Annotated in this window: 196 protein-coding genes, 1 other RNA gene and 1 pseudogene (1 of these 198 cut by a window edge); 98 read left to right on the top strand and 100 right to left on the bottom strand. The window is 55.0% G+C overall.

Features of this window, described 5'->3' with window-relative positions; translation table 11 throughout:
• Positions 1 to 818, bottom strand: partial view of a dihydropteroate synthase gene (gene folP / locus H5P30_RS07100; RefSeq protein ID WP_221774308.1) — the 5' portion only. It extends 28 nt beyond the left edge of the window; the window shows 818 of its 846 coding nt (coding positions 1-818); its start codon is at positions 816 to 818; the stop codon falls past the left edge of the window.
• Between the two features lie 108 nt (positions 819 to 926).
• A complete protein-coding gene (locus H5P30_RS07095) occupies positions 927 to 1,565 on the bottom strand; it encodes a 5-carboxymethyl-2-hydroxymuconate Delta-isomerase (protein WP_221774307.1) in 639 nt (212 codons plus the stop codon).
• 292 nt (positions 1,566 to 1,857) lie between these two features.
• Here H5P30_RS07095 and H5P30_RS21875 point away from each other — a divergent pair, with 292 nt between their 5' ends.
• Genes H5P30_RS21875 through H5P30_RS07085 form a run of 3 tightly spaced genes read left to right on the top strand, consistent with a single transcriptional unit; the run spans position 1,858 to position 4,383 of the window.
• Positions 1,858 to 3,333 (top strand): ArnT family glycosyltransferase, encoded by a 1,476-nt coding sequence (locus tag H5P30_RS21875; RefSeq protein ID WP_221774306.1) that lies wholly within the window; start codon positions 1,858 to 1,860, stop codon positions 3,331 to 3,333.
• 17 nt (positions 3,334 to 3,350) lie between these two features.
• Positions 3,351 to 4,061: a glycosyltransferase family 2 protein gene (locus H5P30_RS07090; RefSeq protein ID WP_221774305.1), complete on the top strand. Its 711-nt coding sequence runs from the start codon at positions 3,351 to 3,353 to the stop codon at positions 4,059 to 4,061.
• Entirely contained in the window at positions 4,042 to 4,383 is a 342-nt protein-coding gene (locus H5P30_RS07085; RefSeq protein WP_185692248.1) for a lipid-A-disaccharide synthase N-terminal domain-containing protein, read from the top strand. Before H5P30_RS07090 ends, H5P30_RS07085 begins: the two co-directional genes overlap by 20 nt.
• Before the next feature lie 53 nt (positions 4,384 to 4,436).
• Here H5P30_RS07085 and H5P30_RS07080 read toward each other — a convergent pair whose 3' ends face one another.
• A complete protein-coding gene (locus H5P30_RS07080; protein WP_185692247.1) occupies positions 4,437 to 5,054 on the bottom strand; it encodes a methyltransferase family protein in 618 nt (205 codons plus the stop codon).
• Positions 5,055 to 5,170: 116 nt separating this feature from the next.
• Between H5P30_RS07080 and H5P30_RS07075 the strand changes: the two genes are divergently transcribed.
• The 3 genes from H5P30_RS07075 to H5P30_RS07065 are packed head-to-tail and all read left to right on the top strand — an operon-like array spanning position 5,171 to position 7,532.
• Entirely contained in the window at positions 5,171 to 6,148 is a 978-nt protein-coding gene (locus tag H5P30_RS07075) for a COX15/CtaA family protein (protein ID WP_185692246.1), read from the top strand.
• 28 nt (positions 6,149 to 6,176) lie between these two features.
• Complete coding sequence (gene cyoE / locus H5P30_RS07070) at positions 6,177 to 7,103, top strand: heme o synthase (protein WP_185692245.1); 927 nt, start codon at positions 6,177 to 6,179, stop codon at positions 7,101 to 7,103.
• Positions 7,104 to 7,112: 9 nt separating this feature from the next.
• Positions 7,113 to 7,532, top strand: a complete 420-nt coding sequence (locus tag H5P30_RS07065) for a DUF420 domain-containing protein (protein WP_185692244.1) — start codon at positions 7,113 to 7,115, stop codon at positions 7,530 to 7,532.
• A gap of 150 nt (positions 7,533 to 7,682) precedes the next feature.
• On the opposite strand, the gene H5P30_RS07060 is transcribed toward H5P30_RS07065, so the two are convergent.
• Both H5P30_RS07060 and rsgA read right to left on the bottom strand, forming a co-directional pair.
• Complete coding sequence (locus H5P30_RS07060) at positions 7,683 to 8,588, bottom strand: transposase (RefSeq protein ID WP_246459450.1); 906 nt, start codon at positions 8,586 to 8,588, stop codon at positions 7,683 to 7,685.
• A gap of 156 nt (positions 8,589 to 8,744) precedes the next feature.
• Positions 8,745 to 9,830, bottom strand: a complete 1,086-nt coding sequence (gene rsgA, locus H5P30_RS07055) for a ribosome small subunit-dependent GTPase A (protein ID WP_185692242.1) — start codon at positions 9,828 to 9,830, stop codon at positions 8,745 to 8,747.
• A gap of 163 nt (positions 9,831 to 9,993) precedes the next feature.
• Here rsgA and H5P30_RS07050 point away from each other — a divergent pair, with 163 nt between their 5' ends.
• The gene (locus H5P30_RS07050; protein ID WP_185692241.1) at positions 9,994 to 11,166 is read left to right on the top strand and encodes a DEAD/DEAH box helicase; all 1,173 of its coding nucleotides are present in this window, start codon (positions 9,994 to 9,996) and stop codon (positions 11,164 to 11,166) included.
• A gap of 114 nt (positions 11,167 to 11,280) precedes the next feature.
• Here H5P30_RS07050 and H5P30_RS07045 read toward each other — a convergent pair whose 3' ends face one another.
• Positions 11,281 to 11,781 (bottom strand): peptidylprolyl isomerase, encoded by a 501-nt coding sequence (locus tag H5P30_RS07045; protein ID WP_185692240.1) that lies wholly within the window; start codon positions 11,779 to 11,781, stop codon positions 11,281 to 11,283.
• Positions 11,782 to 11,838: 57 nt separating this feature from the next.
• Positions 11,839 to 12,606, bottom strand: a complete 768-nt coding sequence (locus H5P30_RS07040; protein ID WP_185692239.1) for a TIGR01458 family HAD-type hydrolase — start codon at positions 12,604 to 12,606, stop codon at positions 11,839 to 11,841.
• 195 nt (positions 12,607 to 12,801) lie between these two features.
• On the opposite strand from H5P30_RS07040, the gene H5P30_RS07035 reads away from it, so the two are divergent.
• Entirely contained in the window at positions 12,802 to 13,176 is a 375-nt protein-coding gene (locus H5P30_RS07035; RefSeq protein ID WP_185692238.1) for a DUF4174 domain-containing protein, read from the top strand.
• A 306-nt stretch (positions 13,177 to 13,482) separates the two neighbouring features.
• Complete coding sequence (locus tag H5P30_RS07030; RefSeq protein ID WP_185692237.1) at positions 13,483 to 14,466, top strand: zinc transporter ZntB; 984 nt, start codon at positions 13,483 to 13,485, stop codon at positions 14,464 to 14,466.
• 19 nt (positions 14,467 to 14,485) lie between these two features.
• Here H5P30_RS07030 and H5P30_RS07025 read toward each other — a convergent pair whose 3' ends face one another.
• Entirely contained in the window at positions 14,486 to 17,920 is a 3,435-nt protein-coding gene (locus tag H5P30_RS07025) for an MFS transporter (RefSeq protein ID WP_185692236.1), read from the bottom strand.
• Between the two features lie 89 nt (positions 17,921 to 18,009).
• Between H5P30_RS07025 and H5P30_RS07020 the strand changes: the two genes are divergently transcribed.
• On the top strand, positions 18,010 to 18,465 hold the full coding sequence (locus H5P30_RS07020; RefSeq protein ID WP_185692235.1) for a MarR family winged helix-turn-helix transcriptional regulator: 456 nt from the start codon (positions 18,010 to 18,012) through the stop codon (positions 18,463 to 18,465).
• A 167-nt stretch (positions 18,466 to 18,632) separates the two neighbouring features.
• On the opposite strand, the gene H5P30_RS07015 is transcribed toward H5P30_RS07020, so the two are convergent.
• On the bottom strand, positions 18,633 to 19,316 hold the full coding sequence (locus tag H5P30_RS07015) for a hypothetical protein (protein ID WP_185692234.1): 684 nt from the start codon (positions 19,314 to 19,316) through the stop codon (positions 18,633 to 18,635).
• 146 nt (positions 19,317 to 19,462) lie between these two features.
• Between H5P30_RS07015 and H5P30_RS07010 the strand changes: the two genes are divergently transcribed.
• Complete coding sequence (locus H5P30_RS07010; protein ID WP_185692233.1) at positions 19,463 to 20,137, top strand: spermine/spermidine synthase domain-containing protein; 675 nt, start codon at positions 19,463 to 19,465, stop codon at positions 20,135 to 20,137.
• Between the two features lie 29 nt (positions 20,138 to 20,166).
• On the opposite strand, the gene H5P30_RS07005 is transcribed toward H5P30_RS07010, so the two are convergent.
• The gene (locus H5P30_RS07005; protein ID WP_185692232.1) at positions 20,167 to 20,757 is read right to left on the bottom strand and encodes a hypothetical protein; all 591 of its coding nucleotides are present in this window, start codon (positions 20,755 to 20,757) and stop codon (positions 20,167 to 20,169) included.
• 312 nt (positions 20,758 to 21,069) lie between these two features.
• Between H5P30_RS07005 and H5P30_RS07000 the strand changes: the two genes are divergently transcribed.
• Complete coding sequence (locus tag H5P30_RS07000) at positions 21,070 to 21,546, top strand: Crp/Fnr family transcriptional regulator (protein ID WP_185692231.1); 477 nt, start codon at positions 21,070 to 21,072, stop codon at positions 21,544 to 21,546.
• A gap of 48 nt (positions 21,547 to 21,594) precedes the next feature.
• On the opposite strand, the gene H5P30_RS06995 is transcribed toward H5P30_RS07000, so the two are convergent.
• Positions 21,595 to 21,942 (bottom strand): helix-turn-helix domain-containing protein, encoded by a 348-nt coding sequence (locus H5P30_RS06995; protein ID WP_185692230.1) that lies wholly within the window; start codon positions 21,940 to 21,942, stop codon positions 21,595 to 21,597.
• Between the two features lie 117 nt (positions 21,943 to 22,059).
• On the opposite strand from H5P30_RS06995, the gene H5P30_RS06990 reads away from it, so the two are divergent.
• On the top strand, positions 22,060 to 23,103 hold the full coding sequence (locus H5P30_RS06990) for a 3-deoxy-D-arabino-heptulosonate 7-phosphate synthase (RefSeq protein WP_185692229.1): 1,044 nt from the start codon (positions 22,060 to 22,062) through the stop codon (positions 23,101 to 23,103).
• Between the two features lie 153 nt (positions 23,104 to 23,256).
• Positions 23,257 to 24,912 carry a Na/Pi cotransporter family protein gene (locus H5P30_RS06985; protein ID WP_185692228.1) on the top strand — a complete coding sequence of 552 codons (1,656 nt, stop codon included), beginning with the start codon at positions 23,257 to 23,259 and terminating at the stop codon, positions 24,910 to 24,912.
• Between the two features lie 310 nt (positions 24,913 to 25,222).
• Here H5P30_RS06985 and H5P30_RS06980 read toward each other — a convergent pair whose 3' ends face one another.
• The 4 genes from H5P30_RS06980 to H5P30_RS06965 all read right to left on the bottom strand — a co-directional run bounded on the left by H5P30_RS06980 (position 25,223) and on the right by H5P30_RS06965 (position 29,431).
• Positions 25,223 to 26,110, bottom strand: a complete 888-nt coding sequence (locus tag H5P30_RS06980; protein WP_185692227.1) for a type II secretion system protein — start codon at positions 26,108 to 26,110, stop codon at positions 25,223 to 25,225.
• Between the two features lie 53 nt (positions 26,111 to 26,163).
• Positions 26,164 to 27,495: an InlB B-repeat-containing protein gene (locus tag H5P30_RS06975; RefSeq protein WP_185692226.1), complete on the bottom strand. Its 1,332-nt coding sequence runs from the start codon at positions 27,493 to 27,495 to the stop codon at positions 26,164 to 26,166.
• 96 nt (positions 27,496 to 27,591) lie between these two features.
• Positions 27,592 to 28,269 (bottom strand): hypothetical protein, encoded by a 678-nt coding sequence (locus H5P30_RS06970; RefSeq protein WP_185692225.1) that lies wholly within the window; start codon positions 28,267 to 28,269, stop codon positions 27,592 to 27,594.
• A 109-nt stretch (positions 28,270 to 28,378) separates the two neighbouring features.
• Positions 28,379 to 29,431 carry a hemin-degrading factor gene (locus H5P30_RS06965; RefSeq protein ID WP_185692224.1) on the bottom strand — a complete coding sequence of 351 codons (1,053 nt, stop codon included), beginning with the start codon at positions 29,429 to 29,431 and terminating at the stop codon, positions 28,379 to 28,381.
• A gap of 75 nt (positions 29,432 to 29,506) precedes the next feature.
• Here H5P30_RS06965 and H5P30_RS06960 point away from each other — a divergent pair, with 75 nt between their 5' ends.
• The 7 genes from H5P30_RS06960 to H5P30_RS06930 all read left to right on the top strand — a co-directional run bounded on the left by H5P30_RS06960 (position 29,507) and on the right by H5P30_RS06930 (position 35,257).
• Positions 29,507 to 30,505, top strand: coding sequence for a heme/hemin ABC transporter substrate-binding protein (locus H5P30_RS06960; RefSeq protein WP_185692223.1), 999 nt, complete (start codon positions 29,507 to 29,509; stop codon positions 30,503 to 30,505).
• Positions 30,506 to 30,510: 5 nt separating this feature from the next.
• Positions 30,511 to 31,632: a FecCD family ABC transporter permease gene (locus H5P30_RS06955; RefSeq protein WP_221774304.1), complete on the top strand. Its 1,122-nt coding sequence runs from the start codon at positions 30,511 to 30,513 to the stop codon at positions 31,630 to 31,632.
• Positions 31,629 to 32,429: a heme ABC transporter ATP-binding protein gene (locus tag H5P30_RS06950; protein WP_185692222.1), complete on the top strand. Its 801-nt coding sequence runs from the start codon at positions 31,629 to 31,631 to the stop codon at positions 32,427 to 32,429. Before H5P30_RS06955 ends, H5P30_RS06950 begins: the two co-directional genes overlap by 4 nt.
• 90 nt (positions 32,430 to 32,519) lie before the next feature.
• A complete protein-coding gene (locus H5P30_RS06945; RefSeq protein ID WP_185692221.1) occupies positions 32,520 to 32,969 on the top strand; it encodes a MarR family winged helix-turn-helix transcriptional regulator in 450 nt (149 codons plus the stop codon).
• Positions 32,970 to 33,019: 50 nt separating this feature from the next.
• Positions 33,020 to 33,457, top strand: a complete 438-nt coding sequence (locus tag H5P30_RS06940) for a DoxX family protein (RefSeq protein ID WP_185692220.1) — start codon at positions 33,020 to 33,022, stop codon at positions 33,455 to 33,457.
• Positions 33,458 to 33,480: 23 nt separating this feature from the next.
• The gene (locus H5P30_RS06935; RefSeq protein WP_185692219.1) at positions 33,481 to 34,200 is read left to right on the top strand and encodes a pirin family protein; all 720 of its coding nucleotides are present in this window, start codon (positions 33,481 to 33,483) and stop codon (positions 34,198 to 34,200) included.
• 376 nt (positions 34,201 to 34,576) lie between these two features.
• Positions 34,577 to 35,257: an HAD family hydrolase gene (locus H5P30_RS06930; RefSeq protein ID WP_185692218.1), complete on the top strand. Its 681-nt coding sequence runs from the start codon at positions 34,577 to 34,579 to the stop codon at positions 35,255 to 35,257.
• A 472-nt stretch (positions 35,258 to 35,729) separates the two neighbouring features.
• On the opposite strand, the gene H5P30_RS06925 is transcribed toward H5P30_RS06930, so the two are convergent.
• The 5 genes from H5P30_RS06925 to H5P30_RS06905 form a co-directional block, all read right to left on the bottom strand.
• The gene (locus H5P30_RS06925) at positions 35,730 to 36,188 is read right to left on the bottom strand and encodes a YHS domain-containing (seleno)protein (RefSeq protein WP_185692217.1); all 459 of its coding nucleotides are present in this window, start codon (positions 36,186 to 36,188) and stop codon (positions 35,730 to 35,732) included.
• A 43-nt stretch (positions 36,189 to 36,231) separates the two neighbouring features.
• Entirely contained in the window at positions 36,232 to 37,422 is a 1,191-nt protein-coding gene (locus H5P30_RS06920) for a hypothetical protein (RefSeq protein ID WP_221774303.1), read from the bottom strand.
• A 1-nt stretch (position 37,423) separates the two neighbouring features.
• The gene (locus tag H5P30_RS06915) at positions 37,424 to 40,807 is read right to left on the bottom strand and encodes a hypothetical protein (protein ID WP_185692215.1); all 3,384 of its coding nucleotides are present in this window, start codon (positions 40,805 to 40,807) and stop codon (positions 37,424 to 37,426) included.
• A gap of 31 nt (positions 40,808 to 40,838) precedes the next feature.
• Positions 40,839 to 41,738 (bottom strand): LamG domain-containing protein, encoded by a 900-nt coding sequence (locus tag H5P30_RS06910; RefSeq protein ID WP_185692214.1) that lies wholly within the window; start codon positions 41,736 to 41,738, stop codon positions 40,839 to 40,841.
• Between the two features lie 73 nt (positions 41,739 to 41,811).
• The gene (locus tag H5P30_RS06905; protein WP_185692213.1) at positions 41,812 to 42,501 is read right to left on the bottom strand and encodes a prepilin-type N-terminal cleavage/methylation domain-containing protein; all 690 of its coding nucleotides are present in this window, start codon (positions 42,499 to 42,501) and stop codon (positions 41,812 to 41,814) included.
• A 105-nt stretch (positions 42,502 to 42,606) separates the two neighbouring features.
• Between H5P30_RS06905 and H5P30_RS06900 the strand changes: the two genes are divergently transcribed.
• Positions 42,607 to 44,109, top strand: a complete 1,503-nt coding sequence (locus H5P30_RS06900) for a substrate-binding domain-containing protein (protein ID WP_185692212.1) — start codon at positions 42,607 to 42,609, stop codon at positions 44,107 to 44,109.
• A 34-nt stretch (positions 44,110 to 44,143) separates the two neighbouring features.
• Here H5P30_RS06900 and H5P30_RS06895 read toward each other — a convergent pair whose 3' ends face one another.
• The 4 genes from H5P30_RS06895 to H5P30_RS06880 form a co-directional block, all read right to left on the bottom strand.
• On the bottom strand, positions 44,144 to 45,526 hold the full coding sequence (locus tag H5P30_RS06895; protein ID WP_185692211.1) for a sulfatase family protein: 1,383 nt from the start codon (positions 45,524 to 45,526) through the stop codon (positions 44,144 to 44,146).
• 242 nt (positions 45,527 to 45,768) lie between these two features.
• The gene (locus tag H5P30_RS06890; protein WP_185692210.1) at positions 45,769 to 46,497 is read right to left on the bottom strand and encodes a response regulator transcription factor; all 729 of its coding nucleotides are present in this window, start codon (positions 46,495 to 46,497) and stop codon (positions 45,769 to 45,771) included.
• Positions 46,494 to 48,755 (bottom strand): sensor histidine kinase, encoded by a 2,262-nt coding sequence (locus H5P30_RS06885; protein ID WP_185692209.1) that lies wholly within the window; start codon positions 48,753 to 48,755, stop codon positions 46,494 to 46,496. The genes H5P30_RS06890 and H5P30_RS06885 overlap by 4 nt, the downstream gene beginning before the upstream one ends.
• A gap of 210 nt (positions 48,756 to 48,965) precedes the next feature.
• Positions 48,966 to 50,315 carry a vWA domain-containing protein gene (locus H5P30_RS06880; RefSeq protein ID WP_185692208.1) on the bottom strand — a complete coding sequence of 450 codons (1,350 nt, stop codon included), beginning with the start codon at positions 50,313 to 50,315 and terminating at the stop codon, positions 48,966 to 48,968.
• On the opposite strand from H5P30_RS06880, the gene H5P30_RS22815 reads away from it, so the two are divergent.
• The 10 genes from H5P30_RS22815 (at position 50,314) to H5P30_RS06830 (ending at position 60,299) form a co-directional block, all read left to right on the top strand.
• Positions 50,314 to 51,450: a polysaccharide pyruvyl transferase family protein gene (locus H5P30_RS22815; RefSeq protein WP_484573308.1), complete on the top strand. Its 1,137-nt coding sequence runs from the start codon at positions 50,314 to 50,316 to the stop codon at positions 51,448 to 51,450. The genes H5P30_RS06880 and H5P30_RS22815 overlap by 2 nt on opposite strands.
• Positions 51,451 to 51,544: 94 nt before the next feature.
• Positions 51,545 to 52,360 (top strand): substrate-binding periplasmic protein, encoded by an 816-nt coding sequence (locus tag H5P30_RS06870; protein ID WP_185692206.1) that lies wholly within the window; start codon positions 51,545 to 51,547, stop codon positions 52,358 to 52,360.
• A 90-nt stretch (positions 52,361 to 52,450) separates the two neighbouring features.
• Entirely contained in the window at positions 52,451 to 52,966 is a 516-nt protein-coding gene (locus H5P30_RS06865) for a protein kinase family protein (RefSeq protein WP_221774302.1), read from the top strand.
• Complete coding sequence (locus H5P30_RS06860; RefSeq protein WP_185692205.1) at positions 52,963 to 53,799, top strand: PP2C family protein-serine/threonine phosphatase; 837 nt, start codon at positions 52,963 to 52,965, stop codon at positions 53,797 to 53,799. Before H5P30_RS06865 ends, H5P30_RS06860 begins: the two co-directional genes overlap by 4 nt.
• A 139-nt stretch (positions 53,800 to 53,938) precedes the next feature.
• On the top strand, positions 53,939 to 54,844 hold the full coding sequence (locus H5P30_RS06855) for a transposase (protein ID WP_185692204.1): 906 nt from the start codon (positions 53,939 to 53,941) through the stop codon (positions 54,842 to 54,844).
• A gap of 128 nt (positions 54,845 to 54,972) precedes the next feature.
• The gene (trpE, locus tag H5P30_RS06850) at positions 54,973 to 56,508 is read left to right on the top strand and encodes an anthranilate synthase component I (protein ID WP_185692203.1); all 1,536 of its coding nucleotides are present in this window, start codon (positions 54,973 to 54,975) and stop codon (positions 56,506 to 56,508) included.
• 10 nt (positions 56,509 to 56,518) lie between these two features.
• Positions 56,519 to 57,562, top strand: coding sequence for a sigma-70 family RNA polymerase sigma factor (locus H5P30_RS06845; protein WP_185692202.1), 1,044 nt, complete (start codon positions 56,519 to 56,521; stop codon positions 57,560 to 57,562).
• Positions 57,559 to 58,635, top strand: coding sequence for a M20/M25/M40 family metallo-hydrolase (locus H5P30_RS06840; protein ID WP_343075434.1), 1,077 nt, complete (start codon positions 57,559 to 57,561; stop codon positions 58,633 to 58,635). Before H5P30_RS06845 ends, H5P30_RS06840 begins: the two co-directional genes overlap by 4 nt.
• A 9-nt stretch (positions 58,636 to 58,644) precedes the next feature.
• Positions 58,645 to 59,517, top strand: coding sequence for a YicC/YloC family endoribonuclease (locus H5P30_RS06835; protein ID WP_185692201.1), 873 nt, complete (start codon positions 58,645 to 58,647; stop codon positions 59,515 to 59,517).
• 134 nt (positions 59,518 to 59,651) lie between these two features.
• The gene (locus H5P30_RS06830; protein WP_185692200.1) at positions 59,652 to 60,299 is read left to right on the top strand and encodes a site-2 protease family protein; all 648 of its coding nucleotides are present in this window, start codon (positions 59,652 to 59,654) and stop codon (positions 60,297 to 60,299) included.
• Between the two features lie 28 nt (positions 60,300 to 60,327).
• On the opposite strand, the gene H5P30_RS06825 is transcribed toward H5P30_RS06830, so the two are convergent.
• The 6 genes from H5P30_RS06825 to H5P30_RS06800 form a co-directional block, all read right to left on the bottom strand.
• Complete coding sequence (locus tag H5P30_RS06825; protein ID WP_185692199.1) at positions 60,328 to 61,587, bottom strand: NRAMP family divalent metal transporter; 1,260 nt, start codon at positions 61,585 to 61,587, stop codon at positions 60,328 to 60,330.
• 144 nt (positions 61,588 to 61,731) lie between these two features.
• A complete protein-coding gene (gene upp, locus H5P30_RS06820; RefSeq protein WP_185692198.1) occupies positions 61,732 to 62,352 on the bottom strand; it encodes a uracil phosphoribosyltransferase in 621 nt (206 codons plus the stop codon).
• The gene (locus tag H5P30_RS06815) at positions 62,349 to 63,032 is read right to left on the bottom strand and encodes a nucleoside 2-deoxyribosyltransferase (protein WP_185692197.1); all 684 of its coding nucleotides are present in this window, start codon (positions 63,030 to 63,032) and stop codon (positions 62,349 to 62,351) included. Before H5P30_RS06815 ends, upp begins: the two co-directional genes overlap by 4 nt.
• Positions 63,029 to 64,792 carry a tetratricopeptide repeat protein gene (locus H5P30_RS06810; RefSeq protein WP_185692196.1) on the bottom strand — a complete coding sequence of 588 codons (1,764 nt, stop codon included), beginning with the start codon at positions 64,790 to 64,792 and terminating at the stop codon, positions 63,029 to 63,031. The genes H5P30_RS06815 and H5P30_RS06810 overlap by 4 nt, the downstream gene beginning before the upstream one ends.
• Complete coding sequence (gene trpB, locus H5P30_RS06805) at positions 64,785 to 66,026, bottom strand: tryptophan synthase subunit beta (protein ID WP_185692195.1); 1,242 nt, start codon at positions 66,024 to 66,026, stop codon at positions 64,785 to 64,787. The genes H5P30_RS06810 and trpB overlap by 8 nt, the downstream gene beginning before the upstream one ends.
• A 109-nt stretch (positions 66,027 to 66,135) precedes the next feature.
• The gene (locus H5P30_RS06800; RefSeq protein WP_185692194.1) at positions 66,136 to 67,605 is read right to left on the bottom strand and encodes a SpoIIE family protein phosphatase; all 1,470 of its coding nucleotides are present in this window, start codon (positions 67,603 to 67,605) and stop codon (positions 66,136 to 66,138) included.
• A 303-nt stretch (positions 67,606 to 67,908) separates the two neighbouring features.
• Between H5P30_RS06800 and H5P30_RS06795 the strand changes: the two genes are divergently transcribed.
• The 9 genes from H5P30_RS06795 (at position 67,909) to H5P30_RS06755 (ending at position 77,606) form a co-directional block, all read left to right on the top strand.
• The gene (locus tag H5P30_RS06795) at positions 67,909 to 69,171 is read left to right on the top strand and encodes a 6-phosphofructokinase (protein ID WP_185692193.1); all 1,263 of its coding nucleotides are present in this window, start codon (positions 67,909 to 67,911) and stop codon (positions 69,169 to 69,171) included.
• Complete coding sequence (malQ, locus tag H5P30_RS06790; protein WP_185692192.1) at positions 69,149 to 70,717, top strand: 4-alpha-glucanotransferase; 1,569 nt, start codon at positions 69,149 to 69,151, stop codon at positions 70,715 to 70,717. Before H5P30_RS06795 ends, malQ begins: the two co-directional genes overlap by 23 nt.
• A gap of 480 nt (positions 70,718 to 71,197) precedes the next feature.
• Positions 71,198 to 71,671, top strand: coding sequence for a YraN family protein (locus tag H5P30_RS06785; protein WP_185692191.1), 474 nt, complete (start codon positions 71,198 to 71,200; stop codon positions 71,669 to 71,671).
• 9 nt (positions 71,672 to 71,680) lie between these two features.
• Positions 71,681 to 73,228 (top strand): glucose-6-phosphate dehydrogenase, encoded by a 1,548-nt coding sequence (gene zwf / locus H5P30_RS06780; RefSeq protein ID WP_185692190.1) that lies wholly within the window; start codon positions 71,681 to 71,683, stop codon positions 73,226 to 73,228.
• Between the two features lie 22 nt (positions 73,229 to 73,250).
• Positions 73,251 to 74,246 (top strand): glucose-6-phosphate dehydrogenase assembly protein OpcA, encoded by a 996-nt coding sequence (locus H5P30_RS06775; RefSeq protein WP_185692189.1) that lies wholly within the window; start codon positions 73,251 to 73,253, stop codon positions 74,244 to 74,246.
• Positions 74,247 to 74,403: 157 nt separating this feature from the next.
• Positions 74,404 to 75,549, top strand: coding sequence for a type II secretion system F family protein (locus tag H5P30_RS06770; protein ID WP_185692188.1), 1,146 nt, complete (start codon positions 74,404 to 74,406; stop codon positions 75,547 to 75,549).
• Positions 75,550 to 75,555: 6 nt separating this feature from the next.
• A complete protein-coding gene (locus H5P30_RS06765) occupies positions 75,556 to 75,951 on the top strand; it encodes a DciA family protein (protein ID WP_185692187.1) in 396 nt (131 codons plus the stop codon).
• A 4-nt stretch (positions 75,952 to 75,955) separates the two neighbouring features.
• Entirely contained in the window at positions 75,956 to 76,303 is a 348-nt protein-coding gene (locus H5P30_RS06760; RefSeq protein ID WP_185692186.1) for a lycopene cyclase domain-containing protein, read from the top strand.
• A gap of 268 nt (positions 76,304 to 76,571) precedes the next feature.
• Positions 76,572 to 77,606 (top strand): hypothetical protein, encoded by a 1,035-nt coding sequence (locus H5P30_RS06755; RefSeq protein ID WP_185692185.1) that lies wholly within the window; start codon positions 76,572 to 76,574, stop codon positions 77,604 to 77,606.
• A gap of 29 nt (positions 77,607 to 77,635) precedes the next feature.
• On the opposite strand, the gene tatC is transcribed toward H5P30_RS06755, so the two are convergent.
• The 7 genes from tatC to H5P30_RS06720 form a co-directional block, all read right to left on the bottom strand.
• Positions 77,636 to 78,454: a twin-arginine translocase subunit TatC gene (gene tatC / locus H5P30_RS06750; protein WP_185692184.1), complete on the bottom strand. Its 819-nt coding sequence runs from the start codon at positions 78,452 to 78,454 to the stop codon at positions 77,636 to 77,638.
• Positions 78,455 to 78,532: 78 nt separating this feature from the next.
• On the bottom strand, positions 78,533 to 79,855 hold the full coding sequence (locus H5P30_RS06745) for a hypothetical protein (protein ID WP_185692183.1): 1,323 nt from the start codon (positions 79,853 to 79,855) through the stop codon (positions 78,533 to 78,535).
• A gap of 154 nt (positions 79,856 to 80,009) precedes the next feature.
• Positions 80,010 to 83,111: a hypothetical protein gene (locus tag H5P30_RS06740; protein WP_185692182.1), complete on the bottom strand. Its 3,102-nt coding sequence runs from the start codon at positions 83,109 to 83,111 to the stop codon at positions 80,010 to 80,012.
• A gap of 58 nt (positions 83,112 to 83,169) precedes the next feature.
• Positions 83,170 to 84,093, bottom strand: a complete 924-nt coding sequence (locus tag H5P30_RS06735; protein ID WP_185692181.1) for a hypothetical protein — start codon at positions 84,091 to 84,093, stop codon at positions 83,170 to 83,172.
• A complete protein-coding gene (locus H5P30_RS06730) occupies positions 84,090 to 85,127 on the bottom strand; it encodes an Amuc_1100 family pilus-like protein (RefSeq protein WP_185692180.1) in 1,038 nt (345 codons plus the stop codon). Before H5P30_RS06730 ends, H5P30_RS06735 begins: the two co-directional genes overlap by 4 nt.
• 2 nt (positions 85,128 to 85,129) lie before the next feature.
• Entirely contained in the window at positions 85,130 to 86,800 is a 1,671-nt protein-coding gene (gene pilM, locus H5P30_RS06725; protein WP_185692179.1) for a pilus assembly protein PilM, read from the bottom strand.
• 62 nt (positions 86,801 to 86,862) lie between these two features.
• A complete protein-coding gene (locus H5P30_RS06720; RefSeq protein ID WP_185692178.1) occupies positions 86,863 to 87,399 on the bottom strand; it encodes a hypothetical protein in 537 nt (178 codons plus the stop codon).
• A 232-nt stretch (positions 87,400 to 87,631) separates the two neighbouring features.
• On the opposite strand from H5P30_RS06720, the gene H5P30_RS06715 reads away from it, so the two are divergent.
• Positions 87,632 to 88,165 carry an NUDIX hydrolase gene (locus H5P30_RS06715; protein WP_185692177.1) on the top strand — a complete coding sequence of 178 codons (534 nt, stop codon included), beginning with the start codon at positions 87,632 to 87,634 and terminating at the stop codon, positions 88,163 to 88,165.
• Positions 88,166 to 88,201: 36 nt separating this feature from the next.
• Here H5P30_RS06715 and H5P30_RS06710 read toward each other — a convergent pair whose 3' ends face one another.
• Positions 88,202 to 88,813 carry a hypothetical protein gene (locus H5P30_RS06710; protein ID WP_185692176.1) on the bottom strand — a complete coding sequence of 204 codons (612 nt, stop codon included), beginning with the start codon at positions 88,811 to 88,813 and terminating at the stop codon, positions 88,202 to 88,204.
• A gap of 457 nt (positions 88,814 to 89,270) precedes the next feature.
• Between H5P30_RS06710 and H5P30_RS06705 the strand changes: the two genes are divergently transcribed.
• From H5P30_RS06705 to dprA, 3 genes are all read left to right on the top strand, one after another.
• Positions 89,271 to 89,588: a co-chaperone GroES gene (locus tag H5P30_RS06705; protein ID WP_185692175.1), complete on the top strand. Its 318-nt coding sequence runs from the start codon at positions 89,271 to 89,273 to the stop codon at positions 89,586 to 89,588.
• 38 nt (positions 89,589 to 89,626) lie between these two features.
• Entirely contained in the window at positions 89,627 to 91,255 is a 1,629-nt protein-coding gene (groL, locus tag H5P30_RS06700) for a chaperonin GroEL (RefSeq protein ID WP_185692174.1), read from the top strand.
• Between the two features lie 288 nt (positions 91,256 to 91,543).
• Positions 91,544 to 92,704 (top strand): DNA-processing protein DprA, encoded by a 1,161-nt coding sequence (gene dprA / locus H5P30_RS06695; protein WP_246459446.1) that lies wholly within the window; start codon positions 91,544 to 91,546, stop codon positions 92,702 to 92,704.
• Between the two features lie 70 nt (positions 92,705 to 92,774).
• Here dprA and H5P30_RS06690 read toward each other — a convergent pair whose 3' ends face one another.
• The 4 genes from H5P30_RS06690 to H5P30_RS06675 all read right to left on the bottom strand — a co-directional run bounded on the left by H5P30_RS06690 (position 92,775) and on the right by H5P30_RS06675 (position 94,984).
• Positions 92,775 to 93,119 carry a histidine triad nucleotide-binding protein gene (locus H5P30_RS06690; protein ID WP_185692173.1) on the bottom strand — a complete coding sequence of 115 codons (345 nt, stop codon included), beginning with the start codon at positions 93,117 to 93,119 and terminating at the stop codon, positions 92,775 to 92,777.
• Between the two features lie 60 nt (positions 93,120 to 93,179).
• On the bottom strand, positions 93,180 to 93,668 hold the full coding sequence (locus H5P30_RS06685; RefSeq protein WP_185692172.1) for a hypothetical protein: 489 nt from the start codon (positions 93,666 to 93,668) through the stop codon (positions 93,180 to 93,182).
• Positions 93,665 to 94,114, bottom strand: a complete 450-nt coding sequence (gene nrdR / locus H5P30_RS06680) for a transcriptional regulator NrdR (RefSeq protein WP_185692171.1) — start codon at positions 94,112 to 94,114, stop codon at positions 93,665 to 93,667. Before nrdR ends, H5P30_RS06685 begins: the two co-directional genes overlap by 4 nt.
• A 273-nt stretch (positions 94,115 to 94,387) precedes the next feature.
• Entirely contained in the window at positions 94,388 to 94,984 is a 597-nt protein-coding gene (locus H5P30_RS06675) for a glutamine amidotransferase-related protein (RefSeq protein ID WP_185692170.1), read from the bottom strand.
• Positions 94,985 to 95,093: 109 nt separating this feature from the next.
• Between H5P30_RS06675 and gcvPB the strand changes: the two genes are divergently transcribed.
• The 3 genes from gcvPB to H5P30_RS06660 all read left to right on the top strand — a co-directional run bounded on the left by gcvPB (position 95,094) and on the right by H5P30_RS06660 (position 99,917).
• On the top strand, positions 95,094 to 98,096 hold the full coding sequence (gene gcvPB, locus H5P30_RS06670; RefSeq protein WP_185692169.1) for an aminomethyl-transferring glycine dehydrogenase subunit GcvPB: 3,003 nt from the start codon (positions 95,094 to 95,096) through the stop codon (positions 98,094 to 98,096).
• Positions 98,097 to 98,165: 69 nt separating this feature from the next.
• Positions 98,166 to 99,308 carry a hypothetical protein gene (locus tag H5P30_RS06665; protein WP_185692168.1) on the top strand — a complete coding sequence of 381 codons (1,143 nt, stop codon included), beginning with the start codon at positions 98,166 to 98,168 and terminating at the stop codon, positions 99,306 to 99,308.
• Positions 99,309 to 99,383: 75 nt separating this feature from the next.
• Entirely contained in the window at positions 99,384 to 99,917 is a 534-nt protein-coding gene (locus H5P30_RS06660) for a lytic transglycosylase domain-containing protein (protein ID WP_185692167.1), read from the top strand.
• Here H5P30_RS06660 and H5P30_RS06655 read toward each other — a convergent pair.
• The 4 genes from H5P30_RS06655 to H5P30_RS06640 form a co-directional block, all read right to left on the bottom strand.
• Positions 99,884 to 101,116, bottom strand: coding sequence for a DUF2851 family protein (locus tag H5P30_RS06655; RefSeq protein WP_185692166.1), 1,233 nt, complete (start codon positions 101,114 to 101,116; stop codon positions 99,884 to 99,886). The two genes, H5P30_RS06660 and H5P30_RS06655, sit on opposite strands and share 34 nt — an antisense overlap.
• 4 nt (positions 101,117 to 101,120) lie before the next feature.
• Positions 101,121 to 101,621: an NYN domain-containing protein gene (locus H5P30_RS06650; protein WP_185692165.1), complete on the bottom strand. Its 501-nt coding sequence runs from the start codon at positions 101,619 to 101,621 to the stop codon at positions 101,121 to 101,123.
• Between the two features lie 202 nt (positions 101,622 to 101,823).
• Positions 101,824 to 103,818: a heparinase II/III family protein gene (locus tag H5P30_RS06645; protein ID WP_185692164.1), complete on the bottom strand. Its 1,995-nt coding sequence runs from the start codon at positions 103,816 to 103,818 to the stop codon at positions 101,824 to 101,826.
• Positions 103,802 to 104,056 (bottom strand): hypothetical protein, encoded by a 255-nt coding sequence (locus tag H5P30_RS06640; RefSeq protein WP_185692163.1) that lies wholly within the window; start codon positions 104,054 to 104,056, stop codon positions 103,802 to 103,804. The genes H5P30_RS06645 and H5P30_RS06640 overlap by 17 nt, the downstream gene beginning before the upstream one ends.
• Before the next feature lie 137 nt (positions 104,057 to 104,193).
• Here H5P30_RS06640 and H5P30_RS06635 point away from each other — a divergent pair, with 137 nt between their 5' ends.
• The 4 genes from H5P30_RS06635 (at position 104,194) to H5P30_RS06620 (ending at position 110,729) form a co-directional block, all read left to right on the top strand.
• Positions 104,194 to 105,699: a TolC family protein gene (locus H5P30_RS06635; protein ID WP_185692162.1), complete on the top strand. Its 1,506-nt coding sequence runs from the start codon at positions 104,194 to 104,196 to the stop codon at positions 105,697 to 105,699.
• A gap of 88 nt (positions 105,700 to 105,787) precedes the next feature.
• On the top strand, positions 105,788 to 108,862 hold the full coding sequence (locus tag H5P30_RS06630) for a thiamine pyrophosphate-dependent enzyme (RefSeq protein ID WP_185692161.1): 3,075 nt from the start codon (positions 105,788 to 105,790) through the stop codon (positions 108,860 to 108,862).
• Positions 108,859 to 109,758: an archaeosortase/exosortase family protein gene (locus H5P30_RS06625; protein ID WP_185692160.1), complete on the top strand. Its 900-nt coding sequence runs from the start codon at positions 108,859 to 108,861 to the stop codon at positions 109,756 to 109,758. Before H5P30_RS06630 ends, H5P30_RS06625 begins: the two co-directional genes overlap by 4 nt.
• Entirely contained in the window at positions 109,755 to 110,729 is a 975-nt protein-coding gene (locus H5P30_RS06620) for a purine-nucleoside phosphorylase (protein ID WP_185692159.1), read from the top strand. The genes H5P30_RS06625 and H5P30_RS06620 overlap by 4 nt, the downstream gene beginning before the upstream one ends.
• On the opposite strand, the gene def is transcribed toward H5P30_RS06620, so the two are convergent.
• Together def and H5P30_RS06610 are read right to left on the bottom strand one after the other, a co-directional pair.
• Entirely contained in the window at positions 110,683 to 111,267 is a 585-nt protein-coding gene (gene def / locus H5P30_RS06615; RefSeq protein ID WP_185692158.1) for a peptide deformylase, read from the bottom strand. The two genes, H5P30_RS06620 and def, sit on opposite strands and share 47 nt — an antisense overlap.
• 4 nt (positions 111,268 to 111,271) lie before the next feature.
• Positions 111,272 to 111,454: a hypothetical protein gene (locus H5P30_RS06610; protein WP_185692157.1), complete on the bottom strand. Its 183-nt coding sequence runs from the start codon at positions 111,452 to 111,454 to the stop codon at positions 111,272 to 111,274.
• Positions 111,455 to 111,497: 43 nt separating this feature from the next.
• Here H5P30_RS06610 and H5P30_RS06605 point away from each other — a divergent pair, with 43 nt between their 5' ends.
• Positions 111,498 to 112,610 carry a hybrid sensor histidine kinase/response regulator gene (locus H5P30_RS06605; protein ID WP_185692156.1) on the top strand — a complete coding sequence of 371 codons (1,113 nt, stop codon included), beginning with the start codon at positions 111,498 to 111,500 and terminating at the stop codon, positions 112,608 to 112,610.
• 21 nt (positions 112,611 to 112,631) lie between these two features.
• Here the strand turns inward: H5P30_RS06605 and H5P30_RS06600 are convergent, their stop codons facing one another.
• The 3 genes from H5P30_RS06600 to H5P30_RS06590 form a co-directional block, all read right to left on the bottom strand.
• Positions 112,632 to 113,192, bottom strand: a complete 561-nt coding sequence (locus H5P30_RS06600) for an NADPH-dependent FMN reductase (protein ID WP_185692155.1) — start codon at positions 113,190 to 113,192, stop codon at positions 112,632 to 112,634.
• Positions 113,193 to 113,381: 189 nt separating this feature from the next.
• Positions 113,382 to 113,759: RNase P RNA component class A (gene rnpB / locus H5P30_RS06595), an RNA gene on the bottom strand.
• 92 nt (positions 113,760 to 113,851) lie between these two features.
• Positions 113,852 to 114,373: a PEGA domain-containing protein gene (locus tag H5P30_RS06590; RefSeq protein WP_185692154.1), complete on the bottom strand. Its 522-nt coding sequence runs from the start codon at positions 114,371 to 114,373 to the stop codon at positions 113,852 to 113,854.
• A gap of 127 nt (positions 114,374 to 114,500) precedes the next feature.
• On the opposite strand from H5P30_RS06590, the gene H5P30_RS06585 reads away from it, so the two are divergent.
• The 4 genes from H5P30_RS06585 to mrdA are packed head-to-tail and all read left to right on the top strand — an operon-like array spanning position 114,501 to position 118,912.
• Positions 114,501 to 115,523, top strand: coding sequence for a rod shape-determining protein (locus H5P30_RS06585; protein WP_343075433.1), 1,023 nt, complete (start codon positions 114,501 to 114,503; stop codon positions 115,521 to 115,523).
• A 32-nt stretch (positions 115,524 to 115,555) separates the two neighbouring features.
• A complete protein-coding gene (gene mreC, locus H5P30_RS06580) occupies positions 115,556 to 116,413 on the top strand; it encodes a rod shape-determining protein MreC (protein WP_221774299.1) in 858 nt (285 codons plus the stop codon).
• A gap of 27 nt (positions 116,414 to 116,440) precedes the next feature.
• Positions 116,441 to 116,962 (top strand): hypothetical protein, encoded by a 522-nt coding sequence (locus H5P30_RS06575; protein WP_185692153.1) that lies wholly within the window; start codon positions 116,441 to 116,443, stop codon positions 116,960 to 116,962.
• Positions 116,963 to 116,965: 3 nt separating this feature from the next.
• The gene (gene mrdA, locus H5P30_RS06570) at positions 116,966 to 118,912 is read left to right on the top strand and encodes a penicillin-binding protein 2 (RefSeq protein WP_185692152.1); all 1,947 of its coding nucleotides are present in this window, start codon (positions 116,966 to 116,968) and stop codon (positions 118,910 to 118,912) included.
• Positions 118,913 to 118,964: 52 nt separating this feature from the next.
• Here mrdA and trmB read toward each other — a convergent pair whose 3' ends face one another.
• From trmB to recA, 6 genes are all read right to left on the bottom strand, one after another.
• Entirely contained in the window at positions 118,965 to 119,561 is a 597-nt protein-coding gene (gene trmB / locus H5P30_RS06565) for a tRNA (guanosine(46)-N7)-methyltransferase TrmB (protein WP_185692151.1), read from the bottom strand.
• Positions 119,558 to 120,850: a sensor histidine kinase gene (locus tag H5P30_RS06560; RefSeq protein WP_185692150.1), complete on the bottom strand. Its 1,293-nt coding sequence runs from the start codon at positions 120,848 to 120,850 to the stop codon at positions 119,558 to 119,560. The genes trmB and H5P30_RS06560 overlap by 4 nt, the downstream gene beginning before the upstream one ends.
• A gap of 25 nt (positions 120,851 to 120,875) precedes the next feature.
• Positions 120,876 to 121,589 (bottom strand): winged helix-turn-helix domain-containing protein, encoded by a 714-nt coding sequence (locus H5P30_RS06555; protein ID WP_185692149.1) that lies wholly within the window; start codon positions 121,587 to 121,589, stop codon positions 120,876 to 120,878.
• A gap of 124 nt (positions 121,590 to 121,713) precedes the next feature.
• The gene (gene mnmG / locus H5P30_RS06550) at positions 121,714 to 123,588 is read right to left on the bottom strand and encodes a tRNA uridine-5-carboxymethylaminomethyl(34) synthesis enzyme MnmG (RefSeq protein WP_185692148.1); all 1,875 of its coding nucleotides are present in this window, start codon (positions 123,586 to 123,588) and stop codon (positions 121,714 to 121,716) included.
• Positions 123,585 to 124,940 (bottom strand): tRNA uridine-5-carboxymethylaminomethyl(34) synthesis GTPase MnmE, encoded by a 1,356-nt coding sequence (gene mnmE / locus H5P30_RS06545; protein ID WP_185692147.1) that lies wholly within the window; start codon positions 124,938 to 124,940, stop codon positions 123,585 to 123,587. Before mnmE ends, mnmG begins: the two co-directional genes overlap by 4 nt.
• 702 nt (positions 124,941 to 125,642) lie before the next feature.
• The gene (gene recA / locus H5P30_RS06540) at positions 125,643 to 126,731 is read right to left on the bottom strand and encodes a recombinase RecA (RefSeq protein WP_185692146.1); all 1,089 of its coding nucleotides are present in this window, start codon (positions 126,729 to 126,731) and stop codon (positions 125,643 to 125,645) included.
• Positions 126,732 to 126,985: 254 nt separating this feature from the next.
• On the opposite strand from recA, the gene H5P30_RS06535 reads away from it, so the two are divergent.
• The 5 genes from H5P30_RS06535 to H5P30_RS06515 all read left to right on the top strand — a co-directional run bounded on the left by H5P30_RS06535 (position 126,986) and on the right by H5P30_RS06515 (position 131,291).
• Positions 126,986 to 127,207, top strand: a complete 222-nt coding sequence (locus H5P30_RS06535; RefSeq protein ID WP_185692145.1) for a Nif11-like leader peptide family natural product precursor — start codon at positions 126,986 to 126,988, stop codon at positions 127,205 to 127,207.
• A gap of 159 nt (positions 127,208 to 127,366) precedes the next feature.
• Positions 127,367 to 128,014: an HAD hydrolase-like protein gene (locus tag H5P30_RS06530; RefSeq protein WP_185692144.1), complete on the top strand. Its 648-nt coding sequence runs from the start codon at positions 127,367 to 127,369 to the stop codon at positions 128,012 to 128,014.
• A complete protein-coding gene (locus H5P30_RS06525; RefSeq protein ID WP_185692143.1) occupies positions 128,011 to 129,339 on the top strand; it encodes an MFS transporter in 1,329 nt (442 codons plus the stop codon). The genes H5P30_RS06530 and H5P30_RS06525 overlap by 4 nt, the downstream gene beginning before the upstream one ends.
• A gap of 122 nt (positions 129,340 to 129,461) precedes the next feature.
• Positions 129,462 to 130,448 (top strand): DNA polymerase ligase N-terminal domain-containing protein, encoded by a 987-nt coding sequence (locus tag H5P30_RS06520; RefSeq protein ID WP_185692142.1) that lies wholly within the window; start codon positions 129,462 to 129,464, stop codon positions 130,446 to 130,448.
• Positions 130,449 to 130,478: 30 nt separating this feature from the next.
• The gene (locus tag H5P30_RS06515; protein WP_185692141.1) at positions 130,479 to 131,291 is read left to right on the top strand and encodes a DUF1206 domain-containing protein; all 813 of its coding nucleotides are present in this window, start codon (positions 130,479 to 130,481) and stop codon (positions 131,289 to 131,291) included.
• A 325-nt stretch (positions 131,292 to 131,616) separates the two neighbouring features.
• Here H5P30_RS06515 and H5P30_RS06510 read toward each other — a convergent pair whose 3' ends face one another.
• Positions 131,617 to 132,315 carry a hypothetical protein gene (locus H5P30_RS06510; protein ID WP_185692140.1) on the bottom strand — a complete coding sequence of 233 codons (699 nt, stop codon included), beginning with the start codon at positions 132,313 to 132,315 and terminating at the stop codon, positions 131,617 to 131,619.
• A gap of 179 nt (positions 132,316 to 132,494) precedes the next feature.
• The gene (locus tag H5P30_RS06505; protein WP_281388023.1) at positions 132,495 to 133,367 is read right to left on the bottom strand and encodes a histone deacetylase family protein; all 873 of its coding nucleotides are present in this window, start codon (positions 133,365 to 133,367) and stop codon (positions 132,495 to 132,497) included.
• Positions 133,368 to 133,613: 246 nt separating this feature from the next.
• Between H5P30_RS06505 and H5P30_RS06500 the strand changes: the two genes are divergently transcribed.
• Genes H5P30_RS06500 through gmk form a run of 4 tightly spaced genes read left to right on the top strand, consistent with a single transcriptional unit; the run spans position 133,614 to position 137,580 of the window.
• Positions 133,614 to 135,029 carry a hypothetical protein gene (locus H5P30_RS06500; protein WP_185692138.1) on the top strand — a complete coding sequence of 472 codons (1,416 nt, stop codon included), beginning with the start codon at positions 133,614 to 133,616 and terminating at the stop codon, positions 135,027 to 135,029.
• A complete protein-coding gene (miaB, locus tag H5P30_RS06495; RefSeq protein ID WP_185692137.1) occupies positions 135,026 to 136,414 on the top strand; it encodes a tRNA (N6-isopentenyl adenosine(37)-C2)-methylthiotransferase MiaB in 1,389 nt (462 codons plus the stop codon). Before H5P30_RS06500 ends, miaB begins: the two co-directional genes overlap by 4 nt.
• Positions 136,411 to 136,956, top strand: coding sequence for a hypothetical protein (locus H5P30_RS06490; protein ID WP_185692136.1), 546 nt, complete (start codon positions 136,411 to 136,413; stop codon positions 136,954 to 136,956). Before miaB ends, H5P30_RS06490 begins: the two co-directional genes overlap by 4 nt.
• A 24-nt stretch (positions 136,957 to 136,980) precedes the next feature.
• Positions 136,981 to 137,580, top strand: coding sequence for a guanylate kinase (gene gmk, locus H5P30_RS06485; protein WP_185692135.1), 600 nt, complete (start codon positions 136,981 to 136,983; stop codon positions 137,578 to 137,580).
• A gap of 96 nt (positions 137,581 to 137,676) precedes the next feature.
• On the opposite strand, the gene H5P30_RS06480 is transcribed toward gmk, so the two are convergent.
• The 3 genes from H5P30_RS06480 to H5P30_RS06470 all read right to left on the bottom strand — a co-directional run bounded on the left by H5P30_RS06480 (position 137,677) and on the right by H5P30_RS06470 (position 141,850).
• Positions 137,677 to 139,971: a GumC family protein gene (locus H5P30_RS06480; RefSeq protein WP_185692134.1), complete on the bottom strand. Its 2,295-nt coding sequence runs from the start codon at positions 139,969 to 139,971 to the stop codon at positions 137,677 to 137,679.
• A gap of 24 nt (positions 139,972 to 139,995) precedes the next feature.
• Positions 139,996 to 140,658 (bottom strand): polysaccharide biosynthesis/export family protein, encoded by a 663-nt coding sequence (locus tag H5P30_RS06475; protein WP_185692133.1) that lies wholly within the window; start codon positions 140,656 to 140,658, stop codon positions 139,996 to 139,998.
• A gap of 67 nt (positions 140,659 to 140,725) precedes the next feature.
• Positions 140,726 to 141,850, bottom strand: a complete 1,125-nt coding sequence (locus H5P30_RS06470) for an outer membrane beta-barrel protein (protein WP_185692132.1) — start codon at positions 141,848 to 141,850, stop codon at positions 140,726 to 140,728.
• A 116-nt stretch (positions 141,851 to 141,966) separates the two neighbouring features.
• On the opposite strand from H5P30_RS06470, the gene H5P30_RS06465 reads away from it, so the two are divergent.
• Positions 141,967 to 143,607, top strand: a complete 1,641-nt coding sequence (locus H5P30_RS06465; RefSeq protein WP_185692131.1) for a tetratricopeptide repeat protein — start codon at positions 141,967 to 141,969, stop codon at positions 143,605 to 143,607.
• Positions 143,608 to 143,610: 3 nt separating this feature from the next.
• On the opposite strand, the gene H5P30_RS06460 is transcribed toward H5P30_RS06465, so the two are convergent.
• The 5 genes from H5P30_RS06460 to H5P30_RS06440 all read right to left on the bottom strand — a co-directional run bounded on the left by H5P30_RS06460 (position 143,611) and on the right by H5P30_RS06440 (position 148,712).
• A complete protein-coding gene (locus tag H5P30_RS06460) occupies positions 143,611 to 144,915 on the bottom strand; it encodes a hemolysin family protein (protein WP_185692130.1) in 1,305 nt (434 codons plus the stop codon).
• Positions 144,912 to 146,012 (bottom strand): histidinol-phosphate transaminase, encoded by a 1,101-nt coding sequence (gene hisC / locus H5P30_RS06455; RefSeq protein ID WP_185692129.1) that lies wholly within the window; start codon positions 146,010 to 146,012, stop codon positions 144,912 to 144,914. Before hisC ends, H5P30_RS06460 begins: the two co-directional genes overlap by 4 nt.
• Positions 146,009 to 146,899, bottom strand: a complete 891-nt coding sequence (locus H5P30_RS06450) for a hypothetical protein (RefSeq protein WP_185692128.1) — start codon at positions 146,897 to 146,899, stop codon at positions 146,009 to 146,011. The genes hisC and H5P30_RS06450 overlap by 4 nt, the downstream gene beginning before the upstream one ends.
• 60 nt (positions 146,900 to 146,959) lie before the next feature.
• A complete protein-coding gene (gene dnaN / locus H5P30_RS06445; protein ID WP_185692127.1) occupies positions 146,960 to 148,090 on the bottom strand; it encodes a DNA polymerase III subunit beta in 1,131 nt (376 codons plus the stop codon).
• A gap of 271 nt (positions 148,091 to 148,361) precedes the next feature.
• Positions 148,362 to 148,712 carry a type II toxin-antitoxin system RelE family toxin gene (locus H5P30_RS06440; RefSeq protein ID WP_185692126.1) on the bottom strand — a complete coding sequence of 117 codons (351 nt, stop codon included), beginning with the start codon at positions 148,710 to 148,712 and terminating at the stop codon, positions 148,362 to 148,364.
• Positions 148,713 to 148,821: 109 nt separating this feature from the next.
• Between H5P30_RS06440 and H5P30_RS06435 the strand changes: the two genes are divergently transcribed.
• Complete coding sequence (locus H5P30_RS06435) at positions 148,822 to 149,424, top strand: CPBP family intramembrane glutamic endopeptidase (protein WP_185692125.1); 603 nt, start codon at positions 148,822 to 148,824, stop codon at positions 149,422 to 149,424.
• Positions 149,425 to 149,680: 256 nt separating this feature from the next.
• On the opposite strand, the gene H5P30_RS06430 is transcribed toward H5P30_RS06435, so the two are convergent.
• The 3 genes from H5P30_RS06430 to H5P30_RS06420 form a co-directional block, all read right to left on the bottom strand.
• Positions 149,681 to 149,965 carry a hypothetical protein gene (locus tag H5P30_RS06430; RefSeq protein WP_185692124.1) on the bottom strand — a complete coding sequence of 95 codons (285 nt, stop codon included), beginning with the start codon at positions 149,963 to 149,965 and terminating at the stop codon, positions 149,681 to 149,683.
• 419 nt (positions 149,966 to 150,384) lie between these two features.
• Positions 150,385 to 150,744: a hypothetical protein gene (locus H5P30_RS06425; protein ID WP_185692123.1), complete on the bottom strand. Its 360-nt coding sequence runs from the start codon at positions 150,742 to 150,744 to the stop codon at positions 150,385 to 150,387.
• A gap of 113 nt (positions 150,745 to 150,857) precedes the next feature.
• Positions 150,858 to 152,516 (bottom strand): hypothetical protein, encoded by a 1,659-nt coding sequence (locus H5P30_RS06420; RefSeq protein ID WP_185692122.1) that lies wholly within the window; start codon positions 152,514 to 152,516, stop codon positions 150,858 to 150,860.
• Positions 152,517 to 152,769: 253 nt separating this feature from the next.
• On the opposite strand from H5P30_RS06420, the gene H5P30_RS06415 reads away from it, so the two are divergent.
• Complete coding sequence (locus H5P30_RS06415) at positions 152,770 to 161,355, top strand: hypothetical protein (protein WP_185692121.1); 8,586 nt, start codon at positions 152,770 to 152,772, stop codon at positions 161,353 to 161,355.
• A gap of 274 nt (positions 161,356 to 161,629) precedes the next feature.
• On the opposite strand, the gene H5P30_RS06410 is transcribed toward H5P30_RS06415, so the two are convergent.
• From H5P30_RS06410 to H5P30_RS06375, 8 genes are all read right to left on the bottom strand, one after another.
• Positions 161,630 to 162,397 carry a hypothetical protein gene (locus H5P30_RS06410; RefSeq protein WP_185692120.1) on the bottom strand — a complete coding sequence of 256 codons (768 nt, stop codon included), beginning with the start codon at positions 162,395 to 162,397 and terminating at the stop codon, positions 161,630 to 161,632.
• 27 nt (positions 162,398 to 162,424) lie between these two features.
• The gene (locus H5P30_RS06405) at positions 162,425 to 165,238 is read right to left on the bottom strand and encodes a secretin N-terminal domain-containing protein (protein ID WP_185692119.1); all 2,814 of its coding nucleotides are present in this window, start codon (positions 165,236 to 165,238) and stop codon (positions 162,425 to 162,427) included.
• 19 nt (positions 165,239 to 165,257) lie between these two features.
• Complete coding sequence (locus H5P30_RS06400; protein ID WP_185692118.1) at positions 165,258 to 165,755, bottom strand: hypothetical protein; 498 nt, start codon at positions 165,753 to 165,755, stop codon at positions 165,258 to 165,260.
• Positions 165,756 to 165,770: 15 nt separating this feature from the next.
• The gene (locus H5P30_RS06395; RefSeq protein ID WP_185692117.1) at positions 165,771 to 166,346 is read right to left on the bottom strand and encodes a hypothetical protein; all 576 of its coding nucleotides are present in this window, start codon (positions 166,344 to 166,346) and stop codon (positions 165,771 to 165,773) included.
• Complete coding sequence (locus tag H5P30_RS06390) at positions 166,343 to 166,984, bottom strand: PilN domain-containing protein (protein WP_185692116.1); 642 nt, start codon at positions 166,982 to 166,984, stop codon at positions 166,343 to 166,345. The genes H5P30_RS06395 and H5P30_RS06390 overlap by 4 nt, the downstream gene beginning before the upstream one ends.
• Positions 166,985 to 168,013 (bottom strand): hypothetical protein, encoded by a 1,029-nt coding sequence (locus H5P30_RS06385; protein WP_185692115.1) that lies wholly within the window; start codon positions 168,011 to 168,013, stop codon positions 166,985 to 166,987.
• Between the two features lie 129 nt (positions 168,014 to 168,142).
• Positions 168,143 to 168,604 carry an NUDIX domain-containing protein gene (locus tag H5P30_RS06380; RefSeq protein ID WP_185692114.1) on the bottom strand — a complete coding sequence of 154 codons (462 nt, stop codon included), beginning with the start codon at positions 168,602 to 168,604 and terminating at the stop codon, positions 168,143 to 168,145.
• A complete protein-coding gene (locus H5P30_RS06375; protein WP_185692113.1) occupies positions 168,601 to 169,038 on the bottom strand; it encodes an arsenate-mycothiol transferase ArsC in 438 nt (145 codons plus the stop codon). Before H5P30_RS06375 ends, H5P30_RS06380 begins: the two co-directional genes overlap by 4 nt.
• Positions 169,039 to 169,163: 125 nt before the next feature.
• Here H5P30_RS06375 and H5P30_RS06370 point away from each other — a divergent pair, with 125 nt between their 5' ends.
• From H5P30_RS06370 to H5P30_RS06345, 6 genes are all read left to right on the top strand, one after another.
• Positions 169,164 to 169,634, top strand: a complete 471-nt coding sequence (locus tag H5P30_RS06370; protein ID WP_185692112.1) for a Fur family transcriptional regulator — start codon at positions 169,164 to 169,166, stop codon at positions 169,632 to 169,634.
• Between the two features lie 4 nt (positions 169,635 to 169,638).
• Complete coding sequence (gene sufC, locus H5P30_RS06365; protein WP_185692111.1) at positions 169,639 to 170,400, top strand: Fe-S cluster assembly ATPase SufC; 762 nt, start codon at positions 169,639 to 169,641, stop codon at positions 170,398 to 170,400.
• Between the two features lie 22 nt (positions 170,401 to 170,422).
• The gene (sufB, locus tag H5P30_RS06360) at positions 170,423 to 171,829 is read left to right on the top strand and encodes a Fe-S cluster assembly protein SufB (protein ID WP_185692110.1); all 1,407 of its coding nucleotides are present in this window, start codon (positions 170,423 to 170,425) and stop codon (positions 171,827 to 171,829) included.
• A 41-nt stretch (positions 171,830 to 171,870) separates the two neighbouring features.
• Positions 171,871 to 173,250 (top strand): Fe-S cluster assembly protein SufD, encoded by a 1,380-nt coding sequence (gene sufD, locus H5P30_RS06355; protein WP_185692109.1) that lies wholly within the window; start codon positions 171,871 to 171,873, stop codon positions 173,248 to 173,250.
• Positions 173,243 to 173,794 carry a putative Fe-S cluster assembly protein SufT gene (sufT, locus tag H5P30_RS06350; protein ID WP_185692108.1) on the top strand — a complete coding sequence of 184 codons (552 nt, stop codon included), beginning with the start codon at positions 173,243 to 173,245 and terminating at the stop codon, positions 173,792 to 173,794. The genes sufD and sufT overlap by 8 nt, the downstream gene beginning before the upstream one ends.
• A gap of 131 nt (positions 173,795 to 173,925) precedes the next feature.
• Positions 173,926 to 174,369: a TMEM14 family protein gene (locus H5P30_RS06345; RefSeq protein WP_185692107.1), complete on the top strand. Its 444-nt coding sequence runs from the start codon at positions 173,926 to 173,928 to the stop codon at positions 174,367 to 174,369.
• A 225-nt stretch (positions 174,370 to 174,594) separates the two neighbouring features.
• On the opposite strand, the gene H5P30_RS06340 is transcribed toward H5P30_RS06345, so the two are convergent.
• Genes H5P30_RS06340 through H5P30_RS06325 form a run of 4 tightly spaced genes read right to left on the bottom strand, consistent with a single transcriptional unit; the run spans position 174,595 to position 178,241 of the window.
• A complete protein-coding gene (locus H5P30_RS06340) occupies positions 174,595 to 175,263 on the bottom strand; it encodes a lysophospholipid acyltransferase family protein (RefSeq protein WP_185692106.1) in 669 nt (222 codons plus the stop codon).
• A gap of 50 nt (positions 175,264 to 175,313) precedes the next feature.
• On the bottom strand, positions 175,314 to 176,009 hold the full coding sequence (locus H5P30_RS06335) for a (d)CMP kinase (RefSeq protein ID WP_185692105.1): 696 nt from the start codon (positions 176,007 to 176,009) through the stop codon (positions 175,314 to 175,316).
• A 7-nt stretch (positions 176,010 to 176,016) separates the two neighbouring features.
• Positions 176,017 to 177,351 carry a 3-phosphoshikimate 1-carboxyvinyltransferase gene (gene aroA / locus H5P30_RS06330; RefSeq protein WP_185692104.1) on the bottom strand — a complete coding sequence of 445 codons (1,335 nt, stop codon included), beginning with the start codon at positions 177,349 to 177,351 and terminating at the stop codon, positions 176,017 to 176,019.
• Entirely contained in the window at positions 177,348 to 178,241 is an 894-nt protein-coding gene (locus H5P30_RS06325; RefSeq protein ID WP_185692103.1) for a prephenate dehydrogenase, read from the bottom strand. Before H5P30_RS06325 ends, aroA begins: the two co-directional genes overlap by 4 nt.
• Before the next feature lie 206 nt (positions 178,242 to 178,447).
• Between H5P30_RS06325 and H5P30_RS06320 the strand changes: the two genes are divergently transcribed.
• The 3 genes from H5P30_RS06320 (at position 178,448) to H5P30_RS06310 (ending at position 182,285) form a co-directional block, all read left to right on the top strand.
• Entirely contained in the window at positions 178,448 to 180,184 is a 1,737-nt protein-coding gene (locus H5P30_RS06320) for an SUMF1/EgtB/PvdO family nonheme iron enzyme (protein WP_185692102.1), read from the top strand.
• A gap of 80 nt (positions 180,185 to 180,264) precedes the next feature.
• Entirely contained in the window at positions 180,265 to 181,266 is a 1,002-nt protein-coding gene (locus H5P30_RS06315) for an adenosine deaminase family protein (RefSeq protein ID WP_185692101.1), read from the top strand.
• Positions 181,263 to 182,285 (top strand): bile acid:sodium symporter, encoded by a 1,023-nt coding sequence (locus H5P30_RS06310; RefSeq protein ID WP_185692100.1) that lies wholly within the window; start codon positions 181,263 to 181,265, stop codon positions 182,283 to 182,285. Before H5P30_RS06315 ends, H5P30_RS06310 begins: the two co-directional genes overlap by 4 nt.
• A gap of 7 nt (positions 182,286 to 182,292) precedes the next feature.
• On the opposite strand, the gene aroQ is transcribed toward H5P30_RS06310, so the two are convergent.
• Together aroQ and H5P30_RS06300 are read right to left on the bottom strand one after the other, a co-directional pair.
• Positions 182,293 to 182,739: a type II 3-dehydroquinate dehydratase gene (gene aroQ / locus H5P30_RS06305; RefSeq protein ID WP_185692099.1), complete on the bottom strand. Its 447-nt coding sequence runs from the start codon at positions 182,737 to 182,739 to the stop codon at positions 182,293 to 182,295.
• Positions 182,740 to 182,808: 69 nt separating this feature from the next.
• Positions 182,809 to 183,564, bottom strand: coding sequence for a Nif3-like dinuclear metal center hexameric protein (locus H5P30_RS06300; protein WP_185692098.1), 756 nt, complete (start codon positions 183,562 to 183,564; stop codon positions 182,809 to 182,811).
• A 198-nt stretch (positions 183,565 to 183,762) separates the two neighbouring features.
• Between H5P30_RS06300 and H5P30_RS06295 the strand changes: the two genes are divergently transcribed.
• The 4 genes from H5P30_RS06295 to H5P30_RS06280 all read left to right on the top strand — a co-directional run bounded on the left by H5P30_RS06295 (position 183,763) and on the right by H5P30_RS06280 (position 186,266).
• A complete protein-coding gene (locus tag H5P30_RS06295; protein WP_185692097.1) occupies positions 183,763 to 183,921 on the top strand; it encodes a YqaE/Pmp3 family membrane protein in 159 nt (52 codons plus the stop codon).
• A gap of 79 nt (positions 183,922 to 184,000) precedes the next feature.
• Complete coding sequence (locus tag H5P30_RS06290) at positions 184,001 to 184,279, top strand: hypothetical protein (RefSeq protein WP_185692096.1); 279 nt, start codon at positions 184,001 to 184,003, stop codon at positions 184,277 to 184,279.
• Positions 184,280 to 184,297: 18 nt separating this feature from the next.
• On the top strand, positions 184,298 to 184,603 hold the full coding sequence (locus tag H5P30_RS06285) for an FmdB family zinc ribbon protein (protein ID WP_185692095.1): 306 nt from the start codon (positions 184,298 to 184,300) through the stop codon (positions 184,601 to 184,603).
• A 46-nt stretch (positions 184,604 to 184,649) separates the two neighbouring features.
• Positions 184,650 to 186,266: an SLC13 family permease gene (locus tag H5P30_RS06280; protein WP_221774298.1), complete on the top strand. Its 1,617-nt coding sequence runs from the start codon at positions 184,650 to 184,652 to the stop codon at positions 186,264 to 186,266.
• A gap of 50 nt (positions 186,267 to 186,316) precedes the next feature.
• Here the strand turns inward: H5P30_RS06280 and H5P30_RS06275 are convergent, their stop codons facing one another.
• Together H5P30_RS06275 and H5P30_RS06270 are read right to left on the bottom strand one after the other, a co-directional pair.
• Positions 186,317 to 188,431 carry a RecQ family ATP-dependent DNA helicase gene (locus H5P30_RS06275; protein WP_185692094.1) on the bottom strand — a complete coding sequence of 705 codons (2,115 nt, stop codon included), beginning with the start codon at positions 188,429 to 188,431 and terminating at the stop codon, positions 186,317 to 186,319.
• Between the two features lie 129 nt (positions 188,432 to 188,560).
• Positions 188,561 to 189,451 carry a rhomboid family intramembrane serine protease gene (locus tag H5P30_RS06270; RefSeq protein WP_185692093.1) on the bottom strand — a complete coding sequence of 297 codons (891 nt, stop codon included), beginning with the start codon at positions 189,449 to 189,451 and terminating at the stop codon, positions 188,561 to 188,563.
• 106 nt (positions 189,452 to 189,557) lie between these two features.
• Here H5P30_RS06270 and H5P30_RS06265 point away from each other — a divergent pair, with 106 nt between their 5' ends.
• Complete coding sequence (locus H5P30_RS06265) at positions 189,558 to 190,505, top strand: transposase (protein ID WP_185692092.1); 948 nt, start codon at positions 189,558 to 189,560, stop codon at positions 190,503 to 190,505.
• 98 nt (positions 190,506 to 190,603) lie between these two features.
• On the opposite strand, the gene H5P30_RS06260 is transcribed toward H5P30_RS06265, so the two are convergent.
• Together H5P30_RS06260 and nifJ are read right to left on the bottom strand one after the other, a co-directional pair.
• Positions 190,604 to 191,602: a dihydroorotate dehydrogenase-like protein gene (locus H5P30_RS06260; RefSeq protein ID WP_185692091.1), complete on the bottom strand. Its 999-nt coding sequence runs from the start codon at positions 191,600 to 191,602 to the stop codon at positions 190,604 to 190,606.
• Positions 191,603 to 191,620: 18 nt separating this feature from the next.
• Positions 191,621 to 195,181: a pyruvate:ferredoxin (flavodoxin) oxidoreductase gene (nifJ, locus tag H5P30_RS06255; protein ID WP_185692090.1), complete on the bottom strand. Its 3,561-nt coding sequence runs from the start codon at positions 195,179 to 195,181 to the stop codon at positions 191,621 to 191,623.
• A gap of 162 nt (positions 195,182 to 195,343) precedes the next feature.
• Between nifJ and H5P30_RS06250 the strand changes: the two genes are divergently transcribed.
• Positions 195,344 to 196,024 (top strand): hypothetical protein, encoded by a 681-nt coding sequence (locus H5P30_RS06250; RefSeq protein ID WP_185692089.1) that lies wholly within the window; start codon positions 195,344 to 195,346, stop codon positions 196,022 to 196,024.
• 40 nt (positions 196,025 to 196,064) lie between these two features.
• A complete protein-coding gene (gene nth, locus H5P30_RS06245; protein WP_185692332.1) occupies positions 196,065 to 196,688 on the top strand; it encodes an endonuclease III in 624 nt (207 codons plus the stop codon).
• Positions 196,689 to 196,746: 58 nt separating this feature from the next.
• On the opposite strand, the gene H5P30_RS06240 is transcribed toward nth, so the two are convergent.
• Both H5P30_RS06240 and H5P30_RS06235 read right to left on the bottom strand, forming a co-directional pair.
• The gene (locus H5P30_RS06240) at positions 196,747 to 196,905 is read right to left on the bottom strand and encodes a small basic protein (protein ID WP_185692088.1); all 159 of its coding nucleotides are present in this window, start codon (positions 196,903 to 196,905) and stop codon (positions 196,747 to 196,749) included.
• A gap of 47 nt (positions 196,906 to 196,952) precedes the next feature.
• Positions 196,953 to 197,198 carry a hypothetical protein gene (locus H5P30_RS06235; protein ID WP_185692087.1) on the bottom strand — a complete coding sequence of 82 codons (246 nt, stop codon included), beginning with the start codon at positions 197,196 to 197,198 and terminating at the stop codon, positions 196,953 to 196,955.
• A gap of 183 nt (positions 197,199 to 197,381) precedes the next feature.
• On the opposite strand from H5P30_RS06235, the gene H5P30_RS06230 reads away from it, so the two are divergent.
• The 3 genes from H5P30_RS06230 to H5P30_RS06220 all read left to right on the top strand — a co-directional run bounded on the left by H5P30_RS06230 (position 197,382) and on the right by H5P30_RS06220 (position 199,566).
• A complete protein-coding gene (locus H5P30_RS06230; RefSeq protein WP_185692086.1) occupies positions 197,382 to 198,257 on the top strand; it encodes a metallophosphoesterase in 876 nt (291 codons plus the stop codon).
• A 100-nt stretch (positions 198,258 to 198,357) separates the two neighbouring features.
• Positions 198,358 to 198,588 carry a hypothetical protein gene (locus tag H5P30_RS06225; protein ID WP_185692085.1) on the top strand — a complete coding sequence of 77 codons (231 nt, stop codon included), beginning with the start codon at positions 198,358 to 198,360 and terminating at the stop codon, positions 198,586 to 198,588.
• Between the two features lie 117 nt (positions 198,589 to 198,705).
• Entirely contained in the window at positions 198,706 to 199,566 is an 861-nt protein-coding gene (locus H5P30_RS06220) for a glutamate--tRNA ligase family protein (RefSeq protein WP_343075432.1), read from the top strand.
• Here the strand turns inward: H5P30_RS06220 and H5P30_RS06215 are convergent.
• Positions 199,563 to 200,078 carry a DUF2059 domain-containing protein gene (locus H5P30_RS06215; protein ID WP_185692084.1) on the bottom strand — a complete coding sequence of 172 codons (516 nt, stop codon included), beginning with the start codon at positions 200,076 to 200,078 and terminating at the stop codon, positions 199,563 to 199,565. The two genes, H5P30_RS06220 and H5P30_RS06215, sit on opposite strands and share 4 nt — an antisense overlap.
• A 171-nt stretch (positions 200,079 to 200,249) precedes the next feature.
• Between H5P30_RS06215 and gad the strand changes: the two genes are divergently transcribed.
• Positions 200,250 to 201,653, top strand: coding sequence for a glutamate decarboxylase (gene gad / locus H5P30_RS06210; protein ID WP_185692083.1), 1,404 nt, complete (start codon positions 200,250 to 200,252; stop codon positions 201,651 to 201,653).
• A gap of 36 nt (positions 201,654 to 201,689) precedes the next feature.
• Here gad and trhO read toward each other — a convergent pair whose 3' ends face one another.
• The gene (trhO, locus tag H5P30_RS06205; protein WP_185692082.1) at positions 201,690 to 202,532 is read right to left on the bottom strand and encodes an oxygen-dependent tRNA uridine(34) hydroxylase TrhO; all 843 of its coding nucleotides are present in this window, start codon (positions 202,530 to 202,532) and stop codon (positions 201,690 to 201,692) included.
• Positions 202,533 to 202,789: 257 nt separating this feature from the next.
• Between trhO and hisA the strand changes: the two genes are divergently transcribed.
• Positions 202,790 to 203,542, top strand: a complete 753-nt coding sequence (hisA, locus tag H5P30_RS06200) for a 1-(5-phosphoribosyl)-5-[(5-phosphoribosylamino)methylideneamino]imidazole-4-carboxamide isomerase (protein ID WP_221774296.1) — start codon at positions 202,790 to 202,792, stop codon at positions 203,540 to 203,542.
• Positions 203,543 to 203,548: 6 nt separating this feature from the next.
• Here hisA and H5P30_RS06195 read toward each other — a convergent pair whose 3' ends face one another.
• From H5P30_RS06195 to H5P30_RS06170, 6 genes are all read right to left on the bottom strand, one after another.
• Positions 203,549 to 204,673 carry a response regulator gene (locus H5P30_RS06195; protein WP_185692081.1) on the bottom strand — a complete coding sequence of 375 codons (1,125 nt, stop codon included), beginning with the start codon at positions 204,671 to 204,673 and terminating at the stop codon, positions 203,549 to 203,551.
• Between the two features lie 74 nt (positions 204,674 to 204,747).
• Positions 204,748 to 205,890 carry a response regulator gene (locus H5P30_RS06190; RefSeq protein WP_185692080.1) on the bottom strand — a complete coding sequence of 381 codons (1,143 nt, stop codon included), beginning with the start codon at positions 205,888 to 205,890 and terminating at the stop codon, positions 204,748 to 204,750.
• Between the two features lie 33 nt (positions 205,891 to 205,923).
• Entirely contained in the window at positions 205,924 to 206,964 is a 1,041-nt protein-coding gene (locus tag H5P30_RS06185) for a response regulator (RefSeq protein WP_185692079.1), read from the bottom strand.
• On the bottom strand, positions 206,957 to 209,566 hold the full coding sequence (locus tag H5P30_RS06180; protein ID WP_185692078.1) for an ATP-binding protein: 2,610 nt from the start codon (positions 209,564 to 209,566) through the stop codon (positions 206,957 to 206,959). The genes H5P30_RS06185 and H5P30_RS06180 overlap by 8 nt, the downstream gene beginning before the upstream one ends.
• Positions 209,567 to 210,961, bottom strand: coding sequence for a class I SAM-dependent methyltransferase (locus tag H5P30_RS06175; RefSeq protein ID WP_185692077.1), 1,395 nt, complete (start codon positions 210,959 to 210,961; stop codon positions 209,567 to 209,569).
• A gap of 77 nt (positions 210,962 to 211,038) precedes the next feature.
• The gene (locus H5P30_RS06170) at positions 211,039 to 217,299 is read right to left on the bottom strand and encodes a type I polyketide synthase (protein ID WP_185692076.1); all 6,261 of its coding nucleotides are present in this window, start codon (positions 217,297 to 217,299) and stop codon (positions 211,039 to 211,041) included.
• Between the two features lie 98 nt (positions 217,300 to 217,397).
• Here H5P30_RS06170 and H5P30_RS06165 point away from each other — a divergent pair, with 98 nt between their 5' ends.
• The 6 genes from H5P30_RS06165 (at position 217,398) to H5P30_RS06140 (ending at position 224,769) form a co-directional block, all read left to right on the top strand.
• The gene (locus tag H5P30_RS06165; RefSeq protein WP_185692075.1) at positions 217,398 to 218,663 is read left to right on the top strand and encodes an OmpP1/FadL family transporter; all 1,266 of its coding nucleotides are present in this window, start codon (positions 217,398 to 217,400) and stop codon (positions 218,661 to 218,663) included.
• Between the two features lie 193 nt (positions 218,664 to 218,856).
• The gene (locus H5P30_RS06160) at positions 218,857 to 220,644 is read left to right on the top strand and encodes an SLC5/6 family protein (RefSeq protein WP_185692074.1); all 1,788 of its coding nucleotides are present in this window, start codon (positions 218,857 to 218,859) and stop codon (positions 220,642 to 220,644) included.
• Positions 220,641 to 220,793: a hypothetical protein gene (locus H5P30_RS06155; protein WP_185692073.1), complete on the top strand. Its 153-nt coding sequence runs from the start codon at positions 220,641 to 220,643 to the stop codon at positions 220,791 to 220,793. The genes H5P30_RS06160 and H5P30_RS06155 overlap by 4 nt, the downstream gene beginning before the upstream one ends.
• 97 nt (positions 220,794 to 220,890) lie before the next feature.
• Positions 220,891 to 221,841, top strand: a complete 951-nt coding sequence (locus tag H5P30_RS06150; protein WP_185692072.1) for a transposase — start codon at positions 220,891 to 220,893, stop codon at positions 221,839 to 221,841.
• 121 nt (positions 221,842 to 221,962) lie between these two features.
• Positions 221,963 to 222,910, top strand: a complete 948-nt coding sequence (locus tag H5P30_RS06145; RefSeq protein WP_185692071.1) for a rhomboid family intramembrane serine protease — start codon at positions 221,963 to 221,965, stop codon at positions 222,908 to 222,910.
• A 149-nt stretch (positions 222,911 to 223,059) separates the two neighbouring features.
• Entirely contained in the window at positions 223,060 to 224,769 is a 1,710-nt protein-coding gene (locus H5P30_RS06140; protein ID WP_185692070.1) for a hypothetical protein, read from the top strand.
• 425 nt (positions 224,770 to 225,194) lie between these two features.
• Here the strand turns inward: H5P30_RS06140 and H5P30_RS06135 are convergent, their stop codons facing one another.
• Both H5P30_RS06135 and trkA read right to left on the bottom strand, forming a co-directional pair.
• Complete coding sequence (locus H5P30_RS06135) at positions 225,195 to 226,673, bottom strand: TrkH family potassium uptake protein (protein WP_185692069.1); 1,479 nt, start codon at positions 226,671 to 226,673, stop codon at positions 225,195 to 225,197.
• A 10-nt stretch (positions 226,674 to 226,683) separates the two neighbouring features.
• Positions 226,684 to 228,045: a Trk system potassium transporter TrkA gene (gene trkA / locus H5P30_RS06130; protein WP_185692068.1), complete on the bottom strand. Its 1,362-nt coding sequence runs from the start codon at positions 228,043 to 228,045 to the stop codon at positions 226,684 to 226,686.
• Between the two features lie 1,189 nt (positions 228,046 to 229,234).
• Here trkA and H5P30_RS06125 point away from each other — a divergent pair.
• Together H5P30_RS06125 and H5P30_RS06120 are read left to right on the top strand one after the other, a co-directional pair.
• The gene (locus H5P30_RS06125) at positions 229,235 to 230,260 is read left to right on the top strand and encodes a glutamine synthetase beta-grasp domain-containing protein (RefSeq protein WP_185692067.1); all 1,026 of its coding nucleotides are present in this window, start codon (positions 229,235 to 229,237) and stop codon (positions 230,258 to 230,260) included.
• A gap of 162 nt (positions 230,261 to 230,422) precedes the next feature.
• Positions 230,423 to 230,686: pseudogene (locus tag H5P30_RS06120) on the top strand (transposase family protein); the annotation flags it as partial.

The raw sequence follows: 230,686 nt of genomic DNA, 5'->3' as shown, positions 1-230,686 counted from the left end.
GCATCCGCCATGCGGGCGGCTTTCAAGTTCGGACCGAGGTCGTGCACGCGGACAATGTCGGCACCCCCGACCACGCCGGCCACCGTGGTCGCCAACGTTCCCTCCAGCCGCTCCTCCACGGGTAGGTCGAGGGTCTTCCCAATCACCGATTTGCGAGAAGCCCCCAGTAGCAAGGGGAAACCTAACTCCCGCAGCTCGCCAAACCGGCGCATCAACTCCAAGTTCTGCTCCACCGTCTTCCCAAAACCGATTCCCGGATCGAGGATAATGCGCTCGGGGTAAATGCCAGCCTCTGCCGCGACGATCAGCGACTCCTCAAAATACCGCAGGACTTCTGCGATGAGGTCCCCCTCAAGCTCCGCCCCTCGGCTGTTGTGCATCAGGACCACCCCCGCTCCGGCCAAAGCCACCACCTCGGCCATTCGGGCGTCGAGCTGAAATCCAAAAATATCGTTGGCGATCTTCGCCCCGGCCTCCAGCGCTTTGGCCGCGACCTCTGGCTTGTAGGTGTCCACCGAGATCGGAATGCCGATTTTCCCGCGCAATCCTTCCAGGACCGGCTCCAACCTTGCCCATTCCTCTTCGGCGGAAACTTCTTCCGCTCCCGGTCGGGTGGACTCCGCCCCCACGTCCAGAAAATCCGCACCGTCCGCTTCCATGGCTACCGCCCGATTCAGCGCGGCTTCCACCCCTGCATATCGCCCACCGTCCGAAAACGAATCCGGGGTCACATTCAGAATCCCCATCAGATACGTTCGATGCCCCCACCCCTCAACGGGCCAGGGTGTCTTTACGGATCCTGATTGATCGATATCCACGGAGCTCAATTCAACAGATTTCCCCATCCATTCCCAGCCTCTTTCCCCCTACGATTCACCTTCGAAACCGCATAGTCACCCATGGATCCAGGCTCAGCCCAGCTCCCTTCAAGCTCCTTGATCCGGGCATCGGGTCAAAACCAACATCTCATCCCCTCCTTTTTGGAACTCGTAATCCACCGTTTGAATCCGGGCCGTCACTCCTTCAGACCGTAGCCTTTTCAATACGGGCTCCAGATGAGGAGACCGTCTGCCGGACAATTCCAGCAAGGGAAAAACCCGGACCTCACGAGCCACCCGAAGCAACTCCATCAATCCATTGAAATGAAACTCTTCGTCCAAATTTTCTGAATACAAGAAGAGAAAGTGGGAAACGAGCGCCAGTTCAAACTCCTGAGCCCTAAACACTAGCTCCGGAATTCCCTCCGAACGATAGCGCCCCTCATCGCATCCTTCTTCGAAATCGGCGAGAAAGCGGTTCATCGCCGTCATCCTTAGATTTTCCAAGAATTCCACATTGGGGATCACATTCCAGACAAAAGCCTCCCGATTCTCCCGGACACTCTCTAGAAGGCTCGGCCTCACCTCTTCGACCCTGGAACGAATCTCTTCCCGAGAGAACTGGTAGACCGGATCAACGGAGACCACGGAGCCGCCCAACTCAGTCAGTTCGGCATTGAAGGAAGCCGGCCCATCGCCGCAACCGAGGATTCGCTTATGCAAATCATCCGGGGACAAAGCAAACATCGCCCGATACTCGTCCAAGGATCTACCCCACGGAACCACTGACTCCAGTCTCATCATCTCCAAGAGAACCTCCCACGAATGATTACAAATCGGCAAGCCCACAAAAATCCGAGCGCGCCCAAAGCATCCCACCCAAACGGAGCAACAAGCCAACCAGTTACCCTTACCGACCCAAAGGTTAAAAAACATTAATAATCGATTCATCCGCGATTCATTCCCCTGAGCTATAACGGGTCGCTTGCCGTACAATATGAACCCGCTAAGCATCTTCGAAAATAGCTCTGAACCAGCCATGGAACCCAGAGTCGATTCACGCTGCGCATGGATAACGCTTTCGGCTCTCGCCCTCTATTTTACCCTCCAGTTCCTACTCCGAATCTGCCTCTCTCCCGGTGCAGAGCTCGATGAGGCCGAGCAGCTCGTCCTCACGCAGCAATTCAGTTGGGTCTATGGATCACAACCGCCTTTATATACTTGGCTGCAAATCCTGATTTTTCAGTTCACGGGCCCTGGAATCGTCGGACTCGCTCTATTGAAGAATCTCCTCCTTCTATTCACATACAGCGGGACTTTTTTCTTCACCCGATCCATCACCGGTTCCGCCCGAAAGGGACTGGCCTCCGCACTTCTTCTCTTTCTTATCCCCCAGGTTGTCTGGGAATCCCAGCGCGACCTTACCCACTCGATCCTCGTCACCTCGATGGGGATCGCAACGCTCCTTTCACTAAGAGCCCTGTGGGCCCGACCCTCCACTCTCCGCTACATTCTTTTCGGGATAGTCTCCGGATTCGGGTTTCTCTCCAAATACAACTACGCGCTATTCTGGGTAGCTCTCCTGATCGGCATCGCCGCAACTCCCCAAATCCGAAAAAAACTCCTTCATCCGAAACTTCTTTGGACGATCTTGGCAGCAGTGCTAGTCGTCCTGCCCCATGGCTGGGCTGCCCTCGATCAGATCGCTCTCGTCACCCTTGATGCTCATAAATTCCATCAGGTGTCCCAGCCGTCTTTTTCCGCCATTCTCCACGGATTTAAAAATCTCATCATCGCCGTGCTCAGCTATCTGGGCCCTCTGTTAGCGGTGGGCGCGGGAATCTTCTTCGTCCGAAAGCACCCCAGGAACGATCCAGCTCCAAAAACCTGGCTCAAACTATTTTGCATCGTAGCCATCGCGGCAATTCTTCTCTGCGGAGCGCTTATCCTCTTTGCAGGAGTCACCGAGTTTAAGGACCGGTGGATGCAGCCACTCCTCTTTTTCATCCCAGTCCTTCTCATCCTCCGCCTTGGAGATCCTCTTCCCCTTCGCTTCTTAAAGGTTCTCGCGGGAGTGTCCCTGTTCATCGGAATGCTGGTGCTTGGATTGACGGCCGGGCGAACGTTTGTCGCAGCCAAAAGTCGACTCAACATACCCTTCGCCGACTTTGCCGAAAAGATCCGCAATCAAGGCCCTCCACCTCAGGTCATCGTTGCCGAAGACCATTTCTACGCGGGCAATTTCCGTCTCCAGTTTCCTGATTCAACCATTCTCTCTCCCAGAACTCCCCTCCTCTCACTTCCCGAAAACCCAACAATTCTCTTGGTATGGAAAGACAACCTTCTCCCGGGCCCTCCACAGAAATTAGATCAATGGATAGAACAAAATCTCTCAACGACCGCCCCCGCAGCTCCTCCAATCACTCTGCGAAAACTCCGCAGGTTCAGCGAGAAAAAGACCGATGCAATCGGAATGCAGAGACTTCTTCTCCAAGAAGCACCCTCTCCGAAGTAAGAAGCTCTTCGAGACGCTTGGGGATTTCCATCGTCATCCCCTTCTACAATGAAGAAGAATCGGCCCGCGTGGTGATTGAAGAAATACTCTCTCTTTATCCCCACGAAGAAATCATCGCTGTCGATGACGGGAGCACCGATCAAACTCGCAATATCATCTCTCAATTCGAAGGAGTTCGCACTGTCTACTTTGAGAAAAACCAAGGGCAGAGCGCATCCATTCTCGCCGGCCTGTCACGGGCGACCAAATCATTGTGCGTGCTTCTTGACGGAGACGGCCAGAACGATCCCGCGGACATCCAGAACCTCGTTCGGCATTTCCACCAGACGCAAGCTGATGTGGTTTGCGGATACCGGGCGAGCCGCCAAGACAACTGGAGTCGGCGAGCCTCTTCGAAAATCGCCAACAAAGTGCGCCGCATGATTGTTCGGGATGGAGTTCGCGACACAGGATGCTCCCTCAAAGTCTTCCGGCGAGAAGCCATCGGGTGCCTCGTTCCTTTCAATGGAATGCATCGATTTCTGCCGGCCTTTTTCCGGGCCTCTGGATTCCGGATTGAAGAAGTTCGGGTGAATCATAGGCCCCGTTCACTCGGAACCTCCAAATACACAAATTGGGAACGAGGTCTTCGGGGAATCTACGACCTCATTGGAGTCCGCTGGTATTTGCGCCGCCACGTCCGGCCTGAACTTTCAAACGAAATTCATCATGAACGAAATCCTTTTTAGTTTCTCTCTATTTGATGCAGACATCGTCGTCACTCCGTGGAAGATCATCGGTTACGTCGGAGTTCTCTGTTTCGGCAGTCGCTGGATCATCCAACTCGTGGCTTCCCACAAGAGCCAGAGACCCACGTTCCCCCTACTGTTCTGGATGCTCAGCCTCACTGGCAGCATCCTCCTCCTCTCTTATTTCACCTTTGGGAAAAACGATTCCGTGGGCGTATTGTCCAACCTGATGCCTGCCGGAGTAGCTGGGTACAACCTGATCCTTCACATCAAGGACAAACGGAATCCACTTTCTCCCCCGACACTCCAGTCTAAGGGCTAAAGTCCTTTTCCACCAACACCCCTCATCGAGAGAGGTGGAGGGCTATATCTCAATCAGAAATAGAGATAGCCCAGAACCATGTTGCCTGATTCGTGAATCGCCTCGATCAAGTCGATCGCAATAATCGCGAAAAGAAACCAAACAACCTCAGATAAAGATCTTTCGACCACACGTGGCTCGATCACCAGGGACTCAACTCGGGAATATCCCTTGAAGTGCGGAAAAAACCGCGGCGTATTCGCCACGTATTTCTCAAAATCGGCTCCAAATATCTGCGATAAACGAACCTCTTCTTTCCGGATGACAAAGGCATAAAAAGCGAGGAAGAGCGACGAACACCCGAGGGCCAAGAGACCCGACTGAAGCGCAAATCCGAAACCCGCCACCCCGAGAAAGGAAAAGAAATAAAGAGGATTCCTGCACAAGGAATAGGGCCCCTCGACACAAAGCTCCCGGTTCTTCCGACCGGAGATGTAAATACTACACCAAATTCGCCCCACCGCTGCCAGAACCAGCAAAAAGTATCCACAGAACTCCAATCCCTCGCCTAACGGACTCCCCAAGGTTCGCGGAACCATCGTCAGGGCGAAAAGAATTACCAACAGAGCAACTGCTTGAGAAACGGATTTCCTGAGAAGCTCCAAGGGAGAAAGGCGGCTTTGTGAACTCATTTAACCGTTTAGACTACAACCCTCTCCCTCCGTTCAACAATTCCAGCGAAATGGATCACCCTCCGTCCAACAACTTGACTTCATCCTTACCAAGCAAATCATCAAGCCTCCGACCCATGCAGAATCCCCCTTCCCAAAGTTCGCCAGGATCCCAATATTCCCTCCTCCTTTTTCTCCTGACGCTCGGCGCTTTGGTCTGGGCGGGAGTACTTCTCTTTGCGGGCGGATTCACCACCAGCATTGGAGCGGGAATGGCGTTTCTGGATTGGCCCCTTTCCAACGGGTCCCTTAACCCAGAGGGATGGACCGACAATGCGGACCAAATGGCGGAACATAGCCACCGCCTAGCGGGCATGATCATCGGCCTCCTATCGATCACCCTCGCCATTGCTTACAACCGTATCGAGAAACGTATCTGGGTCCGCCGCCTCGCCTACTTTCTCCTCTTTCTGGTCGTCTTTCAAGGGCTGTTGGGTGGACTGCGCGTCCGCCTCGATCACTTGAACACCGGTAGCGACCACAATCTCACCGCCCGCTCGTTTGCCATCGCCCATGCGATGGGCGCTCAAGGAGTCGTCCTCACCCTGACCTCGCTCGCCGTCCTCTCGGCACCACAGTGGTCCACCTCTCTCGCCGCGGGGACAGGTCGTTTCCTGCGCACCTTTGGTATCGCTACGCTCCTCCTCCTGGCCGTGGCCATCCTCATTGGAGCAGTCATGCGACACAACGGAGCGGCCTTGGCGATTCCCACCTTTCCCGCTGCGTCCCCCGACGGATCATGGATACCCTCTAGCGATCTCTTTGTAGTATGGGTTCACTTCCTCCACCGCACCCTGGGAATGTTGGGAGGAATCGGGATCCTAATCTACGCTCTCCTCAGCTTCTCCAAGAAGGTCTGGCACCCTTATGCGACTCAATTCGCCATCGCCGCCGTCCTCCTCACCTGCCTCCAGATTTGGCTCGGTTGGCTGATTCTGCAAACGGCCCGCAATCCTCACGTTGCCACCCTCCATATGCTCAATGGCGCCGTTCTTCTCGCAACCCTCTGGTCCTCGATTCTGTGGTCGACTCGGAGCCGCAGACAGGAATCATAAGGGCCTCGATCGCCTTCTCGTAATTTTCATGCCCACCGAAACCAACAGTCAAGGACCCGCGGATACCGACGCCGATACCTCCGGCGAGTGTCGTGCGGGATGGGGGGTGTTCCTGGACCTGACCAAACCCAGACTGGCCTTTCTTTCAACCTTGACCGGTCTAGCCGGATACCTCGCCGCCCCCGACAATTTCCAATGGCTCCCCTTTCTCGCCATCGGAGTTTCCATCTTTCTCTCGGCTGCCGGAGCCCTCGCCCTCAACCAAGTGATCGAGCGGAACGTTGATGGCAAAATGGACCGCACCAAGGATCGCCCGCTCCCCGCCGGACTCATTGCCACCCGTTCGGCTTCGATCTTTGGAATCATCACAGCTGCAATCGGTTGTGGCATCGCCTTCCTGTTCCTCCCCCTCTCCGCCGCCAGCCTCATCCTCGCCACCGTATTAATCTACGTCCTCCTCTATACTCCGATGAAACGTCGCACCCATTGGTGCACTCACATCGGGGCCATTCCTGGCGCTCTTCCTCCTTTGATCGGTTGGTCAGCCGCAACCGGGCACATCGGCGGACTCGGGATTTGGCTCTTCCTGATTCTCGTTCTCTGGCAGATGCCTCACTTCTTCGCCATCGCTTGGCTCTGCCGGGAAGACTACGCCCGCGGAGGCCTACAAATGCTTTCCGTCACCCGTCCTAAAGGCTCACGCCTAGTCTTTGAAAATTTTCTCTATCTGGGACTCCTCTTTCCCGTTTGCCTCGCTCCTGTATTCCGTGGCGAAGCGGGATGGATCTATGGAGCTTCCTCACTCCTGCTTAACGGAATTTTCCTCTTCGAAGGCATCCGCTTTGCCAAGACCGTTCGCACGGGAGGCTCGACGGGCAATCGACTCTTTCTCTTCAGCCTCCTATACCTCCCTCTTCTCCTCATCGTCCTTCTTTTCGATCGGACTTATTCCTGATCTCAGCCCATGGAATTTTCCCTTCCCGCTCTCAATGCCGCCCTGAACGGATCCGCCGCGATATGCCTCACAGCAGGATTCGCCTTCATCCGGAAAGGTAACCAAAGGGCCCATCGGAACCTGATGGTCACGGCTCTGATTTTTAGCGCCGTCTTCCTTTTCTTTTACGTTCTCGACAAATATCTGAAAGGAGGAGTTCACACCGAATTTGGCGGCGAAGGATATTGGAGACCCATCTACTACGTCATGCTGATCACTCACGTGATCTTGGCGATGGTCATACTCCCGTTGATCTTCCGCACCCTCTATCTCGCGATAAAAGGACGATTCGACGCGCACCGCAAATGGGCCCGAGTCACCTATCCCATCTGGTACTATGTCTCCGTGACCGGAGTCCTAATCTACTTCTTCCTCTATCAGTGGTTCTAGGAAAAAGCCCAAACTCCCCCCAGATCACACGCCCTTCGGCCAAGATGAAATCCAAAGGAGAATCAAGGCTCTAGCCGAAAAGAATCTGATCCCGACTAGGTCCGAGGCGAAAGGAAGAGTGGCTCAACCCGATCCCCGGAGAGATCAGTGCTACTCAAAGATCTTCATCCGCAGCCCAGTCCCCACGGCAAGCCCCTTCCAGTCACTCCCACGCAGAGGATGAGGTCTTCGCGCCCGCTTCCCATCCAGTTCGCCCTCTAGGAACTTGTTCACAAAATCTTCCGATCCCAGCACCATCCCGTCCGAAAAATAGCGAACCCGGCACCGCAAAACGACCGACAAGGGCAACTTCCCCTTCTCCTCCTGCAAAACCCGCACCGCTTCTTCGTGAGAAATGGACACTTTCCCCTCTTTCTCTCCATCGCCAGCCCCATACAAAGTCTGCCGATACCCAGCCAGATCCTTATCGACAACCGAAAGCCCGGCCCGAGCCAGTCGGCCGCCCCCAAGAGCCTCCGCATACCCGCAAAACCGATAATCCTTAGGATCCGAAACCAGCCCCGCCCGAACCGCATTGAGGTCAATATAGGCCGCCACAGTCCGTAGCGCCCAACGATCCCCTTCTACCAAAACACTCTTAAACCGAGCCGACCAAAGCGGACCAAACCGATCACGTGATCGATTGAACCAAAGCGTAAAACGAAGCTTTAGAGTCCGCATAAACTCCGAAACATCATGCATGCGGCGGGTAAGCTCCTTCCGCAACTCTCTCCCATCAAGGAAGTTATCCTTCAAATGCCCCTCCAAAACCTCCGCAGGCATCGGGTTCCAAGGCGTAGGCTTAGGATACAGCTTCCGATACCGACGAACCAACTCCGCATCCGAAACCTCCGTCCCTGTCGGTGGCACCTCCACCAAAATATGGAAATGGTTCTTCATCACCGCATAAGTAACCACCCGAACCCCGGAAAACTCAGCTACCTGCCAAATCATCTTCCGCAAAACCTCCCTCTCCCGGTCGCCAAAGAGAGCCTCCCCATTCACTGTCCGGCTCATCAGATGATGATAAGACAATCGATTCGATTCCTTACGCCTAAGTCTGCCCATAATCAAAACCATAAATCATCGTCCGCAGCCAATCAAGACTAAATAAAACAGTTATATTATTTATCGATCGATGGCCTTTTATCTCCTTTTATGCCTATAATATCCTCAATACCCCCGCTTCCGATTGTATTTTTCGTCTTTGGATTTCTGCTCTCGGCGGTTTCGGCGGCCAATGGTGATCTGGCGTTTTTTCTGGCGGTGACTGAGTCGCTCGAGCTCTTCGTCCAGTTTTAGATAATTGATGAAGCGTTCTCGACTGAGGGTTCCCTCGGCAATTGCGGCCTGAATGGCGCAGCCTTTGTCGGCTCCGTGACCGCAATCCCGAAACTTACATTGTTTTGCGATTTCGTCGAAATCTGAGAAGCTAGCTTTGAGGGTTTCTGCATCGCGCCAGAGCTGGACTTCCCGAATTCCGGGATTGTCAATGAGCATTCCTCCTCCTGGGAGGCAGAGAAGCTCTCGGGCCGATGTCGTATGCATTCCTTTTCCCGTGGCGGCATTGACCTCTCCAACCCATTGCCATTCCTCCCCGAGGAGTTGGTTAACGATGGAAGATTTTCCCACCCCACTTGAGCCGACCAGCGCGATCGTCAACCCGGGCTCGAGAAAGCTTCGGATCGAATCGACACCGGATTCGTTCATTGCCGATGTCAGGAGCACCGGAACTCCTGGGCTCAGGGCCTCTACTTTCTGCTTAGCGATTCGGCTCTCTTCGTCCGAGTGGAGATCAACCTTATTCAAGATAACTGCGGGGCTGGCTCCGCTCTGCTCAATCACCTCAAAGTAGCGCTCCATTCGGCGTTCATTGAAATCCTGACCTGGATCGGTGACGACGAAAACCCTGTCTACATTCGCCGCAATGACTTGCTCCGCGGCGGCCTTTCCGGTCGCTTTCCGCGAGAGACAGGTTCTCCGGGATAGGCGTGCGCGGATAACCGCGTCATACTCGTAGCCTTCCGCTCCCATTTCCAAAGCCACCCAGTCGCCAACCGATGGCAATTCGGCATCGGTCTCAGCATCGTGATAGACACTTCCGCCCAGCGAAACTTCGACTTCCTCGCCATCTCCCAAGAATGCTCCATAGGAGATCTTGTTGTCGCGGATGAGACGCGCTGGCTCCCAACCGTTTTCGCGATATTCCGCAAATTCGGCTTCGAGCTGAGTATTCCATCCGAGATCAGTAAGGGTCATTGGAAGAATAGAGTACTCGGTTCTGCGCAAGGCACAAGCTTTGCTAAGCTGGCGCGCTCCGGTGCCTTCCCAAATACCATTCCTTCCATACTTTCGATTTTTCGGCCAAATTCTCTCTTTTAACGAAGTGCTATTTCGCCTCAGTCATGTAACGGTGGATCCCATGTCGACTTTCAAAACTATAGGAATTTCCTATTCTTTTCTCCGTGAACTGGATCGACTGAAGATGCGAACCCCTTCCGACATCCAGATTCAGGCCTACCCTTTTCTCAGCAAAGGTAAGGATGCATGGCTCAATGCCCCTACGGGTAGCGGCAAGACTCTGGCCTACCTCATCCCCCTTCTGGAGAGGACCGACACGAGCACCAAGGATATTCAGGTCGCCGTGATCGCGCCGACGCAGGAACTGGCCGTGCAAATTCACGAGGCCGTCCGCACCCTTGATGCGAACGGGAATCTGGCCATTCGCAGTCAACTCCTCATCGGGAACGCTTCCTCGAAACGCCAAAAGGAACAGCTCAAGAAGAAGAAGCCACACATCGTCATTGGATCCTCCGGGCGAATGATCGAGCTGGTCCAAGCCGGAAAACTGAAACTCCATAATGTGCGGGCCGTCTCTATCGATGAAGCCGATGTGATGCTTTCCGAAGATCACATTGGCAATCTTGAGGCGCTACTGAAAAGAATGCCCCGCGACCGCCAACTCGTTTTCTCCTCCGCTACCGAAAAGGCCGACGCGTTCCGGATCGCTCAGGAAATGGGCAAGGAGGTCGCCTGGGTTACCGGCGAGAACATCGAGAGCGATTCCACAATCGAACACTTTTACGTCGACTCCGACTATCATCATCGAGCCGACACCTTGCGGAAGCTCCTGCGGGCCGTCCAGCCACAGCGAGCCCTCATCTTCACTCATCGCAACCGAGGGGCGAAGGAACTCGGCAATGGTTTTGAACGATTCGACATTCCCCATGCCGTCCTCCACGGCGAGTTGAGCAAGTTTGAGCGGGAGAGCGCCCTCAAACGTTTCCGCACCGGCACGGTCCCCTACCTAATTTCCTCGGACGTTTCCGCTCGCGGTCTCGATATCCAGGGTCTGACGCATATCATCAATTTTGATATACCGACACTCCCCGATGACTATTTGCACCGCGTCGGACGAACGGGGCGCATGGGAGAGGCGGGTGTAGCCATTTCCATCGTCGCGGGAGATGAAGTTCGCCTGATCCGTCGATACGAAGCCGATCTCGATATCACCGTGAAACGCGGAAAACTCCAGGGAGGGGTCTTCGATCTATCACCGGCAAACGACTCGCCGGCAGAGGATTCCTCCTCGTGAGTTGCGGGTGAGGCCCACGAGAAACCAGCCACCAGCCGCTTCGAGATTCCATAAAAAAGCCGGGCGCAGAGAAATTTCTCCGCAGCCCGGCCTCCAATCAAATGGGTCGCTGAGTTACCCGATGGTCACTTTGGTGACTTCAACACGCTCGGTGGGGCGGCTTTTTTCTCCCCCAGCACCGTAGGCACAAGGAGTCTCGCCGATCTCTTCGAGGACTTCGACGCCCGACTCCAGCTCACCAAAACCGGTGTATTGGCCATCGAGGAAGGAGCAATCCCCGAGGCAGATAAAGAACTGGGATCCCGCTGAATCGGGATGCGCCGAGCGAGCCATGGAAAGCACGCCTTTCTTATGGGGCTTGGCGTTGAACTCGGCCTTAACCTTATACCCAGGATCTCCCGTTCCCCAAAGATGCTCTTTTTTCTCATCCTTGGTCAGCGGATCGCCCCCCTGAATCATGAAGCCCTTCATGATCCGGTGGAAAGCCGTTCCGTCGTAAAAGCCCTCCTTGGCCAGCTTCTTGAAATTCTCCACGGTCTTCGGCGCTACGTCCTCCCAGAACGTAACGACCATCGTGCCCTTGGTTGTCTCGATTGTCGCAGTTTCGCTACTCATAAGTGAGAAACCATTGGGGGAAGCTCTACAAAAAGCAATCCCCAGAAAACAGATCCACTAATCGAGCAATCGGGGGAGATCCCGAATGGAATCGATGACATAGTCCGGCTCCCGATCCACATTCTTGATCGTCTCTTCACTGAATTTCCCCGTCCGCACCAGAACTCCCTTCATTCCATAATCCATCGCACCGAGAACATCGCTCTCGAGATCATCTCCGACCACCGCAATCGCTTCCTTGGGAAGATCCAGCGATTCGACCGCCCGGTCAAAAAAGGTTTCTGAGGGTTTCCCTAGGCAAAGCGCCTGCTTATGGCTGGCGTACGAAAGGGCTTCGACATAGGCGCCCATATCGAGAAAGAGCTCACCATTCGACTCGAAGAACCGGTTCTTGGCCAACGCGTAGAAGGCCGCACCGTTCGAAAGCTGCCGAAAGGCCTTATTCAAAACCTCATAGGTATACCCATCCCCCAGGTCTCCAAGAATGACCACATCCGGATCATCCGACTCATCGATTGCTCCAAGGTCGTCCCTCGCATCCTCATGAACGAGAATGTTCGCGGTGAGGTATCCGTCTTTCCGAATCTGTTCCCGGGCTGCGGCCATGGGGGTGATGATCAGGCGTTCGTCGACTTCGACTTTTAACGAGGCCAGTTTCTCCCGGATCTTGGACCGCGACTTTGTGGTCGTATTGGTGAGGAACCGATACTCGATTCCCCGTTCATTCAATTCTGCGAGGCACTTACGAGTCCCCTCAATTCTCTCGTTCCCTGAGTAAAGGGTTCCCGAGAGATCCAGAAGCACTCCTTGAATCCCTTTCAACATACGCTAGGAAAATACGGCAAGATTCCTGCCAAAAGCAATCTATCTCGGATTCTTCCCGCTCGACCGAAAAAAAGCGACTCCGCAGCCCACCCAGAATCACGGACGCATTTGCACCGGTTTTCCTAATCCGTAGACTTCCTCATGCGCCTGAGCAAACGACTGATCCCTCTCCTATTTTGCCTGATATTCGCAACTATGAGCTTCGCCGATTCCTCTCCCCTCAAATCCTACGAATGGAAGAACCGTATCATCGTTTATCGCCTGCCGGATAAGGAATTACCCGACCTCGAAAAGACAATCAAAGCCGACGAAGAAGGCATTCGAGACCGGGACCTCATATTTCTCCGGCTCGGCACAAGACCAGATATCCCTTCTCACCACGAACTCTCACCCGAGGCTATTCAAGAACTGACGGAGCGCTTCCATCTGGATATAGATTCTCCGCAGCCCGTTTTCCTTCTCATTGGAAAAGACGGAGGCGAGAAAGACCGTCAAACGGAGGATTTTGACCTTCGTGAATGGTTTGACCGTATCGATTCGATGCCAATGCGCCAGCAGGAGATGCGGTAGAAAGGATGCCGCCTCCCGCTGATCAAGAGGTTCAAAAGCGATTACTCTCAAACCTTCCCCCTCCAACTGCAGGCTCGCCTGTCGGGCCAGGATCTGTTCCCTTTTACGGACAATGTTTGCCTACCGAGTTGCCTCCGACACGAGGGTTCACCCCCGGCCGACCCATTCTTTTAACCCTTCGGAAGGCCCAAACATTCTCGCAAATCGAAATGAACTGGGATCTACCCTCGAGAAGCTCTTCACGATCCTGACCAACAGCCCCAAACTTTCTCAGACCCCAAACACGTCCCGCCCCTTCCGCATCTCATGAGTTCTCAAACCGACTCCTCCCCTCTCCTCTGTTCCTATTGGTTTCGACCCGACGGAACGGCCGAAAAGCTGGAATGGCAGAGCATTGCCCAATGGCAGCCAGGCGAGGGATTCCTTTGGATCCACCTCGACCGCTACAGCCCAGAAGCCCGCCAATGGCTCCACCGGGAATCTGGCCTCTCGCGTATCCTCTGCGACGCCCTCCTCGCCGAAGAGACTCGCCCCCGGTGCGACATTGTTCGCGAGAATCTTCTCCTCATTCTCCGGGGGGTAAACCTGAATCCCGGCGCCGATCCAGAAGATATGGTCTCGATCCGCCTTTGGTCCGACGGGCAACGATTGATCAGTTTACGCGGCCCCCGTGTCCTCGCGATTTCAGACGTCGAGGAACGCATCCAATCCGGCGAACCCCTCCTCTCCTCCGGCGACCTCATTTCCCTCCTCTCTTCCCGGCTCATCGACCGCATGGGGCCCGTTGTCGACGCGCTCCAGGACGACCTTGACGGTGTCGAAGAATCCCTCATCGACAAAGCGGATGCCGCCGCCCGTGGCCCATTGAGCGACGTACGCCGCCAAGCCGTCGCTCTTCGCCGCTACGTTTCCCCACAGCGGGATGTCTTTGCCCGCCTTTCCATCGAGCCCCTTCCATGGATGTCGGAAAACAACAGATCCCATCTTCGCGAATCGACTGACCGGATTACCCGTCACGTGGAAGACCTCGACGCGATTCGCGAGCGAGCGGCGGTGACCCAGGAGGAATTACTCGCCCGCTCGCAGGACCGGATGAACCGCAACACCTATGTTCTATCCCTAGTGGCCGCCGTATTTCTTCCCCTCGGTTTCTTCACGGGATTGCTCGGGATCAACGTCGGCGGCATTCCGGGCACGAACTCCTCGATCGCGTTTACCGTCGTCTGCCTCGCGCTCTTTCTCGTCGGCGCCATTGAGCTCCTATTCTTCTATTTCAAAAAGTGGTTCTGAGGAACGCGCACCGGACTCGTCATTCCTCACCGGTGGCCAACCTGCGAATCCCCATCAGATCAGGCTTCCCCGTACCCAATTGGGGGATCTTTTCCACGACGACGTAGGAGTTGGGCGACGGCCTCCAAAGATTGGGAAGACTCGTCCGGCTCAGAGCCTCTGACAAACGCTGGGAGGTGAGGTCCATATCACGGACGACGACAACCACCAGCCGTTCTCCGCGTTTCTCGTCCGGAACCGAGGTGACACAAAGTTGATCGGCATCAAAGTCGAGAGCCTCCCGCAACTCGTTTTCCACCAGTGAATGCGAGATCATCTCACCTCCAATTTTGCTAAACCGCGAGAGGCGATCCGTCAGAGTCAGAAACTCGTCCTCGTCCAAGTGACCGATGTCACCAGTTCGATACCATCCGTCCTGCAAAACTTCCGCCGACTTCTCTGGCGCCCCGAGATATCCGGGAAAAATATTCGGCCCACGAACTTCGATCAGACCCTCTTCCCCTGGCGCCAAAATCTCCCTCGTGTCCGGATTGACAATACGCACCCGCACATTCGGCAGCGGACGCCCGACCGTGCCGGGCTCACAACCTTTTTGACAGTATCCATCCAGATCAGCCGAAGGAACGTTGAGTGCCACCACTGGCGAACATTCCGTAGCTCCATATCCTTCGTAAGGACGCAACCCATACCGCTTCTCGATAAAATCGGCGATTCTCGGAGACAACTTCTCGGCCCCGGCGACAATCCACCGCACGGATTCGAAGGATTCCGGTTTAATTTTTCGAGCCCACCCGAGAAGAAGAGAAGGAGTGCCGAGGATAATCGTCGGGTGAAACTTCTCCGAGAACTCGCCGATTTTTGCAGCCTCCAGGGGATTCGAATGATAACCCACGGCGACTCCCTGAGTCATCGGCATCCAGACGGTAACCGTTAGCCCAAGGGAGTGGAAAAACGGTAGTGTCCCGAGAATACGATCCTTCTTGCGGAAGCGTCCGACCTCTTCAAAAGAATTGATATTGGAGAGAATATTGCCGTGAGTAAGAACGATTCCTTTGGGTTCGTTCGTAGTTCCACTGCTGAAAAGAATCGCAAGCGGATCATCGGCCCTCGCGGGATTTCGACCCAGAATCCAGGAACAGGGGAAGAGACGCGCAATCAATCCCGCCCGGATTCGCTGGGAAGTCGACAGACGCGCCAGAAGATCTTCAACGAAGACCAGTCGCCCGGGGATCTTCAGATCCGGAAACTTCTCCAAAACCCTGCGGGCGGTTAAGACCGTTTTCACCCCGGCCTGCTCTACCGTTGAGCGAAAAGAAGCCTCGGGCATCGTAAAGTTGAGATTCACCGGAACCCTTCGATCGAGAACGAGGGCAAGATTGGTCAAGGTGCCACCGATCGAGGGAGGCAAGACGACTCCGACCTCTCGAGGATCTCCTTCCAGCTCTTCCCGAAGCAATCCACGCAACGCAATGGCCCCGGCGAGGACTCGGCCAAACTTCAACTCCTTCCCCTCGGAATCGGCCATGGCCAACCGCTTTCGATTCGCCCTTGCGCAGCGGATAAATCGCTCACCCGCGTTCCCAGAATGTTGAAGACGTAGATGGGCCGCAGCAATGATCTCCTCCGACACGGCCTCCCGCACCCGGTCGACCAGAGATTGATCCTTAGGATCGGCGCCTTGGGCCGTTTGAGGAACCGCAGCACCCACGGAAAGATAGACCTCACGCCGAAAGTCTCCCGGATGAAACAACCTCGACTCATCGGCCAACCCCAGTCCCGCATAGGTTCGAAAACCTCCGTGGATCGCGATCGGCAGAATGGGAATATCGGTCCCCTTCACAATGCGCTCAAAACCTTGTTTAAACGGGAGGAGATGACCGGTGCGAGTAAATCGGCCCTCGGGAAATACACCTACGATGTACCCTTCCTCGAGCGCCTTCCGCGCCTCGGCCAGCGCTTTCGCAATCGCCTTCGGCCCGTCTTCTTCGTGAATCGGAATCGCCCCAGAGATCTTGAGGATCGTGCGGAGGAACCAACCTTTCTCCTCAAGATACTTTCGCGAGACGAGGAAACGGACCCGCCTGGGCTGCAGCGAAATGATCCAGATCGCATCCATCAACGCCGCATGATTGGCAACGAGAAGAGCCGGGCCCTGAGCCGGAAGATTCTCACGCCCCGCTACCCGAACTCGGTAGAAGAAACGAGTGAGGGCAAAAACGAAGAAGCGAGCGAAGAAGTCCGGCAAGACCCAGATACCGACCCCGGTCAATACCACGAGCAGAGCTGCCAGAGCCAAGAACCCTTGCGCCGGATCCAACCCCAGCCACTTTGTATTCACATAGAGAAGCAACGCACCGCCCAGCACTCCCACCCAGCTGAGCCAGGCGGAAGCTGCAACGATACCTCCGACCCGCTCGGGGGGGCTTCGGAATTGGATGAAGGACTCAATGGGCACGAGGAAAAATCCAGCCCCGACCCCCATGATAAAACCATAGAATCCGGCGAGATAGACACTCGTGCTCGCATCCGTCGTAAAAAGAAGAATACAGCTCACCGACATCAGTGCGGTCGCAATCGGGACTAACCCGAACTCAATCCCGCGGCGGCTCAACCGACCGGCGAGGAGGGCACCTGCACCGATTCCGATGGCGGTCAGAAAGAACAGGCGCGTCGATTCCTCGCGGCCCAACCCGAGAATAACCTCCCCATATGCCAAAAAGTTCATCTGCACGTATGCTCCCACCAATGAGAAGACGGCAGAGCCCCAAACCGCGAGAGCCAGAAAACTATCGCGGTGTACTTCGCGCAGGCTTGTAACCAGATCCCGATAAAACAAATTGGCCATACGCCGATTGCCTCCACTGGGCGGAGTCGAGGCGATCTTCCGCGAGCAGATGTAACCCACAACGGCAATCCCGACACAGAGAAGGCCTGCGAATCCGTAATTCTGACCGAGCCAAAGACTCACTTCTGGAGCCATTGCGGTGCCGAGGATGATCGCAGCGTAGGTCGCCGACTGGAGAAAACTATTGGCCCGGGAAATCCCTTCTTTCCCGACCAGCTCGGGAATGATTCCATATTTCGTCGGACCGAAGAGCGCACTCTGAGTCGACATCAGAAAAACGGTCACCAGCATCATCCATCCGGATCCGGTAAAGAGCGACAGGGCCCCAAAACCCATCACCCCGATCTCCGCCAGCTTCACCCCGCGGACAACCCGATTCTTCCCGAAGCGATCGGCTAGAATCCCGCCAGCGCCCAAGAAGAGCAGAAACGGCAGGGCAAAAAGCACGCCCACCACCACCAGGGTCGTATCTACGCTCTTATCCGGCCAAGCTACCGCGAGAGCATAGATGATGAGGAGCTTGAAGAGATTATCGTTCAGCGCCCCCGTAAACTGGGTCGCGTTGTGCCAGCCAAAAGTGCCGGGAAAGGGAGAAGAAGATTTCGACATGAGAGCAAAATCAATAATGACAACTTTGCTGTCAATCCTGAAAAGACAATAAAGTTGTCATTTAAAATCGATTGATCTAAGTTGGAGTCATGAGTGAGAGAAGTGAAGCCGCCCAAGACTTATTCGATGAGGTCCGCAAGATCAACAATCGCTTGCGCTGGCTGGGGGACACTCTCCACCTCGATCTCGGGGTCACGGCCGCCAAGCGGAGCCTTCTTCTCACCCTCGACCGCGAAGGTCCTCAGACGGTTCCCGACCTCGCCCGCGAACGATTGGTCTCCCGACAAGTGGTCCAGACTCAGGTCAACGATCTCTTGGAGGAGGGCCTCGTCGAATCGCAACCGAACCCTCGGCACCGCCGCTCCACCCTGCTCGCACTCACCTCGAAAGGAGATCGGTTGATTCAGAAGATGCTCGCGAAAGAGTCCGAACTGGTGAAGACCTCGACCTACTCTCCGTCGACGAAGGAGCTTACGGTGTTGCGCGAACAACTGCAGAAACTGCGGGCAGGACTCGAGGCAATTGAATCCGAACAAGCCCCGTAGAAGGTTCTCTCCGGTGCGTCTTCAGTGGCTCCGATCTTCTTCCCGGTGGGCTAGAGCTCGAGCGATGGCCACATGCTCCGACCGGGGCTCAATGTGAAGTCATCTTTTGAATCGCGGAATAAACTTCGCGGGCCGAAACGAATCGATCGAGGTTTCGATCAGCCGACTTAGGTAACCTGTCGGCGACGGCGAGAGCCCACCGCGAGCAAAGCCGCCAGAGCCAGACCCAGGCCCACCTGGGAAAACTCCGGCACCGCATTCACCTGGAGGTTGTCGATATCCAGGTGGCCGTAAGAGGATAACCAATTGTTCGTCCGAATGCGGATATCCACATCACTCTGATTGTTGAGATCCGAGGGCAATGAAATGTCGGCGATCACATAGCCATCGAGCCAACTCTGGCCTTCGTCAAAGTCGATCCATTGTCCATCATTGATACGATAGTCGACATGCAAATTACTATTCCATGTAAACGCACTGAGACTGTCATAGGCAAAAGAAATCCGCACATCGCTCTGCCCGGTGAAATCGAATCCCGCCATTCGGAAAGATCCATTCTCGTAAACGCTACCTATCCGATAAAAACCAACTGCACGATTCGGATCTCCCTCGGCACCCGACAGATTCAAATCCGTCCCGGCAACATCTGCTTCGACCGTGTTGCTGAAACCCGCTCCGATATCCACAATACTGGCAGAAACCGATCCTGCCTGTGCACCTCCGTTGGCCGGAAGTTTTCCAGAAACCGTCCCGGCATCCATATCCCAATAGGCGATCAAAGCTGCAGAACCGCTCTGGACGCAGCAAAAGAGAAACCCCATACCCCAAAAAGCTGCCCGATGTAATCTCATGGCTCAAAGCGGTAGCAACATTCAGGCCCGAAACAACCTCAAACCTATTTTATAAACAAATTCTTAACAAAGCCCTCCTCTTTCCCCTAGATTCCCTTGAAGGCGTATTTCGTTGCTTCGAGCCATTCGCCATGCCGTCTTGAGGTATGAAACCGCGCATCAAACTTGCTGAATCCACTTCCCCGGACGGGAAGCCGATGATCCTCCATGAACAGGATGGAGACTACTCCATCAGTTTTGGCGGACAGGAATTGATGCACTCCCGTGCCTCCGCCTCTGAGCTTCTTCTTGGGGAGATCGCCGTGCAAAAGCTCTGGAAAACCCCGAAAGCTCATATTCTGGTCGGGGGACTGGGGTTAGGCTTCAGCCTTCTCACCGTGCTCAAAGCCGTGCAGCCCGACGCCATCGTTCATGTGGTCGAGCTCATTCCGGAAGTTGCCGACTGGAACCGCGATTTTCTCCACGATCTTAACGGCAACCTGCTCGATGACCCACGAGTGAAACTCGAGATTGCCGATGTAAAAACCGTTATCCGCAAAGCCAACCCCAACACCTACGATTCGATTTTGCTCGATGTCGACAATGGCCCCCGGGGAATGGTCAAGGATTCCAACAACTCCCTCTATTCCCGCAAAGGAATGCGAGCCGCCCGCACCGCTCTCAAACCCGGAGGCCGCGTCGCGGTCTGGTCCGCGGGTGAAGACGAATTTTTTCACGAACGCATGGAGCGAGCCGAATTCCACGTCCGGTCAATTCCGGCCAAGGTGCACGAAAACGCAAAGCGGGCCGCCTACCGAATCTACGTCGGCGACCGAACCTAACCCAGGTCTTTCAGATCCGAATACCCCGGCTAGAGCTCCCGTCCCCAGAGCTCGAGAATCTGCTGCTTTTGCGGCTCCTCCCCCACCCATTCCCGGAAGAAGACGGAAAACGGCACGGAGCACTGAATCCTCCGCTGGTCTTCGTTGATCTTCGGATTGATACTGAAAACCGGCGACTTCTCTCGCAGCTCCGCCGCCCGCACCCGCGCAAACGCCTGCGCTTCCTCCACCGAACCTTCATGGATCTTCTCGGCGAAAGCTTCGAGCTCCTCAATCGTCACATCGCCCCATCCGGCCGCCCATTGTTCCGGAGTGAACACCAAATCGCAGATCGCGACCGTCCGTTTCTCCCCCTCCACAGTTTCGTGAAACCCGACAACCATCTCAAAAGGGATATCGATTGATCGCTGTCTGACCGCATCCCCGAGATAAATGCTCGAACCCCACTGCGTATACTTCACCGAAATCGGAAGGCCCCGATGATACAAATTCGCCTCACCGGGAATGTCCCATTCATCGGTATACCCACGCTGGAACAGATGGTTCCAAATCTGTTGCTCAAAAACCAGTCCGTGTCCCTGCCGCTCTTCCGCAGCAAGAAAGCCAGTTGAGACGAGCAACCCGATGAAACCTAAGCATATCCTCCTCACCGCTACCATTGTCCTCAAACCTCCAGTGAGGGCGCGAGGAAAAAGCGTTTCTGACGAAAAGAGCCAGCGGATCTACATCCCTTCAATTGTGATTCGGGGCAAGTGTCCGTGTCAATTCGGAGTATCAACCTCCTCAGAAAGACGGGGCCCGCCTCGAGTCAATGATTTTACCTCTGTTATATAAATTCAATTCAGCTACGCCTATTTCGGCATCCCTAAACTTTATAAATCGATTCCCTAGGCTTGACGCCAAGGGCCTCTGTGGCTCGTTTGGGAGGAAGCATGAATCCCTTCGCCCCACTTACGGATCATGATCTGATCTCTGAGATACTTCCCAAAGTTTCGTTTCTGGGAGGCCTCACCGCGGACCAGCGGGAACGGATATTCCCAAGACTTGAGGTCGCGGAATTCTCTCAAGGCGAGTCCATTGCCCATCCGGGGGAGGTTCCTTCGCATGTGCACATCATCCAAGAGGGCAAAGTGGACCTCCTGATCTCTGACCATGGTGACCTGATCTCAAAACGTCAGTTTCACGTTGGTGATTGCTTCGGAGAAGCCGCTCTCCTTGCCCTCATCAATGAAACCGCCACCTTCGTCGCGGCAGAGAACACCCGGCTCGTCAGTCTCTCTCGGGCGAAACTTTTGAAGCTTCACAAGGAAGAGCCCGAAATCTTCCTCCATCTCGTTCTCAACATGGCCCGGGATCTCGCTCGCAAACTGCAGTATACCGACGCGTTACTCTTGCGAAAAAAAGAGTAACCGCCCTTCCGGACTCGATCTACGCAAAGAGGGCCTGCTTCCCGATCCTTAAAGGACTGCGTGATCAGTCATCACCCACGGATTTCCAGCCTTGGGAGTTTCTTCTTCTTCTTCTTTTGCAGTCGCGGCCTCAGGAGCTTCTGGAGCAGGTCTGGTAGGAGGCCTCAGGCTGAAGCTTCGGGTCGCACTCTCCAACTCTCCCAGTTCCGCTAAGACGGAGAGGAGTGTTCGCAGGTTTCCGCCTTCGCCGGCCTCGAGGCTGAAGAGGGTTCTCCGGACGATTCCGCATCGCTCAGCCAGTGCCTCTTGACTCAATCCGGCAGCCTTCCGCTTGGATCGAACAAAACCTCCAATTTCCTGCTCAACTCTGGAGAGCGATTCATCCCTAGGTTTCATGTGTAGATTTTTGCTCAAAAACTGACCCTTCGTCAAGCTCCGAGAACGATCCGGACAACGGCGTATCTCCAACTCTCTGGCATTGCCCTTCCTCGGAGACCGAGCTAGACGAGAAAGATGATTATACCCAAGGAGAGTCGCCTCAGCCCCGAACAACTTCGCGAAGTTACGGGAATCGTGGAGGAATTTGGCTGCCGGATTCAGGAAATCGTCGGAGCCCATCGGAACATCTATGCCATCCTTGGCGATGAGCGTCACGAGCTGATGTTTAACCGCCTCATCGGACTCTCCTATGTCGCCCGGGTGGATCATATCGAATCCTCCTATCGTTTGCTGGACAAGAGTTCCGAGTTGGCCAATCAGCGCTTGGTGCTCGGGGGTGTTCCCATCGGTGAGGAGCCCCTCTTCATCGCCGGCCCTTGCACCGTCAATCCTCAAAATCCACAGCTCACACTGGAGACTGCCGATGCCGTCAAATCCGCCGGGGCCCAATTACTCCGGGGCGGTGTTTGGAAACCGAGAACCATGCCCTATTCTTACCAAGGGGATCACAATGCACTCGAGATTCTCATCGAAGCGCGTGAGAAAACCGGCCTCCCTCTGGTCGTCGAGGTCATGGACGAGGAGCAGCTTAAAATCGCCCTCGAGGCGGAGGTCGATGTTCTACAGATTGGGACCCGAAATGCTCTGAATTACTCGCTCCTGAAAGCGGTGGGGCGACTCTCGGCTCCTACCCGGTCGTGGATCCTTCTCAAGCGTGGACGCCACATGGCGGATCCTGACGAATTCCTCTCAGCCGCCGAGTATCTCGCAGCCGAAGGCAATCCCCGCATCCTCCTCTGCCCCCGAGGCACCATGCCGAAGCTGGACGGATATCGAAATCATCCCGATGAATCGATCACTCCTCTTCTCAAGGAACGCACCTGGGCACCCGTCGTCTGCGATCCCTCCCACTCTACTGGGCACGCCTCGTATGTGCCCGCGGCTTCCCTGGCCGCCATCGCCTATGGGGCCGATGGATTGGGCATTGAGGCCAATGTCGAACCTCGCAAGGGAATCGGCGACGACCCCAAGCAAGCTCTCGATCCAGCCGCCCTTGAGAAAACGATTCGCCAGTGCCGAGCTCTGTGGAACCTCATCCACGAGCCAACCCAAGACTAGCCAGCAACCCTCCGTTTCCGGGCAGAATTCTCGGTCGCCCTCCCGGCCCACCGGATAACGATCGGCATTAGGGCTTATACGAGCCACTGCTTCTGCGTCGAAGGACCGTTACAGGATTGTCACAGACCGATCTTTCGGTGCAGTCTTCCCCAAATGGGAACCTTTCTAGCGATTTTCGGTAGCCTCGGACTCTTTTTGTTCGGGATGCGGATGCTCAGTGAGAGCTTGCAAAAATTCTCCGGACACCAGCTCCGGGAGTTTTTGCGGTCCATGACCAAAAACCGTTTTCGCGGGCTTCTCTGCGGAGTGGGGATCACCTCCCTGATTCAGTCCTCCTCAGCCACGACGGTGATGGTGGTGAGCTTCGTCAACGCAGGGCTCCTCACCCTGATGGAATCGGCGGGGATCATTCTCGGTGCGAACATCGGGACGACGATGACGGCTTGGATCATCTCCCTCTTCGGTTTCAAATTCAGCATCACTTCGATGGCGGTCCCACTCGCCGGAATCGGAATGGCTCTGATTCTTTTTGGCCGCAAACCACGTTGGCGGGACTTTGGCGAATGCTTGATCGGTTTCGGAATTCTGTTCCTCGGCCTCGGCCTCCTGAAGGAATCGGTTCCGGAGGTATCTCCCGACTCCCCTCTCCTTTCTTTCATTTCGGACCATTCTGCCCAAGGAATGCTGTCGGTCCTCCTTTTTGTCGGACTCGGTGTTCTCCTCACGATTGTCGTCCAGAGCTCCTCCGCGGCGATGGCGATCACCATCACCATGGCCGCCAAAGGGTGGATCGGCTACGATTTGGCGGCAGCCATCGTTCTAGGAGAAAACATCGGGACCACGATCACCGCCAACCTGGCAGCCCTCGCGGGGAATCTGAATGCGAAACGGGCCGCCCTTCTCCACTTTTTCATCAACATCTTCGGCGTCATTTGGGTCATTGCCCTATTCGGTCCATTCTCCGAATTGGTGGTGCAGTTTGTCCCCGGGGTGGTATCGGACCCCTCGGCTTGGATCGCCGTCTACCTCGCCGCCTTCCACACGATCTTCAACGTGATCAACGTCTCAGTCCTCATTGGCTTCACTCCTCTCTTGGTGCGGCTGGTGAAATCGATCGGAAAGGATCCCGAGCCGTCGACCGTCCGCTTCGAACATATTTCGACGACAGCCGCCTCCACCGGATCCCTCAACGTCGTCGAAGCCGAACTCGAAACCTCCCGCCTCGCCAAGATGGGGCTGGAGATCTTCGACATTTTTGTCGACCTCTTCGAAAATCCCGGCCCCAAAGGCAAAGGCCGGTTTAAGAAAGCGGCCCAACTGGAGGAAGATTGCGATCACCTCGCTTTCGACATCACCCGATTCCTCACACACTGCTCGACCAACAAACTCAGTGAGGAGAAAGCGGATGATGTCACCGTCCTCTTTATGACGATCGCCGAGCTAGAGGAAGTCAGCGATGCCTGCTATCGGTTGGCACAGATTTCCGATCGCCGCTCCCGCGAAGGAATCATCATCGAGCCGAGCATGGAGGAACGACTCCGCGCCCTCATGCGGCACCTGCGCGACTTCATTCAATTCGTCCACTTTGCCACCCAAGAGAAAACCTCTGTCGCCTCCATGGAAACCGCCATTCGATACCGCGACGGGGTGAAGAACTCGATCAAGGCCCTACGCCAGAAGCAGACCCAGATCATGCACCGTAACGGCGACATCGACAGTGGGATGATGACGATCGATCTCCTCAACTACCTCAAGGCCGTCAACAGCGATCTCTTCAACATCATGCAAGGTCTCTGCCGCCGCGGATAAGCTCCGGCGAGAATCGATCCGCTTGCGAGATGGGGCGGCGAGTGACGAATCGATGGGCACGGAGGAAGGATTGACTCCGGTCGCAAGGATCCATCGGCGTTGTGCGCGGGCAAGGCTGAAGCCTTGCCCCACTGCGAGAGCGTCGCACCCCGAGAGACTCGCCGACGGCTGCGAAAGCGGACGCTCCCTTTCCCAGGACTCACCACTTCCCTTTTCCGCTCTTAAAGCTCGCCTCAACCTTGTCGAAAGCGCCATCGCGCTTCCGCTCCGGAGATAGGAAGCGCGAGATCAACCTCACAAGAGAAAGAGCCTATTGACGCGTCCAATCAGAAAAATTCGGATCGTCGAATATGGCCGCTTGATTGGACCACCGCCGCATGTCGCGAAGCTGTTCCCCATCGAGGAGGTCGACATGACCATCCAAGTGGGCCGCCACTGTCCGGCCTCCATGTTCAAGAGATACATAGCCCATACTCGCAGGAATGTCTGGATTATAACTTCCCCAGGAAGTGCCAGTCGGCAGCTTCGGCGGATTGACCCGATAAAACCCCACTGGTTCTCCATAGTCTGCCGGAGGAGAATAGAGAGAGGAAGTAAAGACAATCAGCTTGGACGGGCTATACGCATCTGCCGGGCGAAGCACCCAGAAACTGTTGGGCATTTTGGTTTGATCCCGACTCCATCTACCCGGCTCATACCCCGGATCGTAAATACGGCCATCACAATGCCCACCAACGAAAACACTATTCATCCCAAACGATGGGTTGAGACTCGCCGCATACGGGCTTTTCGAGGCGACTTCGTGATAGTATCGCAGATCTCTCCCCGCAAAGAGAGTCTGCAAATTGTTCTCGAGCAAGGGAGCCAACCGGAGCGGATAGCGCTTGGCGTCTTCGGCGTCACTCGTGATCGGTGAAAACCCCTCCGGATAGAGAGTCTTTCCCGCGTCCCCATACCCCATCATGAATCTTCCTTTGTTATCAATGGGCGTCATCAGATAAGCTTGGATCACTTGCCGTGCCGCAGACGTCTCCGCGGAGGTCTGTGCGGATTGGCGAACTTTTTCCACCCCGGCAACCGCGATGCCGCCGAGGATTCCAATCACGGCAATGACCACGAGAATCTCTACCAACGAAAAACCTTTTCGCTTCGCGTGGCGGACATTGGCGGCCGAGGCCGAAGTGTTGGGATGTCTCATCCCGAGAGAATAACGATTTGGATTCGAGTGCATGCGCATAGTAATTCGCTGGATTATTCAGGCTGGTGGATTACTTCGAGGCGCAGAAAGCGTGCTTCTCCCGGGGCGAGAGTTTCGAGGGTGCGAACGGTGACGGTCTCGGTTCCGTCGTCATTGAAGACCGGATCTGGTAGCTCTTCCGTATAGATAAACCCAGTACCGTCTCCGTTATAGTTCCAGGTCTCCAGATCCTCGGAAACCAAGACGCGATAGACTAAATCCTCGGCGGCAATTTGACGACGGTAAGAAAGTTGGGAGTATCCACTTTCATCCACCGAGGATATCGGTTGGATTTCAGCAAAATCCGCCGCAGATTCCGGCGCACCCCCTAGGGCGTATTCCAAGAGGTTGCTATAACCGTCTTCGTCCGGATCATCTTCCGGAGCATTGCGAGTGTTGATCGGAGGGTCAGTTACGTAGTTATTTACCTCATTATCCGCCCAACTTTCAAAGTCGGTTGGTGCGAAAACCGCGCGTACAACGGTATCCTCCTCCATAACCACAGTAGTCGTTGTAGAAGTTCCCGAAGCCGAACCAGCCCAACCGACGAATTCGAACCCATAGGCCGGCTCCGGAATCGCCGTAATCTCAATCACATCATCAACTTCATAGCTTTCTTGGGGCTCGGTTTCCCCATACAAATGATGCTCGACTGAGCCCACGGTCTTGAAGACTGAAGTTGTTTCGACTCGGAGAGCCCTCCCAATGCTATTGATCACTTCGTCCATCGAAATGAGCATTGCGCCTTTCAAACTCATACTACTTTCCTCACTCGAGAAAGCGATAAAGTAGTCAAATATGCTTAACTCTGAGGTATCCCATTCCCAAGAAGTGTAGGTTTCCGAAGTCCCAATAAGAAATCCATTTCCGTCTGGTGTCCCACCGTCGAGAAGCGGTCCTAAATCCGATTCCCGATAGTAAAGGTGAGCCGAGTCAATATCCGGCACCGTTCCAATCGAACGAACTTGAAACAGGATCGTTTTCGCATCGAATGTCGGCGCGTCGTGCACCACGAAGGCCGACGGCCCACCAAAACTATAGAGTCCGCCCGAACCCGAGATAATAACCCCCGAATCAAGCCCAGTCTGAAGAAGAAGCGCATCTTCATCAAATCCATCATCGGTGAGATTCCCTTCCCCTGCGGGAAACGGGTCGACGAGCTCCCCCACCTCGGGCAGATCCCAATTCGCCGTAATCGGATCTCCGTAGTAGGGATCACCTGCAAAGAAAGCAGACCAAATCCCCACCGAATATTCCGCATCCTGAGGAATGTCAGGTTCAACATAATCTGCGTGAAGGAAAAAACCCGTCACACAGGGTGCCACTAGAAAAATGAATTTTTTCATGAGATCCAAGAAAGGTTCGGCGGAGATGGGAAGGGGGAGTCGTTGAACTGCAACGACTCCCCGTAGACGAATGCGAGTAGGTTTGCTTCAGCTGGTTCAGCTTTTCGATGTTCTGCGGCGGCAAACCGCCAACCCGAGAGCAAGAGCACCAGCGATGGCTCCAAAAGTTTCGGGCTCAGGAACTGCGCTGGAGGTCAATGCCGGTGTGTAACCCGAGGTTGCATCGCTAGAAACAATCTGGACCCCTGCATTGTCAGTTGTCCAAAAGACGAAACCATAGTTGCTCGACCCAGAATCGATCCAGTCATTGACCGAGCTCGTGACATCCATGGAGGAAACTCCGCCATTAGTGAATGTCATTTCGCCAACAGGAGTTAACGTCAGAACATTGGAATTAAACCATGCCAGTTTGTCGCCACTGTCCAAGTAGTCAGAGTAGGACTCGCCTAAGACTCCAACATTGACAGTTCCTGTCCCGATCGGCACGGATCCAGGTCCCATTGACCCATCGGGATATCCGGAAGCTTGCAGTGATAGATACTTGTCGCCGCTTACCGACAGTTCAGAAACATCAAAGGAGATAACACCAAAAGTGAAATGACCCGCTCCACTATACTGAGAAACGTTCACAGTTGGCGCACCGGTATTATTGGTTCCCATGAACACATAGGAATACGTGTCGAAATCGGCATCTGCCAACACGACCGCATTCGCCGCGGAAGAAGCGGCCAAGCCAGTGGCGGCCGCGAGAAGAAGTGATTTACTGATTTTCATACTTTATCGATTGATAGACATTTGCTCCGGCACTAGTTATACCGGGACTCATTCTCATTTTCCTATCTGATGAATTCTCTGTCTTTGCGGTGATGTTCCTTAAAAAGTGTTAGGCCTGCTCGGCGATGAGGTCGGCCAACAGGTCTCGCCAGTCTTCGCGCTCCGGCTTGCCTGGCTTACGCTCGCCGAAGAATTGGACGATCGTTTCCCCTTCCTGATCGAGCACCTCGAGGGAGGTCACGGTACCGTCTTTGGTGGGCTTCTCCACAATCCAGGAAGTGGCGATGCCACTTTCGAGGAGGTGCAAGTTGAAACCGGGATCCATGACGTTCATCCAATCTCCCATGCGGGCAGTTTTTTGCACAGGACCGGTGTGAATCTGAATCGCGCCCTCGTTTCCGACAAAAACCATGATCGGGGCGCCCTTCTCGGCGGCCCCCTCCAAAATCTTAGCCGCCGCATCGTTCCCGACTCTTTGCGTGAAATGGCCTTCAGCCACTTGGATCGCGTTCAAGCGGCTGATCTTGTGCTTCCGCAGAAGCATGAAAAACTGGTGGGTATCCTCCAGGGCCGACCAATCGGCAATCAACGCTTCTTTGGTTTCCTCAGTCGGCTCGATATCGGAAGAGCTCTTGCTCAACGGAGCCGTTACCTGAGAATCCCCCTGATCCTCGGCACGAAAGCGTTCGGTCAAGGACCGGAACTCGTTCAAGCCTTCCTCGTTCCGAAGATAGACTTTGTGAATCGCCGTTCCCGCCGAATCGAAAAACTGGAAAGAACGCATCATGCCGCCCCGCGGATTTTCGATCTCCACGGCAAACGCAGAATCCCAACTCTTGTAAAAGAGGCGCAGATCAATGTCTTTCCCCGTCACCAGTCCCACGTGTGCCCCGCTTTCAGGAATGAACTCATACTCCCCCGTCTTCTCGTGGACGCAAAACTCGTTGCGCGTCAACACCATCACTTTTCCCAGTGGCTTGAGCGCCCGAATAAACGAGTGCCAATCGGAGATGTCCAAACGGGTCACCGAGTTTCCACAGTCCAAAGCCACGAGCTCCGCCTCTCCCACTTCAAGACGAGTGGCCGCATCGCGAATGCGTAGACGGGGCTCCTCCTGTTTGAGAGCTGTATATCGGTCGCGGAGAGTGGTAATGGTTTCCATAAAATTTTGTGATGTTGAGACTCGGTAGCGTTTTACTCTTGCCCCGTCAAGCCCTCATAGAGATTTATTGCAACTATGTCTCATTCTCACAAGCAGAGCTATTGTGCTCGTCTCATGCGTAATTTCCCCATTCTAGGAGCCTGTGCAGCCATCGCCTTGCTCTTCGGGTGCAGCGAAAACGGTGAAAAAAAATCTTCTCCCGAATTCTCATCTTCGGAGACCCAGATCGATTCCGACAAGGGTTCACCGACAAACATTGTTACCATTGGCGGAGCGGCAACCGAGATTGTCTTTGCTCTCGGCGCAGGCGACCAAGTTGCGGCAGTCGACCTTTCCAGCACCTTTCCGCCAGAGGTTCGGCAACTCCCTCAAGTGGGTTACGTCCGGAGTATTTCTCCGGAAGGGGTTCTGTCTAAGGATCCCGGACTGATTATCGCGACTGGCGCCCTTGGCCCGCCGGCTGCCCGCGAAATAATGGAAGAACTCAGCATCCCGACCCTCTGGCTTCCCGATCCCAAGACCGTGGAGGATCTTGAGCGGTCTGTGTCGGAGGTCGCTCAACAATTGGGAAAACCAGAGGAAGGAGAAGCTCTGCTCAAAACCATCCAGTCCCAGCTCAGCCAGGCCGAGTCCGAGGCTCGATCCTGGAGTCGCGAAAAGCCAACGGTCCTCTTTTTCCTCAATCCTCCGACCGCATCGACTGGAGGAATGGCTGGAGGGAGCGACTCCCGATCGGCGACCCTGATCGAGTTGGCGGGCGGAACCAATGCCGCTAAAGAGTTTTCGGGGTTTCAACCAGTTTCCCTTGAAAGCGTCATCCAGATGAATCCGGACGTGATCATCTGCGGCATTTCGCCTGGGCACGGGGCGTCACCGGAAACGATTCAGGCTCTCCGCGACAATCCCGCCCTTTCATCGGTCTCCGCAATTCAAAATGAAGCGGTCTACGGAGTTCCCCTTGATGATCTGACTTTTGGCCCCCGTCTGGGTGAAGCCGCCTTGAGGTGGAACCAGATTCTCTCTGAACAAGCGAATCCACCCGCGGGGAATCAACTCGCCCAGAGAGAACCGTGATTCCTGTGTCCTCAACCGATTCATCCAAATCCCGCCGCACACCGAATCGACGCGCTAAGCACTGGATCGTCTTGGCAGCATTGAGCCTTCTCCTGGTCGGAGTGGCCTTTTGGTCTCTGGGCAGCGGAGCGGTCTCGACGAGCGCAGAAGAAGTTTGGACCGGGCTGACCGGAGACGGCGAAGATTCTCAAGTCAGCCTTCAAGAGGTGGTCATCCGGGAGATTCGCCTCCCGCGGGTCATCTCGGGAATTCTCGTTGGTGCCGCACTCTCTCTGTCCGGCGCGCTCCTCCAAGGGCTCTTCCGCAACCCACTGGCCGACCCCGCACTCATCGGCGTCTCGAGTGGGGCCGCAATGGGGGGAGTCCTCGCTTTGGTCCTCCTGCCACTGACACTGACACGACTTGCCCAGGCAAATATCCAGACACCGCAGGCCCTCGTCGATTTCTTCGATCATTTCGGACTTCCGGTTTTTGCCATGGCCGGAGCCGTGGGCCTGACTTTTACGATCTACCGCATCTCTCTCGTCCGGGGCAGAATCAATGTCCCGGCGATGCTTCTGACTGGCATTGCCGCGAACGCGATCGGCGGAGCCTTCGTCGGACTCCTCGTTACGATGTTCGCCACCGACGACCAATTGCGCAGCGTCACTTTTTGGACTCTCGGAAGCCTCGCTGGCTCGAACTGGACGTCAACCTTGCACCTAACCATCCTGATCATTCCCTGCGCTTTTTTCGCCCTCCGGTATGATCGAGCCCTGAACTCCTTCCTCCTCGGAGAAGCGGAGGCCTTCCATCTCGGCATTCAGGTGCATCAAGTGAAGCGGGCGGTCATCCTGCTCAGCGCTTTGATGGTCGGAATCACCGTGGCCTTCTGCGGGATCATTGGATTTGTCGGTCTCGTCGTTCCCCACATGATTCGCACCGTTTTTGGTCCAGACCATCGACTCCTGCTACCGGCCGGCGCCCTCCTCGGCTCGATCCTTCTCCTCATCGCCGATGTTTTCGCCCGCACCGCAGTAGCTCCTTCCGAGATCCAGATCGGAATTCTCACCTCGCTCATCGGAGGCCCCTTCTTCCTCGCTCTCCTCCTCAAAGCGCGGAAAGGAGCTTCCTCGATCGGCCTATGAACCCACCACCTCCAGAGATCCTCCGTGCCGAGGGCATCTGCATGCGCGCTGGCGCCAAGCCCCTCCTTCGCAATGTGGATTTCACCCTGCAACGGGGAAAGATTCACGTTATCGTGGGCCCGAATGGCGCGGGCAAGAGCACCCTCCTCCGCGTCCTGACGGGGGAAGCCCATCCGACTTCTGGAAGCGTTGCGCTCGATGGCCGAAATTTAGCTGAATACGAAAGCTCCGACCTCGCCCGACGCCGCGCCTTTCTCCCACAAACCTCATCGCTTACCTTCCCGTTCACCATCCGCGAAGTTGTAGAGATCGGAAGGCTCCCCTACCGGGAATCGAAGGTCGCAACCACCGCCGCTATCGAGAAAGCCCTCGAGAAAGTCGGCTTGTGGGAACGGGCCGATGAAGGCTACCTCCACCTCTCGGGAGGCGAGAAGCAACGAGTCCACCTCGCCCGCATTCTCGCCCAATTGGGGCAACCTGAGAACAGCGTCCTTATCCTGGATGAGCCGACGGCAAGCCTTGACCTCACTTTCCAGCATCAAGTTTTTGCCATTGCCCGGGAATGGGCAATGAACGGAGCCGCAGTACTTCTAGTTCTGCACGATCTCAATCAGACCATGAGATTTGCCGAAACGGTCACCGTCCTCAAAGAGGGCATGGTCACCGGCCAAGGCACCCCCAGCGAAGTGCTGACCCCCGAGCTGATCCAAGACGTCTACCACGTGAACGCCCACTGGGTCGAATCAGACCACCATCAGCTCCTCGCCGTCGATGGTCCCACGAGTCCCTTATCCTAAATTTCCAACGACCCCAAAACAGGGCGATTAGAGAATCGCCACCCCAACTTACCTTGACCTCAAGCCTTTTCTTACTCTAGAATTCCTTTGATGACCAAAATCTACCGCAATTCCGGGACACACCTCTTTCTTCTCTTCTGGAAAGCTTCTCACTCCATCATGAGCTTCGACCGTGAGAGCATCCAGAAAGTGGGTTGCGGCTCTCTCACCGACTTCGCCGTCCTGGAACTCTTACTCCACAAAGGTTCGATGCCCGTGAACGAGATTGGCGAAAAAGTTCTTCTGACGAGTGGCTCTATTACCACCGCGGTTCAACGCCTCGAGAAAAAAGGGTTGGTCGAGCGAATCCGCGACGATCTCGACCGAAGAGTAGTGCGGGTCGAACTCACCCAAGTTGGCCGCTCTTTAATCGAGAGCAGCTTTCGCGAGCATTCTCAACGACTCGACGAGCTCTTCTCCGTTTTTACCGAAGAAGAAAAAGATCAGTTTGGCACCCTCGTTCGCAAAATCGGCGTGGAAGCCGAAGCGAAGAAAGGCTAATCCGCCATTTAACTTGACATCAAGTTATTTCCCGATGCACACTATCCACGATGAACATCAAATCCACCATCCTCTCGACCCGTAACACTCTGGCCTTCATCCCACTTCGTCTAGGAGTCGGAGCCGTAATGTTTGCCCATGGATCGCAAAAGCTCTTCGGTATGTTCGGCGGCTATGGCCTCCGGGGCACCGGAAACTTTTTCGCGGAGCAGCTTGGCCTCCAACCCGGTATCTTGATGGCGGCATTGGCCGGTGGAACCGAATTCATCGGCGGCATTCTTCTCATCATTGGATTCGCCACGCGGATTGCTGGCTTAGCCTTGGTAGGAACCATGGCCGTCGCGATCGCAACCGCTCATGCCGGAGCCTTTTTCCTCCCGGAAGGAATGGAATACGCCCTGACCCTCCTCCTCGCGAGCCTGACTCTGGCCATCGGCGGCGCCGGATCTCTTTCGGTTGATCGCATCCTCACCGCGAAAAAGGTATAGAACTTCACACCAAGGAGGTCTTGATGAAAACGACCGCTCACATTCTCACCCGTTCAAACGAACGGGGTCACACCCAAATCGACTGGCTGAACAGTCGTCACAGTTTCTCCTTCGGGAACTTTTATGATCCTGATCGAATGGGCTTTGGTCCACTGCGAGTCCTGAATGACGACTGGATCGAGCCAGGAAATGGCTTCCCCCCTCACCCGCACCGCGACATGGAAATTGTCAGCGTCGCCATCGAGGGTCAGCTACAGCACAAGGACAGCCTCGGCAATGGGCGCATCATTGAACCCGGCGAAATCCAATACATGTCCGCGGGGAGCGGAGTCGTGCACAGCGAATTCAATCCCTCCAAATCGAAAGCGGCCCATTTTCTTCAGATATGGATCGAGCCGACCGAAAAAGGTCTAGCGCCCCGCTATGAAGATCGAAAACTGCTGACTTCTCAACCGAACGAGTGGCGACTAGTCCTCTCGGGAGATGGCAGAAATCATTCGATGGCGATTCGCAATCCGTCCGAACTGCGATCAGTCGTGCTCGAACCCGGCGCGAGCATCGAACTCGAAACGGAAGAGCCGCTCAATGGTCAATGGATTTTCATCCTCTCCGGCTCCATTGAGACCGCGGGTGAGACCCTGCAGCCTGGGGACAGCCTAGGAATCGAATCCACCTCCCTCACGATAAGCAACCCGAGTGAGAACCCGGCCGAAGTTCTTGTCTTCAGCGTTCCTCTCAGCTGATTCGTCAAACCTCCGGAAGAATCCGGATCGTAATTTTCCCAAAGGCCGCGCTTCCCGAGCGCGGCCTTTTATTTACGAAAAAAGTGCCGTCCTGAGGCAGTTCGATCTACGGGAAGCAACAGACAATTGGGGGTAGTCATGGAACGAAACGATTCCCGTCTGCCTCGGCTTTTCGGAGCGCAGCGCTTCAGCCTGCCTACGCAAGGACCAGAACCTACGGAAAACCCGGGCCCAAGCCCCCCACCAGACTTCTCCGTGGTTTTCCCACAAAATGGCTGCCAATGTCCGAAGCAGTACCCCCATTCCCGGCTCCCCCCTCGACGGAGAAATTCATTCTTCTTTTGCGATTCTTCCCGTTTGGCCCAAACTGGTCTCTATGGATACAAGCCCGGAGCCCACCTCCACCACGTTTCGCGGAGTCCTCTTTGATCTCGACGGGGTCATCATTCACTCGGAGCCTCTCCACGAGGAAGCCATGCTGATCGTCTTCCGAGAAATGGATCTCGCCGTCCCGGATAGCCGGTTAAGAGAATTCAAAGGAACCTCCGAGCGCGACACCTTCGGGCTCGTCGCCCGCGAGTACTCGGACGGACGCTTTCAAGGCCCCGAGATTCATGCCGCCAAGCAAGAGATCTTCGAAAAGGGTCTTCCCTCTGTCAGCCTAATCCACGGATTTCGGTCCTACGCAGAGCGACTGCAAGCCGAGGAGATCCCGACAGCCGTCGTCACCTCGGCGACTCGCCACAACTGCGACCTCGTCCTCCGCCTTTTGGACATTGCGCATCTGTTCGCCTACACGGTGAGCGCCGACGAAGTCACGCACGCCAAACCTCATCCGGAGCCCTACATTACCGGAGCCCTTCACTTGGGCCTCGATCCCCGCGATTGTCTGGTCATCGAGGACGCAGAGCGAGGCACTGAAGCCGCCCTCGCCGCTGGGTGCAAAGTCGCTGGACTCACAACGACCCTTGAAGCCGAGGATCTCCGCAATGCCGGATGCCAATGGGTCGCCGCAGACTACCCAACCCTCCTCCAGGAGATGAAGTGGCCGGGCTAATTCCGAATGAGACTAGCTTAACGCGTTGTATTGAAGGGGAACTACCCCACCAGCTGGCGCTGGTCCCCCACTTCTACTCGTAGAAGGGGAGTCAGAAAATTACAGAAAGACGCCTCCCCTGCTACAGGGCATATCCATAGACACAAACTCCTAGACTAACGTTTTCCTGCAAAATCTTCGAGTTGCCCTGTAGGAGCATGCCTAAAATGGAGCGCGGAATTCATTCCGCCCCGTCAGATTGGCTGCGCATGAAAAGTTTACCTCAGAATCTAAGGCGAAAGACCTGAGAGGCATGCGGGGCGGAATGAATTCCGCGCTCCCATGTTCTTGCGCTTGCGAGACCGCCCAGAGCCATAGGCTTGTGTGTAAGGATATTCACAGGGGAGGGGATCCCGCGGACGAGGGATGGAGGGGTCCCGCCGTTCGAATTAGTCCTTAAACGAGTGCCATTCGGGAGAAACCCCGCAGTGCCCTACTGATCCCCGCCGTCCACGATCTTCGGCCATTCCTCGTTCCCCTTCTTGATCAAGGCAGCCCGATCGGCATTCCACTTTTTCTGAATATCTTTGCTGTAATTGAGATAGAGCTTCCCATCGACCACGGACCAAACCTCCGGATCGATATCGGCCGTAGACCCGTGAGCCACGGCCCAAGCGCAATAACCTCCGAACTGGGGTGCATACTTTTCGGGTGCTTTCTCAAATGCCTTCAGATTCTCATTGGAAGCAAAAAGCCACTTTGCCCCTTCCCACTCATAACTGAATGACTTCTCGCCCTTCACTGGCTTCTTTTCAATGAAATAGGCAACGGGATCATAGCCATGAATGGCAAGACTCCCGAAAAAGGTCTCATTCACTGGCTCCACCGCTGAAGCGGGCGCCGTAATTCCGACAAAGGAAAGGAAGAAGAAAAGAGGAAGAGATAAGCGCATGACTCATTCTGCGACACCTCTGAAAAAGGGCAAATGCCGAATCCTAGTCAGAGGTCTTCTCTAACAAATCTGCGACTCGTACAAACGCCACGTCGACTTTCCCCATCACCAGCGTGGTATAGCAGATATACTGATCATTTCCGCAAAACTGAGGATGAGGATGTACATGATATTTTTTTAGTTCCGGAGGAACTTGATCCATCAGAGAAACAATATCGATGGATCGACCATTCTGCAGATTGGCAAAAGTTACCTTGTGATCCAAAGGACTATCCGGCGGCAAGCTGTCCATTACCAACCATCGATCTTGAGTATCCGAGTGAGCGTGACTGACAGTCTGGTGAGGCCAAACCAAGCGGCATTGCCTCCCATCCAAATCAACGCACTCCACTCCTTGCTTGTAATGGACGTACCAAATCCGACGACCTTCGGCACTCCACCATTCGTGCCCATGCATTGATCTTCGATCCGTCACCTCTACCGGAACTTCATCCAAGTGGGAGTATGAGGCGGTCGTGCTGTACTCTTCATCCACCGCGTCCGGGTAAACTGCTTGAGGAACCCCACCACGACGAATAGTCCACAAACGGTTCTCATAACGCTTCAAAGATCCGGTCTTTGCATCCTGCCGATAATCCTGGGCCAGCAACATGAGGTCGGGATCTTTCGGATGAAAGCACCCATGATTCCAATTGGGCTCCAAGGTCTGCCAAATCTCAATGTCTCCATTCTCCAACAGAAGAGAGCCGACGACATTGTCTTCACCGATCGTGCCATCGATGCCTAAAGCCTGTCGGTTGGCAGAGAGAGAAAGATGAGTCGCGTAACGAGAAACCTTCCTCTTGCGCGTAACACTATCAGGAAAACGACCCACAAGGGTCGGGTCCTCTTCGAAGGAACGTTTCCACACGCCGGACTCGTTCGCCCAATAAACATCTCCCGTCTCACTATCCAGAAGCGGAGAAGCCATCGTAAACTGGGTATCGGGAAAATAGGAAAGATTTCCACCTTCTAGATCGGCCATCCCCAAACAGCGACCCGAATTGGCATTCCCTGAGGGTGGGAAAGCGCAGTAAAACCAATACTGGGTGCAATCCGAATTCAAACTTTGGTTTACATAGTAAAAGGACTGCTGCACCGGAGCGACCCGTTGCGTCAGGACATAGCTTGTTACCCCTGAGACAGGGTCACTCCATGGGGTGAAAAGTCGAGATTCCAGAAAATCCTTCTTCATCTCAGCCTTCATTGCGGACAATCTCATAAGCCAATTGAACTCCCTCAGAAGTTACTGTTTTCAGCGTGATACGCCAGCCTTCAGAAGTTCGGTTCATGGGAATCTCGTGAGTCCGGCGACCCGTTGCATCGACGGCCCAGACGGAGTAGTCTACGTTAGCAGGGAGCCTCAACAAAACTTCAGTGGCACCTTGATGAATCAAGTAAGGGAGGCGACCCCAATCCGTTAGAACCGTTCGGTCTTCATCCTCGAATCTCATCCCTGTGGGCAAACCATCTGTCAGGTGCATTAGCAAGAGACGTCGACTCTCGGCCAACTCCTCATCGTCCACCGCTATTAGAGAAATGGTAGCAAAGGCATCGCCATTGACTACTGAAACAATCTCCCCTTCGCTTCTGGTTCTTGCGGGTAAAACGAAAAGCTCGCACTTCGGCGCTATGACACTCGCAGTAAGCTTCTTCGTATCCAGCCTGATCTGATCGGTCTCACTCTTAAATTCTCCCCTCGGCGAAATACTACCCTCGGGTAAAACCCCGCCCTGCTGCAACTCTTGGTCGAGATTCGGATTTGAAAGATACACGGGAGGCTTTTCGTCACCCATTCCGGTTACAACCGCTAGCGACTCTGTTTGCTCCAAGACCTCTTGCGGAGAGCCAGGAAGTGAACCGATGCGGGTAACAAGGCCCAAGCGCGTGAAATCATTTGAGAACTCTTTTCTCGTTTCAGAAAAAGCCTCCTCAGGCTGAACCGCATAGGTAATCAAGCCCGGCGCCGAGGCAATATATTCTCGGCGGAAAAGCACCGCTGAAATTCGATCTGCCAAAAGCCCAATCGGATCATTGGACAACGAAAACACACTATCTACACCTCCGTCGATTGCATGCCTCTGATTCATCGCGTATTCAAAGTTATAAATCGCATCCCAATCCTGCAAACTCGCATACGCGGGCATTAAGACACCGCCTTCAGCCCGAAATTGATTCGGACGCACAAAGTTAACCTCAGAAACACTAAAAGGGATGCCGGGCACACGAGTCGCCATGAGATAACGAGGGGTTCGAACCTCCTCCGACAAAACGCTTTTCTGATGAAAGGCATAAGGCAGACGCCAACGGGTCTTGGGAAACTGAGGATGGTCCCAATAATGGTGATTGTCGACGATGTCGTAGTCTTCCCGCAAGAAGGTCAACCCTTGGACATTCATATGATTGGTCCCCGTCAGCATGCTTTTCACTCCTATCGATCGCAGATAATTCTCCAGCCGGACATTCATCTTCCCTTCCGTCTCGTAAATCCACTGCCGAAATGCAGCGTCTCGTTCTCCTTCACCCGCATCCGGATCTACTGTAGCTATGCCTTCTGGCGTTTGGAGCCAGTCCTCGAAGCGCATTTCAAATTGTTCGCGCACTGCATTATTATAGGGTAAGATGCGTTCAATTACCACTTCATTGATAGGACACATACTTATGATTGCGGGCTCCTCTGCCCAAGTGAGTCCAGTGTAGGGATTGCGATGCAACAATAGATTGTCCGCATAACTTGCCCAGGATTGAAAAGCCTCTTCCGAAATAGCGACCAGAGCTTTATAGGGCTCCCGGGTCCGGCTTTGCGAAATACTTGGATCTATCCCAAACGAGACCAGCTCCTCCTCGCTAAATCTTCGCGTCGAGTAGAGGTCGATGTTCACATAGATTCCCCGCTTCTTCAAAGCCGCTACCAAGTAGTCAATCTCATCAAGACGCACCGGATCCAGTATGGAGCTGTCTTCCTGCTTGGCAGACAAATGCGCATCAAAATGATGAAGCCGAACCACATTATAACCCGACCGAGCGATCCGGTTCGCCAGCTTATCCGATTCTTCATGAGTCAGGAAATTTGCGGTGAAGCATAGATTTATCCCCCAAAAACGGACTCGCTCGTTTGGTCGATCCTCAAAAGCCAAATGACCTTCTTCCGTAGGAACGACATAGCCAAATTTACCGGCGGGCGCATCGAGCGAATCTGAAAAATCAAACACACTACCCTTCTCGATTTCCAACTCATGCTCGTAAGCACCCCAATCGTTGCCGGCTTTCAATTCCAACGGAATTTTGATCTCTCCAATTGGAATATCATCCGGCGAACCGGACATACCCACGATCATCCACATGGAAGCCCCTGTACTGACCAGAGAGATCGTATCAATCGGCTTCTCGTCCAAGGGAAATCGGGAGACAAAGAGGCCGACTCGCTTGCTTTCATTTTCCCCGACCCACGCAACAACTGAGTTCGCATAGGAAACGGGTGCCCACCAGTTCCCTACATCGTCGCCGCTCTTAATTTTGTGGCGCGTTTCGCTACCATCCAAATAGCGGATGACTATCTCACCATTCAAGGTTCCACTCGGAGCAGTCCAAGCTGCGGCATGGAGCAGATAGAGATTACGCCAAATCGGATTCCCTGGGACTGAAACTAAAGCCGAGGAAGGCAAGTCGGGCTGCTGCTCGTTCGCAAAAACGAGGGCTGCACGATCCTGATTCTGCTCAGCGTCAATGACCTCAAAAACTACATTTGAAGCAGTCACTTCGCCTGGCTCCAGAGGAGACAAATCATTCTCTGGCCCCTGATCCGTCCATCCCCCTTTTCCATCCGAGGCTACCTCATCCACCAGCGCTCGATTCACAGCCGCGCGCATATCCACTGGCTCACTGCGAAATGGCACGTAGCGCACTTTGACTGAAATCGAGGCTGACTTTAGAGCATCCTCCTCGTTGAAAAAATTCAAGCGGACTGAATACCGACGAAACTTTGAGGGCTTTTGATCGGTCCCGATGACACCGAATTTGCCTTCGATAACAAGTGTGCCCTTCTGCGTCGGCAATTCGACAACATGCATTCCTTCTTTGATATAAAAAAGCGCTGATTCGTCATATTCAGCGGGCAATTCGTAACCCTTTCCATCAATCCGAACCAATCGCCCCGCGGCCACGGGCAGTGGCAGGTAGACTCGCAAGCTCAGGTCGTTTGTGGGAAGACCATCCGAGTGGCTCACAGTATAGCTGGCATCGAAGTCGCGACTCCCAACCGGCCAAACCTTCTCCTCCACCAACAATGGTTCTCCACCTCCTTTCGTAACGAGTGACCCTTTAATCACAAACGCCTTTTGGCTCTCCTCCCAAACCAATGAATCAGGATCCGCCTCCAAATTATTCTGCCACACGTGATTCCAATCGAGATCGTAGTGCCCCACCCCTATGGAGATCCCGTCCAGCGCGATCACTCCATTTTGAGCAAGCGTGAAGCTTGGTATGTCGAACTCGGGAGCCTTTACCCCTGCAGGGAGCAAGGCCGCCCCCCATGAACAGAGAACTGCGATCAGGCAGAAACGATTGATCTTATGAAACATCACAAATGAGAATGCAGGTAAGGAACAAATCCTAGCGACGGCGTCTTACAAAGTGAACCATCGCGAAGGCAAAAATGGTGATGACCATACTGGAGCTGGATAATTCTGGAATACTGCTCGCCCGAATCTGTTCGATTTCGGAAAAGTCCAAAACCCCATCTGCTCCGGTTGATTCGCCATACAGCCGAAAGTCATCCAAAAATCCATCAAATGGACGGGTGTTACTGTCTTGATTATTCCCCAACACGACAGGCCGCCCCGTCGCTGACTCCACCACTCCTGCGTTTAGAGAGCCGACGGATACCAAAGAAAGGGCGTCCTCTTCGGTACCGACGTAAAAATTCACATTGTTCGAGCTCGAAGTCCCATCGTAAGTCACCGCGAAGAACTGCCAATCCGATACAGTGTTGTAGCGGTTAACAGCGGAGCTATCGGTCGCTGTGCCATTAACCCTCATTCGAATGCGTCCGTCATTTTCGTTGTTTCCTGTCGACAAAGAAATCCCGTTGGTCGATCCATCGCTCATTGCAAACAGTGTCGCCCCGTATTCGAAAGGCACGCCGTCCGTTTTAAACCATCCGGTAATCGTGAATGAGGATAGGCTTCCAACGCTGCCTCCGACGGAAGTATCGGATTGGGCACGTCCCCCGGTGCCTTGACTCCCCATTCCGGTCGACGCGCTATTATCAAAGGCCTGACCCACTCCGCCGACCCCTTCTCCATCAGAAGAAAACAAATCACTGGCCGCTCCCCCCGAATCGAAAAACGTAAGATTGGCACCGGAGGTATCTCCAGCATTGGTAACCGTAGTACCGCTACCCTCAAAGTCGTAATTCAGGAGCAAGGTTTGAGCAGGCAACCATGCGCTTGAAGCGACAAGCAAAGCTGCGCATGACAGGAGACGAGGGGATCGACGAGTTATTCTTTTCATAGGAGATGTGTGTTTGGGTGAATAAATAGATGGAACCGGTAACGGTCCTTTTCCGCATTGGAAAAATCGGAACTCAGTCGCTGAGTAATTGTGTATTCTCTTCAATTTCTGATTTCGGCTGGAGGGTCACGTGGCCGTCACACCAAAGGACATTGGTCTTTCCTCCGTGAGGCTCGGCAATCCGTGACCAAGAGGGGTTGGTGGATTCTCCAAATCCTGAATTTCCCCAATCGGGTCCTTTATTAGAGTCTGTCATCATTACAACCCTTGATGGATCTTCCATTTCGTAAAGTGATGTTCGGCGGTCTGCTCCCGAGTGAGCTAGAACATGATAGTTCACAACATAGGGATAGCCGTAGTCGTTGCGCGGATAGGCCACCGGTTCATCGGTAAGGTTCAAAGGACATACGGATAGCCGCTGCAAAGTATCTCCTCCCCCCGCAAAGGGAGACAGTTCAGACTTACCCTTGCCGGCTCTATTTAGTTCTCCTTGGAACCAGCGAACGCCCGTAGTATTATTATTGGCCATTACGAATCGCCCCCCGTTGTCCTGTGCCTGCTGAACGATCGCGGAATAGAGTTGCCTCATATTCGAAGCACACTCGGCGGTTTCCGCTCTCCGGCGGACGCTACTGAGAGAGGGAATCAGAATTGCTGTTAAGATCCCCAATACGGCGATTGCGGTGATCAGCTCGACCAAGGTGAATCCGCAGAGTGCTTTGGGGATCTGACGCTGGGAAGCTTCTAAAGGGGTTCTGAACATCGGGTAAAAAGTGTGATTCTTTGGGGAAGATACCCACGACAACATTAAAACCGGCACAAGTTTTCAATTGCCTCGTGGCTTTATGGTTTTTTATTTCCATTCAAAATGAAACAAGACCCACCCCGCGCCCCAAGCCCTGGGATTGACCCTTCCCAGGATCAATTTGACCTGGCCCTCCAGGCGGCCCGAGAAGCAAAAACGCTGGATGAACTAAGGCAGGCGCAGTCGATAATCCTGCCTCAGCTGGCCGGACTCACCCAGGAACAAACCGCGAAGAGTCTCGGCACTAGCCGATCTACGCTGATCCGCCTCCAGAAACGACCGGTCAAAAATGCTCAATCGAAAGATCATCGAGGAGGACGCCGCAACGCGATCATGAGTCCCAAGGAAGAACGGGATTTTTTTAAAGCCTGGAATCATGAAATCCGCGAAAATCCCCCAGAACTGGTAAACCAGATATCAGAGGCTCTGGCTCAGAAGCTAGGTCGCAAGGTGCCAAAAACCACGCTGTATCGCCTCCTGCATAAATACGGGTGGAGTAAACAAAAGACTCGGTCCCTAACCTCCGAAGAAAGACCTGACAAGGTCCCGACTCTCCTGGATCTAGCCAAAGCAACCGGCTACTCCAAAACTACCGTGTCACTGGCACTACGCGATAGCTCTACCCTACCCGAGAAAACCCGGCGATACATCAAGACGTTAGCCAATAAATGGGGATATGCTCCTGATCCAAATATGGAGAAATTGATGGAAAAAGTTCGGGAGAATCGCCGAAACCGGACGCCTGACATTATCGCGTATCTGACCGCCTATCAGGATCGCAATGACTGGCAGAAGAATCCAACCCATCGAGCTTACAGGGAGGGTGCCTATGAGCGTGCACGCCAATGTGGGTACCAACTTGAAGAATTTTGGCTCAACGAACCGGAAATGTCTGCTCACAGGCTGAGTGAAATCATTCGCCAACGTGGGATCGAAGGCGTAGTCGTCGCACCACTCCCGCAATCTCGCCCGTCTCTGGAGGCTTTTCGGTGGCATTACTTCTCCGCAGTTGAGCTGGGATACTCGCTTCAGCACCCTTCGCTGTATCGAGCGTGCAACCACCAGTTTCAATCCATGCAATTACTGATGCGTGAACTCCAGAAGATAGGATACCACCGGATCGGTTTCGCGATGGAAGAAGACCAAGATAACCGAGTGCAGCACAACTGGAAGGGCGGCTATCTCTCAGCCCTTTCAGGAAAAACCGCACCTGAGGAAGCTCCATTCCTTTTAAGCCGCGACTGGAATCGGAAGAGATTCGGCCAATGGTTTGAAAATTCCCGCCCTGATGCGATTGTCACAACTGGGCCGGAAATCCAGCGGTGGCTCAAAGAACTGGAAATCCCATACCCAGAGGAAGTAGGTCTTGCTCATGTAAACCTAACCCCGGCTATGCAGGAAGTTACCGGGATCGACCAACAATCCCAGCAAGTGGGCTTCGCTTCAATCGACCTTCTTCTTAGCCTTATGAGAAATAATGAACGAGGGGTCCCCCAATCACCAAGATCCTTCATGGTAGAAGGTAAATTTCGACCGGGAACCACAACCTGCTCCCAAGACTCCTAAAACAAAGTTCTCCAGCCGATAGACCGGCCCTATCCTACATTTCCGGTAAATCAAAATAGCGCTGACTGGTATTCCATCGATCTCGAAGACCCAACTGATCGATCAACTCTGGCCACGGAAGAGCCGCATCATACCGACCCACCTCCCTCATCAAATCCCTACGCAATTCGCTGGCTACCCGATCATCCTCTTCTGATTTTCCTAGAAGGTTGTTCAGTTGGAAAGGATCTTGAACCACGTCGTATAGGAACCAGTCCGAATCATCGTCCAGGTTCAAAGCAAAGACATGATTCCCCTTACGAATGGCCCTCCAACAACCATCTCCGCGATCCACTCCATGATGGCATGGGATCGGATTATATAGGTAGATCTCCTCCCGCCCCTTTGCTGATTCGCACCGCAACAACTGCGAAAGGTCCGAGCCATCAATTTCCGTTGAATACGAAAGCCCCATCATGCCCAGCAATGTCGGGAATAAATCGACAAAACCAATCAGTTCCTTGCATTCCCCTTGACGCAGCTCAGGAACTCCTCCTCCGAGAATCAGGGGGATGTGCGCAGATTCCTCATAAGGCAGTTGTTTCAAGGTAAGTCCTTGGCTTCCCAAGAGATCTCCATGGTCGCTGGTATAAACAATCAGTGTATTTTCCCATAATCCCAAGTCTTTCACATGCTGAACCAGTCGACCAAATTGCTCGTCCAAACCCGCAATGTGAGCATAATAACCCGCCATCCATTCCCGGATCGTTTCCTGGGAAACCTCTTTTTTCAGGTTGTGTCGAATCATTTCCGGAACGTTCGGCCTCAACTTGAGTTTTTCTGGATCGAATAACTTTCTGTATTTTTCCGGAACCTTGTCATATGGGTCATGCGGAGGGCCCCAGGACAATACTAGACCCCACGGATTGGACTGATTCTCACTGATAAAGCTCTTCGCTAGATCTGTCTGAATTTCTGGTTCATAGCCAGGGACCTTATGCAAAACTCCGGATTCGTCATGATACTCCGGATTCAAATAATCGTGACTGCACTGCCTCACCTTCCACGATTGAAATCCCATACGTTCTTCGGCCGGAACGGATTGATCGCGAGGGACACCCGCTAAATGCCACTTTCCGATATATCCACTCTCGTGGCCAGCCCGGTTCAAAACATGAGCGACACTTTCTAAGTCTGTATCGATCGGCAAATCGTTCGCAACTGCTCCATGACGCATCGAGTGAAGTCCTGTTAATAAGTTACCTCGTGCCGGCACACAAAGTGGACAATTGGAATAGCACTGATCAAATCGCAGCCCCTCGGAAGCAAAAGCGTCGATATTCGGGCTAATGACATCAGAGTTTCCATAACAACCCAAATCACACCAACGATGTTGGTCACTGAATACAAATAACAAGTTAATCGGGGACTTTTTCATAATTTACAAACAGAGGACTTCGTTCCTTCCAGCAATGGATCAAAGGTTTAAAAATCGATAAACACAGATGGCTCGACGCTGTGAATACCATCAGAGGACAACAGTGTGAAATCCCCTTGAAGCGAAGAGCCTGACGAATCCGGTTAACTCTCCGACCTCGAAAAGGTCAAGACTAGACAAATGAGTCCCAAGACTAGATCGAGAATCTCATCAAACGATCAAACCTTCGAAAAAAAAACAATTCAACCCTCTTGATCCCCCACTGGACGATACCGGTATCCTAGGCCATGAACCGTGAGAATAAACTCAGGCCGAGCCGGGTCTAGCTCGATTTTTTTCCGTAGCTGGGAAACATGCTGATCCAGGGTACGGGTCGTCCCGCAATAATCGATACCCCAGGCTTCGTTGAGAAGATGATCTCGGCTGAGAGCTCGATCGGGATTGCGATGAAAAGCGAGGATGAGACGGGACTCCAACTGGGTCAGTGAAATTTTCTCGTCACCTCTTTTCAATTCCCGCAGGCCTGGCTCGACCACCGCTGTGCCGAAAGGGAACGGTTCGACTGGGTCACGCGCTTCGGCAGGTGCACTCTTCAATCGACTCCGTCTCAACGCTGCAGCGACACGCGCCAACAATTCCCGGATACCAAACGGCTTGGTGATGTAGTCGTCTGCACCCAGCTCCAGGCCCAGGACTTTATCAATCTCCTCTCCCTTGGCGGTGAGCATCAAGATCGGCACTTCTCGATTCTTCCCCCTGATCTCGCGGCAGACGTCATAGCCACTCATCCGCGGCATCATAACGTCGAGCAGCACCAGATCTGGAGTTTCGGAACGAAATCTCCTCAGGGCCTCTTCCCCATTAGCCGCCACCGCAACCCGATAGCCCTCCGTCTCGAGGGTGTCCGTCAATCCCAGGCGAATGCTCGCATCGTCCTCCGCCACCAAAATTGTAAATCTGCCTTCGCTCATGCTTTTGCCTTTCGATCACTCCGCCATCGGAGAATAAAACAACAGCCCCGGGGATGGTTCTCCTCCAACAAAAGATCGATCCCCATGCCCGCGGCCAGACGCATTCCGATGCTCAATCCAAGCCCACATCCAGACTGTTCACTGGTCAAGCGGTCATCCACGCGGTGGAAGGCCTGAAAGACCCGCTCTCGCTCACGCGGAGGAATCCCGGGACCGAAATCGCGAACCCGCAACTCCACTCCGGTCGCACCCGGGTCGACTTCGATGCAGACGCGCACCCCGTCGGAAGCATATTTGACCGCGTTATCGACGAGGTTGAGGAGAATTTGCTCCAGTGCATCGGGATCCACGGCGACAGGAACCGGGCGATTGGGCGGGACAAACTCAACGGAGAGCCCCTCCTCCGCCAACCGCGACCCTTGCATTTCCAGAAAAGACCGCACCTCTTCCACGAGGTCCCGAGTCTCCAGCCGAAAGTCGCGCTTCTTCCGATCCAGACGGCTGAAATCGAGAACATTGTTCACCAGTCTCCCCAATCGTTGGGTTTCTGCCGAAATCCGCTCCAAGTATCGGCTTTGCTTCACCGGATCCTCCACCCGACCTTCCGCCAGCATTTCGGCAAACATTCGGATGCCTGTGAGAGGCGTCTTGAGTTCATGAGAAACGTTGGCGACGAAAGTCGTTTTCCGCTGGGCCTCGAGGGCGTCTTTACGAGATTGACGGAGGAGGAGACTCCCAGCCGAAAGGATTGCCAGAACCAACCCTGACACCACGACCGCTCCGAGAACTCGAAAGCTCTGCCCAAACGGGTTTCCCCCGGTTTCGAAAGCCCGCAAACGCCACCCCGCCAGAGACGGACCCACCGGGATTTCAATGGAATCAACGGAAGAGGAATCCTCCTCATGTCCCGCCTGCAGAATCTCTCCATCCGGTCGGATTAAGGTGATTCTCAATCCTTCCCGCTCGTTGAGATAAACCGCCTTGGCCAGCTCTGCGTCGATGGCCGCCGGATCGAGCCAAGCCCCCAGAACCAAATTATCCGCCGGAAAACGGATCCACCCCAACTGGCTTTCCTGACCTTCAACGGAGTCCGTCAACCATCCAGAAACCGGCATGGGCTCCGGGAGTTCCTCTTTCGCGGGCGAAAAACCGAATAAGGATGCGAGATCGTAGTCTCCGGTAGTTTCATTTTTTCCTTCCGAAGCATCTTTCACAGGACTCTCTGAAGGGGGCGAAACCCCAAACAGCTCTGCCATGTCGTAATCCGCAGAATTCGAACTCTCCCCGCCCCCAACGCTCGACCCAGGATCATCTCGGCTGGCGTTTTGATCCGCTTCATCGAAAGCCGCGACCCCCAAGAGCGAGCTTACATCCGGTCCCTGGGTCATCGAGCCGTCCTTCTTGAGCGGCGCTGCCGGTTCCTCCGCCACTTCCGATTCCGTCAAGGTCTCAGGGGCTGTGTCGGAGTCAGCCAAAACCTGGCCTGAGGCCGTCTTGGAAGCTGACCTCCCAAGACGACCTTCACGGAAGTTCTCAGCCAAAATCACCTCCCCCTCATCCGCTTCCGTTGAAATCTCAGCCTGTTGCGCTTCGAAAATCTCTCGTCGGTTGGCTACATTCAGCTCCCGCACCACCGCGATCTGCTGCTTGAGGGCTGACTTCGCTTTGCGAGATTCCACAGCGGCGCTCTGCCCCTCGTCGTCCATACGACCCTCCTCAATATCACGGAAAGAGAGAATTTCCGGCTGCACCTTCGACTCCTCCAAGCGATCCGTCGGTGCCTGCGAGCGAGTCCGGGAAAGATCTCCCTCTACCTTCTGCACTTCACCGACCGGTGCGGGGGTTTCTTCTTCCAACGTATCGACGATGCGTTCTTCGCTGAGAATCTGGGGCGTCAGCACCTGAGACGGATCCGGGAGGGTCCCACGGTCTCCAAACCAGAAAGTGACTCCGTCCGTTTCTCGCATTTGAAACCCCGCGGCAATGAAAGGATTGGAGGCCACCAGTCGCGCCATCGCCCCCCTTCGATCTCCAGCATCAGCTAGCGCGTAGAGCGACTCTCCCACCCCCGAACGAATCTCCGACACCAGAAAATCAAGATTGTCGGCGACGGTCGTAGCCCGATTGACCAGCGTTTCGCGAGCGAGGTCTTCCACCCGCTTCGCTTCCCGGCCCAACAGCCAAAACGCCACCGCCCCCATGGCGAGAGTCGCCCCCAGGAGGAGCAACCAAACGAGATGTACGGGGCGCAGTTTCATCGAAGAAGTAAAGTGAAGCGGGTAATTGGGAAGGAGACCAGCTCGGAGAGGTTGCGACAACCCATTGCAAACAGAAGACCTTCAGACCCTCTCTTACCCAGAATCGCAAGAACGGAAAAAGAATACTTCCTCCCAAGGAGAGAACGAGCCGCCCTCGGGCACCGAACCCAAGGGCAGCTGATTCCGGCTGCAACGGCCGATTTCTCCGGCTTACTGTTGGTTCACGGTTTGATAACTGTCAGAGCGATACTCCTTACGCTTGCGATTCGAGAGTCCTGAACTCTCAATTTCGTCGGCCTCAGTCTCCGTGGTTGCGCTCACCGAAGAAACCTCATCGTCCACCGCATACCCGTCGTAATCTCGATGCAAATCTTCGGCAGCGGCGCGCAGGATCCCTCCGGCACTCTGGAGGTCACCCGCATCGGCATAGGCAATTGCTTGCACCTTGGATTCTGCAATCCGGTTCTCGGCTACGTTGACCACGACCTCTTCTTGGACCGCTTTTGCCACCTCTTCCTGAGCCGCCGAATAAGTCACCGGCACAACCAGTTGCTGCCGCCGCATTTCGCCGCCACTTGCCGGACGGTAGGAGACCTCGACATCAATCAACTCTCGGCGCTCACCCGCTTCCCCCGCGGGAACCTCGAGCTCGACAAGAGCCAGTTTGTCCAATCCGCCATAGACCTGAGGCATGCGAACCCGGGCGACTCGACCGCCTTCCACCTCGGCCTCGCGCCCAATTCCCCGTAGAACCTTGATGCCCTCACGACTGCGAATGGTGATTTCGATATCAGTCGCAGCCACGCTCAATACGTCTCCGAGTTCCCGCTCAAAAATGCGGGGCAGATCCCGGGCGGTTTCGACGAAATAGGTATTCCCCTGCCCAGCGGCAGCGAGCGTCGTCATGATGTCCTCGTTGAAGTCGAGCCCCAGCCCGATGGTGCTCACAATGAAGTCTTCATTCGCAAAAGCCCGGGCCAGACGCCCAAAATCAGAAGGAGCACTAGGACCCTCGTTCGCGAGTCCATCAGAGAGGAGGATCAACCGATTCACATATCCTTCCTTGCCGAACTTTCGCAGTTCGGCCGCTGCCTGAGTTAGGCCTCCATAGATCGCCGTATTGCCTCGGGGAGTGACTAATGAAAGCTCCCTTCGAATGCTCTCCCGATACTCCCGCGCCGCCTTTCCTGCGGGTGCGATGGTATCGATCTCATTGTCGTAGATCACCACCGAGATGATGTCTTGAGGCCCCAGCTGAGACACCGCAAGTCGTGCCGCCTCAATCGCCTGCCGCATCTTTTCTCCTCGCATCGAACCCGACCGGTCCAGAACCAAGCCTAAGTTGACCGGAGCCCTCTCTTGGGAAGAAGCGATCTTCTCGGGCTGCAACTCGATTTGGACAACCACCTTCCCACTCTGATTGGCGTAGACTACCGGACGGTCTAAACGGGCGTCGACCCGGATCGGCTCTTGGGGTGAACCGGCAGTGAGAAATGAAATAGAGCCGAGCAACCCAACGAGGACTGACGCTCTGCATAAATATTTTTGGATAAGTTTCATGAGATTTCCTTTTGTTATATCGACCGCCGTTCTCGGGCGGCCTCGTGATTTACTCCTCCATTGTGCCCAATCACGCGGAGAATGTCGTCAGGGCTCCGTCAGAAGAATGTCAGGTTTCTGTCATGCCCAGTTTCGACTATCTTCGAATATTCTTGGAATCGACTCACCCCTCCCGCTACAAAGCAGAGATCAACTCGCTCGGATGCTTCACTACTGCAGGAACCAAAATTTTGGAGATGAGCTTAACCCATGGCTCTGGTCTCAACTTGCCCCCGAGTTGCTTTCAGAAGAAGTCGAAAGCCTCTTTCTCGGCATAGGGACAATCCTCAACCACAAGCTACCGACTACTCCCAAGAAGTATATATTCGGATCCGGGTGGGCTGGAGACGAAAACCTCCGAATGGATTCCTCTTGGAAAATCTATGGAGTTCGAGGCCCTTTGACCGCGAAAGAGCTCGGCCTTCCATCAGAAATGGTGTTCTCCGACCCCGGACTCCTGATTCGAGACTTCGTTCCTGAACCGCCGAAGACCCGCAACACGATCGGCTGGATGCCCCATCATCGGAGTATCCATGCCGTGGACTGGGCAACTCACTGCCCCAGACACGGCCTCCATTTCATCAACCCGGAGGGATCGGTCGAGAGAGTTCTTCACGAAATCAGCCAGTGCGAGCTCCTACTGTCTGAAGCCATGCATGGCGTAATCGTCGCTGACTCTCTCCGAATCCCGTGGATCCCGGTCCACATGTTCAGCCAAATCAACGAATTTAAATGGTGGGATTGGTGCAAATCCATGGACCTCAGCTACAACCCGGTCCAACTGCCGCCCATTTTCGAAACCAGCCCGCGCCCCATAAAAAGATGCCAAAATGGTTTAAAACGGTTCGCCGCCCCCACCCCTTTGGGCAAAGACAAGTGGCATCGTCTTCCCCTCCGCAAGAGCTCTCCTACGGAGATCAGTCAAGGTCTGCGCGGCCTGCGAGACGCACCCGAAACAGTGCGCCCCCAACTAAGCCGGGATCCAATCCTCAGAGCAATGATTGAGCAACAATTTGCACAACTCACGATTCTTCGAAACCAATGGGCAGACGATCATCTTCAAGCCTTACCAATCCAACAACAACCGTCTCAATAAATCGCCCGGAGATGCCGCTGCCCCCACGGCGACGCCTGCATTTCCCTTGACCCCATGGGAAAAGCCTATGGATTTAACGGCTCCGGACTCTCCCATGTTCTCCACCATTTCTGATCGGCTTATGCGCTCCTTTACCAGCATCTTCATTACCTGCTTTGCCCTGCTTCTCGGAGGCTGCCAAACCGCTCCGAATCCCGGTTCGACAGGCTCCTCGTCGAATCAGAAATCCGATGCAGAAGTATTGCGGGTCGGCGTCGCCGCAAACATGCCCCCCTTTGTCTTTGAACAGGACGGAAAACTGGTCGGCTTGGAGATCGACTTCGCAGTTGCCCTCGCCAACGAACTCGGAATGAAGGTTCGGTTTGTTAAAATGAAATGGAGCGACCTGATCCCCTCCCTCCGCAAAAGCAAGATCGACATCATCATGTCCGGGATGAATTACAATCGGGAGCGAGAGGCGATCATCTCATTTACCGCCCCCTATGTGCAGAGCGGCCAAAAAGCCCTCGTCCTGCTGAAGAATGCCTCAAAATACCCCATGGCCGGATTCATTGTAACCACCAAAGCCAAAGTCGGCGCCGAGAAAGCGACAACCGGAGCCTTTTTAGTAGAATCAAGCTTTCCCAAAGCCTCCCTCAAAACCTACTCCTCGGCTGAAAAAGGCACCGAAGCACTCATGAACGAAGAGATCGAACTGTTTATCCACGATGCCCCCACAGCGTATTGGATGGCTGGACTGTATCAAAGTAAAGGGGTCACCGTAGCCCCTCCAGTCCTCAGTCGAGACCTCATGTGCTGGGGAGTTAACCTGGAGAACCAACAACTCCTGAGTCAGGTCAACCAGATCCTCGCCCAGTGGAGTGCGACAGGAGCCATTGACTCAATTCTTACCCGCTGGGTCCGCCTCTAAAGAGTCTTCTTCTGTCACCATAAGCCCGCGAGCCACAACTCCGGGATTGAAGATCCCCCGGTCCTCAACCTAGCCTAAGAACGGAAAGTCATGGAGGAAGCGAAACACACCCAACGATCGATTGTTCACCTCACCTTTGACGGCAAGGTTTACAAGACCTTCCTCGGGGAAGACGCCAAGGAGCGATACCAGAACGAATGCCGCGTCCTTAGGTATCTAGAAGACAAAGAATGTAATTTTGTTCCCAAGGTGATCGAAACCGACGACAAGAAACTCCTTCTCGTCACGACCAACTGCGGGGCCAGAGTGGACCGCATCAGCCAAGAGAAACAGGAGCAAATCTTCGCCGATCTCAAGTCCTACGGCGTCCGCCACGATGACGCCGAAAAGCGAAACCTTACTTACCGCCGTAGCGACGGACGGTTTTGCGTCATCGACTTTGAATTCGCCACTATTCTTGAGGACTACGACGGCGAGCCCCCGCCAGTAGACCTGAACGCCCATCGCGGCGCCGACAAGACTCAACGCAAGGCAGATCCGGAACACGATGTCGACAACCCCTACATCCGCCGCCGGCCCCCAGCCCCACGGAAACGACACAAATGAGCGAAGAAATTCCCGCAACCTCAATTCGCTGGGGGGGCTGCACCCACACCGGCAAATTCCGAAAAAACAACGAGGATGCGTTCCTCGCCCTAACCGTCTCATCCCAAGAAGTCCGCTACTTGGGCAAAACCGGACAAGCCTCCCTTGAGGAGCAAGATTTCATTTTCGCCGTTAGCGATGGAATGGGAGGAGCCAAAGCCGGAGAGTTCGCCAGTCGCATCGCCGTCGACCGAATCACCCGCCTTTTCCCAAAGTCCTTCCTCAGCTCGGCAAAAGGCTTCAATCGCGGCTTCCAAGACCTCATCCCCGAACTCTTCGACCAGATTCACTCTGAGATCACCTGGCTCGGTATCATGTATGAAGACTGCCGTGGCATGGGAGCCACCCTCAGCCTCTGCTGGGTGACGCCCGGCTGGGTCTATTTCGGCCATATTGGAGACTCCCGCATCTACTACCTCCCTGCAAAAGGAGAAATGCGCCAAGTCACCGAAGACCACACCCACGCCGGATGGCTCCGGAGAGCCGGAAAAATCAACGAACGTGAAGAACGGACCCACCCTACAGGAAACCAACTACAACAAGTCCTCGGCGGAGGCGTAAGCAACATCGAACCCCAAATCGGCGCCATCGGCTACGAACCTGGCGACCGATTCCTAATCTGTTCCGACGGCCTAATCGGCGGCCACTGGGACCGCGGCCTAGCCGAATATTTGCAAAAAGCCGACTTCAACGATCCCAAGCTAGCCGAAACCCTAGTCAACAAAGCCGTACAGGTCTGCGGCCGCGACAACACCACCGCTGTTCTATTCGAACCCTACGATTCTGATTCCTGATCACTCCTATTTCTTAAATAGCTACTAGTTTTATATAACTGTTCTATTTTTGTTTGACCAAAATTGTTGATGCCCTATATTGAGCAACATGGGCAAGCGTAGACACAAATAATCGGATCGATTGTCTTATCATCATCTGATGAGCCGGACAGTGAATGGAGAGGCTTTCTTCGGGGATCGGGAGAGGGAGGTTTTGCGAAAGATGATCTGGCAGGTTGCTGAGTTTTCTGGGGTTCGGGTGGTTACTTATGCGGTGATGAAGAACCATTTCCATATTTTGGTGGAGGTACCACCGGCAGGGACGGAGGTTTCGGATGTGGAGTTGGTTCGTCGGTATCGGAAGTTGTATCCTAAGCCTACTCCCTGGAATCCAATGCCTGCGGAGGTTTTGGAGGGGCATTTGAAGGATAACTTTCTTGATGGGAGGGAGTTGCGCAAGGAGCTGACTCGTCGGATGCATGATGTTTCGGAGTTTATGCGGACTTTGAAGCTTCGTTTTACGCTTTGGTTTAACCGGTCACGAGATCGGTTTGGGCCGCTTTGGTCGGCTCGTTTTAAGAGTGTTTTGGTCGAAGGGGATCGTTGGGCGCTACGGACGGTAGCGGCCTATATTGACCTGAATGCGGTTCGGGCCGGGCTGGTTTCGGATCCTAAGGATTACCGCTTTTGCGGATATGCGGAGGCTCTTGGGGGAGGACGCTTGGCTCGAGCCGGGCTTTCGGTTGTCGATAAGGATCTGGCGGGGTATCGGCAGACTTTGTATGGGGCTGGCGATGGTGAGAAAGAGGGGAAAGCGTCTATTTCCCACGAAGAAGCGGTGCGGGTTTTGCGGGAGGAGAAAGGGAAGTTGCCTCTTTCAGTGGTTTTGCGGTGCCGGGTTCGTTATTTTTCGGACGGGATGGTGCTTGGGTCGGAGGACTTTGTGAACAAGTTCCTCGAGAATGAACCCGATGGGAAGCGGGCGCGAAGGCCTCACCCATTGCGGGGGAGTGACTGGAAGGGGCTTTCGGTCGGGACCGGGTTGCACAAAAAGCTCTTTGAATAGAAGAGTTTTCCTTCTCACGAGAGATTGCTCAAAGGCTTTACCGGCAGAACCTTCCGCCTTGCCTCCGAGCCGTGTTATCGGCAGGTGTTAATGTTTCATTTTCCAAGACTTTTTCACCGTCTCTCCGCATGTTCATTCCGCGACCCACCCGTGAGGAATTTCGTAAGCTCGCCAAACAGGGAAACCTGATTCCGGTGCTCGCTGATTTTTTCGCCGATCTCGAAACTCCCGTCTCCGCCTACGCGAAGCTTGCTGCTTCGCGACCCGCCTTCCTTTTTGAATCGGTTGAGGGCGGAGAGAATGCGAGTCGCTTCAGCTTTTTGGGATGCAATCCGCGAAAGGTTTTCGAAGCTCGTGAGAAGACTACCCTCATTCATGAGAGAGGCGGCAAAACGCAGGAAATCCCCACGCCTCAAGATCCACTCAAACTCGTTGAAGAAGAGATCCAGCGATTCCAACCGGTTGAGATTGAAGGTTTTCCTCCCTTTGTGGGCGGAGCCGTCGGATTTCTGTCCTACGAGTATATTCATCGCATCGAACCGACAGTCCCCCGAGCCGAAGAGGACCAACTCGATTGCCCGCTCATTTATTATGCGATGATCGATTCGCTGGTCATTTTCGACCGCGCCCATCAAAAGCTGCTTCTCTGCGCCACAGTTTCCATTGACGAGGAGGAGGATGCGGATGCCGCATATGATCGCGCCTTGGCTGAACTGGCCAATTTGGCGAAAATGCTGGCAGAACCGACACCGGCGAGTCTCCGCTCGGTCCCTTCTGAACCCAGCTTTGAGATCCCTCACGGCAATTTCAAAAAGGAGGACTTTGAGAAAGCCGTTACTGAATGTCGCGAATATGTTCACAGCGGTGATGTCGTTCAGGTGGTTCTTTCCCAACGCTTTGAGAAAGAATACCAACATGCTCCGATCGATCTTTATCGGACGCTGCGAACGATCAATCCATCCCCTTACATGTTCATCCTTGAGACTGGAGATTTCGCCCTCGTGGGGGCCTCCCCGGAAGTGCATGTGCGCTTAACTGGCAAAAAGGTTGAAATCCGCCCGATTGCTGGAACCCGCCCCCGTGGCAAGAGCGCTGCCGAAGATCTCCGCATGGAGGAGGATCTCCTCGCTGATCCCAAAGAACGCGCTGAGCACCTCATGCTGGTTGATTTGGCCCGCAACGATATTGGTCGCGTTTGCTCCCCGGGAAGTGTTCACGTCCCGGATTTTATGGCGATCGAGCGCTACTCGCACGTCATGCACATTGTTTCTCAGGTCGAAGGTGAACTTTCTGAGGACCAAAATGCCTTCGATTTGCTACGAGCGACTTTCCCGGCAGGCACCGTTAGCGGGGCCCCCAAGGTCAGAGCGATGCAGATTATCGCCGAAAAGGAAAAAACCACACGAGGCCCCTATTCTGGGGCTCTCGGCTACTTTTCTTATGACGGTAATTACGATTCCTGTATCGCGATTCGCTCGGCAATGATCCGCGAGGGGAAGGTTCTGGTCCAGTCCGGAGCGGGCCTCGTCGCCGATTCAATTCCCTCCAATGAGTTCGACGAAACGATAAATAAAGCACGCGGGCTGTTGAAAGCTGTGGCAATATCGGAGATAGTGGAGGATGAGAACGCAGCTACGACGACCGATCCACACGTTTCCCGCTGATCCGATTTCCATGCCTCCTCCGAAAAAACGCTCCTCTCGCGACAAGAGCGAGGGCCCCAAAAAGCCTGAGAAAGAATTCCAGGTTCGGAGGTCCGTAGAAACCTACGACGACCAGCCCGAGGACATTCGCAATCTTCCTTCGTCGGAAAAGAGTGCACTCAAGCTCTATCTTCAAGAGATCGGCCGCACCCCTCTCCTCAAACCCGAGGAAGAAGTCGCGCTGGCCCGTAAGATTCAAAAAGGCGATGAAGAGGCCCGCAATAAGATGGTGCAGGCCAATCTTCGCCTAGTCGTTAAAATTGCCCACGACTACAATAATTTTGGACTCCCGTTGCTCGATTTGATCAGCGAAGGGAACATCGGCTTGGTCAAGGCCGTCGAGCGCTTCGATCCGGACAAGGGAGGCAAGCTCAGCACCTATGCCGCCTGGTGGATCAAACAGTCGATCAAGCGCGCCTTGGCAAACCAGAGCAAGACCATCCGGCTTCCCGTCCACCTCGTCGACCGGATCGCTAAGATGCGAAAGATCACTTCTGCGCTCGCAGACGAATTCGGACGTGAGCCCAACGATGATGAGATCGCTGCCGAGATGGGGATCCCCGTCAACAAGGTAGCGCACCTGAAGTCCGTGAGCGTTCGCCCAACCTCTCTCGACGCTCCCATCGGCGACGACGAGAACACCAGTTTTGGCCAATTGATCGGAGACGAGAACGCCATCAACCCATTTGACACCCTGCGGACCAAATCCCAACGAATCGATTTGGACGAGATTTTGGACGATCTGGAGGAACGTGAAGCGCAAATCATCAAATTGCGGTTCGGCGTCGGAAACGAAGGCCCTCTCACCTTGGAGGAGGTCGGCGAAAAATTCGACATCACTCGTGAGCGCGTCCGTCAGCTCCAGAATATTGCCATCAGCAAAATGCGTCGCAATATGATGGGCCGTGAGCGCCAGCGCACCGCCGAAGAAATCCAAGAAGAAAATCTGGAAAAGAAGAGAATGCAGGTGTTACATGAGTTTTATAAGAAAACCATGTCCCAAGAGGAAAAGTGACTCAAAAAACCGAATCTCAGCCGCCGGAGTTTCTCCGGGATCTACTCAACGCCCGCTCTCCTTCTGGATACGAACAGGAGATCCAAGCCGTCCTCGACCGGACAATGGAGCCCATCTCCGACGTCTATGCGAAGGACACCTTGGGCAATCGGATGGCCACAGTCGGCGAGGGGAACGATCCGGTTCTCATGCTCGCCGGCCATATGGACGAGCTTGGTTTCATCGTAAACTACGTTGATGACAATGGCTTCGTCTACTTCGGCACCGTAGGGGGCCACGACCGGATTATGATTCCCGGTCGGCGAGTCCGCATCATGTCTAAAGGCGGAGATGTCTCCGGGGTCACCGGTAAGCGAGCAATCCACCTGATGAGCGCGGAGGACCGCAAAAAGATCCCAGAAATCCACGAAATGTGGATCGACATCGGAGCTTCTTCGAAGGAAGAAGCGCTCGAACGCATTTCTTTGGGCGACCCGGTCGTCTATACCCACGGGTATGAATCCCTCTATGGATCCGTCGGAATCGCCCGAGGCTTCGACAACAAATCGGGCTGCTACGTGGTCAATGAAGTGGTTCGTCGGTTGGCTTCTAACGGCGAAGGCCTTCAATCCAAGGTCGTCGCGGTCTCGACTACGCAAGAAGAGATCGGCACCCGTGGGGCCATTCCTTCATCCTTTGCCGTAAACCCGCACTTCGGCCTCGCCGTCGATGTCGGCCACGCCACGGATCATCCGGATTGCGACCCTCGCAAAATTGGCAAATTCACCCTCGGCGGTGGACCGATCGTCTACCGGGGTGCAAACATCAATCCCATCGTTTTCGACCGCCTTGAGGCCTGTGCCGAAAAAGCCAACATCCCGATCCAGATCAAAGCGGAAGGTGGACCGACTCCGACTGACGCCCGTGCAGTGCAAATGGCCCGCGAAGGCGTTGCTACCGGACTTATCGGCATCCCCCTTCGCTACATGCACACGCCCAGTGAAGTCGTCGATCTCGACGATGTAGAAGCTTGCGTCGAACTCATTCGCCATTTCGCCCTCTCCCTCGAATCGGGGGAACGTGGGGATTGGTAAGGAATCGCGATGAATAGCATGACGGGGTACGGGTCCGGGAACGCGGGCACGGACACATTTCACGTAGAAGCGGAGCTCCACTCCGTCAATCAACGGGGCCTTCAGGTCCAAGTTCACGCTCCTCGCGAGTGGGGAGGTCTCGACACCGAGATCAGTAACTGGCTCCGCGAACGCGTGACTCGCGGAAAATTCAACGTCAGCCTCCGGTTTTCCCGTGCAAGCGAGGACGGAACCGAAGGCGCGAACTGGGAAGAGGTCGATAAACGGGTAAAATTGCTACGCAAGGCCATGTTTCGCCATCAGGTCGAGGAGCCCATCACTCCCGACGTCCTCTACCGCATCTTATCGGACAGTGACCGGGAGAGCTCCGCCCCCGAGTGGGAACCGGTGAAAGACACGGTCTTCTCGGCATTGGAAGAAGCAGGCCAAGGCCTCCTTGCTATGCGGGCCGAAGAAGGCAAAAGGCTACGAGAAGAGTTTGCCCTGCGGGCAGGACTTCTCCGCGAAGCGCTGCAAAAGATTACAGATTTGGACGAAGGCCGGACGATTCATCATCGCGACGCCCTTCTGTCTCGTCTCCGCCAGATGGATCTGGATCTCGACCTGTCCGACGAAAGGGTTGCGAAAGAACTCGCATTTCTCGCCGACCGCAGCGACATCAGCGAGGAAACCGCCCGGATTGACAGCCATCTCACTGCCCTCAATGAAGCCCTGGATGCTGATGAACCGATCGGGCGTAAGATCGAGTTTCTTCTCCAGGAACTCCACCGGGAATTCAATACTGTCGGATCGAAGGCTAGCCTCTCCGAACTTTCGGCGGTAGTGATCGAGGCCAAGCAAGAGCTGGAAAAGCTCCGCGAGCAGGCAGCAAACGTCGAGTAGCCTCACAAGCCTCGGCCGCCCAATCAAACGAGCGCTCCGAATCCGTCAAATCTATGTTCTATGAGGAGAGATCCGATGGGCCGATCGGACTTTCCGCTGGTCAGGTTCGATATTGAAACGTAGCCTCCCCCACCATGTCGGATATCAACATAGTCTATGTCCTTGAGACCCTTCTCATTCTGATGGCCAGCGCCTCGGTCCACGAGTGGGCCCACGCTTGGACTGCAGAAAAGTTGGGCGATCCCACCGCCCGGTCAATGGGGCGCGTGACCTTGAATCCGATTCCTCACATTGATCCGATCGGAACGATTATTCTTCCACTCTTTTTCCTTCTATTTTCCGGAGGCTCAGCCTTCTTTGCTTGGGCCAAACCTGTTCCGGTCAATCCCCGCAACTTCCGCAAGCCCGTCCGAGACGACATTCTCGTCTCTATGGCAGGACCGGCCTCGAACTTGGCCATCGCCCTGTTGGTAGCGGTCGTTTTTGGCATCGTCGGTCGCTTCACCGGGCTCGAAACTATCGCCCCCCTGGCCGGACAGATCATCCTCATCAACGCACTCTTGATGGTATTCAACCTGATTCCCATTCCGCCCCTAGATGGTTCACATGTCCTGCGCCATCTGATCGGAATGAGTGAGATGGCCTTCATCCGCTTTTCTCAATATGGATTTTTTATATTGATCGGCCTTTTGCTTCTTACTCCATTCGGCGAACTCCTCTGGCGCGGAATCCTCTTTGTGGGAAGCCTTGCTCTTGGACTTATGTACGGCATCGCCGGCTAAGGCGATCCAGGTCCCTTCGAGTCCACTCCTAGGCGATAAACTTCGAGTAGACGAACCCAACAGTCATCACGACGAAGAACGCGATCCCCAGCCAGCTCAAGGCCTTCAACACAGGGCCGGGACGATGCTCTTCGGGAACGTTTTCTCCTGACATCACCCAGAAGTTGATACCGGCCAAAACCGGAGAGGTGACAAAGGAAATAATCGCGGCGAACCCCAGCAGCTGCAGGAGGTTGCTGACAAACTGAAGAATGATGACCGATGCTGCGGCAACGGAGACAACAATCCAGATGCCGTGCAGTAGCCGAAACTTCGGGAAGAGCGAAGGAACGATCAGCGAAGTGCAAGCCGCCAGAGCCCGAGGGTAGCCATCCACACAGGTGATGGAGGTGCTCAGCATCGTGATAAAGGCCGCCGAAAGAATGAGATAGTAAGACCAATCTCCAATGTTCTTCGAATAGAGCTCCACCAGCTGCTGGGAAAATACGATCCCGCTCGACGAAAACGTCTCCCCGGAGCCGAACATGACCAAAGCGCCGAGCGCCAAGAAGATGACGGCCATCCCCACCGCCATGCCGTACCCCAGATGGAAATCAATTTGAGTCTCCCGGACACTGGCAAAGTGACCGGTTTGCTTTTCGCGAGAAAACATCCAGAGCGACGACCAGGCGGAAAGGTCGATGGGCGCCGGCATCCATCCCATGAACATAATCAAGAACCCAAACGAAGCCCAGGTCCACGGTGACGGCGCTTCAAAATCGGGCGGGGCGACTCCTCCTTCCCTCAAAGCCAAAATCAAGGCCACGAGAGTAGAGATGGTTAGGGTGACGATGACCAACCGGGCGATGCTGTCGAGAACCCGGTAATGCCCCAAGAGAATGAGGAGAGCACCGACGATCATAATAACGATCGTTAAATGCGGAATGGTGAGAAAGGTGACCCCGAAGCCTGCCAACAATGCAGCACTGAGCATCGACACCCCGGCAATGTTAATCACACCCGTGAGAACGTTGATTCCCAAGAAGGCGTAGACACAGAAGATGCTCTTCCGCTCGTAACCCGCGAGAAGGGATTCTCCGGTAGCAGCCGTGTACTTTTGCCCGTAAAGGAAGAACGGATACTTGAAAAGGTTTGCGAGAAAGAGGAGCCCCAAAAGCTGCCAGCCGTATTCCGCACCCGCCCGCGTCGACCAAACCAGATGAGAACCACCGATGGCGGCGCAAGCGACAAGGAGACCGGGGCCAATCGCCTTAAGAAGATTTCCTGAAGAAGGGGTAGTCTGTTCCATAAAACCCGCTGATCCCCTCAAAAAGAGGCTTAATTGGCAAGCGGAACCTCGGGCCTCGAACCAAAATCCGGGACGACAGAGTCCGAACGTCGATCCCTCAAAACGGTAAAAACGCCAACCGAACCGACCCCTCGGCCTGAACAATCAGGTACCGAAGAGACGATCGCCGAAATCTCCCAATCCCGGCCGAATGTACTTATTGCCGTCGAGCTCCCGATCGATTCCAGCCGTGACGATCTCCACGTCCGGATGAGCATCCTGCACGGCTTGGATTCCCTCCGGGGCTGACAAAATCGAGACCAAAACACAGCGGGCAGCGCCGCGCCCCCGGAGAGCCTCAATGGCACAACAGGCCGATCCGCCAGTAGCGAGCATCGGGTCGATCAAGAAAGTCCAAGCTCCTTCCATATCCGGCATCTTGCAGTAATACTCACTCGCCTGGGCTGTCGACTCATCCCGCTCGAGACCAATGTAGCCGACACTGGCATCGGGATAAAGCTGAAGAAATGACGAGAGCATCCCCAAGCCCGCTCGGAGAATGGGCACGACCACGACTGGAGCTTCGATGCGGGAGACCTCCGTCGATTCGAGTGGGGTCTGAATTTCCCGACCCTCCGCGGGCAAATAATGCAGAGCCCGCAGAGCCAGAGCGAGCGAGATGCGGTCGCAGAGATCTCGATACTCGGCCTTCCCGGTAGATTGATCCCTCAAGCGCCCCAGAAGGTCGCCCACCAAAGGATGGTCGATACAGGTTACCCCTCTCACAATAGATTCTTCTCCACTTTTCGCCGCAGCGCTTCGGCAACGCGATCTTTCTGGACCGAGTGCCCCCCGACGAATCCGGGCATACGCGCGATCCAATCATAAACTGTTTCAGCCTGCTCTGGAGGAAGGACCGGCTTCCGTTCGCTCACAATCCCGAAAGCCTCGACGACCCGGCTGGCGATTTCCTCCAGCATGCCTCTCGCCCGGCGGGCGCTCATTCCGGTTTTCAAAAATTCTTCCGGTCCTTCGTCTTCTTCGGGTCGATAAGCATTTTGGTAAAGACTCATCGAATCCAGCAAGAGGACCTCGGTTCGTGGATAATAACTGACCATCAGATTCCAGGGATGCATTTCCTGGTCTCCTTTCGCCCGGAAATCGGACCGGATCACGACCGAAGGGATGTCGGCAAACTTGGCAAACATGAACTCCACGACCGTTCCCGAATCGAGCTCCGACCCGTCAAAGTGAAACAGGGCCAGATCGCAGTCGAGCAGGCAAAGAATATCATTGTCGCGAATACTGTGAGCGGTGGTCTCGCGCTGTTCGAGATTCTGCGGTAAGATCGGCACCAGGGATTCATCCGAGGCCGCATAGATGGCCTCGGCAAGAAGGGCGTTCCCCGCCAAGTGCTTGGAATCGAAGAGATCGCCGGCAAAGTAGAATGTCTTCTTATCAGTCATTTTATTTTCATGAATTCTCGGCTCAGGCTTGGATTGGAGAGGTTCAGGGAACCGCCTACAGATGTCGTCACCGCCGGGCCTGCTCGGAGTGCATTGCCCTGCGCGATGATATCGTCGATTCGAGTGACCAATTCCTCCTGTTCAGGAAAAAACAAGTAACGGTCGCTCACCAACTCTGCTCGAAGCTCAGTCAGGACATCCGCCGATGGCACCCTTCCTTGAACTAGGGCTTGAGCATGTTCGATAAAATCTCTTCCGGTCACAAAATCTTTTTCGTGCTCGAGGATCAATCTTTGGAGGATTTCTCGACTCGTCGGATACCGTTCGGCTCCAGAAAGAAGAATGCGATAGGCGGAATCCTCGAAACCTTCTTCCGCGTAAAAATCCGAGAGCGTCGCATAGGCGCTGGGGGGGAGATTCTCGCCATCGAGAAACTGTTGGAATTGCGTCAAAGCAGCCTCCTCATTTCCCATCATCCTATGCGCCATAGCTCGAAGGCCTGCTGCACGAGTCGTTTCCATGGGAGTCCCCTCTTCTGCCATTTCATCGAGAAAATCCAACGTGCCTTGCGGATCGCCTCCCCGCAAGAGAGCCAGGCCCATCAGCGCCATATGAGGCTGCTCAAAGATTCCCTGTTCCTTCAATCCGGCCATCGTGAGTTCCGCCACGTCCTTGCGCTTATTTTCCACGGCAAAGCGGAGCAACTCAAATCCGGTTTCGCTCATCGGGAATCGATTCCAGATCACACTCACGGCAGGAATCACCTCTTCAGACCGCCCCAAACCCTCCAGCGCACTCAAGCGCGATGTCCACGCCTTGATATAATCCGGCTGAATCAACTGGCGGTAGCTTGCGGCGCTCAGTAACTCCTCCCACATCTCTTCTTCTTCGAGCAAACTGAAGAAACCATCGGCCAGTCGGCGATCCTGCGGAAAATTCTCCATCCCCCGTTCGTAGGTTAAGACGGCTCGTCGCAGATTCCCCGTGCGCCAGAGGCTATTGGCTAAAAGCATGTATCCCTGCGGAGAGGCGATAAGACGGGTATTGGTCAATCGTTCCAGGGCTGCTTGGAACTCGCCCACTTCTGCTTCGGCGTGAGAAGCTTGCAGATTCAAGAGTGCCTTCACCTGAGGGTCATCCACTTGATCCATCAACTCGTCGGCCAACTCGATCCTTCGCTCGTCCAGTTCTTCCTCAGAGAGAAGATAAAACAACGTTCCCAAATACTCAGATCCGAAGACCGACGGATCTTCCTTAGAATATTTTAGCCCCTCGGTAAGCGCCTGGATCGCCAAAGAACTGTCTCCGAATCCGGGCGAATGAAAAATCCTCGCCAAGAGAAGGCGCGCCTCCGCGTTGGTAGGGGAACGGGCAAGACCGTTTCTCAAGTGATGGAATCCTCGGCGAAATTCGCCCGATTGGATCTCCTCCATCCCTCTTTCAATGAAGAACTCTCCCATATCCTTCCGGTGCTGATCCAACCGAAAGGGCAAGACGAGTGTCTTCCAATAAGAGATCTCCTCATAGCCGCGCCGCTCCTTAAAATAAAAATATAAAGCGGCTCCTCCGACAAACCAGGCCACGATTCCAAGAACACACAAAAAGACGAAGATCCGCTTCCAGTAAAAATGGATCTGGACCAACGGTTTCTTGCCGGGCTGCTTAATCTTCTCCCGCCAAGCCAGCCCGAAAAGGAAATCCCCCTCCCGCGCCTTTAGCGAGAAGCGTCCTCCTCCCCGTTCTCGATCCAAATCACTCACTGGTAGAACTCTCTCGACCTGCCTCGAGGACTCTTGCCGCCTCCTGCACATCCTTGTCCCCTCGCCCGCTCAAATTGATGCAAAGGATCTGGTCCTTGCTCATCTCCGGCGCGCGTCGAACTCCATAGGCCAGCCCATGCGAAGACTCGAGAGCGGGGATAATTCCCTCCCGGTGGCTCAACAGCTGGAAAGCGCTGAGGCACTCATCATCGCTGGCGCTCGCGAAATCAATTCGTCCCAGAGACCGATAATAGGCATGCTCTGGACCCACCGCAGCATAATCCAGCCCGGCCGAAACCGAATGAGTTTTCTCGATCTGTCCATCTTCGTTCTGCAAAAGCCAGGTTTTCGATCCTTGCAGGACGCCGAGCCGCCCCCCGGAAAAGCGGGCCGCGTGGTCGCCCGGATGGATCCGACGACCTCCCGCCTCGACACCAACCAAACGAACTTCTGCATCACGGAGAAACTCGAAGAAGAAACCGATCGCATTGCTCCCCCCTCCAACACAGGCAGCGAGCTCATCGGGAAGCCGCCCGGTCCTTTCCAGAATCTGCTGTCGAGCTTCGCGCCCGATCACCCGGTGAAAGTCCCGAACCATCATCGGATATGGGTGTGCCCCGAGGGCTGACCCCAAAACGTAGTGCGTGTTTCGCGAATCGGCGACCCAGTCCCGCATGGCCTCATTGACCGCATCCTTCAAAGTTCTCTGCCCAGCAGTCACCCCGCGGACCTCCGCCCCGTGCAAACGCATGCGGTAGACATTCAGCGCTTGGCGCCGCATATCTTCCTCGCCCATATAAATCACGCACTGCAAACCGAAGCGGGCGCAGCCTGCTGCTGTAGCCACCCCGTGCTGACCGGCACCCGTTTCGGCGATGATCCGGGTCTTGCCCATGCGCTTTGCGAGAAGAAGCTGACCGACGACATTGTTAACTTTGTGAGCCCCAGTATGCAGGAGATCTTCACGCTTCAAATAGATCTGCGCCCCACCCAAATACTCGGTCAAGCGCTTCGCAAAATAGAGCGGGGTCGGGCGGCCGGCAAATTCACGCAACTCCCGCTGCAGTTCTGCTTGGAATTCGGGATCCGCCGACGCTTCGGCGTAAGCCGCCGAAAGCTCGGCCAGAGGAGTGACTAGAGTTTCGGGAACATAGCTGCCCCCAAACTCTCCGAAATGGCCCAACGAATCGGGGACAGACTCCGGATCAAATGCAATCGTTTCGGAAGAGGACATAGCTGGATTCTTAAGAGAATCGCTCTGTGGTCAATTCGTGTTCTCTTCTTTTCCCACGAGAATCAAGCTTAGTCGGGTCAAATCACTCACCGAAAGACCCTGGTATCTCCTATGCAGAGCTCTTGGAGTTTTCCACTGGCTCCCGCCCTTTCAAAATCATCAGGGTCATATCATCTGCGGGAGCGGCGGCTCCGGCAAACGATTCGACCGAGGCCAGCAGAGCGCTCTGAATCGCCTCCGCTCCTTTGCGATGCTCATGGCGGACCACGTCCATTAGACGACTCGTCGCATACTCAACGCCATCTTCGTTGATTCGCTCCGTAATCCCATCGGTGTAAAGAGCCAACACATCCCCCGGATGAAAGGGAACCGTCACCTCCTCGATCACGGCATCAAATATGTCGCTGGGGACCATACCCAGAGCCATTCCCTCCGAGGAGATGGTCCGGCATGTAAGCGCGCTATTGCCACTCGGAACGGAAAGAAGAACCGGCAATTCATGTCCAGCGCGGGCCAATTGGACCGTCTGCTCCACCGGATCAATCACCGCATAGATCATGGTCACGAACATGTCGGCCCGGATCTCATCGATGATTTCTTCGTTCATCCCAGACAGAACCTGGGCCGGACCCTTCCCATCCCGGGCCAAATGCTCCAAGGCGGTCTGGCAAATCGCCATTAGCAACGAAGCCGCAATCCCTTTGCCAGAGACATCGGCGATCGCAACGCCGATTTTCCCGAGAGGCAACTCAATGACATTATACATATCGCCCCCCACCTGTTGGGCGGTTTGATACATCGCAGCCAACTCCAGCCGCTTCACCTCCGGCAACTTATTCGGCAAAAGCATGCCCTGAATGTTGGCCGCCAGGGAAAGATCCAGATCCAACCTCTGCCGCTCCATTTGCAGGTGGACTTGGTCGGCATTGTGAATCGCGAGCGCGGCCTGTTCGGCCAGAGATGAAACCATCGAGACGTCAGTATCGGTGAATCCCATCCCGTCCGACGGATTCGCGACCGCAACCACTCCCAAAAACCGTTTTCGAAAATACATCGGCACCGCCAACAAAGCGCGAATCCGCAACACGGGGTCACGGTGATGAGCGACTCGATCGTCGGAGTCCGGTTGATTCACCACGATCTCCTTCCCTTCGGAGGCCACCTGCCCGATCACCCCTTCGCCAAAAGCAATTTCTTCGGACTCCAAGGTCTTGCGGATAAACTCCGCCCGAGTCGCCAGCTTCTCTTCAGTCCCTGGAGGCAGAGGCCTCTGAGGAGGGAAAACCCCTTCAATCGCAACGCTGTGCAACTTCTTGCGTTCATCCGGAACAAACAAAGCGCCACTCACCGCTCCAGTTCCCAAAATAGCGGCGTGCACGATCCTTCGATAGAGATCGACCCGCGGAGAATCCTCACCAACTCCCTCCACCAGATTGTGCATAAACTCCAGCACCAGAGTTCTCTCCTGCTCCAACCTTTGCTTCTCCTCATTCATGAGGCGCATATTTTGGCGGAAATACTGCACCACCACCCAGGCGCAAACGGCACCTACGAAGAGACCTGCAATAAACCCTACCACAACCAAGAATGTTCCTAATTCTTGCGTCGCATGCAAAGGAATACAGTCAACCGGGTCCGGAATTTTTTCAAAAAAAAGGGCCCGGTGAAAACCCCTAAACACCGGGCCCCAATTAAGGGGAATGATTCCCTGATACTCAATCCTGCACGATTGATTGAATAAGTGAAAGCAATGGACGTGCCAATCCATCGAACAATTTCGACATTTCTCCACGGCTCACATCAATCCACGGGCCGGGTCCTCTTTTGATTTGTAATGCACCGTCATCCCCAACAACCTCGCCGTTTTACCCAGAAGAATATTATGTCAGAAGAACTGAACGGAAACTGTCTCATCGCTCAATCCGGCGGACCAACCGCGGTCATCAACTCCAGCTTGGCCGGCGCGATTACCGAGGCCCTGAACCATCCCTGCATCGAAGAAATTTACGGTGCCCGCAACGGAGTCATCGGCATCCTGCAGGAAGACCTGGTCGACCTCGCTGAAGAATCCCAGCAGGTCATCCGCGGCCTGCGCACCACTCCGGCTTCCGCTCTCGGAACCTGCCGCTACAAGATCCGTGGCCAAGAAGATTACGACCGGATCCTCCAAGTCTTCGAGTCCCACAACATTCGCTATTTCTTTTACATCGGTGGAAACGACTCCCAGGACTCCGCCGACCGGATCAATGCCCTCGCTGTCGAGCGCGGCTATGACCTCCGCGTCATCGGTATTCCGAAAACCGTCGACAATGACCTCGTCGCCACAGACCACTGCCCGGGATACGGCAGCGCGATCAAATATCTCTGCACCACGGTCAAAGAAATGGCCTGCGACGCCCAATCCATGGGCAACCACGACTATGTCGGCATTATTGAGGTCATGGGCCGCAACGCCGGCTGGATGGCCGCGGGCACATCTCTCGCCAAGCGCAAGGATCGTCCTGAAGACCCCCCACACATCATTCTCCTTCCCGAGGTGCCACTCTCTCCTCAGAAGCTGATGGAAGATGTTCAGCGGATCCTCCAAAAGGAGCGCTTCTGCCTCATCGTCGCCAGTGAAGGTCTTGTCGATGAAGATGGGAACTATTTGACCACCTCCGGAGGAGCGACGGACGCATTCGGACACGCCCAGCTCGGCGGAGTCGGAGAATATCTGCGCAATCTCATCGAGGAACAATTCGGCATCCGCGCTCGGGCCGCCAAACTGGGCCACGCCCAGCGGGCCGCTGTTCATTGCTCTTCGGAGACCGACAACGAAGAAGCGTTTCTCGCCGGACAAGCAGCGGTCAAGGCCGCTGTCGACGGAGAAACCGGCAAGATGGTCACCCTACTCCGCGCCGAGAAAGAAACGTACGAGTGCGTCACCGGTCTTGCTCCTCTCACTGAAGTGGCCAACGGCGTAAAACGACTACCCGCTGATTGGATCAATGAGAACGGTATCAGCATGAACCACCAATTCACGAAATACGCGCAACCTCTCATTCAGGGAGAAATCTCTCCTGAGTTTGAGAACGGACTGCCAAACTTCGTCCGCATCCGCGGACGCCGAGTAGAGAAAAACCTTGAGCCCTACGAAATCGACTAAATCCAAAGCGGATAGCCCGCTTTTTGCTTGGCCTAACGAGCGATACAGCGGCGTCCTTCTTCATCCGACCGCCCTCCCCGGCTCCACCGGCATCGGCACCCTAGGTGCGGAGGCGGTCAGGTTTGTTGACTTCCTCGCGGATTCGGGGTTCTCCCTCTGGCAGACCTGTCCACTCGGGCCGACTGGCTATGGAGATTCTCCCTATCAGTGCCTATCCGCCTTTGCGGGGAATCCCTATCTAGTCGACCTAGATGAACTGATCAGACTGGGACTCCTCTACGAGGACGAAGTCGAATCCTCACGAACCGACCCGGGAGGTGCCGTCGACTACGGCGCGCTCTGGCATCTCCGGCCTCACCTTCTACACTTGGCCTCCGAACGCATTGCCGGAGTTCAAGATCGAGTCGAAGACGAATACGGATCCGTTCAGGATTTCGAAAAAGAGCAGGCCAGCTGGCTCGAACCCTACGCACTCTTCCGAGCCCTCAAAGAACACTTCGACTCCGAGCCTTGGTACGAGTGGCCGGAGGATTATCGAGCCTATGAAAGGGCCACTGAGCAGCCGCTCGACCCAAAGATCCAAGCGTCCGTTGACGAACACAAGTTCACCCAGTACCTCTTCTTCGGCCAGTGGAAGAAGCTGCGCAACTACGCAGCCAGCAAAGGAGTTCGATTCATCGGCGATATTCCGATCTTCGTTGCTCTCGACGGCGCCGACGCCTGGCAACACCCCGAATTTTTCCAGCTCGATCAAAAACTTCAGCCTCTCGCCGTAGCAGGTGTCCCTCCCGACTATTTTTCCGAGACCGGACAACTCTGGGGAAACCCTCTCTACGATTGGAAAGCGCTCAAAAAGGACAACTACCGCTGGTGGATGGACCGTTTTCGCCTCAACTTCGAGCTCTTCGACCTGGTGCGAATCGACCACTTTCGCGGATTTGAAGCCGCCTATCGCATCCCTGCGGATGCCGAGGACGCCCGCAATGGAGAATGGGAAAAAGGCCCAGGCCTCTCCTTTTTCAAGGAATTACAAAAGAATTTCCCGGAACCTCGCGTGATTCTCGAAGATTTAGGAGTCATCACTCCTGAAGTCGATCGTCTACGCCAAGCGACCGGACTGCCAGGCATGTCCGTCCTCCACTTCGCCTTCGACAACCCATCCAACGTCTATCTCCCGCACAATCTGCAGCCGTGCACGGTCCTCTACCCAGGCTCTCACGACAATGATACGACCGTCGGCTGGTACGAATCCGAAGACGAAGCTGTCCGCGACTACGTGCGGCGCTACCTACGAGTGTCTGGAGAAGAGATTGCCTGGGATTTCATCCGCGCCGGATATCAATCCGTCGCCAATCTTTTTGTCGTCCCCTTCCAAGACCTCCTCAGTCTCGGCACCGAAGCCCGCTTCAACACACCGGGCACTGCTGTGGGCAATTGGTCCTGGCGCGCGTCTCCCGAAATGGTTGATCGAGTCCACGGAGAAAGTTCAGACTACCTAAAAGAGCTTTCCTCCCTCTACAACCGCAACACATCCCCAAAACAATAGGCAGAGGAAGCATCGACCCAGTTCGGTGCTCCCAAAATTCTTCTCAAGGGATGCAGAGGGCAAAAGTCAGGGCCTCCCTTTGCGTAGCCGATGGAAAGCCCTTTCAAGAGCCCCCACGCATGGCATGAAGCCTCTGGGCACTTGCCACCTAATAGCCCCGTTTCCTGGGAACTGCGCAAAAATCCTAGGAAACTAGCCCCATTCCATCGGAAAAATAGCGAATCTTGCATCGCAAGGCTTTCCTATCCCCTTCCCAAGAGAGCCTCTCCATACACAGTCCCTCATCATCAAATGGAGATCCGTCACTCGGCCAATCACCCTCAAGGATATCCAAAATCACAAACAGTTAATTATTTTTAGAACTGTTATATAGAGAACCACCTTAATTCAAAATTGCCTATTATTCCGACGACCTCTCATACCTGTCGCCTAATAGAATTGAGAGTCGCCATACTCCGGAAACTCATTTACGACTTCGATATGAATTTCTCCCCAATCACCCATTGGGCTGAGAGAGTATTTCATCGACTCCGACCGGGAAACAAACCCCGACCCCACCCTCTCACCTCTCAACAAAAAGCGGGAGCCATGGCCGAAAGCTATGCTGCCGATTGGCTACGACGCCATAAAGGATATCGAATTCTCAATTATAATTGGAGGCATGGCCACGGCGAGATTGATCTAATTGCCAAGGACAAGGAAGTTTTGGTCTTCGTGGAGGTTCGGGCACGGCAAAAATCCGCTCTTGTGCCCGGATATCACTCGGTCACAAAACAGAAACGAAAGACCCTCCGCAGCTGCGCTCTTGCTTATTTAAAGCAATGCCACCCGTCCCCGAAACATTTTCGCTTCGACATCACCGAGATTGAACTCAATAACGGTACCGTCGCGGATCTGCGTCATTTCGAGCATATCCCGATATTCCGCAAATACGACCGACCTAACCACTCGTAAATTCCTCTCATGGATCAGGACAACCGTCATCCCTTTCTTCAGGGACTCAGTAAACATCGAGGCGCACCGCCAACGGTGATCGTCATTTTTGGAGCTTCCGGAGACCTTACGGCTCGGAAGCTGATTCCGGCACTCTATAACCTGGGTCTCGACAATCTTCTTCCCTCCGACTTCCACTTTGTGGGATACGGGAGAAAACCGATCCCGGATGACGAATTCCAGTCACTGGCGACGTCGGCTATCGAGGACCATTCCCGTCGTGAGCTTAATTCCGACGTCTGGGACCGGATTCGCCCGAACATCCACTACCATTCAGGAGCTTACGACGACGCAGAGTCGTTCAAGGAGCTCTCCAAAAAACTTTCGGAAATCGAAAAGGAGATCGGCCGGGACACTCAGTTCCTCTTTTACATTTCAACCCCCCCAAACGTTTTCACTCCAATTTTGGAAAACTTGGGGGAGATCGGTCTGGCCCGCCACAATGCACGCTCACGCTGTGAGTCGAAGATCATCATTGAAAAGCCGTTCGGGCGGGATCTCGCCAGCGCTCGTGCACTCAACGAAACTCTCTCCCGGGATTTCACAGAGAACCAGGTCTATCGCATCGACCACTATCTGGGGAAGGAGACGGTTCAGGATCTTCTCGTCCAGCGGTTCGGCAACAGCATCTTTGAACCTCTCTGGAATCGCCAGTTTGTGGAGTCGGTCCAGATTACGGTGGCTGAAGACTTGGGCGTAGGAACCCGGGCCGGATATTACGATTCCAGCGGAGCCATGCGGGATATGATCCAGAATCATGCGATGCAGCTGGTCTCTCTGACCGCCATGGAGCCTCCGGTCTCCCTCGATCCGGAAGCGATTCGGGACGAGAAGGTGAAAGTCCTCAAGGCGATTCAGGTCCCTAACGCGAGCCCGGAAGGTGGTGACGTCGTGCGGGCACAGTACGACGAAGGCCTCATCGAAGGGGAAAAGGTAAAAGGCTACCTTTCCGAGAAAGACGTCCCTGAGGATTCGTCCACCGAGACTTATGTAGCGATGCGCCTCTCGATTAACAATTGGCGTTGGAAGGGCGTCCCCTTTTATGTTCGCTCCGGAAAGAGGCTCGCACGGCGAGTCAGCGAAATCGCGATTCAATTCAAGCGCCCCCCCGGCATCCTCTTCAGCGAAAGCAACCTCTATGACCTGGCCTCGAATACTATGGTCATCGGAATCCAACCGGATGAGGGGCTAACGCTTTTGCTTAACTCGAAAATTCCGGGACTCGAAACCCGGACTCAGCCGGTCAAGATGCACTTCCGCTACGCGGCAACGTTCGGCTCCAATACTCCGGAAGCGTACGAGCGACTTATCATGGATGCGATGGTTGGTGATTCGACCCTCTTCATTCGCGGCGATGAAACGGAAGCCTCTTGGTCCTTGATCACTCCCGTGCTTGAACAATGGGAGGCAAACGGTCGAAACGGACTTCACAGCTACAACTCTGGGTCTTGGGGTCCTATCGCAGCTGATCGCCTCCTATGGGAGCGCCAGCACGAATGGCGCCGCTCCGGGCCGTAATAGCTCCCGCCACTGCGATTCCATGTCAGGAGATAAAGACGTGACTACCAACATTCTCGATTCCCTTCCCGGCATTCTCATGCCGATTGCTGAGGTAAACCGCCAACTGGGTCGCATGTGGCAACCCGGCAAGGAAGGTTCCGGTGCGCCATCAGAGTTCCGTGCTTCACAGATGAACCTGATCCTCCACTTCGGGAAAAGCACGACACCGGAGGATGCCCAAGCGCGATTCGACGAGGCCATTCACTTCAGCCAGCGCTATCCCTGCCGGATCATTGTTCTCTGCCCAGAAACGAAGGAGTCAACCGATCACTCCCTTGAGGGAAAGTTGTTCGCGCAATGCTATATCGGCCACACTCCGCGGACAATGTGTTGCTGCGAAGCCCTCATGCTCGGGTATCCGCCTGACGACAAAGGCTATCTTAAAAACCAAGTCTCCATTTGGCTCGAAAGCGATCTGCCCACCTGTCACTGGTTTCACCGCGTTCCCATCGAAAGAATCCGGGAACATTACCGGACCTTCAGCCATGGAATGAAGCGGATCCTCTTCGACAGCTCGATCGAGAATGATTCCTTTGAGGAGATTCCCTGGGAACACCCGGAAAGGGTTAAGGATCTGGCCAAAGCTCGACTCCTGCCGCTGCGCCAGTCCATTGGACAATATCTCAGCGGGTTTCCCCCGGAAGTACTCATCGACGGAGTCACCGGACTTGAAGTAACGCATTCTGAAGCTCTCAACGGCGAAGCCCGTAATATGTCCAAATGGATGAAGGGTTGCCTCGTCGCCGCGGGAGCACCAGAGGATCTTTCCGAAAAATTCTCACCCGCGAAAGACGATCGCCGCTTCATCTCAGGGAAGTGGGTGGACCAGGCGGGCAAGGAGATCTTCTCTTTTGAGATTGATCTGGATAAGTCTTGTGGACAATTGATGGCGCGCTTCGGAAGTGGCGATGAATGGCCCTTTGAAGCTCACCTTCTCGGAACTCGCGAGGCTCTGAGCGAAGCGGTTTTCTTCTAAAGATCGCGTAACGCCAGAATTAGCCCGGATCCGGGGGTAATGAAATCGCAGAAACCGCATTTTCTTATCGCCCAGATCGAGTGCAACTTGCTTAACGGGAGAAAGTTCCATAGGTTAAACTCTCTCTTCTCTTAAGCATCAGCAAACTCGAGAATTCATGGCAACCCTCTCTTCGACTTCAGCAAAGTCCAAACCTTCCTTCTGGGAGAATCAGCGCCTTGCCAAACAGAAGAGCATCGAGAAAAAGGCCCGCAAGAAGAAGATTCCTCTGGGCGATGTTGCCATGTTCACGGAACAGCTTTCTTCGATGCTCGAAGCTGGCTTGCCTCTGGTCACGGCAATGGAGGCTCTCTACGAACAGACGGAGAACGCCTATTTCAAGGTGGTGATTCGAGAAGTGCGTAGCGACGTATCCGGAGGAACGGCTTTCTCCGAGGCCTGCAGCAAATTCCCCAATGCCTTCCCCAATCTCTTTCGGTCGATGGCCGAAGCGGGAGAAGCGAGCGGAAATTTGGCCGAGATCCTTAGTAAAACGGCAACCTATTTCGACGATACCGTGCGCCTGCAGAAGAAAGTGAAAAGCGCAATGACTTATCCGGTAGCGGTGATTCTGATCGCGATCGCTCTCGTCAACGTCCTTCTCATTTTCGTGATTCCGGTTTTCGCAGGGATGTTTGACAGCTTCGGCAAAGAGCTCCCTCTCCTGACCCGGATGCTGATTTCTGCCTCGGATTTCCTGAAATCGTGGATCTTTGCGATCCTCATCGGATTGGTCATCGCATTCATTGCACTGAAAAAGTTTATAAAGACCCCGCGGGGACGACGATTTCGCGATGTGCTCGTCAGCAAGGTTCCGATCATGGGAAGCTTGTCACGGAAGATTGCCCTCTCTCGATTTTGCCGCACCTACTCCATTCTCATGCGCAGTGGAGTCCCGATCCTTCAGAGTCTCGACATCACCTCTTCAGCGAGCGACAACACCTTCATTGAAAGCTCGATCACAAGGATCCAGAAAGCGGTGAGCGAAGGAGCCCAGATTTCCGACATCCTCGCTGGCGATCCCTATTTTCCATCTATGGTGAAACACATGGCGAAAGCGGGTGAGGAAACCGGTAATGTCGATGGAATGCTAATGAAGGTTTCCGACTTCTATGACGTCGAGATCGAGAATACGGTCGGCTCTCTCACGGATTTGATGGAACCTCTAATCATCGTTTTTCTCGGCGGAATTATCGGAACCATCGTCATGGCCATGTTTCTCCCGATCTTCAACATGGCTGGCGTCGTCGGAGGACTGGACTGATCCGGTATGGCTTCTCCTCATCCGAAAAAACATCGGCCTTTTTCCGCCGAAGATCTTGCCGTCATCGATCGATTTCGCGGATTGCCCCGCAATCCCATCCGCAAGACACGGAAGCCGAACGATTTGGCCTCCTCCATGGACCGCATTCTCTCGAGCCTGCGAGTTACGACCGAGAAGACCCCAGAACAGACCATATTGCAGAGCTGGGAATACCTGATCGGGAAATCCTACGCAAAGCGCTGCGCCCCGGGCCGGATCGAACGGGATGGCACTTTCATCATTCTCGCACCCAATCCAATTATTCGTCAGGAACTGAGCCTACAAAAGAGAAGACTTCTGTTCAAAATCCGAAAGCTTCCGGGCTGCCTTTTCGTACGGTCCATCCTTTTGCGTGGAGGCTGATCGGATGACCTACTGGCAATACCATCTCATCTTCACACTGCCCCCACTCCTGATTCTCTTTTTTCGGTTTCGAAAACGAATCCAGCTCCCTCATGTAATCTGTTGGCTGGTCCTAGTCGGAATCGTCTTCTGTTTTACGACCCCCTGGGACAACTACGCAGTCTATTTGGGTATCTGGGGATTCGGAGAAAACGTGTCCTTGGGCTATCCTCTCGTCGGACTAGATAAAGCACTTCCGTGGTTTGGCCATATTCCTTTCGAAGAATACGCTTTCTTCATTATCGAAGCGACTCTCGTCTGTCTGATTGTGCTGTGTTACCTACCCGAGCCAGCCTCTAGGGAAAGAACCTGATCAGAGCGCATTATGCGCAATGCGGTCTAACAATCGATTCCGCCCACTCTCCTGCTGGCTGAGAAATTCTCCGGGAAGTGAATCCAAATCGGTTAAAAGGCTCGCCCCCAGTGTAAAATGCTCCGAAAAAAGGGGAAGATATGACCACAGTCGGAGCCTTTTTGTCGATTCCCTGGTGGAAACGCTCTAAAATATGACCCTCCGGCCTAAAAAGAAATAGTATCTCGTTCCCAGAAACTGATCCAAGAACACAACGATTTCCCGAAACATGAGCAACGAACCGTATAGTCTTAACGACACAGCCAATAAGGCCACAAAAGACCAAAGACTGGAGCTGATTAAACATGGGCTCGTTCCTTCCCATCAGGTTTCCCGAATCACTGAGGTTCAGGCTCGGCAGTTACTCAAAAACTATCACAAGAAAAATGCCGCCCGCAAAACTTTCCGGGCGGGAGTGATACTCCTGGTCATTGCAGTGCTGGGCGCAGGTGGATATTTTGGATGGCAATACTGGGAAAAAGAAAATGGACCGATTCGGAGCCTTCTTCAAAAGAGCGAGACCCAATCCTTGACGGTTCACACTGGAGCATGGAGCGATTGGCTAAAAAGCGAAAAAACGGCCGTGTTCCTCTCTGATCTACCAGATGACCTTGAAAGCAAACTCAGCACCCAAAATCAACTATTTCAAGGTATCTTGGCGAACCAACCTTCTGCGAAGGAAGCCGATCAGGCAAAATTCGTAGAGATCAAATCCGAATTTCCAGGTGGAGATGATCGTCGCATCCGTTCCACCGGCTCTTCCAGCGTCAAGACCAGAGGGGAAGGCCTGACGTCTGGAGTGCGACTCGCGACTCTCCGTCAGTTTTATTCACTGGTTAACCAATTGGATCTGGAAACCCTGAACAGCCGACTCCCGTCCCTCAAAGAGAAAGCCGAAAGAGACATCGCTTCGATTCAGGGGCGCAGTATCGATGGGGATCGTCCCCGTGGCGAACAAAGCCGAGCGACACTCACATGGCTTGAAAGGAGCCTTGTCCCCTACCTCGACCGATTCAACCAGTTCCTTCCGGGCAACAAGTCACCCAACGCACTCGCCCAATGGACCTCATTCGAATCCAATGTGAAACCGCAGATGGATAGCCAGATTGAAACACTCACGATCAATCGTGAGATCGTCCCCGCCGACGGAGTAGTATCCGTCACATCTGAAACTACGGTGCTTATTCAGGCCACAGTAGGGACTCGAGAAATCTATTTTTTGCCTGGTGGAGATAGTGAAATTAAGTTGATCCCGGAATCCTAAATTTCGGGAGCTCTCATGACTGCGCGAGATTAATCCAGGACATCTTCTTCCTCCTCATCACTTTCCGATTTCGACTTCTGGCAGCGTTCTCCCACGATAATTGCCAATTCATAAAGACCGTAAAGCGGAAGAGCCATAATCATAAAAGTGATCGGATCACCTGTCGGAGTGATGACCGCAGAAAGGATCATCAACCCAACAAAAACGGCTTTTCGCTGAGATCGAAGAGCATCGGCTGTCAGAATACCTAGATAGACCAAGAGCACTAGAACGACCGGAAACTCAAACAGGCTTCCCATCAGGACACAGAGCCACACAACCAGACTATAGTATTCCGACGCCCCCCAGAGCAGCTCCAGACCCAGCATGGCGTTGAGAGCAATTGAGACCCGCAACGCGGCTGGGAGAATTACGAAGAAGGCGAATGAGCCACCGAGAAGAAAAAGTACAAATCCGGCGGCAAGTCCCGGGATTAAAACTTTCTTTTCTTTTTCAGTCAGAGCTGGTGCCACGAATTGGGAGACAGCAAAGAGAATAAAGGGAAGTGAACAGGCCATCCCTCCCAGTAGAAGCACCTGCATCATCACCGAAAAAACGCCCATCGGCTTTCGTGAGAAAAGCCCTTCGATCATATCGGGATGACCGTCTCCCTGAGCCCAAACAAACGGCAACTTTAACAGGTCCGTCAGTGACGGGAGGAAGAAGACCAGAATGATCACACCGATCGCGAAAGCTCCAACACACCTCGCGAGGGTAAAACGCAATTCCTCCAGGTGCTCTAGGAAAGTCATCTCCTCATCAGAGCGAAGAAGATGCTTTCGCGATTTTTTCTCGTCTAACTGATCCATGTTCTGGCTAAAGATCAGGCCTATCAGGAAACCCGCTGGACGCAATCGGGATCATCACATACCCGAGGGAAATTAGTCTCAATAGGGGCCTCTCCAACGGGGGCGGCCTCTTGCTTCTCTCAGCTGTTTTGCAGTTTCTTCATCAAACTCGCTCGATTCGATAAACTCTTCCAAACCGTCCGGATCCGTTTCTTTCCAATTAGCCGCAACCCTCTGCATAACTCGGCTACGGGTTTGTTCGCTGGCAATAGAGGCCGCCCAGGTCATTGCTCCTTCTGGGTCTTCTTCCGAGGCGCGAACCGAAAATACGGCGACTGCGCGGTCGATTCCCTCCGAAGGCGGAAGTTCATTCAACCACTGCGCCGGGCCTTCGAGATCGTAGCGTGACCACCGTTCGATCAGAGAAGAGATGGCGACTTGGTAAGCGGGATCAGTCGCTTCCAATGTCGAAACAAATCCGGCGGCAGATTCTGGATCTGACGACGCCCATTCTCGGATAAGACCCGCCGCTGCTCGTTCACTTCCCTCCTCCCGATTCGAAAGAAAATGTTCCGCAGCTCCGGCTGGATCCTGTTTTGCCCACTCCGAATAAAACTCCTGTAATGCCTCTGAACGCAACAAGCCTTGAGGAAGACTTTGCAGTGAAGCCAATGCTTCTTCTAATTGATCGCCCGCTACTTGGGCTTCGACAACACTCTCGATCAGCCGACGCTTCAACCAGCGATCAGAATTCGATTGTTCACTCATCCCCACCACATACGCAAAGGCACCGCCAGGATCGGTTTCAGCATATCCTTCCATCCAAGATTCCAATCTCCCTGAATGCATCCTGCCAGGAATTGAACCTCGATTTTCCTCCAACCAGGTGAGAGCGGCTTGAGGATCTCGCCTAGCCCACGATTCCAAAATACGTCGGCGCGCCTGTTCGCTCGCCGAAACAGATCCGATTCCTTGGGCCATCTGGAGTGCCTCCAATGGAGCGCTCTCCGCAAGCGATCCCAACAAAACAGAAAGTAAGCGATTTCTTCCAGGGTCAGGAGGCATCCGCAAATAGGATTCCGCCCAATACCGGGCATCTTCGGGGCCGAGCAATTCCGCCTCGAGTGTAGCTGATCGTAAATCTTCTGAGTCACGACTCCCCTTCAACACCTGAGACAGAAGGGGTTCGTTGCCTCCGATTTCGCCCTCTATTGGCTGCAAACCCGACGCCAAGTCGATTTCACGACCCACAGTGTTAGTGGGTGCCTTCGAATCCGCTCCGACGGCTTGAATAGATGATTCATCATCGGCCTCCGCTCGGGATGAAGAATCTGTCATCCGTTGCCCCGCAGTAAAAGCCGCAGCCACGGTCGCCACCCAGAGAGAAACGAGAACAAAGCGGACTTTCGTACGAGTAGCCATAGAACACGATATTAAGGATCGATCAGATCATCGTCGATGCCAATCTTTGAATTCAAAGAGCGATCCATTGATCCATTCTCGCCCAATAAAAAGGCGACCACTCTCATTGAGTGGCCGCCTGTAAAGTTGTGAATAGCCTCTTGGGCCAGAGAGGTTACTCTTCGACTGGTTGTTTTTGTTTGTCGCGGGAGAGAATCCCTCCGGGACTGATCACAGTCGGATTCTGGAAGAGCGAATTCGACTCAGTGCCTTGAAATGACTGGTTGGCTGGTGAGCCCCCGGGACTGATCAGATTCGCAGTGACGAAGATAATCAGATTACGCTTCTGTGAGGTTTCCCCTTCTGAACGGAAGAGACGACCAATTAATGGAATGTCACCAAGAATCGGAATCTTTTGCTTGTACTCTTGAACTTCTTCCCGGGTTAATCCACCCAGGACCACTGTCGCCCCATCGAAAACCGTTACTTCCGTTTCGACGGTGCGGGTCGAGAAGATTGGTTGGAAATAACCGGAGGGCGACTGCACAGAGGTCTGGTCCGTCAAAGCGATGTTAGGACCGCCGTAAGAAACATATCCTTCGAACTCGGTAACCCGGGGTTGAAGAGCGAGATTAATCTTATCATTCGGCTCTACAGTTGGGGTCACAGTAAGTTCGACGCCCAGATTCCGGGTTTCGAAATCTTCTGGAACACCCGAAGCGAGTGCTACCGCACCGCCGCCGCCGCCACCACCATCATCAGAACTACCAGAAGAAGCGGTTACAGTTGGCTCCCCATAAGAGGTCGGGTAAATGAACTCTTGAGCGACCACGATGTTCGCCGACTTACCAGACATGACAGTCACACGAGGAGCGGACAAAAGGTCCGAACCTTCCATTCGGGAAACGGCTCGCATAACCATAGAGATATCGAAGTTTCCGATCACACCTTGGGTAAAAAAGTTGCTGATAATATCAGCACCCAGGTCCAATGCATTCGCTGGCGTTCCCGGAGCAACCGAGAAAGGTGTATTTCCAGATGGAGAGCTGATGGTCCCCTGTTCGGAGGTTTCCGTTGTGCCGAAAATCGAGGCCAAAGTATTCATACTACCGTTGTACCCCTTGGTTGGATCTCTTCTGGGGTTGCCATATGAGTCAAATTGCGGCGATTCGAAAGATGATGTGGTCGAATTGAAGCTCGAATTGTTTCCAACCGTCGAATTGTAGGTTGTTGAATCTTGACCAATGAAAGAAGAAGTAGGGGGAGGCCCAATGGTATTAACCGTATTCGATCCGCTTGAAGTGCCCGTGTAAGATCGATTACTTCCGTTTGATCTAGTCGTGCTTGTAGATTGAGAACGAGTAATTACTGCATTCCCTTGGTTGCCGGCATTCCACTCGAAAGCCAATTCGTCAAGATTTCCTTGAACAACTTCCATGAACTTGGCTTCGATTTCCACCTGATCGGTGATGTCTAGTTCGCGGAGGGTCTGGCGAATTTCTTCGATATTCCTCGAAGTCTGATTCACCAAAAGTCGGGATCCACGATTGACGATGCTAGCACCGGTGATATTACGAAACTCAATACCGGATGCTTCAAAGAAGTTCACCAAAGCATCTTGACGATCATCGGTAGCCGGGCCGGAAGGTCCAGTTGGAGCGGCGAAAGGATCGTCAGCTACCGAACTGCTTCCTCCTCCCGAAGCGGACTGAATGTCGAGGATGAGGTCGAGCGTTCCTTTGGAAATCGGAATGATCGCCCGTTGAAGCCGATTGTTCCCCCCTTTCTGGTCGCTCGGTTGAAACTCAACGACTTGATCAACCACATCCCATTGGTAACCCGTCTGCTGGCCAACAATGTCGAGGATGCGGAGGAGAGAAAGGTTGCGAACAGAGAAGTTCACCTGGCGATCTGTGCCCCCTTGACCCGATACGACCATGTTTACGCCGCGTGTTTCCGCGGAGGTAGCGTTGCGATCGAACTCTTCCGACATTTCGGAAAGAGACTGGACTGCGCGAGAAAGGCTGGTTCCGGTGAAGGTAACGCGGGGAATCACGATCGTTTCTAGCTTTTTCAGAACAGGACTAGTAGTTTCAACGCCCCCAGTGCCCGGTCCACGATCATCCACATAGACTCGGGGTTGCTGCCAAGCACGACTGACTTGATTCAACATTTCAGCACGAGTTTTTGTGCGATCAATATGACCGCTGTTGGTCGAACGCTCCGCGATTTCATAAAGAAATGCTTTAGCTTCAACATTTTCCGGACTGATTGTTTCGACCTGAGCAAAAGTTTGACGGGCACCTTCGTAGTCGCCGTTGACAAATTGTGCGCGCCCCTTGACGAGCAGATCTTGAACTTCTTGGTATTCGGCAACGAACCCAGGGCTAATTTCGCGAATGTTGTAAGCGTAAGGGTTCTTCACCATTTTCTGCACATCTTTCGCTTGGTCCTGAATACTCGCGTCGGTGCTAGGATCACGCTGGTATTCTTGAAAAGCGGCCATGGCATCGTTACCTTCGCCCTTCTGAGCCAACTCTTCGGCTTGCTCAAGTAGCATTTCTTTCTTGGTGTTCTCCAAGGTTTCAATGAGGTCCTCGGTTCCGGTGCTGACAGGAAGACGATTAATCGATGCGTCCAAAAGCTCGTAAGCTGCAGAATATCGGCCTTCATCAGCGAGTTCTTCAGCACGAGCCATATCCTCGCGGGAATTTTCCATCGCCGTTTCTACATAGCTGGATTCCTGATCGAGAATATAACTTGCAATGAGATCATCGATCTGCGCCTGAGTGGCGGGATCCGTGGAATTGGCTTTCGCCTGATTGAGCAGAGTAATCGCCTCAGGATAGCTTCCTTCGGCAGCTAGTTTTTGAGCTTGAGAGATGCTGGCCTTGACGTTCGCGTCCGGAGATACGACCGGAGCCGCTTCTTCCGTTGTAGCTGTTGGGGCTACTGTCGATTCATCGCTGCCCGACTCGTCGGTTGCGATTAAATCAAAAGGAATGCCTTCAGCTTCCATCTCTTCGACAAGCTCGTTGTACAAGCGGTTAACCGATGGATCATTCGGAGCGATCTCGCGGAGAAGGGTCGCCTTCTCGAAGGCAGCGGCATAGTCCCCTTGATCTTTCAGGCTGAGAGCGGAGGCCATCAACCCGACTTTCTCCGTCGGGTTGATCCCCGCGTCCTGCGCGGCGTATGCAACTGGAGCGCTGACGAGTGCAGCACTCAATACGGCCGAGGTCATCGCTGCTCGGAGTAGGTTATTCAGGGTCTTCATCAATAAGTATAATTTAAAGTAATAATCGCAGATAGAATTATATTTTTTGCAATCAATCTTAGTTGAACAGTTGATCAAAATCCGAGCTGCCGGATTCCGTATTCGGTTGTGTCGCCTGTGGTGACGGTGTTTCCGTCACGGGCTCCACTGTTTCAGGGGTAAGCGTTTTCACCTCCGGAACATCCAGAGTTTCAGATTCTTTCACCAATTGGACAGAGGAATTATCTAAATTGATTTCGGAGAGTGTGTAAGTAGCGTCGTTCATCTCGAAGGTTTCACCCACAGACTTCAACGTCACCGTCTGGCCCGGTGACACCGTCGATTCGAAGGTGAGGGTCACGCCCTCCTCGTAGAGAGTATCGCGATCAGAAAGGAGTACGGTTTTTCCTGTTTTTAGATCTGTAATCGTGGCGACATGTTCACGCTCGAGACCGCCACCTATTCGCTTTTCTTTACGCTCAATATCATCAACGCGGAACTGGAAATGTTCATCGGTCTCACCCTTTTTCAGAGTTACCGTAGGACGCTCAGTCTGAGTGGCATAGACGTTCTCGAAAGAAAGCACTGCCGAATCGACATCATTTAACTTCGTTTCATAGATCGCGTCGAGCTGAAGTCGATACATGTTCCGAGTTATATCGGTGAGAGCGACCCCGAATGGTTCCGGCTCAGGCTCGGGCTCATCGGGCACCGGATCCACCGGACGTACAGGAACAAAGGCTCCATCGACAATGTACAAAACAGGCGGAGTGAAGACGCGGTAGAGCCACTTACCTTCCGAATCCTGAGGCATGGGCTCCGGCCAATTGACCTGAGGAAGGGGGGGGATGCCTGTGTATTCTTCTAAGGGGAAAGAGCCGCCAGCTGGGGGAATGTCTTGGGAGGCATTCGGCGCTTTCGCGTCTCCCATGAACACCCACGCCGAAAGACCCGCTACAACGATCAGAACGACCAGGAAAATTATCTTCTCAATATGCTTCACGATCCTGCCTCCTCTGTCTCATCGTCGGAGTCGATATCAACCTCAACATATTCAATCACGACCGTGAATTTGGATTCAGTTTCGGTAATCACCGGTTTCTTATTCGGATCAGTCTCTTCAGTTACCTCAACTTCTGCCTCCTCTTCATCGCCGCCTCCGAATAATGCGAAAAGCGCATTTTCCGAACTATTTTGCTTTGGCGCTTCGGCTTGCTTCGGAACATCCGATTCTGTGGCTGGTACCACCTCAACACTTCGGACGATCAACGGTAACTCAAATTTTCCGAGGCGATTGAGGAATTCGCGGAGAGCATTCGTCCTACCCGTGAATACGATTCGGAATGCGGAAGTTTCAATAAACTCGTTCGACCGTGCTGTCACCAACTCTTGAATTGTGAAAACATCATCTTCCTTGGTATTGCTATTGCGACCGCGATTTCGGGAATTCTCTTCCTCTGGCGGTCTTTCGACAAATTCTCGCTCGACGGCCAAAATTGAAACCGGTTCTGAAGCCATCAATTGCTTCAGAATATAATCCAGCACTTGGCGTTGCCGATTCAGCATCGGGATCATTTCTTTCTTCGGTTGAGCCGCCTGAGTCGCGTATTTGGCAAACCCGAATGCCTCGTCGGATTGGAGAATTACATGATTCTTGGCTGCCAAAGCCTTGAGCGAAGCGATGAAAGACTGTAATTTCGGTAAGAAGGTGAATTCGTCGGCAGAGTCGTTTAGAATTCTGTCGGTTCGAGCAACCATACCACTCCGAATTCGCTCCAAGTCGCCATCGACCTGATCCAGTCGAACTTGAAGGAGTTCCCGGTTCGCCTTGTTCGGGGCGACACGTTGACCGGTTTCGGGATTATACAAAACACCCCGTGAAACTTCTTGTAAGCGTCTAACTTGGTTTTCGTAACTCTCCTTCGCATCTTCGACTTTGGCCTGTTGACTGATCACGAGGTAAACGCCCGCGCCCAGTGCAAGCACCAGCAAAACCAGTACGACACAGAAAATTGGATATCGCTTGAAAAATCCCATGGTTAGAGAGGCCGTTTGGGGTCGATAGAAAATACAAATTCAAAGGGGAGCAAAGGCTCTCCTCCCTGAATCGCCTGAAAATCGATACGCATGGAAATGCGTTCGGAAATAAATCGGGATGAAGTGAAGACTTCTGAAAGTGTCCGAATCCGGTTTGACAGAAGCTCTTCATCGATCTCGGCCATTGCCACCACAGCATCCGAATCTTTTTGGCGGACGAGAAGACGCCCGTCGACATTCAGCTGATACCGAACCTGACCGCCGACTTCCATGCGGTCCACCTTCAGATCGTCGAGCCAAACGTCACCAATGCTAAATAAGGCACCCTGGAGTCCTGAGAAAAATTGGATCCAATTCGACTTGGCATTCACGAGGTCGTCAAACCGATGCACCTGAATTTCAGCAGCCTCGATTTTCTCGATTAGATTTTCGATTTGCTGATACTCAGACTGACGCCCAGGGAGCTCTTGCTGGATCTCCTGCTCAGCCGTCTCGTATTGCTCTACAGTTTCCCGAGTTTGAAGGAAAAACGGAACCGGAGCGGCCGCCAAGACCACGGCTGCAGCCAAAATCCAAGGTCGCTTCCGCTTGAAGCTCATCTCCTTGCGGAGTTCTTCCGGCAACAAATCAACACCGACGCCATTCGGCACGAGCGACTTGGCCGCTTCCCCGATCAATTCGGAGGCTTGGAAGATTTCCATCGAGTCCGGTGCGACATTCGCATTCGAACCGAGCTGGATGAATTTGCCGGGTTGGAAAAATGAAACCTCTACCCTCTGAGATTCGCTCAGGAAATCGGTCAGGCCAGGAATCAGTGCGCTCCGTCCCGTCAAGAGGATGCGCTTGGGAGCGGCCCCTTTCTTCTGCTGGCGGAAATTAACGATCGACCGCGTGATTTCCTGAGACAGGCGCCGCATGAAACTGTTGGTCGCTTTGTCGATAATCTCAGTAGAAGAGTGGTCGGCCCGCTCAGAGGTGAAATAATTCACCTTGATGCGTTCCGCATCCGCAAAACTTTTGCCTAAGGCGTCGGCGAGACTTTGAGTCAGGGCATTTCCGCCGAGATTAATGTTCCGGACAAAAAACCCGGACTCTTGAATAAAGGTCAGATTGGACGCCCGCGCTCCAATATTCACGACAAGCGCTTCCGAATCACCGGAAGGATCCGTCAGTTGGAATGCGTTGTAATCGAGAATCGTCGAGGCATTGACGGAAACGGTCTGAAAACCAAGTTTCGAAATCTCGTCGCAGAACCGCCGGCAGATGGATGAGCGAATTCCGATAAAGAGCACTTCCGTCTCGATTCCATCATCGGAAAGAACCTGATAGCTCCAATTTAAATCCGAAAGCTGATAGGGAATATTTTGCTGCGCTTCGTAGGCGATCATCTGCGCCTGCTTGCCTCCTTCGACATGGGCAATTCGCAAAGTTTTCGTCAGAAGCAGGAATCCGGGAAGAACGACCTGAACCTCGCCAGAAATCTTATCGGCACTGACGGATTCACGCAAACCAGAGAGGGTCGCGCTAAGCCATTGTTCTTCTTCAGAAAAGTCGTAATTGAGACTGCGGGTAACCAGACGCTCCATCGTCGGTTCCGATCCCTCGACTGAGAACACCCCGAACGCAAACTGACTTGCGCCGCAGTTGAGGATAGAAATTTTAGTGGAGCTCATACAATAGAAACGCTATATAAGTAACGCGAATAGGGACAATCAAGCTTCGAATCTTGCCTGAACTAATTTTCAGGCTCGAAGCGGTAAAAAGCAGGAACTTCTGTGTATCGAAGCCGAGAGCTATCGACGATATGATTCGGGGCCAAGTAAACCGGGACTAGGAGCCCTTCGTTTTCTTGGACACCTGAACTCGCCTGCGACAGGAAGTTATCATAGCCTTCCTTATCCTTCTGGACCTCTCCGCCAGCCTGATCAAGAGACATTCCGACTTTTGTGCCAGATACTTCCATCTCAACCATCCAGGCAAAAGGCTCCACGTCCAACTCATCCCGATCCCGAATCACACCGGGGAGGAAGAAATAAAGAGAGTAACGCTTCGATTGCTCGATCGAGACCATACGCACCGTTGACCGGTAAAAAGAGAGCGGAGACTGCCCCTCGGCTGGATTCTTCACCTTATAGCAAAGAGTCAAAGTGAGGAGGACATCATCCATGTAGTCCTCATCCCGCGCATCCGGCAAAGGATTGCGTTCAGGCGAGATCTGGACAGTTGCCATCATCCAGTCGTCGGGACCACGATCGAATCTAACATTCGACACTTCGATTTCCGGCGCATTTTGAGCGAGAGCCGAAATCGAAGAAATGAATGTCAGAAGCAGTAGCAAAGGGGATTTCAATGCAGAAGCCATCGGCGCTGATAACGCACAAACCCTGGCGATGGGGCAAGTCTTTTTCCGCAGATATGTGATGTTCCGATAATTTTACTCCCTTTTTTTACTATCTATATCTTTTTCCGTGCGCCCCTGAGAGCAGATACGCAAAGTAGAAGCGATGAACCCATTGAAGGACCTACCTTTTCGAATCAGCACCCTGGTTTTCCTCCGAGACGAGGAAGATCGCTTTCTCCTCCTCCATCGGAACCGAGCCCCTAACCAAGGCAAATGGAGCCCCATTGGAGGCAAACTCGACATGATGATCGGAGAATCTCCCTTCGAATGCGCACGGAGAGAGACTCAGGAAGAGGCCGGACTGACCATTTCCGATGAGGATCTTCATCTATTTGGATACGTATCGGAGAAGAACTACGAAGGGGAGCGCCACTGGCTGATGTTTCTCTTTCACTGTCGCCGCAAACTTCAAACTCTACCTCCCGATATGGAAGAAGGACGCTTCGGCTTTTTCACCCGTGAAGAAATTCGTTCGCTTCCAATTCCAGAGACGGATGATCGACTAGTCTGGAGCCTCTTCGATGAGCATAGCGAAGGATTTGCCGGGCTCCGCGCAGATTGCGCCGATCCTGACAATATGGTCGTCACCCAAGAAACCAAAATCAGCGAATTAAAGACACCCTTCTTTCCAAGCTAAGGACTCCGCGTTGCGGATGCCCGCCCTACTCGAATATCAGTTCCAGATCAGGAACTGATCGGACATCCGATTAAGCGCCCGTCGGCTCGATGAAAAGGCGTCGCTGAGCTGGCGAAAACGGTCTTCGAGGAGAAACTCCCGCGCCAGTGGGTGGTTTCCCGCTTCTCGAAAGATCCCGGCGCCAAAGTCTTCGTAATACCCCAACCCCGGGGCTCCCCTTCGCTTCGAACGCTCCTCCAGATGAGCGTAAAAGATGCCCGTCGCCACCAGGAGAAAATTTCCGATCTGGACCGAGAGGAAGAAACGCTCGTAAGGGCTGGTGGCCCGACTCAGGTCCTCTGCCAGATCAATCACAAAAGGCAGAGCCGTCCGACCGCCTTTCTTCAACCGCTGACTTAGCGAGAAGTCCGTGAGGGCCCCGGCAACATAGTCGGCCAGATCCGGATCTTCCAATCCCCGATCCCGAAACACCCGGCGCACCAGAAGATAAAAGTAGAGAAACTCCGAAATGCCCAAAGTTCCCCGTCCATTGAGAACAACATTGAGGATTGAAGGACCATCCAACAGCCGGTCAACCGTCTCCGGATCGGTTAAGAGAGCGAGAAGAGCTACCGCTTCATTCTCTCCGTGGGCCAAGTTATGAATCAAAAAGTCTAGATCCCCCCGAGGGAGGTGAAACCTGCGTCCTGTATCTGAAAGGTTCATCAGTAGACCACCTATGAATAGAGATTAGCATAACCGATGCCATCTGCGAGAAAGAATTCCCCTTCTCCGTTTCAGCCAGAATCCGCGACATGTGAGACATCCCACCAAGGAAAATGAGACACCAATACGGGACATTTGTCTCTATCGCGTGTGCTCCAGATCGTCTTCACATCCTGCTCCACCCGCCCCCTACCACTATATTCAACTAACCACCAACAACTTACAATAATAGCCCCATCCCTCGGCACACGGAGTGCTGATAGAAATCACTATTCGCGGGGGTGCGATTTTATCTGGTTGTTTTGGTCCTGTTTCTTCAATGCCTCCCGCGACACCCGCATCCGCATTGAAACCGTCCCTCCACAGGGGATCCAAAACCAATCAAATCAGAAAGAAAATCATGAGCACCGCTACAAAATCCAAGAAAACCGCCACCATCCGCCCTCTCGGAGACCGAGTCCTTCTTCGACGAATCGAAGAAACCGAATCTGTCCGCGGGGGGATCTACATTCCGGATTCCGCGCGCGAAAAACCCCAGGAAGCTGAAGTCATCGCCCTCGGAACCGGTAAGACCAACGACAAAGGCGAACGAATCGCTTTTGAAGTAAAGGCCGGAGACCGAGTTCTCCTGAGCACCTACGGCGGGACCGAAGTGAAACTCGCCGAAGAGAAATTCATTCTCGTTTCGGAAGACGACATTCTCGGAATCATCCTTTGAGACTCCCCCTTCACCTTTAATCCAGAATCCATACCAACATGGCTAAAAAACAAATTCTCTTCGACGAAGCCGGCCGTCGTAAAATCCTCTCCGGCGTACAAACTCTGGCTCGTGCAGTCAGCGTCACTCTCGGTCCGAAGGGCCGCAACGTCCTCATCGACAAAAAATTCGGATCGCCCAAGGTCACCAAGGACGGAGTTTCGGTTGCCAAAGAAATCGAGCTGAAGGACCCCTTCGAAAACATGGGCGCCCAAATGGTACGTGAAGTGGCATCCAAAACCGCAGACAATGCCGGAGACGGAACCACAACCGCCACAGTCCTCGCCGAGTCCATCTATCGCGAAGGACTCCGTTCTGTCGCATCCGGGGCAAACCCCGTCTATGTGAAGCGCGGAATTGACAAAGCAGTCTCCGCAGCCGTTTCCGAGCTTCACAAGATTTCCAAGAAGATCGATACCCGGGAACAGATTCGCCAAGTCGCAACCGTCTCCGCCAACTGGGACTCCACCATCGGCGACATCATCGCGGAAGCGATGGACAAGGTTGGCAAAGACGGGACCATTACCGTCGAGGAAGCCAAGTCTATCGAAACCACCCTCGACATCGTCGAAGGGATGCAGTTCGACAAAGGCTACCTCAGTCCCTACTTCGCGACCGACCATGAATCCATGGAATCGATCCTCGAAGATCCGTTCATCCTCCTCTTCGAAAAGAAAATTTCGAGCATGAAGGACATCCTTCCGATTCTTCAGAAAGTCGCCAAATCCGGCAAACCTCTCCTGATCATCGCCGAAGACATCGACGGGGAAGCTCTCACCACTCTCGTCGTCAACCGACTCCGTGGCACCCTTAACGTCTGTGCAGTCAAAGCGCCCGGTTTCGGAGATCGTCGCAAAGCCATGATGGAGGACATCGCCGTTCTCACCGGTGGACGGTTTGTCACCGAAGACCTCGGCATTAAGCTCGAAAACACGAAGCTCTCTGACCTCGGCAAGGCCAAACGAGTCACCGTGACCAAAGAGCATACCACCATTATTGAAGGGGCGGGAAAAAGCTCCGACATCCAAAGCCGGGTCAAAGTCATCCGTCGTCAGATCGAGGAAACCTCCTCGGACTATGATCGCGAAAAGCTTCAGGAACGCCTGGCCAAGCTGGCCGGAGGCGTTGCGGTGGTCAACGTAGGAGCCGCCACCGAAGCCGAAATGAAGGAACGGAAAGATCGCGTCGATGACGCCCTCCACGCCACCCGGGCCGCCGTCGAAGAAGGGATCGTCCCCGGAGGCGGAGTCGCACTCTTGCGCACCGCAAAAGCCATCGAAAGCTTGGCGAAAGGACTCTCGGAAGATGAAGCCACTGGAGCAAGGATCGTGCGTCGCGCCATCGAATCACCTCTGCGTTGCCTCTGTGCAAATGCAGGGCTCGACGGAGCCATTCAAGTCCAGGAAGTTCTACAGGCCAAAGGAAACCAAGGTTTCAACGTAGCCACCGGCAAATACGAAGACCTCGTCGCCGCCGGAGTCGTCGACCCGACCAAAGTCACTCGCACCGCTATCCAAAACGCCGCCTCGGTCGCCGGTCTCCTCCTGACTACGGAGTGCCTGATTGCCGACAGCCCAGCGAAAGAGATTGCTAACGCTCCCGCTGGCGACATGGACGACGACTACTAAGTCTCGTTTCAAAAACCAGAGTCGTATTCTTTTCAGGCGGCACCCCATCGGGTGCCGCCTTTTCTTTGGCATTCCCCAACCTAAAGCGGTAGCCAGCTCCGAGCGGTGGCCAGCTCTGGATGCCTCTTTGACATCCACAGAGATGGATTCCCGCCGAAAGCCCCCACTTCACGGACTTCGGGAAGCCATCCCAAACCATGTCAACCAATTTACCTCTGTTATCTTAAACCCTAAAAACGGAACAGAAATCCACTATTTCGACCGAGCTCCAATTTCAGAATTGCCGCAATGGGTCTCCTCTTTTTCTCTTGGGACATGGAATCCAAACAGAAGCATTCATCTTCGGAGGAGGATGCTTGGATCATCCTAAATGGAATTCCTCACCTCGGGCCCGTTACCCTTCGCCGACTATTTGACCACTTTGGCCCGGATCCATCTACGATCCTCTCGGCCTCTGAAAGAGAGCTTACAGGTGTCGAGGGAGTCGGCCCCAAGATCGCGCGCGCGATCCGAGCTTGGGACGAGCATTTCGATCTGGAGCGGGAGAAGAGATCGATCGCCAAGCACAATGCCCGCTTCATCCGGCAAACGGATCCGGACTATCCCGCACCTCTCCTTGAAATCTACGATCCCCCGATCGGACTCTACTCCTTGGGTGAGATGTGCTTCCGGGATCCTTCGGTTGCGATTATCGGGTCACGGCGGACCACCCTATATGGGCTCAGGACGGCCAAGGAGATTGCTGCCGGCCTGGCGCGGCGAGGCATCTGTATCGTGAGCGGGCTCGCTCGCGGGATTGACGCCGCAGCACACGAGGGTGCCCTCGAAGTAGGGGGTCGCACGATCGCAGTTCTCGGCAATGGAGCAGATATCGTCTATCCGCCCGAGAATTTGGAGCTTTTTCAACAGATTCGGGCTGAAGGCACCATTCTCAGCGAATTTCCCTTTGGATATCGCGCAAATCGGCAGACGTTTCCGATGCGCAACCGTATCGTCGCCGGGATGTGTCAGGCTATCTTGGTTGTCGAAACGGATATTTCCGGTGGGAGCCTGATTACCGCTCGATTCGCCGGAGAACAGGGACGCCAGGTGATGGCCATTCCGGGCCGGATTGACCAGTCTACAAGTGCGGGATGCCACCAACTGATCCGAGACGGCGCCACCCTCGTCACTTCTGCAGACGAGATTCTTGAAGAATTGCGCGTCGGCGAGCTTCCTCTGGGCGATGCTCAGCCCCAACGGTCGGAAACGTCTTCCGCGGACCTTTCCGACCTGACCCCGGACGAGACGACCATTATGGAAACGCTCCAAGGAGGGGAGATTCTCCACCCTGACCAGATTGCCAACGCTACCTCCCTGCCTTCCTCAACCGTCAACTCCACCCTTCTACTGCTGGAACTTCGGCGGTTCGTTCGCAAGCGAGGGGATGGGCGTTTTGAAACCCGCTAAATCTGCAGCCGTACTCGACTGTTCTCCTTGAAGGAAGGGCTCCCTTCGAGGGGTTGCAGGGAAAAAGCGATCAACCTGGAGGCCACGCCAAGGCGCGCCCACCCAGCACATGGACGTGAAGATGAGGAACACTCTCCCCGCCATCCTTACCATTGTTGATGACGATGCGGAATCCACCCTCCAATTCCATCTTTTGCGCCATCTCGGCGGCAACGAGCAAGAGATGACCCAGCACGCCCTCATCCTCTTCTTCAGCTTCGGCAATCCGCGGAATGGGATCCCGTGGAATCACCAGTAAGTGAACCGGAGCCTGCGGATCGATATCCCGAATGACGATACATTGGTCATCCTGGTGGACGTAATCGCCGGGGATATCCCCATCCATGATTTTTTGAAACAGGGTTCTTTCGCTCATAAATGGAATCTTATTCGACCCGTGACTCCCACGCAAGTGGCACCGAGCAACATTTCAGTCTTACGCGACAAACAAGGAGATGGGGGTCCCTGTCGCCTTCGCCCATTGATGGACTTGTTCTTCAAGGATTTGCAGGTTTTCCTGACGCTCGCGCTCTGCTCGGCGGCTCCATCGGCGTCCGGGGCTGCAAACCGCTTCACAAAGCCCGGTAACGAGAAGCACTGCGGGTCGTCCACGGCGAAAATCGCGGATCACCCGGTTCACCGCAGCTTGTAGCCAAAGCATACCTCCTGTGATCGCCCCCGCGTCCAGAACGCGGCAAGCAACCCCCGGATTGCCATCCTCATACCAGCGAACCAATCGGCGAACAACGCTCGCAGCCGGGACGATATCAGGAGTCTGATCTCGTTGCGCAAAATCCAGCATCTTCTCGAACTCCACTCCTTGGAAGTCCGACTCGGGAAACAAAATCCGCAGAGCTCCGTGCCCGGCCCTGATCTCGCTCAGACGTCGAAGATCGACGCGATCTGTGTTTTTCCCACGACTCATTGGTTCAGGACCGAAATCTCCTGCTCCAGCTCGGCGATATCACGAATGTCTTTATAGGCGATGGCAAACCGCACGTAGGCGATCTGATCGATCTGCTTCAAACGATTCATGATTTCTTCCCCGATGGCGCGACTCGGAATCTCGTCGAAAAATTCTTTCTGCAGACAATCGACGATGTCCGCGATCATCATGTCGATCCGCTCCATCTCAACCGGGCGGCCTTCGATCGCTTTGCGAATGCCCTTGAGCATCTTCGATCGATCAAAATCTTCCCGACTCTGGTCCATCTTGATGACTCGGAGATTCTCCCGAAGCACTTCCTCAATCGTCGTAAACCGATACTCGCACGACAGGCATTCACGCCGACGCCGGATGGAGGTCTCGGATTTTCCAACGCGAGAATCAATGACCTTGGTTTCGGTCGAACTGCATTTGGGACATCTCATTAATCGATCTTGTTATTCTTCACTAAGATATGAAATTTAGAATGGTTTAAAACGCAACCCGAAAGAGGTCAGCCATCCGCGCCGACGATTCCAGAGGTCCACAAACAACCCAACTCACCTATAATCCGATGGCTACCAATTCGTTATAGAAACAAGTTTCATTTAAACCAACGCCCCGCATGGTGAAAAAACTCTTCTCGATCCGAGGTTCGAGATCGGGAAAGCCCCCCAAAGATGCCGTCCGCCCCCGAGGTTAGCTCTAATCAGAGCGCATTAGGCCACCGTCTGAGACTCGGGGATGAGCCCGGCCATACGGAGGAAATTGGCGAGGATCTTCTTTCCCTGAAAAGTCGCCAGCGATTCGGGGTGAAACTGAACCCCATGCACCGCAAGCTCCCGGTGTCGCAGGCCCATGATCTCGCCCTCTGCCGTATCCGCGGTGATCTCGAGACAATCAGGCAGCGACGGGCGATCGACGATCAGAGAATGATAGCGCGTCGCTTCAAACGGATTGGGTAATCCCGCGAACACACTCTGCTCGGTGTGTTGGATCGGAGAGGTTTTTCCGTGCATGAGCCGATCGGCCCGCACAACTTTGCCACCGAAATACTGGCCGATGCACTGATGCCCCAAACAAACCCCGAGGAGCGGAACCTTCCCGGCAAAACGCTCGATAAAGGCCAGACTCTGACCCGCTTCATTGGGCGAGCAGGGTCCGGGGGAGATCACGATAGCGGTCGGATTGAGCGCCTCCGCCTCGTCCGCCGTGAGCTGGTCGTTGCGATAGACACGCGGCGGCGCTCCCAGTTCGCCGAAATACTGAACTAGGTTATAGGTGAAGGAATCGTAGTTATCGAGGACGAGAAGCACGGAGGAAAAGAGTGATGAGACAAAGCCTTCCGGTCAAGAACGTGCAGGTTTCTTCATTTCACCTATTTCAAGGACTTGCACACGACGGGAGTCCTCCTAGCGTAGCTGCATGCCTGAAGATCAGACGCTCCCTCCGCTTCTTACCGAAAATTTTCGCGAAACCGCCCGCCACTACATTCCGCTCAGCCCGGAGGAAGAGTCCACGATGCTCGCCAAGGTCGGGGTGAAAACATTGTCCGATCTCTACCAACACATTCCCCAGGCGATCCAGTTTCAGTCGGAGCTCCCGGTCCCCGAAGAGCTGAATGAATCCGAGACCCGCGCCCATGTCTCTCGGTTGGCAAATGCGAACCGTCCCTTGCCCAGTTTTGCTTCCGACGGACTCCCCGATTGGACCCAGCCGGAGATCGTCGCCCGCGTTTCAGCACTTCGCCGGCTCGCCACCAGCTACACTCCCTACCAGCCGGAGCGGAGTCAGGGCACTTTGACTGCCCATTGGATCTACCAATGTCTGCTTTCGGAGATCACCGGATACGAGGCGGTCAACTCTTCACTCTATGATCGCTCCACCGCCTTGGTCGAAGCCTCCTTCTGCTCCCTTCGCCTCAAAAAGAAATCTTCCCTGATCGCCGTCGCGGGTTCGCTCGAGCCCTCGGACCTCGACGTGCTCGACACCCATCTCGCCGATACTGCATTTGATGTCCTTCGCATCGAATGTGACCCAAAGACCGGTCGGATGAATCCGGAGACCGTCCGCACGATTCTAGCCGAGCAGGCCGACGAGATCTCCGCCTTTGCCTTTCCCCAGATCAATACCTTTGGCGTTCTGGAAGAAGTCGATGCCCTCACCGACCTCTGCCGCGAGATCGGCGTTCGCAGCATCGCCGTCATCGATCCCTTTCTCCTCGGACCCGGCGGCCTCCAAGCCCCAATCCATTTCGGAGAAGCGGGAGCGGATATCGCCATCGGAGAAGGCCAACACCTCGCTCTCGAACCCAATTTCGGAGGTCCCGGCCTCGGTCTCTTTGCCATCCGCTTCGACAGCAAGCACCGCAATGACATTCGCAACGCCCCGGGACGTTTCGTCGGAGGAGCTTCCGATCGGTCGGGTCAAAGCGGCAAGGTCATGGTCCTCTCAACCCGCGAGCAACACATCCGCAAGGAGAAGGCTACCTCGAACATCTGCTCCAATCAGGCCTTCCTGGCCACCCTCGTTGGTGCAGCTCTCCTCCGCCGCGGCAGCGAAGGGCTGAGGGAAGCGATTGCCTCGGCTCGCAGCAGCCTGCAGGCGTTTCTCGGAAAACTCCCGGAAATCCCCGGAGTCCGCTGTGCTTTCCCCGAGAGCCCCGTCTTTACCGAGATCACCCTCGCCACCGATTTCCCGGTTCGCGACGCTCTCGAAAAGGGTTTGGAAGCCGGAATCCTTGTCGGAACGGACGTCAGCGCGCGGATCCCCAGTTCCCAAACCTCCTTTCTCAAGCTCACTTTTACCGATCGCACCACTTCCGAAGATCTGGAAACCTTGATCTCGGTCCTCCAAGCCTGCGCAAAGGAAGGTTCGGCTTCGGACGCCGCGTCTGTCGCCGAACCCCCCGCTTCCGCCCTCCGCAGCGAAGGGCCGGAGATTCCCCGATTCTCGGAAGAGGAGCTATACGCATACTACCGGAAACTCGACGCTTTAAACGCCGCACCGGAAGAAGCGCCCTACCCGCTCGGCTCCTGCACGATGAAGTACAACCCGTACCTCAACGAGTGGGCCGCCGGCCTCGAAGGCTTCACCCGGATTCATCCTGCGGCGCCGGAGAGTTGCATACAGGGATCTCTCGAAATTCTCTTCGAAACCCAAGAGTGGTTTAAGAACATGACTGGCCTCGCCGGAGTGACGACTCAACCCGTCGCCGGAGCCCAAGGAGAACTGGTCGGACTGAAAATGTTCCAGGCCTACCACCGTGCCCGCGGCGACGAGCACCGCAACGTCATGCTCATCCCCCGCTCGGCTCACGGCACCAATTTCGCCACGGCGGCCATGGCCGGATTCCCCGCAGGACGGGGGATTGCCCTTCTCAAAGCCGATTCCACCGGGTGCATCGACCCCGAAGATCTCGACGCCAAGATCGAGGAGTTCGGTCCCCGCATCGCCGGGATCATGATCACGAACCCGAATACGGGCGGCATTTTCGAAACTGCCTTTGCCGAAATCGCCGAGAAGGTCCACAAGGCGGGCGGCCTCGTCTATCTCGACGGTGCCAACCTGAACGCCATCGCGGGCTGGATCGACCTCGGGGCCATGGGCGTCGACGCCGTCCACAGCAACCTTCACAAAACCTGGACCATCCCCCATGGCGGCGGAGGCCCTGGAGACGGAATCGTGGCCGTCAGCGAACGCTTGACCGACTTCCTTCCCGGGAAGCAAATCATCCGCAACGGCGACCATTTCACCACTATCACACCGCCCTCTTCGATCGGCACTTTCCACCGGCATTGGGGTAACTTCGCCCACAAGGTTCGCTGCTACACCTACCTCCTCCGCCTCGGCAAGGAAGGCATCCCCCGGATGAGCGGAACCGCTGTCCTCGCCGCCCGTTACCTGCAGAAGTCTCTCGACGACCAGTTCCCGCTTCTGCCGACAGGAACCGATGCGGCTCCCCGGATGCACGAGTTTATCCTCTCCCTGACCGAGGAACAATTTGAAGCCCTCGAAAAGGTCGGCGTTTCCCGCCCGCAGGCGATCCCCTCGTTTGGGAAAATGTTTCTCGATTTTGGCTACCACGCTCCCACGGTTGCCTTCCCGGAAGCACTCGGCCTCATGTTTGAGCCGACCGAGAGCTACACTCAGGCCGAATTGGACCGTCTCGCCGAGACGGCCAAAGCGATCGGCGAGCTGGTGATCTCTCATCCCGAGATCGTCCGAGACGGCCCGCACTTCACCCCGGTCAAACGATTCGACGAAGTCTCGGCCAACCGCAATCCGGTCCTTCGGGAGTCGATGGCCACGCTGCCGGAAACGCCCGCGATCGGGCCGGCCTCCTGCGAGCTGCTCGCCCGGCCCGTTCCGGAGATCCTCGCCGAACTTCGCAACCTGCCCATTGCCGCGGAAGCCGTCGAGGCTTGAGCCATGAACCGACCGCGGATCGCTTCTTGATCGACCTCTCGTCCAGAATCCCCACGCTCAACAAGATTCATGGCTGCCGGTCAAAAATCGAAAAAGTCGAAGGGTCTCCTCCTGGTCATCCTCACCGCCCTGGTACTCGGCCTGATCGGTTTTGCTCTCTGGCGCGGTTCTCTTCCTTGGCGAATCATCTCGCAGGGAGCGCCCCCTGAGGCGACGTGGAATCTCGATGGTGATTCACTCAGCGTCCGCCCGATCCGCTGGACGAACCAATCTCTCACGATTCTCGCCGACTCGATCACGGCGGAAAACCGCTGGCTGGATCTCATCCTCGAGGGATCCATCAACCTCGTCCGCCTCAAAAAGGCTCGGATCGATTTCAGCGAAGCCCCCGAACGTTTTCAGCATATCGATTTTTCCCGTTGGAAAGATCTTCTGGATCCGGCCCGGCTCCCAATCGAGAAAGCCGACCTCTCCGGCGCCTCACTGAATCTTTCGATCTTCCCCTCGGCCCTTGAGACCGATCTGACCGCTGTCCGCAATCGATCCGGAGCCATTGACTCCACCGCCCGCGTGACCGGGGGAGGCCTTACGGTGCAAGGATTCCTCCGTCTCGGTTGGGATTCCCTCGAAAACGGCGGTTCCTTTGAGGGCTCCTACGATCGCCGATCCAACCCCTACTTTTTCTCCTTTTTCGACGAGCAACCCTTTCGGTCCCTGCTGCAACCTTTTGGTCAGATCGAATTCGAGGGAAGCTTCGTTCTCGATAAGAACTGGCAGTTCTACCAAGGAATCCGCCTCATCACTGCCTCCGAGCGAGAGCAGGATTTCGCCGGTCAGACTCTAACCGAGCTCGCTTTTTCCGGGGCAACTGTCTTCCCCAACGTTCTTACCCGCGAGAATAGGGCTCTCCTTGAAGGCCTCCTTCCCGACGAGACCACACTCTTCCGTATCGAAGCGCGCCGGCGGGGTGATGGTCCGATCATCATCCAGGTATCGATCAATCGGAACCGCCTCTTTGAGATGGATGCCGATTCGTGGCGCGCTGGAGCTCGCGCTCGAGTCTTCGTCGAAAAGACAAACATCACTATCGACGGCACGCTTTCACCTCAGGATTCGGGCGGGATGATCTTCCTCCCCGACGCCTTTCAGCCTGACAGCCTTCCCTCTTTCAACCTCCCCGGCATCCTCGAAATCGGCGAAGCCTCTACTTAAACTGCGCGGCGCAAAGAACCACCCCGGGACTTTGCACCGCGCAGGTGCGCTCCTCACCCCTGCTGCCACTTTACCATGCTCAATCGATCCGCCCGAAATTTCCTTCCCGTTCTTTTGATCGGGACGGCCCTCGTTCTGAGCAGCTGCTCCCGTCCGGAGAAGAAGATCATTCCCGCCGAAGACGTTTGGGCCTACATCCTCAAGCGAGCCCCGGAACATCAACTCGACCCCGGATTCGTCTATTCCATCGCCTTCGCCGAGAGTTCCTTCAATGCCTACGCCGACAGTGGAGTCGCCCGCGGAATCACTCAAATGAGCGAGGATGCCTGGACGACGGTCACCGATATCTCGTACAAACGAGCCTGGAACTGGCGGACCAATCTCAATACGGCCATGCTCTACTTAGCGCATTGCCGCGAAGCATTGGTCGACGCCCGCCATTTCAACTACCCCCTCCTCGCAGCTTCCTACCGCTATGGCCCAGGAGCTGTCAAAAACGCGAACTACACCCTCTCTCGGTTACCCAAACCGACGAACAAAATCTATCAGGAGATCTTCGCGGGCAACATCCAGCCCTACGCACCGCCGAGTGCCGACGACGGATCGTAATCCGGTTCGAGAAGGCGAATGATCCCTTGCGTCCATCCGTTGCACAACGGACGCCCAGGCCCCGTCACCTCCAACACCTTCAGCGTTCGCTTCATTCGATCCGGCACATCCCCTACCGGCCAGACGAACCAGCCGGGAAACCCATTGTAATCCGGAAGCTCCGCCGCCAAAAACGGCAATAAACCATCTCCGATCCAAGTGTGGAAACGGCTCCCGACCACGCCGGGAGCAAAAATCGCTCGCCACTCCTCTTCCTGCTTCGAAAGCTCCCACTCCTTTCTCCGGCGGGCCACCCGGAGGCTCGTCATCTCGAGACTTCCTCCCTCCGCCGAACGACGCCAAGGTCGCTCAATCAAACGTTCCGGGCCGTTCAACTGACCACCGGCAATCCATTGCCCATAACTCTCCAAACGACGACGCGGGTGGTTCGCAGGCCGGCATCCCGCCAAATGCCAATCGTCCTGGAAGGATGCAAAAGCCTCCGCCGCCGTCTCCATCGGGGCTTGCTGCCACTGCTCGAATGGATAAGCAATCGCCAAGCGGCTCATGGTCGCACGATTCCGCTTCAGCCCGAGGGTTTCCAAAAATATCTGATGAAAAGTCGCCACCCGTCCGGCCACTTCCACCCGTTTTTGCATCACGCCCACTTTACGATCCCACCTCTCGCGGGCGGCTCGGACCAAGACGCTCTCCCGGGCTTCCGGCGGAAGATCGAGGAGAAAGGTCAGCGAATCAGGCAACCCTTCATCCAACAACTGATCGACTCCCTGATCGTCAAAATAGGTCTCCAAATCACGATCCAGATACTTGAGCCATTCCAGCGTCTCGAAGGTTGATCCCGCCTCGCCTTGGTCGAGATCGTCACGCCGATCGGGAAAGAGCACCACATGGAGAACCACCTCATCAAAATTCGGATCTATCCCGTGTTTGTGCCGGAGCCAATCCCGCTCATGAAGGTGGATCTCTACATCTCCATGACAACGACGCCCATCCAGGACGAGAATCGCGTCCCGAAAATCGGGACCTTCCTGAAAGTTCCAACGTCCCGGATCCAAAACTTCCAAAACCTTACCCGAACGGGTCACCAGACCCTCCTGGCGAAAGGAGCGAGTCGCCCAAATCCGTTGGACCTGCTTTTCCGCGAAAAAAACTGGACCATAGAGCCCCGTCAGCTCCTCGACTCGATTTCCCGAATTCATACCGTCAAGAAGACTCCTCCGGCACCCTTGGCATCTTCCACTGATCGCCGAGGGAGGATTTCCATTTTGGCGTCTTGCCCGCTCCCAATCGCGAAGAGGTCCGACGTTCACACCTCCCAACCCAATCCTCGAACCCCCGCCCATCAATCGAGAACGAACCCCGGGCTGCCGCCGCCTCCCGAATCATATTATCCCGCGAAGCCACCGTCACCGATTCCGGGACCCTGGTCTTCGCCAAAAGCTGCTCTATCACTCCATCCGCAGAAAGCTGCCGGGGAGCGTAAATGACGGAAAACGTCGGGCGATTGCAGGGATTTTCCACTTGGATCCGTTTCTCCCGTCCGTCAAAAACCACTGTCACTCGAAGCCCATCCTCATCATGAATCGTCCGGGCCATCTGGACCAGACTGTCACAAGCAGCATCCGGACTCTCTTCCAGTACCCGGCTCAAAGTAGGAATGCCATGAATCATGTTATAGCCATCGATCAAAAGATGCTTATCCATTTGCTTCTTCACCTCATTCCCCTCGTCAAACCCAGTCCGAACGGCTCCACCTAAAAGTCAAGAAGAACGAACCGAAAGCGGAACGAGAATCATCACAAAAAATACCTTAACGCTATATCTACGATGTCAATCATTTTAGAACAGAGATCTTTAATCCCATAAGGCCCTATGCTTCAGAGCCTTACCTTTCACACCAATCCAATCAGTCCACCTCCAAGGAATACTCATGGAGTTTCCCTTCGCTAAGAATCTCAAGACGAGAACCTTGATCGGTGACAGAAAGGAAGGCCTGATCGATATCTGCATCCTCTGCGACCAGGAGCCATGCGAAGACTCCGGAGGTGGCGGCGGGGGTGCGGAAGATCAAAACCGAGTTGGGCAAACGCTCATTGTACTCCGGTGAATACCAGCCCTCGATCTCACCCTTGGATTGGCCCCGAACTTCTTTCCCGGTCAGGGTGAGGTTGGATGCCACAGACCATTGGGCCACCGGACCTTCGGAATCGCTGGCGACCCAGCCTTCCGGCGATTTTTCCAATTTTAGATCCGGGTGAAAATGCCAACGAAAGTTGGCTTGATCCGGCACCGCAAAATCCAAGTAGTCGACGATCCAGAGGAATCCCGGCCCCAAGGCGACTTTCCGCGAATGGGTTCCCGACCAAGGTCCCGATTCTCCCTCCCGTAAAGGCATCTTGGCCGAGGCGACCAAGAGTTCTCCGGAGAAATCGGCTAGGTTTTTCTGCGGCTCAAAGGTTTCCGGATCCGGGGAGATCCGCTGATAAGTGTCGAAGGTAGGAACATTGTGAGCTCGGGGTCCCCGGAAATATTCAGCCCACTCGTCGTCTCGATAAACGTAGCGCCCGGAATCAACGAGCAAATTTTTGCCCATAAGACTAGCGGACACGTGAAGCCGATCCTCTTGCTGGTGATCGGTGCCGAAAGGCCCCGCATCAAAGAAAACCCAATCTCCCAGCGGACCCCAATCCGTTCGGAGGATGACCTGACCCGCCCACGGAAAAACCCGCGAGGGTAAACCAGCAGGACGCTCTCCCTCCTCTCCGCCGGTGGCAATATAGCGCCAGTCGGGCCGAAAATAAAAATCAGCCAAGGGCAGAAGCTGCTCAGCGTTGGGCTCGAGGTCCGAATCATTGTTCAAAGGCCCTGTACCATCCGGACGGGTAACCCAGGCGTAGTAATCCCAAATCAACTCCATCCAGGGAAAGATTCGATCCGCAGCATCGCCCGCGTCGGCTCCGACTAGGATACCATAGAGCCGCTGAAAGGATGAACCCGCAATCCATTGATAGTGGTTGGCCAACTCCTTATGAGCCCCATCTGGATAGACCTGACGCTCCATCTCTTCGAGCGACCGCTCTTCGGCGTAATCCAACCAGCCCGGAGCCTCGCGAAACTCGGGCCAAACCACAGATATCGCGGCGAGGGCCATCATCTCCGTGACCAAATGGTTCCCCCCGAAATGGTGATGGTCCCGCAAATAATTCGCGTGACGGGCGGCACCGGCGATTACTGCGAGCTCCGCCTCATCCCCGAAAGCAGGGTTTCCCCGCAATTTGGCGTAAACGGGAAGCCAGGAATCCACATAGCGCCGCGCTGCCTCCAGTGCCCGCCACGATGCGGAAAAACTACGGCGATCCGGCGGGGGATATTTCCAGAACCAATCGACCAAATAGTCTCCCAAACGGTTCACGAACTCTTCGTGACCCTGCACCTCGTAAAGGAGAAGCATCTCACGAAAGAATGCGTGCCGGTTCAGAAACCAAGCCCATTCATTGCTGCCCTGAGGGCCCTGATATTCCCAATCAATGGGTCCATCCGGCTCGGCCGCCTGCCCCTTCACCCCCTGAAAAGTAAAGCTGCCCCGCCAGGCATCCAGCCCCGATACCAGCAAAGCCTGTTCCGTAGGCAAAGGCTCCGGCAAGGCGGCTTCCGGAATCTCACGATTCCGAAAATAAGTAAGAACGGCTTCCTGGGCCTCGGCGACATCCCCTTCTTCCCAACAGGCAAAAAATGGCTGTAAGCCCTCGATCTCCGGGTTCAGGGATTCGGCCAACTCCGCGAGAAGAACCTCATTCGGATTCTCCGGCCGAACCGCTTCCTCCTGACGCAGACCACAGCCCGCACAGAGGAGAGAAAGGAGGACCGCCGAAACCCGGAAAATCTCAATCGGTCTCCGCACTCTCGAGTCCCCGGGCCAAAAAGCGTCCAATCGGGCGGGCAAGAAGCAATACAATCAACCCGGCGAGGGCCAGAATCACCGGTGGCAAAACCACGGTGAGGAGAAACGTTTGCCAATAAACCAAACCCACCTTGCCCCACGACGCTGCGATCGCCGTGAGCAATCGCAGCAGTCCACTGAGAAAGAGAATGAGCCCGGCCAACCGCACCACGACCACTGAAAACTGGAAAACCTTCACGCCTCATCCATGACAGCCCGCCGGAATGGCCGCAAGTTCTGAGGTGCTTTCCCGCAAGCAAGTTTACGAATTTACCGCCCAGGAGTGCCTCACTTCTTGACCTAAGCGCCAACCGGAACTAACTCTCCGCTTTTCCGATGCAATCTTTGCGCACGATCCTCCTCTCCCTGTTCATGGGCACTCTTGCGCTCCAAGCGGTGTCTGTGCCGGTCGTACCTCAATCCGCCGTCGAGGCTCCTCCGCCTCCGGTCAACCCGGAGATGCTGTCCACGTTGGTGAATACGCAGTCGGAGTCGGCGCCCAAGCTCGATATCGCTCAGGCGATGAAGCTGGCGCTTGCGAATAATTTCGATCGGAAGATCAGTCAGGAGAATGTCGCTTCGGCCCGGGCTTCGGTCGAGCAGGCCCGTGGTCCTGTCCTGCCTCAGGTTTCGGTGGGCGTGAACTACCAGCAGGTGAATGAGGATCAGTATGCGGTTGAGGCTGGTTTCAGCCCGGAAAAGCAAACGGCCCTGAGCCTCAACGCCAGCCAGATGATTTACAACGACACGCAGGTGACCGCGGTTCGCTCCTCCCGGCGTCAGTTCGAAGCGGCCCAAGAGTCGGACAAATCCGTGGCCCTGGACATCGCCTCCCAAGCGGGGCTCGCCTACATCAAGGTCCTCTCCATCCTTTCCAACCTGGAGATTGCCGAGGACAATTTGCGGATCACTCGGGAAAATCTTGAGATCGCGCGCATCCGTCGCTCCGTCGGAACCTCGGGCCCGGAAGAAATCCTCCGCTTCGAGTCCGAAGAGGCCCAGCAGGAGAGCGAACTCTGGTCGCAAAGGAATCGCCTCCACAGTGCGATGAACGACCTGAACCAAGTTCTCGGCGAATCCCCCGACCGATCCTGGAACTTGGAGGACATCACCCTCGAATCGGCCGTCTTCAATACGAGCCTTTCGACTCTCATTCCGTTGGCCAGTTCCCAAAAATCGTCGGATCGCTTTCGCATGGCGAGTATCGCCTACGCACTCTCCCGCTCACCGGAGGTCGCCTCCCTCGGCTATTCTGCAGCGGCCCAGCAGCTCCAGCTCGATGAGAACCGCCGCAGTTTCTTCGTTCCTGATGTAGAAGCCTCTTTTCAATATAGCCATATCCTCGATTCGGAATATCCGTCTTCGATCAGCACCCCCGAGGAGGACGATACTTGGACTTTTCTTATCTCGGCCTCTCTCCCTCTTTTCGAAGGCGGGGCCCGATTTGGCAATATTCGCCAAGCCCGGGCCGGTCTCCGCTCGATCCAATGGCAGGACGCACAGACACGCCAAGCCGTATCGGTCAATGTGAGCAATTCCCTCGCGGCCATGGCCAGCTCCTGGCAATCCATCCGGCTCTCCCGCATCGCTTCCGAGCGGGCCGACGCCAATCTCGAAATCGTTCAGGAAAAATACGAGCAGGGCAGCGTTTCCATCGTCGATCTCCTCGACGCCCAGAATAATGCGCTGGTCCAGAAACTCACGGCTTCGATCGACCTCTACCGCTTCTTCCAGGATCTCATTTCCTATCAACGCTCTCTCTCCTGGGCCGAACCCCTCGCCGACGAAGAGGCACGTCAAGAGTTCATCGAAGATTTCCGGGCTCGACTTGACGATGTCTGATAACAAAAAGTAGCTCTTTATATTCTAGTCTGCAGGAGCAGAAAACCGCTTGAGTTCAGTCGACGCAGCTACGATGATCCCGAACTTCATGGCATCGCCAAACCCAACCAGCCACCGCGACTTAGATCGCGACACCAAATTGCGTTTTTTCCGGCTCATGATCGAGAGCCGGATGGGGGACCATCGCGAACAGAGTCTTCTACGGCAAGGGCACGGATGGTTTCACGTCGGCGGAATCGGACACGAAGCCGTCTCGGCCATCGCTTCTCACCTCGAGAAAGACGACTTCGTCGCCCCCTATTATCGCGACCGTGCTCTCGTCCTCGCTCGCGGGATGACGACCCACGACATCGCGCTCACCTTTTTCGGCAAACGCTCTTCCTCCAGTGGCGGGCGTCAGCTTCCCGGGCACTTTAGCTCCCGGAAGAACAACATCTGGTCGCATCCATCACCGGTAGGCTCCCATCTCCTGCCTGCCTGCGGGATCGCCTGGGGCATTAAGCTCGACGGCAAAAACAACGTCGTCGTCGCCTCGACCGGTGAGGGCGCCTCACGCCAAGGTGACTTTTTCGAAGCCGCCTGCGTCGCGATCGAGAAGCAACTTCCCGTAGTCTTCGTCGTCGAAGACAATGGCATCGCCATCAGCACGCCCAATCGCAACGCGAACCCACTGGCCCTCGGAGTCATGGACAAAGAGCGCTGGGTCCAAGTCGATGGCACTAAGGTCGCAGATGTCTACCACGCGGGTGCCGAGGCAGTCGCCAAAGCCCGCTCCGGCGGTGGACCGAGCTTCCTCTGGCTGGATCTCGAGCGCGGCACCAGCCACTCCAGCGCCGATGACCACCGTCTCTACCGCTGCAAAAAAGAACTCGAAAAAACCGAGGAACGCGACCCGATCAAATTGCTCCGGGAAGAACTCCTCGCCGAGAAAATTCTTACGGAAGAAGAAATTTCCGAAATCGAGGCGGAGGCCAAAGAGAACGCCCGGCAGGTCTACTTGGAGGCTCGCAAAGCCGATGATCCCGAGGAATCCGAAAACTCTCTTCACCTCACCGATCCCGCTCCTCCAATCGCCCAGCGCCCACCGGTGCAACTCGGTGAACGGACACGGATGCTGGATGCGGTAAACTCGACACTCAAGGAAGTCCTGAAGCGCAACGAGGACTCGATCTTCTACGGTCAGGACATCGCCGATCCGAAGGGAGGCGTTTTCCGCCTCACTGCCGGCCTCTCAACAACCGACCCGGATCGCGTGGGCAATTCTCCGATCGCGGAATCGACGATCATCGGTCTCGCTTGCGGTCTCGCCTGCTACGGAAAGAAGCCGTTTTTCGAGATCCAATTCATCGACTTTATTGGACCTGGCTGGAATCAGCTCGCCAACAACCTGGCCAACCTTCGCTGGAGAAGCTTCGGCGAATGGAACTGCCCAGCCGTCATCTACGCCCCCTATGGAGCCTACCTCCCTGGTGGTGCTATCTGGCACAGTTCGTCGGGTGAAGGACTTTTCGCAAATCTTCCCGGGCTGACGATCGCCGTCCCCAGCACTCCGGAAGACGCTGCGGGTCTCATCTGGAGCGCCAACCAATCGACCGACCCGGTTCTTCTTCTCCTGCCCAAGCACTTGATGTGGGATGAACAGAAGCTTCCCGAAAAAATCCGCTCCGCCCCCATCGGACGCGCCCGCGTTCGCCGCACTGGCCACATGGTCACCGTAGTCGGCTGGGGCAACTGCATCGAATTAATCGAGGAGAGTATCGAAAAGCTCGGCGACGACACCCAAGTGGAGCTCATCGATCTGCGCACGATCGTCCCTTGGGACCGCGAAACGGTGATGAACTCTGTCCGCAAGACTGGGCGTCTCCTGATCGTGCAGGAAGATTCTGATCCTTGCAGTGTGGGTCAGGCCATCGTCTCCGAGGTCATTGACGTGCCGGACATCTGGCCACGACTCCAAGCCTCTCCCCAGATCATTTCCCGCCAGAACACTCCGATCGGTTTCCATCCGACCTATGAGTATACGGCTTTGCCGGATTCCGATACGGTTCTTGAAGCGATCCGCTCGCTCGTCGCGACGCAGGCATCTCCCTCGGTCGCGGAACCCGCAGCGGCTCTACCGACTCCTCCGGCTCCCGAAATGATTATGGAGGAGGAAGCTCCTCCCCCTCCCCCGTCTGCCAACCTGATCAAGGTTCCGGTGCTGGGCGAAGGGATCACCCGAGCCCGACTTCTGACCCAATTTAAGAAAAAGGGAGAGTCCTTCGAACCGGACGAATCCATTTGCGAGGTCGAAACGGATAAGGCAGTCTTCCCGATTGAGGCTCCGGAAAAGGGAACGCTCGTCGAGTGGCTCTTCGAGGAGGGCGACGACGTTGGCGTCGGAGATGATATTGCCCGATGCACTTTCGCCTCACATACGCGCGCCGAAGAGGAAACAAGCGCTCCGGTCAAAGGCGATGAAGCGGCGAACATCCGCAAATTTAAGCAATACGAAGCCGCCAACGGCGAGATTGCCAAGACCTCTGGGCTTTCGGCCGAGATCATCCAGCAGATGCAGGGATTGGTCCCGGCGACCATTATGGTCAAAGCCAAGTGGGAACCGATCCGGCTCCTGCGCGAACGGATCAAGGCCAAGAACCAAAAGGCCCCCAGCCCCTCCGCGATCGTCGCCTGGTCTCTGGTTCAGGCGATGAAGAAGCACCGCCGCTTCACCCACACGCTGTTGATGGGGAAGATGCCGCGGGCGATCGGCGACTTTGACCTGGGTGTCGCGGTCTCTCTTCCAGACGACCGCCTCGGCACCGCGATTGTTCCCGACGTCAACCGCCGCGAATGGCCCGAGTTTGCCGATCTCTTCCGTAAAGCGGTCGATGACACCCGTAAGGGCCGATTCCAGCCGAAGACGCGGATCCCGATTTTGCTGTCGACCATGGGTCAATACGATGTCCAGTCGGCAACCCCTATTGTTGTTCCCCCATCGATCGCCACCCTCTTCGTCGGGTCTGCTCACTACGAGCTCGACCCCGAGAGCCAAGGCCAGAAGTCGCGGGAGGTCGTGCGCCTAGTGCTCACCTTCGACCACCGCTGGATCAATGGAGCCGGTTCCGCTTCCTTCCTCAGTGAAGTGAAGAATAACCTGGAGAACTTCGATATCGCGGATTGAGCGACCCGAATCGTCAGGCTGTAGCCGCCCGGATGAGGCGGCCCGAGTTCATCCTTTTCGCCATTCTGGCGTTTGGGCTCCTCGGTTGGTTCTACGCAAACCTGCCGGATGCCCTACGGCATGCCGATCAAATCATCAATACGGCGATCCTTCTTGGTCTTCTCTGTATCTACCTGATTTTCGATTTCCGGCCTCTCTTCGCCCCACCCGATCAAAAATCGACGGGGACCTATGCCTGGGCCGCCGTCGGTCTGGTCTGCGCCATTTCGGGGACCTTCCTGCCCCAGCCGATTGCGAAGGTTTTTCTCCTCTTTCTCTCTGTCTGTTGTTTTACCCGGGCGGCGGGCGGCGTCCTTCTCGAGGCCTCGAGTCGGCGTCTGCTGAACTCCCTCTTCATCGCATTCACCCTCTTCGGGGCGCTTCTGGTCAGCCTACCGCTCCTCGATATGCCGCTCCGGATCATCACTGGACGATGGTCTGCCCAGATTTTCACCTGGCTTCAGCACGATACGGAACTCGGATTCATCACTAAAGAGGGAGTGCCCATGCTCCTCCTCGTCGTAAACGGACGTCCGTTTCACGTCGCGGCCGAGTGTAATGGCTTTGGTCTTTTGGGGACCTGTTTGGTCTTCACCTGTGCCTTTATCTTTTACCGAAAGGTTCCGTTCCTCGATTCGTTTCTTCTCCTCATTGCCGCGGTCTTCGTCGCGGTCGTTGGAAATCTGGTTCGCATTTTCATCATCGTAAGCCTCGCTCCCAAGGTAGGGGATCACTACCTGCTCATGCATGAGATCGTCGGCACCATCACGTTCTATGCTTTCCTTGGCCTGCAGTGGTGGTTGGTTTCCGGATTTGGACGAACTCCTCGGCCCAAATCAACCGAAGAGCCTGCATGAAGCCCGCGGTCGTTCTCGTCACCCAGTTCGAACCGACCAATGGCCAAACTGGAGAGTTTAGCCGATTTCGGGAGGCATTTTCCCTCGAACCGATTCCAGATTCCCCGCTTCCCAATCTCCTCTATACCAACTCCGACGGGAGCATCCTGGGAATCATAGCAGGAGTCGGTGCGGTTCAGACCGCCTCCGTCATCACTGCCCTCGGGATGTTTTCCCGCTTCGACCTTTCCGATTCTCTCTGGCTGATCTCCGGAATCGCCGGGGGTGACCCTGCCCGTTCCGCCCTCGGCTCTCCAATCCTGACAGACTGGTGTGTCGACGGAGACCTCGCCTGGGAAATCGATGCCCGCGAATTGCCAGAGGATTGGCCTACGGGCCTGCTACCCCTCGGGGCCAAAGCACCCTACTCTCCTCCGGCCACTGATGGGGGCGTATTCGGTTCCCGCTACGAATCCACTCCGCTGCCCAAGGACGTTCTCAATTGGGCTCAAAAACTCGCGGCCTCCGTCCCTCTCGCCCAGAGCGATGAGGCTCGCAAGGAGGGAGAGCGTTATTCTGAAAATCCTGCGGCGGCCAGCGAGCCCTGCCTTCAAGTAGGAGCGACCCTCTCGGCCGTTCGTTTCTGGCACGGCCACCTCATGAATGAATGGGCAAACCGGTGGGTCGAACTATTTACCTCCGGCCAGGGCCAATTCCAGAGCTCAAACATGGAGGACAGCGGGACCCTCTTCGCCATTCGATTCCTTCATCGGCAGGGATTGGCCAACGCCGATCAGGTTCTACTGATCCGGACTGTCAGCAATTTCACCCGCCCACCGCAAGGGGAACCGGCAGTTTCGACTCTGATCGCGGAGGAGGGCGAAGCCCATTTTCCCGGATTTTCGCTCGCCCTCGAGAATGGCTTCCGGGTTGGAGAAAAATTGATCAGGAATTGGCTCGCAGGGGATCGTCCGCCTGGCCGAGGCGTTTAAGCTTACGCACCTTGCTCCTTATCCGGGCAAAATCTGCTTTCTCCATCCGGTCGATAAAGAGAATGCCATTTAAGTGGTCCACCTCGTGCTGAATGCACCGCGAAAGCAAACCTTCGCAAACGAGATGGTGCTCCACTCCCTCCAGATCCTGATAAAAAACTTCGATGACAATCGGGCGCGTCACGTTCCCCCGCACTTGGCGAAATGAAAGACAGCCCTCTTCCATCACCTCCATTTCCACCGGTGTTGGCAGTTCGATTCGGGGATTGACCAAAACCAGCGGCATCAAAATCGCCGGTGGGATCCTCCGCCCGTCCAGAACGGCTTCGCCCGTATCATGAGCGGCTTCCCCGAGCTCAACCACGCAGAGACGAATCGCTTTTCCAATTTGTTGCGCCGCGAGTCCGATGCCTTCGTGTTTGTGCATCGTCTCCAGCATTTCTTCCGCCAGAGCCTTCAGCTCCCCATCAAATTGGGTGATTTTCTCCCCCTTTTCGTGAAGAACTCCCTCGCCATACTGTGTTACGCGCAATCCCATTTTCTTATTCTTCAAAACCGTTACACATCCCGCTCGTCGAAACAAGCTTGTCCTCCAAGTCCTCACGATCTCGGAAATCGTCTGCTTCAGGAGGTAGGATCGGGGAAATTTGCAGAAGCCTCATGGCCTCGAAAACCAATGCCTTCACTGAGTCGGCAATCAAAGTTCTGGCTATCCCGCGATCCATAGCAATAATCTATAAAATCCGCTAATTGGAATTACCCTAAGACATGGAAGCGAAGACATTGGTCCTGCTCGTAGAGGACGACACCTATTTACTAGAGGTGGCGACCGACTATCTCCGTGAGATCGGATATGAGGTGAACTCTGCACGCTCGGGACAGGAAGCCTTGGAGAAAGCCAAGAAGGTACAACCCGATATCATCGTAAGTGATATCATGATGCAGAATGGAAACGGGCTTTATCTTCTCGAGAACCTCAAGCGCCATCCAGCCACTCACCTCATCCCCTTCATCTTCGTCACCGCCCGGGGTTCCCGCACCGACATGCGGAAGGGTATGGCTCTCGGCGCGGACGACTACATTACCAAGCCCTTCAATCTGGATGAGCTCGAGCTTGCGATTCGCAGTCAGCTCGAAAAAGTCGAGCGTCGTTCAAAAGCGTCGGCCGCCTTCGACCAAAGGCACCTGCTCTCCCTGCCGCACGAACTGCGCACCCCCTTGAATGGTATTCTCGGGATCACTGATCTGATGATCGACGGAATCCGGCGAGGCCGCATCCCAAGTCCATCGGAGTTGGAAGAAAACGTCGAAATCCTTCACGAATCGGGCCTCCGTCTCTTCCGACTCATTGAGAACTACCTCCTTTACTACGAACTCCGACTCGCCACCGGAAATCCTCGTCGCATCGATCTCTACCTAAATCAACCCGCCGAAGTTCCGATCCCGGCCTCCTTTTTCGGGGAACTCTGTAAACGGCACAAGAGACCGAACGATGTCCGGATCAATATGACCCCGGCCACCCTTCCCATCGGCACCGAACTTTTCCTGAAAATTATTTCCGAGCTGGTCGACAATTCCCTGAAATTCTCGGATCCACACGAATCCGTTCACGTCACCGGCTACGAGGAGCGCGGGCAATACGTCATCACCGTCATCGACAACGGATTGGGGATGACGTCTGAGCAGATCGAAAATGTCGCCCCATTTACCCAATTCGACCGAGAGGATCTGGAGCAACAGGGAGTCGGCCTCGGTCTCTGTCTCGTCCGGCTGATCGCCGAAGTGTTCGACCTAGAGCTCAAGATCGAATCGGGACCCAGCAAAGGAACCAGCGTTTCGCTCTTACTCCCGCTCAATGAAGAACGCTACGAGGCGAAATAGCTCATTCCGCCAGGGTTCGGATCAGCTCGGCGTTCCCCGTTCGGCTTGAAGCGTAGTGGCCAAGCCCTCGGTAAACCCGATTAAATCGGAGCCCAAACGCCGAATCCGCTCCCGCACCTCGGCATTCTCCAGCTCCCCATTCTCCCCGAAAGCACTGCCATCGGTGTAGACAAATCGGGGAATGATCACGCAGCGAAAATCGATCATGAGGCTGTTGGCCAGTGGCAGCACGGACATATAGCTCGAAGACCCACCCGCCGCGGCAATGAACCCGACGACCTTGCCCGCCCAACAACCCGATCCCGTCATCTCGATCAGATTCTTGGAGGCCGCATTAAAATCATAGTTATAAATGGGTCCAGCGAGGATGACCCCGTCAGCATTGCTCACTTTTTCCGCAACCGGTCCCACCCGCTCATCTCCATAAGCGGCACCTCCATCGCAAAACGGAAGCGAGTGCTCACACAAGTCGAGCCAATCCACCGATTGGCCCACCTCCTCCAAGTCGTTTCGGGCCAATTCCGCCATCACTCGGCTTCGGCTCTTCCCACGAAGGCTGCAACTCACGATTAAATAACGCATGGGGTCTACATTCGCACTCCTTGCGAGAAGCGCAAAACGAAATCGCAAATCGTCCCGCCCTCTCGCCGCTTTCAATGAGAAGAAACCGGGCCCATCCTACGGCCAATGCATGAAAAACCAGCCGCCGAAGGCCTTTTGCGAGGTTCCCGAGTCAACGAATTGGAACCTGGCCTACTATTGAGAAAAAGAGATCTTTGAAGCACTATAAGCCGGATTTTGTCTCCATTGCCGAAGCCATGGAGGGCATTCATTCATCTACGCCGACCGAGATCGACGTTCCCGCTTGCGCGGGATGCAGCTAAACCCGGGACCAATGGACGGGTCGCCCGATCCCCTATTCGCCTTGCACCGGATTGGGTTTATCCTGCCCCGTCGGTTACCCTTCGGGCGGTGGGCTCTTACCCCACCATTTCAACCTTACCTCTTTCGAGGCGGTATATTTTCTGTGACACTATCCGTCGCACCCTTTTTCAACAATGCGCCCCTCCTTTCAAAGGGAATCCTACCCTGTGGTGTCCGGACTTTCCTCTCTCCCCCGGAGGGAAAAGCGAATGCCCGTGCTTCAAAGATCGGCCCGTAGCCTACGCTGACCGTAGTCTTTGGCAACCCTCTTCACGTCCCTACTTGGGAGCGCAGATCGAAGAAACTCAGCCGGAGGGTTATTTCATTCGCTCCTGAACCTGAGTCAGGGCGATGGCCGCTTCGCCATCCGTCAATTCTCCCGCTTCGCGTTCTTTCTGGATGCGTTGGATCAACTTGTCAGCCTCCTCCTCGGTCAGAGTGCTGCCGTACCCCATGAGGCCTTCATAAGTCATATCCACTGAAACCGGATTGGGATCCAGGTCTCGGTAGTAGCCGGATTCCCGCAGGGGACCGAAGACGACTTTGGGCTCTCCGCCCTCGGTGACTGAGGGAAAGACCATGACCTCTTCGGAGACAAAACCGACTTTGCGGACTTCGACCCGGTGGGGCACCTGCCGATTGAGGCTCACATCAACGGGGCTGTTGCCAATAAATTTGCCGTCCACGTAGACGTAAGCGCCGGTTGGACGGGTGTCCACATCGACCGTCTGATTGGAACCGATTCCGCATCCTCCCAGGAAAAGGGACGCCAACAACGACACAATTGCCCCGAGGCGACCGGGGGAAAGAACTTCACAACGCCTGAAACGAATTGACATGGGACCAGCAACATTCAAAACAACTGACTGAGCGACAACATTTTTCGCTCTTTTCTTCATTATTTCCGTGCTCTTCGATCTTCGGTTCGACTAGACTCATCTATCATTTCTTCATTCGTAAATTCCCGTGTTCGGACTCCTCTCCAATGACATCGGCATCGACCTAGGTACCGCCAACTGCCTAGTTTTCGCCAAGGATAAAGGAATCGTTCTGCGGGAGCCGAGCGTTGTCGCCGTCTATTCCTCCTCACGCAAGGTATGCGCCGTCGGGGAAGAAGCGAAACGAATGCTGGGAAGAACCCCGGGCACCATCACCGCACTGCGGCCGATGAAAGACGGGGTCATCGCTGATTTTGAGATCACGGAGGCCATGCTCCGGCACTTTATCCGCAAGGTGCAGAAGAGCATGAAGTTTGTTCCACCGCGGGTCGTGGTGGCAGTTCCCTCGGGCATTACCGAAGTCGAACGCCGGGCGGTGAAGGAATCCGCGATCAACGCAGGTGCCCGCGACGTAATTTTGATTGAAGAACCGATGGCGGCAGCAATCGGGGTCGGACTTCCAATTCAGGAACCGACTGCGAACATGATCGTCGATATCGGTGGCGGCACGACCGAGGTCGCCCTGATCTCGCTCGCCGGGGTGGTTTATACGAAGAGTATCCGCGTCGGAGGGGATGAGCTCGATAGCTCCATCGTCAATTACATGAAGCGGGCCTACAACCTCACCATTGGGGAGCGAACCGCTGAAGAAATTAAATTGAAGCTCGGATCCGCGTTTCCGCTGGAGAAGGAGCTGACCATGGAAGTGAAGGGCCGCGATTCGGTCGCGGGCCTCCCGAAGACCATTCACATCTCCTCTCAGGAGATCCGTGAAGCTCTGGCCGATACCATCGGCGCCATTCTGGAGCTGGTTCGCAATGCTCTGGAGCGTTGTCCGCCAGAACTTTCGGCCGATCTGGTAGACCGAGGCTTTGTTCTCGCTGGTGGGGGTGCCCTCATCCGCGGCCTCGACCGTATGCTCAGCGACGGAACCGGTCTCCCCGTGTTCGCGGCAGACGATCCGCTCAGCGCCGTCGCCATGGGCACCGGCAAGGTTCTGGAAGAGCTCGAATGGCTCATCAAAGAAATCGCGATCCATCGTAAAGACTGACCCGCGGGGGTCCTCTCCCGGAGAATCTTCTCTTGCTCCGCTTACGATCTCAGGCCAGCAAACCTTTCCTCATTCTGGGACTGCTCTTGCTGGCATGGCTCTTGATCCCACCGGCGATCAAACGCTTCAGCCGCAACTCTCTCTACGAGTTTCAGGCTCCTTCGGCGATTCTCGCCTCTCACATGGAGGATTTGGGAACCTACTGGTCAATCCGCACCCGCTCGAAGCGGGATCTCATCGAAACTGGAAAGGAGCTCTCCCGCCTCAACGCCCTCTACCGGATTCAAGCCGGAGAAACCACCGCCCTCCGCAATTACAATCTAAGACTTCAGGAGCTTCTGAAGATCCCCTCCCCTCCGGATTTTCGCTATGAGGTGGCCCAAGTCGTCCGACGCGACCTCAGCAACTGGTGGCAACAACTAATCATCCGCAAGGGGCGCGACGCGGGCATCGTCCCTGGGGCCGGGGTCGTTTTCGCTGGCGGAGTCGTCGGCCGCGTGCGTGAAGTGCACGCCTATACCTCTACCGTGGATCTCCTCAGTAGCCGCACCTTTCGCATGGCGGCCCACTTTTCCGGGGATACCCGCCCAGTCCGCTATGAGGGAAGCCAAGTCCCTTCGCTCCGGAATCCCAAAGGAACGGTGCGCGATGTCCCCTCGGACCTCTACGCTTCACCCGAGGAGCCGCTAGTCCTCGTCTCTTCGCGCCTTGGGGGCGTCTTTCCGGACGGTCTGCGCATCGGCGAAGTGCGCTTTCTGGAGACAGATTCGAGTGGTCTCTTCCAAAGAGGAATCGTTCAGCTCAGCGAGGATCTATTGAATCTGAATGAAGTATCGGTCCTCATCCCTGCCGGACCCGCCGCCAAAGAGATCTTTAACGAAGCCCCCTAGACTCTGGGTGGAACCACTTGCTCCTGCATGAAACTGCTCCGTCAGGCTCTTGTCGCTCTCCTCACCAACCTCTTGGTGCTTTTTCTCGTGCTGGAGCTGAACTCGTCGATTTCTCCTCTGGGAATCTATCTAACCATTGGCGGCATCCTCGTGGTCTATCCCGCCTTCAGTCTTTCTCCGGTTGCGGGGATGCCCGTTGTCTTAATCACCGGGTTTATGTGGGGTGCGACCCTTCCTCTCCCACTGGGAGTTCTCCCTTTCGCTCTGGGAGTCATCTACGCCGGGCTCTTTCGAATGCGTAACCGATTTCGCAGCCGGCGCACATTCCACCTCGCCACGGTGGCGACAGGGTCCAACCTCCTTCTCCTCATTTTCCTCGGAATCTGGTTTTTCCCCTCCTCGGGATGGAGCCCCTACCTCATCCGCTTCCTCCTGGAAACTCTATTGTCGGAAGCCGCCGTTTTCCTTCTCTCTTTCTGGATATTTGACCTTCAGGAACGTTGTGTTGACCTTCTGGGAGCTCAACCTACTCCCGATGAGATGACCTAAATCATGGCGACCCACAAAAAAGGTAACGAAACGGCACCGCCCCCAGGCAAGCCGCAGCCATTTGATTTTCAAACCCGTCGCAACCGTCGACTGATCCCCTTTGTTGTCATCACTCTCGTCGGCTTCTCGATCCTCATCAGCCAGCTGTTCATGGAACAACTGGTGAATCGAGAGGAACACCTGGAAAGGGAGAAGCAACAAACCATGCGGCGCATCCTGCTCCCGGGTCCCCGTGGCAATATTCTCGACCGCAATGGCGATCTCCTCGTCGGCAACCGGGCCCGATTCTCCGCGGCCGTCTTTCTGAATTCCCTCCGCAAGGAGTTTCGCACCGAGTATCTTTCGCGCGCCGGGGCCATCAAGCGGCAGGAAGCGGAAACCGGCGAAGAGGTCGACATCTCCAACAATGACTTGATCTGGAACTCCCGGATGGCGGTCATCCAGTATCACCTCGACGAGATTAGCCGGATCCTCGGGCGCCCGGTCTCGATTACCCGCCGCGAACTGGAAAGCCATTTCAACAACCGCATTCTCCTTCCGCTAAAGCTGGTTTCCGACCTCAGCGAGGAAGAATACGCACGCCTTGTCGACCAGCTCCCGCCCAACTCCCCCGTCCACGTTTGGACCGAGAGTGCCCGCTACTATCCCTACGGCAATCTCGCGGCGCATACCCTCGGCTATGTCGTCAGCCGGGAGGTGAACCTCCCCGAAGACGAAGAGGATAATAGCGAGCTCATGACCTTCAGCTACTACGGCAAGGTCGGGAAAGCTGGAGTGGAACGCTCTTTCGAGGAACTCCTCGACGGGAAAAGCGGTCAGGAGGTCTGGCGGGTCGATCCCCAGGGCTTTCAGTACGAGCGCCTATCCCTCATTCGGCCGGAACAGGGAGAGGATCTGAATCTGAGCATCGATGTTGCCATCCAACAAGCGGCGCAGCGCGGGCTTGAGGGGAAAGTCGGTGCCGCGGTCGCCATGAATCCGAAAACCGGTGAGGTTCTTGCCTTGGCGAGCAGCCCGACCTACGACCTCAACGACCTCACTCCCTACATCCCCAGCGACGTATACCGCGAGATCGATCAAGCGGGGGGATGGCTCAACCGCGCGATTCAGGGACTCTACCCTCCCGGCTCCACCTTCAAACCCGTCACCGCCATCGCCGCCTTTCGCAAAGGGGTACTTGAGCCGTACGAGATCCTCTTCTGTGGCTCCAGCTACCGGGTGGGCAATCGCAACTTCCCCGAACACTCCAATCCCGGATTCGGCGAGATCGCCCTCCCCCGCGCTCTTGCCGTGAGCTCCAACGTCTTTTTCTACCAAATCGGCCTTCGGGCCGGCATCGACTGGATCGCCGATACGGCCCGCCTCTTCGGGATGGACAAGCCGACGGGCATCGAGCTTCCCTTCGAAACCTCCCGCGAGATCGTTCCCGACCGGCAGTGGAAGAAAGAGACACAAGGCACTTCCTGGTTCCCCGGCGACACAGCGAATACGTCCATCGGGCAAGGTTTTCTCCGGGTGACCCCACTGAATATGGCCGTCGTCGCCGCTGGTCTGGCTTCCGGAAAAACCGGGATCCGCCCCACCCTCGTCCGCCGCGATGATGGATGGACCCCCGACTACGAACTGAAGCCCCTCCCCCTAACCCAGGAAGAATACGGCAGCATCGTCGAGGGGATGATCCGAGCGGTTGAAGAAGGAACGGCCCGCAGAACCCGATTTACCGATCTCACCGTGGCGGGAAAAACCGGAACCGCTCAAGTCTACCCGGACGGGAAAGCTCTGACCCTGGCTTGGTTCATCGGCTTCGCCCCGGTCGAAGACCCCGAAATCGCCGTTGCCGTAGTCGTCGAAGGAGTCTCCGCCGATGACCAATATCACGGAGGAACCACTGCCGCCCCCGTCGCTCGAGAGATTTTTCAAGCCTGGCAGACGACACGCCCCATCCGCTGATAGCCCGATCTGGGCCTGAAGAAGGCTCCCCTCGGATCCGGTTGAGCTCGCTCTAGACGCGAACGGCCGTCAAGGCCCCGTGCACTCCCAACATGTCCTTGAAGTAGCTTCCCGCCTCATGCGGCCAGGGCAGTTCCACGGATTTCCAAGCGGGATGAGCCTCCAAACTCTCACGGCTCCATTCAAAGAAAGGCGCATCATCGGTCCGAAAATAAAACTCGCAACCCGGAGAAGCCGCAGCTGCCATCCGATCCAGAAAGGCAGGTCCTGTCATGCGATTCTTGGCGTGCCGCTTCTTCGGCCAAGGATCGGGGTGCAGGAGAAAAATCCGCTTCAGGGCGACTGTTTCAGGCCAGGCTTCGAGGGTTTCTGTGGCCTCCGCCTTGAGAAACAGCGTGTTCGTCAGATCCCTCTTCGCGACCTTTGCTTCGGCCAGGCGGATCCTGCGGGAAATGAGGTCGACGCCGATCAAGCGCTCCTCGGGTGAATTTTCCGCCAAGGAAGTCAGCCAGTGGCCGTGGCCACATCCAATCTCCAGCGAGACGCGAGTACCGCCCTCCCCTAAAAACTCTGCCATTCGCTCCGACAGTTGACGGATCCTCTCCGCCCGCCTCGCTTCGGCGATCGCTCGTCCTGACTGCTCCATCATCGCTCCTCGACATTGGATGCAACCGGAAAGACGCAGATGAATTGGGTGCCTTTTGGTATTCTTGCTTCAACTCTCACATTACCCCCATGAGCAAACATCGCGTGTCTGACAATACTCAAGCCAAGACCGGTACCCCCCGTCATGCGCGAGTGGCCGACATCGACCCGATAAAAGCGTTGAAAAATCCGATCTCGCGCCGGTTCCGGGATGCCCGCCCCATCATCGGCCACCACCATATCCACCAGACCATTCTCTTGATCGTAGCGGACCAGAATCTCGACGAAAGTCAGGGTTTTCCCATGCTTGATGGCATTCTCCACCAGATTCGTCAGAATCCTCGCGAAAAACAGTCGATCCAAATCCACCTCAATGGGTTCTTCCGGCAATGAAAGCCGGAGATCCACTTCCTCATTCTGACCAGCCCGGAAGTCAGCGACAAAATCGCGGATCGCCCCCTGCAGGCTGCAGCGTTCTCGCTTCAACTCCAGTGAGCGGGATTCCAACCGCGACAGACTCAGTAAATCCTCAACCAGCGCGTGCAACCGCCCCGTGTTCCGAAAGACCTTTTCGGTAAAGGAGCGCCGCTGCTCGTCGCTGAGCTGATCCCCACTCTCGTGTAGCGTCTCAGCAAACCCCTTGATGATCGTAATCGGAGTCCTCAATTCGTGAGATACATTCGCGGCGAAATCCTTCCGGATCCCTTCCAACCTCTTCAACCGGGTAATATCGTTCACCAGAAACAAGCTCAGGCGCTTTTTCGCATCCCCTGCGAGAGGATCCATTGCCGAACCTGAAATCTCCAGCCATGCGGTCCTCCCCAAGAGATCTACTCGGATCTGACGCCGTCCATAAACGCCGGAGTTTCGCACCTGATGGACAAAATCCAAAAACACTGGGTGGTGGATAAACTTCTCCACCCGCTTCCCGACCAACGATTTTCCTTCATGGAGCAATCGATCCGCGGAAGGATTGGAGACCACGATGCGATTTTCCCAATCGATGAGGAGAGCGCCCTCCCTCATATTTCGGAAAGTCGTCTGGATTTGCTCCATTTGGGACGCATTCTTCGCTCGAACCCGACTCCTCTCCTCCATCATGTCCCGCACGGAGATTAGCAGCTTATCCAAACCAATTTTCGCCGCTAATTTGGCCTCCGAATCGAGCAGCAACTGCTGATCCGCCTCGACCGATTGTTCCAGATCACGAATCAGCCGACGAGCCTTCCTCCACCGCAGCTCATAAAAGCTGGTGACGAGAATCAGAACAATAATAAGGAGGAAAGCGAACAACGGGGGTCTCCGAAAAGAAAGAGATCTAGCTCTCGGAATTCGAGAGCTCCACCATGCGATAGCCTACGCCGCGCACAGTTTCAATCATTCCCGAGCAAGAGCCCAACTTTTCACGAAGGCGCCGGACATGGGTATCGACAGTCCGCGTCTCCGTATCGCTCTCGTAATTCCACACCCGCGCTAGAAGAGTCTCCCGAGACAGCACCTGATTCGGATTTTCCATCAACAGTTGGAGCAATTTGAACTCCGTCAGAGTCAGCATCATCGTCTCGTCATCGACATAAACCTGATGCAAGTCCCTATCAGCACGAAGGTTACCCATCTCCAACTGTCGAGAAGACGCATTTTTAGCCTCCACCGCACGCTTCAGAACCGCGCGTATCCGTAGAATCAGTTCCCTCGAATCAAAAGGTTTGCCGAGATAATCATCGACCCCCGTTTCAAGACCCTTGATACGGTCCTCGGGCTCACCCCGGGCGGTTAAAAAGATAACCGGAATGCTCTGCAACTCACGGTCCGCCTTCAAGGTATGGCAAATCTGATACCCATTCAAATCCGGCATCATCACATCGAGCAGAATGAGATCGGGACGAAATTCCCGGACCAGGCCCAAAGCCTTCTGAGGGATGTTGGTCACCTTGGGAACGAAGCCAGCGCTCTCGAGCTGAAACGTCAAAAGATCCGTGGTGTCTTTCTCGTCGTCGACGACCAGAATTCGAGCTGCTTCTTCGATTTTCATTCTTCCCATTTTTGCCTTTTCTAAAACTCTGAGAGGCCGATAAAGGCAAGACCATATCCGGAAGCCTCTCTCGATCAGAATCTATCAACGGTCGGGAAAAATGGCAATTTCCGCGGGAAATCGCCTACGACTTTGCGCGACGTTTGAGGAATACTTGCAGGATCGAAATGTCGGCGGGACTGACCCCACTAATCCGCAAAGCCTGACCTAAAGTACTCGGACGAACCTCCGCGAGCTTCTGGGCGCTCTCGTTTTTCATCCCCCTAACCTCTTCATATTCAATGCCTTTCGGAATCTTAACAGAATCAAGATTTCGGAATTTTTCGACTTCCCGCACTTCTCTTTCAAGGTAACCCTTGTAGCGGATCCGGTAGTCCAACTCGATACGCTCGCTCTCACTCCAGTCCGAAGCATCGACCAATTCTTCCAGGGGAACTCCCCTTCTCATCTGCTCGGCCCAGGTCCCATTCGCATCGCGAGTCTTCTCGAATGTTACAACATTGTTTAAAATGCGTTCCTTCTTGGCTTCGACCCGCTGGAGACGTTCGGGAGGCAAAAGTCCATATTTACGAGATGCTTCTGCCAAACGGATCTCCGCAGAATCCATGTTGAGAAGAAGCCGGAATTCCGCCCGGCTGGTAAACATTCGGTACGGCTCCTTCGTGCCCTTGGTGACGAGGTCATCGACAAGGACCCCCAAGTAGGCATCCTGACGCGACAAAACCAACGGCTCCTCGCCCCGGACCTTGGCGACTGCATTAACTCCGGCGAGAAGCCCCTGCCCCGCCGCTTCCTCATAACCTGAGGTTCCATTAATCTGGCCAGCGAAAAAGAGGTTTTCGACTTTCTTTGACTCCAGACTCGAGAAGAGCTGGGTCGGTGGCGCGAAATCATATTCTACCGCGTAAGCGGGACGCAGCATCTCGACGGATTCCATTCCAGGGATCGTCCGGAGCATTTCCGCCTGCACATCAAAGGGCAAACTGGTAGAAAGCCCATTCACGTACCACTCGTTGGTTTGAATCCCCTCCGGCTCCAGAAAAAGCCGATGCGTGTCCTTATCGGCGAACTTGACGAATTTATCCTCAATACTCGGACAATAACGCGGCCCTACCCCTTGAATCTTTCCGCCATAGAGCGGTGAGCGATGGAGATTGTCCCGAATCAGTTTTTCCGTCGCCGGCGACGTTTGAGTCATCCAGCAAGAAACGGATTGAGAGCCCGGCTTCCATCCCGGTCGATTTTCCCCCGACTGTTCCACGTGGAACAAGTCTTCATTTCCACGGGTATCGTAAAAAGCGAAGAAAACCGGCTTCTCATCACCTGGCTGCTCCTTCATCTGCGAAAAATCCAACGATTTCCCTAAAATCCGCGGCGGTGTGCCCGTTTTCAGCCTTTCCAGCTCGATCCCAGCCTCCAAAAAGCTTCCAGAGAGTCCTTCCGCCGAAAAATCGCCCAAGCGCCCTCCTTTATTCTGATTCTCCCCAATGTGCATCAAACCACGGAGAAAGGTTCCGGTGGTCACAATTACGGTTTTGCCGTAGAAATCGATCCCCAAGGAGGTTTGCACGCCGACGACGCGATCCCCTTCGTAGATCAACCCGGTGACCATGGCCTGAAAGAGAGTCAGATCCTTCTGCCACTCGAGAGTCTGCTTCATTCGCAATTGGTAGGCCTTTTTATCGCATTGGGCCCGTGCGGCTCGCACCGCAGGTCCTTTGGAGGAATTCAAAAGGCGAAACTGAATCGAGGTGGTATCAGCATTCACCGCCATCTCACCGCCCAGAGCGTCGATTTCCCGGACAATGTGCCCCTTAGCCTGGCCGCCAATAGCGGGATTGCAGCTCATTTGAGCGACTGTATCCAGATTTCCGGTTAACACCAAGGTGTCCGCGCCCCGGCGTGCCGCTGCCAACCCGGCTTCACAGCCAGCATGACCGGCTCCGCAGACGATGACCTCGTAGGGGTGATCCGACCCGTATCGTAGTGAAAGACTCATTTTCCGATGCAAAAGTCCCCAAAGAGAACATCCAACATGTCCTCATTGTCAATGGTGCCCACAATGGCCCCGAGTTCATCCAAGGCATCCCGAAGATCAGGAGCCACACACTCGGTTGAGATTCCGGACACCAAGGCCTCCCGAGCACGAACCAAGGAATCCCTGCAGGACTGCAAGTGTCCAATATGGCGACGATTGTAGAGGACCCGATTCTCGGCTCCTTCGAGTAGTTCCGAACGGATTCGCGACTCCCAGATCTCCCGCAACTCATGAATCCCCGTACCAGCCTTGGCGGAGATCGTCACACGCGGTAGATTCGGCAAGAATTCCGGATCGGGCGCGAAGTCGGCTTGATCCGATTTATTCCAAACCAAAAGGGAATTTTCCGGGGTCATTCGCTCCAGCAACTCGTCGGGGAGAGTGGGGGAGGGGGCGGAACCATCGAGGACAAGCAAGAGAAAATCCGCACCCCCAGCAACCTTTTCAGTTCTCCTAAGCCCCTCCAATTCAATAACATCCGTAGATTTTCGAAACCCTGCTGTATCGAATATTTGAATACAATAAGGACCCAACTGAAGAACGTCCTGTAAATAGTCGCGGGTCGTACCCTCGGTTTCACTGACAATCGCTCGATCTTCTCCGAGGAGTTGATTCAAAAGACTACTTTTACCAGCATTCACGACACCCAAGAGGACCGTGCGAACCCCCCGGTGCAAAAGCTCCCGTTGACGCCCCGTCGACAACATTGAATCCAACTGTCGCAACGTATGATCGATTTCCGCGATCGGACCCTCCTGATTTTCATCCGGGAGATCTTCCTCTGGAAAGTCGATAAAGGCCTCTACGTGAGCACGAATTGCCAACAATTCATCGACCCTGGACTGAATTTCCTTCCCCAATCCGCCCGCCAGTTGACGATGAGCCGCCTCGAGTGCGGCCGCGCTCCGGGCCTCAATCAGATCTGCAACCGCCTCAGCCTGAGAGAGATCCATTCTTCCCTCCAAAAAGGCGGTCCGGGTAAATTCTCCAGGATCAGCCATTCGGCATCCCCGACAACCGAGGTCTTCGAGAATTTGTTCCACGAGGAACATATTGCCGTGGAGTGAGATTTCGAGAAGCTCGCGGCCAGTATAGGAGGTCGCAGCCGGAAAATGAGCATAGAGTACTTGGTCTACTTTTTCTCCACCCATTGAGCGGTAATAGCCAAGGACGGCTTTCCGAAAGTCTGCCTCCTCCGGCTTCCTCCCAAAGACATCCTGAATCAAAGAGGGGACAGCCGGACCCGAAACCCGGACCACGGCCAGAGCCGAGCTTCCAGGGGGCGTTGCCAAGGCATAAAAAGTATCGATCATGTCGAAACCACCTTTTCGGTTCCCCTCGAAAGGGTCCAGTCGAAACGCTGATGCGTTCTCATGCTGAAACCCAGACCGGAGAGGAGAGGAGAGGAGAGGAGAGGGGAGGGAAGGAGAGTGGTGAAAGAGAACCATCCAAACTTCGATTTTCTTCTATTCGACTCCATTTTAAGAAACAGACCCTCCAGAGGCGAATGTCCGTTGGTGCAGATTTATTCGCCTAAATCGTCTCGGTAAACATACGAATGGAGCGCAGGGTTCAATTGGCCCGACATATACCCAGATCGATTCTCGGGAAGTCCGAAGATGCTCTTCTCCTTCGAAACCGCTCCAACGGGGCGGAATAAATTCCGCGCTCCGAAAAGTGCTACTTGCCCACTTCAATTAGAAAAGAACTAGGTCGATGATAAGTCGGCGCAACGAAGTGGGCAGACCTTATACCGAATTTAGTAAGTTTTGACCGTCATGGTGCTGCGCAGAATCGAAGCAGTGCAAGGCGCATGGATCGGATTCGTATCGAGAGACCCTCCGATTCCTGCAGCACCGCGACCTTCAATCCAACCCCCCCCCCGAACGGGCGAGGAATGAGCCTGAGCAACGCTAATTTTGCCGCTTCTGCACCAAATTTAAGCGCTTCCGAACCGGATGTCTCCCAACTTCTGAACAGGGCCCGTCCAGATACTTCGTAAAACGACCTGAGCCTTACTTGCTTTTCTCGGCGGAATCTTCGCTGTCGTCTTCCTTCTCCTTGCCTCCGGCGAGAACGGCGCCGACCTCCACCCGAACATTCTGAAGGATCTTCTCCGTCAGCTCATCCATGAGCTCTGGGTTCTCGCGGAGGTGAGACTTCGCTGCTTCGCGGCCCTGTCCGATCAAATCTCCATTGTAGGAAATCCAAGCACCCTTCTTATCGAGGATCTTCTGTTCGACGCCGAGGTCGATGATCGAACCGGTCCGAGAGATTCCTTCGTCATAAACGATGTCGAACTCGCACTCGGTAAACGGGGCAGCGACCTTGTTCTTCACGATTTTCACACGGGTGCGGTTCCCGACCACCTTACTGGAGGGGTCTTTAATCTGGCCGATCCGGCGAATGTCCATCCGGACGGAGGCAAAGAACTTAAGGGCTCGACCCCCCGGTTGCGTTTCCGGGCTACCAAACATCACCCCAATTTTTTCACGGATCTGGTTGGTAAACAAGCAGATGCAACTGGTCTTACTAATCGCTGCAGTGAGACGGCGCATGGCCTGACTCATCAAACGCGCCTGAACCCCAACCGTGGCATCCCCCATCTGACCATCAAGCTCACTCTTCGATACGAGAGCGGCCACCGAGTCGATGACGACGATATCGATCGCACCCGAGCGGATGAGGGTTTCGGTAATGTTCAGGGCATCTTCACCGGATTCCGGCTGAGAGACCATCAGCTTGTCGAGGTCGACTCCGACGGTCTTCGCATAGCGAGGATCGAGAGCGTGCTCCACATCGATGAAGACAGCGTTGCCTCCTTTGCGTTGGGTCTCGGCGATGACACTGAGACAGAGAGTCGTCTTACCGGAAGACTCCGGCCCGTAGACTTCACAGATCCGGCCCTTGGGCAGACCTCCGACCCCGAGAGCGAGGTCAAGGGCGATCGATCCCGTCGAGATCGTCGAGATGTTCATGTTCTTCGCCTCTCCGAGACGAATCAGGGAGTTCTCGCCGAACTGCCGGTTGATGCTGGAAATTGCCAGATCGAGGTCGCGGTTGCCCGTCTTGGGGCTGTCTTTTGCAGATGATTGTTTCGCCATGGTAGTATCCTTTTGAAACCCATTGAGGACAGCTCGCGGAAAATGGCAAGTAATATGTTCGTATGTTCACTACTTTCTGTTTTCGCAGTAAACTCGTGCCCCCCAGGATCTCCGTTGATTTCTGTTCTTCGGGCCTCTCCAGCAGCAACCGTAATCGACCCAATCAGATTGGCGTATACCGTCCGCGAACTCGTGATAGATCACGCCTCTGGCACCTCCCGTGCTCCCTTTCCAGCTGCAACCAAAAGAAACCTATGTCCAAAGAAAACGTCGAAAAGCTGCTTTTTGCAGGGGGAGCTGACAAGCAAGTCCGCTATCGGTATAACGCGATCGAAACGAAGGAGAAGTTCGTCGAGACCGCCGCCGAGGATGGATACGAGTTCACCGTCGAGGAACTTGAAGCCGTTCTCAAAGAAGAAGACTTCGATTTCGAGAGCTCCGGCAATCCGCGCACACGCCAGATCTGGCTGCGATAACCTCGCGTCCAGTCTCTTTAATCTCCAATGCCGGGACGCCGGTTCGATTCGCGGATCCCGGCATCGGAACACCTAAACTCCGTTCGGAAGTAGGAGCGAACTGACACCAACGCCTCTCCCGGCTTTGACATCCTCGCGCTTCCGCGTTCCAAGAAAAGGGTGAGACGCGATTGGCAACATATCCTCTGGGATTGGAACGGAACCCTTCTCGCAGACACTACGATCTGCGTCGATGTTCTCAATGAACTGATGAAGGAGAGGGGGCTGAACCCAATCTCCCACGACCACTATCGGGAGACTTTCGATTTCCCCGTCATCGAATTCTATCGTTCGCTGGGCTTTCCCACCGAGAAAACCGACTTCGAGGCCACCTCCCATCAGTTCATCTCGCGCTACAATGAGTTGGCCGAATCCTGCCCCCTCCATCCGGGGGCTTATGACTTAATCCACGATTTGGCCCGTGAAAACCAACCCCAGTCCGTCCTCTCGGCGGCCCAACAGTCAGCCCTCGAGCTCGCCGTCAAAATCTACGGCTTCGAGGAGTGTTTTGACAGGCTCCTGGGAGCCAAGGATATCTTCGCGCACGGAAAGGAGGAGAGGGGCATCGACTGGATCAACGCCTCAGGACTCGATCCGCAAAAGGTCGTCCTCATTGGGGACACCCTCCACGACCATAAGGTCGCCGAGGCGATGGGAATCCAATGCCTTCTCGTGGCCCACGGCCATCATTCCCCGGAGCGACTGGGCCGAGCCGGCTGCCCCGTCGTAAACGGCTTCGCGGAGCTCGGGGATTGGCTCCATTCATGAGTTCCCCGGAGTCGAACAGCGTACTCCGCATCCCGAATATCCGGCTTTTCATCGGCTTTCGTGTTCTCTTCAACGCGCGCTTCTATTATCCGATCTTCACCATCCTCTTTTTGGATTTCGGATTAACGCTCGAGCAGTTTTCCATCCTCAATGCGGCCTGGGCTGCAACCATTCTCCTGGCCGAGGTGCCCTCTGGGGCTCTGGCTGATCGATGGGGTCGGCGACGCCTGGTCCGCCTCGCTGGTATCTTCATGTTTCTGGAGATGCTCTTGATCTGCCTGACTCCCGCCGGGGTCACCCCATGGCTCTTCTGGATATTCCTCCTGAACCGTATTCTATCCGGCGTAGCCGAGGCCGCGGCGAGTGGAGCGGACGAGTCTCTCGCCTACGATTCACTCAGTGAAATCGGCAGGGAAGGGGAGTGGCCCCGGGTTCTGGAGGCGCTGATGAAATTGCAGAGCGTCGGATTCTTCGTCGCCATGGTTGCGGGGGCTGCGGTCTATGATCCCAATTTTGCTGCTCGGATCTCCGGGTGGCTGGGAATCTCACGGGAGTGGACCCAAGAGGATACCCTTCACTGGCCACTCTACCTCACACTGGTCACCTCCGTCGGAGCCTTTTGGTGCGCATGGCGTATGACCGAGAGCCATGGCACCATTTCCAGCGAAGAGACCCCAGCCGAACCGATGGATCCTTGGAGAGACACTCTCCGCACGGGAAAGTGGATCCTCCGTTCTCCCATTCCTTTTCTTCTCATCTTGGGAGGTCTCTTCTATGACAGCATTGGACGAGTCTTCGCGACCCTCACCAGTGAATACTTTCGGAACATCGGGGTTCCCGAGGCCTATTATGGTCTGATTGGTGCCGGGATCGCCCTTCTCGGGCTCCTCTTACCTCGGGTAGCGCGAAAGATGGTCGAGAGCCTATCTCTTCCAACCAATACCACGATCCTCGCCATTTGGCTCACCGGATCCCTATTCGGCCTCTCCTTCCTCTTGCCGGGGTGGGGGATCATCTTTGGGGTAACCACCATGGTCGCGATGCGGTTCACCGACTTCTTCCTGAGCCACTATCTAAACCGCGAAGTCGATTCGCGACACCGGGCAACCGTCCTCAGCTTCCGCGGACTCGCCATGAACCTTGGCTATGGCTCCATCTCACTCCTTTACGGAGGATTGATCCAGTCCCTCAAAGCCAACGGAGCCACCGGAGACCAAGCCTTCCGCGAAGCCCTCAGCTACTTCGCCCCCTGGTTCCTGCTCACGCTAGTCGTCCTCGGAGTGGTGGCCCGAATACGATTACGTCGAGTTCCCCACCAGCATTAAGCTTTCCGGCCTCGCGCGACGGGTAGTCCTTTCGAACGAGGGTTTCCCCTTGGCCCTCCTGGCCCCTCCTGTCCGATGATAGAAGCCATCGCCGAAAAGATCACACTCAACCTAGGATCGAAATGGGAAACGCAAAAGCCAAACTTAGACCTTACCGCTCCAAGCGGGATTTCACGATTACCAACGAGCCCAAAGGCAAAAAGAAAGGGCGCAAACCCGCGCACCGACTCTTCGTTGTCCAGAAGCACGCCTCCAGCACGCTTCACTATGATTTCCGCTTTTCTCACAAAAAAGTCCTGAAGAGCTGGATCCTCCCGAAAGGTCCTTCCCTGAACCCCTCCAAAAAACGGGTCGCGGTCGCTACCGAAGATCATCCGGTTGAGTACGCCTTTTTCGAAGGTCCTATTCCCAGCGGCCAGTACGGAGAAGGGGAGATAATTATCTGGGACCAAGGGCGCATCAAGGTCGAGGGCAAGACCAAGAAATCGCTGAAAAAAGGAAAACTCCGCCTTCGCCTGAAAGGGAAGAAGCTTCGCGGAGCGTTCGATTTAGTCCGCACCCAGAAAGGCAAAGGAGACCATGAAGATCAATGGGTCCTGACGAAAGTCGACGACGAATACGCCGAGACAGACGGACGTCGCAAGACCGTCACTTCGGCCAAGCCCGAAAGCATTCTCAGCGGGGAGACCATCGAAGATAAACAAACTCCGACTCCAACCCAGTCGCCAGAGGAAAAACCGACCCGAAACCCAGCCGATCTTGAAAAGCCTTCCGGAGGGCAGGAAGAATTCACCGTCGTCGGGTGGATTCCCAGCGAGAATCGAGGAAGCTTTCGCTCACTCCTTCTCGCCACTCCGCAAAAAGACGGCTCTCTTCAGTACGTTGGCAAAGTCGGCGTCGGGTTCACCGATGAGAATTTGGAAACAATCGGGAAGCGCTTACAACGGCTCCAACGCAAAACATCTCCCCTCGGAGAAGAAAGCGAACTGGTTCCGGACGATGCCCAATGGGTGCGCCCCTCTCAGATCGCCGAGATTCGCTTCACCGCGAAAACTCCCAGCGGGCTCCTACGCCACGCTTCTTTCCAAAATATTCGAAACAGTCGATAACCGACAGCGAGCTTCGCACACCACACATCCGTGAAAAACAAAGTCGACCAACTGGTCCGAATCACATCGACCGCTGGGTACATCTCGCATGGACTCATTTATCTTCTCATCGGCGGCTTTGCGATCGCTGCAGGACTTACCACCTCCGACGAAAAGGACTCAGCCGGAGTCCTATTATTCATCGTAGAGCAACCTTTCGGTAAAGTTCTTCTCTGTGTCCTGATCCTTGGGCTCATATGCTTTGTCGTTTGGCGAATGACCCAGGCGTTTCTGAACACCGAGGATGAGAAGTGGCCGATGAGGGTGGCCTATTTTGTCATCGGCGTCACCTTTCTTGGGATCACTTTTCTCGCCATCAAAGCCCTCTCAGGCAGCGCCGAATCGAGCGATGATAGCGCGGAGAGCTGGAGTTCGCTGATTTTGTCTTTTCCACTGGGAAGGTGGCTTCTCGGTGTCGTCTTTGTTGTGGTTCTCGGCATCGGAGCCTATCAAGCCTACTGTGGCATCGCGAAAACTTTTGCCGATCAACTCGATCTCAGCTCTTACTCCAAGAAGGTTCGCAGCCTAATCCTCTGGACCTGCACCGTAGGCTACATGACCCGGAGCATCCTCATCCTCCTCATCGCCGCCTACCTATTTCGAGCCGTCTGGTTCCTGGATCCAGATGAAGCGCAGGGCATTGGAGGGGCTCTCGACACGATCCACGATCAGGCTTTCGGACGGTGGCTCATTTCGGCAGTCGGCCTCGGACTCATGGCTTATAGTGTTTACGCTTTTGTCCGCTCCGGGCATGGGAACATCGGTATGCCCTCAGAGGACAATTCATCCGAAAACAATGGATAGACGATTCGCAGGCGAAGGCTTCGGGTCGTGATAAATCTCCTCCTCCCCGTCGGCGAAATGATTGGATCCACCCCACAGAAACTGGTCCGAGTCCTTCCATTGATTTGAAAGGGTAGAACCACGATAGGATAGTCGTTCTACCTTTTTCCGACGTCGCCAAGGAAGCGAATCAGAACGCGAAAATTCCTGAGAAAAAAGGGTTTTAGAAGTATGTCGCCCGGCCTCAACCCGGCACCTCACATTCGACAACCATCCAAGCTCGTGTGAGATCAACCCGGAAGTTAAAACGGAAAAAACCCGGTTCCACCAAGCCAGATATACACCTTCAAAACCGAAACTTCACCCCAGCGCGGAAGATCCATTTTCCTTCCCAGTGCTCATCCCGATAGGCGCGTCCATCTTGCTTGACCACATCTCCATACGCGGAGAAAGCAGAAGTAAACCGATAGGATAGGCCCGTGTACAACCGGTTGAGAAACCAGAAGTCGTCAGACATATTATAATACAGTTCGTAGGCGAAGTAGGGCGTGATCCTATCAAACCCACCATACCTCAAGGTCAGCATCGGCCGAAACTCCCAGGCATCATGAAGATGATGATCGACCGGCTTACTATCATTCTCGTTCAGACAAAAGCGAGCACGAGCCGCGAGACTGAATTTAGCTCCTAGACCGAACACCTTTGTCCCGCTCAACAGGAACAAATAGTCAGTCTGCCATCCCGAACTATTTCTTACCTGAATCCAGCGAAAGCCGGGCTCGATCGAAATTCCTTTAATATAAGTCAGTGGAGCAACCACTTCCGTATGCCAATAATAACTACTGTATCCACTCTCACCGAGGAAGTCCTTCATCGTCCTCCATTCTTCGGTGACCTTTAATCCCACATTTTCCGTAATGGAAGTCTGAACACCCGCAGTCAACTGGATCTCATTTTGATAGGAATCCCAGGCCAGCAGCGACCCCGCACAGCAACTCGCCAGCACGCAGCAAATCCATCCAATACCGATTTTCCTCTTCTTCATAACGCCTACTGAGTCGACTGCCTTGCAAAGCCCTCTGCCGGATACCCATTCCGACAATTCAGCCCTGGCCAATCACCGGCCCAGTTTAGCAAGTTAAGTTTCCCTAATTAAACTAGGTCAACTCATTAGAAGAAGGAATAGATCTCTATCAGCCAATCTTTCGCATAACATTATCTGCTCTACTGCGAAAGCCCTGCTGCGGGCGAGATCTTCCTCTGACTCCTGTCATCGTTCGAGGCCTGCAAAACGGGAAGAGCGTGCAGCTGATTGGTGAGCTCCACATTTCGATTATAGCCCCCTCCATAGACGACCGCCAAGGGGACGTTCCACCCCCGAACCAGATCGAGGACGAACTGATTCCGATTCCGAATCTCCTCAACCTTCAGCTTCATCTGCCCAAAGCGGTCGTCTTCATGAATATCCGCACCCGCTACCCAAAACACCAGATCCGGCTCGAACTCTAGGAACGAACGTTCCACCGAGCGACAAAACGCATCCTGATAGGCACGACCTCCGACCCATCGATCCAGGGGAACATCCAGGTCCCCCGAAAATTTCTTGGCCGGAAAGTTTTTTCCCACGTGAATCGAATAGGTAAACGTCTTCCTGTCGTTCGAAAAAAGAGCATGGGTTCCATCCCCTTGGTGCGCATCCGTATCGATCACCATGACCCAGAGATCCGGCAAATCCCTTCTGAGCGAGCGCACGGCAACGGCGACATCGTTAAAAATGCAGTAGCCAGAGGCCCGGTCTGCCGAAGCATGGTGGGTTCCTCCTCCCAGATTTGCAGCCAACCCATCCTCCAGGGCCGCACGACCGGCGAGGATCGACCCACCCGCTTCCAAAGCGCAGCGGCGATACAGTCGGGGATCAACCGGGAGACCCATCCTAACCCGTTCTACTGAAGACCACCCTCCTCGGCGCACCTTATCCAGGTACTCCGACGAGTGAACCGCCATCAACTCACTGTCATCCGCCTCCCTTGAGGGACAAATTTCAACCGAAGAAGATTCTCGCGAAACGATATCTCTGCCACCCGGAAATTTCTCCATCTGAAACGGATGTCCCTCCGGCAACCGAAAATAGTAATCCTCATGGTAAAACGCCTTCACCTTGGGGAAAAACAGTCGAGAAACCCTCCCGTCGCAAACAAACTCCGCCAAAACACTCCGATTTCGGCCGAATCTCCCCTAAACCAAGGGCCTCCCGCCCGAATCTCCGAAAATCCCGATCCGCCCCAAGCCTGTTTCCCCTGTTGACCTCTTCCTCCCTATTCTTGATCGTTTTCCGATACTTATATGGATGTTGCGATAGTCACAGGTGCCGATACTCGATTCGGCGACGCCGTATGCCGGACACTCCTCAAAATGGGGTTCCGAATTCACGCGCTAGGCCAAAACCCCGACCCCGCTGGCTATGACAGCCGGTATTATATTCCCCACTCTTACGGTCCCGGCAAATTGGCCGAACTGAAAGGAGCGCTGGAAGAAGCCCTTGCGGCCGAAGGTCGTCTCGACCTTCTCGTCGGCTTGGGTGGGCCAGAAATCACCACCGGGTGGGAAAACAGTTCCCCAGAGGCATTGGTTCGACGACTCCACGGATGTCTTACCGAGCCGCTGCTCGCCGCGAGCGTCTGTCTCGGAGCGCTGAAAAAGAGCAAAGGGTTCCTCATCCACGGCCATCGCCGTCCCGTCGCCAAGGATCTCTCGGTAGCCCCCGGCTATTTCGAAGATTCCATGCGGAAGGCCTACGACGATCTGTTTATTCGCAACGCCGCAGCCGGACTCCGTTCGGCTCGAATTCTTTACGCCTACCCCGAAGAGGAAAACGAAGACAGCACTGTCTATCAGGACGTAGCCGATTCCGTTTCCCGCGCCTTCGAGATCATCCTGCGCCAGAAAGAAACCTGCATCGTCCGCGAGATGCACATCACTCCGCGCAGCCTCGGGCCCGTCGGCGTCTTCCCAAACCTGGTTTCCGGGATGGATCCCTACCAGACCACCGTACTCCCCGAAGGTGGAACCGAAGAAGAAGAGCCCATCCTGATCCCGACGGAAAAACCCCGGCATTACATCCAAATTGCCGAGGTCAAGGATATCACCGATGGGGATGTCGAAGTCGACGAACACTACGCCGATGAGGAAGAGGACGAACTCGATCGCCGGGATTCCAGAGATTCTTCCCAAGATCAAAAACCTTCCCGCCGCCGCCGCCGCTCTCGCGGTAGATCCCGCCGTCGAAAAGGAGATGGAGATTCCAGAGACTCGGACTCCGAAACCAATAAGGATCAACAGCCCAAGAGCGACGAAGAATCCTCCCCAAAGGAAAGCAACAAAAAGAGTCGGCCTCAGAAAGAATCTCCGGAAGAAAATTCCGAACCGGCGAAAAACGAGTCGCGAGAAGAGTCGAAGCCAGAGGAAACTCAGGACAAGCCAAAGCAGAAACCACGGCCCCGTCACAACCGCACCCGGAAACCGGAAAACGAATCCAAACAAGCGGAAGCCACCACAGACGAAACGGCCACTCGGGCCCCAGTGGATTCATCTTCGGATGACGTTGAACCCACTAAACCCAAGAAGCGAACAACCCGAAAGACCACTCGTAAGAAAGCGGCACCCGCCCGGAAACGCGCTCCCCGCAAAACCGCTAAATCCGGAGACGATTCAACTCCGCCACCTGAAACCACACCTCCGCCTTCTCCCGACCCAGAATGAACCGCGTATACATCAAGACCTACGGGTGCCAAATGAACGAACGCGACTCGGAGGCAGTCGCGGAGCTCTTGCGTGCTCGTGGGTATTCAATCGTCCATGACGAGCATGAAGCGGACACCGTTCTCCTGAACACCTGTAGTGTCCGTGATCAAGCTGAACAGAAAGCCATTGGCAAAGCGGGCTACCTCCGCAAGCGAAAGAAGAGTAACCCCAACTTCCTTCTCGGGGTTATGGGCTGCATGGCCCAAAATCGAGGCACAGACCTCCTCGACAAACTCCCCGACCTCGATCTTCTTGTCGGCACCCAGAAGTTCCACCGCGTTCCGGACCTTCTCGACAACTTGATTCAGTCGATGGAAGGGCAGGGACCCAGACCCTCCACATTGGTAGATCTGGATGAAGAAAAATCTTCCCAAAACGAGATCCGTCACCACGACGAATCCACGCGTAAGATTTCAGCCTTTGTATCCATCATGCAAGGATGCAACATGCGTTGCAGTTTTTGCATTGTCCCCAAAACCCGCGGTGAGGAGCGGGCTCGACCCATGGATGATATTGTCGAAGAAGCGAAGCGACTCGCCGACACCGGCACGAAAGAGATCACCCTTCTCGGCCAAATCGTTACCAGCTACGGCCAACGTGAGTTCCCAAAAATCGGCGGCAAAACTCCGTTCGTTCAATTGTTGGAGAAAATCAATGACATTGATGGAATCGAGCGCATCCGTTTTACCTCTCCACATCCGAGGGGATTCCGCGAAGATCTCGTCCAGGCCTATCGTGATCTTCCGAAACTGTGCGAATACGTCCACCTTCCGCTGCAAAGTGGATCCGATCCGATTCTCAAGCAGATGAAGCGTCCGTACAGCGTCGAACGCTATCGTCGCATCGTCGAATCCCTTCGGGAAGCTGCTCCCGATATGTATTTTTCTACAGACGTCATCGTTGGCTTCCCCGGAGAGACGGAGGAAGATTTTGAAGCGACCCGCCAGCTCTTTGAAGAGCTCCGATTCGATATGGCCTTCATTTTCAAATACAGCCCACGAACGGGAACCCCCGCAGCGGAGATGGAAGACCAAGTTCCCCAGGAAGAAAAGGAACGCCGCAATCAGGTCCTCCTCGAAATCCTCGGACGCCACTCATTGGAACGCAACCAAGGTCTAATCGGCAAAACCGTAGAGATTCTCGTCGAAGGCCCAGCCCGAAAAGGGGAGGGTATGTTCATGGGCAGAACCCGCGGTTTCCGCAAAGTCGTTTTTCCCGGAAAGGAGCGCCAGATCGGCGAACTCATTCCGGTGACCATCGAATCCGCTACTGTCAGTACTTTATTCGGTCAGCCCGTTCTCGCGGGACTCGAAACTATCGACCGCAATCTTCTTGCCGTATGAGCCTCGTTATCGCCACCCTTCTTGCAGGAGTCCTCACCTTGGTCGTTGGGCTTTCCATCTTTCTTTACCCCGAACCGATTCGCCGCGGCCTCACCGGATTTCCACGGTCGCGCCCAGCCGCCCTGGTCCTTTTGATTGCTGCAACAGCCTTCGTCTTGATTCATGTCCTCCAACTGGGTGAAGCCGATTTCGGAAAATATAAAAACATCCTTTTCGTGTTCTTTGCGGTCATCGCAGTAGGTTCTTGGTTTCGTGTCCCTGACTTCCTTGGAATCCGTGCCCTCTCGGTTCTCACTCTTCTTCTTTCCGGCCAGTTTTTGGACGCAGCCTACTTAGAGGCACCGAAGACCCGTCTTTTCCTCGTCGTGCTGAGCTACCTACTCATTCTAGCGAGCCTCTATCTCGCAGCGGTTCCATACCGCTTCCGCGATGCGGTTACCAAGCTCGATCGATCAGGAGGGCTACGCAAAATCGCTGGAGGTCTATTTGCTCTCTATGGGCTGCTCCTCTGTCTGCTGCCTTTGACCTACGGCCAATCTTGAATCGTTCAGCTTTTCGAGACTCAAATGTTCGTCACAGGAAAATCCTTACTCTTCATTATCTCGGGTCCAGCGGGAAGTGGGAAAACCACTCTCTGTCATCGACTCTTAAGTGAGTTCCAAAACCTCAGCCGTGCAGTGACCGTGACTACACGCGCTCCTCGAGAAGGGGAGAAGGACGGAAGGGATTACTATTTCTTTTCCCGGGAGGAATTTGATGCGAGGTACGCTGCAGGTGATTTTTTGGAATCTGCATTAGTCCATGGACGGGCCTATGGCACTCTGTCCGAGGAAGTTATACAGCACTTCCAGAAAAAGGAAGATGTCCTCCTGAGCATTGACGTTCAGGGAATGCGTCAAATTCGGGAGCGTGCTTCGGACTTCGATTGGCTTTCGGGGCGTCTTGTCACTGTATTTATCAATCCTCCATCACTGGACGAACTCCGGGAGCGTCTCCGAAGAAGGGGATCCGATGACGAAGAGGAAATCGAACGTAGGATCGAATCAGCCCGAAAGGAAATTCAGGCCGTCAGTGAATTCGACTACATTCTGGATACCGGCACCCGTGAAGAAGATTTTGATCGAATTCGTTCGATCTATTTATCCGAGAAAATGCGAGTTCGCTGAGGCTCTGCCTCGGGAAAAGCTCTATCGGGAATCAACCGATACCAAGAGGTTTATACCAAAAATTTGGGGGAGCCTTTCGACTCCCCCAAGATTTTCTTAAACTCTTTCGGACTGTTTCTCCCCTTGTTCTTCCGGGTCTCCGATCGGTGCCTGTCCGCTCGGAGTGGGAGCACTGGCTCCCGTTTTTTCCGACAACGTCTGACGCTCACCCGGCCCCTTCGTGTAGTAGTAGTCGTGGTAGCTGTAGTCGTAGTAGTGCGAATAGTAGTAATTCGACATCTTCGCGCTGATTGCATTCATCACCGCGCCGAAAACCGGGGTTTCCGATTCGTTGAGATGCTTCACTGCCGATTTCGCAGCCTTCTTCTTCACGTCGTTGAACTTGAGAACGAAAACCACACCGTCAATGAGAGGCAGCAGACAAAGGGTGTCACTTACCGCCCCCACGGGTGGAGAGTCGATCACAATCTTGTGATATCGGTGACGGAGTTGAATCAAGAGCTGCTCGAATTCAACGCTATTCAAAACCTGGGTTGGATTGTCAGGTGCGCGCTCCGTCGGCAGGATGTCGCAGTTCGGCGTGACTTCCTTGATGATGACATCATCGAGAGTCTTATCGCCAAAGAAGAAATCGTACATTCCCGACTTCGGCTTTATTCCAAAGGATTTGGCCACATTGGGGAGGCGCATGTCGCAGTCCACAATCAGGGTCCGCTGACCTTGTCCGGCAAAAGTGAGTGCCAGATTGGTGGCGATGAAAGATTTCCCTTCCGCCGGAAGTGTGCTGGTAACCGCGATCACCTGCGCCAACTTTCCTTCGTCACTCAACGAAATGGAGGAGTGGATGGTTCGGAACGATTCCGTGACCTTACTATCCAAATTCGTAGCCACAGCCCTAGCCCGATCGGCCGAAGAGAGACGGCGATCGATTTTCGGGACGATACCGAGAAGTGGAATGCCCACCATTTCTTCCACATCGTAGGCACTCTTCACTCGATTATCGAGGAAGGCCAATCCCAGAGCGAAACCAACACCCAAGCCGAGACCTCCGACGACTCCAAGAGCCAGATTCAGGGGAATATTCGGCGAGCTCGGATTCATCGGAATAGGGGCTCTGTCGACAATTTCCGCCTGAGCGGTCTTCCAACTCGTTTCCGCCTCGCGGGCAGCCAACTGACTGATCAATTGCTGGTAATTCATTTGGGCGACTTCGAAGTCACGCAAAATGGAATTGTAACCGGTGCGGATCTCAGCGAGGTCGAGCATCTTCTCGTTGCTCTTATCCAATGCCTTTTCCGCAGAAACCAAGTTCTTGCGAGCCCGCTGATAGTTCGCCTCGATACTCGCAGTGGCGGTTTCCACAGCCCGCATCAATTCGGCATTTACCTGATTCAGGTTTTGAGCTGCTTCGATCATGACCGGGTGCTTTTCCCGGTAACGTTTGGCCAAGGTTGAGAGATTGATGAGAGCGTTGGCCCGACGGGCCAACAAATCCTGAACGAGGGGCCGAGCAGAGATGAAGTCCAAATCCCAAAGAGGTCGGCCCTCTTCACGATACTGTTGAACCAACTCCCACTGCGCTTCGACACTGGAATACTCCGCTTCGGCTGCATTCAACCGAGCCGTGATCGACTGCAATTCGGAGAGGGCTACATTCTCGCTCTGTTCGATGGATACCGCGTTGTTCTCACGCCGATATTGGGCGAGCTCAGCTTCCAATTCGTCAACCTTTTGCTTCTTCGTCTCCGCTTCACGGCGAAGGTCTTCAACGGCTTTAATCGTCCGCTCCAGACCTCGATTCAAGCTATAGGCCACGTACTCTTCCGCAAACATGTTCGCCACGTCCGCAGCAATCGCTGCCGAGGGGTGGCTGTAGCTGATGTAAACATTGAGTGACATCCGAGCCGGCTTAATCTCCCGGTTGCGACCCAGAACTTCCAAAGGGGTAAGCGGACCGGAAAACGTAATTGTGTCCTGATAGGGCTCCATGAAAGCCTGCCGCTCTGCACCGGTCAGGCGCTTGTTCACCGCCTCAATCAGCTTACCACTATTAAGGAAGTTGATTTCGGTGTTCAAATCCTCGGCCGTTCGAATCTGGTTATTATCTAGGTCTCCCGCCATCCTCGCCATGGGCTTCGGATCGGTACGAAGAATCTCAACCATTGCCCCGGAAGTATAAATCTTGGTCTTCCGAAAGGTATAGAGAGTCGTCCCCGTCGCCACGACGAGGAAGATAATCACGATGTACCAAATCCGTTCCCGAAGGAGGATGAGGTAATCTGACAGGCTGCGGTGAGACTGGCCCACTTCGTAGCCATAATCTCCACCTCCATAGTTCCCATATCCGCCGTAACCGTCGCCATAGGAATTTCGCTTTTCCTGCTTTGCCATGAGAATTTGTGTAGTTGGGGTTTGTTAAATAAGGCGTTCGTCCACGAAGACGATATCACCATCTTGAAGAACAAAGTCCTGAGAGTCTGGATCACTGATCAAATCGGAGGCATTGATGGCAAAAACTTTCTTTTCACCATCTTCCATCTCCCGTCGGATTTTCACTGATCCTTTTCGGGCCAGACGAGTAAATCCCCCCGCCCGCGAAATCGCTTGAAGAAGGGTCAAATCCTGGTCCGGCGGAATTGCAATCGTCCCCGGTGTCCGGACTTGGCCGAGCACCTGAACCTCATCGAGGTTAAATTGGATGACCTGAAGATCGACCTGAGGATTCACCAAATAATCACGATCATAGAGTTCCGTGATCTTCTCCCGGGCTTCAGAAATCGTCAGACCCTCCACATTGACGCGCCCTACCAAGTGTAAGCTGATCGTTCCGTCCGCTTCGACGCGGGTCTCCTTATCCAGATCCATTTGCTGATAGATCTGCACGCTCAGAATATCGGAAGGCTGAATCCGGTAATTGACCGGAGCGACCATGGCATCCCGATCATTAATCATGCCATCGTTTCCGGCGGAACCGGAATCCGACGACGAGCTCCCTCCAGAATCTCCGGAATCGGTCTGTGCCACGAGGGAATTGAGAGAGAGAGCAAAAGCGAGGAGGCAGAGGGATAGTGGTTTCATGAATCGAAAGAAAGAGTCCAACCTTTTCAGGTTGGACTCAATCAAAGAAAGCGGTTTCTGGTCGAAATCAGTAACGGAAATTTGCTCCGACTTGGACCATGTTTTCGGTGTAACTAGCACCGTCGAAATTGGAATCGTTGTCCCGGAAGGTATAGAAGGAATTCACCGACCAGAGGGAGTTGAAGCGATAGCTAGCTCCGACCCGTGCCAAGTAGGTGTTGTCCTCGCGGGAAGAATCCTGGTAATCGTTGAAATCGTAAGAGCCAGTAACGTCGGCGGTCAAACGAGGAGAGATGATGTAGATGTAAGAGGCCCGGACTCCGGTACGCTCGATCGAACTGCCAGCACCACCAGTGACAAAATCACGATTCAGGAACAAACGAAGAGATCCACGCTCGGTCGCATCGTAAGTCGTTGCCGAATTCAAGGTAATGGTACCCTCATTCGATCCTCCACCGGTCAAATCCCGGGTTTGGTAACCCACCTTAAAGGTGGTCGTGAGTTTTTCGGTAACTTCACCGGTCAAACCTACGTTGTAGAAGTAGTCGTCATAATCCTGACCGTTTTGAACATCGGTCTGACGGTAACGTAAACCAGCAGTCGCATCCAGTAGGGGAGTCACCTCGTAGTAAACATCAACAGGGACCGAATAAATATCGCGGTCAACATTGTTACCACCGTCATAGGTGATGTTGTCGAAACGACCTTTGGCTCCCAGCGAGAATTTTTCGGAGATCCGATATCTGATGTTACCCCCGGCAAAACCAGTCTTCTGGAGGATCAGGGTTTTATCGGCGTTTACGTCCGACTCGTTCTGCTGTTTCTCAACATAACCGCCATTCACTCCTGCAGTATAGCGGGGACCGTTAAAATCAAGATTGCCGACTACGTTCCAAAGTTCGGTATCAAACACGGTGTTGTCTGCATAACGAACAAAACCGTAATTCACACTAAGACTTCCATTAAGGTTGGTCAGTCCTCGGCCCACTTCAAGAACAGCGCCCGGCGTGACGATAAAACGAACATCGTCCAGAGTGTTGTTTTCATCCAAAGTCAAATTGTCAGTATAGGCTACAGACCCAGAAACTTGGGCGTAGAGGTCGGCGTGATCACCGACAGACAAAAGAGGAGAAGCATATAGAGCTGAGCTCGCAGAAAGAACGGAAAAAGTCGCTAGTAATGGAATTTTCATAATATTTAAGAGGACAGCAACGAAAGCATGCTATAGTGATAATGAGGGTCAAGCTTGTTCTCCAAGCTTGAATCCCAATAAATTCAGCCGCACATTTAGGATCACTGCAACTCCTCATGGTATCAAAATCCCGTAAAACTTCTTTTGAGGAATCCGCTCTTCTCGGATTCGGCCGAATCTACCGCGAACCGAGCCGCCCCGTTCATCTGAAGATTCTCTGGGGACGGATCCTCCTCGCGGGAATCACTCTTCTAGTCGCCGGGTGGTTTGCTGTCGCCGGGCTCCTTTTCTACTTTTTCAAGTACCGCCATGGATACGAGGATGTGAGCTACTCCAAGATGCTCGTGCTTCCTTTCCGCCTCGATCAACACCGAATCGAGATGGGCGATTATCATGTCCAGAAGGGACTGGAAGCGCTGCAGAATCAGGACATTCGCTCCGCCCTGCACCTCCTCCGAATTGGCGTCGCCCGCTCCAAGTCGAATGCCGAGGGCCGTATGGTTCTCGCCCAGATCTTCGAATCGGGACTTCAGCGCCCTGACATGGCGGCAACGATTCTTGAAGATGGCCTGGATCAGGCGACGGAGAATCCGAAGTTTCTCCAAAAAGATTACCTGCAGCCTCTCTTTCGTCTTCTCCTTCTTCACCAATACGATGATCGCATCGTTGAACTTTCGGAACGCCTCCTTCCCATCCTTCCCAAGAACAGCGAAGAGGCGATCCTCATCGCTTTCGCCACCATTCAAGCGAACGTTTACCGGGGCAACTATCAAGAGGCCGAGCGACTGCTCGACGAGTTTGGTCTCGTCCAGAGTCCACAAGGTCAAATCCTTCTCGCCCAGATTCGATGGAATCGCGGTCTTCGGGACCGGGCAATTGCCATTCTTCACCGCGCTCTCAACCGCTACCCGGACCGGGACGACGTATTCAGCGTCCTCATGCGATTCTACCGCGATCAAGAGGAATGGGATCTCATTCGCCGCTACTCCATCCTCCGCTCGATCCGTTTCCCGGAAAAGGTCGGGCCCAAGATCGATCTTCTCTATGCTCTTGATGCAACCGAGGATGAGGACGTGGTTCTCCCCAACGTCGAAGAGATCGTCGCCAATTTTCCGATCAGCGAAAGCGCTCTACCACTCGCCCAGTTTGCCGCCGCGACCGGTCGAACGGACGTCGCCCGCATTGCCTATGACCAAGCGCTGGAAGCAGGTCTGAACATCGCTCCTTTCACTCTCTTGCTCCAGGAATCTCTGGTGAGGGGAGGGGAGTATGAAGCAGCGATCCAATTCTCCGACCAACTGCGCGAAGAGCGTCCCGATTGGCTCATCCGTCTCCAATCCCTGGAAAATGGATTCCGAGCACTGGCTCTCCAAGGCCTCGGCCGCAATCTCGACTCGGAGATTTTCGTGCGCGAATTCATGAAGTCGGACCGGATCCGGCCCAAGACTCATATCGCCGTCGCTCGCATGTTCTCCGAACTCGGTGCCCCGGAAACCGCCCACAAAATTCTCTCGGAAAGCTACTCTCGGAATTCCAGCGACCAGCCCTTACTCTCTGCTCTGGTCCTCAATGATATCGAACTCGGTCGCAACCGTGATTTTGTCGTGCACTTGCGGGATCTTCTTCGCATGCGAGTGCCCGACCAAGAGGTTCTCGCCGAAGCTTATGAAGAACTTGGCAGCGATCGCCACCTGTTCCTCGCCGATCGGGAAATTCTCCTCTCCAGGATCGAGGAGCTCATCGTCCGCCCGAGCTGATCTTCAGGAAGCGGACTCCTCAAGCGTGTCCTCTTCCAACTCCTCGGGAGTCACTGATACCTCGGTGCCGATGATCCGTTTTTCATCCACCTCGGTGACCGTGATTTCAAGGGTGCCGTAGTCGAGCTTTTCCCCTTTCTCGGGGATGCGCCCCAGTTCGGAAGTGATCAACCCGGAGAAGGTCGAGACATCGTCCCGATCAATATCGATATCGAGACGCTCCTCCAGTTCGTGAATCGGAGTCAACCCAGCCACGGTGTAGCGGTTGATGCCCAAGGGAACGATTTCTTCGTCCTCCATGTCGAACTCGTCCTGAATTTCTCCGACCAGCTCTTCAAGAATACGCTCTAAAGTAACGACACCGACGGCACCCCCAAACTCGTCCAGAACCAAGGCCATGTGCACCTTCAACCCCAGCAAACGCTGTAAGGCTTCCATGAGCTTGTCTTCCAGATTCAAGGTGGCGATGGGACGTCGCAACTTCCGGAAATCGATTTGTTCATCGGTCGCCGGATCCCGAAAAATGTCTTTGATGTGAATAATTCCCAGGCAACGGTCGAGATCTCCCTCGCAAAGGGGGAAACGCGTGTGTCCCATCTTCCGCGCCAAGGCTAGACTCTTCTTCGGGTCCTCATGGAGGTCGATCCAGTTGACCTGATTCCGGGGAAGCAGGATATCCGAAACATCCAGTTCCGGCATCTGGATCGCTTTATCGATAATTTTGCGCACCACCGGAGACAAAACCACATGATCTTCGCCCATGGCCCGCAACTGGACCTCGATATCGAGAGGATTGAGGTCATTGTCCAGATCCAGCCGGAGCACCTGATAGACCTTTTCCTTAATGCGTCCGATGAGCCAGAGATTCGGTATCAGCGTCACCAAACATACCGCGACCAGACTCCCAACCCTGCGCAAAATCTTTTCCGGCGCCCGAATGGCCAGAGCACGTGGTAGAAGTTCGGCCAGAACATAAAAGATCGAGGCCGAGACAAAGCAGTAGAGGAGAAAAACAGCCCCGGAAATAAATGGCCCCAGAGAAGATAACAGGGAACGCCAGAGGGGATGGGAGAGGGTGAAAAAGGCACCACTCCAAAAGAGAATGAGCAAGACTCGGCCAAAACGAAGGGCCCTCGCCGTCCGATCCGGGTCTTGGACCAACCACCGGATCATCCGCGGCCGGATGAGACGATCGTAGACCTCCGGTGTGATGTGGGAATACCGGATACGCACCAGTGAAAATTCCACGGTCACAAAAAGCGAATAAACGACCAGCAGAACGAAAAGTGTAATCAGACTGATCATCATTTGAGATTATGAAACCAACGGCTAAATACCTCCATGAACAGCTGGTTCTGTTCCATAGTCCCCGTCGAAACCCGAATATGTTTGGGCAAACCGTAGCCACCGAGAGGACGGACAATCACTCCCTCCCGAAGCAACGAATCAAAACAATCCTTTCCGGAGGGAACTTCGATCAGGACAAAGTTGGCCTGAGTTCTTCGAACCGGCACGCCAAGAGATTGCAAGGCGCCTTCCAGATAATCCAAAGATTCCCGATTGAGCTTACGGGTTTTGATTTGATGCTCTTCATCATCCAGTGCGCCCAAAGCACCAGCTTGGGCCGCCGAACTCACATTAAACGGCTGGCGCACTCGTTGCAGATTCGCAATCACCTCGGGGGTGGAATAGGCATAGCCGATCCGCAACCCAGCCAGCCCGTGAATCTTCGAGAAAGTTCTCATGCAGATCACTCGTCGGCCTTCCCGGATCAAAGGACGAAGATCAACCGGATCCTCCGAATAATCGACATAGGCCTCATCGAGACAGAAAAGAACCTGCTCCGGGAGGCTCTTGACAAAGGAGATGATTTTCTCGGGCTCAAGAAAATCACCCGTCGGGTTATTTGGGTTCGCGAGGAAGACCAACCGCGTATCCTCATCAATCAGCTCCCGCATCTTGTCGAGGTCGTGCACCAAATCGGGCATCGCCGCCGGACGCATTTCCGCTTTTGCGTGAAGAGTCGCAAGACGATAGACGACAAATCCGTATTGTCCGAAAACCGCATTCTGCCCGGGCTTGAGATAAGCCGTAGCCAGCATCTCCAAAATTTCATTGGAACCATTGCCCGGCAAAATCTGGGACGGATCCAAGCCTAGCTTTTGCGACAATTTCTCCCGAAAACGGAAAGTCCCGCCATCCGGATAATCATGGAGGCTCTGTAAACATCTCGAAACCGCCTCGACCGCTCGGGGTGAGGGCCCCAATGGGTTTTCATTCGAAGCGAGCTTGACGATTTTGGCCGGATCGAGACCAAGATTTCGTGCTACCGTTTCGATCGGAAGACCCGGTTCATAGATCGGGCAGGCCCGGATCTTCTCATCTAGCCATTCTTCTTCCCTCATCTGACATCCTTCCGGCCGGCTTTTCCAAAATAGTTGAGGAGCAGGATCTGCTTCCAGACACGGTAACGGCCGTCTCCGGTCAACTTCCCAAACTCCGGCCGTTGGCCCCGGGGCACCAAGATTCCATGCTCCGTGCTCACCCGGTCCAGCACCTCCTGCTCGTCGTTCAACTCATCGACCAAATCCTCCTCGAAAAGTTCCGGCTCGACGCCGCTTTTCGACAACTTCCTCCGATGCCTCTGAAGCAGCGTTCTCGGCGAGCTAATGAAGGGACGGCGGTCCACGGACCAATGAGCCGGGAAAACCCCGCCAAAGGGCAGCCAGACGTTGTCAGTGGCCCAGCGCTGTTCGCCCACCTTGCTGGTGAAGATGAAAAACAACGCGGGTCGCCCGGTGGAGCGCGGCGCAAAAATCACCTGGAGACGGATCTGCTTGGACTCATCGGTGTAGAGAAGCGACTGGAGAGTCATGTGTTCGCCGAGCTTTGCACTCAGCTTTTCCTGCAGGGTAAACCCTTCACTGCGAATCTCCTCCTTCACCTTGAGATAGCTGTCCTCCACCGGCCAGTTCACATCTCCCGAGGCAGCTCGGTACGAGGGGAAGACCGGCAGATTACTCAGGCTCAACGCCCGCACTGCCAACCACGCGTAGATGCTCTCAACGAGGATCCACAGGAGCATGAACGTTGGAGCCAACGACCAGAATGGTCGCCCGCTCACTCCCCATTCCCGGAGGACATAGGCCATGCCCAGACCGAAAAGAACCCAACGCAGCCAACGGTTCAGAAGAACCAGCGGAAAGGTCGGCGATTTGCGGATCCGAAAGGAGATGAGGAACAGCATCGCAGCCAACCCCATCACCAAATATCCGGCGATCAGGTTACTCATTCTCCGACCGCCTCTGGCTTGTGTGGAAGCCAGCCGACCCAATCTGTTCGCAGAGGTGAATCAATTCAGGCGCAACGGCATCACCACGCAGAGGAAATTCTCCAGTGTCTTGAAGACACCCGGGCTCAGCTCGTCCTTGAATTCGAGGTAAACCTCGTCTTGATGAACCGCTTTGAGGGGATCGAGAAGGAACTGCGGGTTGAAGGCGATTTGCACTTCCGGCCCGTCATACTTGATCGCCATCGACTCGTGGGATTCCCCGTATTCCGCACTGCGTCCGCTGATTTCCAAGAGGTTCTCCGAAATCTTCAACTTCACCGAGTTGCTCTTTTCGCTGATGACGAGAGCCGCACGGTGAACGCATTCCTGCAAGAGTTCCCGTTCAATCCGGACCCGATGCTCCGTTTCCTTCGGAATCACCTGCTGGTAGTCCGGGTAACGTCCTTCGACCGTCTTCGAGACGAGATAAAGATTTTCCACCAAGCCGCTCTCCTTCGAGGAATCGCTCAACTCCACTTCGAAAGCGACCTGACGATCGTTGAAGGAGATTTTGACCGAGTCCCCCTGACCCAGCAAACGCTCGAGCTCGGCTACCGTTTTCGCTGGGAGAATGAGATGCCCCGCCTGACCGTCGTCGACCGGAACGTCGAAACCGACCATTGCCAAACGGCGACCATCCGTGGCCACCATCGTCAGCTTGTCGTCGGCAAAATTGAAGAACACCCCGTTCAGGATGTAGCGGGTCTCGTCCGTGGACTGGGCGTAGGAAACACTCCGCAGCATCGAGGAGACGTCCTCCTGCGGGAGGGTGAACTCGTGCTGGTCGTCGAAAGTCGGCAGGGGAGGGAACTCGTCCGCAGCAATGCCGACGATCTGATATTTCGATCCGCCGCTCTTGATTTTGGCGGATGGCTTGGAGTCCGTTTCCACGAAAACTTCCAAATTCGGCAATTCGCGGACGATCGACGAGAGCTTCCGCACCGGAAGGGTCAGACCGCCTTCTTCCTCCACCTCGGCTTTGATCGAGCAGCGGATGGCCAGATCGAGATTGGTCGTCTTGAAGGTCACGACGCCGTTCGATGCCTCCACCAGAACGTTCCTCAGGATCGGCATGGTGGGGCGGGTGCTGACTACGTTAAGCACCTGATTCAATCCATTGCTGAAGTGGTCTCGGTTTACTTTAAATTTCATGTGCTGGCTGGTGTTGAAAGAACGGAAGAAAACGAATCAGGGGAATAATAGGAAGAAAATAAATAGTTCTCTATTCTTCTTATTATGGTCTGGGAAGAGCGTGAACAAGTCTCCAAGTCGTTGACAGGAAAAAATTTCGACTGGATCAGAGGTCGGAAGAAGTTGGCGATTCCAGCGCGAACGAACCGGACCGAATGGGAAGAAAAGAAAGTTGTCGGGACCGCTTCCGGTTTTCTGAACAAGGTTATTCCGAGGTTATTCACAACAGGGATCACTTCTTCAGGGTCTCGAGATATTTCCAGAAGGAATCGTGCTGTTCGAGCATCTGTTCCTCCGAGATCGGGAGCTTAAACCGGTAGATAAAATCGGTCAGGGTATTCTTGTGGAGGACATAGTGGCAGAAGAGCATGCCTTCCTGGCGCTCGAAATAGAGGCGGTACTCGCCCGCACGCAGCCGGTAGAGTGTCCGGCCGTTTCGATGGAATCGCCCGAGAGTCTCGTCGAGTTGTTTGAGTCTTTCTGCCGTTAGGGAGCTGATCTGTTCAACCAGGCCCATCTGGATGAACTTATCGAGTTCGTCCAGTTGGCGGATGCTCTGTTCGCTGAAATTTACTTGGAACATGGGGTTCGTCATCTTTGAGAATGGACCTCGGAGCCAGACTGGCAAATCCAAAGCGCACTCAGAGCCGAAAAGTCTTCCCTTCTGCAAAAGGGGCTTTTTGACTCCGGGCATGAATTTTCTCCAGTCGGATGGGTGGATGAGTGGTCTCATTTACGGTGGAATCGCATTTGTCGTTCTGTGGTTTTGGATTTCGGATTGTCGCAGTGGACGAACGGGAGGATTTCCCGGAGCGAGTACCGCGCCAGTTCGCACTCTTATCATCGCCGGCATCGGTGGACTCGTTCTTACGCTACTGGAAACCTGGGGCGAATCGGCCCTCGGCCTCACCGCGGAGCAGACCGAGATGGCGGCCATCGCCGTCATTCCTATCCTCGCCGCCGCCATCATTGAAGAGATTGTTTTCCGTGGATATCTTGTCGTAGACCACAAAGGAAAGGCTTGGCTCGTCGGGAGTGTTGTCGGCTTTTCCCTCCTCTTTGCCCTGATTCATCCCTACCTCTGGTCGTGGGAAGACGGCACCCTCTCGATTGAGTGGACCACTAAAGGCGTCTTCAGCACCGTTTTCGTCCTCGTGAACAGCCTCTGGTTTTACGCCGTGCGCTTCTCCTTCGGCAATCGAAGCCACTCTCTTCTGCCCTGCTTCATCGCTCACGGGGTTTCAAACTTCTCTGTCTGGGCCGTTAAAGGTTTTCAGGGATATCTCACCTGGTAGGCGAAGCTCGCTACCGGGCAGTTCGTCCCGAAGAAAGAACCGTCGGCTGCGAATAGGCGCAGAATCCGCAAAAGGTGTGAGAGCGCCGCTCGAGACCTGAGAATTACACGGTTTTTAATAGATAATCCGAAAGCGTTGCCAACGGCGCATCCCCGAAAATCGTGGTCGGGTCGCTTCAGCGCCCGACGGTAGCCCCTCAGAAATCCTGCGACTGCAGATGTCAGTTAATCCGAGCGAATTCTTTTTTCTGCCGATCTCAACGATTCGCGTCTTCAGATCGATTTGTTTCTGCCCCCAAGACGATAAGACGTGCGAGGTAAGGCGCGACTCCATATAGAACCGCCCCCGCAACAGCGGTGATCAGACTCTTCATCATGGTTTGATCCCGTTGAAAACGGACCAAACTACCTATATCAGATCTGACGGCTCCGACTCCAGGGGAGAGGGTCAGCCAAGTGTCAAAGAGCCGGTAGAGATAGAAAAGGATGATAACCACTGCAGCGAGCCGCAGGACGACAAGGACGGGAGGGTAGTATTTCATTATCGATACGGAGAGGCAGGTTTCAGTCTAGAATGCGCAGAGGTTTCATTATCGGATGCTCCATTTATGGTCAATAACCTAGGATTTTTCCCATAAGCGGAAATAAGAGGTGCAATTAGAAGTGCGTGGACTTCACCTGGCAATTGCAGCCATTTTGTGAGAAGAGCACGCAGAGGTTCAGGGAGCGCGGTGCTTCAGCCCGCGTTTTCGGTACATTCTTCGGGTTCCGCCCGCAGGCTGAAGCGCTGCGCTCCCGAAACACCGAGAACAATCAGATCATTTCGTTCCAAGACTCCCCGCACTGGACGAAATAAGGGGTCATCAGCGGTTACCAGCTCGACTGGTTTTTCTCTCGATTCAGAGGCGCGGAAAATTAGGAAAATGAAAACCAGGAACCGAATAACAAAAACAATGGTTCCCTATGGATAGAGTTCCGAGATATCCCCATCGAAGACAAAGATATAGATCAATGACTCAATTCCGTATTCGAGCATGGAGAAGCAGGTAAAAAGTCCGATGAGACTCAGGATTGTGTATACGCCTTTCCAGCCTCGGGTATAAAAAACGTAGATGGGGAAGTAGATTGCACCGAAAAACAAAACCCAGTCCGTCGGGAAATGAATTTTTCTCCGCTCCGAGTCCAGTTTTACCCATACGGCTGCTAAAACGCAGAATAGAATACTCTCCCAGTAAGGATTCGGTTCGTCGCCATGATACCAATAGATAACATTGAGGGCTGTGGTTACCGAAAATGTGAGAACGACGAGGAAAGCGGGCATCATATTCTTCGATAACTGAGGGCCGAAAGAAAATCGGTGCGTGGCCTAATCTTCTGGTTCAGCTGCGCCACCTCCCATTTCTCCTTTCTTTTCACCATACCGGTCTGAGCTTCTCAGCCTTCATCTTGCAATTCTTCCGCCTTTGCCTGGCGACCTTTGATGCTGCTAAACCAGCCTCCGGAGACGAGAAGGCCAAATCCGAGGATGACAAACCACCAGTTTCCAAGTGAGTCGACAGCTTTCCAGAGCCTTTCCAGAATCGGGATCAGGAGAATCACTGGGAGAGCCAAGTGATGGAAGCGCATGTAAAGGACGAGTCCGACTCCGATTAGGAGAGCGATGGATACCCAGTCGCGTGGCTGTAGGACCGGCTCGAAGGTGGTGAACGCGGCGAAAACCAGAATGACGACGCTGATGACTCCGAGGGGGAGAAGGTCGTCCTCTCGGAACCAGAGGGCGATGGAGACAAAGCCGAGTCCGAGAATCCAGAGTATTCCGGTGCCCGCTCCTACGTCCAGTTGCGCCCAGAAGTCCCGGTACGCGGGAAACTCGGTCGATCCGACGGCCGCCAACCCAACGGCGACGAGACACAGGGATGACTTTTTGAAAACGAGCCCTCCGACGAAGAGAGCGATAACGAGTGTGGTTCCCGACGAGATCCAGTTAAGCGATGACAGGTTTCCGGGGGAGTAGCCCATAAAAAATATCACCCCGAGCAGATACGCGCCGGCCACCCATCCGCTCACCTGACTTCTGGTTCTCAGGGCGAACCACACCATCCCCACGCTCCCCAAAATGGCCGAGCTCAGGGGATGACCGAGAATTTCCAAATTGAGTGCTCGCGGGGCAGAGAAGACTCCGCTGAAAACTCCGACGACTGCCAGCGAAAGCGGAAACGCCGCAATGATCGCAGCCGCGTCGCCGTTATCCTCCGTGGATTGGAAAATGACTTCCACGAGCATTAGGGTGCATAGTGTCGCGAAGAGGAGGAAATCGCCTGGAGAGGTCGGAACGTGGAAAATATAACTCAGCGCATAAAGGTGAATTCCCAGTGCGCTGAAAAGGAGTAGGGAGAAGCATTGAAACATAGACGCGCGCCGGAGAAAGGGCGTGCGTGGGTCTGTTTCTTTATCAGCCGCCAGGATCATTTGGCTCAAGACCAGTAAGCCGGAAAGGAGGAGAAAGAGAAGGCAAGCGAGCCACCAGCCGCGGGTGTCCAGATCGGGTGCGTTGTCGGAAACTGAAGCTTTGACTAGAAGGACTCCAGTGAGAAAGTTCCAGACCACGACCAGGCCGAGTCCGATGAAGGCGATCCAATTCACCCTCAGACCGATCCAACGGCGGAGAGCTTCGATCTTCCCAATTCCGACGGCCGCGCAGACGGCCCCGATCGAAAGCGCCAGCTCAGGATTGTTGTAGGCGATTGTCACCAATGCTACGGCGCTACCCACCAAAAAAGGAGGAATCAACAACACCAAGGTCACGGCATCGTCCATGACCCGATGCACCACCACGATGAAGATCAAGATCCCGAGCACGGACAGCTCGTAGGCGTTGAGCGCGCCGACACACAGAAAACCGGAAGTGGAGTCCGTCGACTTCAACAGTTGAGGGCCGAGGATCTCAGCGATCCCGTAAAGGACCGAAAGCGCACTTAGGCAGTAAAGGATATTCCCTCCAGAGAGTCGGAGAAAGTCCTTGAGTCCAGAATCCAGACGATCCGGTTCCGGAATGAGATTTCTTTCAGGCGAAGGGGGCGGAGCTTGCGTCACTGAGCCGAAATGGTATGGTTGCTCTAAAATTCGGTCAATGTCCAAAAAGGATGCCGTTCGCAAATTGAAGGGTAATGGGATTTGTGAATGCGAGAGACTAGCTCCGCGTTAGAGGAAATTGACCCGTATATGTAAAATTTGAGTCAACGCCCGCGGTGCTCCTTTGTTGGCTTGAAGCAGAGCTTGAGGGTTGTATGATTCGCAAGAAATTAGAGCCTTTAATTCCTTCTAGATGGGCGACTTAAGGAAAATTATGATCAATCCCCCCTGTTTCTGCCGCTGGCGTTCACTGCTTGTTTTGTTTTTCTTCACGATCGTCGGGACGGCGGCCCTTCAAGGGCAGGAGATCACCTTTTTCGGAGAAGAGGGCTCCGGAGGCTCGGGTTCGATCGCTGATCGGGTCATTGGTGACGATTCTTTTGAAATTACCTCTGCTGCATCCGAAGGGGAGGTATCCTACACCATCGATTCCGTCTTACCCTCGACTCGGGGTGGGCAGCCGGTGGTTCCCATTGGGTTGCTCGAGAATGAGGTGACCATTTCGGTGAGTGAAGACGATTCCGCTCAGGTGACTCTTCTCGCCACCCTCACCGTTGAGGGATCCGTGGTGGATACTGAAACTCGGACCTTTACCGTCCGCCGCACACAGGAGGTTTCTTTTGTCGATCTTCCAGCGGTCGATTTGGGAGATCCTTCATTTCCCGTGACCGTAGAGGTGGACCCGGATGTGGGCCAGGCACGGGGATTTAGGATTATTGATGGTCCGGGTGAAGTGGACGGGGATACCGGTGAGGTGAATGTGTATGGTGCTGGAGGCATTCAGCTTCAGGCTTTCGCCGACCAAACAAGCTACGATGCTGGCGATCCCGAAGCGGATCTCGTCGCCGCAACTTTTGTGAACAAAACCCTCGTTGTCGGAGGCAAGGAACCGGCTGGCGGGCCGGGTTTTCTCGATCTTTGGACTTGGCGGGAACCCCAGTTGTCGCTCACGGATTATCTTTACGATGTTGTTGCGAACGATGCGGGAACCCAGTTTGTCGCCGTAGGTGCTGGAGCCCTCCTTATTGAAGGAAGCGACCCGACCGACTCTTCCACATGGACGGAGCCTGCCTTGGGCGTCAGCAGTGACCTGCTAGGGGTCGCTTATGGGAGTAATCGCTACGTGGCGGTCGGAAGCGATGCAGCGGTCTTTATGTCGTTGGATGGATCGACTTGGGTCGATGGCAACAGTGGGATTGCTGCCGGGGTGAATTTGCGCGCGGTCGCATACTCCGACGATACGAATGAATTCGTTACTGTAGGAACAGGCTCAGGGGGCCAGTCCGTTCTCTATCGATCTTCCGACGGGTTGGCATGGGTCCAGGACATGAGCTATCCTGCCTATCCGATCGTCCCGAATGGGGTTTTCTACTCCGATGGCATTGGGGCGTGGCAGGTCGTCGGGCAATCGGGAAGTTGGTTTGTCGGGAATCCAGGTTCCTGGAGCTTGAATGCTGCCGGATTCAGTGGGGATTACCGTGACGGACTGACGACCCCGGAAGGCATTACCTACATTGTCGGCGACGGGGGAACGGTAATCCGCACTGGAGTGAATTCCACTTCGATTTGGACCACCGTCAACACGGGTGCCAACTACGATTTGGATTCGATTCAATTCAATGACCGTTATCTCGTCGCCGCCGGGGAAAACGGGAGAGTCATCCGTTCGAACCGCGACAACGGCGACCGATGGGTTGAATCGGTCACTCCGTTTCGCTTCGATGTCCAAGGGATGGCGTTTATCGATGGCCTCCTCTTGGCAGTGGGGCAGAACGAATCCATTGCATCGTCCGGAAGCGGATTCGACTGGACTCTCCGTGATTCGACCACCCCGTTTTCCTTTCGATCTGTCGCCTCCGATGGCACCATCTCCGTCGCGGTCGGGGATGATGGCGAGGTCTATCGTTCTAGCAACGAGGGCGCGACTTGGATCCAACTGAGTCCGATTTCAGCCGAAGACCTCCGGGGCGTGACTTTCGGGGGTGGAAACTTTGTCGTCGTCGGAACCAGTGGTTCGATTTACTATTCAACCGACGGAACCACTTGGAACTTGGCCTCTAGTATTAACGGAATTTTTGGAGGAACTTTTTCCGGCGACTTGAATGCCGTCCATTACGATGAGACCACGTCTGTCTACGTAGCGGTCGGGGATGGGCTGACGACACTTTCTTCAGGTGACGCGGACGTGTGGGAACAGCACACGGGTGGGAGTATTGATCTCAATGGTGTCTCCAGTAGGTCTGGAAAATTCGTAGCGGTTGGCGATCAGGGAAGAATCGCTTACTCGTTTGATGGCGAGGATTGGTCTCAGGGGTCTGCGAATGTTGATGAAGACCTTTACGCCGTAGCCGTTTCAGACTCGGAATTTCTGGCCGTCGGCGAGAACGGGAGTATTTTGACTTCGCCCAACGGAACGACGTGGACGAGCCACATCTCTACGGTTACCCGAGATCTTTTCGCGGCTTTGTATTTCGACGATACTTTCTATGCGTTCGGAACGGGATTCGCTCTTCTCGTCTCCGACAACAGTGGCAGTTGGGAATCTCAGGTCGCAGCGACTCAGAATACGATTTACGGAGCTACCGTAGTCGGCGATAACTTTGTCGCGGTCACCGACTTTGGGGGAATCCTAACCACGCCGACTGCCGGCTCGACCGGACTCGAAGAGTGGACTTTCCGCTACTCCGGTGAAGCGGGGGACAACATCAACGATGTGGTCTACGGAAATAACGGTTTCGTTGCCGTTGGCGACGCGGGTCAAATCCTTGTCTCCGAAGACGGCCAGAACTGGGAGGAACGAGCGGTTCAGGAAACGAATGGAACGCCCCTGACTCAAAATCTGTTGGGAGTCGCTTACGGGAACGGTCTTTACCTCGCCGTAGGTGGGCAGAAATTGATTAGTTCCACAGATACAGAGAATTGGACTGTCGTTACAACGTGGACGATTCCCGTGAACAGTGTTTCGTTCGGAGACGGCCTGTTTGTGGTCACGGGAGAAGCCTCAAGCATCTTTTACTCTACGGATGGAGTCGGTTGGGACGGAGGATCAGTCAATGGAGTAAATGGCTCTGCGACTTTGTGGGATTCAGTCTACTATCCGGAATATGAGCTCTGGGTCGCGGTTGGAGAAGCCGCCAACTTTGAACTTCCAGACGGTCCGGAATTGATGTCGCAGTGGTTCTTCTCGACCGACGGGCAGACCTGGACGAGGCAGATCAGTCCGGAGGTTGAGCCCGGTGTTTATTTCTCCGCAGACCTCCTCACCGTATCTGCGGGAGATGATGTGGTCCGCGCCTTTGGAACTGGGCGGGTGGTCTACGATCTTCTCGCCGATGGATGGGGTTCGTGGTCCGTCGGCGGTTTCACCACCTATGCCTCTCTCTATTCCGAAGGAAATGGATTCGGAGGATTCGTCTATGCCGGTGAAAATGGTGCGATTTCAGGAATCGATCCGAGTTTTCTCAGTTTTCCCGGAATCACCGAAACTCTCAATGGCCTGGCGTTCGGAAACCAAAGTTACGTTGCGGTCGGAGACGACGGGCGGATTCTCTATTCGGACGATGCGGAATATTGGGTGCTTCGCACTACGGAAAATCTCCAGCCCTTGAACGGAGTCGCGGTGGATTCTTTGGGCCAGTATGTCGCCGTCGGGGGTGCGAGTACGATCTTACGCAGTGACGATTCAATCCGTTGGGTGACGCCGAGTGAGATACCGGAACTGCCCGGGCAGGTTGATCTGAACGCGGTGACGACTTATGACAACGGTTTCGCGGCGGTCGGTAGCTTTGGGACGATTCTCCTGTCGGAGGATGGCGATGTGTGGCAATCCGCAGAACCACCCCTTCTGAAACAACTGAATGGCATTGCATCCGGGAACGGAAATTTGGTCGCCGTTGGGGATGAAGCGACGATCCTCTTCAACGCCGGAGCCTCCGTTTGGACGGTCGAAGATGCTGATGGGGTGGTCGCGGATCTGAATTCAATCTTCTTTGCGGACGCTCAATTCATGGCCGTGGGCGACCAAGGTGTCGTTCTTACCAGTCCGGATGGGAAAACTTGGACGGCGCAAACTTCGGGAATCAGCGAAGATCTTTGGGCAATCGGTTACGGCGACCTGACGGCGGGCGGATATTGGACAGCCGCCGGAGAATCGGGAGCGATTTACGTTTCGGTGGATGAAGGGGTTTCCTGGACTGCACGCGCATCGGGCACTTCCGCAGATCTCAGGACGGTATCGTTCGGGCAAAATAACTTCATCACCACCGGAGCCGATGGGGTCGTTCTCTCCTCCAATAACTCGTCGGATTGGTATAGCCGTCCGGTTGGCACCGACTATCAGCTCAACGATGCAGCTTTCTTCAACGGCGTCTTTACCTTGGTCGGAGATTTCCAAACAATTGTAACTTCGGGTCGCATTGAACAGCGGGAGTCTCAGGAGATCATCTTCTTACCGATCGGCGATAAGATCGTTTCGGATCCCGCCTTTGAACCTCAGGTCATCGCGACGAGCGGCTTGCCGGTGACTCTCGAGATCGTGAGTGGCCCGGCCACACTCTCCGGAGACGAAATTGTTCTCGATGGAGTTTCCGGCACAGTGGTCGTTCGCGCCACTCAGTCGGGGAGTGTTCGCTACGACGCGGCGACCCCAGTAGAGGTCTCCTTTGAGGTACTCCTTTCCGCTCAGACGATCGACTTCTTTGGAGAGCCGGCGTCGGCGGCACCGGGATCGATCTCGGCGAAGACCTTCGGGCAGAGTGCGTTCACGGTGACCGCCGAGAGCTCCTCGAGTCTCGTTCCCTTCATCGCCGTCGAATCCGGTCCTGCCATCATCTCTGATCAAACAGACGGTACCGCGACCGTGACTCTCACGGGAGCCGGTTCCGTAACTCTCACTGCAAACCAATCAGGTGACGATACCTTTGCAGCGGCCTCCGAAGCCGTTCGCTCCTTCACGGCAGCCAAGGCCTCCCAGACGATTGATTTCGAATTGCCTGAGTCAGCGGGCGAGGCGGACCCTCCCTTGACACTCACCGCAACGGCGACGAGTGGTCTCGAGGTCACTTTCTCCGTGATTAGTGGCCCGGCTTCGATCACTGGCGGGGATCAGCTTTCCTTTAACGGGAGCGGGACGGTTACGGTCCAAGCCACTCAATCCGGTGACGATGATTACGAAGCAGCCCCTCCGGTGGAGGATGAGATCAATGTAGAATCTGCGGAGACCGGAGATGTCTGGCAAACCCGCACCTCCGGATCCGCAAACGATTTCTATGGAGTCGCTTTCGCCGGATCCCGTTTCTACGCCGTCGGTGATGCGGAAACGGTCGTTTCCTCTTCCGACGGTCAAAATTGGGCTCTTCAAGCCAATGGTTCCGGACAACTTAGGGATCTGGCTTTTGGCGGTGTCCCGGACATCTATCTCGCTGTGGGTGAAGGGGGAATCCCCATGTATTCGGAAAACGGTGTAGATTGGTTTCTCTTACCGGATTCCGGTTTGCCGAGTTTGAATCGCATTGTATATGCCGCGGGCGAATTCTTCGCCGTCGGAGATGGCGGAGCCATTTGGAAATCCTTGAACGGAGACGAATGGACTGCGCTCGACAGCGGAGTAACAATCGATCTTGAAGACATCATCTACACGGACGGAACTCTTGTCGCAGTGGGTGGCAATTCGGTCGTGTCCAGTGAGAGTTTTGGCGACACGTGGAATGTATCATCATTCGCAAGCGAAACGATGTCTTTGAATGCTGTGGCAGTCGACTCGTCCGGAGGGCTTCTCGCGGTCGGAAATGAAGGACGAATTCTCTATTCAGCCAATGGCGGAGATAGTTGGAGTGTTCGGCCGTCACCGGCTCCGGTTACTTTCCAAGCCGCTACCTACGGAAGCGGGCGATTTATTACCGTTGGCGATGGCGGTGTAATTTACACCAGCAGCGACAACGGTCAGACTTGGATTCTTCGTGAAAGCGGAACTACTCAGAATCTTCATGACATTACCTACCGGGACTCCATCTTTGTCATCGTGGGTGAAGGAGGAACCATCTTGTCCTCGGGATTGTCGAACCCGAACAAGATCGAGAGAACCCTTGATTTTCCCGCGGTATCCTCGCCGTCGGGTGGTTTGACTACGACCCTCACGGCAACGGCTCTAGCCGGTGGAACGCCAACCGACCAGCTCGTCGAATTCAACCTGGTTTCGGGTTCCGGAACGATCACCGATCGCACCTTGCAGGGAGACGGCTCTACCACCGCGACGCTCGAAGTCTCTGGATATCCCGGCGAATATGTTGTGCGGGCCTCGCTTCCTGTGGATGAGGAATACCTCGCCGTGCCGGGGATCGACCAGTCGTTTACGGTAGTGGGTGAGACGCAAACTTACACCAACTTGTTCCCTGCTGAAGGAGGTCTTTCTTATTCGTCGTCTCCGATCGGATTGTCCGCGACTTCCATTGATGCGACGACCAGTGATCCGACGGGATTGGGGGTTCAATTCGAAATCGTCAGTGGAGACGCGACGATTTCCGGAACCTCAATGACCCTGAATCCAGGGGCCGTTGGAAGTGACGTCGTGGTCCGGCTCTACAACTCTGGAGATGCGACTTATTCGCCGCTCTCCGAAACCGTAACTTACTCCATCACCGCCGAGGAAACGGAAATCGTCTTCAACGCGATACCGGACAAGCTTCTCAGCGATGAAAATTTCTTCATTCAGGCAGCAACCTCCGATGGTGAAGATGTGGGAATCCAAGTTATCCAGGGCGCTAGTTTGATCTCTTTGCGGAATTACTACCAAAGCGATGGAAATGGGAATGAAACCTATGTCCATGAGGTTTCGATCGAAGGATCGATTGGTTCCCAGGGTGAAGTGATTCTCGAGGCTTATGCTCTCCCGAGTTCCGGTGTGACGGCAGAACCGGTACGCCAATCGTTCTACATTTCCCGATACAGGCAGAACATTACTTTCTCGGACCCAGGATCAAAGACCTTCGGAGATCCGCCGTTTGTCCTAAACGCCTCGGCGGACGGTGGAGGCGAAGTGACCTTCTCTCTTGCGGATAGTACCGTCGCGAGCCTCGATGGAAATACGGTGACCATCCTTTCCTCAGGGACCATCATAATCACCGCCGAAGCCGAACCAAATGGGGATTATGGACCCGCGACCGGAGAGCTGAGTGTTCCGGTTTCAAAAGCGAGCCAGACCTTAGAGTTTGAGGAGATTGACAACCAGTTTGAGGGAAGTGTTATCTCAATACCGCTGGTGGCTCGGACTTATATTGGTGACAACGATTCGCCCGCATCTTCGGCGGACTATCCTATTTCATTCACGGTGGTCGAGGGTGCAGATATTGCGTCCATTTCAGGAAGCACGCTGACGCTCAATGGTACATCCGGGACCGTCAAGGTCCAAGCGACTCAGGGTGGAAATGTGAATGTCTTCGCCGCCGATCCGGTTGAGCAATCCTTTACTGTTTCAAACTTCGGTCGCGGCCCAGTCAATACGACCGATAACTTCTATGGAGCTGCTTACGGTGACGGGCAGTTTGTCGCGGTGGCATTAGGGGGAAGTATCGCGAGGACGGTTGAAGCTTCTACTGATCCTTCTAATTGGGAGGCGATGGTGCCAGCGCCGAATAGCCCGATTTTCTATGATGTTACCTATGGTGCGGAGAAGTTCGTTGCAGTCGGTTTCAATGGAGCCGTGCAATATTCAACAGATAATGGGGTGAGTTGGAACTCAACCAGTGCATCAACGATTAACGTCTTGGGTGCCGTCGAGTATGGTATGGGTCTCTTCGTGGCCATAGAAACTGGGGCCTCGGGGAACTACCATACGTCTGCCAATGGGGTTAATTGGACTCGTCGCTCACTACCGACCACCAACCCGCTCACAGATCTGGTTTTGGGAGAAAATACGAGTGGTAATCCGTTGTTTGTTGCGGTTGGGTTTTCCGGGACCGTCTTGACTTCTAACACTGGGACGAATTGGACAAGACGAACTACGGGAACTTTATCCTATTCGATGAAAAGCGTGGCCTATGGTGATGGTCTCTTCGTCGCAATCACTAATTATGGCGATTATCTCTATTCTCAGGATGGTGGGGTTACTTGGTTCCAGAAAGAGATTCCATCATCGGTCCTCCCCGATTCCCCGACTCTTTCGTCGATTACCTTTGGAAACTCAACATTCAAGGTTGTCGGCTCGAATGGCTCTGTACTCACTGCGACCAAGGAAGCGATTCTGGAACCCATCAATCCAGCTGACAGTTCAAGCCGTTGGATTCGGGAAATCAGTCTCGGAATAAATACTCTGAACGAGGTGATTTTCGGAGGCGATCGATTTGTAGCCGTGGGCGAGAACGGAACCATTCTGATTTCCCTGCCGGAAGTCGCGGCAATTACCTTGAGCGAATGGATCGATTCCTATGATTTCTCGGCGCTAACCGTCGGACCGGTAACTGGTTCTGACGATCCGGATGGCGATGGGTATTCGGTGGCGCTGGAATACGCTCTGCTCGGAGATCCAGTGAATCCAGAATCGGGTTCTCTGGTCCAGATGGTGAACTCTGGAGGTGAAATTATGCTATGCTTCAAACGTCGACTTACTTCCGATGTGTCCATTCAAATTCAGGAATCCAGCGATATGGTTTCTTGGGACACCATTCGCAGCTACGACCCGGTTTCGGGTGCTTGGGATAATGCGGATGGTTTGGCCGAATCGGTGGACGGAAATTCCGTTCAAGTCGATTTCTCGATTCCATCAGGAGCTTCAACTATGTTCCTCAGAGTGCGAGTAGTGGAATAGAGTAGGGGGAGAACTTTCCGTCCTCACGTGACTGGAGTTGTGGGATCCCTCGGAGCATCTCCATCGATATCTGGAAAGCAGAGGAAACTACTGTCTGGCTATCTCGTTTCGGATTCCGCTATTCGTTTCCGTGCTTGCGACCGAACGACTCATGTGGACCGGGAATGAGCCTATCCGTTTTCGCATGACCTGAGTGTTGCGGGTTCCTGGTTTCGCCTTCAATGCTCTCCGGCGAGTCGGTTGAGTTCGTTATTTTCCAAAAACCCGAGCCAGCTCAGTCTTGGGTCTTCCCTTCGTCTTTCTTTTCCTGCTCCTCGGAAATCACGGTCGGGGTATCGATGTCATCGGCCTTCAGTCCGTCTTGGGCGTCCTTCGGGAGGGAAAGAGTTTGATTAATCCACTCGTTCTTGGCTTCGATTTCATTTTTGTATTCCTGCCGTTTGCGGGAATACATCGGAATCCTCTCGATTAGACGCGAGAGCGGTTCGGCGAGTGAGCTGTCGATGTTGATGAAATCATCCAAGCTCAACCAAATGCGGTTGGCCTGCATATCCCAATTCAGGGTGACAACCGATGGACGATCAATGAAGTCGGTTTGTATGGTCGTGATCTCTCGGGACTGACTGAGCGCGGCCTCGCCTTGGCCTATCCATTTTTCGTCAAGTTTTTCGATCTCGGATCGATTTCGCCGGAATGCAGCGACCTTCAATTTGAATTCTTCCAAGAGCTGCAGAAACTCTTCTTGGCTGCGCAATTCTTGGGTGAAGAAACGGAGACCAAAATTACTCAGCCCTCCACCGTGAATCGTGGCAATCTCGCGCTTTTGAAATTCCGAAAGTTGCGAATTGAAAAACGTTTCGTCTTCGATGCGCAGTTCCAGACTTCCAGCAAAAGAGCCCGTGGGGGCCTCTGGCCGAACCACGAGGTAGGAGCCGCCCGAATCCGAAAAGTAGCGGGTTTCCGCCCGGAAATCATCCGCTCCATTCTGAGCCGACAATCCACCGCAAAGCGAAATGCAAAGAACGGGAACGAGAAATTTCATGGATGTGCTCCTTTGAGATGCATGAGATTATTTGCGGCTGATGGGGCCATACTTGCGTGGTTGATTGTCGCCATCTTTCGCCTCGGGCTCTTCGATATCTTCCTCCGCAGCCGATCCGTCGAGGACGGCTTCTTCGGTTTCTTCAATTTTTTCCCGCATCCGGAGAGCTTTCATGATCTCTTCGGTAGCCGCCTCGTTTCTCGCTTTGCGAACAGCTTGCTGAAGTTGCAATTCTTCGGCAGAGAGCTCTCGTGCACCGACCCCTTGAACTTCGCGATCGGTGAGTCCCATGGAGTTGAAGCGTTCGATCCCAACGACGTCCATGTATGTGTTGGATTGCGGATTCAGGAGGCTGGCTGTAATGAAGATGATCTGGTTGGTCGTCTGCACGCTCGTCGTTTCCGAGGAAAAGAGCCGTCCTAGAATCGGAATGTCTCCGAGGACCGGTACCTTATTGGAGTTCGTGACGTTTTCGTCCGTAATCAATCCACCAATCGCCAAAGTCGATCCGCTACGAAGGAGCACTTCGGAATCGGTTGCCCGGCGGCGGACGATCGGAATCTCGTTTCCGTCGATGATCTGATTGGAAACAATGCTGTTCACTTGGGGAATGACATTGAGGGAAATCAACTGTCCGCCGACCACGGTGGGGGTGACCACAAGAGTGGTTCCAGGGCGCGGCTCGAGGGGAACAGGCTCCCCTGTTGTGGTGACCCCATCGTTCGTCTCAGTAGGGCCTGACTTGTAGTAGTAGTCAGTGAGTTCGACGCGGGCCTGCTTTCCGTTGATCGCGACCACATTCGGATTGGTGATCAGTTTCGCGTCACTTTCTTCCTCCAGGGCGCGAAGGATGAGCCGGAATTCGTCGGTCGAGAAGATCGCGGTGTCGGCGCGGGAGGTGGAGGCAATGTTCTCAAGTGTGTTGGTGAAGCTGTTGCTGTTCGACCGAGAGTTCGTAATATCACGATTGGTGATGTCCGATTGGTTTACGGCATTCGTTCTATTGAACTGATTGTCGCTGGTATTGGACTGATTGCTGGAATTGGTGAGGGAGTTACTCGTTTCGTTTGTAAAGGAAGTAGGGCCACCAGTGTTCGATGTTTCTGTGGTTCGGCTGAAGTTTGATGATGAATTGGAGCTGGACAAGTTGCTTCGAGAAATACTGTCGGAGCTGTTGAAGGTTCGACCATCGATGATCGAGCGAGTCGTGCTGTCCGAGAAGTTGCGGTTATTCGAATTGGTGGTCGTGCCCGTATCGGTCTGCGAGCGGTCCCGGGTCCAGGTCCGCGAAAAGGGCCCCATATTGATTCCCCAGCCTTGGAGGGTCGACCAGTCAACCCCGAGATTTTTGCCGTCTTGTCCGGTGATTTCGACGAATTTCGATTCGATGAGGATCTGTTTGAGAGGCTGGTCAAGGCGTTCAATCAGAGAGGTGACTTCGGCAAGCGCCGCGGGGCGGGCGGTGACAAGAAGAAGGTTGTTCGCGTGGTCGGCGGCGACGCTTTGGACTCCCTCGACCACCGGGCGTACTAGATCGGCAGCTTGCCGGAACGAGGGAATCGCGCCGTTCGAAGTTTCCGAGGTATCCAACGGGCTGGGCATGATTTTCAAGAGAAGATCGCCCGCACTGGCATAACGGAGGTCATAGATGCGGACAACCGGAGGCTCGTTGCGAAGGCTATTGAGAAATTGCTGGTCCACAATCTGGACGAGGTTCGGACCGGCTTCATAGGTCGAGTAAGCTTGATATTGCTGAGCCCCTCCTTCGTTGGCGGAACCGATGGCCACTTTCGGAAGTTTCAGGATAGCGAGATTGAGGGCTTGTTCAAAAGTCACTCCTTCGACTGCGAGCGAGACGGGAAGGTTTTCAATTTCCGGGGGGCTGACGACGTTCACCACCGGGGTCTGGGTTTGTCCAATCAAGGTGGCTACCTCCTGAAAAGGAGTATCCTGCACGGAGATGTTCAGGGTTCGGTTTTGAGGATCCAAGACGACCCGAGAATCGATCGCGCGGATGCCGATGATTCCATCGTTCTCCATCCATTGGTAATCGTTGTCTTCGAGGATGGTGGTGAGGACACGCTCCCAGGCAACATTGGTCAGAGAGGCTGAGGTGGTCCCTTCGAGCTCCGCCGGAATGATAATGTTCAAGCCCACGACTTCCGCCAAGGCTTGAACCGCGGTCCGGGTCGGTTCGTTGCGGAAATTGACGGAAATCAGTCCATTATCGCCGACCTCAATTGCCTGATCGGCGCTGACGCGTTGAATGCGGATGATGCCGGAGTCCGCGCGGGTCCAGACAAAGCCGGTGCTCTCCAAGGCGATGTCATAGACCTGAGGCCAAGTAACATTCTTGAGTTGTAGGGAAAGACTTCCGACAAGACTGTCTGGAATGATGACATTCAGCTCGGCGGCATCGGCAACATTGCGAAGAATGGTTCGGATTGGGGTGTCGGTATAGTCGAGGTCGAAGCGTTCCAGAGAAATCGAGGGTTCGGAAACGGCTGGCGGAGTTACGGGGGTTTGGTCGACCGGGCGTGCGTCCATCGACTCCATTTCCGGTTCGGCGATTTCGGGTTCAGGGATGGTGGGTTCAGGGATCTCCGTTCCGGAAATTTCGGGTTCTGGAATTTGGGGTTCTTCGATGCTGGTGGGGGCAGAGGATGGAGACGGGTTGTCCTCGAGTAAGAGATTCAGTTGCTCCATGTAGGCATTGGCAGCCTCTTGGACGTCGATCGTTTTATCGATGGGATTCGGGTCTCCGTCTTCCTGCCCCCATCCCGTGGAACCAAGAGCAAGATTGAGGAGGAGAAGTGTGAGGGGAATGCTTGGAATTCTCATTGCGTAGGAATGCGGATGACTAAGGACGGGAGTTGGTTACGCCGGAAGGATTGGAATCAAGGGGAACATAGGTCTCCAACTCTCCCATTTGGAGAGTCATGCCTTGCCTCGATGGATTGATGATCTTTACGGATGCAGTCTGGTTCGGAGTTTCCGGGACGGGAAGAGTGACGGTGTCTCCATCACGAAGAAGCCCATAGTTCTTCGTGGCGAGGAAAGAACGTTCGCCAAACTCTTGATAACCGATCACGGCATTCTGGAGGGTGGAAGCAAAGGTTTCGAGTAATTCTTCATCACTCATCCCGTTGACGACGGACTCCGGCTCCTCCGTCGCGATCTCTCTTCCGAAGACAAACGGATCCGGAATCAGACGGAGCTCTTCCATTGTGGGGTTATCGTAAGACATCGAAATTTCAAAACCTTCGATGATGTCGGCGCGACGTTCCTCCGGGAGAATCATCGTTGCCGCCGAGAGATGGATTTGCGCGAGGAGGAGTATGCAGAGTCGAGTTTTCACCGTTTGATCCTGAGGTTACTGCTTTTTTTGGGGTGGAGAGGTCAGAGCTTCCAGAGTCAACGTGATTCGTCGAATTTTTTCCCCTTCTCCATCTGCAGGTATAATCGAGAAATTTATGAGACGAACGATTTTCTCTCCGCCCCGGATTTGGAAGATGAAATAAAGCAGTTGCTGAAAACTTCCGGTAGCCCGAATGGTGAACAGCGTTGTTCCGAAATTTTTCATTTTCCATGGGCTGTACGATTTCGGTACCGGCGTGTTGCGCTGTTCAACGGATTCGATTTGAACCTGATCGGTTTCAAATTGATAGAAGTAAGCCGTGTTCACCGCAGTGTCTTCTGGCTCGATTGTCCGTTCCTGCAGCCTGTCGGTGAGAGCTTCAATGGTTTCGAGCTGTGACTCGAGATTTTCCGAGCTCTTAATATTGCGTCGCATGGTGAGCACTTCCCGTTCCGCCTCTGAAATCGAGGTTTTCAGGTCGCTCAAGGTGGAAAATCGAAGAAAGAAAATCAGCAGACAGATCAGTACGAAGATTCCGGCGATTGCCGGAATCGCAAATTTACGAAAGAGGGGAGGGAGTGACAGTTTCACTTCTTCGCCTCCTTGTTCTTTTGGGGTTCGAAGCGCACATCCAATGTAAATCCAAAAGTATTGAGAACGGGATTACGTGGATTGGAGCCTTCGGTGAAGTCGGCCGCCATATCTTGGAGGTAGGGAAGGCCTTCCAGCGATTCCTTGAGGGCCGCCGCGTCCTGTAGGTTCTTCGTCTCTCCGCGAAGATAAATGCGGTAACTGCGCTCAACGTTCTCTTTGGTGGCTTGCTCCATTTCCTGAAATGCGATCTCTTCGAATGAAACGCCTTCCGGGCGGAAGTCGGCGATATCGGCGAGGAGCCGGGGGACATCGACGGGAATATCAAAGAATTTTTCCAGATCGTCGTAGAGTTGCTTTTGTCTCAGGAAACGGGAGTTCAGCAAGACCAACTGACGATTCTCGGGTTCGAGCCGTTTCTGCTCGCTGGTCAATGCCTCCAAGTCTCCCTGCAGGCTATTTATGGTCGCTTCGCGATAGGCGATCCAGAAGAGGAGGGCGAGGGCGAGGACGATGGATCCAATGTTGATCAGAAAGTCCGTACGAACGGCTTTGATGTCCGGCAAATCCTCGCCAATGCGGAAATCGGGATGCCAAGCCGGGAAATCCTTCTTCTTCTTCTTTTTTAGGGCACTCATTTAGGCGTTGGGAGTATCGAGTCGTGCCATTTGACAGAAAAGGGGAAGGAATTCGGTGAGATTCTGTTGATCTTTTGCCTGAGGCGAAAGAGTGATTCCGCCTTGAGTCAACCATTCCTCGAGGCTGGGTTTCCAGTTTTCCATCCCCAACTCCTCTGCAAGAACTTCTCCAATCCAGGATAAACTGTCGGGTAAGCCCGGAATAAATAGATAGTGAACGGATTTCCCGGTCTGAACTTCAAACTGCCCCGTGGACGCTCGTACCTGAGTGATCAGCCTTCTCAGAAGAGTTGAGCCCATGTCCTTGAAATCGAATGTCTTCGAAAGCATAACTTTGCGGGCCGAAAGAGAGTCTTGCAGGCCGAGCTCCGATTGAATGCTCGAGGCGATTGCCGAGATCCCGAACTCGAGAGAATGGGAGAGGGCGAGGCCATTCAGGTTGACGACATACCCGTAGGAGGAGCCCTCACTGAATTCGATGATCAGCGCAGAGCTGTCCATGTCCTCTTCGACGACGGCTCTCTTGATTCCGGCGTAAAGAGGAATCGAGGCAATCTCCAGTTGATCAGGGTAAAGGCCCAACTCGATCAACCGTCGCTGCTCTTCCTTAAGACTCTCCCGGCTGGCTCCGACGAAAAGGGTCTCCCGGGAAAGAGCCTCGTCCGGGTTGTAGCGTTTGCCCGTGAGGGGATGAAGTATCCGAAAAGCTACTTCGTCCGGATCCAGCTTGAGTTCAGCTTTTAAGGTTTTGGCCGCGAAATCTTCTTGGCGCGATCGAGCTGCATTTTCGGTATAGTGTCGGTGGACAAAGCGGTCTTTCGGGTAGACCGCACAGTGAGCCTGGATGTAGTTTCCCTTCTGGTTCCCCGCGAAGGCTTCAATCGCTCGACGGGTCTCGCCAGTGGTCGTGACAGGAATGGATTCCAAGGCCTCGATTTGGAGAGGAGCCGTTGATCGGTCGGCGCGGGCGAGTCTTACTTGATAGTGAGACACTTCCGCAAAAAGGCCTTTCGCTTTTTTCTGAAACATCAACTCTTTGATGGTAGGGTAGTCTTGTCGATTAAGTTACATACGGTTTACATTGTCCGAGCAACCTGAAAAATTCTTGAATATATTCTTAGCGAGGGATTTACGAGATAACGATCAATTTCTGAGGGGCTAGTTGATATCGCCAAGGTAAAGGTCGCTGCCTTCCTCCATCTGCCGCTGGATGACCGGCACCGCGTCCGCAGGGAGAAAACGCACGGAGGCTAATTGCTTGAGGTCGAGCCATTCGATTCCGATCTGTTTTCGGTCCGTCTCTGAGCCCGGCTCGGGCTCAGCGCCTTCGGCAATGGAGCAGGAAAATACCGTCTCCACTTGATGAAAGTCCCGGTGGTATTTGGAAAAGTTGTGATTTCGGCCGATATATTCGCGGACGTAGAGCAAAGGTCCAATGATCACTTCGAGGTTGATCTCCTCGAGACATTCCCGTTTGAGGCCTTCCTTCATCGTCTCACCGTGACGCTGTCCGCCCCCGGGGAGGACATAGAAGACCCCGCTCCGGTCACACATTTTGATGGCGAGGAGTCGATTGCGTCGAACGATCACGGCTCGGCATGCATGGCGAATCCACTTCATTGTTGCGGAGCGTCTCCCATTTCCTGAAGGAGGCGTTCGATGTTTTCTTTAATTTGGAGCATTGCTTGAGGAGGCGAGACGTGCGGAATGTCGCTAACGTCCCAGAATTCCACTTGAGACACTCGATGCGGAAAGCGATCCCGCAACATCGGCTCGTGTTCCTCCTGTTTCAGGGCGATGACTCGGTCTGCCTCCGCAAAATCCTCGTCCTTGAGGGCGGTTTTCTCGTTCGGGAAAAACTCCGGGGCAACGCCCACCAATCGCAGTCCGTTGGTTGCGTGAGGAGAGAGGCCGGGCGGCGCTTCTTCGGGAATGAGTCCGCGCGAAAAGGCCTTCCAATCCAACCCCCGACGATTGGCGAGGTGGTTGAAGACTCCCTCGGCGAACCGCGAACGATAGTAGTTCGCAGTGCAGATGAATAAAATGCGTGGCATGTACTTTTTTCTACGGTTCGATCCGGCAAAGATCGACCCAATTTGGAATAATAATAAAAATAATTCTCATTTAAGTTGAGATTCCGGCAGAATCCTCATTTATTCTGACACTCTTCTCGAAAATCATGCCACTTTCCAAGCCAGAATCCTCTGAAACCGCCCAGGTCCTCAACCAGGCGGGTCTCCGGCCGACGCGTCAACGCAAGGTTGTCTACGAGGTCATTTGCAGTGAAAAAGATCATCCTTCCGCTGAGGTAGTCCATGAACGGGCCAAAAGGCGAATGGATGGGATATCCCTCGCCACCGTTTACAACTGCTTGGAGTCATTTGTCTCCTCCGGCTTGGTTCGGCAGCTGAATTTTCAGAGACAGTCCTCGCGCTATTGCCCGGTCCTCAAGGACAACCCGCACTTCGCCCACTTCCATTGCCGCCGCACCGGCAACGTGTACGACGTGGTTCTGTCGGAGAAGATCCGCGAACTCATCGAGCGGGAGCTTCCGGAAGGCCTGAAGGCAGAGCAGGTTGAAATCAACGTCGCCGGGACGACGAATGAAACGAACGAACTTTCACCCAACACACCAGTTTCCAAGGAATAAGATCATGAGCCAACTCGAAATCAAAAACTTGAACGCCGGAATCGCCGGACAATCGATCCTGAAGGATTTCTCCCTTTCGATTCCGAAGGGCGAGGTTCACGCCCTCATGGGGCCAAACGGAACTGGGAAGAGCACTCTTGCCAAGGTTCTGGCCGGGCACGAAGACTACGAAGTCGAGAGCGGCTCCGTCCTCATGGACGGAAATGAGATTCTCGGGGAAGAGCCCGATGCCGTCGCCCGCGCCGGCCTGTTTCTCGCCTTTCAGTATCCCTTGGAAATTCCGGGCGTCTCCATCGCCAATTTCATTCGGGCCGCCTTGCAGGCTCGTCAGGATGACGACGAGAAATTCGACGCTCCGGCCTACTACCGCAAACTTTACGAAAAGATGGGGATTCTCCAGATCGACAAAAAGTTCTCGTCTCGCTCGGTCAACGAAGGGTTTTCCGGAGGGGAAAAGAAGCGCTGCGAGATTTTGCAAATGTCGATGCTCGAACCATCCTACTGTGTGATGGACGAGACCGATAGTGGTCTCGACATTGACGCTCTCAAAGTGGTCGCCAATGGGGTCAATCTCATGCGTGGACCAGACCGCGGCATCCTCGTCATCACTCACTACCAACGCCTGCTCGACTACATCGTTCCGGACAAGGTGCACGTCATGTACGACGGCCGCATTGTTCATAGCGGTGAGAAAGAGTTGGCCCTTGAGCTGGAAGAAAAGGGGTACGACTGGGTTCGCGACGAACTCGTCACCGCTGCCAGCTGATCGCTAAAAAAAGGAAACGATTATGAGCCAAACCGAAGCCATCGACATCGATCGCGATAAGGGGAATTTCCGCTACGACGTTAAGTATCAATACGACGCCGGAACCGGGCTCACCGAGGACACCATCGATTACATCTCCGAAGCCAAAGGAGAGGAGCAATGGATCAACGAATTTCGCAAGAGAGCGTTGAAGGTCTTCAACCGGATGCCCATGCCCACTCACTGGGCGACCAAAGACCTGGAAAACATCGTCTTTGAAAACATCCGCTACTACCTCTCACAGGGTCAGATGCCCAGCCGGTCGTGGGAAGATGTTCCCGATGAGGTGAAGCAGACCTTCGAACGCCTGGGAATTCCCGAGCAGGAGCGGAAGTTTCTGGCGGGTGTGGAAGCTCAATTTGATAGCGAAGCGGCCTATTCCCATATGAAGGACGCTTTGGAAAAAGACGGGGTCATCTTCGTGGGTTCGTCAGAGGGCCTGAAGAAATATCCTCACATCTTCAAGAAGTTCTTCGGCAAGGTCATCCCGACCAACGATAATAAGTTCTCCGCCCTCAACAGTGCCGTTTTCAGTGGAGGAAGTTTCATCTACGTCCCTCCGGGGGTGAAGGTGAGCCAACCGTTGCAGGCCTACTTCCGGATCAATGCCGAAAGTTTTGGACAGTTCGAGCGGACCCTCATCATCGCCGACGAGGGTTCTGAGGTCACCTATATGGAAGGGTGCACGGCGCCGAAATTCGAAACCAGCACACTTCATAGTGCTGTCGTCGAACTCGTCGCCCTCAAGAACGCGAAGATCCAGTACATCACCGTCCAGAACTGGTCGAACAACGTCTTCAACCTCGTGACCAAGCGGGCTTGGGCCGAAGAAGGGGCCGAAGTGAAGTGGATCGATTGTAACATCGGTTCCCGTCTGACCATGAAGTATCCCGGTGTCGTCCTCAAAGGCCGCAAAGCCCGGGGCGAGGTCATCTCGATCGCACTGGCCAACGACGGTCAGCATCAGGATACGGGAGCCAAGATGGTTCACCAAGCTGACGAAACCACGAGTAACATCATCTCGAAGAGTATCTCGGTTGGACAAGGCCGCTCCACTTACCGCGGTCTTGTTCAGATGCCCGATCATCTCAAAGGATGTAAGAACAATACCGAGTGTGACGCTTTGCTCATCAACACCAACAGCCGCACCGATACGTATCCCGCCATTAATGTGCAGGGGAACGGAAATTCGGTGCAGCATGAAGCGAGTGTCTCGAAGGTCAGCGCCGAGCAGATCTTCTACATGATGCAGCGAGGGCTGTCGGAAGGGGAGGCTATGAGTCTCGCTGTGAACGGATTTGTCAACGATCTCGTCCGCCAGTTCCCAATGGAATACAGCGTCGAGTTGAAAAGACTCATCGACATGGAGATGGAAGGGTCCGTGGGTTGATCCCAGCGGTCCTGTTAAGCAGAGATATTTAGGAATAGACTATGAGTACAGAAGCCACAGCCGTGCAGAACGCTTCCGGTGTGGGCGATTCCGCCTCCTTTGAACGCCACCTTTCCCTGTCCGCATTGCCGGAGAAATGGAAGAAGTGGAAAAGCGAATACTGGGAAAAATTTGAATCGCTTCCTCTCCCGAGAAACCGGGATGAACATTGGCGCTTCGCCAAGCGGATCGATTTCGAGCTGAACTCGTTTCAGCTTCCCGAGCCGGTCTCCGACGAGAACGTTGCCGAAGCCTTGTCGCGATCAGAGCTGGTCACTGACCGGACCAGCCGCATTGTCTTTGTCGACAACCAACTCGTTCATCAAGAGCCGATTCCGCAAGAGCTCGTCGATCAAGGGGTTGTCTTTATGCCCATTGCTGAAGCGATGGAGAAAAAGCCGGAGTTAGTGGAGCGCTATCTTTTCCAGGAATCCACGGATTTAGGATCGGATAAGTTTCATGCCCTTCATAACGCGTATTCGGAAGGTGGATATATCCTGTATGTCCCGAAGAACGTTGAGATTGATGCTCCCTTTGTCACTTATCACTGGCAGGCAGGACCGGGCGCAGCGCTGTTTCCGCACATTTTGGTCGCCGGTGGGGCGAATTCCCGCTTCAGCGTCGTCGATGTTCAGCAATCTCTCTTCGAGGATCGGGAAGGTTTTTCCTGCGCGGTTGGCAATGTGTTTGCCGAAGAGGGCGCCAAGATCTTCCGCAAGACGATTCAGAACTTCAACACGCGGACCGTTTCCTTCCAGCTGGATACCAACAATGTGGATCGAGACACCGCCGTCCGAGGGATCAACCTGAACCTGGGCAGTCGCCGGGCACGTTTCGAGAACGAGGTCCGGATCAATGGTGCCGGATCCGACGTGAAGCTCTATTCGCTCACGGTATCCGATAACGATCAGGAATTCGACCAGCGGACGCTTCAGATCCACAATGCTCCCAACTCCGTTTCGGATCTTCTCTATAAGAATGCCCTAATGGATGAAAGCCGGACGATTTTTTCCGGTCTGATTAAGGTCGCGAAGGATGCCCAGGGAACGGATGCCTACCAGACGAACCGTAACCTTCTCCTGAATGACACGGCTCAGGCCAACTCGTTGCCAGGTCTTGAAATCGAGGCCAATGATGTGAAGTGCAGCCACGGTGCTACGACCGGCCAACTCGACCGCGATGAGCTCTTTTACTTCCTCCAGCGTGGAATCTCGAAAATGGTCGCCCAGCAGCTGATGGTCTTCGGATTTTTTGAAGAAGTGATTGAGCAATTCGACAACGAGGAACTCGAGGAGAATCTCCGGGGTTTGATTCGCGGAAAGTTTGAAAAAAAGCAGCTAGACGCCGTCGCCCCGAAACTGGATGATAGCAACCATGACTGAGGACTCGGAACGTATTCTTTCGCGGGACGTCAAGGCCACCCTCATTCCCCATGGGGAATTGATGGAGCTGCCAGAAGGCACCCGGGTAACCATCACTCACCGTCTCGGCGGAAACTACACCGTCATGACCGAGAACGGCATGTTCCGCATTGGCGGAGAAGATGCCGACTGTATCGGTGAAGATGTGGAGAAGCCGGATTTCGACACTTCGGCCGAAGCTGCAGACGGCCCACCCGACACCGATGCGGTCTGGAGCCAGCTCAAGAAGGTCTTCGATCCGGAGATCCCGGTGAACATCGTCGACCTCGGATTGGTCTACAGCATGGAGTCCGTGGAGAAAGACGAGGGCGGTTATAAAGTCTTGGTCGCCATGACGTTGACCGCTCCCGGTTGCGGAATGGGCCCATCGATCGCAGAAGACGCCCGCTCAAAGGTCGTCCAAGTGCCCGGTGTCTCTGAGGCTCAAGTCGATATCGTTTGGGATCCGCCCTGGAATCAGGATATGATTTCTGAAGAGGGTAAAATGGAACTCGGCCTCATCTGAGGGCGAGTCGTTTTCCGAGGTCACCGAAAAAGCGAACTGGCTCCGTCGCCTGGATTGCCGAAGCGCGAGGGAACCCCAGTGGGTTCTAGCTCCGCTCTGCCAGGAGCGAGACCGAACAAACCGTTCTTCCCATGAGCGAATCTTCCCCATCCCAACCGGATTCCTCCAGTCATAAGGCTCCAGTGGCGATGCCGCGCAAGCGACGTGCCTTTGCCTTCACGCTGTTGGCCTACGGTCTTTTCCTCATTGCCATCGGAATCGCCGGTTACGCCAACAACCCGGAAAAGGCGAAAACCGCGCTCATTTCGGGAGGAGTCTTCGGGGGAATCCACTTAGTGTGGTCTTACCTCTGGAACCGAAAGCATGAGATTGCCCGCAAAGGTGTGGCCGTGACCCTCATTCTGGTCCTGATCGTCTCCGCTTGGAGAACTTGGGTTTCCTGGCAAGCCTTCCTCGATGGAGATCCTGCGAAAAAGTTGGTTGCCTTCCTTCTCACCGCAATGCTGCTCGGCACTCTGAGGGTCTTCCTCCGTTATCTGACTCTGCCGAAATGGAAGCCCTCTACCAATTCCTGAGCGGCATTCGATCAATGCCATTTCCCGGTCAATCGAGAGAGTTCCGTTTTCGCTCGAGAGATAGAAAATCTTGGTAAGGGGCAAAGGCCCGAGACGGAAAAAATTTCCACCCACTGGAGTTGGTTCCAGTTCCTAGGATTGGGAGGCAAATATTTTTCCAGACTCCTCCCTTGCTTGCAGGGGAGGGGGACCCCGCTTCGCGGGGTGGAGGGGTTCCGATGCGGGTTAGACTGCAGGAGGGATCTGCGGTTCCTCAATGCGACGGATGGCGGCCATGATATTTTCGGCCGCGCTGTCGAATCGTTCTTTGTCGGATCGGCCTGGATCGAATTCATCGGGGTGGAGCATTGGCCCGAAACGAACCTTCAGGGGTTCTCCCCATTTCGCTTTTTGGCCTTTTCCGAGAGCCGCGAATGTCCCGAAAATCCGAGCGGGAACGACAGGTACGCCACCTTTGCAGGCGAGAAGACCGATCCCGCGGCGAGCCGGCAGAAAATTGCCATCGGGAGATCGGGTCCCTTCAGGAAAAACCAGCAAGCCTTCGCCAGCTTTCAGGACATCCAGTGCCCGGCGCATGGCAGTGAGATCGCTCCCGCCCCGGTTGTTGACGGGCACGGCATTCACTCCTCGTAAAATTGGATCGGCCGGACCTTTAAAAAGAGTGTCTCGGGCGAAGTAGTGGATGGGTCGGCGAAACGATACCCCAATCGCTGGTGGATCCAAGTAGCTGACGTGATTCGAGGCGAGAAGGAAGGGGCCTCTTTGCGGGACGTGATGACTGTCGTAGCCCTCGATCTGAAAAAGTGAGTGGAAGACTCCGTTACACAAGTTCCATCCGATGCGATAAAGGGGCTTTACGGGAGTCGGAGGAAAGGCTGAACCGGGTAAACTCATTTTCGAACAGTGGATGGGACGGTCTAATACAGGTGACGGGAAATCGGATATTATTGGAGGGCGTCAGAGTCGTTTTGAACCTTTTGGCAGATTTGGGAGATGACTTCTTCCAATGTGTAGTTCCCGGTGTTGATGCGGATTGCGCCTTCGGGGCAGTGGAGGGGGGCGGTCTTGCGGCCGCTGTCGGCCTTGTCTCGGGCTGCAACTGAATCCTCCTGTCCCTCTTCAGAGCGTCGTTGAATGCGGGTGCTTTCGTCGGCTTCTAGAAAAAAGCGAAACGGGGCTTCGGGGAAGACGACGGAGCCAATGTCGCGCCCTTCGATCACCAGCCCGAGAAATCCTTTTTCGAGTGCTAACTCCCGATGCCATCGTTGGTAGCGCAGCAGTCGGTTGCGAACGGGCGGTAGGGCCGCAAAGGAGGAGACGTTTCGGTTCACCTCTAGGCTTCTGAGATCCTCGGGAGAGAGCTTCTTGCCGTCTGCGATCAAAGAGGCGAGGGTGCCGTCCACTTCGGCAGAGAGTTTCATTTCCTCGAGAGCCTCCGTCAACTCGTCGCTCTCTTCGGGGGAAATCCCCTTCCTGAGTAGTAAGAAAGTCAGCGCCCGGTAGTGGGATCCCGTATCGGCATGGAGAAATCTCAGCTGCTGGGAGACTCCGCGGGCAGTCGAAGATTTACCAGTAGCGGCGCCCCCATCGAGGGTGATGATGGGAAAATCGGTGGCAGAATCGGATACAGGTTCACTCATGAATCGATTACCGAGCGTTGGCGATTGAGCGCATTCGCGCAAGCTCTTCGAAAAATTTTGGAAAGGTTTTCCGACAGCATTCCGGGTTGCGAATTTGTATCCAAGGCCGACCGTCTCCATGGAGGTCATGGCTTGCGAGAATTCCGAAACTCATCGCCACGCGGTGATCCTCATAAGTGTCGATAGCGATAGGTGCGGCCTGAGAGAGCTCCACCATCGCCGACCGGTTGGGGGTGATGGTCAAGCTGTCTTCTTCTTCGACGATTCCTTGACCGAGTTTACGGAGCTCCGTCGCCATCGCTGCAACCCGGTCGGTTTCCTGGTGCCGGGTGTGGGCGATTCCGCGAATCCGGGTTGTCCCCGGGAGCAGAGGAGCCAGTGCCGCCAAGGTCAGGAAGGTGTCCGAAAACGCGTTGAAATCGACGTCGACCGCCCGTGTCTTCGTGGTTCCGTCCAAGATTACGTCCCCATTCGACAAGCATTGCGAAAGGCCGATTTCCTGTAGCACTTCGGTGAACGCGAGATCTCCCTGAAGAGATTCTTCCGGGAACGATCCCACGGTCGTCGCGCCCCCTACTGCAATCGGGAGGGCGAAAAAGTAGGAGGCCGCGCTCGCATCGGGCTCGATGTCGTAGACCCCGGTAGTGGGCCCGGTGAGTCCCGGCTCAATGAGAAAATCCGGTTCCTCGAAAGAGATGGTTCCGCCAAATTGACGGATCATCCGAACCGTCATCTCGACAAACGGTTTCGAGACCGTTTCCCCCTCCAGCCGAATGCGCATCGGGTGCGGAGCCCGGGTGGCGGCTATGAGCAACGCGGAGAGAATTTGGCTGCTACGACTGGCATCTACGGACAGCGTTTTGGGAGACCATCCCCGAGTGCTGAGCCGAAAGGGGAAATAACCCTCCTCGCCCTGATAATCCACCGAGGTTCCGAGGGCTTTGAGGCAGTCGAGCAAACCGGCCATGGGCCTCTTGCGCATGGCTTCCGATCCGTCGAATTCAAAGTTCCCTTCCGGCATCAGAGAGAGGGCCGCGGGAAGAAAACGGGCAACCGTACCTGCATTCTCGACGTAGATTTCGCCGGAGTCGTTCGGCGGTTGACCGGAGCAACCGGTGACTTGAATCGAGCCGGATGATTTTTCCGAAGCCTGAATCCCGAGCGTCTCAAAAGCTTCGCGGAGAACATCGGTATCCTGACTTCGCAGCAGGTTGCGGATTTCCACGGTGCTTTCGGAAAGAAAAGCGAGAATCAAGGCCCGGTTGGAGATGCTCTTGGAGCCGGGAATCTGGGCTCGCCCGGAGGCCGGACCTTGGAAGGGTTCGATCAGAAGTTCGTTCATGAGGATAGGGAGGAGTTCCCGCAGGAGCTCTCGTCGTCGAGCTGCAATCGATAGGCGCGGGCCGTTTCGAGAAATGTTAAAAGGGCATGGTCGTCCGGGGCATCCAGCGAAGCCTTCATCGAGGCGAGGCTCGATTCCAGCAGCCGGATTGATTTGCGAAAGGCGGTTTCATTCTCGCGGAAAATCGCCGCCCACAGATGAGGATCCCCGGCAGCGATCCGAGAGGTATCGCGCAAACCAGCTCCCGCGCACTGCTTCCATTCTGCGGGCATCGTGGCCAATCCATTACAGAGCGCCGCGGCGAGGGCATGGGGCAGATGGCTGACATGAGCGACGATGCGGTCGTGCTCCTCCGGGGGGCACTCAAAGAGTTTCATCCCCAGAGCATCCCAGAACTTTTTCAACCGCGCCAAATCTTCGGTGGATGAATCAACGGGTGTCAGGATGCAGGATTTTCCCTGAAACAGGTTTGCATCGGCGTAGGCCAGCCCGGACTTCTCAGATCCTGCCATCGGATGGGATCCGATAAATGTCGCAGGGTGATTCGCCGGAAACCATCGGCTCCCAGCTTTGCAGATACCGGCTTTCGTGCTGCCCACATCCGAGATAATGCACCCTTCACCGCAGGTGGATGAGATCGTTTCCATGAGCGGCGGAATCTTGTCCACCGGCCCGCAGAGGAAAACCAGGTCTGCTCCCTGGCAAGCTTCCTCGGGCGTCTCGAATACCCCGTCGCACCACGCTTTTTCCGCGCAGGCCGTCCGAGTCGATTCCCGGGGAGACCATACGTGAATGGTTTCGGCCAGCCCGCGTTCGCGCATGGCCATCCCGAGTGAGCCACCGAGAAGGCCAGCCCCGAGGATAACGGCTTTTTGCGAAATGCAGTCCATAAAAAGGAACGTAGGGGACTTCGGGGCGGTTGCGCAATCCCGAGCTGTCCGACTCCGACATTCGGTCAATCCATTGGCGGATTTTCGGTCTGCTTTGAAGGAGTTGTTTTGTCGGCGATGGAGGGCTAGCTCCGGTAGGGGAGAGGAGGGCGCAAAAGGGTTGAAATTGCGGTGTGGCTGAGCGTTAATTCGTTTTTCCCCAAAGCATGTCTGCACACCGAAAGCGTCCTTCTCCGAACCGGCTCAACTGGCTTCTCATTATAATTTTTGCCGTACTGATTCTGGGAGTTTTTTATGCGCTCTCCAGTTTTGGTCCGCGGTCAGTGGGGAGCAGTCGGGAAGACCGGGTCACGGATGAGGTGGCCCTGGCCCTGCTCGATGAAAGTAAGGAGTTAGAGCAGAAATTTGATGATCTCCTCATTCAAGGGATTGTGGGGAAGGATGATATGCAGGTGCTCAATCGGGCGATCGAGCTGCAGAAAGAGTATATCGCCGCTTTACCGGCGAGAGATTTTGTCGCCGAGAGCCGCCTGGAGCAGCTCGAGATGCGTTATGATGAATATATGGGGGAGATCCTGGCGCGAGATGCGCAGCGGTTGGAAGCCGAGGCCCGGGCAACCGAAGATCCGGGGCAAGCGCTGATCGTATTCCGTGATGCGGTGAATATCCGCGAACAGATTCGCGATCAGCACGGGACCAGTTCCCATAACGATTTGACCTATCTGGCTCGTCTCCAGCGGGAGGTCCAGCGGATGGATGTCCAACCGATCTATGATCGGTCGATCGAAAAGGAAAAACAAGCTGAAGAATATGCCAGTTTGGGAGATTTGAAAGGAGCCGTCCGTATGTATGGAGAAGCGGCTGAATTGCAGGAGCAAATCAATCGCGCCTATCCGGGACTTTCCCTGGCCAAGCCACTGAGAGCGAGTCGCTTGCGGGAAAAGGAGGCGGAGGTGCTCTCCGGCGAGTTGCGTCGTCAGATCGAGGACCTGATCTCGGAGGCGAATGATTTGGTATATGAGAAAAAATATGAGGAAGCTGCCGGTGTGTTCTCTCGGGCGAGGGATATGCAGCGCAATCTGACGCTGGAGTATCCGCGCAGCCCGTTTGCTTCCCGAACGAGGGAAGATCGTCTCCGGGTGCGGATGCAAAACGCCTCCGCTTTTTCCAGCTACGAGCGTCTACGCGACCTTGAGGAGATGCTGAATCGGTCCCTGATTGAAGGGAATTTTGGAGAGGCGAAGCTCTTGATCAATCAGCTTTCCGATCGGATGGGGCAATTCGAGCTCCGTTATTCTTTGAGCACCTTGCCGGTCGAGGAACTTGCCCGCCGAATCTCTTATCTCAGTCGGAACCAGCGGGTCCTTGAGCAGATTCGTTCGACGATTCAAAGCGATTTGGTTCCGATCCCCGGTGAGGTGGGATTGAATCTGTTGGCGACGGAGGTCCCGCAGTATTTGTTCGAGATGATCATGGACGAAAACCCGAGTCGCAATGTGGGAGGAGATCTTCCCGTTGAGACGGTTTCTCTCGATGAAGTTGAGTTGTTCCTCAAGCGAGTGGGCTGGGTTCTTGCCCAGAAAGCACGCCTTCCGACGGTGGAGGAGTTCCGTGAAGCTGCCTCCGAGGCGATCGAGGCAGAAGATTTTGCGATTCTTTCGTCAGGCTCTGGGGAAAATGCGACGCGCCCGGTGCATTCCCTTTCTGCCGATCCGTTGGGGTTCTATCATATCCTCGGTAATGTTTCGGAAATGGTTGTTCTCGAAGAAGGATCGGAGGGGATCGCTCACATGGGAGGAAATCTCCGTACGATCAAAAGTCAGATGGTGGAACTCAATCCTGTCGCGATCGATACGGGTGAACGAAACCGTATGGTTGGCTTCCGGTTTGTGGTCGAGGATGGGATCCAGCCGCTGACCTTGCCGCCGGATCCAGAGATTTAGGAAGGAATGACGGTCGACTTCGTCCTCTCGATGGGGCGAGTATTTTATTTAGAGTCATGCGGTACCCAATGGATTCAGAAATGGAGGGATTTTTCCGATCCCTCCCCAAAACCGAAACCCACCTGCACCTCGAGGGCGCGGTCCCGCTTTCGGTTTATCGGAAGTATGTTGATTCGCTGAATCCGGAAGATCCTCCCTACTGGGGGCAGGATTTCCGCTACCGAAGTTTTGATGAGTTCAATGAGGGCCTCCTTCAGTGCGCGCTCCCATTCTTCAATTCACTCGATCGCTACAGGGAAGGTGCCCGGGCCGTTTTTCTCGAATGCTGGGATCAGGGCGTTCGGTATCTGGAGGTGAGTTTTCATCTGGGCCTCGTCGTCGGTCTGCCAGAGGTTCACCCGAAGGAGGTCATTGAGGCCATCCGCGGCGAGGTGCCAGAGGGTATGGAGGTGCGGATCTATGCCGGACTGCTTCACAACGATTACACGGGCCAGGTAGGGGAGTGGATCGATGAAGCCCCCGGCTGGGATAATCTGGATGGTTTTGACCTTCACGGCCCTGAGGATCTTCCTTTCGAAGAATGGACTGCCGGAGCCTGGGCGGCCATGAGGGAAGCCGGAAAGCGTAATCGAGCCCATGCGGGAGAATTCCGCGGAGCCGATTTTGTGGCTCAGGTCGTGCGGGAATTGAAGGTCGAGCGTATCGCGCATGGGGTGCGGGCGATCGAGGATCCGGCGACGGTCGATTTGTTGATCGCTGAGAACGTCACTTTGGATGTCTGCCCAATCAGTAACCTGAAGCTGGCCGTGAATGGCATTGATTCGATGCCCAGCCACCCGATTCGCCGACTTTTTGACGCAGGGGTTCGGGTGACCGTGAGCTCGGATGATCCAACCTTCTTTGGCAATCGCCTGATCGATGATTATGCCGCGCTCTATTACGATTGTGGATTCTCCGTCGAGGAAATCGGTCGCATCGCCCGCAATGGCTTTGAGGTCGCCCATCTTGAAGAGTCCCGCAGGCAATCGCTGATTCGGGAGCTCGAGGGGGTTATGAAGAATTTCGGAGGAGCCGCTCGGTGAGTTCTCCCCGAGGCTGGTGGAATAAGAATTGGTTCCCCGTCATGATCTTCGTGGCGGTAGGAATGGGGTTGTTGTTTCCCCGTGTCGGTGAGCCAGCGGGATTTTGGAATCCCGACTTTTTTGTAAAGGTCGCGGTTTTCGTGATTTTCTTCCTGCAGGGGATGGTGCTGCCGGTGAAGGAGCTGGCTCGCGGGATCCTCCTCTGGAAATTTCACACCATTGTCTTGGGGTTCAACTTCATCCTCGCGCCTTCTCTGGCGTGGTTGCTTTTCGCCTCACCCTGGAGCCCGACAGACCCTAGCTCGATCCCCGGTTTTCTCTATCTCGGAATTCTGCCGACCACGGTATCCTCGGCCGTCGCGCTGACGGTCGCGGCTCGGGGAGACTCGGCCGCCGCTCTTTTCGGCGTCACGTTGTCCAACTTGGCCGGGATTGTCATGGTGCCGTTGGGAGTCGTTTTCTGGATGCATGCCGGCGGGGAGAAAGTGGATATGTCTTTTGGGGATGCCCTGTTGCGGGTGGGCAAGCTCATCGCCATCCCTATGGCCATCGGCCAGATTTTCCGTCTCGTGTTGCCGAGAGGAGTTGACTGGGTGAAGCGCAAGGTCGGTATGCTTAGCCAGGCTCTCATCGTCGGTATCGTCTGGATTCTTTTTGCCGGGAGTGCGGCAAAAGGGGAGTGGGACCAGTTTACCTGGATTCGGCTGTTATGGACGTTCGCCGGAGTCGTCCTCTATTTTGTCCTCTTCTCGGGACTCTTCTTGATCGTTATCGGCAAGATTCGGATGAGCTTTGGCGAGCGTGTCGCCGCTTATTTCTGTGGAACCCAAAAAGGGCTGGCGACCGGAGCTCCGATGGCAACGGCCTTTTTTCTGGCCGCCAGTGAGGCGGGTGATCTACCGCCGATGGGGCTGATCCTCCTGCCACTCATGATTTACCATCCTCTGCAGCTCACGGTGGGCAGTTTTCTGGCCGCCCGATTTCATGGGCGTAGCACCCATCCAACCGGCGAGATCTAAGCCGGGCTTACTTCCGGATTTGTCCGACGAGATGTCGGAGCGCTGCGTAGTAGCCGTTCGGACCCAATCCAGCAATCACCGCTTCGCATACTCCTGCTGTCAGGGAACGATGGCGGAATTCCTCCCGTTGATGAACGTTCGAAAGGTGAACTTCAATAAAGGGGACATCTGATGACGCGATGGCGTCCCGGAGGGCGACACTTGTGTGAGTAAAACCGCCCGGGTTGATGATGACCCCGGCAAAATGTTTATCGGTCCAGTGCTCGATCTGGTCGATGAGCGTGCCTTCGTGGTTCGACTGAAAGCACTCGACCACCACGCCCAACTTGGCGGCTTCTTCGCGGAAGGTATCTTCGACCTGCGAGAGGGTGGTTGTGCCGTAAACGTCAGGTTCACGAATTCCCAGCCGCCCGAGGTTGGGACCGTTTAAGAGACCGATGGGATGCGTGGACATGGATATGACGTTGTCGGGTTTGGCAAAAACTTACGAGGCGATTTTTTGCGGTGGAATCCGAGCTGCAACTCAGAGCGGGCAGTCGGTCGCGACAAACTCGCAGGGCAGGTCAAAATACTTGGCGGTTTCCTCGGCGAGCGCCCGGACACCAAAGGTCTCGGTCCGATAGTGGCCGCAGGCAAAGAGGTTGAGTTTCTCCTCTTGGGCAATGTTGAAGAAGTGCTGTTTGAGTTCGCCGGTGATGAGGGTGTCCACGCCGATCTCGGCCAGATGCTCAACCGCGCTGGAACCGCTTCCGGTCAGGATGGCGATCTTCTGGGGACGCTCGGATCCCTCTTCCATCGCGACGACCCCACCGGGGAAGAGACGCTCAAGACGATACTTCAACTCATCCCGGCTCGCGGGAGCGTTGGTCACCAGCCCGATGTTGTTGCCTTCATAGGGGAGGAAGGTTTCGAGGCGGGTGAGATCCAGCGCTTTTGCCAGCAAGGCGTTGTTTCCGATCTCGGGATGGCAGTCCAGAGGCAGATGGCTTCCGTACACGGCGAGGTTTTTTTCGATCGCCGTCCGGGTCTTCCGATAGGCAGGTCCGGTCAGCGGGACCGGGGGGACCCAGTAGAGACCGTGGTGAACGATGAGGAAATCGATCCCTTTCTCCGCTGCGATTTGGAAAGGGCGTTCGCCCGCGTCGACCGCGGCCCCGATCTTCGTTACGACTCCGTTATTTTCAATCTGAAGCCCGTTGTGCGCCGGCGGAAAATCGCGGATGTCCTTCCGGCGAGTGCGCCGATCACAAAATGAAACTACCTTCTGAAGCTCGACCATTCCAGAGGGATCTCATGTTTTGTCCCGATTGACAAGGAGAGAGCGATTTCCAGGGATGTCGCACCCGCGGGCTCCTACTTTCGCCTGATCCTTATGGGGTCGAGGTTTCCCGGAGGAATATCCATCGTTGGGTTTTTCCGCTGGAGAATCCTCCTGATTTCCCAGCGGTCCTCTACCTTCCTTAACATTACTTTTATCATGGATGTCATTCGCATTATTCTCGCCATTCTTCTCCCGCCTTTGGGCGTCTTTCTTCAGGTCGGGATCGGGCTGCAATTCTGGCTCAATATTCTTCTGACCCTTCTCGGTTACATTCCGGGCATCATTCACGCCGTCTGGGTCATCCTGCGTAAATAGCGCGGGTGGCTTTTTACAGATCCGGATCGCCATTCTTTGCAGTTGATGGCGATCAGGAGAAGTTCTAGCGTTTTTTGTAATGAAAAGTGCTTATGAACTCGCGATGGAACGTCTGGAAAAGGACGAACCTTCGACTCGGGAACTCTCGGATGAGCAAAAGCAAAAGCTCGAAGAGATCTCCCAGACCTATCGGGCCAAGGTTGCCGAGCGGGAGGTTTTCCTGCAGGGCAAGATTGTCGCTGCGCGGGCGAGTGGCAACGGGGCCGAAGTCGATGCCTTGGAGCGCGAATTGCGCGAGGAAAAGCGCCGCCTCGAGGAAGAGTGCGAAGAAAAGAAGAATGGGGTCCGTCAGGGCTGATTCGGAATCGTTTTTGGCATGCCGATCTATACTTACGAGGTCCTCGATGACGCCGGGAAAGTTGTCGAGGTCTATGAGGCCGAGCAAGCGTTTGGAGCTGAGCCGCTCGAGACTCATCCGATAACCGGCGAAAAGATGCGGAAGATCTTTACGGCTCCGGGCATCAACGCAACCTACGCCGATTGGGGGGGTAAACTCGAAGCCGATAACCTCACCCAATCCGGGTTTACCCGATACGAACGGGATAAGACCACCGGCCGCTATTTTAAGTCGAACGAAGGGCGAGGTCCGCAAGAGCTTGATCCTCACGCTGGAGGTTCATAACGTCTGACAACTCACCCCACTCCTCCCCCCTCCTTTCTCAGCTGTTTTGCCCCAGTCCCCCAATAGAGATCCTGACCGGGATGATGATCTTCCCGGTGTCTTGGAAGCCGCACCCTCCGATCAGCATTATCGGGTGCAGAAAGATCCGAAACGTTCGGACGATGATCATTCCCGCGAGTTCGGCATGCGACAGCGCGTCGGCCTCTTTGTCGGGCCTTTGGTTTTTATCGTCGTTCTTTTCCTTCCGGCTCCCGGGGGCATGTCGATCGAAGCTTGGAGAATGGCGGCGGTTGCTTCCCTTATGGCGATCTGGTGGATCAGCGAGGCGATCCCGATTCCAGTCACGAGTTTGCTGCCCATCGTGCTCTTTCCGACCCTCGGAATCCTCCCCACACCCGCGACCACGCTCGCCTACGGCAATCATTTGATTTTCCTTTTTATGGGTGGGTTCATCATCGCCCTCGCCATGCAGCGATGGAACCTGCATCGCCGGATCGCCCTCCACATCATTAAAGTGACCGGGTTTTCGGCGGGGCGATTGGTCCTCGGGTTTATGCTCGCAACCGCCATCCTCTCGGCCTTCGTCTCAAACACTGCCACCGCGGTGATGATGATGCCCATCGGGATCGCCGTCACCATGCAGGTTTCCGCCGATCTGACCCGTGAGGGGCATGATGCGAAGAAATCAGAGCCGTTGTTTCTCAATCTCATGCTGGGGATCGCCTACGCTGCGTCAATTGGAGGAATGGCCACTCTGATCGGAACCCCCCCGAACACCGTCCTCGCCTCCTACCTTTCCAAGTCTTTCGGTTATGAGATCACTTTTGCCAAGTGGTTGGCAGTGGGCATCCCTTTTACCGGAGTCTTTCTTCCCCTATGCTGGCTCTGGCTGACCCGGATTGCCAATCCCATGGCCAAACTAGAGGTCGCCGATGCCGAGAAGATCGTCAACGACGAGTTGCAGCAGATGGGAAAGATGTCCTCCGGTGAACGCTGGACGGCGATCGTCTTCGCGCTGACCGGGCTTGCTTGGATTTTTCGGCCGACGATCGCGGCAATTTTTCCCGAACCTTCCTTTGTAAAGGATTCGACCATCGCCATTGGTGGGGCCGTTCTCCTCTTCCTGATCCCGCTGAATTTGCGGAAGCGTATCTTTGTCATGAACTGGGAGTGGGCCGCCAAACTCCCGTGGGGCGTTCTCATTCTCTTCGGGGGCGGATTGGCCCTGGCGGAGGGATTTGATGCCTCTGGCTTGGCGGTTTGGGTGGTCGACCAAGTTCAGATCTTGGAAGGAATGCCCATGATTTTCATTGTCATTGGGGTGACGACGCTCGTGGTCTTCCTAACGGAATTGACCTCGAATACCGCGACCTCGGCAATGCTGATGCCGGTCCTTGCCGGGACCGCAATCGGGCTGGGCGAGAATCCGTTACTACTCTTGGCTCCGGCAGCGCTTGCGGCTTCGTGCGCCTTCATGCTTCCGGTCGCCACCCCACCGAACGCCATCGTCTTTGGTTCCGGCCACGTCACCATTCCCCAAATGGCTCGCAGCGGGTTTGGGCTGAATGTGATCGGGCTGTTCCTGATCCCGCTCGTCCTCTACCTGCTCTTCATTCCCATCTTCGGCATCGTCCTTGGGGAACTGCCGGCTTGGGCGCGTTAGGCGTTTCGGAGAAATCCGGATCTACGTATCCCGGATCACAGAAGTCACTCTCAGGAGGCGGCGGCGCTCCACTCGCGAATCTTGGCCAGGAAGAGAGGAAGCTCGCGTTCGACCTTTGCGGGACCGATTCCCTTGATCCGCAAGGCATCGTCGATGTTGGACGGCTGATCCTCGGCGAGATCCGCGAGAGTCTGATCGTGGAAGATCGTGAAGGCCGGGACGCCTCGTTCCGCAGCGACTTCACGGCGGAGTTCCCGGAGGGATTCGAACAACTCGGCATTCTCCGCGCTCAATTCTGGAATCACCTTAGAGGCCTTACTACGGGAGCTTCGGCGGGCAGTCCGCTGGTTGGGAATGGAGTCCCAATCGAGATGGCAGGTCTGGCCGTTGAGGAGAACTTGAACCCCTCGCTCGGTCAGGCTGAGCAGAGGGAAACCCTCGGAGCGGTCCGTTCGCAGGTAATGACGCTTTTCCAACTCCCGGAAAATAGATTGTAGCCGCTTCTTGGGCTGATCGGCGAGAAGGCCAAAAGTAGAGAGGCTTTCGATGAATTCTGCGGTCGGGCCGCTGGGTTCGACGCCCATCAGGCAGTCGAGAATTTTTCCTTTGCCGAATCGGGCCTTCCAATCCCGGGGGCCGACACGAGTGCTCATGCGGGCCACCCCGCTGAGGATTTGCCGGGCGAGTAGCTGCTCTTCCGAGGAGGGCGCGCGGAGATCTGGATCCTCCCGCGATGCGCAATAATCGCACTTCCCGCAGGGCTCCTTGCTCTCCTCTCCGAAATAATCCAGAATCCAGTCCTGTCGGCAGCCACTGGAGTGCTCGCAGAAGGAAATCACTGATTCGAGTTTCTGATCATCGCGGCGCCGCTTTTCGCGGAGGGCGGCATCGTCAAGGGCGAGATCGGAGGCCCGTTCGTTGGGGCGAAGCAGCCGCGTCCCCTTCAGTCTGCGACCGGGAACGTCAAAACGCTGGATCCAGCCCGTCCGGCTGAGAATGCCGATCGAGGTCGAAACGGCCATGGGATTGGCCCGATCCGGAAGATGATCGACCAAATCATCGATGGGCAATAGGAGCTCGTTCTTTGCGTCTGCCAGCTGGCGCAGAGTGCTGTAAACCGTGCGAATCAGTTTCGCGTCGGGGTTCGACCCCTCAATGAAGAACTCCTGAGTCCGGCGGTCGGCGTAATTGTAGAGAAGCTCGCATTCAGCGGGCTTTCCATCCCGACCGGCTCGACCAGCCTCCTGATAGTAGGCCTCGGGGCTTCCGGGCAGTTCGTAGTGAATGACGAATCGAACATCGGCGCGGTCGATTCCCATCCCAAATGCATTGGTGGCGACTGCGACGTCGTATTCTCGGGCCATGAAGCGGTTTTGAGCTTCTTCGCGAGCATTGCCCTCCATCCCGCCATGGTAGGAAATGACGGATGCTCCCTGGTCGGCGAGAGCGCGGGAAACCTTTTCCACCTTCTTCCGGGTGGCGCAGTAAATGATGCCCGTTCGCCACTGACGCACGAGATTCCGGACCGCTTCGAGTTTCTCCTTCTCCCCCGAAACCCGTCGCACCCGAAAAGCGAGATTCTCCCGGGAGAATCCGGAAACCCGAATGACTGGATCCCGCAGACCAAGATTCTTGGAAATATCCTCGCGGACGATCGGAGTCGCCGTCGCCGTAAAGGCGGCAATAGGAGGATTTCCCAGAGCCTGAATCGACTCGCCCAACCGAAGATAATCCGGTCGGAAATCGTGGCCCCACTGCGAAAGGCAGTGCGCCTCGTCGATGGCAAAGCGGTCGATTCTATGCGCGCGGAGAGATTCGAGGAATCCGGCCGCCCGAAACCGTTCCGGGGCTACGTAGAGAAGTCGGCACTTACCGGATTCGAGAAAACGGAGGGTCTCGCGGCGTTCATCCGCAGATTGAAGACTGTGAAAGACAGCGACCGGTGCATTGCGGGCCCGGAGAACATCGACCTGATCCTTCATCAAGGCGATGAGGGGGGAGACCACAATAGTCAGCCCTTGGGAAAGCAAAGCGGGCAGTTGATAGCAAAGGGACTTCCCCCCACCAGTCGGCAAAACCACCAGCAGATCTTTTCCCGCCAGCATATCGCGGACAATCCCTTCCTGGGGTCCGCGAAATTGCGAAAATCCGAAGAACCGTTCCAATTCTGCGGAAAGGTTGAGTGGAGGTGAATCTGTCGCGAGCTCTTCGATAGAGGTCGTTTTAGTGGAAATTTGTATACCCTATCAAGACCGAAGGCTGTAAATCCGAGAAAAGGAGGGACCGGGCGGAAGTCAGGACAACGCGAAAGTCCAAGCAATTGCAATGATGGCGAGCGGAAGCCATCCAATCCAACGCCTGGAGCGGCTGGTGGGAAGGGACCAGGGAAGATAGGAAACGAGAACCGAAACCACCAATCCCGAACCGAAACCGCAAAGGTGGGCGATCAAATCGGTTCGGGGTCCGCCAGCTCCCAGCATCCCCAACAAAGTAAGCCCCGCCAGAATCGGCAAAATCCACTCCGGGATCGAATGCCCCTTCCGGGAACCGCCGCGAGAGTGATACCATCCGAATCCCGTCAGTAGCCCTAGCGCCGCAAACACCGCGGTCGAGGCCCCAATCGAGAGATGAGGGTTCGGGTAGTAGAGGAGGGCGGTAAGAACATTCCCGAAAACCCCGCAGAGCAAAATCAAAGTCCACCCCCAGGCAGCTCCCAGATAGCGTGCCAACCAAAACCCAAACCCAGCCCCCGCTGCAAGGTTCCCCACCAAATGCCCAACATCCCCATGCAAAGTAAGGGCAGTGACCGCCCGCCACCACTGATTCTCCCGAACCATCACCAAAGCATCCAACCTCCCATCCTCGGTAATCGGAACCGACCCAAACCACTGCGCCAGAAACACCCCCACCAAAATCAATCCATAGACCCAAAACGAAAGGATCCCAACCCGCTGAACCACAAAATCCCCTCTCTGGATCGACCACCCCCGCCCCCGAGATCGAAGCCGAGAAACCTCCGCCAACTCCAAAACCACCGCCTCCCGGACAGATTCCTGAACACAAAGCACATATCCCCCCTCATCGGGAAACATCCAGTAAGCTTCCCCCATAGCCAAAACCACCAACCCATCCTCAACCGCCTCAGCATGCGAAGCATACCGACCCACTTCTTGAAGATCTGACATACACCCAGACTGAATCAATCCTCTTGAATTTACCAGTAGGATTGAAATAAATAAATCTGCATAAAAATAATTGACGTTGAATTGTTTCCACTGTTTTTTTGGATTTATGAGGCATAAGGTCGAAGGAGAAACAGCATACTATCATCTCATGAGTCGGACAGTTGGAGGGGAGGCGTTATTTGGGGATCGGGAGAGAGAGGTTTTGCGGAAGATGATCTGGCAGATTGCTGAATTCTCCGGGATTCGGGTGATTACTTATGCGATCATGAAGAATCATTTTCATGTCATGGTTGAAGTTCCTGGGGAGCGGGAGGTTTCTGATGCAGAGATTGTTCGGCGTTATCGGGTGCTGTATCCGGAGCCGACTCCGTGGCAGCCTATGCGGGCTGAGGTTTTGGAGAGTCATTTGATGGATGGGACTCCGCAAGGGGACGAGTTGCGGGCTAGGCTGATTCACCGGATGCACGACGTTTCCTGGATGATGAAAACTCTCAAGCATCGGTTTACGCGATGGTTCAATCAGTCTCGAGAGCGATTTGGAACGATTTGGTCAGAACGTTTTAAGAGTGTTCTCGTGGAGGGCGATCGGTGGGCTTTGCGGACGGTTGCGGCTTATATTGACTTAAATGCAGTTCGTGCGGGATTGGTTGAGGACCCGAAAGACTATCGATTCTGCGGGTATGGTGAAGCGATGGGGGGTGGCCGTCGGGCCCGTAAGGGGTTGCAGATTGTGGATCCGGACATGGCGGGATATCGGCAGACGCTTTACGGGGTGGGCTCGGAGGAGCGACCGGAGAAATGCTCTTTTGACCGGAAGACTGCGGTTCGGGTGCTTGAGGTGGAGAAGGGCAAACTGCCGCTGTCCGTGGTTCTTCGCTGCCGAGTCCGGTATTTTACGGACGGATGGGTGATTGGTTCTCCCGATTTTGTTCGGAAGCAGGTTGAGGGAGGGGCCCAACCTGGGGTTCGCCCCCGGAAAGCTCATTTGATGCGGGGTGCCGATTGGGGAGGGCTTTCCGTCGGGACGGGTTTGCGGAAGCAGTTGTTTCGTTAATCCTTCTTCAGGGTTTTGAGGAATTGGGATGAAAAAAAACGGCCTGAGCCCCTATTTAAAAGGCTCAGACCGTGAAAATTGTGGAAATGGGTCTTCGCTCAGGAAGACCAGCTTTGGAGAATTTTCAGGTAGTTGGCGCGTTCGACTGCTTCCGGGTTGGGAGTGTTGCGATGGCTCATGCTGCCCCTGGCGTCGGCGATGGATTTGTAATCAAACTCTCCGAGCCAAAGCGTCATTTTCTCGAGGACCGTTGCTAGGTGTGAGGGGCCCTTTTGCAATAGCGAACTTACCATTTGCACGGTGTCCGCTCCGGCCATGATTGCCTTGATGGCGTCATCGGAGGTGTGAACTCCCCCAGAGCAGGATAGGTCGACGGAAAACCGGTCGCGCAGAATGGCCAACCAGCGCAGACGGAGAAGAAGTTCGCTGCTGTCCGAAAGCCTGAGAGCCGGGACCGTTTCGAGATTCACGATGTCGATGTCTGGTTGGTAGAAGCGGTTGAATAATACGACGGCTTTCGCCCCAGCTTTTTCCAGTCTCCGCACGAAATGGGGGAGAGAGGAAAAGTAAGGAGACAGTTTAACCGCTACGGGGATCGAGACCTTTTGGCAGACGCTTTCGACGGTTGAGGCCGCATGGGCTTCGAGTTCTTCGGAAGAGATCTCCGAGTCGGTCGGTTGAAAATAGAGATTCAACTCGAGTGCATCCGCACCCGCCGACTCAATGTCCTTCGCGAAACTAGTCCATCCGGTGGGAGTTCTCCCATTGAGGGATCCGATTACCGGAACGGAAACGATCTCTTTGATTTCAGCGATTCGCTCCAAGTAGGTATCCGGTCCGAGGGCGAAGTCGACGTCTCCGGGGAAATAGGAAGTGGCTTCCGCGTAGGTTTCCTCGTGGCTATGAATGTGGGCATCGATGCCTTCTTCGTTGCTGGTGATTTGTTCCTCGAAGAGCGAATGCATGACGATGGCAGCCGCCCCGGCGTCTTCCAACTCCCGGATCTTCGGAAGTTGGTCGACCAAAGGAGAGGCTCCAACGATCAGAGGATGCTTAAGCTCAAGGCCTAGATAGTTGGTTTTTAGTTCAACAGACATGGGAGTGACAGGTCGGGATTATTTTGCGGTTTTTGAGCCAGCAAGGTGGGTGTAGTACTCGTAACGGCGGGCGATGTTTCCTTCCGCAGACTCGTGAAGCATCTTCGCTCGTTCCGGATTGGAATTGAACAACATCCGGAAGCGTACTTCGTTTTCGATGTAGTCCTTGAGGGCGATTCGCGGCGCACTGGAATCCATTTGTAGTGGAGTTTCTCCACCTTCGGGACGCCGCGGATCAAATCGGAACAGGGGCCAGTAGCCTGACTGAACTGCTTTCTTCTGCTGGTCGATTCCGAAGTTCAGATTGTAGCCGTGGCCAACACAGTGGCTGTAGGCAATAATCAAGGACGGGCCGTCATAGGCATCCGCCTCGGCGATTGCGTCAAGGGTTTGCTTGTCCTTGGCACCAAGGGCGACGGAGGCGACGTAGATGTGTCCGTAGCTCATTGCTACGAGGCCGAGGTCCTTCTTGCCCTGGCTCTTCCCGCCGGCGGCGAACTTCGCGACAGCCCCCATCGGGGTTGATTTCGAGGCCTGGCCTCCTGTGTTGGAGTAGACTTCGGTGTCGAGAACGAGAACGTTGATGTTCTTCCCACTGGCAAGCACGTGATCCAAGCCGCCGAATCCGATGTCGTAGGCCCATCCGTCACCACCGACGCACCACACAGACTTCTTCACGAGAAAGTCAGCGAGTTGCATGAGGGCGACCGCACGAGGATCGGTGTTGCCGGAGAGGGTGATTTTTAGATCCGAGACACGGGCCCGTTGTTCGGCAATTTCCCGGTCGTTGGTCTGTGGCGCGGTGAGGAGGTCGCGAACTCGATTGTCCCCGACGGTGCCGCCGAGCATGCCGAGATATTCCCGAGCCATCTGAGCTTTCTTGTCGATCCCGAAGCGAATCCCGAATCCGAACTCCGCATTGTCTTCGAAGAGGGAGTTGGCCCAAGCGGGTCCTCTTCCATTCTGGTCGACAGTGTACGGGGTTGTCGGGAGGTTTCCTCCATAGATGGAGGAGCAGCCTGTGGCGTTGGCGATGACCAAGCGGTCTCCCATCAGCTGGGTGAGGAGCTTGATGTAAGGAGTTTCCCCGCAGCCTGCGCAAGCGCCGGAGTATTCGAAAAGTGGGCGACGCAGTTGGCTGGTCTTTACATCGAGCTTGAGCTGAGCCGGATCGATTTCGGGGAGTTGAAGAAACTCGTTGTAGTTCTTTCTCTCCTGTTCGATTGCATCCTCGAGCGGCGTCATGTTGATTGCCTTACGCCCGGGGTTCTTGCGATCCTTGGCCGGGCAGACGGTTACGCAGAGGTTGCAGCCCGTGCAGTCTTCCGGTGCCGTTTGGATGGTGAAGAGGAAATCATCCACCTCCTTCGATTTGTAGGGAATGGAGCGGAAGTTTTCGCTGAGTTCTTCGGTGCAGGATTGCGGAAATGCCTTTGCGCGGATCGCAGCGTGCGGGCAGACGAGCGAGCACTTTCCGCATTGAATACAGAGGCTCGGGTCCCAAACCGGGATGGCTTGGGCAATGCCCCGCTTTTCCCATTGGCTGGTGGCGGTGGGCCAGACTCCGTCCGGCGGGAAGGCCGAGACCGGGAGCAAATCTCCTTTTCCGGCGAGCATCACACCGGTAACCCGTTTGACGAAATCGGGTGCTTCTTCTGGCACGGGTGGGAGCATTTCGCGGGTGGAAGTGACTTCGGTGGCGCTGATCTTGACCTCGTGGAGGTTTGCCAGGGATTGGTCAACGGCCGCGAAGTTCTTTTCGACGATCGCTTGGCCTTTCTTCCCGTAGGTTTTCTGAATCGCTCCTTTGATCTTACCGATCGCTTCGTCGCGGGGCAGGATGCCCGAGATTGCGAAGAAGCAGGTCTGCATGACGGTGTTGATCCGGTTCCCCATCTTCGCTTCCCGCGCTACTTTGTAGGCGTCGATGACGTAGAACTTGAGCTTCTTTTCGAGGATGGTCTGCTGGGCATCCCGCGGCAGGCGATCCCAGATGGCTTCAGGGCCGTGTGGAGAGTTGAGCAGGAATACTGCACCTTCTCCGGCATAGGAGAGGACGTCGAACCGATCGATGAAAGAGAACTGATGGCAGCCGACGAAGCCTGCATTGGAAATCAAATACGGAGCTCGGATTGGCTTCGGACCGAAGCGCAGGTGGGAAACCGTCATCGCGCCGGACTTTTTACTGTCGTAAACGAAGTAGGCCTGGGCGTAATCGTCGGTCTCGGTTCCGATGATCTTAATGGAGTTCTTGTTGGCGCCAACGGTTCCGTCGGATCCCAGCCCAACGAAAACTGCGCGGAACGAATCCTCCGGTTCGATGTCGAGCGCGTTGCCGACCTCAAGAGATAGATGGGTTACGTCATCCTCGATTCCGACGGTAAAGTGGTTCTTCGGTGTCTCGGAGGCGAGATTGTCGTAGACGGCTTTGACCATCGCCGGAGTGAACTCTTTTGAGCCCAGCCCGTAGCGGCCACCGATCACGATCGGATCGGGAGATTCGATATCGTTTAAGCAACTGCGGCCTTCGGCGAGGGCAGAAAGAACGTCCTGATAGAGCGGTTCGCCAATGGCGCCGGGCTCTTTTGTGCGGTCCAAAACTGCGATACGACGCACGGTCGAAGGCAGGGCTTGCAGGAACCGTTTGACGGAGAATGGGCGGAAGAGGCGGATCTTGAGAACCCCAGTTTTGCGTCCCTGCTGGTTGAGCCATTCCGAGGTTTCTTCAGCAGTCTCGGCTCCGGATCCCATTAGGATCAGGACGTCTTCGGCATCCTCGGCTCCGGTATACTCGTAAAGGTGGTAAGAACGTCCGGTGATGCGGTGGAAGGTTTCCATCGTATCTTCGACGATCGTGGGCACCTGATCATAAAAGGTGTTAGCGGCTTCGCGTGCTTGGAAAAAGACGTCAGGGTTTTGAGCCGTGCCACGAAGGATGGGGGCATCGGGAGTCAGGCCTCTCTGCCGAAATTCGTGAATTTCCTTCATGGGAATCAGATCGCGCAGTTCCGAGTCGGAAAGCGTCTGATAGGTATTGATTTCGTGCGAGGTGCGGAAACCGTCGAAGAAATGGAGGAAAGGAATCCGCGATTTAAGAGTGGCGGCGTGGGAGATGGCGGCAAGATCCTGCGCTTCCTGAACGGAGTTTGAAGCGAGGAGGGCAAACCCGGTTTGGCGGCAGGCCATGACGTCTGAATGATCCCCGAAGATCGAAAGTGCATGGGTTGCCAAGCTGCGGGCGGTAACATGGAGGCAGAAGGGAGTCAGCTCTCCTGCGATCTTGTACATGTTGGGAATCATCAGGAGCAGACCCTGTGATGCGGTGAAAGTCGTCGAAAGGGTTCCCGCCTGCAGACTTCCGTGAATGGCCCCAGCCACTCCGCCTTCGGATTGCAACTGGCTAACCTCAGGAGTGATTTGCCAGAGATTGGGCTTACCCTGGCTGGACCACTCGTCACAGTGTTCGGCCATCGGAGTCGATGGAGTAATCGGATAAATCGCGATCGTTTCGCTTAACCGATAAGCTACAGAGGCGACGGCTTCGTTCGCGTCGTGGATGGAATACTGGGAGTTTTTCATGGGAGGCGATTAGTGATACTAAAGGAAAAAATAAAGTAAACAAGAAAAGCTTATACAATAGTGATGAAAAGTTTTCCTTCTGGGGCGGCGTAGAGTCATGAATCGGAGATCGAATCTCCGTGGGACTTGCTTCGAGGAGAGCAATCTCTCTTACTGATTTCTATGAAAATCCCGCCGAGTCTGCTTCTGTTATCATGGGTCTTATCCGCATCTGCGGCTCTAGCGGACGGGGAGGAAATTTCTTTGGCAGAGGCGATTCAGCCTCGCTCGGAAGAGGCGCGGTGGGACTTTAGCAGTTATTTTTTCATGGGGGATCAGATGGTTCCCGGTGGGACCGGTCGTGAAAAAGTCGTGGAAATCCGGGAGATCGAAGGGGTTACCATTTATCGGGTGGAGTTTTTGGTCGATGTGCGCGGTTTTCTCGACCGATTGTCCGGATCTCCGCTCGATCCGGACGCCTACAGCTATTACTGGGAGTATTTCGATGAGGAAGGGAGCCACAATTTCAGCGAGGATTGGGACGATCCGCAGGCGCCCGTTTCGCTGGAGGATTTTGACCTCACGATTCCTTATCCCGTGGAAAAGGGAGTTACGTATTCGTTCGGAGATGCCGATTACGAAGTCATAGACTTGGATAGGAAGATTGAGGTTCCGGCCGGCACCTTCGATACGGTGGTCTATCAGATGGTGAATCGCTACTCGGATGATCCGCAGGGCAAAGATCGCCAACGTTACTTCATGGCTCCGGGAGTGGGGTTGGTCCGGTGGGAGATGGATGTGGTCGACGATGAGGGAAATTGGGTCCTCGATGCGCGCGACGATCTCTTCAGCTACTCACTTTAAGAACTAGACCGAGAGGAGTCTAGGTGGAGCGGAACGAATGATGACGAAAAAGGAGAGAGTTGAGCTCATCCAAACCCGGCTGAACGAGTGGTTTCCAGAAACACCAATCCCGCTCGACCATTCTGATCCGTTCACTCTGTTGATCGCCGTTTTGCTTTCGGCACAATGTACGGACAAACGGGTGAATTTGGTGACTCCGGAGTTATTCGCGAGGGCTTCCTCTCCGGAAGAAATGGCTCAAGTGCCCGAGGAGGAGATTCGGGCGATTATCCGTCCCTGTGGATTGGCTCCCGCGAAGGCGAAGGCCATTTCAGGGCTTTCGAAAATTTTGATCGAGAAACACGGCGGTGAAGTTCCTCAGACTTTGGCTGAACTCGAAGAGTTGCCGGGGGTGGGGCACAAGACTGCTTCCGTCGTCATGGTGCAGGCCTTTGGTGAGCCGGCTTTTCCGGTCGACACGCATATCCATCGCTTGGCCCGAGTCTGGAAGCTCAGTTCCGGGAAGAATGTGGCCCAGACAGAGAAGGACTTAAAGAGGCTATTTCCGCGCGAGTCCTGGGGAAAGGTTCACCTGCAGTTCATCTTCTACGGGCGCGAAAAATGCCAGGCACGTGGGTGCGACGGAAAACGGTGCGAGCTCTGCCAAGAGCTGTTCGCCCGTTGATTGTTGAGGAGGGAAGAAGGAATCAACGCGCCGGGATTCGACGCGCAACCCGTGAGGATTACTCCTCGGGCTTGGTCTTCTTCAGGCCCACGACACGGTCGCCGGCCTTCCATTCGCCGCGCTTGCGAAGGAGTTCGACTCGTTCGAAGCGGGAAAGGACGTTACGTTTTTTGAGGCTGGCAGAGCCTCCAACTTGAAAACTGCGGTGCTGAGACATGGCTTTATGCGAAAAAGAGGTGGAGAATGCCGAAATTGGCGGAGGTATCAAGCCCCTTTTTCGGCCTTCTTGCGGCGAATCTGGTCGGTGACCGTCACTCGGAACATTTGGGAGGCCAACCAGAAGACTCCGGTAAGTGGCAGCGCGGTGAATCCGGCGAAGAACCAGATGAGCGCGGGTGTATGAGCTGGAACGAACGCCCGAAGCATGGTCGTCATGAACAGGAAGAAAAGTCCTGTGAGAACCAGATCAAATAGAATGGTCTTAGAAGAAGTAAGTTTTTCCGTGGACATGGGAAGTTCTAGTCATGATCGGGCTGATGGACCGTTTGGCAACCCTTAATCTTTCGCTTTGGGCTTCGGCGAAAAACAATCTGTGAGACCCTAAGCCATTGTGTGACAATATCGTAGCAAATCTGCTTTCACTTTGACCCACGGTTATTAGAGGCATTGATAGAGGAAACTCGTTTATGCCTTGTGAAGAAAGTTTCTCTGAAATTTAAGACCATCATCATCTCGGACGTCCACTTGGGGACACGGGATTGCCGTATTGATGAGGTGAATTACTTCCTGAAGCACACGCATTCGGAGCGGTTGATTCTCAACGGGGACATCATTGACGGCTGGAGCCTTTCGCGAAAAGGCGGGTGGAATAAGCAGCATACGCGGTTCATTCGGCTGATTTTGAAGAAGTTGGAGAAGAAAGATACCGAAGTGATCTATCTTCGGGGAAATCATGACGACATTCTCTATCGGTTTCTTCCGCTGGAATTCGATCGGTTGCACATTGTAAACGAGTTTATTCACAGCACAGCAGTCGGGGATTACTTAGTCGTTCACGGCGATGGATTCGACTCGATTACCACGAACCACAAGTGGATCGCGATTCTGGGCGACGTGGGATATCAGTCCCTTTTACGCATTAACCGGATCTACAACCGCTACCGTGCTTGGAGAGGGATGCCCTATTATTCCTTGAGTAAGCAAATCAAGGCCAAGGTGAAGAGTGCGGTGAGCTTTGTGGATAAGTTTGAGGATAAGTTACGGGATTTGGCTCGTTCTCGAAAATGCCGAGGGGTGATTTGCGGACATATTCACACAGCTGCGAACAAACAGATCGAGGACATCCACTACTTGAATAGTGGGGATTGGGTCGAGTCGCTCACCGCTCTGGTCGAAAACTTCGACGGAAGTTTCGAGATTTTGGATTTTAAGGAGTTTCAGCGCCGTTTGGACGAAAAGGCAGAGAGCAAAGCCAACTCCGACGCTCCACTGGCCGAACTTCCTCCGGTAGAGGAAGATCCCACCTGGGAGAAGGAACTCGCGTTGGCGGGATTTCGGGAGTCGGCCTGACCCGCCGGGCGCGGACTGCAGGGCAGGGCCGATCGCTCTTTCCTCATAGTCGGAGTCGAATCCTCTTGCGCCTTTCTGGGCTTCCATCCATCCCGACTGAATGGAAATCGAACGGAATCTCGGGAAACAACCCATTGCCGCGGTGATGGAGGAGGAAGGTTTGCGGGCGCACGACCTTGTCGAAGCTTCGGCCGACAGTCTTACTCACAAAATGGTTTCCCGAGCCTGCAAGGGCCGGAGATTGACCCCGAATACCAAGCGCAAAGTCATCAACGCCTTGGAGAAGAAAACGGGTAAGTCCTTTCCCAAGGAGGATCTCTTTAATTACTGAGGACTTGGATTGGGAAAGCTGATTTCTGCCTGGAAGTTGTCGATTGTTTGAAATCTGACTGATTCTAGAGACAGAGTCGGATTGCGAAATGAGTCGGAAGTCGGCAGTTAGGAAGGAGTGACCCCAATTTATTCATCCTACCGCGGTCGGCTGGCGCCAACCCCCTCCGGATTGCTGCATGCGGGTCACGCGCGCACATTTCTGGCCGTATGGAGGAGGGTACGCGAAGAGAGCGGAACTCTGGTTTTCCGGGTGGAGGATATTGATCGCGAGAGGTGCCGTCCGGAGTTTGAGGTCGCGGCGCGCGAGGATCTCGCTTGGCTCGGGATCGACTGGGACGAGGGTGGAGGCCGCGAGGGAGATTTCGGCCCCTATCGACAAAGCGATCGAGGGGAGCTCCATCGGCAAGTGTGGCTCCAGTTGATTCGGGACGGATGGGTCTATCCGGCAGATTTTTCCCGGAAAGAAATCCTCAGACATCAACCTCGACGGGAGTCAGATGGCGGAATCCTTTTCCCGGATGCCCTCCGGGAAGCTCACGAATCAGGTCAGACCGCAGAACCGAATCCGGCCATCAACTGGCGGTTTCGGGTTCCGGATGGAGAGATCATCGAGTTTGAGGATGGGGAGAAGGGGCGGCAGCGTTATGTCGCCGGCAAAGATTTCGGAGATTTTCTCGTCTGGCGCAAAGCGGGAGGGCCCTCTTATGAGTTGGCTGTGGTCGCCGATGACATCGCTATGAAGATTACGGAAGTCGTGCGAGGGGAGGATTTGCTCCTCTCGACAGCGCGGCAGCTCTTGCTCTACCGAGCGTTGGGAGCAGTGGCACCTGGGTTTCGCCATGTGCCTCTAGTACGCGATCGGGCGGGTGTGCGGCTCTCCAAGACCGCCCGCTCGGTGGCAATTCGCGAGCTGCGGGACGAGGGGTGGTCTCCGGCGCAGATCTTAGCTTGGCCGGACCGCGGCGATCAGTCCTAAGAGCCCGTCGTTGAAACTTCGTCCAGGTTTTCCTGCAGTTTCTGCTGGAAGCGTTGCATCATCGGCCCGATCTGCTGTTGGTAGCGCTGCATGAAGCTCTGCATCAATTTCGGCTGCTTTTGAACAAACATCTGGCCGACCGGGCTGGAGTAGAACTCGATCAGCTGGTCGACTTCGGTCTGGGTAAAAGTCTCTTCGAATGACGGAACATACATCTTCAGCAAGAAGTCGTAGTTGAGTTCTTCGCGCAGCCATTCATTCATCGCTTCCCGGGTTTGGTCGAGCTGGGCCTGCTCTTCTTCGTCGAGAGGTTTCCCCTGAGTCGCTTGATTGATCGAAACCTCCATGACCTGCTCCATTTGGTCCATAGTCTGATCGATAATCTTTTTCGTCTCCATCAAATCGAGCAGTTCGACGATAGACTCTTTGGAAGGAGTTTGTTCGTCCTCAGCGAATGTAGAAGTGAAAGATCCGAGAAGGAAAAGGGGAAGGGCAATCCAGCAACGATTCATAGGCTGACAAGGGTAAGATCGAGCGATCCTTAGGGTCGAGTCAGAATCTTCGATCTGCGGGGCAGTTTGTCGGGGAAATCAGACGTCGGTAGCCGACCTTAGCGGTTGACGTAAGTTTGACAGGCTGCAGGCTGTTTGGAGCACTTCTAACCGCAACTCCACAGACTCATCATGCTACATAAGAAAGCCGATCCGCAGCCTCACGAAGAGAACCTCAATCCGACTTTCGGGTCACGATACATTTCCACGGAAATTCCAAGGTACTCGATGCCGGAGAGCGAGATGCCTCCGCAGACGGCGAAGCAGATCATCCATGATGAGTTGATGCTGGATGGAAATGCCCGCCTCAACCTCGCGACCTTCGTGACGACTTGGATGGAGCCGGAGGCCCGGGAGCTCATGCAGGAGACGTTCGAGAAGAACATGATCGATAAGGATGAGTATCCGCAGACTGCTGAAATTGAAATGCGGTGTGTGAATATCCTCTCGCGCCTTTACAATGCTCCCGAGAAAGAGTCTCCTTGCGGCTGCTCGACGATCGGCTCCAGTGAGGCCGCTATGCTGGGCGGAATGGCGTTGAAGTGGCAGTGGCGCAAGCGTCGTCAAGCTGCCGGAAAACCTGCCGATAAGCCCAACCTTATTTTGGGAATCGACGTGCAAGTTTGCTGGGAAAAATTCTGCCGCTATTGGGAAATCGAGCCCCGGTACATTCCGATTGAGAAGGGCCGCTACATGATCAACCCGGAAGAGGTGATCGAGCGTTGCGATGAAAACACCATCGGGGTCATTGGTATCCTCGGGACCACCTTCACCGGCCAATATGAGCCGATCGCGGAAATCAACGACGCCCTCGAGGAACTCAACTCCAAGACAGGATGGGAGATTCCTCTTCACGTGGACGCCGCGAGTGGCGGATTCGTTGCTCCCTTTCTCCAGCCGGATTTGAAGTGGGACTTCCGCCTCAAATGGGTGAAGTCGATCAACGTCTCCGGGCATAAGTATGGACTCGTTTATCCGGGAGTGGGCTGGATCATCTGGCGCGACGAAGACGAATTGCCGGAAGAGTTGGTCTTCAAAGTAAATTATCTCGGAGGAGATATGCCGACCTTCGCACTGAACTTCTCGCGTCCTGGGAATCAGGTCGTGGCCCAATATTACAATTTTATCCGTCTCGGAAAGGAAGGGTATACCCGCCTGATGGAATCTTCCCGTGACACGGCTCGGTTCCTTGCCAAAAAGTTGGAAGAGCTCGGAGTCTTCGAAATTCTCGGTCCCGGGGAGGATATTCCCGTTCTCGCCTTCCGGATTAAGGAAGATGCGGATGTGAATTTTACCGTCTTCGACATTTCCGAGCAAGTCCGTCACCGCGGTTGGTTGATTCCGGCCTACACTCTCCCGGAGAACGCTGAAGATATCGCGGTCTTACGGATTGTGGTGAAAGAAGACTTCAGCCGGGATATGGCCATGCTGCTCCTCGAAGATCTCCAGCGCATCCTCGATCATTTCGACGAGTTGCCGGATCATCGGAAAGTCAAAGACGACCCGAACGACGGGAAACATCGTCCGAAGTGCTAACCGGCACGGGCGATATTCGCCCGCCGGGCCACAGGCTCAGGCCATCTTAGCCCGCTTCAATTTGCCGCACTCGTGATCGTCCATCTCCTCTGCGGGGATGGGCAGTTGGCAGTGCTCGCAAATGATGTGTTTGCCGGGTTTTAGATCCTGGTCGACGGATACCCGCTCATCGAAGACGAAACATTCGCCGTCCCAGAGGCTGTCGGACTGCGGAGTTTCTTCGAGGTAGCGAAGGATGCCACCTTTCAAGTGGTAAACCTCACGAAACCCTCGTCGGAGGAGAAGGTTCGTCGCCTTTTCACAGCGAATCCCACCGGTGCAGTACATCGCAACCTTGGCATTTTCCTTCGGATCCAGATTCTTATCCACCCACTCGGGAAACTCGCGAAATGTCTCGGTATCCGGATCGATCGCTCCCTTGAACTTTCCGACCTTCGTCTCGTAGTGATTTCGCGTATCGATGAGGGTCACGTTTTCCTCGGCAAGAAGCCGGTTCCATTCCTCGGGGTCCAGATACTTTCCGACTCCCTCTCGAGGATCCGTTCCCTCGACGCCCAAGGTGACAATCTCATTCTTGAGTCGCACCCGCCAACGTTTGAAGGGTCGCTTCTCACAGCGGGAATAGCGAATTTCCAGATCTTCCAGTCCTTCCCGGGATTCCAGCACCTCTAAAAAAGCCCCGACCTTCTCCGGCAAACCAGCGATCGTTCCATTGATCCCCTCCGGGGCCACAAGGATCGTTCCGCAAAGGTCCGCTTGCCGTCCAGCCTCAAGGATCCATTCCTTCATCTCCTCAACGTCTGCCACATCGGTGAACCGATAAAGGGCCGCAACGAGGAGCTCCGGTGGCATTTCGGTGTCTGAAGAGTGAGTGGTCATCTGGCCATTCCATCTCATCCAGAGGCGGGTCGTCAATCCCTCTGCTGATAGGAGAGATTAGCAAAGATGTCCGGTTTCAGCGGGAAGTTTGGGTGGTCGGATGCGGTTTGGACTAATGGATCCGATCGTAATATTCCCCTTTTCTCTGCGAGGCGTGCTCGAGAGTGATTTGTCAATTTAAAGAGAACAGTTCTCTTGGGACTGGCTTCCTGAGCGAAAAGGGCGGAATTCAGTTGAGTTGGGGCTAGGCCTAAATCATGAAACAGAGAATGTTTACGATTTATCCTGCCATTGATCTACGCGGAGGGCGCTGTGTTCGGTTACTTCACGGCAAAGCCGAACATGAAACCGTTTATTTTGAAGATCCGCTGGAGGCTGCAGAAAAATGGATCGCGGAAGGCGCTGAATGGCTGCATGTCGTGGATTTGGACGGAGCTTTTACCGGGAAGCCGGCGCATTTGGAGGTGATTTCTCGGATTGCGGCTCTTGGATGCAAAATCCAGGTCGGTGGCGGTATCCGGAATGAGGAAATCGTCGAGAGCACTTTGGCTGCCGGGGCGTCGCGGGTGGTTCTGGGCACGTCTGCGGTGGAGAAACCGGAGTTTCCGGCGAATGCGGTTTCCCGCTTTGGCTCCCAATCGATCGCCGTCGGGCTCGATGCGAAAGACGGAAAACTAGCCCTTCGGGGTTGGGTGAAGGGTACGGAGATCAATACCCTGGATTTTGCCCGAAAGATGGAGGATGTCGGAGTCGAGACCGTGATCCATACCGATATCGCCACTGATGGTGCCCTGACTGGCCCCAATCTGCTCAGTCAGGCGGAGTTGGCCGATTCGTGCGGGTTGTCCGTGATTACCTCGGGGGGCGTCTCCTCGCAGGCGGATGTCGAAGCTTTGGCGAAACTCTCGCAGGATCACGCCAATATTGCCGGGGTGATTGTCGGCCGCGCCCTTTATGAGGGCCGTGTAAGCGTCCGTGAAATGATCGAGTCGACGAAACCGGGGAAATAGTTCCGCTTAGATTTCGTCGTCGGGTGAGTACGGGCGGTTCACTGGGATGTTGAGATGAATCCGCAACCGTCCCGTGCTGTCGGTGTCGCAACTAAGGTCGATTCCCGAATACTCGGCAAGGTTGCGGCAGGTTGCCATATGGAGACCCAGTCCCCGAACCTTTCCGGTAAGGTTTAGGCTCGAGGCCGCATACGGAGAAAAAATGGTTTCTGTGGAGCCGGCGGTTTCCAGTAGGGGGTCGAGCCCCTTCCCTTGGATCTGCAAGTGGAGAACCTTCTCGTCTTCATCCGACGAGAACCAAGCCACTAGGCTGATGCCCTCAAGGTTCGGTTTTCCCGACTGAGCAATCTTCGACAAGATCATTTTCAGGATCTTCAATGGCCCGGTGCAGACCTCTGCCGCTTGGTCTTCGGATCCGCTGAAAAATACGGAGCAGCGGGTAGGAAATTCGGAAGAGCTGATCCACTCTTCCAAATCCCGAAAACTGAATCTTCTGTCGACTGCCGGATTCTGAGGCCGATTGCTGCTCAGGTAATCCATCATCTCTACGAAAATGCTGTGGAGCTCCTTGCCGCTTTTCTCGATGTAGGTCGCCATCTCGCGGTGTTCGGGAGATTTGAGCTCATCGGCGAGGAATCCGGAGAATCCGATCATGCCGTTCAGCGGAGTGTTGAATTCATGGCACAACACGGAAAAAACCTCGTCGTGCATGCTCATCATGCTCTCCCGGAACCTTTCGGTTCGCTGTTTTTCCTCAAAATAGAGGCGATGGGCGTTGGAAATGAGCTCCCGCAGGTAAAGCAGATCGCAAGGTTTGGTCAGGTAGTTGAAAGCTCCCAAGTTTACGGCCTCAATCGCAGATTCCATCGATTGGTGAGCGGTGAGGATGATGACCTTTTGCTGGGTATCGATTTTCCGAAGCTCGCGCAGGGTGCTAATTCCATCGAGGTCGTGCATCCGCAGGTCCAGCAAGACGACGGGAAATGACTCATTTTTTGCGGCTTCAATGGCTTCGCGACCAGTCGCGGCTAAACGAACGGAATATTCGTTTTGTAAGCCGAATTCCAATGTTTCTCTGACGAGGGGCTCATCGTCGACGACGAGAATGGGTTGTTTAGCGGCCTGCTCCATCTGATAAGATCGTGAACTTTCTTCAAGCTAAGCAGATTTTGAAGAAATCACGAATCAATAATTTATCAAACAGTTTAAGGCAGGGGGGGATGAGCCGAGAAGTAGAAACGGAAGGTGAGTCCGGATCCTTCCCGCTGGTCCACCTTCATCTTTCCTCCGTGAGCACGCACGTGGAAATAGGCACAGATCAGAAACACACCGAAGTTGCGTGGGTTGGCGCTGCGGACATTGAAGGGATAGAGAAAGTCGTTGGGGGACACCCCGGAGCGAATGGACTGCCGATCGGCGATCTCGATGGAAACGCCGTGGCCTTGGTCGCCTTTGAGTGAGACGGAGACGGATGAATCGCTGTTGAGCGAAACCACTTCTTCGGCGATCATGAAGTGGAAAAAGTCGGCCAGCCTCTCGCGGTCTCCGGTCACGACAAAGGGGCCATCCTCCTTGGTAATCTCGAAATGTATCTTCTTCCCGTCGCAAAGCTCCTGATTGCGTTGCAGGCAATGATCGAGCAATTCGGCGAGGTCGACTGATTCCAGACGGTCAGATTCCAGAGGCGCATCCACGAGGCGCAGGTGGGAAATATTTTCAGAAGTGGCTCGGATGTGTTCCCGGATCCTCTTGAGGAACGATAGGTAGGATTCGTCGTCGCTGTCGTCCATTTTCTCGCTGATCTTCGAGATCAGGAGGTCGAAAGGGCAGAGAGCATTGTCGACGTAGTGGCTGAGGCTAATGGCGACTGTCCCAATCTCCGCCACCTTTTCGTCGAGGACGATATCTTTCAACTCTTCCAGTCGCAGGTTCACGAATTCGCGGTCTCGGGTGGAGAGGTCAAAGCTTTCGCGGGCCTGGGCGATTTCTTCCCCGAGGGTCTGAAGATTCCACGGTTTTGAGATGAAGCGAAAGACCGACCCTTCGTTGATGGCTCCGACCAATGTATCGATTTCCGTGTAAGCAGTGGTCAGGAGGCGGATCTTGTCGGGGAATCTCTCCCGTACCTCATGGAGAAACTCGATTCCGTTGCCTCCGGGCATCTTTTGGTCGGCGATGACGACCCCGATTTTGTCCGAAGAGTTTTGGAGAACTTCCATCGCTTCGGCGGTCGAGGAGGCTGTGAAGACCGGAAACTTATTGCGAAAGGCTTTCTCAAAGATCTTCAGCGCCCTCGTTTCATCGTCGACGAAGAGGACAGAAGGTTCAGAACGAGCAGGACTGGTCATGAGAAGCGATAGGAAAGGATTGTTGTTTCAGCCTCAAAGAGACATTGAATCCCATTTGTCATAGAGCATGGAGAGCTCCTCCTCAAGAGCAGAATGCTCCGAAAGTGATTTTGGCGCAAATTTAGCGATCTCCTGTCCCCCGGATTGTACGGCGAGGGTGCTTGATTCTGCCTCCAGAAGGGGCAATAGCCGCAGGACTTCCAAAGCGATTTCGGAGGGTTGGGGCTCGGTCAGAACCCCGAACAGCGAGTGCAGGAGTTCAGATTCCCGGCCTGCTTCAATCTCCAGGATCAGTTCTTTCTCGGACCCGGAAAAATCTTTACGGCAATTCGCTTGGAGCGGGCCCTTCTCCAAGAGCTGGACCAGCTTCTGAAGAGATTCCTCCAGAGACGAAGAGCCGGATTTCCAAAACGCGAGAATGGTCTCATGGGCCTCCCGCTCCTGCTGCATGAAATCCCGGAGACCTCCTCTCAGGAAGGATTGCCCGGCGCTGGCAGGGTTCGATTCCAGGGTAGGGGGAAGGGCTCCGATCAAACTGTAGAGAGCCGTGCCGAGGTCCTTGCTCTCTTTGCCTTCGAGCAAACCGGAGAGGAGCTGGAGAGTCTTGGTTCGGTCGGAAAGCACGATCCGCTGGAAGGTGCTCATCTTAATCGCCATGAGCTCATTCCTCTCGGTGAGGATCGAGTAATAATCGTAGGCACGCCGGAGGATCATCTGCAGTTCCTGCAAATCCCAGGGCTTTACGACGTATTGGTAGATACGGCCTTGGTTGACCGATTGGATCGCGCTGTCCAGGTCGGAGTAGGCCGTTGTCAGGATGCGGATCTTCTCGGGGTATCGGGCGCGGACCTGAGTGAGAAACTCGACTCCCGTCGTTTCGGGCATCCGTTGGTCGGAAACGATCAGCGGGATGTTCTCGGCCTCGCGTTCGAGGATCTCGAGGCCCTCCTTTGGATTGGTCGCGGTATGAACGGTGAAGGTCCTTCCAAAGGCTTTGGCAAAGTACTTCAATGCCTTTTCCTCGTCATCGACGTAAAGGATGCCTGGCTTAACATTCTCGGTTGGGTCACTCATGATCTTCTTTGGTTTGAGATTCCGGAATAAAAATAGTGAAAGTGGTTTCCTGATTCGGGATCGCCTTTACTTCCATCGAACCCCCGTGATTCTCTACAATTGTTCTGCAAATGGAAAGCCCCATTCCCATGCCTTCTCCAACATCTCTTGTGGTGAAGAAAGGATCGAAGATTCGTTTGATGATTTCCTTGGGGATCCCCGGACCATTGTCCGTGCAGGATAGAAGAAGACCTTTGTCCGTTTTCTCGGCGCGGAGAATGATCCGCGGATGAGGGTTGTCGGGTTCCTCGTGGAGGGCGCGACCGGCATTGGTGAAAAGGTTAATGAGGACGTGGAGCCACTGGGTCTTTTGCCCATCGAGGGTGAGGTCGTCGGAAAATTCCTCGACGAACTCGATGTCCTCTAGCTCTCGGGTAGCGATCTTGCGCGCCGGGTCGACGATCTCGCGAATTGGGAATCGGCTCTGGCGGCCCGGTTTTTCGGGGTAGGCGAATGTCTTGAGATCCCGGATGACGTCGATGACTCGTTTGATCCCGTCGCGGATATCGGCGACCGTTTCTTTCGAGTCTTCATCTAAGCCCTCCGGATTCATCTCGAGGAGCTGGATTCCCGAAAAGGCGTAGTTCAGAGGATTGTTGATCTCGTGGAGCAGCCCGGCGGAGAGCGAACCGAGAGCGTTCATTTTCTCACTTTGGATGAGTTGGGCTTCGGTTTGTTCGAGTTTGTGCAGGGTTTCCTGTAGCTCGGTATTCCGCTCCCGGAGTCGTTTTTGGAGTTCGCCCGAGCGCAGGAGATTATCGATGCGGGTTTGCAGTTCGAGACTGCTGAATGGCTTCAGGAGGAAGTCATCGGCTCCGGCCTTCAGCGCTTCCATCTTCGACTCTTCGTCGACTCGCGCGGTGAGGATGACGATCTTCCGGTCCGAATGCTTGGGATCCTGGCGCAGGTCGTGGCAGATCGAGAGACCACTGCGATCGGGAAGCATCCAGTCCAGGAGGAGGAGGTCGGGCTGGAACTCTTCGACCAGCGCTTCGGTCTGGCTCCCTTCGCGCACGAGGACGACTCGATGCTTTTCCGAGAGAAACCCGGATATGTAGCGAAGAACGTCCGGCTCGTCCTCGACCACCAAGACGGTGAACTGTCCCGATCCGAGGACGCGGACATCGTCCGAATTTTCGACCTCGCGGTTAATGAAGGTGCGGTCGGCCGAGCGAAAGGCCTCGCGGAAGGGTTCGGAGTCCTCCTCGTTGCTGCCGCTCGGTTCGAGCAGGGGAACGGTCTCGTCGTGGGCGGCAGCCACTGGAAGATCTGCGGTGAAGGTGGACCCTCGTCCGGATTCGCTGGCCACACGGAGAGTGCCTCCGTGCTGCTCGACAAGTTCTTTGACGAGTGCGAGCCCAATGCCCACCCCCTGTGATTGGCGGCCCGAATCTCCAGAGACTTGATAAAAGCGGTCGAAGATTTTCTCTTGGTCGGCCAGCGAGATTCCCACTCCCGTATCGGCCACGCTGATGAGTTCACGGTCCCCCTGCCGTTCCCAGCTTACCGAAATCGTTCCACCCCGGGGGGTGAACTTGACTGCATTGGTCAACAGGTTGAGGACGACCTTTTCCAGCTTGGCGGGATCGGCCTCCAGGGTGTCTTCGGAATTCCCTTCGAGAAGGCGAATCGAAATCCCCTTTGCCAGACCGAGGTGGCGCACCGAGTCCACGATGCCTCCGAGGTAGGGCTCCAGCCGGAATCGTCGGAGGGAGAGGACATTCTCCCCTTGTTCCATTCGGGTCAGGTCCAGCAAGTCGTTGATCAGTTTCAGCAACCGGAGAGCATTACGCTGGGCGAGGAGAAGATTCTCGTGGATTTGAGGCGGCAGATCGTGCGATTTCTTGAGGATCGTCTCAACCGGGCCGAGGATGAGCGTCAGCGGGGTGCGAAGCTCGTGGGTCACGTTCGAGAAGAAGTTTGTCTTGAGCCGGTCGAGGGCCTGCAGCTCTCGGTTTTGCACGTCCAGTTGGTGGCGCAGTTGAAAATCCGAGAAGCGGGCTCGTGATTGTATGCCCGAAGAAATTACGCAGATAGCGCCGGTGATGAAGACAAAGAAACTGTTGTTGAGGAAAACAGGCTGGGCGAGAATCCCCATGCCCGATGCGGAGAGGCACGCCCCGACATACAGCAGGAGGCCAACGGCGGAGACCGTTGCGGTTTCCCATATCGTCCATGGCATCAGAATCGAGATGCTCAGCAGAATGAGATTGATGCCAGCATAATAGGGGGAGTAGGCCCCATTGGTGACGAGAGTCATGCCGCAAAAAACCGCGATGTCGAGGATCGCAATAATGATCCCGAACCAGATGAGCGCGGTGCGATGCAGCCGCAATCGCGTCAGGAGTAGCAATGCCGAAAAACCGATGGCGACAGCGAGTCGGATTTTCAAGAGATGGGGACTGCTCTCCGGGTAGACGAGAAGGTCGATAAGATAGCCGGGAGGGAAAAAGAGAATCGAAAATAGCAGGGCAATCCGCAGCCGGACGAGGCGGCGGTGATTATCGACTTGGTGGTACTCCGAGAGGATTTCTGGAGTGGCCGTTGATTCCCGGGAAGACATCTACGGTTTGCGAATGGAGAGGAACACGTTCACTCCAGTTTCATCCGTTTCGACTTTGGGGGAGCTGCCGGATGGAGCCAGGGAGAGCATGTTCTCTTCGTCGCGATAGATCAAATACCATTCGAGGAGGTGCTCCATAGTGCAACGGTCCGGGTTGGTCGGCGTTACGTTGGTGGCCATGGGCAGTCCCCCGGGTTTGACCCAGCGGTAGTAGAGGCTGACGAGGTTTCGACAGACGTTGTCGGGAAAGTAATCGAACAGGCCCGCGCAATAAACGACATCATAGGTGGGGACGATTTCCTCTTTCTGGTCGTGCACGTCTTTGAGCAGTTCGTCGATCGAGCGCTGGATAAACTTGATCATCGGCTGCCGTCCCGACTCCCGAATGGCTTCTTCGATCCGGCCGGAAGTATATTCCAGTGTCTCTTCGTTGAAATCCATCAGAGTAAAAACGCACTCCTCACAGGCATCATTTTCGCGGATGAAGCGCTGGACCTCGACGGCTGGGCCGCACCCGACGTTGAGGATGTTGCAAGTGCGCATCTCGTCTTGCACGCGGTTCGCTTCTTCGGCGAGGTGATTCTGCAAGAAATCGATGCGGTTGCGGTGCGCTGCGCAGGCGGCCACATTCGTTTGAATGTCTTGGAAAATCCGGGCGTAGGTGTTGTTCCCTCGGCTCGTCGATTCCTGCAACATCATATTGACCATCTCGTAGTCGCCCGCGTACCCGAGCGGTTTCGAGTAGGTGCGGTGGGCGAAAGGAGCGCAGAGGATGAATGGATGCAATTCCCGGCGGGCAAAGGCCTTGTAGACCGGGACTTCCTCGGGCGGAATCTTCCGCGCCTCCGATTCGAACAGACGAAAAAATTCCCCCACTTTTCCGATGACCGGGCGCTCGATGGAGCCGCGGAAACTCTCTTCGCTGACCTGGTTGTGTTTCGAATCCTCAAGTAGAGCGACTTCGACCTCCTCGATCCAGCGGCTGATTTCCGAGAAAAAGGTCCCCATTTTATTCACGACCAGTTGGTAGGAAGGGGAGAGGTCGTGGCCTTTTTCCCATCCGTGGATGAAGTCCTGGATCTCGGTTTCCAGACTTTTCCCCGGACGGAGGGCTCCCGGGTCGCTCCACGCGTCGGTGAAGGTCGCCGAGACGATGGTCATGAGCCCGGTCGTCACGATGCTGGTGACGACCCCTTTGCCGCGGTAGATGACACGTTCTCCGCGCGAGATGAGGATTTCCTGCATCACCTCGCTCAGTTGCACGACCGAAAACGGGTTGTAGACCTCGAATACGGCCATCGAACGAGTTATGTGGACGAGTGTGCCCCTCCCGCGAGCGCCTTGACTGTTGCGGAAGGAGACGACGCTATCAATGCCTGTGACCGTTTGTTCCAAAATAGTAGAGTGGTTGGGGGTGAAGAGTTGCGAAGATAAGAGGGAATCGGTGAAAATTCAAAATATTTGCCGACTGATTATTCGGAGGAATCGACCCGCGAGAGGATGACGGAGCACAGGTCCCGAATGTTCGGACCCTTGAGGAATTCCATGGCCGGGATCATGACACCGGTGCGCTTTTTGAGCTCTAGGCTCAACTCCAGGAGTAAAAGCGAATCGACACCCATGTTGCTCAGCTTCGAGTCCGAGTCGATCCGATCGACTGGAATCTTCAGAATGGTCGAGAGTCCCTCGGCCAGTCGCCGCTCAACGATCGAAGTCCGTTCTTCCGGAGTTTTGCCAGCAATGGATTCACGTAGTTCTAATAAAATTGGGTCTTCCTCTCCTCTCGAGGATTGTTCGGTGTGCTTGCGGAAACGCGTGTCGGTGGTCAGTGCCGGATGGCTCTCCTTCCAGCGGTTCCAGTCCACCGAAAAGGCGGCGACGTGGGGCAGGTCCGCCTTCAGCGCTCGCCGCAGAAATCGCAAGGCCTCCTGATTGGTGAGGCCCTCGACTCCCGCCGAGGTCAAAATGCCTTCGAGGTTGGCGGACCGGGCGATGACCCCGGTTTCTGCAAGGGCCCCCCAGTTGATCGAGATGGCCGGAGCGCCCTTTTTCCGGAGTCTTTGGGCCATGGCGTCGAGAATACCGTTTGCGGCAACATAGTTGGCCTGGCCGCGATTTCCGATCAGCGACGAAATGGAAGAGTAGAGGACGAGGAAATCGAGTTCGGAACAGGGCAGGGCCTTCTCGATCGCGAGGAGTCCGCCCACTTTCGGCCGCATGACTCGTTCGAATCGCTCAGGGGTCATCTCGGGGAGGGGCGCGTCGTCAAGAACCATGGCCGCGTGGATGACTCCGGCCGGGTGAAGTCCCTCCGAGTTCATGAGTTCGCCGATGCGTCGTAGGGTCGGCTCGTCCGTCACGTCGCCCGCTTCGACCAGCACCTCCGCGGTCTCGTCCGAAATCTGGGTGAGGCTTTCTTCCAGTCCGTCCACGTCCCGTCCGCGGCGGCTGAGGAGAATGATCCTGCCCGCGCCTTCCCGGGCCAGCCACTTCGCCGTTTCCAGACCGAAGCCGGAGGTTCCACCGGTGATGAGGTAGGCCCCGTCGCGATGGATTTCCCCCGGTATGCGCGTTGAAGCGGGGATGTCCACCGTGCCGGTAGAGAAATCGAGGATCACTTTTTCGTGGCCCTTTCCCGCAACTTCGAATGCCTCGTGCACTGCGGAGGCGGGGAATTCCCGGCAAGCCGGCAGGTTGTATTCGCCCCGGTTAAATCGACCCACCATCTCTTCCAGTAGTTCCCGGATCAAAGTGGGCCGTTGCTTCAGGAGGCGGTCCGTATCGACTGAGGCGAAAAGAAGGTTTTCGTTGAAGGCCCGTAAAGGTAATGCCCCGTTCTCCAGGATACGCCTCTTCCCCGTCTCGATGAAGCGTCCGCCGGGGCGAAGCAGGGAAAGGCTCTCCGAATGATCGCGGGTGGATGAGGGGCTGAGAATCACGTCGAAACCTTCGTCTCCGATATCCCGCCGGATCGTTTCGACCAATCCCGCATCTCCGGCAGCATAGACTCGCCGGACTTCCTGAGTTTTTTCGAGGTCGTGAGCTTCGTCTTCATCGGCTGTCGCGAAGATCGTGGCACCGATGCGACGAGATACGGCGACCGCGGCCCGGCCCACTTCGCCGGAGGCTTCTAGAATCAACACCCGCTCCTCGGCTCGGAGAGATGCGACTCCTTCGAGCGCGTGGGTTGCGGTGACGTAGGCCATTGAGATGCCGGCGGCTGCCTTTCCAAGCCCTTCCGGGGCGGCGACGAGAAGGTCGGCGGAGACGGTTGCATGGGAACAAAACGCTCCAGGGACGAAGCCGATGACTTTGCGTCCGATCATGTCTGGGCCGACTTCTGTGCCAGTGCGCACGATTTCTCCCATGCATTCCAGGCCGAGATGATCTTCGGAGAAAGTATCGCGGGTGGCGATGCTACTCAGCTTGCCAAGGACTTTGAGTGTATCCTTTTCGCCGATGCCTGCGGCGAGGACTCTGATTTCCACCTCGCCTGGACCCGGCTCTTGTCTTTGAGCGCTTCGATATCCGAGGCCGTCGATACGCCGGCCCGCATCCGGATGTAAGGCGATCGGTTCGTCGACCGAGGTGGTGATGAGAGGGATTGTGGCGGTCGGCAGTGGCTCTCTTTTCAATCGACGAACCTGCCGTTCTCCCCGCAACCAGGCGATCTCTCCCCGCGAGTCCGCCGAGATTTCGTTCAGGATGATTCCGGTTCCGTCGGATTCGTTGCCGAGGTCGATGGATCGGAAACTGCCGGAATGGCTTTCGTTGATAGCCAAGGTCCCCAGGGCCGCGAATGCCGCTGTCGTAAGGGTTCCCCTTTGGCCGGAGTCGAGGCCCGGTGTGCTGTTTCGAGTGACAACGGTCAGGTCGTAGGGGTGCTCGAATGACTGGAGGGCGCGGGCGATTTCCAGAAACTTCTGATGAGGGGATAGGATTGCTTCGTAGTCTTCCGAATCGCACGGAATCGTTCCGAGGAAGGTGAGGATCGGGCCTCCTTCGGGGAGGGTTCGCTTCAACGCTTCGAGGATTTGTGAGGAAAGGTCGCCGCTTTCATTGAGTCGGAGTACTTCTCCGCCTTGATTCTGGAGGGACTCGAGTAGAGCGGTGTCGGTCGATTTTTCGTCGGCGATGAGGAGTGCCGAACCCATCAACTTGGGGTCGTCTACGGGTTCCAGTGGCTCCGGTTCCCATTCGGGGATGTAGCTGTCGTTCTTTTCCCCGAGCGCAGCTTCGGTGTCTACCGATTGGCAGGTGACGTTTTCGACGATGGCGACCGCCCGGCCCTCCTCGTCGGCGATCCAGACGTCGCCGTCGAGAGACTGGGCCGTTTGCTTGCGCAGTCTACCAAAGGCGTGGAATCGAGTGCCCTTCGTGCCGAAAAATTGGACACGACGAATACCATTTGGGACATACAGGTTCTCTCCTCGTGCGATGTAGAGAATAGGTTGGAGGCAGGCATCGAGAATTGTGGGGTGAAGCGTGTGCCCGTCTTGGTGGAGATCGCGGTCACCCGTATCGATGGTGGCGAAGAAACAATCGGGGCCCAGCTGGATTTCTTCGATAGGGCGGAATGCGGGGCCGTAGTGAAGTCCGCGGCGTTCCATCTTTTCATACAGGGCCTTGAGGGGAAGCGGGCGGGGGGCTTGTTCCCGGGCCGATGCGATGTCGAGGGTGGGCGCTTCGCTCTCGTCTGAGCCGGGGGAGATTCTTCCTCGCGCATGGCGCTGATGGCTTTCGAGTTCGTCCTGCACGCGGCTGGCGATCTCGAAACGGCGGGTTTCCGGATCGAGGGAAGAAACGAGGTGTTGAAGTCGTTCGGATTCGACGATGAGGAACTTCTCGAAATCCACGTCGCTTAGCACGCAACTCCGGGTGCCGTGAACACTCTGGTTGAGGAGGAGCGCCGCTTCGATGTAGCCCATACCCGGGAAAACCACTTGGTTCTGCACTCCATGGTCAGGGAGAAATGGGAAAAAGCCCCGATTGATCTCTACTTCCCAGGTGGGGTGCGCTGCGTGGATTTTCTGGTTTTGGTAAATGGGCCCGGGGAGTCCGAGTCGGTCCATCCGCGCTTCCGGGGTTTCGCTCCAATAGGATTGACGCTGCCACGGATAGGACGGCAACCGGACAAATCGACCCGACGAGGGCGAGAGGGCTTTCCAGTCCGGAGATATTCCAGAGTCGTATAGGTCGGCCAGTGACGTGCGCATCGTGGCGAGTTCCGCTTCCTTGCGGCGAATCGAGGGAAAGAGGTGGATGGCGTGTCCCCGGTCAGCAGCGACCTCTCGGATGGAATTGCCGAGGACCGGATGCGGGCCGACTTCCAGGAAATGGCCGAACTCCTTGTCGAGCAGGGTAGCGGTCGCGGCGGCGAAGCGAACGGGTTGGCGGACGTTCTTCCACCAGTAATCCGCCGTCCATTCGCTGCCGTCCGAGAAATCCCCGCTGACCGTCGAGATCAGCGGAATTTTCGGGCTTTTCGGAGAGAGTGATTCGAGCGAAGACAGGAGCTCATCCCGAAGTGGTTCCATCTGCGGGCTGTGGTAAGCCACTTCGACGCGGAGAAATTTATGGAAAAGGCTCTCCTCCTCGAGACGCGAGGCAATCGATTGCAGGGCCTCCGAATCTCCGGAAAGCGTGACAGATGCGAAGCTGTTGATCGCTGCGACCGAGACGCCCTCAACCCCTTCGAGGTAGGGAGCAACTCCTTCTTCCGAGAGTCCCACGGCCAGCATCTTCCCTTTGCCCGCCTCTTGTTGCTGGAGACGACTACGGTGGTAGCTGACGGCGACCGCTTCTTCCAAGGTATGGACTCCGGATAGATAGGCCGCCGAGACTTCTCCAACACTGTGGCCGACGATGGCGCTGGGCTCAATGCCCCAGGATTGCCAGAGCCGAGCCAAAGCCACCTGTAGAACGAAATTCGCCGGTTGGGCGACTTCCGTGCGGGTCATGCGGGAGTCGGCTTCGCTCGCGAGCATCGCTTCGGCGATCGACCAACCACTGACGCGCTGAAATGAAGCGTCGATCTCGTCGAGTGTTTCACGACAGATCGGTTCCTTCTCGAAGAGTTCTCGACCCATCGCCCACCACTGCGGGCCCATACCAGTGCAGACGAATACGGGTCCCTTAGCGGGTGAAGCCGTTTCTCCCGAAAGGCGAATTTCGGGAGATTCCTCTCCGGTCGAAGCTGCCATCAGCTTCGACCGGAGATCTTGAGCGCTGGAGGCGATGATCGCTCCCCGATGACTTAGGTGGGATCGCCGTTCTGTTAAGCTGTGGTAGAGGTCGTCGAGTTGTAGATCTTTCCGGCGCCGGATCGTGAAGGCCAGGCGCGAAGCGGTCTCGCGCAGGGCCTCCGGGCTCCTCGCCGAAAACGGGAAGATCCGGGGAGTTTCGTTATCGGGATTCTGGGTGGCCGGGGTGGGGGCTGGAGGGCTGGAGAGAATGATGTGGGCATTCGTGCCGCCATAGCCGAATGAATTGACGCCGGCGAAGAGCTCGGCCTTTTCTTCGAAAGTGGGGAGAGCCTCGCTTTTCTCGGGAACTTTGAGGCAATATTCGTCGAAGGGAATCTTGGGGTTGGGGTTCTGGAAGTGGAGGTTTTGGGGAACCTTTCGGTGACGGAGGATCAATGCGGTTTTGATGATTCCCGCGATACCCGCAGCGGCTTCGAGGTGACCGATGTTGGTCTTCACCGAGCCGACGGTCAGGGGGTTGGAGCGGCCTTCCCGAAACACTGCGTCCAGAGCCCGCGCCTCGGCCGGATCTCCAGCCTGAGTTCCGGTCCCATGAGCCTCCACGTAATCGACGGAGCCAGGTGCGACGCCCGCGTTCTCGTAGACTTCTCTCATCAGAGATTCCTGCGCTTCGCTGTTCGGTAGAGAGATGCCCGAGGTGCGCCCGTCCTGATTGATCCCCGATCCGCAGATGACGGCGTGGATAGCGTCCCCGTCGGCAATCGCTTTGTCCAACGGTTTCAGCAGCACCATAGCCGCCCCTTCACCGCGGGCATATCCGGCCGCCGTCGTGTCGAAGGTTCGGCAATTCCCGTGGTCCGAGAGAAAATGCCCCTTGCTCATCATGATCGGATATTCCGGACGCATCATGACGTTGGACCCGCCGGCCAGGGCCAGCTCGCATTCTCCATTTTCGATGGAGCGGCAGGCGCAGTGTAAGGCGACTAGGGAGGAGGAGCAGGCTGTATCGAGGGTGAAACTAGGTCCCCGTAGGTTGAATACGTAGGAAAGTCGATTCGCAAGTATTGTCATCGACCCGCTCGTCGCCGAGTGGGAGGATACCTGGGTGCGGTTCGCGGGTTGAGATATCTGGAGAAGATGATCGAGGCAGAAGCCTCCGAGAAAGACTCCTGTTCGGGAATTCTCAATACGTTCCAAGGGGATTCCCGCGTCTTCGAAGGTTTCCCAAGCGCTCTCCATGAGTAGGCGCTGTTGCGGGTCTATTCCGTTCGCTTCGCGAGGCGAGATTCCGAATGCCATGGGATCGAAACGCCGCACGTCGTTTTGCAGGAATCCCCCGCGGGCTACATAGGTTTTGCCTGGGCGCGCCGGGTCCGGGTCGTAAAACCGACGGAGATCCCAGCGGTCGCTGGGGACGGGAGCGATCGCATCGCCCGCCTCGCATAGAAACTTCCAGAATGTGTCGGGGCTTTCACTGGTAGGAGGGAGCCGGAGGCCGATTCCGATGATCGCGATTTTTTGAGGCATCAATGCTTGGTTTTAGAGAAATTTTAACAGGCAGACGAGAAGAAAGAACCTTTACCGTGGACTGAAATTGTGGGTAAATCCCCCAAGCATTAGTTTTCATGTTCCGCCCCATTCAAAAACCCCTCCTTTTCCTTTTTCCCCTGTTGACCTCTTCCTTGGGAGCGGAGGGGTTTCGGAATGCCGCGCCAGGTGCCTATGCGCTCGGACAGTCTGGAGGACGGTTGGCATTCATCGACGACGCGACGGCAGTCACCGAGAATCCGGCGAATCTTGTTGATTTTGAAGACCGTGAGGTCCTCTTTGCCCCAGCCTTCGTACATATTTCCTATGAGGTTGACTACGACAATGGCATGACGGCGAAATCGGGTGAACCGCTGAAGTTTCTCCCCAATGCTTACGGGGTCGTACCTTTTGCGGACGGCAAATGGGCCTTCGGCTTGGGAGTTTCGGTTCCCTTTGGCTTGGCCGCGGACTGGGAACAGACGGGTGCTTTTGCGCCGGGAGGCCTCCTCCGCTACAGTGCCCCGTATTCCAGCGAATTGCTGACTGTCCGCATTAATCCGACGGTGGCCTATCGGGTCAATGAGAGTCTAGCGGTGGCGGGCGGATTGAATTTTATGTATTCCCGGCTTCGGCTAGAACAATATTTCCCTCCCGTGGCGTTTCAGGGGATTCCGCTCGTCTCGTCCGAGACCGTGGCCGAGGCCGATATGGATGGCTGGGGCTTGGGGGCCAATCTGGCAGTCACTTGGGATGTTACGGAAAAGGATCGGCTGGTCGCTACCTGGCGGTCTGAGATTCCGGTCGACTATTCTGGAGATGGCACCTTGGGCAACTTGACTCCTCAGGCCCAATCCCTCGGTTTTACGGAGAATGGCGAAGCGGGGACCAATATCACTTTTCCCCAGATTGTCGGCTTGGGCTATGGGCGCAAACTGACCGAGGCCCTGCAGGCTGAGATCCAGTTTGAGTGGGTCGGCTTTTCGTCTTTCGATGAACTCGATCTCGATTTTGGGCAGAATACCGCTCTCTTCGGGGGCAATAATGTAATCCCGGAGGACTGGAAGGATTCTTACACCCTGGGAATCAGTCTCCGCTACGACCTGCAGGACGGCATTCGGCTGCACGGAAGCTATCAATATTTCGAGAGCCCCATTCCCGACAGCACCCTCAGCACCACCATTCCCGATGCCGACCAAAACGCCTTCACCATTGGTATCACCAAGAGATGGGAAATGTGGTATCTCGGTCTGGGATATTCGTATGTGCTTTATGAGGACCGCACCACCGTCGCCAACGGAGTTTCCGGCGAAATGGAGAGCCAGCTTCATCTCTTTTCGATGAGCATCGGAGCGAGCTTTTAGAGCGAGCAGGACAGTTTCCCAAATCCGAGAAGGAGATTGCGGAATTCAATCCGCCTCTAGTCCCACAGGCAGCCTGCCCTTGATTATTTGATGAGCAGCAAAACCATCTCATCATTGCTCCTGCTTCCCGGTTGGATTCTCCCCACACCTAAAACCTTGTTTGTCGAGGCAGCTTTCCTGTAGTTTTCACCTCATGGCGTCGCAGAACGAAACATGGTCTTCTCGGATGGGAGTCATCCTCGCAGTGGCCGGGAGTGCCGTGGGCCTGGGGAATTTTCTTCGGTTCCCGGGGCAGGTCGCGCAGTATGGGGGCGGATCTTTCATGATCGCCTATTTCATCGCCTTCCTTCTCATCGGCTTGCCCGTTTGCTGGATCGAGTGGACGATGGGGAGAGCTGGAGGGCGATACGGGTTCAACAGTGCGCCCGGGATCTTCGGGGCGATCTGCAACTCGATGGGCGCCCGGTTTGTCGGGGTGATCGCCTTTGTTGTTCCGGTCTGCATTTACATGTATTACGTAGTGATCGAGGCCTGGTGCTTGGCCTATGCGGTCAACTATCTGAGGGGCGTAATGGGCTTTGAGAAGTCGTCGGAAGCGACCGCCTTCTTTGGCAGCCTCGTCGGGATCTCCGAAAACGGGTCGGCGGTTCACTTCGACGTGCAGCATGTCGGGATCTATTTCGTCGCCGTTTTTGCTCTCAATTTCTTCCTCATCTATCGGGGAATTTCGAAAGGGATCGAATTCTTTTGTAAGTTTGCCATGCCGACGCTGGTCCTGATTGCGCTCGTAATTCTGGTCCGCGTCCTGACCCTCGGCACCCCCGATCCTTCAATGCCGGACCGCAACGTGGACACCGGGCTGGGATTTATGTGGAATCCCACGAAGAATTATTTGGTCGAGCGCGCGGTTGGCCCCGACGGAAAGCCGCTGCAAGGTCAGGAAGACGATTATTCATGGAATCATGGCACGCATCAGGAAGTGGTTGAGGCGAAAAACATTGAGGCGGCGAAAGCCAAGGCGGCCGCCAATCCGGAGAAATATCGATTCGAAGAAAAGGGGATACTCGCTCAGTTGGGTGATTTCGATCTTTGGTTAGCGGCGGCCGGCCAGATTTTCTTCTCTCTCTCGGTCGGTTTCGGAGTAATCATTACCTACTCCAGTTATTTAGGAAGGCGCGACGACGTCGTTCTCAGTTCCCTGGCGGCGTCGAGTGCGAACGAATTTTGCGAGGTGGGCATTGGCGGATTGATCAGCATCCCCGCGGGGGTCGCTTTCTTCGGAGTCGCAGGACTTGCCTCAATGGGGCTAAGTACCTTCGGAGTCGGGTTCACCGTTCTCCCCATGGTCTTTGCGGAAATGCCATTAGGCCAATTCTTCGGCTTCGCCTTTTTCTTTCTCCTCTTCCTAGCTGCGGTAACCAGTTCCCTCTCCATGCTTCAGCCGGGGATCGCCTATCTTGAGGACGCCTTCCTGATCAACCGCCGCCGTTCGGTCCTGATTCTGGGAGTAGTGACCGGAATCGGAGGTTTCCTAGTCATCTACTACAGCGCGAACCTGAAGCTCTTGGATACCTTGGACTTCTGGGTGACCAATCTTCTCATGGTCCTCTTAGCTTTAGCCCAAGTCATCCTTTTCGGTTGGGTGATCGGGGGGAAGAAGGGTTTGAAGGAGGCCCAATTGGGTTCAGCCATCCGCATCCCTCCCGTTTATGGTTTCATCATCAAATACATAACCCCAGCCTTCCTCCTCCTGACCTTACTCGGATGGTTCTACAAAAGCGTCTTAGGCCAAGCCTTTGGCGACGACCAACCCAAAGTGAGCGACAAAATCAAAGACCTCTTCATCGATCCCAATCCGATCGCCTGGACCGGCGTAGGAATGATCCTAATCCTTCTAATCGCAGCCATCCTCATGGTTCCATCAAAGCGAAAGATTCAGGCAAACATTAATCAAACCAAGAAAATGGGGGATAGTCTATGAGCCCAGGCGGTTGGATCGTATTACTCGCATCAGTGGGAGGCGTAACAGCTCTCTTCATCTGGTGCATCTGGAAAGTTTTGACCACCAAAGGAGAAACCGAACACATGCACGGTTTCGAGGTCGAACCTTCCGACGTAGAGAAACAATAAATCCTTCCTCTGATTCACATTGAGGCTGAGATATCACAATTTAATAAACCAGGTTTAAAAGTTTGATCTCCATTTGAAAGTCTGCTCTACTGGGACCATGAGAAGAAAACGGATGCGCCTCGATGGACAGACAGCTTACTATCATGTGATGAGTCGGACAGTGAATGGGGAGGCTCTCTTTGGGGATCGTGAGAGGGAGGTATTGCGGAAGATGATCTGGCAGGTGGCTGATTTCTCGGGGATTCGGGTGGTTACTTATGCGGTGATGAAGAACCACTTCCATATCCTGGTGGAGGTGCCGGCGGAGGTTCATATTTCGGATGAGGAGTTGGTTCGTCGGTATCGTCGGCTTTATCCGAAGCCTACGCCTTGGAATCCCATGCCGGCGGAGGTTTTAGAGGAGCATCTTCGGGAGAATACTTCGGAAGGGAGGGATTTGCGGAAGAGCCTTTTGCGTCGGATGGGGGATGTTTCCTGGATGATGAAGACTCTGAAACAGCGTTTTGCGATGTGGTTCAATCGATCACGGGATCGTTTTGGACCGCTTTGGTGTGAGCGGTTTAAGAGTGTCCTGGTGGAAGGGGACCGTTGGGCCCTGCGGACGGTGGCTGCCTATATTGATCTGAACGCAGTTCGGGCGGGTTTGGTGTCAGACCCTAAGGATTACCGGTTTTGTGGGTATGCCGAGGCGCTCGGTGGTGGCCGGATGGCTCGAGCCGGGCTTTCTGTGGTGGACAAGGATCTGGCTGGGTATCGGCAGACTTTGTATGGCGCCTGGGCTGGGGAGAAGGAGGAGAAGAAGTCGATCTCGCGGGAAGAAGCGGTTCGGGTTCTGGAAAAGGAGAAGGGGAAATTGCCTCTGTCTGTGGTTTTGCGGTGCCGGGTGCGGTACTTTACCGATGGGATGGTGCTGGGATCGGCCTCATTTGTGGAGGAGCAGGTGCAGGAAGATCCGGGGAAGCGTCCCAAGCGGGCGCATGCGATGAGTGGGGCTGACTGGGGTGGTTTGGCAGTTGGGACTGGGTTGCGCTCCAAGCTGTTTCGATAGGTTGGTGGGGGATGAGGGTGGCCTTCCTTGGCTGGCTAGCTCATGAAATCACGCCGCCTGTCTAAAGTTGGTGGTTTGCGTTGCCTCCTGATGGGTTCTTTTGTTTCCTTCCGAGGTTCACATGCTCTACGATCGTCCATACATGCGCCAGTCCGCGGGATTTCAACGGAACATTCCGATGTTCGGCTGGATCCTTATCGTCTTGGGAGTAGTATTCCTCTTGCAGAATATTCTCCAGCTATTCTTTGGCATGGATGGTCTTCTGAATGCTCGTGGTGGGGCCGTCGGAGGGTTGCTGCCGAACTGGTTCGCGTTGTCGGACGGGAATTTGGAGCACTTCAGGATATGGACCTTGCTCACCTATAGTTTGTTTCATGGGAGTTTGTTCCATCTCTTGGCCAATGGCTTGATCATCTTTTTTATTGGGCGAATGGTGGAAATTCGCCTGGGAGCTGAACTGCTTCTGAAACTTTATCTCTTCGCGGCAGTTTTGGGCGGAGTTGCTTGGGCCCTGGTGAATTGGGGCGGATCTGGTGGGCTCGTGATTGGGGCTTCTGCCGGAGCGTTGGGGCTTCTCATCTATTTTTGTCTGCGGAATCCGAATGAGCCGATTACTCTCCTTTTATTCTTTGTGATTCCGGTGACCGTTCTCCCTAAATGGATCGCTTGGGGAGTTCTCGGGCTGGAAACCTTTGGCCTGCTTTTCAGTGAGATTGGGAGTAGCCGTGAATTGTTGGGGGGGGCGAAGATTGCTCATTCGGCCCACTTGGGCGGGATGGCTGCCGCTTTTCTCTTCTTTCGCTATGAGAATTGGTTCCGGGCATTTTCTTTGCCGAAGGTTCGCCTGGGCAAACGTGAGGGCAAAGGATCCGTCAGTCCTCGATACAAGGTGAACGTGAGTGGGGCGGCGAAAACGAAGTCCACCCCAACCCGATCGACCAAGAAGAAGACAAACCTCCGGGAGGAGGTCGATCGCATCCTCGATAAGATCAATTCTTCCGGTTTTGGTTCGCTCAGTGAAGAAGAGAAAGAAACGCTGAACCGGGCGAAAGAGCTTCTTGGAAAGTAGCCAATAGTTCTCCTCGAGATTTTTGAATTTCGTTTCTCGCGCTTCACATCTGAACTCCACCCGACTCCGCTGATCGGGAGAGGGCTCAAAAATAACCTTCCCGTGCGGAAGGTAACGCTTCATAAGGGTTTTACGAAAAATTGGCCATTATGAATCTCTCGCTCTCGTTTCTTTTCCTTACACTTTTCCTTCTTTTTCCCTCTCTGAGCCTTCAGGCGCAGGAGGAATCCGCTGTTCCCGAGGCGCTGACCGAAGATTCGGAGGTCGGCTTGGAATCGCCTGCGCCTGAGGTCACTCAGGAGGAGCGACTGGTCAAATCGTTGCGGTCGCAGTTGGAGGCAATCCAAATCATGCAGGGCAATGTCGAGGACCTGAAGTCGAAGATGGATGCCGAGACCAATGAGGTCACCCGCGAAGAAATCCGGAAGAAACTCGACGAAAAGAATGTCGAGCTCAAGAAGCTCGTAATCGATTTCGAGGAAACTGCGGCCGGCGTGGATATCGGGCTCTTTGAGGATAAGCCCAAGGAAGAGTTTTCTTGGCAGAAGCAGCTCGGGGAGATCCTTCGCCCGATCATGGCTGAAATGGAGTCCGCGACTTCGCTCTCCCGAAAAATTGCAGACCTTCGCGATCAGAAGGAACAGTTCGAGGAGCGTTCCGCGGTCGCGGGCGAGGCTGCGGATCATATCGAGCAATGGATCGTAATGGCCCCGGAAAACGGGGTTTTGGCCGCTGCGCTCGAAGAGCAACTGGCGGCTTGGAGAGAGCGTGAACGTTTCGCCAGCAGCCGCGCCGAAGCTGCGTCGCTACAGCTGGAAAATCTCGAATCGCAGGATAAGGGGCTCTTGGAAGGGTCGACGACCTACATCCGCAAATTTATGAGCGAGCGGGGGTTGAACCTGGTCATCGGGATTGGGTCGGCTTTCGCCGTTTTCCTCTTGGTTCGGCTCATCCTTCGCGTCGTACGCCGCGTTCGCAAGACGGACAACCCGAAAAACTTTGGTAGCCGAGTCTTTGTCCTCGTGGCCAACTTGGTCAGCGTCATCGGAGCCGTCGCGGCAATGCTCATTGCCTTCAGTGCGACGGGGGACCTCTTCCTCTTTGGAATTGTGCTCCTCTTCCTCCTCGGAGTCGCTTGGGGCGGGATGAAGGTTTTGCCCCAATTTGTGGAATCTCTCAAGCTGATCCTCAACATTGGAATGGTCAAAGAGGGAGAGCGCCTGTTCTTCGATGACATCCCCTGGAATGTGGAATCCCTCGGATTCAGTTGCCGTCTGGTCAATGCCCGACTCGACAATGCCTTTCAAATTCTGCCCGTGCGCTATCTCGTGGGCCACCACTCACGGCCATGGTGCGAGGGGGAAAAAGAGTTTCCCTGTGCCCGAGGCGAGTGGGTTCAGCTGTCCGACGGACGTGTCGGGCAATCTCTCTATCAAAACCCGGGTCACGTTCTCCTCGAGGAGCTGGGCGGAGCTCGCGTGACCCTGCCCACCCCCGATTTTCTCGCCTTGTCCCCTCGAAATCTTTCCGAGACCACCTTTCGCGTCGAGACTCGTTTCGGGATTGATTACCGTCACCAAAAGGAGTGCACCACCACCGTCCCGGAGGCGATGACCCATGCCGTTCGTGAGGGCATTAGTAAGCTCGTTGGGGCGGAGGCCGTCAAAGGCGTCGAAGTGCAGTTCGCCGTCGCCGCGGCCAGTTCTCTCGACTACGAGGTGGAGGTCGACATCGCCGGATCCGCCGCCCAACAGTATGAAAAGGTGCAATACGCTCTCCAGCGCATCCTGGTCGATTGCTGCAACGAAAACGACTGGGAGATTCCCTTCCAGCAAGTCACTCTGCACAAAGCCGAATAGCTTCCGGGGTTTTCGGAAGACGCCCCGGAAGGGGGGCGGGAAACAGGCAAGCTGCCTGTTCTACTCTAAAGCGTACCACAGGCTGCGAGTGGGTAACCCTGAGCCTTTCGAAGGGCCTGTGTCTATATCCGACCAGAGATCCCTGTGATCCCCGCCCAATCCGTGAGCCATCCGGTAAAGCCAAAGTAGCGAGAGCTTCCAGCTCTCGACCCAATCCTCAAGACTTCAAGCAAAGCTTGGCCCCTCCAGTTCAATGGATAGCGAAATGAGTTCTCCAATTTTCGGTTCCCAGTTGGAGCATGAATCCCCGTCAATCACCCTTCACCCATGGAAACGAGTTCTTCTCAACTCCCCACCGTTGCAGCCTACTGACTAACCGAACACCGATCACCGATCACCGACCACAGTCCACCCACCGAAAGCCCTCAACTAAACCGTTTCCAGAGAGACGGCGCGAAGAGGACTAGGATCGCGTAGAACTCTAAACGTCCCATGATCATGAGGATGCCGAGATAGACTTTCGTATAGTCCTCGAGGGCGCCGAAATTTTCCAGCGGTCCCACTTCTCCCAACCCCGGGCCGATGTTGAAGAGGCAGGCCAGCACCGCGGAGAAAAGGCTGAGGGGATCCAGGTGCGGCTCGAAAATCGAGACCACGATGCAGCTGATCACGACCACGAAGAACGCCAAGACCAAAAAGGTCGAAATCTCGTGAATCTCGCTGGTCGACATTGTCCGCTTATTGACCCGCATCGGCCGGATGACGTGCGGGCGAAAGGCGCGCTCCAAGTGGAAGAGGATTGAGCGAAAGCCCACCACGAGCCGGATCACTTTCACCCCGCCCGCGGTCGATCCCGAGCATCCCCCGACGATCATCAGGCAGAGGAGGGTAATTTGAGCCGGGTAGGCCCAAGCCGCAAAATTCTGCGTCGCAAAACCCGTCGTGGTCATGATCGAGGTGACCTGAAAAATCGCCCCGCGAATGATACTGTGAGCACTTTCCCCGATCCCCGAAGCAAAGAGGATGAGGATGATGAACGAGGAGGCCGCCACCAGGATCCCGAGGTAGCTGACAAATTCCAAGTTGGCGAAAAACGTTTTCACCCCCTCGCGGCGCACCCCTCGCAGGATCAGGAGAAAGCTCATCCCGCAGAGGGTCATGAAGAGGATCGAGACCCATTCGGCCGCCGGACTGTTGAACCCCGCCATACTCTCGGTCAAGGTGCTGAATCCCCCGGTCGAGACGGTGGTAAACATGTGGCAGATCGAATCGAACCACCCCATCCCGGTGAGCCGATAGGAGACCGCGCAGAGAAGGGAGAGGATCAGATAGAGCAGCATGATCCGGAGAGCACCGGTCTGCATCCGCCCATCAAAAACATCCTCCGTATTCCCGGAATACTCCCGCGAGAAGAGGACCTTTGCCCCCGACCCAAGAAAGGAGAGGATCGCCACGAAGAAGACCACGACCCCGAGTCCCCCGATCCACTGCGTCAGGGATCGCCAGAACAGCAAAGCGTGGGGGAGGTTGGAAATGTCGCTGAACACCGAGGCCCCCGTCGTCGTGAAGCCCGAGGCACTCTCGAAAAATGCGGAGGCAAAAGAGAGATCCTCAACGGAGAAGTAGTAGGGGATGGCCCCGACCGTACTGGCCAGCAACCATCCGAGCCCGATCACGGCCAGCGCCTCCTTATGGAAGATCGTGGCCTTCCCCTTGCGTCCGAGGACCATGAAAATGATCGCCAGTAGGAAGGAAATCCCCGCCCCGAGTTCGAGGCCTCGCACCGCATAGGTGTCCCCGTCGTCGAAGGGAAAGGCGATCCCCACCAGAAAACTGGAGGTGAGCGCGAAGCCGATGGCCAAGTGGATCAGCGCCAGCAGCCGAAAAATGATCGCGTAATTCATTCCGTCGCGATCAGCCTTTGCGGGTGAGGAGGCGGATGACCTCCTGGCGGCTGCCTTCGTCCACCGCGAGCAGGACCCGGTCGCCTTTCTCGATCTTGTCCTGGGCCCCCGGCACGTTTGCCTCCACCCCGCGGAGGAGGGCTACGAGCAGGCAGCCCTCCGGCAGCTTCAGGTCCATCAATTTCTTGTCCACCGCCGCACTCTCGGGAGAGACCGCCACCTCGAGCAAACGCGTCGAGCGCACCGACATCGACGATAACTCCACCACCGATTCACGGTCGAGGTACCGCACCAACTCCTTCACCGAGGCCTGACGCGGGGAGACCACCGAGGCCACCCCCATCGAAACCCGCAGATCATCGAGCAAATCCTCATAGTCCGGCTTGTTGATCACCAACTGCACGTGGGCGGCTCCGAGTTTCGAAGCTTGCAGGCAAGTCATGATATTGTGCTCGTCCTCCTTCGTGCAGGCGACGAAGTAGTCGACGCTGTCGATCTGCTCCTCCTCGAGGAGCCGCCGCGAGGTCGCATCGCCATGGACCACCGTCAGACCGGGAAAACGGCTCGCCAGCTGTTCGCAGGCATGAGAATCGGGCTCGATCACCCGAACGCGAAAACGGGGATGCTTCAACAGCCGGATCAGCGAAATCGCGATCTCCGATCCCCCGTAGAGGACCACCCGCACCGTTCCCTCCGTCTCGCCCGGTTCCACTCTCCTGCGAAACTCCGACACCGCCTCCGGGTTGCCGAAAACCGTCAGCTGATCGCCAGCTGCGAGCGACGAATCGGCCCGGGCTACCATCGTCTCCCCATCCCGGGTCACCATGCCCACGCGCATCCGCGGGTTGATCTTCATTTCTCGCAGGGATTGGCCGATCAACTTACTACGGGGGGAGACCGCCATATTCTGCACCTCGATCTGACCCCGGGCAAAGTGCTCGATCGCCACCCGTCCCGGATGTCGGATTGCCTTCGCCAGCTCCACCGCGCAGAGCATTTCCGGGTTCAGGAAGAAATCCACGTCGAACAAGTCCTGATAGTCGACCCGGCTGTGGTCCAAGTAGGTCTGGTCATGAATCCGGGCCACCGTGAACAGATTCTTCCCCAGCTCCCGGGCCACCTTGCAGGCGACAAGATTGGTGCGGTCGTCGCTGGTCAGAGAGACAAAATTCCGGGCGCTCGCGATTCCCGCATCCTCCAGCATGCTGGCCGAGCTCCCGTTCCCGCACATCACCTTCACATCCTGCTCCGCGTCCACCCGACCCGCGCCCTCAGCGGACTTCTCAATCAGGGTCACACTGTGCCCCCTCCGGCTGAGGTTCTGGCTGATAAAACTGCCTACCTCGCCCGCTCCGACGATAATGGTCTTCATAATGCGCACCTTCTAGGGCCCGATCCCCAAGGAGACCAGCGGTTTTTTCACCACCCCTCGAGAGGATGCCCGCAAAACAGGCAAGCTGCCTGTTCGACTCTGAAGCGTACCACAGGCTGCGAGTCTGTGATTTAGGTATCCCCGAGGTCCCTGAAAATCCCAGCCCAATCCAATAGCCCGCCGGAAAACCAAAGTAGCGAGAGCTTCCGTGCTCTCGACCCAATCCTCAAGACTCCAAGCAAAGCTTGGCCCCGCGGCTCTTCCCAGAGCCGTCTAACCGACGCCCGTTCACCGTCCACAGAGCACTGATTTCCGACTCCTGTCCACGTCCGCGCCGCTCCCCCGCAAAACAGGCAGGCTGCCTGTTCGACTCTAAAACGTACCACAGGCTGCTAGCCTGTGATTTAGTTATCCCCCCGAGGTCTCTGAAAATCCCCAGCTCAATCCAATAGCCAGCTCGGAAAAGCAAAGTAGCGAGAGCTTCCAGCTCTCGACCTAATCCTCAAGACTCCAAGCAAAGCTTGGCCCCACGGCTCTTCCCAGAGCCGTCTAACCGACGCCCGTTCACCGTCCACAGAGCACTGATTTCCGACTCCTGTCCACGCTCGCGCCGCTCCCCCGCAAAACAGGCAGGCTGCCTGTTCGACTCTAAAACGTACCACAGGCTGCTAGCCTGTGATTTAGTTATCCCCTCGAGGTCTCTGAAAATCCCCAGCTCAATCCAATAGCCAGCTCGGAAAAGCAAAGTAGCGAGAGCTTCCAGCTCTCGACCTAATCCTCAAGACTCCAAGCAAAGCTTGGCCCCACGGTCAGAAAGGATTCGCAAAATAAGCCCTCCAGTTTCCGGTTCTCAGTCCCCGGTAGGAGCATAAATCCCCGAAAATCACCCTTAACCCAAGAGATGAGTTCTTCTCCATGCCCCAATCCACCGATTCCCGCCTACTGACAAACCGACCACCGACCACTGAATACCGACAACCGTCCCCTCGTTCACCGACCACCGATCACTGACCACCGACATCTGACCACCGTCTACCGCCTACCGCCCCCCGAATTCCATCCGCAAAATTACAATTTTGCTAAAATTTTGGCATGACCTCTGCTCTTAAATGAAACTCTACAGAGATTTCTCCTCGCTCGGAGGAGCTGTTTTCTCCATTACTCATCTGCACAGAACGAAATAAAGATTATGGCAAAGATAAAGTTGGAATACATCTGGCTCGACGGCTACACCCCCTCGGCGTACCTCCGGAGCAAGACGAAAATTGTGGACGGGGACGTAAGCTCCTTTTCCCTCGAAGACTGCGATGATTGGGGCTTCGACGGTAGCTCCACCAAGCAGGCCGAAGGCAGCAGCTCTGACTGCGTCCTGAAGCCCGTTGCGATCTACCCGGACGGTGCCCGCGAGAACGGCTTCCTCGTCATGTCGGAAGTCATGCTTCCCGACGGCACTCCGCACCCATCGAACGCCCGTGCGACGATCTCCGATGATCCGGGTCTCTGGGTCGGTCTCGAGCAGGAATACTTCCTTTACCAGGACGGTCGTCCTCTCGGTTGGCCGGAAAACGGTTTTCCGGAAGGCCAAGGCAAGTACTACACCGGTGTCGGTTACCGTTTCGTCGGCGACATCGCCCGCGAGATCGTTGAGAAGCACCTCGACCTCTGCATTTACGCTGGCATCAACCACGAAGGCATCAACGCTGAAGTGGCCAAGGGTCAGTGGGAATTCCAGGTCTTCGGCAAGGGTGCCTACAAGGCTTGCGACCAAATTCACGTCGCCCGCTACATCCTCCTCCGTCTCTGCGAAGGTTACGGCGTAGACGTCGAGTGGCATTGTAAGCCCATCTCCGGCGACTGGAATGGTTCCGGAATGCACTGCAACTTCTCCACCGACTACATGCGTGAAACTGGAGGCAAGGAGTACTTCATGAAGCTCATGGATGCTTTCGAGAAGTACAAGGACGAGCACATCGCTGCTTACGGTCCGGACAACCACCTCCGTCTCACCGGTCTCCACGAAACCCAGTCGATCGACAAGTTCAGCTGGGGCGTTGCTGACCGCGGTGCTTCCATCCGCGTTCCGCACAGCTTCGTGAAGAACGACTACAAGGGCTATCTCGAAGACCGCCGCCCGAACTCGGAAGGCGACCCTTACGCGATCGTCGGACGCGTCCAACAGACCGTCACCGAAGTCGAAGAAGAATTCAAGAAGTAGTACTTCTTCGAACCCTTTCACTTTCAGCCGCTTCCGGACCTCCGGAGGCGGCTTTTTTTAGGTTCATCGTCGATTGGCGGGAAAGAAGTAGCAAAGAAGCGGAATCGAAGTTAACTGATGTTGTAACTACACTAACATCAATCACTTCAAAACCGCTTCAACATGAAGTCTGTACTATGTTCCCTGTTTTGGGAAGGCTACACTTTGTATAAACACAAGCATCTGGGAAAAGGGCATTTGTTGTTCATCCTAGAGGCCCTAAACGATCCGGTCTGTGGAGGTTGTGGGCAGAGTTGCCGGAGGATTCACGACCAGTCGCTGCGCCGTATTAGCGACTGTGATCTGTTGGATCAGCGGTTAAGTCTGGAGTTGAGTGTCCGTCGGGTTCGCTGCGGGCGCTGCGGGACGAAGACCGAACGCATTGCG

Source organism: Puniceicoccus vermicola (assembly GCF_014230055.1).
Classification (GTDB): Bacteria; Verrucomicrobiota; Verrucomicrobiia; order Opitutales; family Puniceicoccaceae; genus Puniceicoccus; species Puniceicoccus vermicola.
Note: the sequence above shows the minus strand (reverse complement) of the source record. Positions and strands in the feature narration are given on the sequence as shown.

Excerpts from the sequence above, each read along its gene's own strand:
- H5P30_RS07095 (WP_221774307.1), bottom strand. The coding sequence starts at position 1,565 with ATGTTTGCTTTGTCCCCGGATGATTTGCATAAGCGAATCCTCGGTTGC.
- H5P30_RS21875 (WP_221774306.1), top strand. The coding sequence starts at position 1,858 with ATGGAACCCAGAGTCGATTCACGCTGCGCATGGATAACGCTTTCGGCT.
- H5P30_RS07085 (WP_185692248.1), top strand. The coding sequence starts at position 4,042 with ATGAACGAAATCCTTTTTAGTTTCTCTCTATTTGATGCAGACATCGTC.
- H5P30_RS07080 (WP_185692247.1), bottom strand. The coding sequence starts at position 5,054 with ATGAGTTCACAAAGCCGCCTTTCTCCCTTGGAGCTTCTCAGGAAATCC.
- H5P30_RS07075 (WP_185692246.1), top strand. The coding sequence starts at position 5,171 with ATGCAGAATCCCCCTTCCCAAAGTTCGCCAGGATCCCAATATTCCCTC.
- cyoE (WP_185692245.1), top strand. The coding sequence starts at position 6,177 with ATGCCCACCGAAACCAACAGTCAAGGACCCGCGGATACCGACGCCGAT.
- H5P30_RS07065 (WP_185692244.1), top strand. The coding sequence starts at position 7,113 with ATGGAATTTTCCCTTCCCGCTCTCAATGCCGCCCTGAACGGATCCGCC.
- H5P30_RS07060 (WP_246459450.1), bottom strand. The coding sequence starts at position 8,588 with ATGAGCCGGACAGTGAATGGGGAGGCTCTCTTTGGCGACCGGGAGAGG.
- rsgA (WP_185692242.1), bottom strand. The coding sequence starts at position 9,830 with ATGACCCTTACTGATCTCGGATGGAATACTCAGCTCGAAGCCGAATTT.
- H5P30_RS07050 (WP_185692241.1), top strand. The coding sequence starts at position 9,994 with ATGTCGACTTTCAAAACTATAGGAATTTCCTATTCTTTTCTCCGTGAA.
- H5P30_RS07045 (WP_185692240.1), bottom strand. The coding sequence starts at position 11,781 with ATGAGTAGCGAAACTGCGACAATCGAGACAACCAAGGGCACGATGGTC.
- H5P30_RS07040 (WP_185692239.1), bottom strand. The coding sequence starts at position 12,606 with ATGTTGAAAGGGATTCAAGGAGTGCTTCTGGATCTCTCGGGAACCCTT.
- H5P30_RS07035 (WP_185692238.1), top strand. The coding sequence starts at position 12,802 with ATGAGCTTCGCCGATTCCTCTCCCCTCAAATCCTACGAATGGAAGAAC.
- H5P30_RS07030 (WP_185692237.1), top strand. The coding sequence starts at position 13,483 with ATGAGTTCTCAAACCGACTCCTCCCCTCTCCTCTGTTCCTATTGGTTT.
- H5P30_RS07025 (WP_185692236.1), bottom strand. The coding sequence starts at position 17,920 with ATGTCGAAATCTTCTTCTCCCTTTCCCGGCACTTTTGGCTGGCACAAC.
- H5P30_RS07020 (WP_185692235.1), top strand. The coding sequence starts at position 18,010 with ATGAGTGAGAGAAGTGAAGCCGCCCAAGACTTATTCGATGAGGTCCGC.
- H5P30_RS07015 (WP_185692234.1), bottom strand. The coding sequence starts at position 19,316 with ATGAGATTACATCGGGCAGCTTTTTGGGGTATGGGGTTTCTCTTTTGC.
- H5P30_RS07010 (WP_185692233.1), top strand. The coding sequence starts at position 19,463 with ATGAAACCGCGCATCAAACTTGCTGAATCCACTTCCCCGGACGGGAAG.
- H5P30_RS07000 (WP_185692231.1), top strand. The coding sequence starts at position 21,070 with ATGAATCCCTTCGCCCCACTTACGGATCATGATCTGATCTCTGAGATA.
- H5P30_RS06995 (WP_185692230.1), bottom strand. The coding sequence starts at position 21,942 with ATGAAACCTAGGGATGAATCGCTCTCCAGAGTTGAGCAGGAAATTGGA.
- H5P30_RS06990 (WP_185692229.1), top strand. The coding sequence starts at position 22,060 with ATGATTATACCCAAGGAGAGTCGCCTCAGCCCCGAACAACTTCGCGAA.
- H5P30_RS06985 (WP_185692228.1), top strand. The coding sequence starts at position 23,257 with ATGGGAACCTTTCTAGCGATTTTCGGTAGCCTCGGACTCTTTTTGTTC.
- H5P30_RS06980 (WP_185692227.1), bottom strand. The coding sequence starts at position 26,110 with ATGAGACATCCCAACACTTCGGCCTCGGCCGCCAATGTCCGCCACGCG.
- H5P30_RS06975 (WP_185692226.1), bottom strand. The coding sequence starts at position 27,495 with ATGAAAAAATTCATTTTTCTAGTGGCACCCTGTGTGACGGGTTTTTTC.
- H5P30_RS06970 (WP_185692225.1), bottom strand. The coding sequence starts at position 28,269 with ATGAAAATCAGTAAATCACTTCTTCTCGCGGCCGCCACTGGCTTGGCC.
- H5P30_RS06965 (WP_185692224.1), bottom strand. The coding sequence starts at position 29,431 with ATGGAAACCATTACCACTCTCCGCGACCGATATACAGCTCTCAAACAG.
- H5P30_RS06960 (WP_185692223.1), top strand. The coding sequence starts at position 29,507 with ATGTCTCATTCTCACAAGCAGAGCTATTGTGCTCGTCTCATGCGTAAT.
- H5P30_RS06950 (WP_185692222.1), top strand. The coding sequence starts at position 31,629 with ATGAACCCACCACCTCCAGAGATCCTCCGTGCCGAGGGCATCTGCATG.
- H5P30_RS06945 (WP_185692221.1), top strand. The coding sequence starts at position 32,520 with ATGACCAAAATCTACCGCAATTCCGGGACACACCTCTTTCTTCTCTTC.
- H5P30_RS06940 (WP_185692220.1), top strand. The coding sequence starts at position 33,020 with ATGAACATCAAATCCACCATCCTCTCGACCCGTAACACTCTGGCCTTC.
- H5P30_RS06935 (WP_185692219.1), top strand. The coding sequence starts at position 33,481 with ATGAAAACGACCGCTCACATTCTCACCCGTTCAAACGAACGGGGTCAC.
- H5P30_RS06930 (WP_185692218.1), top strand. The coding sequence starts at position 34,577 with ATGGATACAAGCCCGGAGCCCACCTCCACCACGTTTCGCGGAGTCCTC.
- H5P30_RS06925 (WP_185692217.1), bottom strand. The coding sequence starts at position 36,188 with ATGCGCTTATCTCTTCCTCTTTTCTTCTTCCTTTCCTTTGTCGGAATT.
- H5P30_RS06920 (WP_221774303.1), bottom strand. The coding sequence starts at position 37,422 with ATGAAGAAGGATTTTCTGGAATCTCGACTTTTCACCCCATGGAGTGAC.
- H5P30_RS06915 (WP_185692215.1), bottom strand. The coding sequence starts at position 40,807 with ATGTTTCATAAGATCAATCGTTTCTGCCTGATCGCAGTTCTCTGTTCA.
- H5P30_RS06910 (WP_185692214.1), bottom strand. The coding sequence starts at position 41,738 with ATGAAAAGAATAACTCGTCGATCCCCTCGTCTCCTGTCATGCGCAGCT.
- H5P30_RS06905 (WP_185692213.1), bottom strand. The coding sequence starts at position 42,501 with ATGTTCAGAACCCCTTTAGAAGCTTCCCAGCGTCAGATCCCCAAAGCA.
- H5P30_RS06900 (WP_185692212.1), top strand. The coding sequence starts at position 42,607 with ATGAAACAAGACCCACCCCGCGCCCCAAGCCCTGGGATTGACCCTTCC.
- H5P30_RS06895 (WP_185692211.1), bottom strand. The coding sequence starts at position 45,526 with ATGAAAAAGTCCCCGATTAACTTGTTATTTGTATTCAGTGACCAACAT.
- H5P30_RS06890 (WP_185692210.1), bottom strand. The coding sequence starts at position 46,497 with ATGAGCGAAGGCAGATTTACAATTTTGGTGGCGGAGGACGATGCGAGC.
- H5P30_RS06885 (WP_185692209.1), bottom strand. The coding sequence starts at position 48,755 with ATGAAACTGCGCCCCGTACATCTCGTTTGGTTGCTCCTCCTGGGGGCG.
- H5P30_RS22815 (WP_484573308.1), top strand. The coding sequence starts at position 50,314 with ATGAGATTTCCTTTTGTTATATCGACCGCCGTTCTCGGGCGGCCTCGT.
- H5P30_RS06880 (WP_185692208.1), bottom strand. The coding sequence starts at position 50,315 with ATGAAACTTATCCAAAAATATTTATGCAGAGCGTCAGTCCTCGTTGGG.
- H5P30_RS06870 (WP_185692206.1), top strand. The coding sequence starts at position 51,545 with ATGTTCTCCACCATTTCTGATCGGCTTATGCGCTCCTTTACCAGCATC.
- H5P30_RS06865 (WP_221774302.1), top strand. The coding sequence starts at position 52,451 with ATGGAGGAAGCGAAACACACCCAACGATCGATTGTTCACCTCACCTTT.
- H5P30_RS06860 (WP_185692205.1), top strand. The coding sequence starts at position 52,963 with ATGAGCGAAGAAATTCCCGCAACCTCAATTCGCTGGGGGGGCTGCACC.
- H5P30_RS06855 (WP_185692204.1), top strand. The coding sequence starts at position 53,939 with ATGAGCCGGACAGTGAATGGAGAGGCTTTCTTCGGGGATCGGGAGAGG.
- trpE (WP_185692203.1), top strand. The coding sequence starts at position 54,973 with ATGTTCATTCCGCGACCCACCCGTGAGGAATTTCGTAAGCTCGCCAAA.
- H5P30_RS06845 (WP_185692202.1), top strand. The coding sequence starts at position 56,519 with ATGCCTCCTCCGAAAAAACGCTCCTCTCGCGACAAGAGCGAGGGCCCC.
- H5P30_RS06835 (WP_185692201.1), top strand. The coding sequence starts at position 58,645 with ATGAATAGCATGACGGGGTACGGGTCCGGGAACGCGGGCACGGACACA.
- H5P30_RS06830 (WP_185692200.1), top strand. The coding sequence starts at position 59,652 with ATGTCGGATATCAACATAGTCTATGTCCTTGAGACCCTTCTCATTCTG.
- H5P30_RS06825 (WP_185692199.1), bottom strand. The coding sequence starts at position 61,587 with ATGGAACAGACTACCCCTTCTTCAGGAAATCTTCTTAAGGCGATTGGC.
- H5P30_RS06815 (WP_185692197.1), bottom strand. The coding sequence starts at position 63,032 with ATGACTGATAAGAAGACATTCTACTTTGCCGGCGATCTCTTCGATTCC.
- trpB (WP_185692195.1), bottom strand. The coding sequence starts at position 66,026 with ATGTCCTCTTCCGAAACGATTGCATTTGATCCGGAGTCTGTCCCCGAT.
- H5P30_RS06795 (WP_185692193.1), top strand. The coding sequence starts at position 67,909 with ATGTCAGAAGAACTGAACGGAAACTGTCTCATCGCTCAATCCGGCGGA.
- H5P30_RS06785 (WP_185692191.1), top strand. The coding sequence starts at position 71,198 with ATGAATTTCTCCCCAATCACCCATTGGGCTGAGAGAGTATTTCATCGA.
- zwf (WP_185692190.1), top strand. The coding sequence starts at position 71,681 with ATGGATCAGGACAACCGTCATCCCTTTCTTCAGGGACTCAGTAAACAT.
- H5P30_RS06775 (WP_185692189.1), top strand. The coding sequence starts at position 73,251 with ATGTCAGGAGATAAAGACGTGACTACCAACATTCTCGATTCCCTTCCC.
- H5P30_RS06770 (WP_185692188.1), top strand. The coding sequence starts at position 74,404 with ATGGCAACCCTCTCTTCGACTTCAGCAAAGTCCAAACCTTCCTTCTGG.
- H5P30_RS06765 (WP_185692187.1), top strand. The coding sequence starts at position 75,556 with ATGGCTTCTCCTCATCCGAAAAAACATCGGCCTTTTTCCGCCGAAGAT.
- H5P30_RS06760 (WP_185692186.1), top strand. The coding sequence starts at position 75,956 with ATGACCTACTGGCAATACCATCTCATCTTCACACTGCCCCCACTCCTG.
- H5P30_RS06755 (WP_185692185.1), top strand. The coding sequence starts at position 76,572 with ATGAGCAACGAACCGTATAGTCTTAACGACACAGCCAATAAGGCCACA.
- tatC (WP_185692184.1), bottom strand. The coding sequence starts at position 78,454 with ATGGATCAGTTAGACGAGAAAAAATCGCGAAAGCATCTTCTTCGCTCT.
- H5P30_RS06745 (WP_185692183.1), bottom strand. The coding sequence starts at position 79,855 with ATGGCTACTCGTACGAAAGTCCGCTTTGTTCTCGTTTCTCTCTGGGTG.
- H5P30_RS06740 (WP_185692182.1), bottom strand. The coding sequence starts at position 83,111 with ATGAAGACCCTGAATAACCTACTCCGAGCAGCGATGACCTCGGCCGTA.
- H5P30_RS06730 (WP_185692180.1), bottom strand. The coding sequence starts at position 85,127 with ATGGGATTTTTCAAGCGATATCCAATTTTCTGTGTCGTACTGGTTTTG.
- pilM (WP_185692179.1), bottom strand. The coding sequence starts at position 86,800 with ATGAGCTCCACTAAAATTTCTATCCTCAACTGCGGCGCAAGTCAGTTT.
- H5P30_RS06715 (WP_185692177.1), top strand. The coding sequence starts at position 87,632 with ATGAACCCATTGAAGGACCTACCTTTTCGAATCAGCACCCTGGTTTTC.
- H5P30_RS06705 (WP_185692175.1), top strand. The coding sequence starts at position 89,271 with ATGAGCACCGCTACAAAATCCAAGAAAACCGCCACCATCCGCCCTCTC.
- groL (WP_185692174.1), top strand. The coding sequence starts at position 89,627 with ATGGCTAAAAAACAAATTCTCTTCGACGAAGCCGGCCGTCGTAAAATC.
- dprA (WP_246459446.1), top strand. The coding sequence starts at position 91,544 with ATGGGTCTCCTCTTTTTCTCTTGGGACATGGAATCCAAACAGAAGCAT.
- H5P30_RS06690 (WP_185692173.1), bottom strand. The coding sequence starts at position 93,119 with ATGAGCGAAAGAACCCTGTTTCAAAAAATCATGGATGGGGATATCCCC.
- H5P30_RS06685 (WP_185692172.1), bottom strand. The coding sequence starts at position 93,668 with ATGAGTCGTGGGAAAAACACAGATCGCGTCGATCTTCGACGTCTGAGC.
- nrdR (WP_185692171.1), bottom strand. The coding sequence starts at position 94,114 with ATGAGATGTCCCAAATGCAGTTCGACCGAAACCAAGGTCATTGATTCT.
- gcvPB (WP_185692169.1), top strand. The coding sequence starts at position 95,094 with ATGCCTGAAGATCAGACGCTCCCTCCGCTTCTTACCGAAAATTTTCGC.
- H5P30_RS06665 (WP_185692168.1), top strand. The coding sequence starts at position 98,166 with ATGGCTGCCGGTCAAAAATCGAAAAAGTCGAAGGGTCTCCTCCTGGTC.
- H5P30_RS06660 (WP_185692167.1), top strand. The coding sequence starts at position 99,384 with ATGCTCAATCGATCCGCCCGAAATTTCCTTCCCGTTCTTTTGATCGGG.
- H5P30_RS06655 (WP_185692166.1), bottom strand. The coding sequence starts at position 101,116 with ATGAATTCGGGAAATCGAGTCGAGGAGCTGACGGGGCTCTATGGTCCA.
- H5P30_RS06650 (WP_185692165.1), bottom strand. The coding sequence starts at position 101,621 with ATGGATAAGCATCTTTTGATCGATGGCTATAACATGATTCATGGCATT.
- H5P30_RS06635 (WP_185692162.1), top strand. The coding sequence starts at position 104,194 with ATGCAATCTTTGCGCACGATCCTCCTCTCCCTGTTCATGGGCACTCTT.
- H5P30_RS06630 (WP_185692161.1), top strand. The coding sequence starts at position 105,788 with ATGGCATCGCCAAACCCAACCAGCCACCGCGACTTAGATCGCGACACC.
- H5P30_RS06620 (WP_185692159.1), top strand. The coding sequence starts at position 109,755 with ATGAAGCCCGCGGTCGTTCTCGTCACCCAGTTCGAACCGACCAATGGC.
- def (WP_185692158.1), bottom strand. The coding sequence starts at position 111,267 with ATGGGATTGCGCGTAACACAGTATGGCGAGGGAGTTCTTCACGAAAAG.
- H5P30_RS06610 (WP_185692157.1), bottom strand. The coding sequence starts at position 111,454 with ATGGATCGCGGGATAGCCAGAACTTTGATTGCCGACTCAGTGAAGGCA.
- H5P30_RS06605 (WP_185692156.1), top strand. The coding sequence starts at position 111,498 with ATGGAAGCGAAGACATTGGTCCTGCTCGTAGAGGACGACACCTATTTA.
- H5P30_RS06600 (WP_185692155.1), bottom strand. The coding sequence starts at position 113,192 with ATGCGTTATTTAATCGTGAGTTGCAGCCTTCGTGGGAAGAGCCGAAGC.
- H5P30_RS06590 (WP_185692154.1), bottom strand. The coding sequence starts at position 114,373 with ATGTCAATTCGTTTCAGGCGTTGTGAAGTTCTTTCCCCCGGTCGCCTC.
- H5P30_RS06575 (WP_185692153.1), top strand. The coding sequence starts at position 116,441 with ATGAAACTGCTCCGTCAGGCTCTTGTCGCTCTCCTCACCAACCTCTTG.
- mrdA (WP_185692152.1), top strand. The coding sequence starts at position 116,966 with ATGGCGACCCACAAAAAAGGTAACGAAACGGCACCGCCCCCAGGCAAG.
- trmB (WP_185692151.1), bottom strand. The coding sequence starts at position 119,561 with ATGATGGAGCAGTCAGGACGAGCGATCGCCGAAGCGAGGCGGGCGGAG.
- H5P30_RS06555 (WP_185692149.1), bottom strand. The coding sequence starts at position 121,589 with ATGAAAATCGAAGAAGCAGCTCGAATTCTGGTCGTCGACGACGAGAAA.
- mnmG (WP_185692148.1), bottom strand. The coding sequence starts at position 123,588 with ATGAGTCTTTCACTACGATACGGGTCGGATCACCCCTACGAGGTCATC.
- mnmE (WP_185692147.1), bottom strand. The coding sequence starts at position 124,940 with ATGATCGATACTTTTTATGCCTTGGCAACGCCCCCTGGAAGCTCGGCT.
- recA (WP_185692146.1), bottom strand. The coding sequence starts at position 126,731 with ATGGCGAAACAATCATCTGCAAAAGACAGCCCCAAGACGGGCAACCGC.
- H5P30_RS06535 (WP_185692145.1), top strand. The coding sequence starts at position 126,986 with ATGTCCAAAGAAAACGTCGAAAAGCTGCTTTTTGCAGGGGGAGCTGAC.
- H5P30_RS06525 (WP_185692143.1), top strand. The coding sequence starts at position 128,011 with ATGAGTTCCCCGGAGTCGAACAGCGTACTCCGCATCCCGAATATCCGG.
- H5P30_RS06520 (WP_185692142.1), top strand. The coding sequence starts at position 129,462 with ATGGGAAACGCAAAAGCCAAACTTAGACCTTACCGCTCCAAGCGGGAT.
- H5P30_RS06510 (WP_185692140.1), bottom strand. The coding sequence starts at position 132,315 with ATGAAGAAGAGGAAAATCGGTATTGGATGGATTTGCTGCGTGCTGGCG.
- H5P30_RS06505 (WP_281388023.1), bottom strand. The coding sequence starts at position 133,367 with ATGGAGAAATTTCCGGGTGGCAGAGATATCGTTTCGCGAGAATCTTCT.
- H5P30_RS06500 (WP_185692138.1), top strand. The coding sequence starts at position 133,614 with ATGGATGTTGCGATAGTCACAGGTGCCGATACTCGATTCGGCGACGCC.
- miaB (WP_185692137.1), top strand. The coding sequence starts at position 135,026 with ATGAACCGCGTATACATCAAGACCTACGGGTGCCAAATGAACGAACGC.
- H5P30_RS06490 (WP_185692136.1), top strand. The coding sequence starts at position 136,411 with ATGAGCCTCGTTATCGCCACCCTTCTTGCAGGAGTCCTCACCTTGGTC.
- gmk (WP_185692135.1), top strand. The coding sequence starts at position 136,981 with ATGTTCGTCACAGGAAAATCCTTACTCTTCATTATCTCGGGTCCAGCG.
- H5P30_RS06480 (WP_185692134.1), bottom strand. The coding sequence starts at position 139,971 with ATGGCAAAGCAGGAAAAGCGAAATTCCTATGGCGACGGTTACGGCGGA.
- H5P30_RS06475 (WP_185692133.1), bottom strand. The coding sequence starts at position 140,658 with ATGAAACCACTATCCCTCTGCCTCCTCGCTTTTGCTCTCTCTCTCAAT.
- H5P30_RS06470 (WP_185692132.1), bottom strand. The coding sequence starts at position 141,850 with ATGAAAATTCCATTACTAGCGACTTTTTCCGTTCTTTCTGCGAGCTCA.
- H5P30_RS06465 (WP_185692131.1), top strand. The coding sequence starts at position 141,967 with ATGGTATCAAAATCCCGTAAAACTTCTTTTGAGGAATCCGCTCTTCTC.
- H5P30_RS06460 (WP_185692130.1), bottom strand. The coding sequence starts at position 144,915 with ATGATGATCAGTCTGATTACACTTTTCGTTCTGCTGGTCGTTTATTCG.
- hisC (WP_185692129.1), bottom strand. The coding sequence starts at position 146,012 with ATGAGGGAAGAAGAATGGCTAGATGAGAAGATCCGGGCCTGCCCGATC.
- H5P30_RS06450 (WP_185692128.1), bottom strand. The coding sequence starts at position 146,899 with ATGAGTAACCTGATCGCCGGATATTTGGTGATGGGGTTGGCTGCGATG.
- dnaN (WP_185692127.1), bottom strand. The coding sequence starts at position 148,090 with ATGAAATTTAAAGTAAACCGAGACCACTTCAGCAATGGATTGAATCAG.
- H5P30_RS06440 (WP_185692126.1), bottom strand. The coding sequence starts at position 148,712 with ATGTTCCAAGTAAATTTCAGCGAACAGAGCATCCGCCAACTGGACGAA.
- H5P30_RS06435 (WP_185692125.1), top strand. The coding sequence starts at position 148,822 with ATGAATTTTCTCCAGTCGGATGGGTGGATGAGTGGTCTCATTTACGGT.
- H5P30_RS06430 (WP_185692124.1), bottom strand. The coding sequence starts at position 149,965 with ATGAAATACTACCCTCCCGTCCTTGTCGTCCTGCGGCTCGCTGCAGTG.
- H5P30_RS06425 (WP_185692123.1), bottom strand. The coding sequence starts at position 150,744 with ATGCCCGCTTTCCTCGTCGTTCTCACATTTTCGGTAACCACAGCCCTC.
- H5P30_RS06415 (WP_185692121.1), top strand. The coding sequence starts at position 152,770 with ATGATCAATCCCCCCTGTTTCTGCCGCTGGCGTTCACTGCTTGTTTTG.
- H5P30_RS06410 (WP_185692120.1), bottom strand. The coding sequence starts at position 162,397 with ATGAAATTTCTCGTTCCCGTTCTTTGCATTTCGCTTTGCGGTGGATTG.
- H5P30_RS06405 (WP_185692119.1), bottom strand. The coding sequence starts at position 165,238 with ATGAGAATTCCAAGCATTCCCCTCACACTTCTCCTCCTCAATCTTGCT.
- H5P30_RS06390 (WP_185692116.1), bottom strand. The coding sequence starts at position 166,984 with ATGAGTGCCCTAAAAAAGAAGAAGAAGAAGGATTTCCCGGCTTGGCAT.
- H5P30_RS06385 (WP_185692115.1), bottom strand. The coding sequence starts at position 168,013 with ATGTTTCAGAAAAAAGCGAAAGGCCTTTTTGCGGAAGTGTCTCACTAT.
- H5P30_RS06380 (WP_185692114.1), bottom strand. The coding sequence starts at position 168,604 with ATGAAGTGGATTCGCCATGCATGCCGAGCCGTGATCGTTCGACGCAAT.
- H5P30_RS06375 (WP_185692113.1), bottom strand. The coding sequence starts at position 169,038 with ATGCCACGCATTTTATTCATCTGCACTGCGAACTACTATCGTTCGCGG.
- H5P30_RS06370 (WP_185692112.1), top strand. The coding sequence starts at position 169,164 with ATGCCACTTTCCAAGCCAGAATCCTCTGAAACCGCCCAGGTCCTCAAC.
- sufC (WP_185692111.1), top strand. The coding sequence starts at position 169,639 with ATGAGCCAACTCGAAATCAAAAACTTGAACGCCGGAATCGCCGGACAA.
- sufB (WP_185692110.1), top strand. The coding sequence starts at position 170,423 with ATGAGCCAAACCGAAGCCATCGACATCGATCGCGATAAGGGGAATTTC.
- sufD (WP_185692109.1), top strand. The coding sequence starts at position 171,871 with ATGAGTACAGAAGCCACAGCCGTGCAGAACGCTTCCGGTGTGGGCGAT.
- sufT (WP_185692108.1), top strand. The coding sequence starts at position 173,243 with ATGACTGAGGACTCGGAACGTATTCTTTCGCGGGACGTCAAGGCCACC.
- H5P30_RS06345 (WP_185692107.1), top strand. The coding sequence starts at position 173,926 with ATGAGCGAATCTTCCCCATCCCAACCGGATTCCTCCAGTCATAAGGCT.
- H5P30_RS06340 (WP_185692106.1), bottom strand. The coding sequence starts at position 175,263 with ATGAGTTTACCCGGTTCAGCCTTTCCTCCGACTCCCGTAAAGCCCCTT.
- H5P30_RS06335 (WP_185692105.1), bottom strand. The coding sequence starts at position 176,009 with ATGAGTGAACCTGTATCCGATTCTGCCACCGATTTTCCCATCATCACC.
- aroA (WP_185692104.1), bottom strand. The coding sequence starts at position 177,351 with ATGAACGAACTTCTGATCGAACCCTTCCAAGGTCCGGCCTCCGGGCGA.
- H5P30_RS06325 (WP_185692103.1), bottom strand. The coding sequence starts at position 178,241 with ATGGACTGCATTTCGCAAAAAGCCGTTATCCTCGGGGCTGGCCTTCTC.
- H5P30_RS06320 (WP_185692102.1), top strand. The coding sequence starts at position 178,448 with ATGTCTGCACACCGAAAGCGTCCTTCTCCGAACCGGCTCAACTGGCTT.
- H5P30_RS06315 (WP_185692101.1), top strand. The coding sequence starts at position 180,265 with ATGGAGGGATTTTTCCGATCCCTCCCCAAAACCGAAACCCACCTGCAC.
- aroQ (WP_185692099.1), bottom strand. The coding sequence starts at position 182,739 with ATGTCCACGCATCCCATCGGTCTCTTAAACGGTCCCAACCTCGGGCGG.
- H5P30_RS06300 (WP_185692098.1), bottom strand. The coding sequence starts at position 183,564 with ATGGTCGAGCTTCAGAAGGTAGTTTCATTTTGTGATCGGCGCACTCGC.
- H5P30_RS06295 (WP_185692097.1), top strand. The coding sequence starts at position 183,763 with ATGGATGTCATTCGCATTATTCTCGCCATTCTTCTCCCGCCTTTGGGC.
- H5P30_RS06290 (WP_185692096.1), top strand. The coding sequence starts at position 184,001 with ATGAAAAGTGCTTATGAACTCGCGATGGAACGTCTGGAAAAGGACGAA.
- H5P30_RS06285 (WP_185692095.1), top strand. The coding sequence starts at position 184,298 with ATGCCGATCTATACTTACGAGGTCCTCGATGACGCCGGGAAAGTTGTC.
- H5P30_RS06270 (WP_185692093.1), bottom strand. The coding sequence starts at position 189,451 with ATGTCAGATCTTCAAGAAGTGGGTCGGTATGCTTCGCATGCTGAGGCG.
- H5P30_RS06265 (WP_185692092.1), top strand. The coding sequence starts at position 189,558 with ATGAGGCATAAGGTCGAAGGAGAAACAGCATACTATCATCTCATGAGT.
- H5P30_RS06260 (WP_185692091.1), bottom strand. The coding sequence starts at position 191,602 with ATGTCTGTTGAACTAAAAACCAACTATCTAGGCCTTGAGCTTAAGCAT.
- nifJ (WP_185692090.1), bottom strand. The coding sequence starts at position 195,181 with ATGAAAAACTCCCAGTATTCCATCCACGACGCGAACGAAGCCGTCGCC.
- H5P30_RS06250 (WP_185692089.1), top strand. The coding sequence starts at position 195,344 with ATGAAAATCCCGCCGAGTCTGCTTCTGTTATCATGGGTCTTATCCGCA.
- nth (WP_185692332.1), top strand. The coding sequence starts at position 196,065 with ATGACGAAAAAGGAGAGAGTTGAGCTCATCCAAACCCGGCTGAACGAG.
- H5P30_RS06240 (WP_185692088.1), bottom strand. The coding sequence starts at position 196,905 with ATGTCTCAGCACCGCAGTTTTCAAGTTGGAGGCTCTGCCAGCCTCAAA.
- H5P30_RS06235 (WP_185692087.1), bottom strand. The coding sequence starts at position 197,198 with ATGTCCACGGAAAAACTTACTTCTTCTAAGACCATTCTATTTGATCTG.
- H5P30_RS06225 (WP_185692085.1), top strand. The coding sequence starts at position 198,358 with ATGGAAATCGAACGGAATCTCGGGAAACAACCCATTGCCGCGGTGATG.
- H5P30_RS06215 (WP_185692084.1), bottom strand. The coding sequence starts at position 200,078 with ATGAATCGTTGCTGGATTGCCCTTCCCCTTTTCCTTCTCGGATCTTTC.
- gad (WP_185692083.1), top strand. The coding sequence starts at position 200,250 with ATGCTACATAAGAAAGCCGATCCGCAGCCTCACGAAGAGAACCTCAAT.
- trhO (WP_185692082.1), bottom strand. The coding sequence starts at position 202,532 with ATGACCACTCACTCTTCAGACACCGAAATGCCACCGGAGCTCCTCGTT.
- hisA (WP_221774296.1), top strand. The coding sequence starts at position 202,790 with ATGAAACAGAGAATGTTTACGATTTATCCTGCCATTGATCTACGCGGA.
- H5P30_RS06195 (WP_185692081.1), bottom strand. The coding sequence starts at position 204,673 with ATGGAGCAGGCCGCTAAACAACCCATTCTCGTCGTCGACGATGAGCCC.
- H5P30_RS06190 (WP_185692080.1), bottom strand. The coding sequence starts at position 205,890 with ATGACCAGTCCTGCTCGTTCTGAACCTTCTGTCCTCTTCGTCGACGAT.
- H5P30_RS06185 (WP_185692079.1), bottom strand. The coding sequence starts at position 206,964 with ATGAGTGACCCAACCGAGAATGTTAAGCCAGGCATCCTTTACGTCGAT.
- H5P30_RS06180 (WP_185692078.1), bottom strand. The coding sequence starts at position 209,566 with ATGTCTTCCCGGGAATCAACGGCCACTCCAGAAATCCTCTCGGAGTAC.
- H5P30_RS06170 (WP_185692076.1), bottom strand. The coding sequence starts at position 217,299 with ATGCCTCAAAAAATCGCGATCATCGGAATCGGCCTCCGGCTCCCTCCT.
- H5P30_RS06165 (WP_185692075.1), top strand. The coding sequence starts at position 217,398 with ATGTTCCGCCCCATTCAAAAACCCCTCCTTTTCCTTTTTCCCCTGTTG.
- H5P30_RS06160 (WP_185692074.1), top strand. The coding sequence starts at position 218,857 with ATGGCGTCGCAGAACGAAACATGGTCTTCTCGGATGGGAGTCATCCTC.
- H5P30_RS06155 (WP_185692073.1), top strand. The coding sequence starts at position 220,641 with ATGAGCCCAGGCGGTTGGATCGTATTACTCGCATCAGTGGGAGGCGTA.
- H5P30_RS06150 (WP_185692072.1), top strand. The coding sequence starts at position 220,891 with ATGAGAAGAAAACGGATGCGCCTCGATGGACAGACAGCTTACTATCAT.
- H5P30_RS06145 (WP_185692071.1), top strand. The coding sequence starts at position 221,963 with ATGCTCTACGATCGTCCATACATGCGCCAGTCCGCGGGATTTCAACGG.
- H5P30_RS06140 (WP_185692070.1), top strand. The coding sequence starts at position 223,060 with ATGAATCTCTCGCTCTCGTTTCTTTTCCTTACACTTTTCCTTCTTTTT.
- H5P30_RS06135 (WP_185692069.1), bottom strand. The coding sequence starts at position 226,673 with ATGAATTACGCGATCATTTTTCGGCTGCTGGCGCTGATCCACTTGGCC.
- trkA (WP_185692068.1), bottom strand. The coding sequence starts at position 228,045 with ATGAAGACCATTATCGTCGGAGCGGGCGAGGTAGGCAGTTTTATCAGC.
- H5P30_RS06125 (WP_185692067.1), top strand. The coding sequence starts at position 229,235 with ATGGCAAAGATAAAGTTGGAATACATCTGGCTCGACGGCTACACCCCC.